General features: G+C 59.8%; 190 protein-coding genes, 3 tRNA genes, 2 pseudogenes and 2 riboswitches. Of the genes and pseudogenes, 131 read left to right on the top strand and 64 right to left on the bottom strand.

Going from position 1 to position 230,686, the window contains the following annotated elements; translation table 11 throughout:
* Positions 1 to 117: 117 nt before the first annotated feature.
* Entirely contained in the window at positions 118 to 2,022 is a 1,905-nt protein-coding gene (locus DKK75_RS05725) for an InlB B-repeat-containing protein (RefSeq protein WP_110452481.1), read from the top strand.
* Between the two features lie 1,206 nt (positions 2,023 to 3,228).
* On the opposite strand, the gene DKK75_RS05720 is transcribed toward DKK75_RS05725, so the two are convergent.
* Both DKK75_RS05720 and DKK75_RS08400 read right to left on the bottom strand, forming a co-directional pair.
* Positions 3,229 to 3,639 (bottom strand): hypothetical protein, encoded by a 411-nt coding sequence (locus tag DKK75_RS05720; protein WP_110452480.1) that lies wholly within the window; start codon positions 3,637 to 3,639, stop codon positions 3,229 to 3,231.
* Between the two features lie 99 nt (positions 3,640 to 3,738).
* Positions 3,739 to 3,954, bottom strand: a complete 216-nt coding sequence (locus DKK75_RS08400; RefSeq protein WP_375315006.1) for a PAS domain-containing protein — start codon at positions 3,952 to 3,954, stop codon at positions 3,739 to 3,741.
* Positions 3,955 to 4,099: 145 nt separating this feature from the next.
* Between DKK75_RS08400 and DKK75_RS05710 the strand changes: the two genes are divergently transcribed.
* Positions 4,100 to 5,311, top strand: coding sequence for a MalY/PatB family protein (locus DKK75_RS05710; protein WP_110452478.1), 1,212 nt, complete (start codon positions 4,100 to 4,102; stop codon positions 5,309 to 5,311).
* A gap of 77 nt (positions 5,312 to 5,388) precedes the next feature.
* Here the strand turns inward: DKK75_RS05710 and DKK75_RS05705 are convergent, their stop codons facing one another.
* Positions 5,389 to 6,162: a (S)-acetoin forming diacetyl reductase gene (locus DKK75_RS05705; RefSeq protein ID WP_110452477.1), complete on the bottom strand. Its 774-nt coding sequence runs from the start codon at positions 6,160 to 6,162 to the stop codon at positions 5,389 to 5,391.
* A 207-nt stretch (positions 6,163 to 6,369) separates the two neighbouring features.
* Here DKK75_RS05705 and rpmE point away from each other — a divergent pair, with 207 nt between their 5' ends.
* From rpmE to DKK75_RS05665, 8 genes are all read left to right on the top strand, one after another.
* Positions 6,370 to 6,582: a 50S ribosomal protein L31 gene (gene rpmE, locus DKK75_RS05700; protein WP_015022244.1), complete on the top strand. Its 213-nt coding sequence runs from the start codon at positions 6,370 to 6,372 to the stop codon at positions 6,580 to 6,582.
* 103 nt (positions 6,583 to 6,685) lie between these two features.
* Entirely contained in the window at positions 6,686 to 7,774 is a 1,089-nt protein-coding gene (gene prfA, locus DKK75_RS05695; RefSeq protein WP_110452476.1) for a peptide chain release factor 1, read from the top strand.
* A complete protein-coding gene (gene prmC, locus DKK75_RS05690; RefSeq protein ID WP_110452475.1) occupies positions 7,771 to 8,721 on the top strand; it encodes a peptide chain release factor N(5)-glutamine methyltransferase in 951 nt (316 codons plus the stop codon). The genes prfA and prmC overlap by 4 nt, the downstream gene beginning before the upstream one ends.
* 109 nt (positions 8,722 to 8,830) lie before the next feature.
* The gene (locus DKK75_RS05685) at positions 8,831 to 9,490 is read left to right on the top strand and encodes an L-threonylcarbamoyladenylate synthase (RefSeq protein ID WP_181414489.1); all 660 of its coding nucleotides are present in this window, start codon (positions 8,831 to 8,833) and stop codon (positions 9,488 to 9,490) included.
* Positions 9,487 to 10,680 carry an MraY family glycosyltransferase gene (locus DKK75_RS05680; protein WP_110452473.1) on the top strand — a complete coding sequence of 398 codons (1,194 nt, stop codon included), beginning with the start codon at positions 9,487 to 9,489 and terminating at the stop codon, positions 10,678 to 10,680. Before DKK75_RS05685 ends, DKK75_RS05680 begins: the two co-directional genes overlap by 4 nt.
* A gap of 66 nt (positions 10,681 to 10,746) precedes the next feature.
* Positions 10,747 to 12,294 (top strand): IMP dehydrogenase, encoded by a 1,548-nt coding sequence (gene guaB, locus DKK75_RS05675; protein WP_110452472.1) that lies wholly within the window; start codon positions 10,747 to 10,749, stop codon positions 12,292 to 12,294.
* 193 nt (positions 12,295 to 12,487) lie between these two features.
* On the top strand, positions 12,488 to 13,189 hold the full coding sequence (gene orn / locus DKK75_RS05670) for an oligoribonuclease (protein ID WP_110452563.1): 702 nt from the start codon (positions 12,488 to 12,490) through the stop codon (positions 13,187 to 13,189).
* Between the two features lie 40 nt (positions 13,190 to 13,229).
* Positions 13,230 to 14,636, top strand: coding sequence for a PIF1 family DEAD/DEAH box helicase (locus DKK75_RS05665; protein WP_110452471.1), 1,407 nt, complete (start codon positions 13,230 to 13,232; stop codon positions 14,634 to 14,636).
* Positions 14,637 to 14,688: 52 nt separating this feature from the next.
* Here DKK75_RS05665 and DKK75_RS05660 read toward each other — a convergent pair whose 3' ends face one another.
* Positions 14,689 to 15,171: a GNAT family N-acetyltransferase gene (locus DKK75_RS05660; protein WP_110452470.1), complete on the bottom strand. Its 483-nt coding sequence runs from the start codon at positions 15,169 to 15,171 to the stop codon at positions 14,689 to 14,691.
* 221 nt (positions 15,172 to 15,392) lie between these two features.
* Here DKK75_RS05660 and DKK75_RS05655 point away from each other — a divergent pair, with 221 nt between their 5' ends.
* Entirely contained in the window at positions 15,393 to 17,207 is a 1,815-nt protein-coding gene (locus DKK75_RS05655; protein WP_110452469.1) for a proline--tRNA ligase, read from the top strand.
* 129 nt (positions 17,208 to 17,336) lie between these two features.
* On the opposite strand, the gene DKK75_RS05650 is transcribed toward DKK75_RS05655, so the two are convergent.
* Entirely contained in the window at positions 17,337 to 18,191 is an 855-nt protein-coding gene (locus DKK75_RS05650) for an exodeoxyribonuclease III (protein ID WP_110452468.1), read from the bottom strand.
* A 1,463-nt stretch (positions 18,192 to 19,654) separates the two neighbouring features.
* Here DKK75_RS05650 and DKK75_RS05640 point away from each other — a divergent pair.
* On the top strand, positions 19,655 to 20,161 hold the full coding sequence (locus DKK75_RS05640) for a single-stranded DNA-binding protein (RefSeq protein ID WP_181414481.1): 507 nt from the start codon (positions 19,655 to 19,657) through the stop codon (positions 20,159 to 20,161).
* A gap of 125 nt (positions 20,162 to 20,286) precedes the next feature.
* Here DKK75_RS05640 and DKK75_RS05635 read toward each other — a convergent pair whose 3' ends face one another.
* On the bottom strand, positions 20,287 to 22,380 hold the full coding sequence (locus tag DKK75_RS05635) for a M13 family metallopeptidase (RefSeq protein ID WP_110452465.1): 2,094 nt from the start codon (positions 22,378 to 22,380) through the stop codon (positions 20,287 to 20,289).
* 175 nt (positions 22,381 to 22,555) lie between these two features.
* Here DKK75_RS05635 and DKK75_RS05630 point away from each other — a divergent pair, with 175 nt between their 5' ends.
* The 3 genes from DKK75_RS05630 to DKK75_RS05620 all read left to right on the top strand — a co-directional run bounded on the left by DKK75_RS05630 (position 22,556) and on the right by DKK75_RS05620 (position 25,769).
* The gene (locus DKK75_RS05630) at positions 22,556 to 23,254 is read left to right on the top strand and encodes an HdeD family acid-resistance protein (RefSeq protein WP_110452464.1); all 699 of its coding nucleotides are present in this window, start codon (positions 22,556 to 22,558) and stop codon (positions 23,252 to 23,254) included.
* 103 nt (positions 23,255 to 23,357) lie between these two features.
* On the top strand, positions 23,358 to 24,134 hold the full coding sequence (gene map / locus DKK75_RS05625; protein WP_110452463.1) for a type I methionyl aminopeptidase: 777 nt from the start codon (positions 23,358 to 23,360) through the stop codon (positions 24,132 to 24,134).
* 345 nt (positions 24,135 to 24,479) lie between these two features.
* On the top strand, positions 24,480 to 25,769 hold the full coding sequence (locus DKK75_RS05620) for a citrate synthase (protein WP_110452462.1): 1,290 nt from the start codon (positions 24,480 to 24,482) through the stop codon (positions 25,767 to 25,769).
* A 35-nt stretch (positions 25,770 to 25,804) separates the two neighbouring features.
* On the opposite strand, the gene dapD is transcribed toward DKK75_RS05620, so the two are convergent.
* Positions 25,805 to 26,764 (bottom strand): 2,3,4,5-tetrahydropyridine-2,6-dicarboxylate N-succinyltransferase, encoded by a 960-nt coding sequence (gene dapD / locus DKK75_RS05615; protein WP_110452461.1) that lies wholly within the window; start codon positions 26,762 to 26,764, stop codon positions 25,805 to 25,807.
* A 144-nt stretch (positions 26,765 to 26,908) separates the two neighbouring features.
* On the opposite strand from dapD, the gene DKK75_RS08290 reads away from it, so the two are divergent.
* From DKK75_RS08290 to DKK75_RS05560, 12 genes and pseudogenes are all read left to right on the top strand, one after another.
* Positions 26,909 to 27,040, top strand: coding sequence for a hypothetical protein (locus DKK75_RS08290; RefSeq protein ID WP_258333171.1), 132 nt, complete (start codon positions 26,909 to 26,911; stop codon positions 27,038 to 27,040).
* Between the two features lie 106 nt (positions 27,041 to 27,146).
* The gene (prfB, locus tag DKK75_RS05610; RefSeq protein ID WP_110452460.1) at positions 27,147 to 28,280 is read left to right on the top strand and encodes a peptide chain release factor 2; all 1,134 of its coding nucleotides are present in this window, start codon (positions 27,147 to 27,149) and stop codon (positions 28,278 to 28,280) included.
* Between the two features lie 97 nt (positions 28,281 to 28,377).
* A pseudogene (ftsE, locus tag DKK75_RS08285) lies at positions 28,378 to 29,416 on the top strand (cell division ATP-binding protein FtsE); the annotation flags it as partial.
* A gap of 733 nt (positions 29,417 to 30,149) precedes the next feature.
* Positions 30,150 to 31,073, top strand: a complete 924-nt coding sequence (gene ftsX, locus DKK75_RS05600; protein WP_110452458.1) for a permease-like cell division protein FtsX — start codon at positions 30,150 to 30,152, stop codon at positions 31,071 to 31,073.
* Between the two features lie 87 nt (positions 31,074 to 31,160).
* The gene (locus DKK75_RS05595; protein ID WP_110452562.1) at positions 31,161 to 32,570 is read left to right on the top strand and encodes a CHAP domain-containing protein; all 1,410 of its coding nucleotides are present in this window, start codon (positions 31,161 to 31,163) and stop codon (positions 32,568 to 32,570) included.
* Between the two features lie 92 nt (positions 32,571 to 32,662).
* Positions 32,663 to 33,139 carry an SsrA-binding protein SmpB gene (gene smpB, locus DKK75_RS05590; protein ID WP_110452457.1) on the top strand — a complete coding sequence of 159 codons (477 nt, stop codon included), beginning with the start codon at positions 32,663 to 32,665 and terminating at the stop codon, positions 33,137 to 33,139.
* Between the two features lie 300 nt (positions 33,140 to 33,439).
* Positions 33,440 to 34,378, top strand: a complete 939-nt coding sequence (locus DKK75_RS05585) for an ABC transporter substrate-binding protein (protein ID WP_110452456.1) — start codon at positions 33,440 to 33,442, stop codon at positions 34,376 to 34,378.
* Positions 34,379 to 34,488: 110 nt separating this feature from the next.
* Positions 34,489 to 35,463, top strand: a complete 975-nt coding sequence (locus DKK75_RS05580; RefSeq protein ID WP_110452455.1) for an amino acid ABC transporter permease — start codon at positions 34,489 to 34,491, stop codon at positions 35,461 to 35,463.
* 16 nt (positions 35,464 to 35,479) lie between these two features.
* Positions 35,480 to 36,292 carry an amino acid ABC transporter ATP-binding protein gene (locus DKK75_RS05575; protein ID WP_110452454.1) on the top strand — a complete coding sequence of 271 codons (813 nt, stop codon included), beginning with the start codon at positions 35,480 to 35,482 and terminating at the stop codon, positions 36,290 to 36,292.
* Between the two features lie 87 nt (positions 36,293 to 36,379).
* A complete protein-coding gene (glmS, locus tag DKK75_RS05570) occupies positions 36,380 to 38,272 on the top strand; it encodes a glutamine--fructose-6-phosphate transaminase (isomerizing) (RefSeq protein WP_110452453.1) in 1,893 nt (630 codons plus the stop codon).
* Positions 38,273 to 38,281: 9 nt separating this feature from the next.
* Positions 38,282 to 39,058 (top strand): pseudouridine synthase, encoded by a 777-nt coding sequence (locus tag DKK75_RS05565; protein WP_110452452.1) that lies wholly within the window; start codon positions 38,282 to 38,284, stop codon positions 39,056 to 39,058.
* 112 nt (positions 39,059 to 39,170) lie between these two features.
* On the top strand, positions 39,171 to 41,273 hold the full coding sequence (locus tag DKK75_RS05560) for a beta-galactosidase (RefSeq protein ID WP_110452561.1): 2,103 nt from the start codon (positions 39,171 to 39,173) through the stop codon (positions 41,271 to 41,273).
* Here the strand turns inward: DKK75_RS05560 and DKK75_RS05555 are convergent.
* Positions 41,230 to 42,027, bottom strand: a complete 798-nt coding sequence (locus DKK75_RS05555; protein ID WP_110452451.1) for a type III pantothenate kinase — start codon at positions 42,025 to 42,027, stop codon at positions 41,230 to 41,232. The genes DKK75_RS05560 and DKK75_RS05555 overlap by 44 nt on opposite strands.
* 146 nt (positions 42,028 to 42,173) lie before the next feature.
* Here DKK75_RS05555 and DKK75_RS05550 point away from each other — a divergent pair, with 146 nt between their 5' ends.
* The 10 genes from DKK75_RS05550 to DKK75_RS05505 all read left to right on the top strand — a co-directional run bounded on the left by DKK75_RS05550 (position 42,174) and on the right by DKK75_RS05505 (position 52,542).
* Positions 42,174 to 43,820 (top strand): ABC transporter substrate-binding protein, encoded by a 1,647-nt coding sequence (locus tag DKK75_RS05550; RefSeq protein WP_110452450.1) that lies wholly within the window; start codon positions 42,174 to 42,176, stop codon positions 43,818 to 43,820.
* 2 nt (positions 43,821 to 43,822) lie between these two features.
* The gene (locus tag DKK75_RS05545) at positions 43,823 to 44,803 is read left to right on the top strand and encodes an ABC transporter permease (RefSeq protein WP_110452560.1); all 981 of its coding nucleotides are present in this window, start codon (positions 43,823 to 43,825) and stop codon (positions 44,801 to 44,803) included.
* A gap of 74 nt (positions 44,804 to 44,877) precedes the next feature.
* Positions 44,878 to 45,852: an ABC transporter permease gene (locus tag DKK75_RS05540; protein WP_258333181.1), complete on the top strand. Its 975-nt coding sequence runs from the start codon at positions 44,878 to 44,880 to the stop codon at positions 45,850 to 45,852.
* Positions 45,836 to 46,630, top strand: coding sequence for an ABC transporter ATP-binding protein (locus tag DKK75_RS05535; RefSeq protein WP_110452448.1), 795 nt, complete (start codon positions 45,836 to 45,838; stop codon positions 46,628 to 46,630). The genes DKK75_RS05540 and DKK75_RS05535 overlap by 17 nt, the downstream gene beginning before the upstream one ends.
* Complete coding sequence (locus DKK75_RS05530; protein ID WP_110452447.1) at positions 46,617 to 47,465, top strand: ABC transporter ATP-binding protein; 849 nt, start codon at positions 46,617 to 46,619, stop codon at positions 47,463 to 47,465. Before DKK75_RS05535 ends, DKK75_RS05530 begins: the two co-directional genes overlap by 14 nt.
* A 246-nt stretch (positions 47,466 to 47,711) precedes the next feature.
* Positions 47,712 to 48,077, top strand: coding sequence for a GntR family transcriptional regulator (locus DKK75_RS05525; protein ID WP_110452446.1), 366 nt, complete (start codon positions 47,712 to 47,714; stop codon positions 48,075 to 48,077).
* Positions 48,074 to 48,934, top strand: a complete 861-nt coding sequence (locus DKK75_RS05520; RefSeq protein ID WP_110452445.1) for an ATP-binding cassette domain-containing protein — start codon at positions 48,074 to 48,076, stop codon at positions 48,932 to 48,934. The genes DKK75_RS05525 and DKK75_RS05520 overlap by 4 nt, the downstream gene beginning before the upstream one ends.
* Positions 48,931 to 49,893 (top strand): hypothetical protein, encoded by a 963-nt coding sequence (locus DKK75_RS05515; protein ID WP_110452444.1) that lies wholly within the window; start codon positions 48,931 to 48,933, stop codon positions 49,891 to 49,893. Before DKK75_RS05520 ends, DKK75_RS05515 begins: the two co-directional genes overlap by 4 nt.
* An 88-nt stretch (positions 49,894 to 49,981) precedes the next feature.
* Positions 49,982 to 51,997, top strand: a complete 2,016-nt coding sequence (locus DKK75_RS05510) for a RecQ family ATP-dependent DNA helicase (RefSeq protein WP_110452443.1) — start codon at positions 49,982 to 49,984, stop codon at positions 51,995 to 51,997.
* 62 nt (positions 51,998 to 52,059) lie between these two features.
* Positions 52,060 to 52,542, top strand: a complete 483-nt coding sequence (locus DKK75_RS05505) for an S-ribosylhomocysteine lyase (protein WP_029678668.1) — start codon at positions 52,060 to 52,062, stop codon at positions 52,540 to 52,542.
* A gap of 87 nt (positions 52,543 to 52,629) precedes the next feature.
* Here the strand turns inward: DKK75_RS05505 and DKK75_RS05500 are convergent, their stop codons facing one another.
* Complete coding sequence (locus tag DKK75_RS05500; protein WP_110452442.1) at positions 52,630 to 53,640, bottom strand: LacI family DNA-binding transcriptional regulator; 1,011 nt, start codon at positions 53,638 to 53,640, stop codon at positions 52,630 to 52,632.
* Between the two features lie 339 nt (positions 53,641 to 53,979).
* On the opposite strand from DKK75_RS05500, the gene DKK75_RS05495 reads away from it, so the two are divergent.
* The 10 genes from DKK75_RS05495 to DKK75_RS05450 all read left to right on the top strand — a co-directional run bounded on the left by DKK75_RS05495 (position 53,980) and on the right by DKK75_RS05450 (position 66,225).
* Complete coding sequence (locus DKK75_RS05495) at positions 53,980 to 55,302, top strand: ABC transporter substrate-binding protein (RefSeq protein ID WP_110452441.1); 1,323 nt, start codon at positions 53,980 to 53,982, stop codon at positions 55,300 to 55,302.
* A gap of 100 nt (positions 55,303 to 55,402) precedes the next feature.
* On the top strand, positions 55,403 to 56,323 hold the full coding sequence (locus DKK75_RS05490; protein ID WP_110452440.1) for a carbohydrate ABC transporter permease: 921 nt from the start codon (positions 55,403 to 55,405) through the stop codon (positions 56,321 to 56,323).
* 8 nt (positions 56,324 to 56,331) lie between these two features.
* Positions 56,332 to 57,150: a carbohydrate ABC transporter permease gene (locus tag DKK75_RS05485; RefSeq protein ID WP_110452439.1), complete on the top strand. Its 819-nt coding sequence runs from the start codon at positions 56,332 to 56,334 to the stop codon at positions 57,148 to 57,150.
* A 37-nt stretch (positions 57,151 to 57,187) separates the two neighbouring features.
* Positions 57,188 to 59,191 carry a glycoside hydrolase family 127 protein gene (locus tag DKK75_RS05480; protein WP_110452438.1) on the top strand — a complete coding sequence of 668 codons (2,004 nt, stop codon included), beginning with the start codon at positions 57,188 to 57,190 and terminating at the stop codon, positions 59,189 to 59,191.
* Positions 59,192 to 59,377: 186 nt separating this feature from the next.
* On the top strand, positions 59,378 to 60,013 hold the full coding sequence (locus DKK75_RS05475) for an N-acetyltransferase (protein WP_110452437.1): 636 nt from the start codon (positions 59,378 to 59,380) through the stop codon (positions 60,011 to 60,013).
* 42 nt (positions 60,014 to 60,055) lie between these two features.
* The gene (gene alr / locus DKK75_RS05470) at positions 60,056 to 61,414 is read left to right on the top strand and encodes an alanine racemase (protein WP_110452436.1); all 1,359 of its coding nucleotides are present in this window, start codon (positions 60,056 to 60,058) and stop codon (positions 61,412 to 61,414) included.
* A gap of 70 nt (positions 61,415 to 61,484) precedes the next feature.
* Positions 61,485 to 61,943, top strand: coding sequence for an Ohr family peroxiredoxin (locus tag DKK75_RS05465; protein WP_110452435.1), 459 nt, complete (start codon positions 61,485 to 61,487; stop codon positions 61,941 to 61,943).
* A gap of 18 nt (positions 61,944 to 61,961) precedes the next feature.
* Positions 61,962 to 63,245, top strand: coding sequence for a deoxyguanosinetriphosphate triphosphohydrolase (locus DKK75_RS05460; RefSeq protein WP_181414480.1), 1,284 nt, complete (start codon positions 61,962 to 61,964; stop codon positions 63,243 to 63,245).
* 57 nt (positions 63,246 to 63,302) lie between these two features.
* Positions 63,303 to 65,393, top strand: coding sequence for a DNA primase (gene dnaG / locus DKK75_RS05455; RefSeq protein ID WP_110452434.1), 2,091 nt, complete (start codon positions 63,303 to 63,305; stop codon positions 65,391 to 65,393).
* Between the two features lie 85 nt (positions 65,394 to 65,478).
* Positions 65,479 to 66,225 carry an HAD family hydrolase gene (locus DKK75_RS05450; RefSeq protein WP_258333170.1) on the top strand — a complete coding sequence of 249 codons (747 nt, stop codon included), beginning with the start codon at positions 65,479 to 65,481 and terminating at the stop codon, positions 66,223 to 66,225.
* A 19-nt stretch (positions 66,226 to 66,244) separates the two neighbouring features.
* Here the strand turns inward: DKK75_RS05450 and DKK75_RS05445 are convergent, their stop codons facing one another.
* Positions 66,245 to 66,577, bottom strand: coding sequence for a nucleotide pyrophosphohydrolase (locus DKK75_RS05445; protein ID WP_110452558.1), 333 nt, complete (start codon positions 66,575 to 66,577; stop codon positions 66,245 to 66,247).
* Positions 66,578 to 66,635: 58 nt separating this feature from the next.
* Between DKK75_RS05445 and DKK75_RS05440 the strand changes: the two genes are divergently transcribed.
* From DKK75_RS05440 to DKK75_RS05415, 6 genes are all read left to right on the top strand, one after another.
* The gene (locus DKK75_RS05440; protein WP_181414479.1) at positions 66,636 to 67,334 is read left to right on the top strand and encodes a GIY-YIG nuclease family protein; all 699 of its coding nucleotides are present in this window, start codon (positions 66,636 to 66,638) and stop codon (positions 67,332 to 67,334) included.
* Positions 67,335 to 67,366: 32 nt separating this feature from the next.
* Positions 67,367 to 68,794: a DUF2075 domain-containing protein gene (locus DKK75_RS05435; protein WP_110452431.1), complete on the top strand. Its 1,428-nt coding sequence runs from the start codon at positions 67,367 to 67,369 to the stop codon at positions 68,792 to 68,794.
* A gap of 105 nt (positions 68,795 to 68,899) precedes the next feature.
* The gene (gene uriH, locus DKK75_RS05430; RefSeq protein ID WP_110452557.1) at positions 68,900 to 69,844 is read left to right on the top strand and encodes a uridine-preferring nucleoside hydrolase UriH; all 945 of its coding nucleotides are present in this window, start codon (positions 68,900 to 68,902) and stop codon (positions 69,842 to 69,844) included.
* A 5-nt stretch (positions 69,845 to 69,849) separates the two neighbouring features.
* The gene (gene uriT, locus DKK75_RS05425; RefSeq protein WP_110452430.1) at positions 69,850 to 71,298 is read left to right on the top strand and encodes a uridine transporter UriT; all 1,449 of its coding nucleotides are present in this window, start codon (positions 69,850 to 69,852) and stop codon (positions 71,296 to 71,298) included.
* A 244-nt stretch (positions 71,299 to 71,542) separates the two neighbouring features.
* Entirely contained in the window at positions 71,543 to 72,724 is a 1,182-nt protein-coding gene (locus DKK75_RS05420; protein WP_110452429.1) for an SLC13 family permease, read from the top strand.
* A gap of 74 nt (positions 72,725 to 72,798) precedes the next feature.
* Positions 72,799 to 74,028: an MFS transporter gene (locus tag DKK75_RS05415; RefSeq protein ID WP_110452428.1), complete on the top strand. Its 1,230-nt coding sequence runs from the start codon at positions 72,799 to 72,801 to the stop codon at positions 74,026 to 74,028.
* Positions 74,029 to 74,078: 50 nt separating this feature from the next.
* On the opposite strand, the gene DKK75_RS05410 is transcribed toward DKK75_RS05415, so the two are convergent.
* From DKK75_RS05410 to DKK75_RS08045, 3 genes are read right to left on the bottom strand one after another with little or no spacing between them, the layout of a single operon-like run.
* The gene (locus DKK75_RS05410; protein WP_181414478.1) at positions 74,079 to 74,684 is read right to left on the bottom strand and encodes a DNA-3-methyladenine glycosylase; all 606 of its coding nucleotides are present in this window, start codon (positions 74,682 to 74,684) and stop codon (positions 74,079 to 74,081) included.
* Complete coding sequence (gene fdxA, locus DKK75_RS05405) at positions 74,681 to 75,067, bottom strand: ferredoxin (protein ID WP_110452427.1); 387 nt, start codon at positions 75,065 to 75,067, stop codon at positions 74,681 to 74,683. Before fdxA ends, DKK75_RS05410 begins: the two co-directional genes overlap by 4 nt.
* A complete protein-coding gene (locus tag DKK75_RS08045; protein ID WP_146208617.1) occupies positions 75,064 to 75,816 on the bottom strand; it encodes a helix-turn-helix transcriptional regulator in 753 nt (250 codons plus the stop codon). Before DKK75_RS08045 ends, fdxA begins: the two co-directional genes overlap by 4 nt.
* Positions 75,817 to 75,874: 58 nt before the next feature.
* Here DKK75_RS08045 and DKK75_RS05395 point away from each other — a divergent pair, with 58 nt between their 5' ends.
* Positions 75,875 to 78,532 (top strand): multicopper oxidase domain-containing protein, encoded by a 2,658-nt coding sequence (locus DKK75_RS05395; RefSeq protein ID WP_258333169.1) that lies wholly within the window; start codon positions 75,875 to 75,877, stop codon positions 78,530 to 78,532.
* A gap of 231 nt (positions 78,533 to 78,763) precedes the next feature.
* Here DKK75_RS05395 and DKK75_RS05390 read toward each other — a convergent pair whose 3' ends face one another.
* Positions 78,764 to 79,333, bottom strand: coding sequence for a TM2 domain-containing protein (locus DKK75_RS05390; protein WP_110452425.1), 570 nt, complete (start codon positions 79,331 to 79,333; stop codon positions 78,764 to 78,766).
* 1,018 nt (positions 79,334 to 80,351) lie between these two features.
* On the opposite strand from DKK75_RS05390, the gene DKK75_RS05385 reads away from it, so the two are divergent.
* Together DKK75_RS05385 and DKK75_RS05380 are read left to right on the top strand one after the other, a co-directional pair.
* Complete coding sequence (locus DKK75_RS05385; protein ID WP_146208616.1) at positions 80,352 to 80,768, top strand: hypothetical protein; 417 nt, start codon at positions 80,352 to 80,354, stop codon at positions 80,766 to 80,768.
* 234 nt (positions 80,769 to 81,002) lie between these two features.
* Positions 81,003 to 81,470: an NUDIX hydrolase gene (locus tag DKK75_RS05380; protein WP_110452423.1), complete on the top strand. Its 468-nt coding sequence runs from the start codon at positions 81,003 to 81,005 to the stop codon at positions 81,468 to 81,470.
* Between the two features lie 216 nt (positions 81,471 to 81,686).
* Here the strand turns inward: DKK75_RS05380 and DKK75_RS05375 are convergent.
* Both DKK75_RS05375 and DKK75_RS05370 read right to left on the bottom strand, forming a co-directional pair.
* A tRNA-Arg gene (locus DKK75_RS05375) sits at positions 81,687 to 81,763 on the bottom strand.
* A gap of 44 nt (positions 81,764 to 81,807) precedes the next feature.
* On the bottom strand, positions 81,808 to 83,703 hold the full coding sequence (locus tag DKK75_RS05370) for a 1-deoxy-D-xylulose-5-phosphate synthase (RefSeq protein WP_110452422.1): 1,896 nt from the start codon (positions 83,701 to 83,703) through the stop codon (positions 81,808 to 81,810).
* A gap of 178 nt (positions 83,704 to 83,881) precedes the next feature.
* Between DKK75_RS05370 and purE the strand changes: the two genes are divergently transcribed.
* The 3 genes from purE (at position 83,882) to DKK75_RS05355 (ending at position 86,045) form a co-directional block, all read left to right on the top strand.
* Positions 83,882 to 84,388, top strand: a complete 507-nt coding sequence (gene purE / locus DKK75_RS05365; RefSeq protein WP_110452421.1) for a 5-(carboxyamino)imidazole ribonucleotide mutase — start codon at positions 83,882 to 83,884, stop codon at positions 84,386 to 84,388.
* Positions 84,372 to 85,538: a 5-(carboxyamino)imidazole ribonucleotide synthase gene (gene purK, locus DKK75_RS05360; RefSeq protein WP_110452420.1), complete on the top strand. Its 1,167-nt coding sequence runs from the start codon at positions 84,372 to 84,374 to the stop codon at positions 85,536 to 85,538. The genes purE and purK overlap by 17 nt, the downstream gene beginning before the upstream one ends.
* Before the next feature lie 69 nt (positions 85,539 to 85,607).
* Positions 85,608 to 86,045 carry a Fur family transcriptional regulator gene (locus DKK75_RS05355; protein WP_110452419.1) on the top strand — a complete coding sequence of 146 codons (438 nt, stop codon included), beginning with the start codon at positions 85,608 to 85,610 and terminating at the stop codon, positions 86,043 to 86,045.
* Here the strand turns inward: DKK75_RS05355 and DKK75_RS05350 are convergent.
* Complete coding sequence (locus tag DKK75_RS05350; RefSeq protein WP_110452418.1) at positions 86,023 to 88,632, bottom strand: bifunctional lysylphosphatidylglycerol flippase/synthetase MprF; 2,610 nt, start codon at positions 88,630 to 88,632, stop codon at positions 86,023 to 86,025. The two genes, DKK75_RS05355 and DKK75_RS05350, sit on opposite strands and share 23 nt — an antisense overlap.
* 33 nt (positions 88,633 to 88,665) lie before the next feature.
* Positions 88,666 to 90,051 (bottom strand): alpha/beta hydrolase, encoded by a 1,386-nt coding sequence (locus tag DKK75_RS05345; RefSeq protein ID WP_110452417.1) that lies wholly within the window; start codon positions 90,049 to 90,051, stop codon positions 88,666 to 88,668.
* A gap of 204 nt (positions 90,052 to 90,255) precedes the next feature.
* Here DKK75_RS05345 and DKK75_RS05340 point away from each other — a divergent pair, with 204 nt between their 5' ends.
* Both DKK75_RS05340 and DKK75_RS05335 read left to right on the top strand, forming a co-directional pair.
* The gene (locus DKK75_RS05340; protein WP_181414477.1) at positions 90,256 to 91,176 is read left to right on the top strand and encodes a metal ABC transporter solute-binding protein, Zn/Mn family; all 921 of its coding nucleotides are present in this window, start codon (positions 90,256 to 90,258) and stop codon (positions 91,174 to 91,176) included.
* A gap of 168 nt (positions 91,177 to 91,344) precedes the next feature.
* A complete protein-coding gene (locus DKK75_RS05335) occupies positions 91,345 to 93,480 on the top strand; it encodes a sulfatase-like hydrolase/transferase (protein WP_309146228.1) in 2,136 nt (711 codons plus the stop codon).
* Here the strand turns inward: DKK75_RS05335 and purD are convergent.
* The 6 genes from purD to purT form a co-directional block, all read right to left on the bottom strand.
* A complete protein-coding gene (gene purD, locus DKK75_RS05330) occupies positions 93,477 to 94,748 on the bottom strand; it encodes a phosphoribosylamine--glycine ligase (RefSeq protein WP_110452414.1) in 1,272 nt (423 codons plus the stop codon). The genes DKK75_RS05335 and purD overlap by 4 nt on opposite strands.
* A 20-nt stretch (positions 94,749 to 94,768) precedes the next feature.
* Positions 94,769 to 95,818 carry a phosphoribosylformylglycinamidine cyclo-ligase gene (purM, locus tag DKK75_RS05325; RefSeq protein ID WP_110452413.1) on the bottom strand — a complete coding sequence of 350 codons (1,050 nt, stop codon included), beginning with the start codon at positions 95,816 to 95,818 and terminating at the stop codon, positions 94,769 to 94,771.
* Entirely contained in the window at positions 95,802 to 97,370 is a 1,569-nt protein-coding gene (purF, locus tag DKK75_RS05320) for an amidophosphoribosyltransferase (protein WP_258333168.1), read from the bottom strand. Before purF ends, purM begins: the two co-directional genes overlap by 17 nt.
* A 17-nt stretch (positions 97,371 to 97,387) precedes the next feature.
* Positions 97,388 to 101,167 (bottom strand): phosphoribosylformylglycinamidine synthase, encoded by a 3,780-nt coding sequence (locus DKK75_RS05315; protein ID WP_110452412.1) that lies wholly within the window; start codon positions 101,165 to 101,167, stop codon positions 97,388 to 97,390.
* Between the two features lie 78 nt (positions 101,168 to 101,245).
* Complete coding sequence (purC, locus tag DKK75_RS05310) at positions 101,246 to 101,998, bottom strand: phosphoribosylaminoimidazolesuccinocarboxamide synthase (protein ID WP_110452411.1); 753 nt, start codon at positions 101,996 to 101,998, stop codon at positions 101,246 to 101,248.
* A gap of 77 nt (positions 101,999 to 102,075) precedes the next feature.
* Positions 102,076 to 103,383 carry a formate-dependent phosphoribosylglycinamide formyltransferase gene (gene purT, locus DKK75_RS05305; protein WP_110452410.1) on the bottom strand — a complete coding sequence of 436 codons (1,308 nt, stop codon included), beginning with the start codon at positions 103,381 to 103,383 and terminating at the stop codon, positions 102,076 to 102,078.
* Positions 103,384 to 103,518: 135 nt separating this feature from the next.
* Here purT and DKK75_RS05300 point away from each other — a divergent pair, with 135 nt between their 5' ends.
* The 5 genes from DKK75_RS05300 (at position 103,519) to DKK75_RS05280 (ending at position 108,301) form a co-directional block, all read left to right on the top strand.
* A complete protein-coding gene (locus DKK75_RS05300; protein WP_219997318.1) occupies positions 103,519 to 104,571 on the top strand; it encodes a methionine ABC transporter ATP-binding protein in 1,053 nt (350 codons plus the stop codon).
* The gene (locus tag DKK75_RS05295) at positions 104,568 to 105,248 is read left to right on the top strand and encodes a methionine ABC transporter permease (protein ID WP_024626621.1); all 681 of its coding nucleotides are present in this window, start codon (positions 104,568 to 104,570) and stop codon (positions 105,246 to 105,248) included. Before DKK75_RS05300 ends, DKK75_RS05295 begins: the two co-directional genes overlap by 4 nt.
* A gap of 25 nt (positions 105,249 to 105,273) precedes the next feature.
* On the top strand, positions 105,274 to 106,155 hold the full coding sequence (locus DKK75_RS05290; RefSeq protein WP_110452408.1) for a MetQ/NlpA family ABC transporter substrate-binding protein: 882 nt from the start codon (positions 105,274 to 105,276) through the stop codon (positions 106,153 to 106,155).
* A 33-nt stretch (positions 106,156 to 106,188) separates the two neighbouring features.
* Positions 106,189 to 107,052, top strand: a complete 864-nt coding sequence (locus DKK75_RS05285) for a MetQ/NlpA family ABC transporter substrate-binding protein (RefSeq protein ID WP_024626619.1) — start codon at positions 106,189 to 106,191, stop codon at positions 107,050 to 107,052.
* A 76-nt stretch (positions 107,053 to 107,128) separates the two neighbouring features.
* Entirely contained in the window at positions 107,129 to 108,301 is a 1,173-nt protein-coding gene (locus DKK75_RS05280; RefSeq protein WP_110452407.1) for a glycosyltransferase, read from the top strand.
* Here the strand turns inward: DKK75_RS05280 and DKK75_RS05275 are convergent.
* A complete protein-coding gene (locus DKK75_RS05275; protein WP_110452406.1) occupies positions 108,298 to 109,074 on the bottom strand; it encodes an ABC transporter permease in 777 nt (258 codons plus the stop codon). The two genes, DKK75_RS05280 and DKK75_RS05275, sit on opposite strands and share 4 nt — an antisense overlap.
* A complete protein-coding gene (locus tag DKK75_RS05270; RefSeq protein ID WP_110452405.1) occupies positions 109,071 to 110,003 on the bottom strand; it encodes an ABC transporter ATP-binding protein in 933 nt (310 codons plus the stop codon). Before DKK75_RS05270 ends, DKK75_RS05275 begins: the two co-directional genes overlap by 4 nt.
* 157 nt (positions 110,004 to 110,160) lie before the next feature.
* Between DKK75_RS05270 and DKK75_RS05265 the strand changes: the two genes are divergently transcribed.
* Both DKK75_RS05265 and DKK75_RS05260 read left to right on the top strand, forming a co-directional pair.
* Entirely contained in the window at positions 110,161 to 110,853 is a 693-nt protein-coding gene (locus DKK75_RS05265; protein ID WP_110452404.1) for a response regulator transcription factor, read from the top strand.
* Positions 110,854 to 110,903: 50 nt separating this feature from the next.
* Positions 110,904 to 111,809 carry a sensor histidine kinase gene (locus tag DKK75_RS05260; protein ID WP_219997317.1) on the top strand — a complete coding sequence of 302 codons (906 nt, stop codon included), beginning with the start codon at positions 110,904 to 110,906 and terminating at the stop codon, positions 111,807 to 111,809.
* A 175-nt stretch (positions 111,810 to 111,984) separates the two neighbouring features.
* Here DKK75_RS05260 and DKK75_RS05255 read toward each other — a convergent pair whose 3' ends face one another.
* The 5 genes and pseudogenes from DKK75_RS05255 to DKK75_RS08215 form a co-directional block, all read right to left on the bottom strand.
* Entirely contained in the window at positions 111,985 to 113,034 is a 1,050-nt protein-coding gene (locus DKK75_RS05255) for an NAD(P)-dependent alcohol dehydrogenase (protein WP_110452403.1), read from the bottom strand.
* A 263-nt stretch (positions 113,035 to 113,297) separates the two neighbouring features.
* A complete protein-coding gene (locus DKK75_RS05250) occupies positions 113,298 to 114,323 on the bottom strand; it encodes a threonine aldolase family protein (protein ID WP_110452402.1) in 1,026 nt (341 codons plus the stop codon).
* Between the two features lie 87 nt (positions 114,324 to 114,410).
* Positions 114,411 to 114,681: pseudogene (locus tag DKK75_RS05245) on the bottom strand (NAD(P)(+) transhydrogenase (Re/Si-specific) subunit beta); the annotation flags it as partial.
* Between the two features lie 209 nt (positions 114,682 to 114,890).
* Entirely contained in the window at positions 114,891 to 115,802 is a 912-nt protein-coding gene (locus DKK75_RS05240; protein ID WP_110452401.1) for a hypothetical protein, read from the bottom strand.
* 383 nt (positions 115,803 to 116,185) lie between these two features.
* A complete protein-coding gene (locus DKK75_RS08215) occupies positions 116,186 to 116,827 on the bottom strand; it encodes an ACT domain-containing protein (RefSeq protein WP_258333167.1) in 642 nt (213 codons plus the stop codon).
* A 31-nt stretch (positions 116,828 to 116,858) separates the two neighbouring features.
* A riboswitch (guanidine-III (ykkC-III) riboswitch) is annotated at positions 116,859 to 116,919 on the bottom strand.
* Positions 116,920 to 117,065: 146 nt separating this feature from the next.
* Between DKK75_RS08215 and DKK75_RS05225 the strand changes: the two genes are divergently transcribed.
* Positions 117,066 to 117,917 carry an aldo/keto reductase gene (locus DKK75_RS05225; protein ID WP_110452399.1) on the top strand — a complete coding sequence of 284 codons (852 nt, stop codon included), beginning with the start codon at positions 117,066 to 117,068 and terminating at the stop codon, positions 117,915 to 117,917.
* Between the two features lie 94 nt (positions 117,918 to 118,011).
* On the opposite strand, the gene DKK75_RS05220 is transcribed toward DKK75_RS05225, so the two are convergent.
* Both DKK75_RS05220 and DKK75_RS05215 read right to left on the bottom strand, forming a co-directional pair.
* The gene (locus DKK75_RS05220; RefSeq protein WP_110452398.1) at positions 118,012 to 118,566 is read right to left on the bottom strand and encodes an NAD(P)H-dependent oxidoreductase; all 555 of its coding nucleotides are present in this window, start codon (positions 118,564 to 118,566) and stop codon (positions 118,012 to 118,014) included.
* 13 nt (positions 118,567 to 118,579) lie between these two features.
* On the bottom strand, positions 118,580 to 118,906 hold the full coding sequence (locus tag DKK75_RS05215) for a carboxymuconolactone decarboxylase family protein (RefSeq protein ID WP_110452397.1): 327 nt from the start codon (positions 118,904 to 118,906) through the stop codon (positions 118,580 to 118,582).
* A gap of 118 nt (positions 118,907 to 119,024) precedes the next feature.
* Here DKK75_RS05215 and DKK75_RS08040 point away from each other — a divergent pair, with 118 nt between their 5' ends.
* The gene (locus tag DKK75_RS08040; RefSeq protein ID WP_181414474.1) at positions 119,025 to 119,600 is read left to right on the top strand and encodes a hypothetical protein; all 576 of its coding nucleotides are present in this window, start codon (positions 119,025 to 119,027) and stop codon (positions 119,598 to 119,600) included.
* Here the strand turns inward: DKK75_RS08040 and DKK75_RS05205 are convergent.
* Entirely contained in the window at positions 119,562 to 120,458 is an 897-nt protein-coding gene (locus DKK75_RS05205) for a LysR family transcriptional regulator (protein WP_110452395.1), read from the bottom strand. The two genes, DKK75_RS08040 and DKK75_RS05205, sit on opposite strands and share 39 nt — an antisense overlap.
* Before the next feature lie 275 nt (positions 120,459 to 120,733).
* On the opposite strand from DKK75_RS05205, the gene DKK75_RS05200 reads away from it, so the two are divergent.
* Entirely contained in the window at positions 120,734 to 121,711 is a 978-nt protein-coding gene (locus tag DKK75_RS05200) for a DUF3737 family protein (protein WP_110452394.1), read from the top strand.
* A 178-nt stretch (positions 121,712 to 121,889) separates the two neighbouring features.
* On the opposite strand, the gene DKK75_RS05195 is transcribed toward DKK75_RS05200, so the two are convergent.
* Positions 121,890 to 122,318 carry a hypothetical protein gene (locus DKK75_RS05195; protein WP_110452393.1) on the bottom strand — a complete coding sequence of 143 codons (429 nt, stop codon included), beginning with the start codon at positions 122,316 to 122,318 and terminating at the stop codon, positions 121,890 to 121,892.
* A gap of 208 nt (positions 122,319 to 122,526) precedes the next feature.
* On the opposite strand from DKK75_RS05195, the gene DKK75_RS05190 reads away from it, so the two are divergent.
* Complete coding sequence (locus DKK75_RS05190) at positions 122,527 to 122,748, top strand: hypothetical protein (protein WP_110452392.1); 222 nt, start codon at positions 122,527 to 122,529, stop codon at positions 122,746 to 122,748.
* Between the two features lie 106 nt (positions 122,749 to 122,854).
* Here the strand turns inward: DKK75_RS05190 and DKK75_RS05185 are convergent.
* From DKK75_RS05185 to DKK75_RS05170, 4 genes are all read right to left on the bottom strand, one after another.
* Positions 122,855 to 122,930, bottom strand: a tRNA-His gene (locus DKK75_RS05185).
* 120 nt (positions 122,931 to 123,050) lie between these two features.
* Positions 123,051 to 123,509, bottom strand: a complete 459-nt coding sequence (locus DKK75_RS05180; protein ID WP_110452391.1) for an ASCH domain-containing protein — start codon at positions 123,507 to 123,509, stop codon at positions 123,051 to 123,053.
* Positions 123,510 to 123,524: 15 nt separating this feature from the next.
* Positions 123,525 to 124,067, bottom strand: coding sequence for a DNA-deoxyinosine glycosylase (locus tag DKK75_RS05175; protein ID WP_110452390.1), 543 nt, complete (start codon positions 124,065 to 124,067; stop codon positions 123,525 to 123,527).
* A complete protein-coding gene (locus DKK75_RS05170) occupies positions 124,064 to 125,053 on the bottom strand; it encodes a YwiC-like family protein (RefSeq protein ID WP_181414473.1) in 990 nt (329 codons plus the stop codon). The genes DKK75_RS05175 and DKK75_RS05170 overlap by 4 nt, the downstream gene beginning before the upstream one ends.
* Positions 125,054 to 125,171: 118 nt before the next feature.
* Here DKK75_RS05170 and DKK75_RS05165 point away from each other — a divergent pair, with 118 nt between their 5' ends.
* From DKK75_RS05165 to gmk, 10 genes are all read left to right on the top strand, one after another.
* Positions 125,172 to 125,540, top strand: a complete 369-nt coding sequence (locus tag DKK75_RS05165) for a DUF488 domain-containing protein (protein ID WP_110452552.1) — start codon at positions 125,172 to 125,174, stop codon at positions 125,538 to 125,540.
* A gap of 557 nt (positions 125,541 to 126,097) precedes the next feature.
* Positions 126,098 to 126,469 (top strand): 30S ribosomal protein S12, encoded by a 372-nt coding sequence (gene rpsL / locus DKK75_RS05160; protein WP_015022141.1) that lies wholly within the window; start codon positions 126,098 to 126,100, stop codon positions 126,467 to 126,469.
* A gap of 3 nt (positions 126,470 to 126,472) precedes the next feature.
* Positions 126,473 to 126,943 (top strand): 30S ribosomal protein S7, encoded by a 471-nt coding sequence (gene rpsG / locus DKK75_RS05155; protein WP_015022140.1) that lies wholly within the window; start codon positions 126,473 to 126,475, stop codon positions 126,941 to 126,943.
* 26 nt (positions 126,944 to 126,969) lie between these two features.
* The gene (gene fusA / locus DKK75_RS05150) at positions 126,970 to 129,096 is read left to right on the top strand and encodes an elongation factor G (RefSeq protein ID WP_110452388.1); all 2,127 of its coding nucleotides are present in this window, start codon (positions 126,970 to 126,972) and stop codon (positions 129,094 to 129,096) included.
* Positions 129,097 to 129,291: 195 nt separating this feature from the next.
* Positions 129,292 to 130,491, top strand: coding sequence for an elongation factor Tu (gene tuf, locus DKK75_RS05140; protein ID WP_101432623.1), 1,200 nt, complete (start codon positions 129,292 to 129,294; stop codon positions 130,489 to 130,491).
* 236 nt (positions 130,492 to 130,727) lie between these two features.
* Positions 130,728 to 131,291 carry an elongation factor P gene (gene efp / locus DKK75_RS05135; protein WP_045924655.1) on the top strand — a complete coding sequence of 188 codons (564 nt, stop codon included), beginning with the start codon at positions 130,728 to 130,730 and terminating at the stop codon, positions 131,289 to 131,291.
* A 22-nt stretch (positions 131,292 to 131,313) separates the two neighbouring features.
* The gene (nusB, locus tag DKK75_RS05130; RefSeq protein WP_110452387.1) at positions 131,314 to 132,018 is read left to right on the top strand and encodes a transcription antitermination factor NusB; all 705 of its coding nucleotides are present in this window, start codon (positions 131,314 to 131,316) and stop codon (positions 132,016 to 132,018) included.
* Positions 132,019 to 132,214: 196 nt separating this feature from the next.
* Entirely contained in the window at positions 132,215 to 133,444 is a 1,230-nt protein-coding gene (gene carA / locus DKK75_RS05125; protein WP_110452386.1) for a glutamine-hydrolyzing carbamoyl-phosphate synthase small subunit, read from the top strand.
* Complete coding sequence (gene carB / locus DKK75_RS05120; protein ID WP_110452385.1) at positions 133,437 to 136,811, top strand: carbamoyl-phosphate synthase large subunit; 3,375 nt, start codon at positions 133,437 to 133,439, stop codon at positions 136,809 to 136,811. Before carA ends, carB begins: the two co-directional genes overlap by 8 nt.
* 100 nt (positions 136,812 to 136,911) lie before the next feature.
* A complete protein-coding gene (gene gmk, locus DKK75_RS05115) occupies positions 136,912 to 137,535 on the top strand; it encodes a guanylate kinase (RefSeq protein ID WP_110452551.1) in 624 nt (207 codons plus the stop codon).
* A gap of 80 nt (positions 137,536 to 137,615) precedes the next feature.
* Here gmk and ilvD read toward each other — a convergent pair whose 3' ends face one another.
* Positions 137,616 to 139,475: a dihydroxy-acid dehydratase gene (ilvD, locus tag DKK75_RS05110; RefSeq protein ID WP_110452384.1), complete on the bottom strand. Its 1,860-nt coding sequence runs from the start codon at positions 139,473 to 139,475 to the stop codon at positions 137,616 to 137,618.
* Positions 139,476 to 139,653: 178 nt separating this feature from the next.
* Here ilvD and rpoZ point away from each other — a divergent pair, with 178 nt between their 5' ends.
* The 10 genes from rpoZ to DKK75_RS05060 all read left to right on the top strand — a co-directional run bounded on the left by rpoZ (position 139,654) and on the right by DKK75_RS05060 (position 151,237).
* Entirely contained in the window at positions 139,654 to 139,938 is a 285-nt protein-coding gene (rpoZ, locus tag DKK75_RS05105) for a DNA-directed RNA polymerase subunit omega (protein WP_015022131.1), read from the top strand.
* Positions 139,939 to 140,021: 83 nt separating this feature from the next.
* Complete coding sequence (gene metK, locus DKK75_RS05100; RefSeq protein WP_110452550.1) at positions 140,022 to 141,242, top strand: methionine adenosyltransferase; 1,221 nt, start codon at positions 140,022 to 140,024, stop codon at positions 141,240 to 141,242.
* Between the two features lie 121 nt (positions 141,243 to 141,363).
* A complete protein-coding gene (locus DKK75_RS05095; protein WP_110452383.1) occupies positions 141,364 to 143,667 on the top strand; it encodes a primosomal protein N' family DNA-binding protein in 2,304 nt (767 codons plus the stop codon).
* A 101-nt stretch (positions 143,668 to 143,768) separates the two neighbouring features.
* Positions 143,769 to 144,473: an HAD family hydrolase gene (locus DKK75_RS05090; protein ID WP_110452382.1), complete on the top strand. Its 705-nt coding sequence runs from the start codon at positions 143,769 to 143,771 to the stop codon at positions 144,471 to 144,473.
* A gap of 45 nt (positions 144,474 to 144,518) precedes the next feature.
* Complete coding sequence (fmt, locus tag DKK75_RS05085; RefSeq protein WP_110452381.1) at positions 144,519 to 145,493, top strand: methionyl-tRNA formyltransferase; 975 nt, start codon at positions 144,519 to 144,521, stop codon at positions 145,491 to 145,493.
* 67 nt (positions 145,494 to 145,560) lie between these two features.
* Positions 145,561 to 147,147: a proteasome ATPase gene (gene arc / locus DKK75_RS05080; RefSeq protein ID WP_110452380.1), complete on the top strand. Its 1,587-nt coding sequence runs from the start codon at positions 145,561 to 145,563 to the stop codon at positions 147,145 to 147,147.
* Positions 147,144 to 148,649, top strand: a complete 1,506-nt coding sequence (dop, locus tag DKK75_RS05075; protein WP_110452379.1) for a depupylase/deamidase Dop — start codon at positions 147,144 to 147,146, stop codon at positions 148,647 to 148,649. Before arc ends, dop begins: the two co-directional genes overlap by 4 nt.
* A 93-nt stretch (positions 148,650 to 148,742) precedes the next feature.
* A complete protein-coding gene (locus DKK75_RS05070) occupies positions 148,743 to 149,579 on the top strand; it encodes an inositol monophosphatase family protein (protein ID WP_110452378.1) in 837 nt (278 codons plus the stop codon).
* 54 nt (positions 149,580 to 149,633) lie between these two features.
* Positions 149,634 to 149,807 (top strand): ubiquitin-like protein Pup, encoded by a 174-nt coding sequence (locus DKK75_RS05065; protein WP_258333177.1) that lies wholly within the window; start codon positions 149,634 to 149,636, stop codon positions 149,805 to 149,807.
* A complete protein-coding gene (locus DKK75_RS05060) occupies positions 149,804 to 151,237 on the top strand; it encodes a proteasome accessory factor PafA2 family protein (RefSeq protein WP_110452376.1) in 1,434 nt (477 codons plus the stop codon). The genes DKK75_RS05065 and DKK75_RS05060 overlap by 4 nt, the downstream gene beginning before the upstream one ends.
* A gap of 99 nt (positions 151,238 to 151,336) precedes the next feature.
* On the opposite strand, the gene DKK75_RS05055 is transcribed toward DKK75_RS05060, so the two are convergent.
* The 12 genes from DKK75_RS05055 to DKK75_RS05000 form a co-directional block, all read right to left on the bottom strand.
* Positions 151,337 to 151,624 (bottom strand): HU family DNA-binding protein, encoded by a 288-nt coding sequence (locus DKK75_RS05055; protein WP_110452375.1) that lies wholly within the window; start codon positions 151,622 to 151,624, stop codon positions 151,337 to 151,339.
* Between the two features lie 168 nt (positions 151,625 to 151,792).
* A complete protein-coding gene (locus DKK75_RS05050) occupies positions 151,793 to 154,264 on the bottom strand; it encodes a lysylphosphatidylglycerol synthase transmembrane domain-containing protein (RefSeq protein ID WP_110452374.1) in 2,472 nt (823 codons plus the stop codon).
* A gap of 2 nt (positions 154,265 to 154,266) precedes the next feature.
* The gene (gene purB, locus DKK75_RS05045; RefSeq protein WP_110452373.1) at positions 154,267 to 155,712 is read right to left on the bottom strand and encodes an adenylosuccinate lyase; all 1,446 of its coding nucleotides are present in this window, start codon (positions 155,710 to 155,712) and stop codon (positions 154,267 to 154,269) included.
* Positions 155,713 to 155,784: 72 nt separating this feature from the next.
* Positions 155,785 to 157,212, bottom strand: coding sequence for a PGAP1-like alpha/beta domain-containing protein (locus DKK75_RS05040; RefSeq protein ID WP_146208614.1), 1,428 nt, complete (start codon positions 157,210 to 157,212; stop codon positions 155,785 to 155,787).
* A complete protein-coding gene (locus DKK75_RS05035) occupies positions 157,209 to 157,400 on the bottom strand; it encodes a hypothetical protein (RefSeq protein WP_146208613.1) in 192 nt (63 codons plus the stop codon). The genes DKK75_RS05040 and DKK75_RS05035 overlap by 4 nt, the downstream gene beginning before the upstream one ends.
* Before the next feature lie 335 nt (positions 157,401 to 157,735).
* Entirely contained in the window at positions 157,736 to 158,287 is a 552-nt protein-coding gene (locus DKK75_RS05030) for a DUF6466 family protein (RefSeq protein WP_110452370.1), read from the bottom strand.
* Positions 158,284 to 159,312: a vWA domain-containing protein gene (locus tag DKK75_RS05025; protein WP_110452369.1), complete on the bottom strand. Its 1,029-nt coding sequence runs from the start codon at positions 159,310 to 159,312 to the stop codon at positions 158,284 to 158,286. The genes DKK75_RS05030 and DKK75_RS05025 overlap by 4 nt, the downstream gene beginning before the upstream one ends.
* Positions 159,309 to 160,385 (bottom strand): vWA domain-containing protein, encoded by a 1,077-nt coding sequence (locus DKK75_RS05020; RefSeq protein WP_110452368.1) that lies wholly within the window; start codon positions 160,383 to 160,385, stop codon positions 159,309 to 159,311. The genes DKK75_RS05025 and DKK75_RS05020 overlap by 4 nt, the downstream gene beginning before the upstream one ends.
* Complete coding sequence (locus tag DKK75_RS05015; RefSeq protein ID WP_110452367.1) at positions 160,382 to 160,915, bottom strand: hypothetical protein; 534 nt, start codon at positions 160,913 to 160,915, stop codon at positions 160,382 to 160,384. Before DKK75_RS05015 ends, DKK75_RS05020 begins: the two co-directional genes overlap by 4 nt.
* Complete coding sequence (locus tag DKK75_RS05010; RefSeq protein WP_110452366.1) at positions 160,912 to 161,844, bottom strand: DUF58 domain-containing protein; 933 nt, start codon at positions 161,842 to 161,844, stop codon at positions 160,912 to 160,914. The genes DKK75_RS05015 and DKK75_RS05010 overlap by 4 nt, the downstream gene beginning before the upstream one ends.
* Positions 161,841 to 162,896 carry an AAA family ATPase gene (locus DKK75_RS05005; RefSeq protein ID WP_110452549.1) on the bottom strand — a complete coding sequence of 352 codons (1,056 nt, stop codon included), beginning with the start codon at positions 162,894 to 162,896 and terminating at the stop codon, positions 161,841 to 161,843. The genes DKK75_RS05010 and DKK75_RS05005 overlap by 4 nt, the downstream gene beginning before the upstream one ends.
* Positions 162,897 to 162,941: 45 nt before the next feature.
* Complete coding sequence (locus tag DKK75_RS05000; RefSeq protein ID WP_258333165.1) at positions 162,942 to 163,730, bottom strand: uracil-DNA glycosylase; 789 nt, start codon at positions 163,728 to 163,730, stop codon at positions 162,942 to 162,944.
* A gap of 150 nt (positions 163,731 to 163,880) precedes the next feature.
* On the opposite strand from DKK75_RS05000, the gene DKK75_RS04995 reads away from it, so the two are divergent.
* The 3 genes from DKK75_RS04995 (at position 163,881) to groL (ending at position 166,819) form a co-directional block, all read left to right on the top strand.
* Positions 163,881 to 164,525 carry a LytR C-terminal domain-containing protein gene (locus tag DKK75_RS04995; protein ID WP_110452365.1) on the top strand — a complete coding sequence of 215 codons (645 nt, stop codon included), beginning with the start codon at positions 163,881 to 163,883 and terminating at the stop codon, positions 164,523 to 164,525.
* A gap of 168 nt (positions 164,526 to 164,693) precedes the next feature.
* Positions 164,694 to 164,897 (top strand): cold-shock protein, encoded by a 204-nt coding sequence (locus tag DKK75_RS04990; RefSeq protein WP_015022108.1) that lies wholly within the window; start codon positions 164,694 to 164,696, stop codon positions 164,895 to 164,897.
* A 302-nt stretch (positions 164,898 to 165,199) separates the two neighbouring features.
* Positions 165,200 to 166,819, top strand: a complete 1,620-nt coding sequence (groL, locus tag DKK75_RS04985; protein ID WP_110452364.1) for a chaperonin GroEL — start codon at positions 165,200 to 165,202, stop codon at positions 166,817 to 166,819.
* Positions 166,820 to 167,007: 188 nt separating this feature from the next.
* Here groL and DKK75_RS04980 read toward each other — a convergent pair whose 3' ends face one another.
* Positions 167,008 to 167,301, bottom strand: a complete 294-nt coding sequence (locus tag DKK75_RS04980) for a WXG100 family type VII secretion target (protein ID WP_110452363.1) — start codon at positions 167,299 to 167,301, stop codon at positions 167,008 to 167,010.
* Between the two features lie 261 nt (positions 167,302 to 167,562).
* Between DKK75_RS04980 and DKK75_RS04975 the strand changes: the two genes are divergently transcribed.
* The 6 genes from DKK75_RS04975 to DKK75_RS04950 all read left to right on the top strand — a co-directional run bounded on the left by DKK75_RS04975 (position 167,563) and on the right by DKK75_RS04950 (position 175,151).
* Positions 167,563 to 168,162: a TPM domain-containing protein gene (locus DKK75_RS04975; protein WP_219997316.1), complete on the top strand. Its 600-nt coding sequence runs from the start codon at positions 167,563 to 167,565 to the stop codon at positions 168,160 to 168,162.
* 4 nt (positions 168,163 to 168,166) lie between these two features.
* A complete protein-coding gene (locus DKK75_RS04970; RefSeq protein ID WP_110452361.1) occupies positions 168,167 to 168,925 on the top strand; it encodes a response regulator transcription factor in 759 nt (252 codons plus the stop codon).
* Between the two features lie 19 nt (positions 168,926 to 168,944).
* Positions 168,945 to 170,834, top strand: coding sequence for a sensor histidine kinase (locus DKK75_RS08340; protein WP_309146221.1), 1,890 nt, complete (start codon positions 168,945 to 168,947; stop codon positions 170,832 to 170,834).
* A 122-nt stretch (positions 170,835 to 170,956) separates the two neighbouring features.
* On the top strand, positions 170,957 to 171,346 hold the full coding sequence (locus DKK75_RS04960) for a cold-shock protein (protein WP_110452359.1): 390 nt from the start codon (positions 170,957 to 170,959) through the stop codon (positions 171,344 to 171,346).
* A gap of 67 nt (positions 171,347 to 171,413) precedes the next feature.
* Positions 171,414 to 172,400 carry a DUF3027 domain-containing protein gene (locus tag DKK75_RS04955; protein WP_110452358.1) on the top strand — a complete coding sequence of 329 codons (987 nt, stop codon included), beginning with the start codon at positions 171,414 to 171,416 and terminating at the stop codon, positions 172,398 to 172,400.
* 102 nt (positions 172,401 to 172,502) lie between these two features.
* On the top strand, positions 172,503 to 175,151 hold the full coding sequence (locus DKK75_RS04950; RefSeq protein ID WP_110452357.1) for an ATP-dependent Clp protease ATP-binding subunit: 2,649 nt from the start codon (positions 172,503 to 172,505) through the stop codon (positions 175,149 to 175,151).
* Between the two features lie 420 nt (positions 175,152 to 175,571).
* Here the strand turns inward: DKK75_RS04950 and DKK75_RS04945 are convergent, their stop codons facing one another.
* From DKK75_RS04945 to DKK75_RS04930, 4 genes are all read right to left on the bottom strand, one after another.
* Positions 175,572 to 178,040, bottom strand: coding sequence for an energy-coupling factor transporter ATPase (locus tag DKK75_RS04945; protein ID WP_258333164.1), 2,469 nt, complete (start codon positions 178,038 to 178,040; stop codon positions 175,572 to 175,574).
* Between the two features lie 21 nt (positions 178,041 to 178,061).
* Positions 178,062 to 178,688, bottom strand: a complete 627-nt coding sequence (locus tag DKK75_RS04940) for an ECF transporter S component (RefSeq protein WP_375315003.1) — start codon at positions 178,686 to 178,688, stop codon at positions 178,062 to 178,064.
* Positions 178,673 to 178,807, bottom strand: a riboswitch (FMN riboswitch). It overlaps the preceding gene by 16 nt.
* 519 nt (positions 178,808 to 179,326) lie before the next feature.
* On the bottom strand, positions 179,327 to 180,100 hold the full coding sequence (locus DKK75_RS04935; protein ID WP_110452355.1) for a histidine phosphatase family protein: 774 nt from the start codon (positions 180,098 to 180,100) through the stop codon (positions 179,327 to 179,329).
* A 52-nt stretch (positions 180,101 to 180,152) separates the two neighbouring features.
* The gene (locus tag DKK75_RS04930) at positions 180,153 to 180,932 is read right to left on the bottom strand and encodes a nitroreductase family protein (protein ID WP_110452354.1); all 780 of its coding nucleotides are present in this window, start codon (positions 180,930 to 180,932) and stop codon (positions 180,153 to 180,155) included.
* Between the two features lie 193 nt (positions 180,933 to 181,125).
* Here DKK75_RS04930 and ppgK point away from each other — a divergent pair, with 193 nt between their 5' ends.
* The 4 genes from ppgK (at position 181,126) to DKK75_RS04910 (ending at position 186,969) form a co-directional block, all read left to right on the top strand.
* A complete protein-coding gene (ppgK, locus tag DKK75_RS04925) occupies positions 181,126 to 181,896 on the top strand; it encodes a polyphosphate--glucose phosphotransferase (protein WP_110452353.1) in 771 nt (256 codons plus the stop codon).
* Positions 181,897 to 181,971: 75 nt separating this feature from the next.
* Positions 181,972 to 183,153 carry a pyridoxal phosphate-dependent aminotransferase gene (locus tag DKK75_RS04920; RefSeq protein WP_110452352.1) on the top strand — a complete coding sequence of 394 codons (1,182 nt, stop codon included), beginning with the start codon at positions 181,972 to 181,974 and terminating at the stop codon, positions 183,151 to 183,153.
* A 132-nt stretch (positions 183,154 to 183,285) separates the two neighbouring features.
* Positions 183,286 to 184,662, top strand: coding sequence for an MFS transporter (locus tag DKK75_RS04915; RefSeq protein WP_110452351.1), 1,377 nt, complete (start codon positions 183,286 to 183,288; stop codon positions 184,660 to 184,662).
* 69 nt (positions 184,663 to 184,731) lie between these two features.
* Positions 184,732 to 186,969, top strand: a complete 2,238-nt coding sequence (locus DKK75_RS04910) for a glycoside hydrolase family 3 C-terminal domain-containing protein (RefSeq protein WP_110452350.1) — start codon at positions 184,732 to 184,734, stop codon at positions 186,967 to 186,969.
* A gap of 18 nt (positions 186,970 to 186,987) precedes the next feature.
* Here the strand turns inward: DKK75_RS04910 and DKK75_RS04905 are convergent, their stop codons facing one another.
* Entirely contained in the window at positions 186,988 to 189,246 is a 2,259-nt protein-coding gene (locus DKK75_RS04905) for a hypothetical protein (RefSeq protein WP_146208612.1), read from the bottom strand.
* 200 nt (positions 189,247 to 189,446) lie between these two features.
* Here DKK75_RS04905 and DKK75_RS04900 point away from each other — a divergent pair, with 200 nt between their 5' ends.
* The 3 genes from DKK75_RS04900 (at position 189,447) to DKK75_RS04890 (ending at position 196,608) form a co-directional block, all read left to right on the top strand.
* Positions 189,447 to 192,728 (top strand): tetratricopeptide repeat protein, encoded by a 3,282-nt coding sequence (locus DKK75_RS04900; RefSeq protein WP_375315005.1) that lies wholly within the window; start codon positions 189,447 to 189,449, stop codon positions 192,726 to 192,728.
* A complete protein-coding gene (gene ligA, locus DKK75_RS04895) occupies positions 192,721 to 195,309 on the top strand; it encodes an NAD-dependent DNA ligase LigA (protein ID WP_110452348.1) in 2,589 nt (862 codons plus the stop codon). Before DKK75_RS04900 ends, ligA begins: the two co-directional genes overlap by 8 nt.
* 69 nt (positions 195,310 to 195,378) lie before the next feature.
* Complete coding sequence (locus DKK75_RS04890; protein ID WP_110452347.1) at positions 195,379 to 196,608, top strand: Mrp/NBP35 family ATP-binding protein; 1,230 nt, start codon at positions 195,379 to 195,381, stop codon at positions 196,606 to 196,608.
* An 85-nt stretch (positions 196,609 to 196,693) separates the two neighbouring features.
* Here the strand turns inward: DKK75_RS04890 and DKK75_RS04885 are convergent, their stop codons facing one another.
* From DKK75_RS04885 to DKK75_RS04865, 5 genes are all read right to left on the bottom strand, one after another.
* The gene (locus tag DKK75_RS04885) at positions 196,694 to 198,019 is read right to left on the bottom strand and encodes an MFS transporter (RefSeq protein WP_181414471.1); all 1,326 of its coding nucleotides are present in this window, start codon (positions 198,017 to 198,019) and stop codon (positions 196,694 to 196,696) included.
* A gap of 221 nt (positions 198,020 to 198,240) precedes the next feature.
* Positions 198,241 to 199,677, bottom strand: a complete 1,437-nt coding sequence (glnA, locus tag DKK75_RS04880) for a type I glutamate--ammonia ligase (protein WP_045924619.1) — start codon at positions 199,675 to 199,677, stop codon at positions 198,241 to 198,243.
* 143 nt (positions 199,678 to 199,820) lie between these two features.
* On the bottom strand, positions 199,821 to 200,555 hold the full coding sequence (locus tag DKK75_RS04875; protein WP_110452345.1) for a DUF4191 domain-containing protein: 735 nt from the start codon (positions 200,553 to 200,555) through the stop codon (positions 199,821 to 199,823).
* A 48-nt stretch (positions 200,556 to 200,603) separates the two neighbouring features.
* Positions 200,604 to 202,091 (bottom strand): dihydrolipoyl dehydrogenase family protein, encoded by a 1,488-nt coding sequence (locus DKK75_RS04870; RefSeq protein ID WP_110452344.1) that lies wholly within the window; start codon positions 202,089 to 202,091, stop codon positions 200,604 to 200,606.
* Between the two features lie 138 nt (positions 202,092 to 202,229).
* A complete protein-coding gene (locus tag DKK75_RS04865) occupies positions 202,230 to 202,856 on the bottom strand; it encodes a DUF3043 domain-containing protein (protein ID WP_110452343.1) in 627 nt (208 codons plus the stop codon).
* A gap of 66 nt (positions 202,857 to 202,922) precedes the next feature.
* On the opposite strand from DKK75_RS04865, the gene DKK75_RS04860 reads away from it, so the two are divergent.
* The 3 genes from DKK75_RS04860 (at position 202,923) to DKK75_RS08425 (ending at position 207,671) form a co-directional block, all read left to right on the top strand.
* A complete protein-coding gene (locus DKK75_RS04860; protein WP_110452342.1) occupies positions 202,923 to 204,299 on the top strand; it encodes a dipeptidase in 1,377 nt (458 codons plus the stop codon).
* A 137-nt stretch (positions 204,300 to 204,436) separates the two neighbouring features.
* Positions 204,437 to 205,165 (top strand): ECF transporter S component, encoded by a 729-nt coding sequence (locus DKK75_RS04855; RefSeq protein WP_375315002.1) that lies wholly within the window; start codon positions 204,437 to 204,439, stop codon positions 205,163 to 205,165.
* A 10-nt stretch (positions 205,166 to 205,175) separates the two neighbouring features.
* On the top strand, positions 205,176 to 207,671 hold the full coding sequence (locus DKK75_RS08425; RefSeq protein ID WP_110452341.1) for an ATP-binding cassette domain-containing protein: 2,496 nt from the start codon (positions 205,176 to 205,178) through the stop codon (positions 207,669 to 207,671).
* 106 nt (positions 207,672 to 207,777) lie between these two features.
* Here the strand turns inward: DKK75_RS08425 and DKK75_RS04845 are convergent, their stop codons facing one another.
* Positions 207,778 to 208,398 carry a superoxide dismutase gene (locus DKK75_RS04845; RefSeq protein WP_110452340.1) on the bottom strand — a complete coding sequence of 207 codons (621 nt, stop codon included), beginning with the start codon at positions 208,396 to 208,398 and terminating at the stop codon, positions 207,778 to 207,780.
* A gap of 220 nt (positions 208,399 to 208,618) precedes the next feature.
* Here DKK75_RS04845 and DKK75_RS04840 point away from each other — a divergent pair, with 220 nt between their 5' ends.
* The 20 genes from DKK75_RS04840 (at position 208,619) to DKK75_RS04745 (ending at position 230,465) form a co-directional block, all read left to right on the top strand.
* On the top strand, positions 208,619 to 209,539 hold the full coding sequence (locus DKK75_RS04840) for a TrmH family RNA methyltransferase (protein WP_181414470.1): 921 nt from the start codon (positions 208,619 to 208,621) through the stop codon (positions 209,537 to 209,539).
* A gap of 69 nt (positions 209,540 to 209,608) precedes the next feature.
* Positions 209,609 to 210,676 (top strand): phenylalanine--tRNA ligase subunit alpha, encoded by a 1,068-nt coding sequence (gene pheS / locus DKK75_RS04835; RefSeq protein ID WP_110452338.1) that lies wholly within the window; start codon positions 209,609 to 209,611, stop codon positions 210,674 to 210,676.
* A 7-nt stretch (positions 210,677 to 210,683) separates the two neighbouring features.
* Entirely contained in the window at positions 210,684 to 213,290 is a 2,607-nt protein-coding gene (pheT, locus tag DKK75_RS04830; RefSeq protein ID WP_110452337.1) for a phenylalanine--tRNA ligase subunit beta, read from the top strand.
* Positions 213,291 to 213,315: 25 nt separating this feature from the next.
* Positions 213,316 to 213,924, top strand: coding sequence for a DUF4190 domain-containing protein (locus DKK75_RS04825; protein WP_258333162.1), 609 nt, complete (start codon positions 213,316 to 213,318; stop codon positions 213,922 to 213,924).
* Positions 213,925 to 213,950: 26 nt separating this feature from the next.
* Positions 213,951 to 214,535 carry a DJ-1/PfpI family protein gene (locus DKK75_RS04820; protein ID WP_110452543.1) on the top strand — a complete coding sequence of 195 codons (585 nt, stop codon included), beginning with the start codon at positions 213,951 to 213,953 and terminating at the stop codon, positions 214,533 to 214,535.
* A gap of 108 nt (positions 214,536 to 214,643) precedes the next feature.
* Complete coding sequence (argC, locus tag DKK75_RS04815) at positions 214,644 to 215,738, top strand: N-acetyl-gamma-glutamyl-phosphate reductase (RefSeq protein WP_110452336.1); 1,095 nt, start codon at positions 214,644 to 214,646, stop codon at positions 215,736 to 215,738.
* On the top strand, positions 215,735 to 216,904 hold the full coding sequence (argJ, locus tag DKK75_RS04810) for a bifunctional glutamate N-acetyltransferase/amino-acid acetyltransferase ArgJ (RefSeq protein WP_110452335.1): 1,170 nt from the start codon (positions 215,735 to 215,737) through the stop codon (positions 216,902 to 216,904). The genes argC and argJ overlap by 4 nt, the downstream gene beginning before the upstream one ends.
* 71 nt (positions 216,905 to 216,975) lie before the next feature.
* Entirely contained in the window at positions 216,976 to 217,923 is a 948-nt protein-coding gene (gene argB / locus DKK75_RS04805; RefSeq protein WP_110452334.1) for an acetylglutamate kinase, read from the top strand.
* Entirely contained in the window at positions 217,910 to 219,226 is a 1,317-nt protein-coding gene (locus tag DKK75_RS04800; protein WP_110452333.1) for an acetylornithine transaminase, read from the top strand. The genes argB and DKK75_RS04800 overlap by 14 nt, the downstream gene beginning before the upstream one ends.
* A gap of 47 nt (positions 219,227 to 219,273) precedes the next feature.
* Positions 219,274 to 220,248 carry an ornithine carbamoyltransferase gene (argF, locus tag DKK75_RS04795; RefSeq protein ID WP_110452542.1) on the top strand — a complete coding sequence of 325 codons (975 nt, stop codon included), beginning with the start codon at positions 219,274 to 219,276 and terminating at the stop codon, positions 220,246 to 220,248.
* Entirely contained in the window at positions 220,248 to 220,784 is a 537-nt protein-coding gene (locus DKK75_RS04790) for an arginine repressor (RefSeq protein ID WP_110452332.1), read from the top strand. The genes argF and DKK75_RS04790 overlap by 1 nt, the downstream gene beginning before the upstream one ends.
* 59 nt (positions 220,785 to 220,843) lie before the next feature.
* On the top strand, positions 220,844 to 222,079 hold the full coding sequence (locus DKK75_RS04785) for an argininosuccinate synthase (RefSeq protein ID WP_024626517.1): 1,236 nt from the start codon (positions 220,844 to 220,846) through the stop codon (positions 222,077 to 222,079).
* 17 nt (positions 222,080 to 222,096) lie between these two features.
* Positions 222,097 to 223,542: an argininosuccinate lyase gene (argH, locus tag DKK75_RS04780; protein WP_110452541.1), complete on the top strand. Its 1,446-nt coding sequence runs from the start codon at positions 222,097 to 222,099 to the stop codon at positions 223,540 to 223,542.
* Positions 223,543 to 223,635: 93 nt separating this feature from the next.
* Positions 223,636 to 224,367 (top strand): SGNH/GDSL hydrolase family protein, encoded by a 732-nt coding sequence (locus DKK75_RS04775; RefSeq protein WP_110452331.1) that lies wholly within the window; start codon positions 223,636 to 223,638, stop codon positions 224,365 to 224,367.
* A gap of 248 nt (positions 224,368 to 224,615) precedes the next feature.
* Positions 224,616 to 225,947, top strand: a complete 1,332-nt coding sequence (gene tyrS / locus DKK75_RS04770; protein ID WP_110452330.1) for a tyrosine--tRNA ligase — start codon at positions 224,616 to 224,618, stop codon at positions 225,945 to 225,947.
* A gap of 23 nt (positions 225,948 to 225,970) precedes the next feature.
* Positions 225,971 to 228,091, top strand: coding sequence for a helicase (locus DKK75_RS04765; RefSeq protein WP_110452329.1), 2,121 nt, complete (start codon positions 225,971 to 225,973; stop codon positions 228,089 to 228,091).
* Positions 228,088 to 229,152: an HAD-IIA family hydrolase gene (locus tag DKK75_RS04760; RefSeq protein ID WP_110452328.1), complete on the top strand. Its 1,065-nt coding sequence runs from the start codon at positions 228,088 to 228,090 to the stop codon at positions 229,150 to 229,152. Before DKK75_RS04765 ends, DKK75_RS04760 begins: the two co-directional genes overlap by 4 nt.
* A gap of 5 nt (positions 229,153 to 229,157) precedes the next feature.
* Positions 229,158 to 229,478: a hypothetical protein gene (locus DKK75_RS04755; RefSeq protein ID WP_110452327.1), complete on the top strand. Its 321-nt coding sequence runs from the start codon at positions 229,158 to 229,160 to the stop codon at positions 229,476 to 229,478.
* 47 nt (positions 229,479 to 229,525) lie between these two features.
* Positions 229,526 to 230,284 (top strand): TlyA family RNA methyltransferase, encoded by a 759-nt coding sequence (locus DKK75_RS04750; RefSeq protein ID WP_181414486.1) that lies wholly within the window; start codon positions 229,526 to 229,528, stop codon positions 230,282 to 230,284.
* A 107-nt stretch (positions 230,285 to 230,391) separates the two neighbouring features.
* Positions 230,392 to 230,465: transfer RNA gene (locus DKK75_RS04745), tRNA-Arg, on the top strand.
* Positions 230,466 to 230,686: the final 221 nt, after the last annotated feature.

Raw genomic sequence — 230,686 nt, 5'->3', positions numbered from 1 at the left:
TTCATGCCCGGAATGGCCCTTTTTTCATTGCGCTCTTGATGCATTCAGATAGAGTTGACTATTGAGCTTTGCAAAGCAGCAGAGCCCCTCCCATCCTAATAAAGGAGTTTTCTCGACATGAAGAGTGCGTATAAATACACCCGGCTAATACTTGCGCCCATATTGGCATTATCTTTATTGGCGATACCGTTTGCATCCTCTGCGTATCCTGCTCGCGCTGATGAAATCAGTCAACAAGATAACGCTGCGGAGGCAGACACGTTAGATACATTGTTTAGCAATAGCTATCAGGTGTTTAAGGACTTGCGAAATGAGAAAGGCATATACAGGGACAGCATATTACTTACTGATAGTCCGCCATATCATCCATCCTCCATCGCAGCCTCCGGCATCGGGCTCATGTCGGAAGCTATTGCTCACAAAAAAGGCTGGGAGCCTCAAGCTCTTTCCAATGTGAAAACGACGATCCGAACGATGACCGGGCTCACACCAGGATTCCACGCCGAGCGGACCACCAACGGGTATTTCCGTCATTTTATCAATTTGGAAGATGGCCATCGAGAATGGAATTCAGAGTTCAGCACCATTGACACAGCAATTTTTGTGACAGGGGCTCTATTCGCCGCCAACTACTTTAATGATCCAGAACTCAACACGATGGTCGCCAAACTGTATCATTCCATCGATTTCGGCGCAGCCATAGCAGACCCGAATACCGGCGGAATCTACATGATCATGAATGCGGACGGAACGGGGGACAGCAAAGCTGTAACGCTTCCTTACAATGAGTATATTATCGTGGCTTGGCTTGCCTATAACCAGAACATCGACAAGCCAGAAGGCAAAGCTGCTCAATTGTGGAAGAATAAATACGCCACTCCAGCCAACCTCCTCACCAAGGATTATCAGGGTCTCAAGCTTCTCACAGATGGCACCGATCACTACATGTCGTCATTCACGCTTCTGTTCCCGTACTACATGGTCAACATGTTCTCGAAGTCTGACGAATATAAGTCATATATGATCAATGCATGCAAAGCCGACAAGCTTTGGGCGGCAGATGAAGGCCTCGCTCCTTACGAGTGGGGCAATGGGGCCGGAACAGCACCAGCACCCGTGGGATACCATGCGGACTCGATTAACAACAATGAATTCAAGATTGTATCTCCTCAGATCATTTCAGGATTCCTTCCAATAAATCCGAGCGGCACTGAAGATCTTCTGAATTTATACAGACAGAACAAGGGCGTGTACAGCCTACAGTCGGATACGTCGAAAAAGATCCTTTGGCGGTATAGCTTAACGCAGCCTGACTGGCAGGCTGATTCGGTACAAGGCATCGATTACTCGACATTCCTGTTTGGACTTGCCAGTAGAGATACAGCACTCGGCACCGCATTCTTCCAAAAGAACAATGATTTCTATTCAACCGTGAATTTCAACCTCAACGGAGGCATAGGTAAAACACCGGTCGCGCAGAATCTCGTATCGGTAGATCTGGTGCGAGCACCAACAAACCCGACAAGACTTGGATATACCTTTGTCGGCTGGAACACCAAGGCAGACGCCAGCGGAGTATGGTGGGACTTCTCCAAAGACGCTCCAGGCGGCGAAGATATCACCTTGTTCGCGCAATGGCAGTCAGTCGGCACCCATACTGTCACATTCGATGTGAATGGGGGAAACAGTGCTGCCCCAGGCATGCAAAATGTTGCCCTAGGAAGCACCATACCGGAACCGAAAGAGCAACCCACGCGTCCTGGCTATACGTTTGCAGGTTGGAGCATCGAAAAGGATCCTCCACAGAAAGCATGGGATTTTACTACCGATACCATGCCGGACAACGATATCGTCCTGTACGCCATGTGGAAACCGGGAACCCTGCATAGCTCCGGTGCAAACTCGGGAGGTCTGCCTAACACCGGGCAAGACAGCGGCACGCTTGTTGTCACCGCTATTGGGCTCATGCTTGCTGGTGCCTCGCTTTTATCAATAAGACGAGCAATACTCAAGAATAGATAATAGCGACGATCCTCCATTCCCCGTTCTTACGGGGAATGGATTGCACGGCATCAGCCTAATCGGAGCATCGTCACACTGAGACTGACAGTCTTTAAGCGGTTGGTTTATTGAGCCTGTTGAGGATTTTTGACTTGTCTGTCCAGACCGACGGCGTGTTGGAGATGGCGAGTACCCAGTCGAAGGACCATGGTGTTGACGGCCTTTCGAGCCGGGCGGTCCTGTTGTCGATGTCGACCGCCGCATTGCGGGCGAATTCCTGATTTTATAGGGACACTTCCATGAGAAAATCATCATTCTGTGAGTCCGGTGTGCTCGGCGTTGCCGAGGATGGCCTTGGTATGGCTGAGAATCTCCTGCCAGCCCCAAAGGCAGAGGCACAGGGACAGTCGGGGTGCGTGTGCGACAGGATATCCCGGTGCGGGAACACGTTCGCCCCATAAACCATAAGACTCATAATGTTCGGTCCCGAATTCAAGTCCTTGAAAGTTCCGCAGAGCAAGCATTGGGAAGCTTCGACAAGTTTTCAGTGACTTTAGTGGGACGAATTGGAGGATCATTATCTATTGATCTTGCAGTCAATGGGGTAGCATATCCCAACACTGGTTTTCGTCTCCAATGACTGCCAACGGAATGAATAAGGTTTTATACTCAGAATTTTCTTGATAAGCTCAATAGAAGGACCAGCCCCGGCTATTGCCGGGGCCGTCCTTTCGCCGCCTAGCTCTAGCATCCACGATCCGCCGATGCAAATATGTATGGCTTCACATGCAAGCCGGGGGAAAAGAGCTAGGCGCGTTTTTTATGTCGGATCATAGAGCATTTGCGGGCGTGCACCTAGGCTTGAATGCCAGCAGACGTACATACTGGCAGCCATAAGATCTACGCACAGTACAATGATCCGGAAGCGATTCCGTAGAACCGCTAAGTATGCGAATTTATCGGTGAAGAGAATACGAAACATGCTCGAAAAAGAGTCGTAGATATATATCGGGAAACTATACGCATGTACATCTCCTCTGGAACTGAAAACAGCTTAGCTCCTGTAGGTCCTTCATGTATACGTCCCCCGTATATCTACTATTAATCATACACCCTAGAGGGGGTGTGTCAACGCTGAATAGGACGAGCCGAAGTGCTCTGATCGAGGGCCCGAAGCAGCATTGCGGGTCGTGTGCAAATAGCGGCAGGTGCTGGGGGAGGAGACCCCTAGAGCCCTGGCAGCCGTGTCCACTGCGCCCTTAATGAGAGAGACTCCGAGCCCTCCAGGCGAGTGATCAGCTGCAGCCGCTCCTGTCGACTCATTCTTGTCGGAGGAACACCCAGCTCAGCGGTGAAGTCAGCGATGGTATGTGTAACCAGTTCGTCTGTGTTCACTGAGAGCGCCTCATGAGTCGATTGGTCGGCCCCGATCCCGGCATTTGGATGGACGGCACTGGAATTCCGTTTGGCCTGGACGCGTTGGGTGTCCGATTCCTCTGGCGGGGTCTCCATGTCCATAAGATTCACGGCTGATCCGGTCAGTCCTAGTGCATCCAGATAGGCGCCTGCCCGCCTTGGCTGCTGGCTGGCCCGCTGGAAGGTGGAGTTATCGGTGTTGATGCAGAGAAAGCAGATCACCCGTCCTTTTGCATTCCGCAGGAAAAGGTAGAGGAGACCATGGGGCATCCTTGGATGGCGTAGCCAGTGTAATGGGTCAGATAGTCACGCTGGTCGTCTTCATGGTTCCGTCAGATGCGCAGGAACAGGTCGGTGGCGGGACTGCCTTATGGTGCGTCCGCTCAAGTGGCCGCTGGCGATGGCGACCATCGGATGCGAGACATCCTTGGCATTCTGAAGAACCATTTTCGTGTCAGGCCCAAGGATTTCGCATAGGAAGTCCGCCAGTTGGGCGAAAGGCCGTAGAGAAGATGAAACCGGCTTCGACTCTTTCATCATGCTGAGCACCCTCATAAGCTGGCTCAAGGCAGATAGCGCCATCGTCGTTTTGCCGTTGGAACCGAACACTCAGAACCAGACCACAGCTGTAAACTGGCGGAAGGTCGCTGTGAGCGGATCAGCACGGGATGAGAGGTTGACTATGACTTACGATTTCACCAGCATCATGGATAGGCACGGCAAGGACGCCATTGCTGTTGACGGCCTGGGCGCCGAGCCTGGATTCGCCCCCGACCCTCCCAAGGAAGGCTACGACGTCATCCCCATGTGGGTGGCCGATATGAATTTCCCTACGGTGCCGACCATACCCGAGGCCATCATCGAACGAGCCAAGCATCCGGCTTTCGGCTATTTCGATCCCTCTGATGAATACTACGATGCAATTATTGACTGGCAGCGCATCCGCAATGGTGTGGAGGGTCTGACGGCAGAGGACATCGGCTATGAGAATGGGGTTCTGGGCGGGGTGGTCTCCACCCTGACTGCCTTTGCGGCTCCCGGTGATGCGGTTTTGCTTCACAGCCCGACCTATGTCGGCTTTACGTCCTGCATCGAGAACAATGGCTACCACATTGTGCACAGCCCGTTGAAAAGGGATCAGCAGGGTATTTGGCGCATGGATTTTGAGGACATGGACCGCAAGCTCAAGGAGAACAGCATCCATGTCGCTGTCTTCTGCAGCCCGCACAACCCCTGCGGCCGCGTCTGGGAGAGGTGGGAGATCGAGAAGGCCATGGAGGTCTACAAGGAGAACGACTGCGTAGTCATCTCCGACGAGATATGGTCAGACCTGATCCTGGCAGGCAACAAGCACATTCCCACCCAGTCGGTCAGCGAGGATGCACGGAACAGAACGGCTGCCTTCTATGCGCCCAGCAAGACCTTCAACCTGGCCGGGCTGGTCGGCTCCTACCACATCATCTATAACAAGTACCTGCGCGACAGGATCGTGGCTAAGGGGTCAAAGGCCCACTACAACGACATGAACGTGCTGTCCATGCATGCGCTGATCGGAGCCTACAAGCCACAGGGCCAGGAATGGGTGGATGAACTCCGGCAGGTCCTGACCGGAAATGTGGACTATGCCTTCGACTACATCCGGCAGCATTTCAGGGGAGTCGAGCTCTCCAAGCCGCAGGGCACCTACATGCTCTTCCTTGATTGCACGCAATGGTGCAAGGACCACGATCTGGGCCTGGACCAGCTGCTCAAGCGTGCCTGGGATGTGGGCGTGGCCGTTCAGGATGGGCGGCAGTTCAAGGCTCCCTGTGCCATCCGAATGAATCTGGCGCTGCCTTTGAGCCGGGTCCAGGAAGCGATGGGCCGTTTGGACAGGTACGTCTTCAACGCCTGAATGATCATGGGCCCTCGCCGTCGGGCGGAACCTATAGGCGGGGGTCCATCATATGCGGCCGAATTTCTATCAGAGGCTCACTGGAACTGCATGCCGCCGTCCACGATCAGGGTCTGGCCGGTTACGTAGTCAGAGTCGTGTCCAGCTAGAAAGGCTACGGCATTGGCCACGTCTTCCGGCTCGGAAAGCCGTCCTAAGGCGATGCCGTTAGAGAAGGTGGACATGCCCCACTCGTCGTCCTTTCCGGCGTTGACCCCCACCTGATGAGCGATGTCCATCATCATGGGCGTCTTGACGATGCCGGGCGCGTAGGCGTTGGCGGTGATGCCCTCCTTGGCCAGATCGCGTGCAGCCACCTGAGTCAGGCCTCGGATGGCGAACTTAGTGGAGGAATAGAGCATCAAACTGGGGTTGCCCACCACCCCTGCCTGGCTGGTGGCGTTGATGATCTTGCCCCCGTGGCCTCGATCACGGAAGGCCTGAATGGCGGCCTGCATCCCCCAGATGGTTCCTGCCACGTTGACGTGGTAGACCTTGTCGAACAATTCCGGAGTGATGGACTCGATAGGGGTGGTCGGCCCCAAGCCAGCGTTGTTCACGATCACATTGAAGTCGCCCAGCTTTGTGACCGTCTTCTCGACGGCGGAGCGCACCTGGACGCGATTGGTCACGTCCAGGGTGACTGCCATGGCCCGTCCGTCTGATTGATTGATGGAGTCGGCCACCGCCTGGGCCTTGTCTGTATTCATGTCCGCCACGGCCACGGCGAACCCGTCCTTGGCCAGCCGGCGGGCAATAGCCTCGCCGATCCCTTGAGCCGCACCCGTAACGAACGCCACTTCCTGCCGCATTGCTGCCCTCCTTTGTTGCCTTGCCGGGCCGATCAGTCCGACTGTTCGATTCTAAAGGAAGCCCGACCAGCCACCCCGGTTGAAGGATTCGGCGTGTGGCGCAAGGATGCGGTAATCTCCCCGGGTTGCGCTAGACTATTACGCGGTTGCCGGTTCACGTCCGCCATAGGGGCGGTCGACCCGGGGCCCTTGACTCTAGGAGTAACCATGAAGCAGGGAATTCATCCCGATTATCATCCCGTTGAGGTCACGTGCTCGTGCGGCAATACCTTCATCACCCGTTCGACCGCTCCCGGCGATCATATGACGGTTGATGTCTGCTCGCACTGCCACCCCTTCTACACCGGCAAGCAGAAGATTCTGGACACCGGTGGTCGCGTGGCTCGGTTCGAAGCCCGTTACGGCAAGAGGACCAAGTAGCACTTTCAACGCCAGTCCCTTCCGGGTCGCTCTGCTATGCCCGGCGGGGACTGGCGTTTTTTATGACTTGAACCATGTGGATGAGCGGACGGGAAGGGTGTCGATGAGCGAGGAGCAGTTTCCGGCGGCGGTGGCTGCCGTCGAGGAGTACGATCGCTTGGAAAAGCAGATGAGTCAGCCCGAAACGGCTTCAGATCCGGCGCAGATCCGCAAATTGGGCCGAAGACATGCTGAGCTCGCTCCCATCGTTGAAGCCTACCGGGCCTATCAAAGCGCCTTGGAGGACAGCCAGGCGGCAGAACAGATGGCAGGTGAGGATCCCGACTTCGCAGAAGAGGCCAAGGCCATGGCTGATCGCATACCGGATCTGGAACAGACCCTGCGCACCGCTCTTATTCCGCGTGACCCCGATGATGGCCGCGATACGATCATGGAGATCAAGGCTGGCAGCGGCGGCGAGGAGGCGGCCCTCTTCGCTGGCGATCTGATGCGTATGTATGTGCGTTATGCCGAAAAACGCGGTTGGACCACCGAGATCATGAGTGAGAACCGCACTCAGCTGGGCGGAGTCAAGGATGCTCAGCTGGCCATTCGCGCTCGCGGACAGGTGGCTCCGGCCGATGGCGTCTGGGCCTCGCTCAAGTACGAGGGCGGCGTGCATCGGGTTCAGCGCATTCCCGTCACCGAGTCCCAGGGCCGCATTCAGACTTCAGCCGCTGGGGTCATTGTCTTTCCAGAGGCCGACGAGGACGACGACGAGATCGAGATTGACCCCAAGGACCTCAAGGTTGACATCTTTATGAGCTCCGGCCCTGGAGGACAGTCCGTCAACACTACTTACTCGGCTGTGCGCATGACCCATATTCCCACCGGCATCGTGGTCTCCATGCAGGATGAGAAATCCCAGATACAGAATCGTCAGGCCGCCCTGAGGGTGCTCAAGTCCCGTCTGCTGGCCATGAAGCACGAAGAGGAGGCCGCCCAGGCCGCAGACATGCGCCATTCCCAGGTTCGCTCTCTGGATCGGTCCGAGCGTATCAGGACCTACAACTTCCCCGAGAGCCGGATTGTGGATCACCGTACCGGCTACAAGGCCTACAACCTGGAACAGGTGCTGGACGGCGATCTGCAGGCCGTCATCGACTCTGACATTCAAGCGGATGAGGCCCGCAGGATGGCTTCGCAGGAGTGAATCGACAGGGGCGTGAGACCAGTCTGGCCGAGCTGGTTGATAGGGGCCATCGCCTGCTGACCCAGGCAGGTGTGTCTACTCCGCTCAATGACGCAAGGCTGATCCTGGCCGAAGCCCTTGGGTGCGATCTTCACCAGCTGGATCAGTGTCTGCTTTTGAACCGTACGGTAGAGGAATTGCTGACAAAAGGTGCTGGTCGCATATGCGCTGATGGTTCCCGGTCGGTGGCCCTGGATCGTTATTGGTCCTATCTGCAACGGCGTGCCGGACGCGAACCCCTGCAATATATTCTTGGTCATGCCTACTTCCGTTATTTGGATCTTCGTTTGGGGCCGGGTGTCTTTATTCCACGTCCTGAGACCGAAACGGTAGTCCAGGCGGGAGTGGATGCCTTGACTGGAGTGGATCATCCACTGGCAGTGGACCTGTGCTCTGGCAGCGGGGCCATCGGCCTGTCCCTGGCCACAGAGATTCCGGGGGTGCGGGTTCGGGCCGTGGAGATTGACAAGGAGGCATATCAGTGGGGAGTGTTAAACGCCACCGCTCAGGAGGCTGCTATCCGGGATGCTGGCTCCGACTATCATCTGCTGCTGGCTGATGCCACGGATTCTGCCACCCTGTCTGATTTGGATTCCCAAGTCGATCTAGTCATTAGCAACCCTCCCTACGTTCCCATGGATGCGACTCCCAGCCAGACCGAAGTGCGTGACTGGGATCCGGACCTGGCCCTCTATGGCGGTTCGCCTGACGGATGCCTCCTACCCTGCCGCATTCTGGACAGGGCCATGATTTTGCTGGCCCCCGGTGGTCTGCTGGTTATGGAACATGATGCCTCCCAGGGACCGGCCATGATCGCTGCCGCATTGGAGCGGGGGTACCTTGAGGCACGCACCCATCAGGATCTGGCTGGTCGAGACCGCTACCTGACAGCCCGGCGGCCAGCCTGAGTGGTCGTTGGTCTGCGGTTCCTTGCATCCTGGCGGCCTGCCGTGGTCCTGGGATAGATTAGTAGCTGGTCACATGAACATGTCCAACCGAGAGGTCGTGATGCAGGATATGAGCCGGGTGATGACCTATGACAGTCGGTCGCCGCAGTTGCTGGCCCAGGTAGTGGACGCCGGTGGACTCGCGGTCATTCCTACCGACACGGTTTATGGCATCGTCTGTGATCCATGCAACGACAAGGCCATCGATCGGCTCTTCCGGGCCAAGCATCGTCCCAGGACCAAGTCCATTCAGGTGCTTCTGAATGGGGTGAAGGCCATTGACCGGCTGGATCTTCGCCTGCCTGCACCTCTGGATCGCCTGGCCGATGCGCTGCTGCCGGGTCCTTTTTCGCCCATTGCCCTCGTAGGGAGGTCCTGTCCTCTGCGCACCCCTCGGATGGAGCCCAATGGCCCCACACAGGCCGTCAGAGTGCCTGACTCGTCTATCTGTCGGGCACTCCTGCAGGTGACTGGAGCCTTGGCCGCTTCCAGCGCCAATCGATCAGGCAATCCCAGCGTTGAGACTGTTCAACAGGCCAGAGCTGAACTGGGCGACAGCGTCGATCTCTACTTGGATGGGGGGCCGACTCCCGGCTCAGTGGCTAGCACGGTCGTGGCCGCCGACAAGGCTGATCCTGACGGAATACATGTGCTGCGGCAGGGCGTCATAGGCGAGGCGCGGGTCCGTGCTCTTCTGTCAGGCCGGTCAGGCGGAGGGGAGGGCCAGTGAGGGTTTATCTGTTCATTGCTGCCATCGCTGGTGGGGCCACCTGGCTGGTTATGCCCATGGTTCGTCATCTCGCTATCCGGGTCGGTGCCGTAGGTGCGGTCCGCCCTCGCGACGTTCATAAGGTGCCCACTGCCCGTATGGGCGGCTTGGGCATGCTGATCGGTTTTGCTGTGGCCATGTGTTTCGCTTCCCGCATTCCCTTCATCACCGGCCTCTTTCAGTCCGGCCATCAGGCCTGGGTCATTCTGGCCGGTGCCGTGGGTATCTGCCTGCTAGGCATGGCCGACGATCTCTGGGACTTGGACTGGATGCTCAAACTGGCTGGACAGCTGTTGATCTCGGTCTTCGTCTCCTGGGGCGGGATTCAGATCATCTCCCTGCCTCTGGGCTCCCTGGTGGCGGCCTCGCCCAGCCTGTCCATGGCCATCACAGCCTTCCTGATCGTGGCCTCAATCAATGCGGTCAACTTTGTTGATGGACTGGATGGTCTGGCGGCAGGCATCGTGGCCATCGGGGGCATCGCCTTCGCTATTTACTCCTATATCATCGCCCGCATATCGCCCGACTATGCATCCCTGGCCACGCTGATCGATGTGGCTATGGTGGGCATTTGCGTGGGATTTCTTCTTCACAACTGGCATCCGGCCAAGCTCTTCATGGGTGACTCCGGATCCATGCTGCTGGGATACCTGATTACCTGTGCCTCCATTGTGGTCACTGGCAGGCTGGATCCTGCAACCATTCACGCCAGCATCTATCTGCCGGCCTTCATGCCCATTCTTCTGCCTATTTTGGTGCTTTTCCTGCCTGTTCTGGACATGTGCCTGGCTATTGTCCGACGGCTCAGCCACGGGCAATCGCCTATGCACCCCGACCGTATGCATCTGCACCACCGCATGCTGCGCATTGGTCACACGGTTCGGTCCGCGGTCCTTATTCTTTGGGGCTGGGCGGCGCTGATAGCCTTTGGCTCGCTCTTCATTCTCTTCTTCCCTCTGAGATATGTCCTGATCGGCCTGACCCTGGCCGCCATATTGCTGACTTTCGCCACCCTTTACCCTTACTACCGTCGCCGTCTTCCCGAAATCAGACGCGAGAACGCTATTCTGGCAGCCCAGGGATCACAGCATGCGGCCAGACCTCTCCGACATCGCAAGAGCCGCCGGGACGATAAGGACAAGGATGACTGATTCATCGATTCACAGCTCATGGACACGGTGCTTGGAACAGTCAAGAAGCACTTGTAACATGGTTCTATGGCTAAGGAAAACCCACAAAGCGAATCTTCCTCCTACACTCAACTCCCTGACGCCTTCCAGAAAATAGGTCTGGCTTATGACGACGTCCTGCTGCTGCCCAACGAATCCGATGTCATCCCCTCCGAAGTAGATACCACCACTCGGCTGACTCGGAACATTACGATGAAGTCCCCGGTGCTTTCGGCTGCCATGGACACCGTCACCGAGGCTACTATGGCCGTCGCTATGGCCCGCAACGGCGGCATTGGCGTCCTTCACCGCAATCTCAGCATCGAGGATCAGGCCAACCAGGTCGACATCGTCAAGCGGTCCGAGTCCGGCATGATCTCCGACCCTCTGACCGTCACCCCAGATGCCACTCTGACCGACCTGGACAAGCTCTGCTCCACCTACAGGGTCTCCGGCCTGCCTGTAGTGGATCGTCGGCAGCAGCTGGTAGGCATCATCACCAACCGAGACATGCGTTTTGTCAATCCGGCTGACTTCGACCGGCTCAAGGTCAGCGACATCATGACCAAGGATCACCTGATCACCGGCCCGTCCGACATTACCAAGGAGGACGCCCACGAACTTCTGGCCAAGTACAAGGTGGAGAAGCTTCCCCTGGTCGATGACGAGGGCAAGCTGACCGGGCTGATCACCGTCAAGGACTTCGTCAAGACCGAGCAGTACCCCGAGGCCACCAAGGACGAGCGAGGTCGTCTTCGTGTGGCTGCAGCCGTGGGCTTCTTTGGTGACGCCTGGCAGCGCATCACTGCCCTGGCGGATGCCGGAGTCGACATTCTGGTCGTGGACACCGCGCATGGCCACGCCAAGCTCATGCTGGACATGATCCGTCGGATCAAGGCTGACCACGCCTTCGACCATGTGGATGTGATCGGCGGCAACGTGGCCACCCGCGAGGGCGCCCAGGCTCTGATCGATGCTGGCGTTGACGCGGTCAAGGTCGGTGTGGGCCCCGGTTCCATATGCACCACCCGTGTTGTTGCCGGTGTGGGCGTGCCCCAGCTGACTGCCGTCTACGATGCTGCGCTGGCCTGCCGACCTGCCGGGATCCCGCTGGTCGCCGATGGCGGAATCCATTACTCGGGAGACATCGCCAAGGCCATCGTGGCGGGCGCGGATTCGGTCATGCTGGGCGGTCTGCTGGCAGGCACTCAGGAGGCCCCTGGGGAGAAGGTGCTTCTGCACGGCAAGCAGTATAAGGTCTATCGGGGTATGGGATCGCTTGGCGCCATGGCCCCGCGTGGCAAGAAGAGCTACTCCAAGGACCGCTATTTCCAGGCCGATGTGACCAGCTCCGACAAGGTGGTGCCAGAGGGCGTCGAGGGCGAGGTGCCCTACCGCGGCCCGCTCAACTATGTGCTCTACGAGCTGGTCGGCGGCCTGCATCAGACCATGTTCTACACCGGTGCCCGCACCATCCCCGAGCTGCAGCGCAAGGGCAGGTTCATTCGGATCACCGATGCCGGTCTGCGCGAATCGCATCCCCATGACATCGTCATGACCAAGGAGGCACCCAACTACTCAGGCTTCCATAACTAAGCCTGTTTAGGCAGGCGATCGGCGCAGGAACTCATCAGGACCTGCGCCGATCGCATATCTCATATCAGTCATGGACGGTCGGCTGTGCAGGCAAATTCTTCGCCCGTCATGTGCTGGCGGTATCTTGTAATGTTCCGTCCAAGGCGGCGGAAGGAGTGATCCGGTGAGCGACCCGGATCTGAAAGGCGTACAGATGAGCGATAAGAATGATCTGACCTTCACTGCGGAGGAATCCCGCATGATCTGGATAGACTGCGAGATGACCGGTCTGGATATCTTCCATGACGAATTGTGCGAGGTCTCCGTGGTGCCTACCGACTTCAACATGAAGGTCCTGGACAAGGGCATCGATCTGGTCATCAAGCCCTCCCAGGCGGCCCTGGATCATATGGGGGACTTCGTCAGGAAGATGCACACGTCCTCCGGCCTGATCGAGGAGATGAAGACTGGTCTGGACCTGGAAGAGGCCCAGCGTCAGGTGATCGAGTACGTCAAGCCCTTCCTGCCCAAGAGCGGCAAGGCCCATCTGGCTGGCAACTCCGTGGGTTCCGACAAGAAGTTCCTGGATAAGTACATGCCTGATCTGATGGCTCTGCTGCATTACCGGGTCATCGATGTGAGCACCCTCAAGGAGCTGTCCCGCCGCTGGTACCCGGACGTCTACAAGAACAAGCCGGCCAAGCATGGCGGCCACAGGGCTCTGGCCGACATCATCGAGTCCATGGACGAGCTGCGCTACTACCGCTCCATGTTCTTCGTTCCGGCTCCCGGACCCGACCGAGCCCAGTCCCGGGCCGGGGCGGAACGGATTGAGCAAAGCAGCCTTCTGCGTAACTACGAAGAGTCCGGCAATCCGGTAGAGGATGCCAACAAGCCGGAGAAGACCGACTACTGACAGTCGTGGCCATGTACCTCTGACGTGGCACCATGGAGGCATGCAGCAATCCGAAGCCTTGACCATATTAAGTGCGGGGGCCAATGCCTTCATCACAGGTGCTCCCGGGTCAGGCAAGACCTTTGTGCTCAACGAGTTCGTCCATCAGGCCCGGCAGGCCGGAGCGGTTGTGGCTGTGACCGCTTCGACTGGCATCGCCGCCACGCACATCAACGGTCAGACCATCCACTCATGGAGCGGCGTGGGAATCGCCACCTGTATGACCGAATCGCTCGTGAAGCGGATCAAGACCCGTCGTCGCAGGCAGATTGAGGGCACTGACATCCTGGTCATCGACGAAGTCTCTATGCTGCACGCCTGGCTCTTCGATATGGTGGACCAGGCCTGCCGAGCTGTTCGTCACAGTCCCGAACCTTTCGGAGGGATCCAGGTGGTCCTTTCCGGGGACTTCTTCCAGCTGCCGCCGGTGACTCGGTCCAACCGAGCTGCAGGGATACTGCCCAGCCCCGAATACCAAGCAGCCCGTGAACGCTACGCTCAGGCCGGCAAGAATCCGGACGGGTTCGTCACCGAATCACTGGTTTGGCAGGAGCTGGACCCGATCATCTGTTATCTGACCGAGCAGCACCGCCAGGATGACGGCCAGCTTTTAACCGTCCTGACCGATATCAGAGAGGGCGGCGTAACCCAGGAGGACCATGAGGTTCTGGCAGCCCGAGTCGGCGCAGTCCCCGCTCCCGGCCAGGTGGCAGTTCACCTCTTTCCGGTCAACAAACAGGCCGACACTCTCAACGACCAGCGCCTGGCATCCATCGACGAGAAGGCCCATCATTATCAGGCCACATCCCGAGGGGAGGCCAGACTGGTGGAGCGGCTGAAGAAGAACATGCTGGCCCCCGAGGATTTGGCTCTCAAGACCGGAGCGGCGGTTATGGCCCTGCGCAACGACCAGGATCATCAGTATGTCAACGGTTCCATCGGCACTGTCAGTGGATTCACCAGCTCAGCCAAGGGAGGGTGGCCGATCGTCGCCTTCCAGAACGGCAATGTGGTCACCATGAAGCCTGCCGCCTGGGAGACCATGGATGGAGACACGGTTCTGGCTGCCGTCAACCAGGTACCGTTGCGCTGCGCCTGGGGGATCACTATTCACAAGTCTCAGGGGATGACCCTGGATAGGGCAGTCATGGACCTGAGACGGACCTTCGCGCCAGGGATGGGCTACGTGGCCCTCTCCCGTGTGGAAAGTCTGGATGGGCTCTACCTGACCGGCATCAATGAGCATGCCTTCCTGGTCTCTCCCGATGCCGTCGTTCTGGATGCAGGCCTGAGGGCCGAGTCCAAGGCGGCCTGCGCCCGTCTGAAGGATGAAGGTCCTGAGTCCTTCACCAAGCGCGCCGTCGGTCAGGAACCAGAAGACGAATTCAGCCAGGATCAGCTTTTCTGAAGGGTCGCCTTTGCTGGTTTTGGCCCGGCAGTGAGCTCGAACAAGTGCTTGGTCATTCGGGTCGCTCAGGAAACCACGACAGGCGGACCATGTCTTTAAGAGTGATACCGTTCTCGACAATGGCCTGCTCGTAACGGTCTACAAAATAATCCCGCTCAATGCGGTCCATGCGCAATCCGCATGTCTGGTAAAAGCAAAGGGCTCCAAAACTGGTGGATCCGGTGCCGACTTCCAGTCTTCTCAGACCCAGCCTGACGGTCTCCATTTTGGCTCGGTCTATTAATCTGCTTCCGAGTCCTTGTCTGCGGTAAGCGCGGTCCACGCTGATATTGGCGATTTCCAAGGCGTCCGTATTCGCTCTGATAAGCAGCATGACACCGGCCAGAGCTTGTCCCACTCGAATTTCGTAGGCGCAGGAATGGGTGAAAACGTCATGGATCATCTCTGCTGAAGGGTCTGCCTCCAGGAGGAGTCCCATGTGCTCCGCGTCGAGGTTGGCAAAGGTCTGGATGGTTATATTCGGTTCTGATGACATAGGTGCCCGCCTTGTCGCTGTGAATCAGAAAGCCTGTGCAATATACAGCCACTATAACTTGGCTCTCGTTACGGTGAGGCGTTGGGATGGATAGATGCCAGGTTGCGGACTTGCCCACCTTCGCCGATATGCGACGCCTGGCTTCCGGCTCGGTTTTTGCAAATTGTCATGTGGCATCTTCAGCGGCTGCTTGTCCCTTTGCGCGCATATCTTTGGGAGGTATGAGAACCAAAGCCATGCGCATGTCAACCCTCTTTCTGCGGACCCTCAGGGAGGATCCGGCCGACGCCGATGTGGACTCGGCCAAACTTCTGCAGCGGGCCGGATACGTCCGTAAGGTGGCCCCTGGCATTTTCACATGGCTGCCGCTGGGTCTGAAGGTTCTCGACAAGGTCGAGAGCGTAGTCCGAGAGGAGATTGACGGCATTGGCGCCCAAGAGGTTCACTTCCCGGCTCTGCTGCCTCGTGAGCCCTACGAAGCCACCCATCGCTGGGAGGAGTATGGTGAGAACCTCTTCCGCCTCCAGGATCGGCATGGTGCTGATTACCTGCTGGCTCCCACCCATGAGGAGATGTTCACCCTTCTGGTCAAGGACATGTACTCCTCATACAAGGACCTGCCGGTTGTTCTCTACCAGATCCAGACCAAGTACCGCGACGAGTTCCGTCCCCGCGCCGGGCTGATCAGGGGTCGCGAGTTCATTATGAAAGACGCTTATTCCTTTACTGTGGATGAGGAGGGGTTGAAGAAGGCCTACCAGGATGAGCGCGGCGCCTATGAACGAATCTTCAAGCGTCTGGGGGTCAATTACGTAATCGTCCATGCGGTCTCCGGGCCCATGGGAGGATCCGAATCCGAGGAGTTCCTGGCTCCGCTGCCCATAGGCGAAGACACCTTTGCCTTGGCGCCCTCGGGGAAGGCATGGAACGTAGAGGCGTTGACCACCCCGCGTCCCGACCCGGTCGACTATGCCAGGATTCCCGCCATGCAGGAGCTGGACATCCCCGACTCGACCACCATCGACACTCTGGTGGAGCGGTTCAACCGGCTGCATCCTCGTGAGGACGGCCGTGACTGGACCGCTGCTGATACTCTGAAGAACTTGATTGTGGCCGTCAAGCACCCTGCGGACGATGACCATCCCGAGGGCTGGCGGGAACTGGTGGCAGTCGGCCTGCCGGGTGACCGTCAGGTGGATATGAAACGGCTGGAGGCCCAGTTCGCCCCGGCCGAGGTCGAAGAAGCCAATGAGGCTGACCTGGCTTCCCACCCAGAATTGGTCAAAGGATACATTGGTCCCCGAGTGCTGGGGCCGCAGCGTTCGGACATCGAGTCCGCCGCCCATATCCGTTACTTCCTTGACGCCCATGTGGCCCCTGGTTCAGCTTGGGTGACCGGGGCTGATGCTCAAGGCGTGCACCTGGCCAATGCGGTCTATGGGCGTGACTTCCAAGCCGATGGAGTGGTGGAGGCCGCCGAGGTCCGTCACGGAGATATGAGTCCCGATGGTTCCGGGCCGCTCAGTTTTGAGCGTGGCGTGGAAATTGGACAGGTCTTCCAGCTAGGGCTGAAATACTCTGACGCACTGGGGCTGAAGGTCCTGGACAGCAACGGCAAGGCGGTTCCAGTCTGGATGGGCTGCTACGGCATCGGCATCTCTCGCGTGCTGGCCTGCATCGCTGAGATGCATCACGATGACAAGGGTCTGGCATGGCCCAAGGCTGTCGCTCCTGCTGTGGTCCATGTGGTGGCCACCGGCAAGAAGCAGGAGGCCTTCGATGCCGCCGAGAAGCTGGTCGCCGACTTGGAGGGCCGTGGCGTGGAGGTCATCTACGACGACCGTCCCAAGGTATCTCCCGGGGTCAAGTTCAAGGATGCCGAGCTGATCGGAGTGCCCCTGGTCGCCATCGCAGGTCGCGACACCATCGCCAATGGCACCATTGAGATCCGCAATCGCGACGGTTCGGGTGTGCAAGCAGTTCCGGCTGATCTGGCCGCTCAGGCGATCGTAGATCGAGCTGCAGCCCTGCAGTAAGTTAATGCCGCACTCATAGTTGCTTACCGCAACAAATATAGAAAGGTGAGACCTTGGTTACGTCATGATGCACGCGACCAAGGCCCCACCCTTTTGGTTGTATTGGGTTGGACTCAGGAATCTATCCGGTCAGATGCGCAGCAGAATGGGCAGGTGGTCCTGGCGTTCGCCGGTGTCCACGGGTTCGCTGGTGCTGACCTGGTCAGCGATCCGGTTGGATGTCAGCCAGTAGTCGATGCGCCAGCCGGAGTTGTTGATCTTGCTCTTTGGGGCCCGCTGGGCGAACCAGGTGTAGACGCTGCGATGGTCATCATAGAAGCCGGCGGCATCGCCATGGATCTTTCGGAAGGTGTCGGTGAAGCCTGCGTCCAGCAGAAGGCCGAACTTCTCACGCTCCTGATCGGTGAAACCGGCGGAATGGTGGTTGGAGGCCGGGTTGGCGATGTCAATCTCCTCGTGGGCCACGTTGAAGTCGCCACATGCCAGGACCGGCTTGCGGGCATCCAGTTCCTGCAGGTAGCGGCGGTAGCAATCGTCCCAGACGCCGCGCGGCTTAAGCCTAACCAGTCCCGATCCTGAATTGGGGGTGTAGACCGTAGTCACGAAGCAGTCCGGGAACTCCAGTGTGAGCATGCGGCCCTCGTCGTCCATGGTGTCTGGAGCGCCGATGCGGGGTCGGGTCACGGTAGGCTCCGGCAGGCTCTTGCGGTAGAGCATGAGCGTGCCTGCATAGCCTGTGCGGGCCGGGGCCTCGGAGCGGCGGTCCACCTCCTGGTAATCGGGGAAATAGCGCATGAGCGCATTAAGGATGCCTGCGGATTTCTTCTGATCACCGTTGAGTTTGGTCTCCTGGATGGCTACGACATCAGGATCCAGATCTCGAATGGTCTCCACCACCTTCAGGGAGAGGACGCTGCGGCTGCTCTTGCCCAGCAGAGCGGCGTTGAGCGAATCGATATTCCAACTGACCAGCGTGTGAACCATGACTGCGGGTCCTTCCAAACCGTACCGATGTATCTGCTCTCACAGTTTAGCCCAGGACCAATGCTCGATGGCCCTGGGCAGTGAAAGGGGCATTTCGAATCCGGCTTTGGATTCCGTTGACGTACTCTTCGTCGGCATGGCAAGCATCGATGATCATGCCTTCATCGAGATACGCCGAGTGAATGGCATCCTCGGACACTGCTCGCCCTGGAGTCTTCCTCCTCTCGCCGATCATTCGCCCAGCCTTTACATCTGCGCATGAGCCTCGACAAGAACATTCGCGCCTGGGCGACTGTTCGAGGAGAGCTGCGACTTCTCCTGTTAGGAAAGGAATTGCCTGAGTCCCTCGTTCTCTTTGCATGCGCCTTCGTTATTGATGTGCAGCAGCGTGTTTTTCCTGACAGATAGTGACCAGTTACGACTCTTCACATGGAGTGTTCATGAGGGAGCATGACAACATCACGAAAAGCGGCCGGGGAAAAGATAATGGGTGGCTGCTTATTATATATAAGACAAGCCGCCACCCATTACCGGTGATGAAATCATAGGAATCAAAAGCACGAGCTGCCCATAAGCTATTGTCAGGATTTATTTGTGCTGTGTTCTGTTCTTCCTGAAGCATCGGACCAACAAGGTGACAAGTAGGGCGACTACCGCTATCTTTATTACGCTCGCATTTGCTCCTGCAATTATGTTGTGCGATTTCTTTCCTTGAATAATCACTGATTATGAGTCGTTCAGGTATTATCGCCACTGACGTTTACCTGCATCCAAGCCGTCCGTTCAACAGGGAAACCTGTAAATGCGACAGAGAAATCGGCACTTAGTCGCGCTCACGATGCGGATATTCCATCGGATTTACAGTTTCCTGGCGCACCACAAATCAGATGGTAATCATAAGTGCAATACTGAATAAGATGTTTCCGCCATTTTAGCTTTTTACCAGTGGAGAGAGTGTCAGCTAATAATGATGTGGCAGCATCCGTCTTTGGAATGACGGTGCTTGCATGGGCGGTCATTGGAGACAATGTTGCCAACATGGCAAGTACTGTCACAACACAGATAATACAGCGTTTTTCGATATCATCCTTTCCCTCTGTTCTCGACTTTTCATCATGAATGGGTAAATCCGCTTTGCTGTACCTAATGAAAATAGGTCTACCCAGCAATAGGCCTATTGCATGTTTCTTATGGAAGAAGGGTTGGTTTGTCCACTATGCGAATCAGGCTGAGCCTGTTCGACCACAATGGCCTGAAGGTCAGGTGCAGAGACTTGGGGAGGAGGCAGGATGGATTCACCGTTCGACGGAGGGTTCCTGGTCGGGGCTGGTTCCTTCCCCCGCTCCGATTATCCCCGCCCTGGTCGGCGACCCTCCTCGAATGGCTTCAACGCTGCAAGACCAGGAATCGACAGGCAAATTTACAGCGTTGAATTCATAACTTCGACAGAGAGGTGTACCGGTATGTCCATCAACGAAATAAAAACGACCGTCTTTGGTTTTATGGGGACCCAGCCGTCGCGTCTGGGGCAGCCGGGGGCCACACCGGTCTGCTCATTCAGACTGGGGTCTACGCCAGCCTATTACGACGCTGCGGCTGGGGCATGGAAACGAAAGCCGACCACCTGGCTGACGGTCAAGGCCTTCAGGACTCTGGCGGTCAATGCTCTAGCCTGTCTGCACAAGGGCGATCCGGTCATGGTTTCCGGTTCCTTGGTGACGGAGGAGTGGACCAGTGATGGTCAGCCGCATAGCAGTTTGGTCTTGGTGGCGGATGGCATCGGTCACGACCTGGCCCGGGGACAGGACGCCTTCACCAGGATTCAATCGGGTGCAGCATCTATTGATGAGGGGGCCGACGGTTCGGATCCTTGGACAACGCCGCTGGCATCCTCGTCGCCCGAAACTGCAGCTGCCTCTGGATCATCTGCCGCAGAGAAGACATCAGCGGAGGCTCCCATTGCCGGATAAGCGAAGGCTGTTGTTTGTCGAGCAAGATGAAAAGTGGAAGGCCGATTGATGCCCCTCGACCTTCCGCCTTGAACAGCTGGTTGAATTCAAGCCGTCAACCAACCAATGATCTTAAGTGAGCGGGTTCACCAGATCTTGACCCGTGCAGTGGGTTCCAGCCACATGCCGTCGTCGGCTGTGACCCCGAAGGCCTGATAGAAGCGATCCACGTTCCTGACGATGCCGTTGGTGCGGAATTCAGCTGGGGAGTGGGGGTCGATCTGCAGATACTGTTCGGCCAGCTGATCCCTGTTCTTGGTCCTCCAGATGGAAGCATAGGACAGGAAGAACCGCTGTAGACCAGTGTAGCCGTCCATAACCGGAGCCGAGGCCAGTGCCTGGTCCATAGCCGCATCGTCTGTCCCTGCTGTGACGCCCTCCTTCTTCTGCAAGGAGAGGGCGTAGGCCTTGATGGCGATGCTGACGCCTCCCAGGTCCCCGATGTTCTCGCCGATGGTCAGTGCTCCATTGACATGAGGCGCCTGCTCGGGCTTGTCGGCGTACTTCTCGGCCAGCTGTTGGGGGACAAACCCGTTGTACTGCTCAATGAGTGCCTTGGTCCGCTGTTCGAAGTTCTCACGATCCTGGGGCGTCCACCAGTCCTGCAGACGTCCATCGCCGTTGTATTTGGAGCCCTGGTCGTCGAATCCGTGGCCGATCTCGTGGCCGATGACCGATCCGATGCCTCCGTAGTTGACGGCATCGTCGGCTTCGGGATCAAAGAATGGCGGTTGCAGGATGGCTGCCGGGAAGACGATGACATTCAAGGTGGGCTCGTAGTAGGCATTGACTGTCTGAGGGTTCATCAGCCACTCATCCTTGTCCACAGGCTGACCGGCCTTGCCGAACTGGTAGCCGGACTCGTAGAGGTTGGCTCGCCGCACGTTGTCGACCAGACCCAGCTTTTCGTCCACGGCTAGAGCCGTATAGTCGCGCCAATGCTCGGTGTAGCCGATTTTGGGCGAGAATTTGTCCAGCTTGGCCAGTGCTTTGACCTTGGTCTGTTCGCCCAGCCAGTCGCTGGAGTCGATGGAGACCCGGTAGGCGTCGATCAGGTCTCCGACCAGGGCCTCCATGCGGGCCTTGCTGGAGGCCGGGAAATGCCGACGCACGTATTCGCGTCCTACCTCCTCGCCGCAAATGCCGTTGACCAGGGAGACGGCTCGCTTCCAGCGGTCCCGCATCTTGGTCGTGCCTGAAAGGACCTTGCCATAGAAGTCGAATCTGGCCTGATCGAAGTCGCTGCTGAGCAGGCCTGCCCACTCGATCAGGGTGTGCACGCGGGTCCAGAGTTTGAGATCCTCCAGGTCGCTGATCTTCCAGAGCTCGTTCAAACCCTCCAGGAAAGAGGGTTCGTGCACAATAGTCCTGGATAGGGCTGAGCTCAGGTCGATCGGTTGCAGATTGGCGACAGGGCTGGCTGCATATGCATCCTGCCAGGACTCGATCCAGGTGTGCAGATCGAAATCGGCGAGCGTTGACTCCAGGTCAGCCAGGGTAGTGGGATTGTAGGTACGATCCTCATCTCGGGTGGATACGTTGTCCCAGTGGCGTGCCGCTATACGAGTCTCGACCCCAAGGAAGGACTCCGCCTGCCTATGTGCATCCTCCTGGTCGCCGGCATAGCCGGAGAGCCTGAGCAGGGAGGCAACCATGTCGGTGTAGGCCTGACGGACTGGGGCGTAGCTCTTCTCCCGGTAGTATGCCTCGTCGGGAAGTCCCAGCCCGGCCTGCTCCATATGAGCCACATTAACGCCGGCGTTGCCTGGATCGCCATAGATGGCGATGCCAAACAGATCGGGTCCGCCAGTAGGGTTGAGCCGACCGAGCAGGCTGGTCAGCGCCTGCTTGCTGGACACAGCATCAATGGCCTGCAGGTCGGTGCGGATGGGTTCCATTCCCGCAGTTTCGATGGCATCAGTGTCCAGGAAGCTGCGATAGAGCAGGGCTGACTTGACAGCCGGAGATTCCGGGTCTTCCAGAATTTCATGGATCTGTGCTTCGGCATCCTCGGCAAGCTTGTCGAAGGAGCCGAACCGGGAGCGGTCCTCGGGCAGACTGTAGGTATCGATCCAAGGGCCGTTGACAAAACGAAAGAGGTCGTCCTGGGGTCGAATGACTGAAGAGAATGAGGCCGGATCAAGTCCGGAGGAGGTCTTGGATTCAGTAGATTGTGCCATGCCACAAGCCTAGCCATCTTCGGTGACATGCCATGGCCCGGGGTCGCCGGGAATCAGCGGACCGGCGAATCATCCGCCTAGGGGAAAAGCTGTGTTTGCCTCATTGGTGATTTAAACTTGTAAGACGGTAACAGGACGGCCGTTCGGCCGTCCTGAGCGAGGGAAAGAGGACGGTATGACAGATCCCATGCAGGGCGGTCAGCCCAGCCAGTACAGTGATCAGGATTCTGCGCAGAATAGCGGCCAATATCAGAATAATTATGGCCAGTACGGGCAATACCTCGGCTATCAAGGGCGCCCGCCACGGATGGATCCATTCTCTATGATTGCTGAGGACCTGGGATTCAGGACCCTACGGGCCATCCGCGTCATTATGGGTGTCATGGGCGTGATTGGAGTCATCCTGGGTCTGGCGCTTCTTCTCAGGCCGGACAAGACCCTGATCGCCGTGACCGTGGTGCTGGGCATCTACTTCATCATCTCCGGCGTGGTCCGTCTGGCCACGTCCATCGTGACCAAGGGACTTCCAGGCGGTTGGCGTGTGCTAGGTGTTCTCTTTGGCGCTCTGATCGCCGTCGGCGGCATTGTCATCGTCAAGAACACGGCCTTGTCCGCTTCAGCGCTTACTCTGCTGGTCACCATCATTGTGGGCATCAGCTGGATCATGGAGGGTGTGATGAGTCTTGCCGCCTCCTGGGGGCTCCCGCATTCAGGCTGGGCCATCTTCTCAGGCATCGTCTCCATCATCGCCGGGATCATCGTCATGATCTACCCGCTGAGCTCCGTCATCTTCCTGGTCATCTTCAGCGGGTGCGCTCTCCTGGTGCTGGGAGTCGTATCCATCATCAGGGCATTCACCTTCGGCCGGAACTGAGAGCCGGACTCGTCCGACTGACCCGATAATACTGAGAGGTAGCACTTGGGCAGGATCCTGAGGGGCGGCACCCGCGGGCATCAATCATGAAAGGACGCAGAGGATGATCGAGCTCAAAACCAAGCAGGAGATCGAACAGATGAAGCCGGCGGGCAGGTTCGTCGGCAGCATCCTCAAGGAGCTCAAGGCCATGAGCAAACCCGGGGTCAACCTGCTGGAGCTGGACGAGTACGTCAAAGACAGGATCAGCTCCCGCAAGGGAGCCACCTCCTGCTACGTGGACTATGCGCCTGATTTCGGCACCGGCCCCTTCGCCCACTACATTTGCCTATCCGTCAATGATGCCGTTCTGCATGGGGTGCCGTATGACTACAACCTCAAGGACGGCGATCTGCTCTCCCTGGATCTGGCCATCAACGTGGACGGTTGGGTGGGCGACTCGGCTATCAGCTTCGTGGTGGGCGAGCATGCCGATCCAGAGGATCTGCGACTAATCCGGACCACCGAAGAGGCCCTGAAGGCGGGCATCGCCCAGGCTCAGCCCGGCAACCGCCTGGGCGACATATCCGCTGCGGTCGGTCAGGTTGCTCACGAAAACGGATACAGCGTCAACCTGGAGTTCGGCGGCCACGGGGTAGGGCGAATCATGCATGGCGATCCCCACGTGCCCAACGATGGCACTCCTCATCATGGCTACAAGCTGCGCCCGGGTCTGGTCATCGCCATTGAGCCCTGGTTCCTGGCGACCACCGATGAGATTTACCAGGATCCCAAGGATGGGTGGACTCTGCGTTCTGCCGACGGCTCGCGCGGCGCCCACAGCGAGCACACCATCGCCATCACCGAGCAGGGACCTGTCATCCTGACGGCCAGGGACTGAGTCGAAGGCTGTCCGAGCCGAATTGGGGCCATAAAGGACTCGGGAATGCCCACAATGTGGATGCTCCCGGGTCCCTCTTTGATGTCGGTCCTGTTTGATGTGCCCTTTCGCCCTTGACCTTGTGTCTGCAGGCTGATGCAGGAAGGAAGACGGCACCTGCTTGGATCTGCGCGTTGTGGCTGGGGCGACGGATTCCTGCTGGCGGTTACAAGACGGTAATCGAAATCGTGGTTGTTTCTGCTAGCATGTCGGCAATTCCACGCCGGTACAGGTGCCGGTAGCCTGATCTGGCATGGCCGTCGACTCTCACTGGCACCTCACTGGCTGATTAGCAGGAGGTGCGTGGTGTCTACAGCACGGTTGTCCATCGATTCCGAACAGGTTGATCTTCCCCTGGTTCGCGCCACCGAAGGGCCCGATGGCATTCTGGTCTCCTCCTTGCGCAGCGACGGCTTGGTCACGCTTGATCCCGGTTTCCAGACCACAGCTCAGTGCGTTTCGAGAATCACGTTCATTGACGGCAAGCGGTCCATCCTGCGCTACAGAGGCTATGCCATTGAGGACCTGTGCGCCCAGTCCAATTTTCTTGAAGTGGCCTGGCTGCTGTCCCACGGCGAGCTGCCTGATGCCCATCAATACCAGGGGTTCCGCAGTCATGTCCTGGGTTACACGGTCGTAGGGGAGGACTTCCGCCATCTGCTCTCGTCCTTCCCCCGCCAGGCTCATCCCATGAGCGTGCTGGCCGCAGCGGTCAACGCTCTTGCTGGCTTTCACCCGGATACCTGTGATGTCGACGATCCCGACCAACTGAATGAGGCCAGCGCCATTATCATGGCCAAGGTGCGCACCATCGTCTCCCTGATTCACCGTCGTCGCCGCGACCAGCCTCTGCTCTACCCGGACAGGACCTGGGGCTATGTGGAGGACTTCCTGCGGATGAGCTTCGCCATGCCCTACCAGCCCTATCAGGCGGATCCTCTCAAGGTTCAGGCCTTGGACAAGCTCCTCATCATCCATGCCGACCATGAGCAGAACTGCTCCACCTCAGTGGTCCGGATTGCCGGGTCAGCCCGGGCCAACCTGTATTCGGCGGTGGCTGCTGGCATCAATACCCTGTCAGGTCCATTGCACGGAGGCGCCAATGAGGCTGTGCTGCGCCAGTTGAGGAGCATACGGGATTCCGGTCTGGGCGTACGCGGCTATGTGGACCAGGCCAAGAGCGAAGGGAGGAAAATCGCAGGCCTGGGTCACCGCGTCTATAAATCCTATGACCCACGCGCGGCCATAGCCAAGCAGTGGCTCTACACGCTTATGGACGAACCCGATCAGAACAGGAATGCCGAGGATGCAGAGCTCTTCGACGTAGCCTTGGAACTTGAGGATCTGGCCATGCATGACGATTACTTCGTCGAGCGCCATCTCTATCCCAACGTGGACTTCTACACCGGGCTCATCTACCGTGCCATCGGCTTCGACCCGGAAATGTTCACCACGCTCTTCGCATTGGGTCGCATCCCCGGATGGATCGCCCAGTACCGGGAGATGCTGGACGATCCTGATACGAAGATCGGTCGGCCCAGGCAGGTCTATACCGGCCAGGGTCCACGCGCGTATCTGCCCATGGAACAGCGCTGACCTTGATTATTCCTAAGCCCGACAGCTGGCTGGGCTCAGTTGGCATGCAGCCGCTCGTTCAGCTCGATCCCCTTCTTGCGGGGCAGGGCTCTGACCTGTCCGGTGCGGGAGTCCCGGATGAAGAGCAGATGATCCCGCCCGCTGAGCTCCGCTCCTTTGACCACCTGGTCGCCCAGACCGATCTTGGTGCCGGCGGTGACATAGAGACCGGCCTCAACCACGCAGTCATCGCCCAGGGAGATGCCGATGCCAGCGTTGGCTCCCAGCAACGAGTGCTGACCGATGGAGACCCGATGGCGGCCTCCGCCGGACAGGGTGCCCATGATGGAGGCCCCGCCGCCGATGTCCGAACCGTCTCCGACCACGACCCCTTGGGAGATCCGGCCTTCTACCATGGAGTGCCCTAGGGTTCCGGCGTTGAAATTAACGAACCCCTCATGCATGACTGTCGTTCCCGGTGCCAGATGGGCACCAAGTCGAATCCGATCAGCGTTGCCGATGCGTACACCCTCGGGAACCACGTAATCCACCATACGGGGGAACTTGTCCACGCTCAGCACTGTTACCTGCGTCAATGGGATGCCTGGCACGGAGCGTCTGGCTGCAGCCATGACCTCTGACCTGCGCAAGGCGAAGCCCTCCACGGCGAAGGGTCCGTAGTTGGTCCAGACCACCGTAGCCAGTTGTTCGAAGATTCCGTCCAGGTTCATGCTGTTGGGCGGAGTCAGGCGCATGCTGAGCAGATGAAGCCGCAGATAAGCGTCGGCTGCATCGGCTATCGGGCCATCCAGATCGGCCACGGTGAAGACCGGAACCCGGCGGATGCCGCGTGCATCGGGCTGGGTGTGGACCTGATCGCCGAAGTCGTGGTTGGGACGGTTCGCCGGGGTCGGTGGCGTGGAGATCTCGGCCTTCGGGTACCAGACATCCAGGGTCCGGCCCTGCTCGTCCTGGCTGGCCAGGCCCCAACCCCATGCGGTGCGTGCTGTGCTCATCGTTCCTCCTTCAGGCGGTGCAGTCATTTGATACAAGTTGCCTTACAGGATAGACCGGTCAGCGCGCAAGCAGGGCAAGGCTGTCCGACAGTTGGGTCGGGATCGTCGCCGTACAGGTCTTAGCCGATGAGTAAATTATCAATTATGAGTGCCTACAGTCATGAGCGGGAGCGCCGGGAGCGTCGGCGACGCAATACGGCCAGGGTCGTCTGCCTGGTCATCGCTGTGGCTTTGCTGGCTAGTCTTGTCATCCCCGTCATCTTCAGCGGCCTTTGACCCGGTTCGTCCGGTCGGCGGGAATCCGGCCGTCACAGGCAGGGCAAATGGGGCTGAAGACAGTGGCCGACTCGTGCGGAGCCGGTCCGGAAAGCGGTGAAACGGTATGGCAGAGATGGATTTTGCTCAGGCATTGGAGCAGGCCAGAGCCAAGTACGAGACGATTTCCAAGGCGCTGGATCCGGAGGGTCTGCGCTCGCGGATTGCTGATCTGGAGCGTCAGGCCAGCGCTCCCGGACTTTGGGACGACCAGGAGAATGCTCAGAAGGTGACCAGCAGGCTCTCGGCCCTGCAATCCCAGCTCAAGCACCTGGAGTCCGCGTCCTCCCGGCTGGGCGATGTACAGGCTCTGGAGGAGTTGGGCCAGGAGGAGCACGATCAGGACACCCTGGTGGAAGCCCGCAAGGAGATCGACTCCTTGAGGTCCGATCTGGCCGATATGGAGATTCAGACCCTGCTGGATGGGGAGTACGACGAGCGCGCCGCTGTGGTCACCATCCGCTCGGGAGCAGGCGGGGTGGATGCGGCCGATTGGGCCCAGATGCTCCTGCGCATGTACATGAGGTGGGCTGAGCGGCATGGCTTCTCCACCAAGGTCATGGACACCTCATACGCGGAGGAGGCCGGGATCAAGTCGGCCACTTTCCAGGTGGATGCCCCCTATGCCTACGGTCGGCTGTCGGTGGAGGGCGGCACCCATCGTCTGGTGCGGATCTCGCCCTTCGACAACCAAGGCCGAAGGCAGACTTCTTTCGCTGCTGTCGAGGTCATTCCTCTGGTGGAACCCACCGACCACATCGACATCCCCGACTCGGACATCCGAGTGGACACCTACTGCTCCTCCGGTCCCGGCGGCCAGGGAGTCAACACCACTTACTCGGCCGTGCGCATCACCCACCTGCCGACCAACATTGTGGTCACCATGCAGGATGAGCGCAGCCAGATTCAGAACCGTGCGGCTGCCATGGCTGTTCTGCAGTCCCGGCTGCTGGTTCTGCGGCACGAAGAGGAGGCCAAGAAGAAGAAGGAGCTGGCCGGCGACATCAAGGCCAGCTGGGGGGACCAGATGCGCTCATATGTGCTGCACCCCTACCAGATGGTCAAGGATTTGCGCACCGGATACGAGACCTCTGATACTCAAGGGGTGTTCGACGGCAACATTGATGCCTTTATCGAGGCCGGCATCCGTTGGCGGCATCAGCAGCGAGTTCAAGCCCGGGAAGAGGAATCCAGCAAGTAGAACTTCGTCCGGCTCAGACTTGGTCGGTGTTTCATGAGTGAATAGTGCAGGTCTTCTTGATAGCCTCTGTAGGGGAGTACCGAGGAACGGAGTGTCAATGGCGTTGATTTCGCTCAAGGACGTGACCAAGATCTACCCCAAGGGGTCCCGTCCAGCCTTGGATGACGTCAGCCTGGATGTCAATCGTGGGGATTTCGTCTTTCTAGTGGGCGCCAGCGGATCAGGCAAGACTACCCTGCTGCGACTGCTCCTGCGCGAGGAGGAGGCCACCGAGGGGGAGATCCGCGTGGCTGGCAACGACCTGCGACGTCTGCGCAACCGCGATGTCCCTGGGTATCGGCGTTCCATCGGTTTCGTCTTTCAGGATTACAAACTGCTCAATAATAAGACCGTATGGCAGAATGTGGCCTTCACCTTGGAGGTCATCGGCGCTCGGCGTACCACCATCAAGACCCTGGTACCCCAGGTGCTCAAGACTGTGGGGCTGACGGGCAAGGAACATAACTATCCTCACGAGCTCTCCGGCGGCGAGGCCCAGCGGGTGGCTCTGGCCCGGGCCTATGTCAACAATCCGGAAATTCTGCTTGCCGATGAGCCTACCGGCAATCTTGACCCAACCACCTCTCTGGGCATCATGGAGGTCTTGGATGCCATCAACAGGACTGGCACGACCGTGGTCATGGCCACCCATAATGAGGAAATCGTCAACTCCATGCGCAAGCGGGTGGTGGAGCTGCATACGGGTCGGATCATGCGTGACGAGGCACATGGCTCCTACGATTCTTCACGCTTCTTCCCGGATGCCGAAGTGGCGGCGCGCTCTCATCACGCTATCGGAGATCCCGCCGACGGTGATGCTCTGGACCGCGCCCGTGAGGCTGGAGTTGCAGGGCGCCGTCCAGTGCAGGTCGTCGTGCAGGATGGCAACAGCTCGGCCGCCAAGCCCATCGAGGATGGAACCAAGGGGGCTAAACAGGTGGTCCAGGCTGTTGCGCAGGCCATCAATAAGGGTCAGTACGGCGACGAGGGGATCGCACGGCTGGCCAAGTCCATGCATTCGGGGAGAACCGGACGTTATGGGCAGGTCTTCACTTCGGTGGAGGACACTCTGACCTGGGGCAAGGGGCTGAGCAGTCTTGAGTCGGCGCAGGAAGATTCCAGTCAGCACGAAGATTCGGCTGCAGGGCAGTCCGATCCTAGGACGGACCCTGACTCGGATCAGCGATTCCGCAGGCCTGATGCCCAGGGTAGCCAGGATCGGCCTGCTCGGTCGGGTGACGGTTCCACTGACAGAGGTCGTGACAAGGCAGAAACTGATCGCAACGAGTCAGCGAATCACGCTCGGACAGAGCGTTCGGCTTCCCGGGAATCCCGGGAGTCCGCCCCTGGCTCGGATGCTGCCGAGCCTGGATTGACCTCTGGAGGCGTGCCCCAGAATCAGCGGGCAGACGATTTGAGCAGCCAGCAGCACGACAGGAAACAAGTCAGCGGTCGCAAGGGACTTGCGCATGATGATCGCAATCGTGACCCTGGCCAAGGAGGTAGACAAAACGGCCATGGCAAACCCAGGAAGGACAGCAAGGCCAAGGACCGCCAATCGTTGAAGAACTCCTCCGCTGAGACTGGTGGACGTGAACAATGGTTCAAGGGGCCCGATCAGCCTTCGCGGTCTGATGATTCCAGTCCAGCCGAGCGAGCCGGAAAATCAAGCAAGGCTGCTGGCCAGCTAAAGCATGACGGCGCCGGGTCCGCAGGTGTGCCGCCGAAGCCTCCCGCTCCGCCCGAAGCGTCCAAGACATCCCAGAAGCGCCAAGGGAAGAATGACGCGCAAACTCAGGATGAGCATCACGACATGAAGAGGGCGGCACAATGAGACTGCGGTTCATTCTTTCCAGCACCTGGGACAACCTACGCCGCAACGGATCCATGATCCTTTCGGTCATGCTGGTCACCTTCATATCCTTTCTCTTCATTGGCGCATCGGGGCTTATGCAGGCTCAAATCAGCAAGGCCAAGGGGGACTGGTACGACCAGGTGGAAGTGGTGGTCTGGCTTTGCCCGGACGGGACCAGCCAGGCGGTTTCATGCGCTACCGGCAAGGCGCCTACCAATGACGAGATCGTCAAACTGGAAAACACCATAAACAACGAGCTGAGCGACTCTGTGGCCAAGATCACCTACCAAAGCCGGGAGGACTTCTTCAAGAACACCTTCCTCAAGCAGTACCCGGATGGCACATACGAGGGAAGAACCATGACCGCGGCGGACATGCAGGGCTCTCTGCGGCTCAAACTCAAGGATCCGACCAAATACCAGGTGGTATCCGAGGTGCTGTCCGGCCGTGATGGGGTAGAGGAGGTCTCCGATCAGCGTCAGATATTCGACCCGGTGTTCAAAATCCTCAACAGAGCCACAGCGGTTACACTGGTCCTGGCTGTGGTCATGGTAGTCGTGGCGATTCTCCTGACCGGCACCACCATCAGAATGAGTGCTGCCTCCCGTAGAAACGAGACCGAGATCATGAGACTGGTGGGGGCCTCTAACTGGACCATCCGGCTGCCCTTCATCCTTGAGGGCGTGGTGGCATCCCTGCTGGGTTCGCTCCTGGCTGTAGGAGCCCTGAGCGCCATCGTCAAGCTCTTCATCACGGACTGGCTGGCCCGCACGGTCCAATGGATGCCCTACGTGGACCAGTCAACAGTGCTGTTCATGGCTCCAGCGCTGATTCTGGGGGCCATGCTCTTGTCCGCGCTGGCCTCCTCCATCTCCCTGCGGCGTTACCTGCGAGCCTGATCCCTGGCGACGTGCCAATCGAGCTTAGGGCACAATCTCTGTCATAATGGTGACTAGCATGGATAAGTGATTGTGAGGGACTTGACCATGAATCGTACCACACGGTGGGATGCCATTTTCGGCATTATGGGATCATTGGCCATGATGCTCGGCGGTGGGATCCTAGGACTGACCGCAGCGCCCGAACCAGCCCGAGCCGACTGGAGCAGCTACCAGCAGAAGGTTCAGAGCCACGCGGCTCTGAAGAGCAAGCTGGCCGGTGTCAGCGCTCAGCTAGCCAACCAGATACTCAGTCTTGATGATCTGACTTCCAACCAGATTCCGGCTGCACAGCAGAGCGCCATTGAAGCCCAGCAGCAGGCGCAGCAGGCCGACAGCTTGGTTCAGGCCACCAATGACCGACTGCAGGCTGCCCGCAAGGATCGTGCAGATCTGGAAGCCAAGATACGTCAGACCGGCATTGACTATGACGATGCCAAGGCTGGCGTGGCGCAGATGGCCAGAAAGAGCTTTCACGGGTCTGAGACTTCTCAGATCATGGACGTGGTAACCAAGTCTTCGAGCACCCAGGATTTCGTGGACAAGATGCAGTCCGATGCGGCTGTGACCAGGTCCGAAGCCAATACGGCCAACGATGCAGCCGGCACCCTCAACTCCTCTATGAACCGCAAGCAGCGCCTGGAGGCTATCGAGGAGCAGATCAGTTCCCTGAAGGCCAAGGCTGATCAGCAGCAGGCGGTAGCCCAGCAGGCGGTAGCGGCGGCGCAGGCCAAGCAGGACCATCTGCAGGCCTTGCGTGACCAGGGCACCGCGGCCCGCAAACAGCTGGAGAGTCAAAAGGCCGCCCTGACCACGCAGTCGGCCCGTGAGGCTGCAGAAATCGTGGCTACTGAATCCATGATCGACTCTCTGAACACCGGCAATCCAGGCGGCGGCGCCGACCCACATGCCGCCGGAGCCCAGCAGATCAGCAGCGGTGGCGGCGGCTCCCGTCCATCACAGGCTTCACGGCCTACACCACCTAGCAACAATGGTGGTAGAGGCAACGGTGGTGGCGGTGCCTCCGGCATGAATTATGCAGTGCCTGGCAGTTGTCCTTCAGGTTCTGGATTCTGTTATGGCCATAACACCGGCAATTCAGTGGGTGGCAGTGCCTACCCTGCCCGACAATGCACCTTATGGGCCTATATACGCCGTTCGCAGCTGGCTCTGCCTGTGGGATCCTATATGGGCAACGGGGCTGATTGGGCCAGCACGGCACGTAGCTTGGGCTATTTGGTCAACAACACTCCGCATGTGGGCGCCGCCATGGTCTTCGCCCGTGGCCAGCGGGTTACGAATTGGAATGCTGACTGGAGCTATGGCCATGTGGCTGTGGTCGAACGGGTTAATGCAGATGGATCGGTGCTCATCTCCGAAGGAGGCACCGGCTTCGCTTCCTTCCCGACTTATGAGACGGTCTATGGGGCCCGCAACTACCAATACATTCATTACTGACTCAGCTGCGGGCCAGGTCCGCCACCAGGTGCGCCACTGTCGCTGTCCGGAGTGCCAGGTAGCCTCCTTGGCGCAATCCAGAGGAGAATAGTATGGCTAAGGAGACTGGCACATCCATGATCGCCCAGAACCGCCGGGCCCGTCATGACTACCAGATCGAGGACCGCTACGAGGCCGGCATCGCCCTGACCGGGACTGAAGTCAAGTCCCTGCGCGAGGGACGTGCCTCCCTGGCCGAGTCGTTTGTCAGTATCGACCGGCGGCACGAAGTCTGGTTGGAGAATGCCAATATCCCTGAATATCTCAACGGCACCTGGAACAACCACGCCCCCAAGCGCAAGCGCAAGCTGCTTCTCCACGCCAAGCAGATCGTTCGTTTGGAAAGGCAGATTCAGGCCAAGGGCTACACGATCGTTCCACTGAGCCTGTACTTCAAGGACGGCAGAGTCAAGGTCGAGATTGCCGTGGCACGAGGCAAGCGCGAGTACGACAAGCGTCAGGCCCTGCGGGAGGAGCAGGATCGACGTGATGCCCAGAGGGCTATGCGCTACCGGAACAGGCGGGGCTGAGCTTGACCCAAGCGCTTCCGGACTTTCGTATAAGCCTCTTAAAAACTGATAATCGCCTGCTGCTGCCTTCCGGCTCTATGCAGATTCGACACGCCGGGAGTCGATGGCAGTAAACGGCCTCGGATGGTGCCTTTAGCCTGCAATTGAGCCAAAAACCACCAGGATCAGCAGTCTGCAATTCTTATCAACCCTCATACATGTGCATAAAAATACAAATGTGTGCATAATAGTGCATGTCAACCAAGAGACAACCAAGAGCAATGAGGGGTCGCTTCGGAGCGGTCCGGAAGAGGAGAAGAGATGGGCAAGATCAAGGCGGTGCTGGCGGCGGCTCTGAGTGTCACCCTGCTGGCATCCATCGGGGCCTGCGGAACCACCGACGAGTCGGACAGCAACAGTGCGTCGGGCAAGGCGACCACCAGCTCCCATCCAGCAGCTTTTGACGTCAGCGGCATCAAGAAGGATCCGGCCATCGCAGCCAAGGTGCCCGAGTCTGTTTCCAAGGACGGGAAGCTGACTGTAGGCATGGAGACCTCATATGCGCCTGGCGAGTTCATGAATGAGGATGGGAAGACTCCCATTGGCTACGATGTGGATCTGTCGAATGCCATTGCCAAGGTGATGGGGCTCAAGGGAGAGATGGTCAGCGCCTCCTTCGATACCATCATTCCAGCCATAGGCAGCAAGTACGACGCGGGCATCTCCAGCTTCACCATCACCAAGGAGCGAATGCAGTCTGTCGACTTCGTAACCACTTTCAAGGCGGGCACGGCCTTTGCTGTCAAGAAGGGCAATCCCTCCAAGATCAATCCTGACGACATTTGCGGCGTCAAGGTCGGTGTGCAGACGGGCACCATCGAAGAGCAGCAGGCGACCGATAAGATCTCGGCCGAGTGCAAGGCCAAGGGCAAGAAGCCGGTGGATGTCCAGTCCTACAAGCAGCAGACCGATGCCGCCACAGCGGTGGTCAACGGCAAAATCGATGTCTTCTACGCCGATTCCCAGGTGACCGGGTACGCCATCAAGCAGACTGATGGCCAGCTGGAGAAGCTGGGCAAGGATACTGACATCGTCCTCCAGGGCGCCGCTCTGAAGAAGGGCAGCGGCATGGCCGAGGCCACACAGGCGGCTCTTCAGAAGCTGATCGACGACGGCACCTACGCCAGGATTCTCAAGAATTGGGGTGTTCAGAGCGGGGCAGTCGAAAAGGCCGAGATCAACCCTGCAGTCTCTGACTGAGACAGGTCCAGGCGCGGATCGGAGCAACAGCCGGTCCGCGTTTTCAGAGGTTGGTCCGATTCGATAGGCTGGGCCCTGAATAGGTTCAGCGGTATGGAAGGAAGCAGGAGATGCGTACCAAGAAGGGGACGGACCCGGTTCAGATCCCCGGCAGAATACAGGCCAGGCCGGTGCGTAAGCCGGGGCCGATCGTGGCTGCCGTCATCGTGGCCATCTTCGTAGCCATGCTGATCCACGGCATGATGACCAATCCTAATTTTGATTGGCCCACAGTCTGGAAGTACCTCTTCAATGAGCATGTCCTGGACGGCATCAAGTGGACTCTTCTTCTTACCGTCTACGCCATGGTCCTGGCTACGATCCTGGCCATCATCCTGGCGGTCATGCGCAAGTCATCCAATCCGGTTCTGCGCTGGGTCAGCTGGTTCTTCATCTGGTTCTTCCGTGGCACTCCCGTATACACCCAGCTGGTCTTCTGGGGCCTTCTGTCCGTGCTGATTCCCAAGCTGGCCATCGGCATCCCCTTTGGTCCCGAATTCTGGAGCATCGACACCAAGACCGTGCTGAACGCCACCGTGGCCACGGTTCTGGGTCTGGGACTCAACGAGGCCGCCTACCTTTCCGAAATCGTCCGTGCCGGTATCGAAGCCGTGGACCCCGGCCAGGAGGAGGCCGCCAAGGCTCTGGGAATGCCGCCATCCATGATCATGCGGCGGATCGTCCTGCCTCAAGCCATGCGCATCATCGTGCCGCCCACCGGCAACGAGACCATCGGCATGCTCAAGACCACATCCCTGGCCCTTGCCGTGCCCTTCACCCTGGAGCTCCAGTTCGCCACCAACGCCATCGCCAACCGCATCTACAAAACCATCCCGCTGTTGATTGTGGCCTGCATATGGTATCTGGTCATCACCTCCGTTCTGATGGTCATCCAGGCCCAGCTGGAGAAGCACTACGGCAAGGGCTTCGACTCGCGGCCCCTGGCCGGGTCGGGGACCAAGAACGGCAAGGATGGCGAGGATCCGCAGACCCGTCAGGAGGCTGATAAGGTCAACAAGGTCATGATGGCCGGGCTGAACGCCTGAGCGCAGGAGGAGAATCATGGACGAGGACAGGAAGATCAAGAAAGACGGTCAAGGCGGCAAGGATCCGGCTATCGTCATCAGGAATGTCCACAAGGTGTTCGGTGATCAGCATGTGCTGCGGGGGATCAGCCTGGAGGTCATGCCCGGCACGGTAACAGCCGTCCTAGGGCCTTCCGGTTCAGGCAAGTCAACGCTGCTGCGGCTGATCAACCAGCTGGAGACCCGTACAGCCGGCGAAATCTATGTCGACGGCGAGCTGACCGGATACCGGAAGATCGATACCGGCAAGGGCCCTGTGCTGCAGACCCTGGACGACAAGGCCATTGCCAGGCAGCGGTCCAAAATAGGCATGGTCTTTCAGCGCTTCAACCTCTTTCCCCATATGACCGCTCTGGAGAATGTCATGGAGGCGCCGGTCCATGTGGGCCGGGTTTCCAAGACCAATGCCCGCCAGGAGGCTCAGGCCCAGCTGGAACGCGTAGGTCTGGAGGACAGGATGGACTACTATCCCGCCCAGCTCTCCGGCGGTCAGCAACAGCGTGTGGCCATCGCGCGAGCCCTGGCCATGCACCCCGACATCATGCTCTTCGACGAGCCCACCTCAGCTCTGGATCCAGAGCTGGTGGGGGAGGTCTTAGGGGTCATGCGGCAGGTTGCTCAACAGGGCATGACCATGGTGGTGGTCACCCATGAGATGGGCTTCGCGCGCGAGGTCGCCGAGCAGATCGTCTTCATGGATCAGGGCGTCGTGGTGGAGCAGGGAGGCCCTGATATTATCGACCATCCTCGCACCGAGAGGTTTGCCGAATTCCTGCATACCGTGCTCTAGGCTCAGGCTCGGTTCAGGTTGTAGAAATTCCGGCAAGAAGCCTTCCGGACGGGCGACGCGGGAACTCCCGTGGCTAGACTGGGGCCCATGTGCGGAATCGTGGGTTATGCAGGATCAGTACGGACGGCCTGCGGCAGGCCCCTGGAGGTCTGCCTCAAGGGTCTGGAACGCTTGGAGTACCGGGGGTATGACTCGGCCGGAGTAGCCTTGGCCGCCCCGGGTATGACGCAGGTGGCCGTGCGCAAGAAGGCGGGGCGCCTGGACAATCTGGCTGCTGATCTGAAGGCCAAGCCCATGCCTGAGGCCACTGTGGGCATCGGGCACACCCGCTGGGCCACCAATGGCGAGCCCACCGATGTTAATGCTCATCCCCACATCAGCCGTGATGGCAAGGTCGCGCTGATTCACAACGGGATTATCGAGAACGCCTCCAGACTGCGGCTGGATCTGGAGACCGAGGGTTATGCTTTCGTCTCCTCCACGGACACTGAAGTGGCGGCCAAGCTTCTTGGCAAGATCACCCAGGAGATCATTGATGCCACTGGCCAGCCCGACGTCTTCGAGGCCATCAGGCGGTTGGCGCGCATGCTCAAAGGAGCTTTCACCATCCTGGCGGTGGACTCGCGGCAGCCCGATCTGGTGGTTGGCGTCCGACATGATTCGCCGCTGGTGGTCGGCCTGGGAGATGGCGAGAACTACCTGGGCTCCGATGTAGCGGCCTTCGTGGCATATACCCGTCAGGCCATGGAGCTGGGGCAGGATCAGGCTGTCTGCATCAGCGCGGACCAGGTCATGGTCACCGACTTTCAGGGGCATCCGGTGGAGCATCCGCGCCGCTATACCGTCGACTGGGATGCCTCAGCCGCCGAAAAGGGCGGATGGGATTCCTTCATGGACAAGGAGATCCATGAGGACCCTGCGGCGGTTTCCAACACGTTGCTGGGCCGGTACGACGAGTCGGGCGACCTGGATCTGGACGAGGTCCACATCGATGAGGAGATATTCCGCCAGATCGACAAGATCATCGTCGTGGCCTGTGGGACGGCCTCCTACGCGGGGCTGGTGGCCAAGTACGCCATTGAGCACTGGGTCCGCATCCCCGTGGAGGTCGAGCTGGCCCATGAATTCCGCTACCGTGATCCCATCCTGACCCCGCGCACGCTGATCGTGGCCATTTCCCAGTCCGGGGAGACCATGGACACGCTGATGGCGCTTCGGCATGCACGCGAGCAGGGTTCACGGGTTCTGGCCATCTGCAACACCCAGGGATCCACCATCCCTAGGGAGTCCGACGCTGTACTCTACACCCACGCCGGTCCCGAAGTGGCTGTGGCTTCCACCAAGGCTTTCCTGGCGCAGATCGTGGCAGCCTACTTGCTGGGCCTCTACCTGGCTCAGGTCAAGGGGACCATGTACCGGGACGAGATTCATCAGACCATCGACAACCTCAAGGCTATGCCTGCCAAGATTCAGACAGTGCTGGACGGGCAGGCCGAGGTCATCAAACAGACGGCTCAGCGCCTGTCCAATGCCCGCTCCTTCCTCTTTCTGGGGCGGCATGTTGGCTATCCGGTAGCCCTGGAGGGGGCGCTCAAGCTCAAGGAGATCGCCTACATCTTCACCGAGGGATTTGCTGCCGGGGAGCTCAAGCACGGCCCTATCGCTCTGGTGGAGCCGGGAGAGCCCGTGGTGGTCATCGTCCCCAGTGCCCGGGGCCGCAATGTGCTGCATGACAAGGTCATCTCCGCCATCGAGGAAGTCAAGGCTCGCGGCGCCTTCACCATCGTGGTGGCTGAGGAGGGCGACCCTGATGCCGACCGTTATGCCGATGTGGTCTTTTGGAGGCAGCCCTGCCCGACCTTGCTCAGCCCCCTGGTTGATGTAGTGCCCTTGCAGCTGTTCGCCTTGGACATGGCCCAGCTCAAGGGCCTGGACGTGGACAAGCCCCGTAACCTGGCCAAGTCGGTCACTGTGGAATAGAGGCTGTCAGTGGTCGTCGGGTCCGGGCAGCGGGGGCATCGGATCGTCCTGGAGGAGCCGCAGATTCCTTTCGATCCCAAAGTCATTTACGAGGATCGGCGCATCATTGTGGTCGACAAGCCTCACTTCCTGGCCACCACGCCTAGAGGGATGTGGTACGCAGACACCGTGCTGATCCGTATGCGCCAGCTGTACGGGGAGCTTGACATCACACCAGCCCACAGGCTTGACAGAGCCACCGCAGGCGTGCTGGTCCTGGTGCGAGATCCGGCTGCCAGGCGGGCCTACCAGATGCTTTTTCAGGAGCATCGCGTGCGCAAGGTTTACCAGTGTCTGGCGCCAGTGCGACCCATAGTTCGTCCTCGCACTGGCACTGTGCGACATATGAACCCGCCACGGATCTTCCCGCTGGAGCGCCGCTCCAGAGTGATCAAACGCCGAGGGGTTCTCCAAGCCTGGGAGGAGCGTGGGCCGGTCAATGCCGTTACCCGAATCGAGCTGACGGTGGGCCAAGGTCCTGCGGCTGCGGATTCCCGAGGATGTCTGGCCACATATACGCTCTATCCGCAGACGGGCAAGACCCATCAGCTTCGGGTGCATATGAACGCCCTTGGTCTGCCCATAGCGGGTGACGATCTCTATCCCAGGATTCAGACCCGTGCCTACGACGACTACTCCAGGCCGCTGCAATTGGTGGCTCGATGCCTGGAATTCACGGACCCCTTCACAGGGGTTAAGCGTTCCTTCGTTTCCTCTGTACCTTTGAATCCTCAAGGAGAAGTCTGAACAGTCACCCTGGTGGGACATAATGGTCCAGGGGATCCCGGAGCTGCGGGACGACGTGGACGCGGCAGGCATCCCCGTCCGAGGATCAAGACGGACCAGGAGGTTCTATCCCATGAGTAAACCGACAAGGCGGCCCTATCGATGGCCCAAGCATCTCAAGGGTCAGCAGTCACTCTGGTACGGATGCGACTACAACCCCGATCAGTGGCCCGAGGATACCTGGGATGAGGACATCAGGCTCATGACCAAGGCCGGGGTCAATGTGGTGGCCCTGGCGGTCTTCTCCTGGTCACGCATAGAGCCCAGCCAGGGGGTTTTCGATTTTGATTGGCTGGACCGGATCATCGACAAGCTTGGTCGGGCGGGCATCGGAGTCAACTTAGCCTCGGCTACGGCCTCGCCTCCCTTGTGGCTGACCCAGGCCCATCCCGAAGTCCTGCTCAGGGACGAGCGCGGCGATACGGTCTGGCCCGGGGCCCGGCAGCACTGGCGGCCAACCTCGCCGATCTTCCGCTCCTACGCCTTGAAGCTTTGCCGTGCTATGGCCGAGCACTATCGGGACAACCCTTATTTGGTGGCATGGCATGTGGGCAATGAGTATGGTTGCCACAATCGCTTCGACTATTCCGACGACGCCATGAGGGCTTTTCAGCGCTGGTGCCGCCGCCGCTACAAGGACATCGAGGCCGTAAACCGCGCCTGGGGCACGGATTTCTGGTCACAGAGGCTGAGCGACTTCTCGCAGATCCTGCCTCCGCGTTTCATCGGCCAGGGGAATTTTCAGAATCCGGGCCGCATGCTGGATTTTGAGCGGTTCAGCTCCGATGCTCTCAAGGATTTCTATATGGCCGAGCGTGACGCCTTGGCTGAGATCACCCCGGATATTCCCCTGACCACTAATTTCATGGTCAGCGCTGAGGGGTTCGCTCTGGACTACGACGACTGGGGCGGCCAGGTGGACTTTGTATCCAACGACCACTATGCGACGCCGGGCAGGGATCATCTGGAGGAGCTGGCCTATTCCTCCAGCCTGGTGGATGCCATCGCCCGTCGGCGTCCCTGGTGGCTTATGGAACAGGCCACATCGGCGGTCAACTGGCGGCCGATCAACCCTCGCAAGGAGCCCGGACAGCTGGAGCGAGATTCTCTGGCCCACCTGGCACTGGGAGCTGATGCCATCTGCTACTTCCAGTGGAGGCAGTCACGGGCTGGCGCGGAAAAGTTCCATTCGGCCATGCTGCCTCATGCTGGCGAAGACACGGCCGTCTTCCGTGACGTCTGCCAGCTGGGAGAGGATCTGCAGGGACTCTCGCAGGCCGGTCTGGCCGGCAGCACGCTGGCCAGGGCTCCGCTGGCCTTGGTCTTCGACTACGAAAGCCAGTGGGCCAGCTCCCATACAGCCTCGCCCAGCGATCGGGTCGAGCATGGGCAGGAGCCGCCGGTCTGGTACCGAGCCTTCCTGGACAACGCCATACGACCTGATGTCCTGCCGGTCAGGGCCGCTTGGGAGGAGTATCCGCTAGTGGTCCTGCCTGCTCTCTACCTGATCGACGCCGATCTCTCCAAGCGACTGCATAAGTACGTAGATGGGGGAGGGCGGCTGATCGTCACATGGGGAAGCGGGATCGCCGACGAGCAGGACCGCGTCTGGACAGGAGGATATCCGGGGCCGCTTCGGGACCTGCTGGGCCTGTCGGTCGAGGAATTCGCACCCATGGCTTCCGGAATGCCTGGTCTGCTGAACCATCTGAATCTGACCAACGGGGTCACGGCGCGCGATTGGGCCGATGTCATTGGCAGCTTGGATAAGAGCACCAAAGTCCTGGCAAGTTACCAGGCGGATCCTTGGACAGGCATGGATGGCATGCCAGCCATGACCGTACATGCCTGGGGTCATGGCAAGGCCGTCTACCTAGGTTGCCGTCTGGATGCCCAGGATCTGGCCAAGGTCATTCCTTCCCTGCTGGAGGCACTGGATGTGGCCGATATGAGGTCTGCCCAAGCTGATCCCGGGCTGCTGAGAATCGAGAGGGTCAGCGGGGATGGCCGGACGCGCTTCGCTTTTCTATTCAACCGTACCAAGCATCCGGTGCAGGTTCAGCTGGAGGGCCAGGTTCTAGTGGGCTCCTTGGCTGGCGTCGACGTGGATGGAAAGCAGGCCAGTCTGCAGGTCAATGGCGCGCTGGTGCAGCGTGTGGTCGCCCATCGGCATTGAGCTGGTGAATCCTGTACATGCCGGCGAAGATCAGCTCGGGGTCGTAGACCTCGATCAGGTCGGTGTCCTGTGAAAAAGCGCGACCCATGCCGCCTGTGGCCACCACGTGGAAGTCTTGGCCGATCTCGCTGCGGAACTGGCGGATGATCCTTTCCAAGCCGCCAAGGAAGTTGTAGTAAAGTCCGGCCTGCATGGCTGTCCTGGTGCCCGTGGCCATGATGGTCTCTGGGCGGGTGATCTCAACCTGGGGCAGTTGGGCGGTCTGTCCGGCAAGGGCCTGGGCCCCCGAGCGGATGCCCGGCACGATCAGACCGGAGCGGATGGCGCCCTTGGCATCCACATAGTTAAAAGTGGTGGCCGTGCCGAAGTCGATGACCAAGGCCGGCCCTCCGTAGCAGTGGAAGGCGCCCACGCAGTCGGCCAGACAGTCGGCACCTAGGGAACGCGGGTCATCCAGACGGATGTTCATGCCTGTCTTCACGCCTGGACCCACCACCATTGGGTCGATGGAAAAGAAGCGAATCAGGCAGGACCTCAAGGCGTGCATGACCGCAGGAGCCACTGAAGAGATGATGGCATCCTCCACATCCGAAGTCCTGTAGCCGGACAGAGCCATGAGCTGTCCCAGCAGAAGCCCGAACTCATCGGCCGTGTGGTCGATTCTTGTCGTCAGGCGGTAGGATGCGGCGACCTGGCCGTCCTCCATGAATCCGACCTCGATGTTGGTGTTTCCTATGTCGATGGCCAGCAGCATCTCTGTTCCTCCCTGCCGTCGTTCGGGCACTTAGCGCTTTTTCGAATCCATCCTAAGCGCAGAAGCCTCGGTGATGGCTTTGGGGAGTATGCTGGTGGGCGGTGATCGACCATAATGGCGGTCAACCGCAGCATAAGGATTCGTCAATGAATGCAGATCGACACGGCACGCATGCCCATGACAGCGTGACCGCAGCAGATACAGACGTGGCCCAGGAGCCAGGCCCCAGCACTGACCCCGAACTCAACGCCAGGATCAGACCCATGAAGTCGGGCGGCAACACCCTGCCCTGGAAGCTGCTCAGTCTGCTGCTGGCACTGGCCTTGGCCCTCTCCCTGTGGACAGGGCATCGTGGAGTCGCTGGTCAGGCCGAGGGCGGGAGCGTGGCGGATACGGTCAAGGTGGGGCTCAAGCTGGCTCCCACCAATCTGGATATCCGCAACCAGTCGGGTACGGCGCTGGATCAGCTCCTGATCGGCAATGTCTATCAGGGTCTGGTGTCACGAGATTCTAGGAATAAGGTGCACCCAGGGCTGGCAAAAACTTGGAATGTTTCCGAGGACGGCCTGGTCTACACCTTCCGCCTGCATGAGGGCATCCGCTTCTCCAACGGCCATGCTCTTAGAGCCCAGGACGTGGTCGACTCCATTCGCGAGCTCATGGCAGGCCACTATCAGGGCAGCGAGATGCTGGAGGGCTTCCAGGGCGTTCAGGCTACGGATCCGCTGACGGTGCGCCTGACGTTGTCCAGACCCTACCAGGATCTGCTCTGGCAGCTGAGCGGCCGGGCTGGCCTGGTCTTTGACCGACGGGCCCAATACGACATGAAGACCCAGGCCGTGGGATCCGGCCCATATCTGCTGGAAAGCTTCCGTCCAAACGACTCGGTCACCCTCAAGGCCGATCCGCACTACTGGGGCAGCGATAAGCCTAAGACACAAACCATCATCATCCGTTACCTCAATGACGATAACGCTGCCGTCAATGCCTTGCGCAGTGGGGATGTGCAGGTGCTGGCTCCGGTCACTGAGAACCTGGCCAGTCCCTTCCGCAACAACCCCGATTTCCAGGTCAAGGCGGGCGACGACACCGACAAGTACGTCCTGGCCATGAACGGCAAGGGTGTTGCTACATCCGACCTGCGGGTGCGGCAGGCCATCCGCTATGCCATCGACCATCGGCAGCTGATTGCCTCCCGGGGCGGATCGGACAGCGCTTTGGGTGGCCCCATACCCTCGTTGGATCCCGGCTATCAGGATTTGACCGGACTCTACCCCCATGATCCGGAGCAGGCACGGCGGCTTCTGGCCCAGGCCGGATATGGTCCCGACCACCGGCTGAAGCTGCGGCTGACCTACGCCAACACCTACGGTAGCGAGTTGGGCGATCAGCTGCGCTCGCAGCTGCGCCAGGTGGGCATCGACCTGGACGTGCGGGTGGTGGAATTCTCGGTCTGGCTGCAGGACGTGCATGCCAACAAGGATTACGACCTATCTCTGGTGGATCATGGCGAGAGCCACGACTTCCATCAGTGGGCCAACCCTGGCTACTACTACAACTATGACAATCATCAGGTCCAGGAGCTCTACCAGAAGGCCATGGCCACGACTTCCGCCGATGACTCCGACAGGCTCCTGGCCCAGGCCGCCCGGATCGTCAGCAACGACGCGGCGGCGGACTGGCTCTTCAATTACCGGGTGACCGCGGCCTGGCGGACGGGGTTGGAGGGCTTCCCAGTCGATTTGAACCAGTCTCTCATGCCCTTGTCCGACGTGATTTATAGGCGGGCATGACCATGGCCAGATTCCTGATGCGGCGCCTGGTGCTGTTCCTCTTAGCACTGATGGGCATCTCCCTGCTGATCTTCCTGGCACTGCGCATCCTGCCCGGGGATATGGCGGCTGTCATGGCCGGGCTGGATGCCCCACCCGAACGTGTCGACCGGCTGCGTCGGCAGATGGGCCTGGGCCGCTCCTATCCTCGGCAGTATCTGGATTGGATTAGCGACTTTCTGAAAGGGGACCTGGGCAGGTCCATTCTGACCAACCGTTCCATCGCCTCCCAGGTGGGCATACGGGCCCAGATTACTTTTCCGCTGATTCTTTTGGGACTGGGCGTGGCCCTGCTGCTGGGCATCCCCCTAGGCTGCGCCGCCGCTCTGGCGCGCTCGCCGCGAATGCAGTCCTTCAGCCACATGGCCGCCATCGTGGGTGGATCCGTACCGGCCCTCTGGTCAGGACTGCTTCTGATTATGCTCTTCGCCAAGGGGAGCGGTCTGATCGGCCTGTTGCCCTCCCAGGGCTTTCCTGCTCTCGGCTGGGCTCAGCCGGGGCAGGCCCTGTCGTCCTTGACCCTGCCTGCTCTGTCCACCGGCATCATCGTGGGCGCCGGCATCATGCGGTACACCCGCTCCCTCCTGACCGATATGCTCTCTTCGGGGTATGTGGACATGGGCATGGCCTGCGGGATGACCCGAACCCAGGCCGCCCTACGCATCGGCCTGCGGCTGGCCTCCCCCCAGCTGGTCTCGGTGGTCGGGCTGACCATGGCCGAGATGATTACGGGCGTCATGGTCAGCGAGAACCTGTTCGCCCTACCGGGCCTGGGCTCCATGCTGATCACCGATGTGGGCAACCGGGATCTTCCGGCTGTTCAGTCCGAGTTGCTTCTTCTGGCGGCCTTCTTTCTCTTTCTGGGACTCCTGGTGGACGTTACTCATAGGCTGATCGATCCGCGTTTTCGAGGTGCGGCCAGGCAGGAGGTGGCTGACCGATGAGTTGGAAACATGCAGAAAAGCCCCGCTCGGTATTGAGGGCCGCATTCCCCGGGCAACTAGGATTCTTCGGGCGGATGCGGGTGGTGCTGGCCAGCATGTGGCGCAAGGCCTCGGGGCGGTATTCGCTGATTGTTCTGGCCATATGGATCCTGATCTCCCTGATTTCCAGATTCTGGACCCCGGTTCCTATTTGGGCCACTGACGGGTACCGAATCTGGCAGGCTCCCAGCCATGCCCACTTTCTGGGAACGGACGGTACCGGTGCAGACATTCTCTCCTGGCTGATGGCGGGTTCGGCCACCAACCTGGCTATCAGCCTTCTGGCGGTCATCCTGTCGGGCATATTGGGTCTCCTTCTGGTCATGGCCATGGTCTCGCGCCGTTCAGGAGTATCGCAGACGGTCGTAGTCCTGGTCGATGCTCTGATCTCCCTGCCTACAGTGTTGTTGGCTCTGATCCTGGCCGTTCCCCTGGGGCCCAGCATCGCCGTGGTTGTCGTGGCCTGCGGATTCGGCTACGGACTCAACCTGGCCCGAATTGTAAGGCCCCAGGCGCTCCTGGCGGCAGAGTCGGACTATGTGCAATCCGCCCGGCACAGCGGAGTCGGGTCCTTCAGAATCTTCTGCACCCATCTGGTGCCCAATGTCATTCCGGTCCTGTGCGTGCAGCTTTCCATGTCGGCGGGGACCTCCGTTCTGGCTGAAGCAGGGTTGACCTACCTGGGGGTGGGCGTTCCCTCCGGTCTGCCCTCCTGGGGGCACTCGCTGACCGCCTCGGTCAAGTTCATCAACGTTTTTCCGCTGACCGTGCTCTGGCCTGGCCTGGTAGTCACCATGGTGGTGGTGGCACTGAACCTGTTCGGTGATGCGCTGCGTGATGCCATCGATCCGGTCACCAACTCCAGGCTCAGGGCCGCCGTGGCTGCCGCCGGACGGTCTGCTCTTCAACCTGCGCCTCAGGCGGTTTCTGCGCAATTAGATGATTCCGATCATCTTGTCGAGAATGCGATTTACGCAGGCGAGGGAGGCAATGATGTCGCTGAATATTGACGGCCTGAGCCTATCCATCAATGGACGCACCATTCTTGACAGGGTGAACCTCAGGGTGGCGGATGGACAACGGGTCGGCCTGATCGGCTCCTCAGGCTCCGGAAAGTCGATGATTGCCCGCAGCGTTCTTGGCACCGCACCACTGACGGCCTCCTTGTCGGGATCCATTCTGGTGGACGGGCTCCAGATTCTCGGTTCCGATGATCGGTCCCTGGCGGACCTGCGCGGTGCCCGGATGGGCATGGTCTTTCAGAATCCTTCTACAGCACTGAACCCGGTAAAGAAGATTTACGATCAGGTGGAGCTTCCTCTTCGCCGCCACTATCGCCTGAGCGCCCAGGAAAGGCGCAGGCGGGTCATGGAGATATTGCAACAGGTGGGGTTGGATGCGGATCTGGCTGGCTCCTATCCGCATGAGCTGTCAGGGGGTCAGCAGCAGCGGGCGGCTATAGCCACGGCCCTCGTCACCAAGCCCAGACTGATACTGGCAGACGAGCCCACCACAGCCCTGGATGCCATCACCCAGCGGCAGATTGTTGACTTGCTGGTCTCCTTGGTCGACCAGAGCGGGGCCTCCCTCCTGTTCATCACACATGACTTCTCCGTCCTGGCCCGGGTTGCTGATTACTGCTACATCCTTGACGCGGGCCGATTGGTGGAAAGCGGGCAGACGCAGGGCATTCTGCGCGACCCATCCAGTCCACAGGGCAGGACTCTGGTGAGAGCTGCCAGAGAGTTGACGCTGAGCGCAGATGGAGGCAAGCATGAGGCTGACTGACGATGCACCTGCCGATCCGATCCTGACCGGAAAGGGCCTGACCAAGGTCTATGCCTCCACGGGCAGCGGCATGGCTCGAAAGGCCGCAGTTGACGGAATCGATGTCTCACTCCTGCCGGGGGAGTGCCTGGCAATCATAGGGGAGTCTGGTTCAGGGAAGACCACGCTTTCCCGTCTGCTCCTTGGCCAGTTGAGGCCTGATGCCGGACAGGTGGCATACGAGGGCAGACCAGTTCTGCATGGTTCCCCGGCCGCCAAGGCGCTTGCCCGGGACTCTGCTCTGGTCTTTCAGAATCCCTTTGCCTCCCTGGATCCCCGGTGGACCATTGGCCGGTCAGTCGCTGAGCCTCTTCTGGCTGCCAGACGCAGGGGGAGCGGGCACCTATGGCATCGTCGTCAGGACGGGACGGGTCTTGCCGATCAGGTGGCCAAAGTCTTGTCAGCGGTTCAGCTTGACCCCGACAGGCTCATGACGGCCTATCCCTCGGATCTGTCCGGAGGCCAGGCCCAGCGGGCGGCCATAGCCCGGGCTTTGATTGTCAAGCCCCGGATACTCTTGGCTGATGAGCCTATGAGCGCCATCGACGTCTCGGCGCGCGTAGGGATTCTCCATACCCTTCAATCCATCATGGCACAGTCCAGGCAGCAGGCCGATCCGTCGAATGGGATGTCCATGATCATCATCTCCCATGATCTGGGCGTTGTCCAGCACATCGCAGACAGGGTCATGGTGCTCGTCCGGGGCAAGGTGGTGGAGGAGGGGCCGGTGAACGCCATTCTCAATCATCCCAAGCAGTCCTATACCCGGCAGTTACTTGCAGCTGCGACCCTGTAGGTACCGGATTCATCCGGCATTCCGGCAAGCGGAATTACATGAGGACATGCCCATCCTAGCCGGGATGAAAGTGGGCGGCAGGAGCATATGCGCAGAGCAATCGGGCGGATGAGGACTGCATGTGATTTGACGGTTGTGAGAGGGAGTCGTAGACTGTTGGTTAGTTACTCAAGTAACTAAGTAATAAACAGTTGTAAAAGGTCCTAATTCGACGCTCCGAATCAAGGCAGACAAGGCGGTCAAACGATGGCGATCGAAATACCGGATGGTCGGCCCGTTTTCGTGAAGGTGGCAGACCGGTTGGCCGAAGCCATAGCCGAGGGTCTGGTCGCCGACGGTGAAAGGATTCCCAGCACCACGGAAATCTCCACCGCCTACCAGATCAACCCGGCCACCGTTCTCAAGGGGATGAACCTACTTGTCGACCGGGGCCTTCTGGAGAAACGGCGGGGACTGGGCATGTTTGTCACTGCCGGTGCGGGCCGGAGTGTTCGTGAGCGTCGCAGGAGGGAACTCCTGAACGGAAGGTTCCAGGATCTGGTCGAAGAAGCCAAGGCTCTGGACGTATCCCGTGAGGACCTGGACGCCATCATAGAAAGGGTCTACCAATGAGTCTGACAGTTTCCAAGGTGGACAAATCGTACGGAAAGCTGAAGGCCCTGGATGAGATTTCACTCTGCTTTGAGCCCGGCAATATATATGGACTCTTCGGGCGGAACGGGGCCGGCAAGTCCACCCTGTGCAATCTGATGACGGGCAGAGCACTTCCTGACCAGGGGCTGATCCACCTGGATGGAAGCGATCTGGTCAACGACTCAAGAATCGCTCGCCGCGTGGCCCTGGTCAACGAAACCTGGCCCTATCCATCCCGACGGCACATTAGACAAGCATTTGCCATGGCCGAGGGGTTTTACGGCGGTTTCGACTGGCACTTGGCTGAGGGTATTCTTAAGAGCTTCGCGTTGAGGCCCACTGACACCTTTGCCTCCCTTTCCATGGGGCAGCGTCAGGTGGTCAAGGACGTCATCGGACTCTGCCTGCCTGTGGATTATCTCATTCTGGATGAACCGACGACAGGAATGGACGCGGCGGCCAGGGAGAGGATCTACTCCTTCGTTCTGGAGGCCTATCAGCGTCGCGGGCCGACCATGATCATCGCCACCCATATCCTCAACGAGGTCTGCCAGCTCATCTCCCGCGCCAAGATCATCGACCAGGGGCGGGTCCTGCGATCTTTCAGCATGGATGATCTGTCAGCCCTGGGCACCACTGTCACCGGCCGTCCGCGTGATGTGGAGGGCTACCTTGCCCAGGGCGATCCGAAGCTGCTGGGCAGGCAGAGCATCGGCAACCTGCTGCGCGTCGGCTTCGAGGGTCCGGTGCCCGACGAGCAGCCCAAGGGGCTTATTGTCGCCCCCATGGATTTGCAGACCTACTTCGTCCAGATTACGGAAGGTGCGGCACAATGAGTAACACGCAAGTTGCAGAGTCGGTAGGGACGAAGACCAAGCCGGGGTCAGACAGCCCCGACCTAGGTGCTGGACCTGCTGAAGGCTGGGCTCGAATCAAGCGCTTCCTGTCGCCTGCTGTGCAGACCCTGATGGCCCTGCGCGTACAGGTGATGCCGAGGCTGATCGTCTTTTTGATTTGGGCTCTCGTCCTCGCTCTGGGAGTTATGGGGTTTATCCCCTTGAGTTCTGGATTCACCGGTCTGTTCACCGAGATGGTACTCATGGCCACCGCCTTTGTCTGCTCACTGACGACTTTCCGGCCCCTAATCTCCAACGCTGTGACCCGTTCTACAATCGCATGGACCCAGACCATCTCCAATGTGGTCATGGCCCTGGCGACAACCACTTTCATGATCGTGATCGCGATTATCAGCAGCCTAGGCCAAATCGGATGGATGCCTTTTACGGAAAGTTACCAAAGATTTCTCGTACAGGGCTGTTCGCCTTGGAGGCTGACTTTTGATCCCTGGAGCGTGTCATGCTTTAACCGGTCGTATGTCCAGCAGCCGTCCCGTTGGCTGGCTCTGGCGCTGCATATCTTTATGGTGCAGGTGGTCTTCGTTCTGCTGGGCCAGGTGCTGGGTGACCTCGCTGCCTGTCTTGATTTAAAAGGCGGATGCCTGCTGCTGGTAGGGCTGTTGATCTGTGTTGGTTTCTGGCATTCGATTTCCGGCTGGAATTTCTGGGGATGGCCGCAGACGGCGGTTCAGATGATCAACCTGGCGCGCGGCCATTGGATGTACAAGACCTTGAGTCCCTTCATGAATACTGACCTATGGGGATACTTCACCGTGTATGTGCTCTGGCCCCAGGTGGTTTTCACCCTGGTCTTCTCCGCCATGTGCATTCTGTTCAGCTACTGGCTTACCAGTCGTCGGCAGCTCCCGGCCATCCAAGGGTTCAGCATTCTGAATTAGTGGCAGGATAGCTGCATCCCGGCGACGATTGACCACATGGTCGTTCACCCACTGCTTGACTCCTGCCGGGGCAATAGACTGGGGAATCATGGTGGACATCCAGAATGCAGGGCAGGCGCTGAAGCGGTATTTCGGATATGAGTCCTTCCGCCCGGGTCAGGAGGATCTGGTCAAGGCCATTCTGGATGGGCGGGACTGCCTGGGTGTCATGCCGACCGGGGCTGGCAAGTCCATCTGCTATCAGATTCCTGCCACCCTTCTGGACGGTCTGACCATCGTCATCTCTCCCTTGGTTTCCCTGATGAAGGACCAGGTGGATGGGCTGGAGGATGCTGGCATCCAGGCCTCATTCGTCAATTCCACTCAGAGCATGGACGAGCAGTCCCTAGCCATGGCACAGGCCTCCCAGGGGCACAGCAAGATTCTTTACGTGGCGCCGGAGCGGCTGGACGCCCCTCGATTCAGGGAATTCGCTCAGCGTACAAGGATCTCCCTGCTGGCTGTGGACGAAGCTCACTGCGTATCCCAGTGGGGTCAGGATTTCCGACCTGCGTATCTGGGCATTGGGGATTTCATCAGGTCTCTGCCGTATCGTCCTACTGTTGCGGCCTTCACCGCCACGGCGACCGAGAAGGTTCGGCGTGACATCGTATACATGCTGGGTCTTAACGACCCGTATGTGGCTGTGACGGGGTTCGACAGGCCCAACCTCTTCTTCGACGTGATCAAGCTGGAGAGCAAATATAAGAATCGCTGGGTGGTCCGATACGCCCTGAAGCATGGCGATGACTCAGGCATCGTCTACTGCGCCACCCGTAAGGAGACCGAAGCCCTGGCGGACGATCTGAGCAAGGCCGGTGTCAGCGCTGTCAGCTACCACGCGGGCATGGATGCCCAGGACAGGGAACAGGCCCAACGGGACTTCGTCAACGACAAGGTGCAGGTGGTCGTGGCCACCAACGCCTTCGGCATGGGCATCGACAAGTCCAACGTGCGCTATGTTATCCATCACAACATGCCTGAGAGCATCGAGGCCTACTACCAGGAGGCCGGCAGGGCGGGACGCGACGGCGAGCCGGCTCGTTGCTCCCTGTTGTGGAACGAGAGCGATATCGTCACCCGCAGACGTCTGCTGGACATGGACAACGGCAACGACAGGCTCACCGGGGACCAGACTGAAGCGGTCAGAGCCGAGCACCGGCGTCTGCTCAACGTCATGATCGGCTACTGTCGGACTACTGGCTGTCTTCACCAGTACATGCTGCGGTACTTCGGCGAAGAGGTGGACCAGGCTGCCGCAGGTCTTTCGCCTGCCGAGGCCGGCAAGGGGGAGGCCACCCTTTCCGGACATTCCGACATGGTAAGCGGCGGCTGTCAGAACTGCTCCAACTGTCTGAGCACCTTCAAGACCATCGACGTGAGCGATGTGGCCCGTGCCGTCAGCAGGTGCGTTCATGATGTGAACCAGGGGTTCGGCTCCGGGAAGATTGCGCAGATACTACGGGGCTCGCGCTCGCAGGATCTGCTTCGGCGCGGGCTGGATCGGTGCCCCAGCTATGGCGCTCTGGCCCAGGTTCCGGAGGCGCGAATCCGTGATGTGCTCAATCAGATGGCCTCGGACGGATATCTGTACATCACCGAGGGACGACTGCCCATGGTCCATTTCGGACCCAAGGCCGCACAAACGGTCAGCCCGGACTTCCACTACGAGATCAAGCAGACGGAACGCCCGCATGCCTCAGGCAAGGTCTACGGCGGCGGGTCCTGTTCGACGCTCGACGACGGTCTCGACCAGGCCGGAGCAAGCGATGCCAGCCCAGAGGATGAGGAACTTTTCCAGGAGCTGCGCGATCTGCGGGCCAGCATAGCCCGCGAGATCGGCAAGCCTCCCTACATTGTCTTTTCCGACAGGACCCTGCGCGACATGTGTCGTCTTCGGCCAGTCGATGATGCGACCTTCCTGGCTGTCAACGGGGTGGGACAGCACAAGCTGGAGCAGTATGGACCCCAGTTCATGGGGGTCATTTCCGATTTCTCAGCTGGAAGAGGAGTGAATGTGGTCAGCGGCAGGGCAGAATCTGATAGGCGGGTCGGCCTACCATGAGATGTGCATGACTTTATCGCGGCTGCCTTTTACGCTGGGCGCCCGACAGGAAAGGAATAACAATGGCTGACAAACCTATCGTAGAGAGCTTCCAACTGGACCACACCAAGGTCAAGGCACCCTACGTTCGTCTGATCGACGAGGAGAAGGGCCCTCAGGGAGACATCATCTCCAACTATGATCTGCGTTTGGTCCAGCCCAATCAGAACGCCATTCCAACTGCCGGGCTGCACACCATCGAGCACACCATCGCTGTGCTCCTGCGCGAGCGCATCCCCGGCTATATCGACTGCTCCCCCTTCGGCTGCCGGACTGGCTTCCACCTGCTTGCCTGGGGCCGCCATTCGACCGAAGATGTGGCCAAGGCCTTGAAGGAGTCGCTGGAGTTTATCGCCGAAAAGGCCACCTGGGACGACGTGCCGGGCACCGAGATCACCTCCTGCGGCAACTACCGCGACCATTCGCTCTTCTCAGCCAAGCAGTGGAGCCGCGACATCGTGGCTGCCGGCATCAGCTCCGATCCTTACGAGCGCAAGCTGGTCTGAGCGCTGACAGACATTGGCTGGTATGGCCCAGGCGAAAATGAAAATTTTGCCTGGGCCCCTGTTTTGTCTGGGTGCTACAGGAAACGTTTAATCCATGGGGACTGTGGACTCGCGCTGAATCAGCCGACAGGGTACGTAATCAATCCCATGGTGCGGCTGGCCTTTGATGGCATCCATGAGCTGCCGAGCGGCAATGCGGCCAATAAGCTCAGTGTTGTTGTCGATGCTGGTCAATGAAGGCCTGGAGGCGTTGACCAGCACATCCCAGTTGTCGTGGCCTACTACCGCTACATCATCGGGAATCGACAGTCCTTGCTGTTTCAGTGCATCGATGCAGCCCCTTGCCAGTTGGTCGCTTTGACAGACGACTGCATCAAAATCGACACCTTGGTCAAGCAATAGTCTTGTAGCTGCGCGTCCCCAATTCTCATTCCAGCGGCCATATCGGATTGGCCCAGCGGGGTCAAGGCCGAATTCTGCCAGGGCTTCAAGAGATCCTTTTGTCCGATCTGTGGCTGCCGTAAAAGTTTCGTCGCCTCCAATGATGGCTATCTTGTTGCGCCCGCAGGAGATGAGCGAATTGACTGCGATTCGTCCGGCATCGACATTGTCGCAGGTCACCGAAGCATCATGGGGATTGGTCGAAGGTCCATATGCATAGACCAAAGGAACACCCACGTTTCCCAGACTGGAACGGGGATTGGTCTCTCTTTGCACGATGAGCAGGCCATCCACGTTCAACGAGAGGAGTTTTTCAACATGGCTACGTTCCAGGGCTTCGTCGCCTCGTGCGTTGGCCAGCAAAACAGATACGGAGCCGGCGCGCAACTCGTTTTCGGCCCCAATCAGAATGGGGGTCGAAAAACGGCCGGTCAGATCAGAGGTGACCAAGCCGATGATGCCGCTCTTGCCGCTGGCCAGGGACTGCGCCATCTTGTTTGGACTGTAGTGCAGACGTTCTGCGGCTGCACGAACCTTTTTTCTGGTCGCTGGACTTACTCTGGGCTGGTCATGAAGCGCTTTAGAGGCCGTCGACAGTGACACCTGGGCCATTTGCGCCACATCCGACAGCCTGACAGTCCGTGTTGTCTTCTCCATGTCCAACTCCAGTTCGCGAGTTTTCCGAGCAGTTGATTGCACCTTGCGTTAATCCCTATGCTAGTGCGGCCTTGCGAGGATTTCGGCAGTTGCGAAACCTCAGACCGCTATTTTCGCACTCGTAACTATGGTGCAGAAGAAAATACTATGTATGGGCAGAATAAATAGGTTTGTAACACTATGAGAAAGCGATTTTGCATTTTCGCTCATCTTGCATATGATGAAAGAGCTTTCGACCTGGACCATTCGGTTGGATTCAAGTGACACTCGTCGAATGCTAAGCGGAGTTTCCGCTGCCAGCTCTCAATGATGAGCGGGAACGTAGAGAAAGAAGCAGATATGATCTCGATGAAGAGCATCGTACGTACGACGACGGCCATAGCCGCTGCCGCCATGCTCCTGCCATTGGCAGCATGTGGAGGAGGATCGCAGTCCGGCGCAGTTTCCGACAACATACCGGCCAAGGGGACGGACGACGGGGCTCAAATCACCCTGTGGACCAGATCCCCGTTGGAGCGGCAGGCAAAAAATGTGGTCGGGGTTTACAACAAGTCCCATAAGAACAAGGTCAAGTTGGAGATCATTCCCAACGACGATATGGAAGGCAAGGTCGGCGGAGCATCCCAGACCGGGTCGCTGCCGGATATCCTGGCTGGTGACGTGGTCCGTATTCCATATTGGGCTTCTGAGGGCATCTTCAAGGACATCACCAAGCAAATCGATGCCCTGTCGAATAAAGCCGATCTCCAACAGGGCCACATCAAGGCGGGAACCGTGGATGGCAAGAAATACACGCTGCCCTTCATCACCGATGTATCGATCATGGTCTGGAACAAGGATCTGTATCAGCAAGCCGGTCTGGATCCGGAGAAAGGCCCGGACAGCATAGAGGAATTCACAAGCCAGGCCAAGAAGATCGCCGGTTTGAACAAGGATGGGGTCTCAGGATCATATCTGGCTGGTCAATCCGGCGGGGCGCTGGCATTTGATCTGTTCCCGTCCTCATGGGCTGATGGTCATGAAGTGATGAATGACGACGGTAGCAAGGCCTCTCTGGACAATCCTTCTATGAAGGCCACTCTGGACGCCTACCATCAGCTTGCTGAGACGACCAATGGCTTGGGAGCAGGCTCCAAGGAAGAGACAGGCGCCACCTGGACAGCCCCATTCGCCAACGGCAAGGTCGGTGTGATGCCTTACCCCAACACTTCGGTGACCGCAGTCATCGAGGCCGAGAAGAAGGGCGGCTTCAAGGTCGGTGTAGCTCCTATACCCGGCACTGAAAAGGGCAAGACCGCTACTTTCCTCGGCGGGGATGCCATGGGAATCTCCAAGGACAGCAAGCATGTCGCTCAGGCTTGGAACTTCCTTTCTTGGCTGATGCAAGCGGATAGCCAGAAGCAGGTATTCGCCGACAAGGGTGACACCGCCTCGAACATCCGTACCCTGAAGACCGCTTATACCGATGCTGATCCGAGGGTGCAGACCATCAATTCCGTCATTATCGATGGTCATGGCCAGACCCCCAAGTCCCCGGCCTTCAATGAGGCGTTCAATGCCGCCGGGTCGCCTTGGCAGCTGCTGATTCAAAATGCCGTCTGGGGCAAGGGCGATTTACAAGCCGACAATCAGGCGGTCAGCAAGGTCCTGTCCAAGGAGTGAATGGTCGTAGATAAGCGTCCATCGGTTTTGCCGGAGGGGTTTCGCAGGAACCTCCCTGACGATAACCAGCGATGGGCATGACCAAGCAAAGGGGTGCAATATGTCAGGCAGCAGTGAGCAAGCAGTGACACGAAGACGAAGCAAGGCGCGCGGAAGAAGAATGCGCCGAGGGATGATTTATGCTCTTCCCGATTGGCTGTTCATCATCGTCCTCTTCGTCGTTCCCATTGTCCTGCTGATCGTCATGGCGGGTTCTCGCTGGACCTTGATGGGCGGCAATCGGGGTTGGAATTTTCCCACCAATTTCATTAAGGTCCTGCACAATGAACTGCTTGCCCACGCCATCGGGTTCACTTTGGAGTACACGGTCATAGTGACCGTTATTCTCCTGGTCCTCGGACTGGGACTGGCCTTGCTGGTGCAGGAGTCCAGTGCATGGAACAACGTGCTTAGAACTTGCTTCCTGCTGCCTAGCGCCACCGGATTGGCTTCAGCATCGTTGCTTTTCTACGCTCTGTATTCACCTCAGGTGGGCCCAGTCACGAAAATCCTCGCTCATCTTGGTCTTATGGATGCCAATGGTTCTGTGCTGGCCACCGGGCAGAGTGCCCTTTGGGCCACCATTATTGTCATTGTCTGGCGGTTCTCGGGGTACTACATGCTGCTCATGATGATAGGTCTGCAATCCATTCCGGGTGATCTTTACGAAGCCGCACGCATGGATGGGGCGGGTACTTGGCGGATTTTCAGGTCAATCACCCTTCCTCTGATGCGGCCGACCATCGTCATGTGCTTGGTCTACTGCGTGACCGGGTCCATTCTTGCTTTCGATCAGTTCTTCATTCTGACCAAGGGTGGGCCCAACAACGCGACCATGACTGTAGTAGAGCTCATTTACAACTTCGCCTTCGACTCCAAGAAAGACCTGGGCATGGCTGCGGCGCTTTCCTTGATCGTGTTGCTGGCCCTGGTCGTCATTAACTCCATTCAAATGCGCGGTCTGCGCGACAATACCAAGTAAGGGGAATCATGACTACGCCCTTGTGGAAACGTTGCATAAGCAGGATTCTTCAGGCACTGCTGGCCTTGGTCTTCGTAGCTCCCCTGATATGGGTAGTCGTCTGTTCCTTCAGTCCGCAGACGGGATCTGCTCAGACGGATGGATGGGGGCCGGGCAATTATCTGACCTTGCTGCATTACCAGGACGGGTTGCCTACCTATCTGGCCAATTCGGTGGTCATCACCCTGGTTACGGTGGTGCTTTCCGTAATCGTATGCACTATGGCCGGATACTCCTTCTCCAGATTTGAATATCCAGGCCATGATCTGGGATTTATGGTGACGCTGTCCATTCTCATGGTGCCGTATGCGTCCCTGCTGATACCGCTCATGGTCTGGTACAAGGACATCGGTCTGAACGATTCGCTGGTCGGTGTCGGCCTTGTACTGACCCTTTTCCAGCTCCCCATGAGCACCTTCATCATGCGCATAGCCTTTGATGCCATTCCCAAGGACATGGAAGAGGCCGCCATGGTGGACGGATGCAACAGCCTGCAGGCGCTGGTCAAGATCCTGATGCCTGTAGTCAAACCCTCTATGGTGACCGTGGGGCTGCTGGCCTTCCTGGAAGCATGGAATAACTTCATGATTCCCCTCTACCTGGTCGGATCTTCGCATGCCCCTCTGCCGTTGGCCTTGGTCAACATGCGTCAGCAGACCATGGGCGTCATTGATTATGGAGCTACAGAGGCAGGCGTGGTTGTGTTGCTCTTGCCCGCAGCAATCCTCTTCCTGGCGCTTCAGAAGTATTACGTCAAGGGATTCATGGCAGGGGCGGTCAAGGGCTGACGGTCCGCGTTGGCGATCAGGGACAGAAGGAGAACGAATGAGAAAATCACAGTTGCGCGGGAAGCCACTGCCTAGTGAACCCCGGGTTCGGATTACATCAGCTTTTTGGAAACAACGGCGGGAGCAGATCGCACGTGTGGTTTTGCCCTATCAGTGGCAGGTCCTCAATGATCAAGTCGATGTGAATGTGCCCGATGATCCAGCAGGAAACCAGGGTTCCGACCCGCTCAGTCATGCTGTCAGCAATCTGCGCATCGCCGCAGGTGAGCGGGCCGGAGAATTCAAAGGGATGGTCTTCCAGGATTCGGATGTCTACAAGTGGCTGGAGGAGGCTGCTTATGTGCTGAAGTACCATCCGGATCCTCATCTGCAGGAGGTCTGTGACAGAACTGTGGATCTTATTTCCCGGGCCCAGGCTCCAGACGGGTACCTGGTCACCGCTTTTCAGATTGGGACGGGGCCTTGGGCGAATCGCAGGCCTTTCACGCAGCTGCAGCAATCCCATGAAACCTACAGCATGGGTCATTATATAGAAGCGGGACTGGCCTATTACCAAGCCACCGGCAATGGGCAGGCACTGGATATAGCTCGTCGGATGGCTGACTGCATTGATGCGCATATTGGACCCGAAGAAGGGAAAATCCACGGGGCCGACGGCCATCCGGAAATTGAGCTTGCCCTTTGCAAGCTTTTTGAGGCCACTGGTGAAGAGCGGTATAAGCAATTGGCCGCCTACCTCATCGATATTCGCGGGCAGGATCCACGTTTCTACGAAAAGCAGCAAAAGAGCGCGCCGGGTGAGCAGATTGCGCCGGATATGGCTGATTATCCTCTGGAGTACTTTCAGGCTGAGCGGCCGGTTCGCCAACAACAAACAGCTCACGGACATGCGGTGAGGTTGATTTATCTGTGCACGGGCATGGCTCATCTGGCCGCCATTACCCAGGATGCAGACTTGGAACGCACGGTACGCCGACTATGCCACAACCTGGTCGACAAACGCATGTACATCACGGGGAATATCGGGTCCACTCACGTCGGTGAGTCTCTTACCTATGATTACGACCTCCCCAATGACACCATGTACGGGGAAACCTGTGCGTCGGTCGGAGCTGCGATGCTGACCGAGAGAATGCTCGCGCTGGATGCAGATGGCGAATATGGCGACGTCCTGGAGCGTGAGCTTTTCAACGGTGCCTTGGCGGGCATCAGTTTGGATGGGCGTCAGTACTTCTATGTCAATCCTCTCCAGGTTGATCCCGAGGGAGTGGACAATCCAGATCGCCATCACGTTCTGGCGCATAGAGTGGACTGGTTTGGTTGTGCATGCTGTCCCGCCAACATTGCCCGGCTGATCGCTTCCGTGGATAGATATATTTATGCAAGGCCTGATGGCAGCACGGTGCTCAGCCATCAGTTCATCGCCAATCAGGCCAGCTTCGACAATGGTCTTGAAGTTGTACAGTCTACGAATTTTCCATGGAGCGGTCTTGTCGATTACGACTTGAAGATGGACGCGGATGCACTCGGACCGGTTCGTTTTGGCATCAGAGTGCCTGGTTGGACGGCGAATTCATACAAGTTGACCCTTGACGGATCTGAAGAATCGACGGAACCTGACCGCGGATTCTTCTATGTGGATCTGGCTCCGGGCCAAAGGTGCCATGTTCACCTGGAAATGAATATGGACGTTAAGTTCATGAGAGCCAACTCGCGGGTTTCGTTGGATGCCGGATCCGTGGCCCTTATGCGAGGTCCTCTGGTGTATTGCGCCGAGTCGACCGATAACCCGGGAAAGCTGTGGCAGTACCGAGTTCTTATGGATCCTGGGAAAGTGTCATCTGAATTCCACCAGGATCTGCTGGGCGGCGTCGACGTGCTGACCGTACCAGCCATGCTTGCTTCCGAGGACAACCCTGATGATCCGCTCTACATGCCCCTGTCGGATAGGCATGAGCGATCTGCAAGCATGAAGCTGGTCCCTTACTATGCTTGGGCCAATCGGGAGAGGGGAAGCATGAGAGTCTGGCTACGTAGCTGATGGAGATAGGCTCTGAATTCTTATGAGGGTCGCAGAATAGCCCAAACTATTCCCTGATTCGCTCAATGCGTACTCACTTCGTGCCAGCTTTCTGTTGGATACACTCGTACTTCGGCAATCGCAGGGGCGGGTCTCGTCCCTGCCGCACCGGTCGAGAAAGAGGTAGCCACAGTGAGCAGGTACGCGATGGAAACTGCACGTTGGATCCGTCATGCCACCATGGACGACTTTGAGGCGATCATGCCTGTCTACGCCTACGCCAGAAAGCGGATGGCCGAGACCGGCAACCCCCATCAGTGGGGGGACAAGTACCCCCTGCCCGAACGCATCCGCGAGGACATCGCCGGGGGCCACACCATGCTGTTGATAGATGATGCGGCTGGCATGGACCACATTCCTGAGGATCCCGTCTACCCTGAACCCGAGCTTGACGAGCACAAGGGCAGCCATGAGCGCATCATCGGCGTCTTCGCCCTCTTCCATGACCCGGAGCCGGATTATCGAGTCATCGATGGCAGCTGGCTGGATGATCGGCCCTATACCACCATCCATCGGGTGGCCGCCTCGGGACTGGGTCGTCACGCGGCCGGGGACCTGCTTGACTGGAGCATGCGCCGATACGAGAATATCCGCGCTGATACGGGACTGAAGAACTACGCCATGCAGCACATCCTGGAGACTCATGGCTTCACCCGCTGCGGCAACATCATCATGCCTGAGAACAAGGAGATTGAGAACGTGCGGGTGGCCTACCAGCGGCACGACCGTCCGCTCGACCTGGCGGAGCGCGAAAAGGCGGCCAAGCACTTGGTCGCTGTCTGATGGCGGGTGCCGACCGTCGCAGCGCCGTCGCACAATGGAGCCATGACATTGAGTGCAGCACCGGCATGGCGATTCTCCGGGCCCGAGGGCAAAAAGCACTACGAGCAAGCCCTTCAGGCTTATCCCGGGCAGATCATCGTGGACTTGCGGACCTTGAAGGCCAATATGGCCACCCTGGTGAATCTGGTTCATTCCACGAACCCTGGTGCTGCAGTCATGGGCGTAGTCAAGGCCGATGCCTACGGCCATGGGCTTATCCCAGCCGCTCTGGCGGCATTGGCCGGCGGGGCAACCTGGCTGGGCACGGCCCAGTCCAGCGAGGCCCTCTGCCTGCGTCGGGCGGGCATCGGCCCAGACCGTTGCAGGATTCTGTCATGGATGTTCAACGGGGACCGCGCTCCCTTTGACAGGCTGATCCAAGCTGACATAGATCTGGGCGTCGGTTCATTGAAGACCATGGACATGGCGGCCCAGGCGGCGGATCGGGTTGGCAGACCTGCTCGCGTCCACGTCAAGGTGGACACCGGCTTCGGACGCAACGGCTTCACTCCTGAAACCTTCGGGGACGCTCTGCGCGAGCTCTCTCGCCTGGCCGCCGAGGGCCTGTTGGAGCCTGTTGGGCTTTTCAGTCATCTGGCAGTGGCCGACATGCCTGGCGTGGACGAGTTCGTGTCGTCCACTGACGAGCAAATCGCCCTCTTTGAGGAGTTCTCTGACAGGATGACGGCCGCAGGCATGAAGCCCGAAGTACGGCACCTGGCCAACACTGCTGCCACGCTCAGCCGTCCTGGGATACGCTATGACCTGACCCGTCCGGGCATTGGCCTGTACGGATACGAGCCTGATCCCTCCATGGGGGTTTCGGCTGACTATGGATTGCGTCCGGCTATGACCCTTCAGGCTCAGCTGGGCACTGTCAAGGATATGCCGGCTGGTCACGGCATCTCCTATGGACGCACCTATCTGACGGAGAAGCCCACCAGCACGGCCATCATGCCCTTGGGCTACGCCGATGGGATACACAGGTCAGCCTCGGGCTTCGACTGCGAGGGCGCTATGGGTCGAGAGCACCTGGGCGGGCCCGTCCGACTGATGACTAGTCAAGGGCCTAGGTTGGTTCGCGTTGCTGGAAGGGTCTGCATGGACCAGTGCGTGCTTGATCTCAAAGGCATGGCCTCCGACTTTGGCGTGAGCGAGGGCGATACCGTTGTGCTCTTCGGGCCAGGCAGAGGGGAGGATCAGGCGGAGCCAACCGCCGATGACTGGGCCCGGGCCGCCGACACCATCAGCTATGAGATCTTCACCTGCCTGCGTAGTCGGATTCCACGGCTCTATCTTGGTGTGCATGAGGTGATCGACCCCTCCGACCTGCACCTGTTCGCCCCTGACTCAATTCTTTGAGACCACTATCACAGGCAGAACCTGGTCCGAAGGTCTTGTCAAGGGGCAATATAAGTGGTGAGATGAGGTTATGACTACATATACAGGAAATGAACCCAGCAATATCTCATACACAGCTGTAGCTGACATCACTGGAGGCCGCGAGGGCCATGCGGTCAGCCACGAGCCCGATCTCTCCTTAGACCTGGACACGCCCAAGGCCATGGGGGGCAAGGGCCAGGGCACCAATCCCGAGCAGCTCTTCGCCATTGGGTGGGGCGCCTGCTTCCAGGGAGCCATGGGCCTGGCAGGCAAAGAACTGCGCGTACCGGCCACCAAGCTGGCCCAGAGCAGAGTGCGCACTCATATCTCCCTCGGCGACCAGGGCGAGTCCTTCGGCATCAAAGCGTTGATCGAGGTCAGCCTGCCCGGCGTCGAACGCGATCTGGCCACCCGACTGGTGGAACGCACCCAGGAGCTCTGCCCCTATTCCAAGGCCACGGCGGGCAATGTGCCTACTGAAGTGGTGGTCGTGGACGATCTGGACTGAACGGAGCGGGCGCGCCTGATGGGCAGTGACGAAGGGGGTGGATCCCGCCTGCTGGCCGAGGGTTACTCTGCCCGGGACCAGGAACGGTGGGCCCAAGAGCCGCCGAAGACCAGCGGCAGGACCGCCTTTGAAAGAGATAGGGCGCGCCTGGTTCATTCTTCGGCGCTGCGTCGGTTGGGGGCCAAGACGCAAATTCTGGTCGCCGGTACTGACGACTTTGCCCGTACACGGTTGACCCACACCCTTGAGGTGGCCCAGATCGGACGGCAGATCGGGACCATGCTGGGCTGCGATCCCGACGTGGTGGATTGTGCCTGCTTGGCTCATGACCTGGGTCATCCGCCTTTCGGCCACAACGGCGAACGCGCCCTGTCCTCACTGGCCTCCGGTATAGGGGGATTCGAGGGCAATGCGCAGACCCTTCGCCTGCTGACCAGGCTGGAGCCCAAGGTCTTCCATCCGGACGGACGTTCAGCAGGAGTCAATCTGACCCGAGCCGCCCTGGACGCTGCGGTCAAATATCCTTGGACTCTGGCCCAGGCCTCGGCTCATCCAAAGGGGGAGAGGACCGCCAAGTTCTGCGTCTACCCTGACGATCAGGAGGTCTTTCATTGGCTTAAGCAGGGGGCGCCGCCGGCCAGCACGCCTATGGAGTGCCAGGTCATGGACCTGGCTGACGACATCGCCTACAGCGTCCACGACGTGGAGGATGCTATCGTGGTCGGTTCTTTCGCGCCTGAACGGCTGGCCGAGCCCCGGATCATCGATGGCGTGGTCCGGGCTGCCCGATCCTGGTATGGCGACCGCTGGGATGCTGACCAGCTGGTCCGAGCCCTGGAGACCGTCCGTGGCCTGTTGCCGCTGGGCTTCGATGGTTCACGCCGCGCTCTGGCTACTTTGAAGAACACCACCAGCTATTTGATCGGCCGTTTCGCCGATTCAGTGGAGGCGGCTACACGAGGTCGCCACGGCCAAGGCCCGCTGGCCAGATATTCGGCTGGGCTGGTCATTCCTCCTCGGACCTCCTATGAGATTGTGGCTTTGAAGGGGATCGCTGTCTATTTCGTCATGGCTCCCCGCGAGAAGGAGCCCTTCCACGAAGAGCAGCTGAAAATCGTGACCGACCTGGTTGAGGTGATGATGGCCGACTCGCCAGCGCCCTCTGATGCCTTGGAGGACGTCTTCATGGAGGATTGGCGTAATGCCGGTTCGGATGGGGAGCGCCTGCGGGTGGCCATCGACCAGGTGGCCTCCTTGACCGACGGCTCGGCGCTGGCCCTGCATTCCCTGGTCTGTTCCTAGGCCTGCGGCGTTTATGCCGGACGCAACACATCGCCCTGGACCGGTAGGCTGGGTGTCATGTCCGGAATGATCAAGAAGGAAGACATCGAGAAGGTCAGAGCCAAGGCCGATCTGTATGAGATCGTATCTGAAAGCGTGACCCTGAAGCCTTCCGGTTCCGGCACCTACATGGGTCTGTGCCCCTTTCACGACGAGAAGACCCCTTCCTTTTCAGTGCGTCCCTCCTTGGGTGTCTGGCACTGCTTCGGCTGCGGTCTGGGCGGCGATGTCTTCACTTATGTGGAGCGGGAGGAGAATGTCGAATTCGGCGATGCCGTCGAGATCCTGGCAGACAAGTACCAGATCGAGCTGCATTACGAAAATTCCCGTCAGGACCAGCGCCATGGGTCCAAACGTTCCCGGCTGCTGGAGGCCAATGAGGAGGCCCAGCGCTTCTTCGTTTCGCAGATTATGAGCAAGGAGGCGCTGGCTGCGCGCAAATTGTTGGCCGGCAGGACCTTCTCGCAGGCTGACAGCGCCCATTTTGGCTGCGGATACGCCCCTCGCGGATGGGATAACCTGGTCCGCCACCTGTCCGACAAGGGCTTCACCCAGCAGGAGATGCTGGATGCCGGACTGGCCAGGCAGGGGCAACGGGGAGTCTACGACTACTTCCGGGGCAGGGTCACTTGGCCTATCAGGGATTCCACAGGCCGCACCCTGGGTTTCGGCGCTCGCAAGCTCTACGAGGACGACGGCATCAATGCCAAGTACATCAACACGCCGGACACTCAGCTTTACCGCAAGAATCAGGTGCTCTACGGCATCGACCTGGCCAAGGAGGCCATCGTCAAAAAGCGGCAGGTGGTTATTGTGGAGGGCTATACCGACGTCATGGCATGTCACCTTGCCGGCGTCGACACGGCAGTAGCCACTTGCGGCACTGCATTTGGCGAGGACCATGCCAAGATCGTCCGCCGTCTCATCTCTGACGACGCCCTGGGGGCTATCCAACTGGTAGGGCCGGTCCAGGGTTCCAGGGTGGTCTTCACCTTCGACGGTGATGCCGCCGGGCAGAAGGCCGCCCTGCATGCCTTCGGCCTTGACGGGAGCTTTCTGACGCAGACTTTCGTGGCGGTGGCTCGGGAGAATCTGGATCCCTGCGATCTGCGAATCCGCTACGGCGATGAGGCGGTGCGATCCCTGGTCGAGCATGCCCGACCGCTGTATGACTTCGTCATCGACACCGCCGTGGCCATGTTTGACACTCAGTACACCACCGGGCAGATGGGGGCGGTCAAAGCTGTGGCGCCCATTTTGGCCCAGATTAGGGACCGCTCCCTGGTGGGGGCCTACACCCGCAAGACTGCCAGGCAAATCGGCGTGGATCTGGATCTTCTGCGCCAGGAGGTTAACAAGGCCCGCCACAAGCTGCATGTGAAGGACCGGGATGCCTATGCGATCCGTACTCCTCGCCGCGGTTCGAGCGAATCGGAGGGGCGCGCAGGCTACGGCAGTGACGATGCTATGCGACGCCGCAGGATACAGCGTGAGGATGCTCTCCGACAGGGATACCATCGCATCGATGATGCCGTATTTATCTGCGAGCAGCAGTTCATGGGTGTACTCATCCAGATTCCCGGTGCGGTCGGATCGAATGCTTTTGCCCAGCTCAGTCCGGATAGTTTTGAGGTCCCGATTTTCCGTTCCCTCTATCGGGCTGTGCAGGCGACCGGAGGTCTTCCCGACAGCAAGACGCCCCAGGGACTGTGGATGCATAATCTGACCAAGGCAGCCGGGCCCATGTTGGAGTCGGCCATCAACGAGCTGGCCGTCATGCCCCTGCCCTTGAACTCGGATACACAGGAGTATGGGCAGAAGGGGGCAGGCTCGGGCTCCATGGTCGTCAACAGGGGAGACGATCAGGTGTCGGGCTCCCAGGAAGCGGACGCTCAGCTGAGACAGCCCAGCCCGGAGGAGCGTCAGTATGCTTCAGAGCTGCTGGCAAGACTGCTGGATGCCACTTACATGCGGCTGATTGCTTCTGCTCGGCACCGGATGAATCAGTTGCCAGATGGGCAGGAGAAGTTCGATCTTCTCGGTCAGCTCACCCAATACGAGACCCAGCGCAATGAGCTGCGCAACCAGGTCTTCGGTAACGCCGAATGAACTGGTGCCTGGATAGGTCTCTTGTTGGCATGCAACTTTCGACAGGCCCTACCGATAGGGTAGATACATGAACATGGAGTATCAGATGCAAGAAAGCCATGCCGGATCGACTGATGAGGCTCGGTCTGAAGGGGGCTGTCGGCCACTGGCCGTCTTCTGGGACATGGACGGGACCTTGATCGACTCAGAGCCCTACTGGCATCAGGCGGAGATGGATCTGGCACGCGAACATGGCGGAGACTGGAATGCCGACATGGGTTGGCAGGTCTCTGGCAGACCTCTGCCTAAGGTGGCAAAGCTGATGCGCGATCGGGGTCTTGGCGTTCCTGAGGACCAGATCCCCGATCTGTTGATCGATGGGGTGATCGCCTTGGAGGCGCATCACATGCCATGGATTGACGGGGTGCGTGACATCTTGGCAGGCCTTGTTGCGGCCGGGATCCCTTCGATTCTGGTCACCACGTCGCCACGCCGCATGGCTCAGGCTGTGGTCGCCAAGGCGCCCGAAGGAGCTTTCGCTGATTATGTTTGCGGGGATGACGGACTGGCACAGAAGCCTGATCCCGCGCCCTATCTTCATGCAGCTAGTTTGCTAGACATCAATAGCCCTGCTCAGATGGCCTCCTGTTTGGCTTTTGAGGATACCTTGACGGGAATCACCTCTGCTGTGGCATCGGGCGCCACCACAGTGGCCTATACCGGCGCCAACCCGGTGGACACTTCATCAGGCCCTCAGTTCGCTTCCATAAATAGCTATGTCGGAGTTACCTTGGATGACTTGTCAGCACTGATCGCCAGGCGGCTCGGACGATCGGAGTCATCCGCAGCATAGACTTGCTGAATTCATCCGTCTACTGCAGGGGCCGATATTTTCGGCTGGAACCGCGCGAAGCAGCCACTGGATACCTGTGGGCCGTCCTTTGCAGTTTGTCCATGACAATGCTGTCCATGTCCAGATCCAGCCGATCCGCTAGCTGGATGCAATAGGTAAGCACGTCCGCCAGCTCGTCAGTCACGTGGTCCTCATCACCGTCCCTAGGATCATCTCCCCACTGATAGCATTCCAAGAGTTCTGCAGCTTCGATGCAGATGGATTTGGCCAGGTTGGCGGGCGTGTGGAATTGATCCCAGTCGCGCTCATGCACAAAATCCATCACCGCTGCTTCTGTTTCCTCGCTGATCATGGTTTCGAGCCTACCAGTCGGCCCGCCTGCCATGAGATTGGTGTGGGTTCGTGGCATAGTGAAAACCATGGATTCATCAAGCGCGCCGCAGCCTGTGGTGATGACTTTGCCCTATGGCGACTCCAGGGATGAAGATTTTTCCAAAGCCATTGCAGAGTACAAGCAGAGAGAAGCTGTTGGCAGTCAGGGCAGCAATTTGGAGGAGAGGCTGCTTGAGGAGCTGTTCCTGCGCTATCCCACTGTATACATTGTCTCTGCTGATATAAGGGACAGCGGCAAAAAGCATGGCGGTGGGTCTCCTTATGTGGTTTACGTCGGGGAAACTAACGACATTCGTTCTCGAACCAGGCAGCATATTGAGTTGGATCCACGGACCCGGACGGATTGGGAACGCCTGGTGCGGTTCATGCGCAATAATCATGACAGGGTCTGCCAGTACATCATCGGTGATCGTCACTTCAATAAATCTCTGACACTGGATATGGAAAATCGGTTGATGGGGTATATGCAGAGCGTCGACTCGGTCAAGCTGGTTATGAACCGTAGAACCAACGCTCAGGACATGTACTACACTAGCGATGAATTCGACAGCATCTTTTCCAAGGCCTGGCAGACTCTGCACCAGATGGAGCCCGATCTGTTTCCGGAAGAGAAGGCGATCCTGGACTCTGCCCTGTTCAAAGCCTCGCCTTCCGCAAGCTCACTGACGAACAGCGGCGGGCTGAAGAGGCTGTTCTGCATGTGCTGGAGTCGGTGATAGTTCAAAACCCTAGCGAGGGTTTCCACTCGATGACGGAGTCGACGGGGCCGGTGCAGATTGAAGATGCCCTTACGCAGGTCATTGTCGTTCAGGGCATATCAGGGACTGGCAAGACCGTTTTGCTCAGCCATCTCTTCTATCAAATATGTGCCAGATACGGCATCTACGGAAATTTGAACGGCAAGGATGATAACCGTTCGTCAAAGGCCAGGCAGCGTTCCTACATCATTGTCAACCAGGCCGAGCAGGCTAATGTCTACAACCAGATGGCTCTGAAGCTGGGATTGCAAAAGAAACGCGGTCAGTGCGTGGTGGGGGCTGTCCAGTTCATCAACCGTTTCAGCAAGCACACCAATCAAAATGGTCGGTCCACAGGCAGAGCAGCGGACCCCATGAATAGCGTCGACGCTCAGGCGGATGTGGTGCTGATTGACGAGGCGCATCTGCTGCTGACACAAGGGTCACAGAGCTACTCAGGGAGCAACCAGCTCTACGACATTTTGCGGCGGGCAAAAGTAGCCATTGTAGTCTTCGACCCAGAACAGATCTTGCGAGGATCCCAGTTCGTGGATGCCCAGGAAAGTCGGTTTCTGGGGTTGACGGGTTCTGAACATGACCAGACCTTCTCGCAACCCATGCTCATCCGCGAAAAGTCACGGGACGGTCAGCATGTACGTGAGGATACTTTCCAGGTTAGTCATATTCGTTTGGATCAACAGATGCGCATTCAGGCTGATCCTGCAACATGCGCCTGGCTGGATCGGGTGACGGCCAAGGATGGCGTCATTGGTCCACTGCATCCGGATCCCTGGGAGCATCCTTACGAGATCAAGGTTTTTGATTCGCCAAAGGATTTGAGAAAGTTCATTCGTCGAAAGGACCAAGAGCAAAGGAGCGAGGGCTCCTTGGGCCTCTGCCGACTTCTAGCCACCTATGACTGGCCTTACAGCAGCAGGAATCACCCGGACCCACGGGATCCTTCCCGTCACTGGCAGGTTGTACTGCGCCAAGAGGATTCAGGCCGGTGGGTATGGGTCGAAGAGGGTCAGGAAGGGGATGGTGAATTCGCCATGCCCTGGAATTACGAACTCTATGAGGCGCAGGGAAACTCCGCTGCAAATCACCGGATCGCTTGGGCCGAGTTGCCCTTCACCATTGATGAGGTGGGCTCTATCTTTACCATCCAAGGTTTTGACCTCAACTACGCAGGGGTCATTATCGGGCCCTCAGTCACTTATAGGAATGGAAAGATCGAATTCGACCCGAAGCTCAGTTGCAACACATTGGCGACTAATCAACGGCCGGAGCTGGAGATGAATCCTGTGGATAATCTTCGGCACGAGTTCAATGTGCTGCTTAAACGAGGGGTGCACGGATTGGGGCTATTCGCAGTGGACCCCGATCTTCGGGATCGACTAGCCTGGGCAGTGGGTGGATTCGCCCGCGTCCAGGACTGACCAGTCGAACGCGCCTACAAGGATTGAATGCCAATCAGGGTTATCATGTCCTGGGCCATGGTCAATGGCCCAGGACATATTCATGAGAAAGGCGTAGGCGAGTACATGACGACGCGCAAGATCATCCTGGACTGCGATCCAGGGCATGACGATGCGGTGGCTATCCTTCTGGCAGTAGGCGATCCGCGGATCGACCTGATCGGAGTGACTACGGTTGGCGGCAACCAGAGTCTGGACAAGGTTACCTACAATGCGAGGGCTGTGCTGGAAAAGGCCCATGCGCGCCAGGTGCCGGTGCACGCCGGATGTGATAGGCCGCTGGTGCGTCCTCAGGAGGTGGCCGCCTCCATCCATGGCCAGACCGGTCTGGACGGGGTCGAGCTGCCTGAGCCTACCCGGCCGCTGGATCCTGGCCACGCCGTCGATTGGATCATCGAGACCATCATGCGCGAGGAGCCGGGCACAGTGACTCTGGTTCCCACAGGGCCCCTGACCAACATCGCCATGGCTGTCCGCAAGGAACCTCGCATCGTCGATCGCGTCCGCGAGGTCGTGCTCATGGGCGGCGGCTACCACGTGGGCAACTGGAGCGCTGTCGCTGAATTCAACATCAAGGTGGATCCTGAGGCCGCACATATCGTCTTCAACGAGCCTTGGCCGGTCACCATGGTGGGGCTGGATCTGACTCATCAGGCCCTGTGCACCCCGGAGGTTCAGCAGCGCATTGAGGGCATCGGCACTGATCTGGCCCATTTCGTCAGCGGGCTGATGGACTTCTTCCGCAAGTCCTACCAGGACAACCAGGACTTCGTGGATCCGCCCGTGCACGATCCCTGCACTGTGGCCTATCTGATTGACCCGTCCATTGTGAGTACCCGTCGTTGTCCGGTCGATGTGGAGCTGCGCGGGGACCTGACCTGCGGGATGACCGTGGCCGATCTGCGCGGTCCGGAGCCATCTGCCGAGGACTGCCACACCCAGGTGGCCGTCAAGCTCGACTTCCGAGGATTCTGGGACCTGGTGGTCAAGGCCATTACCACGATTGGATGAGATACATGAATACTTCGAATACCCCATCATCCGAAGCCGACAAGACCGCTGCCACGAGCGATGGCGGCTCCGGCCCCTCCATAGTCGCCTTGATGACGGCCCTCATGGCCGCTGTCTTCGCCTTCCAGCTCAACGCATCCATGCTTTCCCCGGCCCTGACGACCATGGGGGTCGAACTCAATGCAAGCAGCTCCAGCATCGGCCTGACCCAGACGGTGTTCTTCACCTCCTGTGCCGTCTTCTCCCTCTTCCTGCCTCGGCTGGGCGATCTGGCCGGTCGCAAGAAGGTGCTGCTGGGCATGCTGAGCCTTACAGCGCTGGGATGCGTGGTTTCCGCTCTGGCTCCCAATGTGACGGTGCTGATGATTGGGCGCGTCATTCAGGGGGTGGCTGGTCCGGTCGTGCCCATGACCCTGATCATGCTGCACGCCGAGGTGCCCGATGAGGCCCGCTACGCCAAACTCATGGCCATTCTGACAGCGGTCAACGGTGGCATCGGCGGCGTGGATGCCATACTGGGCGGATGGTTGGCCGGCACGTTCGGCTTTAGGTCGGTCTTCTGGTTCATGGTGGCCATCGCCGTGGTAGCCGTACTCCTGGTGGCAGTCTTCGCCCGCGAAAGCTCTGCAGACGATCGCCCCCGTATGGACTGGGCGGGTGTGGTATTCCTGTGCATCGCCTTCCTGGCGGCCTACCTGGCTATCAACGAGGTCGAGAAGCTGGCTCAGGCACGTTGGATCCTGGTGGTCGTTGAGATCCTGGCGGCTGCGGTCTTCTTCATGATCTTCTGGAAGGTCGAAAGCACCTCGTCAGCACCCATGGTCACCACAATCTATCTGAGGCAGCGGCGCACCTGGGGCCTTCTGCTGACGACTCTTACCACCATGGTCGGCGTCTTCGCCATCATGAATGGGATCGTTCCGGCTCTGGCCCAGGATGGCGAGGTCGGCGTCGGCTTGAAGGCCAGCATCGTCTCCTTTGTCACATTGACCCCATATGCCCTGGTCGGTCTGGTCTTTGGCCCGGTGGCCGGGATGCTGGCTTCACGTTTCGGCTACCTCAAGGTGCTGAAGGTCGGTCAGCTATTCAGTGTGCTCGGACTGGCCTTTGGCATCTACGTCTGCCTGGTTCCCAGCATCTGGAGTCTGGTGGCTCTTTCTCTGATCCTAGGCGTCTCCTATGCAGGGACGGCCAATATCATGCTTAACGGACTAGGTGTCGTCCTGTCTCCTGCGGACAACACAGGTTATCTGCCCGGTCTCAATGCCGGAGCCTTCAACCTGGGCTCGGGGCTGAGTTATGCGGTCCTCTATGCATTCATGAGTGGTCTGGCGGCATCCGGGGGCGCCCGTACAGGATATGTCGCGGCAATGATCGGCGGCGGTGTGCTGGTGCTGGTTGCCCTGGCCTTGTCCTATCTGATTCCGGATCCGGAACGAATGAGCGACAAGTAATATTGCAGTTCGATATGGGTCCTGTGGATGTGCTGATTTGCAGGACCCTTTTCCATGCCTTATGCGCATTTGATTTTATGCGCATCCGAGGGGAGTCAAAAGTCGGGGCCGGACAGGCTAGCAGTCAGTAGCTCTCAAGCGTTCCGACCTGAGGCTTTGGAGCGGAAAATAGCGTCTGGCAAGGCCCTGTAAGCTGCAGGCGGGCGCGTAAACTAAGTGAGGAATTCGTTCGCCGGAGGTGACTATGCAACATCGGGTGATCGGACTGTTGAAAAACGAGACCGTCCTGGTCGTCGCGACAGTCGTTGCTCTCGTGTCCTGCATCCTCATTCCTCCGGACCGGCAGTACCTGGGCTACATCCACGTCAATACCCTCACTCAGCTGGGTTCCCTCATGATGGTGGTCAGCGGATTTCAGCGCATCGGGGTCTTCCACGCCATTGGGGCCAGCCTTCTGAGCCATGTCCGCTCGGTGCGTGGCCTGGCCTTGGTTTTGGTTTCGCTGCCTTTCTTTTCGAGCATGTTCATTACCAATGATGTCGCCCTGGTTACCTTCGTGCCTTTTGCCATTGCCGTTCTCATCATGGCTGAGCTGGAAAGCCATGCCCTGCTGGTCGTCACCCTAATGACTCTGGGTGCCAATGTGGGCAGCATGCTGACCCCTATTGGCAATGCCCACAACTTATATCTCAAGGCCCGTTCCGAGATGCCTGCCGGTGAGTTCCTTCTCCTTATGGCGCCATACGCCCTGGTCGCGGCCCTGATGCTCTTCCTGTGCTGCTGGGTCGCCTTCAGGAATCAGCATCTGAACAAGTTCGAGGGTATGGATGCACAGGAGATTCGCCGCAGCATACTAGCGCCCAGAGAGGAGGGGGTACAACCTCAGGTGAAAGAGATGCAGCGGTCCAGCGGATGGCGTATCACCCTCTATTTCCTTCTTTTTCTTGTCTGCCTGCTCGGTGTGGCCAAGCTGATTCCCCAATGGGCCATGGTCCTGGTGGTGGCTGTGACCTTCCTGATCTGCGACAGGCGGGTCTTTCTGCATGTGGACTGGGGACTGCTTCTGACTTTCGTGGCTTTCTTCGTTTTTATAGGCAATGCCAGGCGGATTCCCCAGTTCTACAACCTTGTCAGCAGCCTGGTCAATATCCATCCTCTGATCACCTCGGTTTTGTGCAGCCAGGTCATCAGCAACGTGCCCACTGCCCTTCTGGTCTCAGGTTTTTCGACAGCCTGGCGTCCTATCATTCTTGGCACCAACCTAGGTGGGCTAGGCACTCTGGTGGCTTCAATGGCCTCGTTGATTTCCTACAAGGCTGTGATCAAGCAGTACCCTGACAGAAAAGGCAATTACCTGAAGATCTATACATCACTTAATCTGCTTTTTCTGGTTGTTTTGGTTGGCATGGCCCTGCTGCTGGAGTAGACTGCCCTCCATCAACCAGATATGGTGCCGCTGGCATTGAGAGGGAGGCAGCAACGGTGGAACCGGACCAAGACGTGTCTGAGCACAGGGACACAGGGATATTGGCCAGACGGAATCTTGGAGTTCTGGTCGGAATCATGGCCTTGGCCGTCATGTCGCGGTTTGACTCCATCATCTCCCCTTCCGTAGCAGCCATCCAGGCATCCTTTCCCCATGCCGATCCCTCCACCGTTGAATCTGTAGTCTCCATAGGCTCTTCGGCGGCTATAGTTTCCGCTCTTCTATTTGGCCAGCTCATGACCAGAATGAGTTTCAGAACCGCTGCCTGCATCAGCTGTCTGTGTGTGGCCCTGGGCGGCCTGATGCCCTTGGTCTTGCACGGAAGCGTAAGCCAGCTTCTCCTGTTTGCCTTGGTTGTCGGGTTCGGCGTGGGCATCGCCACTACTGTTCTCCCCAGCCTGTCGGCCAGGTTCTTCCGCGGGAAGCGGCTGGCGGCGCTGATGGGGCTGGTATTGGCTGTTCAGGATGGCTCTTCCATGCTGGTTCTTGCTCTTGGCGGTGTCCTAGCCAAGGGAGGTTGGCTGCACAACTATTGGCTCTATTTCCTGGCCTTGCCCGCCTTGGCGCTAGTCATTTTCATGGTCCCACGGGTTGGTGCCGTCGAGGATGAGCCTGACAAGGCCACAGGGTCTGAAGCATCGTCCTCCTGGAAAGGCCGACAATGCTGGTGGGGCATCATATCCTGCATTGTCATCGGGTTTTTGAGCATTTTCCTGGTCGCGGTCCTGTACAACAAGCTCTCGGTCTACATTGCCAAGTACGGTCTGGGCGGCACCAGTGCAGCCGGGGTGGCCTTGATGTTCAACACGGGTTCGTCGGTCGTTATTGGACTCGGCATCAACGGCATCAAGCGGATTTGCCGGCAATGGACCATTCCTGTCGCCTTTGCTCTCATGGCTCTGGGCGCCTTGCTCTTCCTGACCACCCGCTCCTTCCCATTGGTCTGTCTGTCGGCGTTCTTGATAGGGTCGGGCAGTGCAATCAATATGGCCACCTGCCCATTCCTCCTGTCCAATCTGACCGAGCACCGGCGCTATCCACTGGTCATGGGGATCTTTTCGGCCACTACCAGCCTTGGTTTTACGGCATCCACCTGGGTTTTCAAGGCTTTCTCAACAGCGTTTGGCTTGGATCCGGTAACCGGCAGTTTCATGGGCATGCTGATCATCGCTCTGCTTGCTGCCGTCATTCTTTCGCTTGTCCGTTTCCAGAGCTGTGTCGAATCCCGCTTCATCGAGCAATAAGTCGTCACCCTTTAGGGCGTACAAGCCCTAGGTGAAGGATTCTTTGCCCCCTATCGTGACAGGTAGGGGTTTCCGGCGATGACGAATCTCCGTAGGGTTTCCTTGGCGTGGGATATGCCGATTCGGGGAGTTGCCGTGATGGCCTCGTCCTGAGCCAGTTCCGCGGCTGCCAGACGGATGGGCGGTTTTCTCAGGTCATGGCCGTAGTTGCGCTTGTCGATGTCCAATGCCTGGCAGAGCTTGGCGGGACCATTGGTTAGATCCCGGTCAGGGTGACGGCCATGCCGGTGACTGCGCAGAAGGCCCAGACCCTGCATTGGCTGACAGGCCCGAATCAACACACCGGCGCCGAATCCGTCCTCCTGGCAGGAGATGTTCAAGCAGTAGTGCATTCCATAGGTGAAGTAGACATACATATGTCCGCTGGGGCCGAAAAGGGCATCGTTGCGAGCTGACCGTCCATGGTAGGCATGGCTGGCCGGATCATTCTGATCATAGGCTTCGGTTTCCACGATCCGAACCCTGGCCTGTTTCCCATCCGACTCGTAGTCTCGGATTATCAGGCAGCCCAGAAGCATCCGGGCAGCCTGATCCACAGGGCGGTCCAGAAAGTCAGGGAAGGCCAGGTGATCGTCCTGACTTGAGTCAGTCTTCATTTGGTCTGGTCCTTACGGACCCAGACTGCGCGCTGGCCTCGTGATTCCGGCTGAATGCAGACGAAATTATCCTGGTGGAGCAGGGCGGCAACCTGTGGATGGTCGTGATCGTAGGGTCCCTGGGCCTGGGCGCCGCCGGCATCGCCGACCTGGGCAAAGAAGTCTTCGGAGGCATCCTTGAACCAGGTCCATTCCTCTGGCAGATCCTCCTCGTAGAAGATTGCCTCCACGGGGCAGACAGGCTCGCAGGCGCCGCAGTCGATGCATTCGTTGGGGTTGATGTAGAGGTTCCTGGGGCCCTCGTAGATGCAATCCACCGGGCATTCGTCCACGCAGGCCTTGTCTTTGACATCCACGCAGGGCTGGGCAATCACGTAGGTCATTGCTTTACTCTCCTTTTTGATCGACTATCTGTTTTTATTACTTCCAGAAAGCATCCTTTTTGCGAGGACAAGGGTTTCAAGGATACGCTGGCCTTTTTGCCGCTGGTCTTCTTGCTTCTGCCGTCCACGAGCCCTTGGATCATCCCCAGATGGATTGTGCAGATAATGGGATGGCTGCCGACGCTGTCCAAAAAAGGGCATGAGGTCAGGTGCAGGCTTGCCGCATTCGGTCCTGCCGTAACCGGAGCAAACCCTAGGGTTGTCAGCGTATCCAATAGTGTCTGAGCCATGCTCGATGGCATCTCCCTTTTCGCGTTTTCCCTGTTCTGTCCGGCCAGGGTGCGGCCCCAGGCCACACCTGCTTTCAGCGCGGCCCTATTCCTGCTTCGGGTATCCGGGCAGGCAGCCTCCAAAGCCATGCAGAGCGAGGAGATCATATCCTCCCTGGCTCGGTTCACGGATGTGGGGGAGTAGATGACAGCCGGCCTGCCTCGACCGGCTGATTGGGCATTACTGTCTTTTTTCTGGCGGACTGCCTCACCTCGTTCGACCAGACGTTCAAGATGGAAACGAGCGGTGGTCGAATGGATGTCGAAGGCTGCCCCGATTTGCTGTGCGGTAAGACCTGCGCCGGTCCGTTCGGCTGCCGTATGCAGATCATTCAAGATTGCGGAGCGAATCTCTTCCCCGCTTCTGCGTCTGGATGGGGATTGGACCCATCGCTTGCGGGCTTGAATTTCCTGACTCATCGATTAAATTGTATAACCATCAAATCAATTATCAACCCAGGACAAGGCGGACAGACCTATGCAGAACGACCAGAAAATGCGCAAGTCCGGCGGTAAAACGGCCTTGCCCAGGTCCAGGATGGCCCTTCTCATAGGCGCAGGTCTTGCTGCATTGCTTGGCCTTATAGCGGCGCTGATTCGTGCGGATCTGATCCATCCTTCAGACAGGGTGCCCCTGGCCGATCTGCACGGCGGACTCATGGTCTATGGGTTTTTGGGCGCTGCCATTGGTCTTGAGAGGGCAGTGGCTTATCGCAGCGGCGGTTCCAGCAAGCCCTCCTGGGGATTTTTCGCCCCTGCCTTGGGCTTGCTGGGGTCTCTGCTCTGCCTGCTGTCGCTGATGGTCTCGGGCCGCGCTGCTGCCCCATCATGGGTCAGGGTGGAGCTTTTTGGCGGCATTCCGTGGACTTTGTCCATGTTGGTCCTGACAGCCATGTATCTGGCTATCTGGCGTCGGCAGCCTTCTGCAGAGGTGCTCATACAGGTCCTCGGATCCCTGGTGGGTCTGGTCGGGGCCGCTGGCTGGGTTGCGAGATTGGATGCCTCGGTTCTAGCTCCAACCTGGCTTCTCTTTCTGATTCTGACCATCGTCGGGGAGCGGGTGGAACTGGCCAGGGCAGTCTTTTCGGATGCCCGTCTTGAATCGGGGATTCTGGGTCTGAGTCTTCTGACCGTCCTGATGCTGCCTGTTCAAGCCATGGCGCCTTCGGTCGGCTATCCGCTTCTGGGGCTGGCTTTGGGCCTGCTCCTCCTGGTCATGGCTAGTCACGACGTGGCCAAGGGTACCTTCCGACATGGTGGCCTGCCAGGATTCATGGGCACCTGCATGCTGTCGGCCTACGCCTGGGGGCTTCTGGCTGCTCTCATATGGATGGCGGCACCTTTGGATTCCAGCACCTACTGGGGCGATATGGCGCTGCATGCCTTGGCTGTGGGATTCATTATGACCATGGTCATCGCCCATGTCTGCATGATCGTCCCCTCCGTCATTCGCAGGCCACTGCCTTTTCATCCACTCCTCTGGGGTGCCTGGGCGCTTATGCAGGTCGGCTTGCTGATCAGGCTTCTTGGAGCTATCCGGCTCTACACGCCTTTATGGAAGGCGGGGAACCTGCTGAATGTTCTGGGAATCCTCTCCATGATGCTGACCGTGGTTTACCTGGCTGCTCGTGGCAAGCAGGTCCTGGCATCCAAACGCTACCGTCGTCGCCAGCCAGAGGGCTCTCCGGAAACCGAACGGCTAGGAACACTTGCCCTGAGGACGGATCTGGTTGCCACTTCAGCTACTGTGCTGGTCCTGGTGGCCGCCGTGGTCTTGATGGCTATACGGCCAACGCTGGCTGTCTCGGTCGGGGCATCGCCCAGTGCTGGGAGCGTTCGGGACGCATCGTCGAAGAGCGTTCAGCCGACCGGACACACCAGCAGAGCTTCAATCAAGGTGAAGGGGATGGCCTTTGTGCCGGATACCATCACCATCGATGCAGGCGACCGGTTGGTTGTAGATTTTCAGAATACCGGGGATCAGCGGCATGACTTGGTGTTTGCCAATGGCAAGAGCACAGGATCCGTGCCTGCAGGCCAGAGCGTCTCGGTCGACGTAGGCGTCCTGGGCGGCGACACATTAGGATGGTGCTCGCTGGCAGGACACCGTCAGATGGGCATGGAGCTCAAGGTCAAAACCAGGGGTGGAACAACTACCGAGCAAGCGCAGTCCTCCGCTCCGAAGATGACTATGAACCAGGCCCCTTCGGCAGCCAAGCTCAAGTTGCAGGCTGAGAAAAGCGACCCCGCCAAGGCCGCTCTTCCACCCCTGGATGACCAGGGGAGGGCTGGTACTAGAAAGTACACTCTGGACGTCAAAGAACGCAAGGAGCAGGTGGCAGCAGGGCTTGAGCGCACGGTCTGGAGCTTCGATGATGCGAGCGATCCGCGGGATAGGGGATCGCGTCCCTTAGCTCAGGGTCCGGTGCTCAGAGGTCGGGTGGGAGACACCTTTGAAGTGACCATCAGAAACAAGGGAAGCATGAGCCATTCCATTGACTTTCATGCTGGCCCGGCAGTTCCGCAGACCATGATGCGCAACATAGACCCTGGCAAGGAGCTCATATATACCTTCACCGCTGATCGGGCCGGCATCTGGATGTACCACTGCAGCAGCGACCCCATGTCAAACCATATAGCCAACGGCATGTACGGGGCTGTGGTCGTGGATGACGGCACCCTGCCGCCAGTAGCTGCTGAATATGTTCTGGTCCAGTCCGAGATCTATCTAGGTTCCAATGGAGGTGCTGCCGATGCTGAAAAGGTAGCGGCCATGAGCCCGGATATCATGACCTTCAACGGGCGTGCCTTTCAATATGACGCCCACCCCCTCACGCTGGAGAAGGGGCAAAGAGTTCGCATCTGGGTTCTGGACGCCGGGCCTAACCAACCGCTGTCCTTCCATATCGTCGGAACCCAGTTCGATACTGTCTGGACCGAGGGCCGTTATCTGATAGGCGGAGATTCGAGAGCGGATTCCGCTGCCTCATCAGCCGGAGCTCAGGTCCTGCCCCTGCTGCCGGCCCAAGGCGGCTTTGTAGAGCTCAAGGTCGACCAGCCTGGTGACTATTCCATAGTCAACCACATCATGAGTCTGGCCGAAAAAGGCGCACATGGCATCCTACGGGTGTCGTGACGAGGCAAGTGGCTTTTGTTTTTTAGCCAGACGTCTCTGCCAAGTTTGCGGACGGAGCTGATCCTTGATTTCGCGCCGATCTTCGACCTTACGGAAGGTGGTGTCTGAGCGGGCGCCTGTGCCATGCCCTTCTGATTGTCTCTGGTTTTCAGTCGAAAGGATGTTGGAATCCAAAAGCATCCAAGGCAGTTGCAAGCAGCCAGGACCGGTGTAGGCCGGGTCCGTGCGCTTTCAATCCTGCAGCTGCAGCCCCTTGCCGTCCATATGGTAAGGCGAGCCTGGATGCGAGCCAAGAATCTGCGCGCCTTCTACGATGGCCCAGATCGAAGAGATGAGAGGGCCGATAAAGAGGACGAAAATCGTGATCAGCAGCTGGGCGACCCCTCGCCCGGTCTTGCCTAGATAAAAGTTGTGTACGCCGAAGCTGCCCAGGAAGAAAGCCAGGATGGCTGCCGTGACTTTTGACTTGTTTGACATGCCCGGTCCGTTGACATACTGGGTCTGGAGCTGCCAAGGTTGAGCCTGGGACGGTTCGCTGCTGCCGTTGGATTGTGGCATATATGCGGTTTGGTCATAGGGATTCTGAGGTCCTCCTGGGATGTTCGAAGTCCGCCAAGGCTGATCCGCGTTAGGGTACTGATTGGCTGCTTCCGAGGGATTTCCCTGCTGCGGAGCAGACCCGTAGCCGTAGCTTGACGATTGTTGGTCGTATCCGTTGTAGCCGGAGTAATTCCCGCCTGCCTGAGCCGGGTCTTGGTTGTCCCCTGTTTGATGGTCTATTGGCTGATTCCAATCGTTCATGGCTGCCTTTCCTGTGGACGTCGTTGCCGGAATACACCATTATAACGCTAGGAGGACTTGGTTTCCGAGAATGCCCGGCATTGAAACCAGATCAGATAAGTCGTGCCGGAAGCAGAGCGGGAGAATTCGTCATCCATCGATCCTTGCCTGGCATAAGTGACGTCATATAATTCTGAGCTGCGCGTAAACAGACAACGACAGGTTTGGACAACCAAATGTAGAGGCCGGAATTCATTCAACCCCGACTTTGCTGGGTGCATCGAGACACAGCTTGTGCCAGATGAGGTCTTCCTCGAAGAGAACGGAAGCATTAGAAATATTGCCAGATCAGATGCAGGCCGATCCCCTTGAAATGTGCGATTGGATGATCCATCTGCTTGGCAGCGGCTATCGGTTGAGAACGAGATCATGCTGAATGAACCGGTAAGAAGGAGGTCTAGCATATGGACATGAGTCGGTTCGTACGCTCGGATGCTATTATGTCAACCGATTTTGATTCAGAGGACGGCTGAACGATTTGCTGACATTCTCAGAACCGCATTTCTGTATAGTACTCATGTACTTGTGGCCGTATCTATTTTTTGGCATTCGGCCCTGAAGCCGTTCTTGGTCTTCTGGGGCAGAGCGGTTATGAGAAGCCCTTCCTCACCATATCCGGCAGACAGCCGACCTTGGAGCCAATGCCTGCGGGGATTCACTATAGAGTCCCGGGATAAGCAGCATCAGCTTTTATCAGGAGAAGAGGCGGTCAGTCTGCCGGATATAGGTACGCTGCGTCCTTTGGAATATCAGGTTTTACAGAAGACAATCACTTCTGAAAAAGTCGACGATTCGCTCCACAAGCCAGGGCTGTCTTGAACAAGCATGCAGGGGAGCACTGGTCGATAGCTCAGAATACCGCTTGCTTGTACTATGCGTACTGTCATCGTGATCAGTCTGGAGGCTCCTGTCGATTGCCTGCGTACCTGGTGATCGACAGCTCGGCGAACGAGACAGGAAAAACTGTCTTTAGGATGTTTTGAGCAAAATCAGCCACGAACCGAGAAGGCAGGCGTGCACTGATACTGTCGGGCCAAGTCATAGAAGTATCGGGGCAGATGTCTTACGCCTGCTTTGTGCAGTTCTGCTATCAGTCAAGAAGCGCGATACAGCAGTGACCTGGTTGCAGGCCGGATGCTTCTGCCTCTGTGCAGCATCGGTATATTCGCAACATTGCTTATTGTGTGCAAAAGTCAGCATCGCAGTTGACCCGGGGCAAGACAACCCAAAAATTATCAAGCAGTTTGTTGCAACTCTGATCATCGCCGCTATATCCGTCATCTGTGACACGATCATTTTTTCAGGCTCTGTGTCTATTATCCTGATATTGATAGCGGCCTGGTTTATTGAAGTTTTTCCTGAGTTGCCGACGATGGCGGAGTGGATGTATGACTAGCATTCGGCGGCACAAATCATGGTATTCGCTCAACAGTGAAGCCCGTTTGAGTATGCCGAAATCATCAACCAAGACGGTGGATGCGAAAAATGTAGATCCGCCAGGGCGCGTAGGCCCTTTACAGAAAATAAGGCATCGGGAGGTCTTCACGGAAACCGGGGGCGCTGACTTCACTGTGTCTGCTGTGGATGTCAAGGCAAGAAAGACAGGCGCTGACATGACTTTGCACGTGGCATCTGTCAAACAGGGTCGACCAGGCGTCATCTGAGTGACAGTCATTCAACGGGGGAAGGGGACTTTTATCTGATTGCTCGCCATCGGCGGGTTGCCGTTGGAGATTGGTCGTCGGAATTTCCGCGAGGCATGGGGGAGCAAGGTGAAGATCCCCTGACCACAGCCATTGACGAATTGCATGAAGAGACTGGATTGTGGGCGCAGCCTGATGCCATCCGTCAATTGCATAGGCTTCATGCCGATGCCGGAATGGTCCAAGACGACGTGCGGGTGATGGAGATGCTGCTTGATAGCGCTTCGTCCATTCCTGCAGTCGATAGTGGCCATCACGGCAGCGATTGGGAACTGGAGGATCTGCAATTGCTGCGGTCAGCTGACATAACCAATATGATTCGTGATGGGCTGCACATTGACGGGCCTACCATCGCTGCATGTTCAATACGGGAAATTGATAAGCTTAGCCGGTGATCTTGTCTACGATCCATGAATTTTCATTCCGTTGTGCAAAGCCCGGACTGCTTGCGCACTTGAGATAGCAAACCGCCGATCATGAACAAACCGGTGTCGGTAGTTGTCAGCTACCGGAAATCGTCATACTCGTTAGTATTTCGTCTTACACATTATTTTATGAGATATGAGCTCAAGTTGACTCCCCGCTTCCAGTAAAGGAGCGGGGAACCCGACTGGTGACCCCGGAGAGATTCGAACTCTCGACCTACAGATTAGAAGTCAGTTGCTCTATCCAGCTGAGCTACGGGGCCAAACCATTTCATTGTACCCGCCCGGGTCCACCGGCGGGTCAGATCTATGAAGCCTGGTCGACTAGGGCTTCCGATATCGCTCGAGTCATTGCAGGAACGGTCATGCCATATCCTTCCAGCAGGGTGGCTTGGGGAACTCGATCGTTGAACTCCTTGGCTGCTCCGAAGGCCAACGTGTGAACCTCAGCAGGTCCGTAGTAGGCTGCCACGGCCTGTCCCCAGCCGCCGTCCAGTTGGCCGTCCTCGATGGTGACCACCAGAGAGTGGGTGCTGGCCAGGGCATCCAGGGTCTGCTCATCCAAACAGTCATAGCGATGAGGATCTACCAGTGTGGGCTTCAGCCCCATGGACCTCTCCAAGGAATCAGCAAGGCCGCAGCCCAGTGGCAGGGCATCGCCCAGGGCCAGCAGGGCCACTGTTCTGCCTTTTTGCAGGATGCGATAGCGATCCCAGGGGGCAGCGTCCGATCTGCATGCAGCATCGGTCTTCAAGGGTTCTGGAGCCGTCGCTACTGGCTTGCCTGCCCGTTCTGTCGCCAGCGTGCGCTCGCCGGGCACCCTGATGACCACAGGCCGCCGAGCCGGACCGGTGGCCCATGCCAGCATGTCCAGAAACTGGTCCCCGCTGGTCGGAGCCAGACAGGTCAGTCCAGGGATTCCTCGCATCATGACCATGTCGGCCGTGCCTGAATGCGTGGCATCGGTTTTGGCGATGCCGGTGGAGAAAACCAGCAGAGTCACTGCGCTGCCGTTCAAGGCCATCTCCTGCTCGATCTGGTCGTAGGCCCTCTGAAAGAAAGTAGCCGAGGTAGCGACCACGGGAGTGCCTCCGGCCTTGGCGATGCCAGCGGCATAGGCTATCGCGTGGGATTCGGCGATGCCCACGTCGCGGTAGTGGTTTCCGGCCCGCTGTCGGAAATCGGGATCGATGCCGTTTGAAAGCGGCGTGGCGGGGGAGATGACCATCAGGCCCGGCTCTTGCGGGAACCTGGCCTCCAAGGCCTGCATGGCCATTCTTCCGTAGGTCTTTCGTGAATTGGGCAGGCGATTCAGAGAGTCCAGCCCGTCCTGCCAGTGGTTGGCCTCCACCGGACCTTCGGCGGGCAAATCAGGCAGGGAAGTCATATGGGCTGTCTGCCCATCGCCCTGGGCTATGGAAGACGGGCCGGCCTGCCCCTGACTGCCCTGTCCCAGCCCCAGGCCCTTGCGGGTGTGAATATGGACCACCACCGGATGGTCGGTGTCTTTGACCAGACGGAAGGCCTCGATCAGGTCCTCGATCCGGTTGCCCTCCTCCACGTAGTGGTAGTCCAGTCCAAGCGCCCGGAAGGGATTGTCTGAGCTGCGTCCCCCGCTGGCACGCAGGGCCGCCAGACTTTTGTACAGCCCCCCGTGGTTTTCAGCGATGGACATCTCGTTGTCGTTGACCACGATGATCAGGTTGCCTCCCTGTTCGGCAGCCCAGTCCAGCCCCTCGAAGGCTGGTCCGCTGCTCAGGGAGCCGTCGCCGATGAAAGCGATGATGTTGGCCTTGCCGCCGGTAGCATCCCGCTGTGCGGCCATCCCGCAGGCCAGGCCGATGGAGGTGCCGGTGTGCCCCAGCATGAAGTCGTCGTAAGGGCTCTCCTTGGGCGAGGTGAAACCTGACAGGTCCTCCTGAGACTCAGGGTCCGTGTAGGCCCGGCGCCGACCGGTCAGGATCTTGTGGGTATAGGCCTGATGGGAGACGTCGAAGATCAGATGATCATGAGGCATATTGAAGACGCGGTGCAGGGCAATAATGGGTTCGATGGTGGCCAGGTTGGAGCCCAAGTGGCCGCCGTGACGTCGACAGAAGCGGATCAGGAGCTGACGGATCTCGTCGGCCAGACGGTTCAGCTCTTCTAAGGAGAGAACATTCAGATCCTGCGGGGAGTCGATGCTGTCCAGAAGCTTGCCCATAGCCCTCCTGTCTGTTTCCTTGATGCAATCCAATGATTCTAGGTCCGGAGCAGCGGTTTGGAGCCGTGAGAGCCCGATGTTCACCAGGTCTGGCCCTTACATCCATAGGACCGTCACGATTGGGCGGCTTCTCCCCGGTCTTGCGTAGTATCGAATGTGCATGAACATTGGAGGGCCGATGGCTGACAATACACATGAAGGGGCACGCGTCGCAGTGATCATGGGATCATCGAGCGACTGGGAGACGATGAAGGGAGCCTGTCGGATGCTGGACCGGTTCGCTATTGTCTACACCAAGGAGGTCATCTCCGCCCATCGCACGCCTGGGCGCATGGCCGAGTTCGCGCATCAGGCACGGAGCCAGGGCATCGAGGTCATTATCGCCGGGGCTGGCGGAGCAGCCCATCTGCCTGGTATGGTGGCGGCCCAGACCACCCTGCCGGTCATCGGGGTGCCGGTGCAATCACATGCCTTGAGTGGAGTTGATTCACTTCTGTCCATCGTCCAGATGCCTGCCGGCATACCTGTGGCGACCACGGCCATAGGAGCATCAGGAGCCGCCAACGCCGGTCTCTTGGCGGTTTCGATCCTATCAATCAACAATTCCGAACTTGCTCAGGCCCTGGATGACTACCGTACCGAGCTCGCTCAATCTGTGGAGGCATCCAATGCCCAGCTTGTCTGAGGAGACCAAGGGGAGCATTGATCACCTGGAGCCGGGGGCCGTCATTGGGATCGTGGGCGGCGGTCAGCTGGGACGGATGATGGCCCTGAGCGCCCGATACCATGGATTTCGCATCGGTGTGCTGGATCCTACGCCCGATGCTCCCGCAGCCCAGGTGGCTGATTTTCAGGAGACAGCCGACTACGACGACCTTAACGCCCTCACGCGGCTTGCTGAACGCAGCGATGTGCTCACCTACGAATTCGAGAATGTGGATGCCGACGCACTGGACCAGGTGAGGGATCGTGTGGCCGTCCCCCAAGGGACCGACCTGCTCAGGGTCACCCAGGATCGGGTTCACGAGAAAACATTCATCAACCGTCATGGCATTGATACGGCTCCTTGGAGGCAGGTCGACAGTCTTGATCAGTTGGATGCAGCCCTGCAGGAGCTGGGCATGCCTGCTGTGCTCAAGACGCGAACCGGCGGCTATGACGGCCATGGCCAAGCAGTGCTGCGCACGAATGAGGATTTTCAGGCGCTGATGGCGCGAATGAAAGGCCGGGACTTTCCGCCCTCCGTACTGGAGGGGTTCGTGGACTTCGCCTTCGAGGCCTCGATACTGGTCTCAGGCAACGGGAAGGATTATGTCACCTTCCCCATGGTGCGCAACGAGCACCGTCGCAACATCCTCCATATGACTCTGGCACCAGCCAAGGTCGAGCCTGCGATGGCTGACCGTGCGCGTGACATGGCTCTGACGCTCGCGGACGGCTTCAAGCTGGCCGGGACCTTGGCTCTTGAGCTTTTTGTCATGCCCGATGGCGGTCTGGTGGTCAACGAATTGGCTCCGCGGCCCCATAACTCAGGTCACTACACCATCGAGGCCTGCTCCATGGACCAGTTCGATGCCCATGTTCGGGGCATCGCCGGGTGGCCCCTGCCTAGTCCTCGCCTGCTCAGCCCCGCGGTCATGGTCAACGTTCTGGGCCAGCATGTGGCACCGGTCAGGAGGCTGTTGAGTAAGCACCCCGAATGGTCCCTGCATGATTACGGCAAGGCTGAGGTACGCACCGACCGCAAGATGGGGCATCTGACGGTGCTGACCGACAATCCTGAAAGGACCGCCCGGGAACTGGAGGCCACAGGTTGCTGGTCCGACCTGGACTGAACCGAATCCTCACATCTTTATCGGCAAGCCGGATGTAGGCTTGGGGGAGCCCAAGGAGTGTGTCTAATCATGAACGCTGACTCATCCGTCGGTCGCCGGACGTGGCAGAAAAACGCCGTTTGGAGAGTTCTCCAGGCCCAGAACGACTTCGTCTCAGCCAAGGAGCTGCACAGGCTTCTTCGCGATGATGGCCAGCGAATCGGCTTGGCGACGGTCTACCGTCAGCTGAGCACCCTGCATATGTCCGGCAATCTGGATTGCATTGAGCATGGAGGCATCCGGCTTTACCGGGTCTGCCTTGCTCAGCGAAAACACCATCACCATCTGGTCTGTGAACGCTGCGGCAGAACCGTGGAGATCAGCCCTCCGGATGAGGACTGGCTGAAGGCGGTGGCAGCTGAACATGGCTTTACTGTCTCCTCGCATACCTTGGAGGTCTACGGCCTGTGCAACAGCTGTCGGGACCGCTCTGATCAGATGCGCGTCAGTGATCCTCCCTGCCCTTAGGCATGATGGTCTTGATGGCATCCCAGGCCTGCGAAGCCTTGAGATTGGGCAGGTAGGCCTGGACTACGGCCAGTCCGATCTGCGCTAGCTGAGCCGGGTCGGGGTAGCAGATATAGACCGGGTGCTCGCTGGGCTGGAACTTCTTCTTGAAGAAGAAGAGCGAGCTGAAGCCATAGGCTGGTTCCATCAGGTCGGCCACCAGACGCAGGGCATGTTGCAGGAAGGCGGTCCGATCCTCGCTCTGTTCATCGGTGTTATCCTCGCTGCTGTCCATGCCGGCCAGCGGGGCGGCCGAAAGGCTCATGAATTCGGCTGTGCCTTGGTCGCGCAGCCGTTCGGCCATGCGCGCTATCAGAAACTCCATGATGCCATTAGGGCTGTCGGTCCTGTGCCGCATGAAGTCGAGAGTCCAGCCGATCACCTGGCCCTGACGGTAGGTGGGCATCCAGCTGGTCACGGCCAGCACTTTGCCCTGGCCATCTACGGCATAGAGGATGGCCATGCGCGGGTCTCTCAGCTCATCCAGGCCCCCTAGGGTGAACTTCATCTCAGGCAGCGCCTTGAGCTCAGCCCACTGCTCGGAGATGTCCACGATCTGCGACTGGACGTCCCAGGAGGCGTCGTTGAATGTGGTCAGCACGTCGGTGATGCTGTCGCGCTTGGCCTTGTTGATGGCTGTGCGAATGTCCTGCCACTTCTTGCCCTTGGTCTGCCAGAGGCTGGGGGTGATCACCATCTCTGTGCCGACTGTCAGGGTGGACCAGCCGCGGGCGGCCAGCAGATCGCGCTGGGGCTTGTGGATGCTATAGAAGACCGGTGACCAGGAGTGGGCGTTGCAGAAGCGCGTGAATTCGTCCAGATCGTCCGCATACTCGTCAGGGTCGCCGAATGGACCAGTGGTGGTCAGGGCTATGCTGTGCAAAAGCCTGTAGGCGATGGCCGATCGGCCGCTGTGAGAGAACCAGTAGCTGTTGCCCTCCCATGTGGTCATGAAGGACATGCTCTCACCTCCATGCTCCACCAGCTGATCGGCCTCCTGACGCTCGCTGCCGTTCTGGATGACCGAGCTGCGCATCCAGGAGAGCAGAACCACCAGGACCACTAGCCAGAAAATCAGCCCTATTCCGTGGCTGACTATTCTCCCCGTGGGGGTGCGTGGAACCAGGGCTGGAAGGAAGCGTGAAGCTACTCCATTGGGCAGGTAGAGCGCAGGCAGCTGGGAGAGTGCCCTGCCGGTAGTGGGCCGTGGATTGAAGGAGCCGGGACTGACGGCCGTGAATGCCATATAGCCCATGGCGGTGGTCAGGAAGGCCAGAACGATGGCCGCCCAGCCCAGTTGCAGACGTGAGGTCTTGGTCCGCACCAGGAAGATGCGCAGATTGCGCGCCAGGAACCAGCTGAGAATCAATGGCGGCAGGGTGATGACCAACAGCGAGGGCAAAGCGCCATGTCGAATGGCCTGGGCCAGGCCTTCTCCGATGGTCAGGGGGAAGACCAGGAAATAGAGCAGGGCCAGGACGATGTTCAGAGTGTTGAGAACCAGACCGGTGACGGCAGCGACTCGACGGCCGTGGTAGATGCCCCAGGCCACCACCAGCAGAACCAAGGTGGGCATGATCAAGGACGAGACGCCTGTGGGGCCATGGCCGTTCACCAGACCGTACTGGGCATAGCAGCTGGCCTGGTTGTTTTCGGCAAGGCAGTGGGATAGTGCAGCGTTGCCAACTCTAGTCGGGCTGAGGAATGTGCCCAAGGGGGTTAAGAATCCGGCGCGGATTCGCGAGGAGATGGTAACCACGGGGCCAAGAGCCAGCACCGTGGAGACGGCGCCCAGCAGATGACGGGTCTCGTAGGAGCCACTATGCCCGTGCGGATTGGCATCCTGGACTGGTCCATGCCAGAGGTGTCCGGTCAGGTGGCCGATCAAGGCTGCCGCAAGGGCGCAATAATAACCAGGATTGCCGGTATACAGCACTATAAGGATCAAAGCTGTGTAACCTATGGTGGCGATCCTGCGTCGCCAGAGAAAGTCGCTGAAAGGGATGGAGGCCATCAGGGAGCCGACCACCAGGATGATGGGGCTGAGCGACATGGGCACTCGTATGAACCAGGACCAATGGCTTTGGAGGGCATTGATCAGCGAGCAGATGATCAGACCGACTGCTGTGCCGCCTATGGCGCTGATGACTGCGGCCAGCACAGTGCGCCTGCGCCCTAAACGGGTTTCGGCGATGCACAGCATGACGAGGACCAAGGCTACGTCTATAGCAAGTTGCAGGGGGCCGGGAGTGATGACCAGGGATACCAGCAGTCGTGCGAACTGGAGCAGGAGCGAGTGCTGACCCTGTCCATGGAAGGGTCTGGACGCCTGAAGAAAGATCAGATCGGACAGAGGCATACCTAGCCGGGCTCTGCCGGGGATGCGCAGCAGCCAGATGAGCAGCCAGCTAATCAGATTGAGCAGGATCAGTCCGAGGCTGAAGGCCAGTGCTAAGGCGTGGCGTTTGGCCCAATGGGCCAAGTCTGTCAGAAGGACGGTCTTTGCTGAAGGCTCCATCAGTCCGTATCTCTTATTCGTTGTCTGCATGATCGATGCGGCTCTCTCTGCTTATGGATTCGGCTAGTCTGTCCTGTCGGCAGTTGAACCGATGTCTGCTACAACAATATCCGGAAAATCCTGGACCGGCTGGGACATTTTTCCCAAACCCATGGCCTCGCCCAGCCATTCCAGCCCGGGTTTCCAGGCGGCCTTGACCGTGTGCCAGTCATGGCCCGATCCCTGGGTGACGACGGCCTCCACGCTCATGCCTGCCTGGTCGGCGGCCTTGGCAATGATCATCATATTGTGTTGTGACTCTTTGTCGTTGGATCCAGCAGCAGTGAATAGACGCTGACTTGATGGAGCCCGCTCCAGGATGGCTCTGGCCGGGACCTGGGCCAGGAAGCGTTTTCGGTCGCCGCCGAAGTAGTCGTGGATCATCTGGTCCTTTCGACCCTGGGTCGGCTCCAGCTCCCCGTCGGCTGGAAGCATGTTCCCGTAGACGTCGGGATGCCGTGCTCCCAGCTGAGTGGAGCAGGTTCCACCTTGGGAGAATCCGCCGATGGCCCAGAGCTGCGGCTGACTGGCGACTGGCAGGTTGGCGCGGATCCAGGCAGGCACGTCATGACTCAAATAGGTCTCGGCTTTTCCGTAGACGGGGGAGTCCACGCACAGGCTGTTGTGGAACGAAGACCCGTTCTGGTCAGGGGAGACCACCACTGGAGCCAAGCCATGGTGTTGCGCGGCGTAGGCATCCATCATGGCCTGGATGGATCCGGCAGTGAAAAGCCGATCGGGGCTGCCGGGCTGGCCAGCCAGGAGGACGAAGACTGGCAGGGCTGGCGGTTTTTCGCTCAGCGCGGCGGGCGGCAGGTAGATATCGGCCGGACGGGCCAGAAATTGTGAGCTGTCATTGGAGATGCGCACGCTGTAGGAGCGGCCGCTGCGCGGATAGGACGGCAGATCGCCTCGGGAGGCCCGGGACCGCCATTGGGCCACGCTCATGGCCGGTCTGGCCGCTGGATGACTTCCGTAGTCCGGGTAAAGGGTGACGTCGAACAGGGATCCCAGGGTGGTGAACTCCCCGTAGATGATATCGACGCGAAGTCCGGTGGACAGCAGGCAGAGCAGGACGCTCAGGGCTGCAAGGAACCGACGCCATCCACGTGCAGTGAACAGGATGCAGATTGCAAACCCGGCAGCCAGGAAGCACAGGGCCACAGTGATGATGACCATCCAACCCAAAGATACCCCAAAGAGCATGAAGACGTCGGAGACCAGCCAAGTAGCCAGCAGTCCCAAGGCCCCAATGCCCACGGCAATGGCGAACTGTCTCAATAGGGTCCGCCAGCGTCCATGAGTCAGTCCGGTCAACACCAGCAGGACTAGGACCAGGGCCGTCAGGGTGAACATCGTCGCGGGCAGCCATCCCTGGGTCAGATGGACCTTTGCCAGCCATGTACCCATGCAATTCCTCCCAACCAAAATGTACCCGCAGCTCAGTATAGAGAATGTACGCGGACGAGGGCCATTTTTGCAGGTATCTGTTCGGACGCTTTCATGAATTCTGGTCAAAGGTAATCTATGGTACATTTATTGATAATCAATCTCAGTAACGCTCGTGAGGCCGTCAACTGGCCTCTTGCAGTCGCTAGGAAGGAATCCCCATCCATGCATGCCAGCAGCTCACGCCACCGCCGGATCCGCACCATGGCCACCGCTCTCATGGCCGGACTGACCCTGCTGACCTGTCTGACAGGCTGCGGAACGAGCACTGCGTCCCCGTCCGCTGCCGGATCCGGTCCCCTGCAGGTGGTGACCAGCATCAATCAGTGGCAGTCCCTGGCTGTGGATCTGGGCGGCGACCAGGCTCGGGTGGATACCATTCTGAGCAACATATCAACTGACGCCCATGACTATGAGCCGACAACGGCAGATATCGCCCGGATCAGCCGTGCTGATCTGGTCATAGTCAACGGTGCAGGCATTGACGACTGGGCGGCCAAGGCTGCTGAAACCGGGCAGGCCCGTATGGTGGACATATCCAAGGCCTCGGGACGCAAGGCTGGCGATAACCCCCATCTCTGGTTCTCCTCGCAGGGCAGGAGAGCAGCTGCCAAGGCCGTGCATGAGGCTTATGGGCAGTTGCGTCCCGACCGAACAGCCGACTTCGACAGGGCTTACCAGGACTGGCAAGGTCGACAGGCCCGTCTGGACGATCTGATTGCCAAAGCGCGCAAGCAGACCCAGGGATGGCACTACGCGGCCACGGAATCGGCTGCCTACTATCTTTGCCATGATCTGGGCATGGAGGATCTGACCCCCGAGGGGTACCTGCGGGCGGCCGCCAATGAAAGCGAGCCCTCGCCCGAGGACCTGGTGGCCTTCCGGCATCTGCTGTCCTCCAGACGGTTGGACATGCTGGTGCTCAACGTTCAGGAAGTCAATCGAACCTCCAAGGAGCTGGCCATTCAGGCCCGCAAGGCTCATGTCCCGGTGTTCGAAGTCAGCGAGCAGCGCCCTGAGAAGTACCGGAACCTAGAGGACTGGATCAGCGCCTTGATCCATCAGGTGCCGGGCGCCAAGGCCTGATGGACCAGCTCGCGCTTCATGTTCGCTAAGAGGTGTTTTCATGGAGCTTGTCGTCCTTAATGGGAACAATGGCACAGGTATCGGTAAAGGCCCGTGGGGCTCAGTCGCCAAAGTCAGGAGTAAGCGGTGAAGGATCGTAAGCGTCAGCCCGGCCGGTGGACATCCTGGATGCAGAACATGACCGGACGTCTTCGGGTGCGTGGATGGGTCTATCTGCTCGCCTTCATCCTGATTGACTTCCTGTCAGTGGGCATCCTGCAGTGGGGAGTCTCCCTGAACAGCTCCCGTGTAGAACTGTCCAACCCGCTAATCGGCTTCTGGGGCTTCATCTCGGCCATGTGGACCCAGCGTCGGTTCGTTCTGGTGCTCAATATGCTGGCTGTGGGCCTGGTCTACCTGGCTCTGGCCTGCTTGACCAATCGCTTCTGGGCGGCATCGGGCCTGATCCTGGCCATCTGTGCGGTCATTGCGGTCATCGAACGTTTCAAGGTACGTGCCCGCTACGAGGCCATCCTGCCCTCCGATCTGGATTTCCTCCATGCCGATGCGGCCAACCTGGTCTCCTTCCTGCCGGCCAGGTCTCTGCTCATGATCGGGCTAGGAGTCGTGGCTCTGATCGTTCTCGGAGTGCTCTGCTGGGTGGTGACACGGATGGATGCCCGTCGCGGCCGCCCGGTGGCCACTGGCAACAAGCCGCTGGGCGCCGGGCTGCGTACGGTGGGGGTCCTGGTCCCGGTTCTGGTGGTGGCGCTGTTCATGTCCACCGTGGGCACCTACGGCAGTCCCGCCTACCGCTTCTCACAGTTCATGGGGGACAAGCCCTCCATGTGGGACTCGGTTTATGATGCCCAGCGCAACGGGGTCTTCGTGTCCTTCTCCCGGCAGCTGCGGCCCAAGGTCATGGACCAGCCCGCAGGCTACAGCCGTGCCACTATGCAGTCTCTGGCCCATCGCTACCAGCTATCGGCGGACAGCATCAACCGTGACCGCAAGTCCTATATGAACGAGTCGACCCTGGTCTACGTTCTCTCCGAGTCATTCTCGGATCCCACACGCGTGCCGGGCGTTGCGCTCAACCAGGACCCCATGCCTCATATCAGATCCATCAAGCAGGGCACCACCAGCGGACTCATGCTCTCCTCCGGCTATGGCGGGGGCACGGCCAACCTGGAGTTCCAGGCCATGACCGGCCTGTCCATGGCCAACTTCGACCCTTCGCTGACCTCTCCGTATCAGCAGGTCATTCCTCACTTGAGCTGGATACCCACGGTCAATCAGGCCTGGGGAGCGCCATCCAGATCACTGGCCTTTCACCCCTACGAGTCCTCCATGTATTCCAGGGCTGAGAACTATAAGAAGTTCGGCTTCTCGCACTTCTATTCACTTACAGGCCCTGACCAGATAGCCCACCAGGACCGCATCGATCGCAGCCAGTATGTGGGTGATCGCTCCGCCTACGACTCCGCCCTGGAGCAGATGGGCGACGACAAGGGCAACCAGTTCGTCGAAGTCATCACCATGCAGAACCACATGCCCTACAACGACTGGTATGACGATAACAACTTCTCGGTCAACTCCTCCGATCCCAACATGCCCTTGGGCGATGATGAGGTGCAATCCATCCGCACCTATGCCAAGGGTGTCAGTCTGACCGATCAGGCCACTGCAGACTTTGTGAAGAGCCTGGATGCGCAGAGCAAGCCGGTCACCGTGGTCTTCTACGGTGATCACCTGCCTGGCATCTATGGAACGGCAAGCTGGGATGAGCGCAACTCCCTGGCCCTGCATCTGACCGATTACTTCATCTGGTCCAACAAAGCCTCGGATGCCTCGGGAGCACAGGTAAGCAACAGTGCCTATTCCTCGCCCAACTTCTTCCAGGCCCAGGCGGCCGAGCACATGGATGCCAAGGTCTCGCCTTTCACGGCCTTCCTGACCCAGCTGCACGATAAGATCAGCGCTATCGAGCCCCCGGTTGCCAACCAGATCCAGGACTGGAACAGGATCCCGGCAGGGCAGACCAACTATCTGGATGCCCAGGGCCGGCCCATGGATGCCCGTGACTTCGACCGAGCCACCCGTCAGCTTCTGAACGATTACAAGCTGATTCAGTACGACATCATGGCCGGCAAGCACTACCTGCAGGGGACCGGCTTCACTGCCACTCCCACCCGCCGCTCGGATGCCGCCCGTCAGAAGGCTGAGATGGAGCGCCAGGCCAAGGAGCAGGCTAAGGAGCAGGCCCGTCAGGAAGAGCAGAACCAGGACAAGGACAGGGAGAGCTCGGCCAACTCGGCCAACTAGGCTTCCAGGCCGCGGTGGCCGATGTCGTGCCGATAGAAGAGGCCTGGCATCGACAATCCGTTCAGCCGGTCATAGACTCGACGGGCTGCCTGGGCCAGGTTGTCACCTTGGGCAACCACCAGGGCGGTCCTTCCTGAGGAGGATGTCAGACCAGTTGATGCCGAGCCTGACACTCCGGCGTAGTAGGCTCTGAGGTCCGGCTCCGGGGCGATCAGCGGTACGGGTACACCGGTCTTGGGATTGCCGGGATAGCCCTGGGCTGCAAGGACCACACCCAGACGGCTATGGGAGTCGTCCCAGGTGAATTGCGGATCTCCGCCCTCCATCAGCGTGCGGATGGCTGTGCCCAAGTCGCTGGTCAGTGCAGGCAGCACCACTTCGGTCTCCGGGTCCCCCAGTCGCGCATTGAACTCGATGACCTGAGGGCCTTGGTCAGTGACCATCAGCCCCGTGTACAGGACCCCGGTGAAGGGGCAGCCTTCCTGGGCCAAGGCACGGACGATGGGTGCAACGATGGTATCCAGAGCCTTTTTGGTCAGTTCCGGTCCGAACTGAGGCAGAGGGCAGTAGGCACCCATGCCGCCGGTGTTTGGACCCCGATCCCCGTCATAGGCGGGCTTGTGGTCCTGCGAAAGGGGCATGGGCCAGAACTGCTCGCCTCGAACAAAGCACATGAGCGAGCACTCCTGGCCCATCAGCCGATCCTCGATGACAACCTGGGCGCCGGCCTGTCCGAACTTATGACCAATGAAGATGGCATCCAAAGCCTGCATGGCCTGGTCAAGGTCGTCGGCCACGGTCACTCCCTTGCCTGCAGCCAGTCCGTCAGCCTTGATGACCAAGGGTGCGCCGTGCGAACGCACATAGGCCTTGGCTGTTTCCAGGTCATGGAAGACCGCATAGTCGGCGGTAGGAATACCATGCCTGCGCATAAGGTCCTTGGCAAAGCCCTTGGATCCCTCAATGCGGGCCGCGGCCTTAGTGGGTCCAAAGGCGAGGATGCCGGCCGCCTGCAGGTCGTCGATCAATCCTGCCGTCAAAGGAGCCTCTGGTCCGACGAAGACCCAGTCGATCCTCAGCTCGCGTATTGCAGCGATCAGTTTTTCAGGCTGCGAGGAATCCAATTGCAGCAGGCTGATGCCGTCCGGTTCCATGCCGGGGTTGCCCGGGGCGCACCAGACCCGATCTACTCCTGGACCGGACAGCAGAGTGGTGGCGATAACATGCTCCCTGGCTCCCGACCCGATGACCAGTACCTTGTCTGCCATGATGGGCTCCTCTCGCTATATTATTGACGGCCATTTTCATTAAGGATGACCTGCTGGCCGTTTTGAGCACGTATTACCCGCCCGATCAGGGCGTAGGGCTCCTGCTCCTCATCAAGGACTGCGCGAGCCTGGTCCAGCTGGTCAGAGGAAACCACCAGAACCATCCCAATGCCCATGTTGAAGATGTTGTACATCTCCAGATGGTTGACTGCGCCCATTTCTTCGATCATGGCGAAGATGGGCGGCACCTTCCAGGCATCGAGGTCGAAGCTGGCGGCCAGTCCCTCTGGAAGGATCCGGGGCACTTTCTCCACGAAGCCGCCGCCAGTGATGTGTGCCGCGCCCCTGAGCAGGCCAGAGGCAAAGAGCGGGCGCAGGGCCTTGACGTAGATTCGGGTGGGGGTCAGCAGCTCCTCTCCCAGGGTTCGCCCCCCAAGCTGGTAGGGCCTATCCTCCAGCTTCATGCCTCCCTGATCCAGCAGGACCTGGCGAATCAGGGAGAAGCCGTTGGAGTGGACGCCCGAGGAAGGCAGGCCGATCAGCTGGTCGCCCTCGCTGATTGCAGATCCGTCCACCAGGGACTTACGTTCGACCACACCCACGGTGAATCCAGCCAGATCGTATTCGTCGGGCTGGTACATGTCGGGCATCTCGGCGGTCTCCCCGCCTACCAGGGCAGCCCCGGCCAGGACGCAGCCGTCGGCCACGCCCTTGACCACCTGCTCCAGCAGAGCCGGATCGTTGTGTCCGCAGGCAATGTAGTCCAGAAAGATCAGCGGCTCGGCCCCCTGGGCGATGATGTCATTGACGCACATGGCCACGCAGTCCTGGCCTATGGTGTCATGGCGACCAGCTTCCTGTGCCACCATCAGCTTGGTGCCCACGCCATCGGTGCCTGAGACCAGGACCGGTTGTCGGTAATTGAGCTCAGACAGATCAAAGTCGCCGCCGAAGCCGCCGATGTCACCGGCGCCCGGCCTTCGGGTTCTGGCCGTGTGGGAGCGGATCCTGTCGATCAGTTCGTATCCGGCCTCCACCGATACTCCAGCCTGTTCATATGCCTTCGGCATGGATGCCCCTTTCTCTGCTCTGTCTGTCCAGCTCTTCGCTAGTCCTCATAGGTCTGTTCTTCTGCCCCGCCCCTGCAGGCATGTCAAGCCCATAGGATCCCTTGGAGGCTTCCAGCCGGGCCCGGTCCTCTTGGGTCAGCGAGGCCAGGAAGCCCTGCTCGTAGTCGTCAAGCCGCGTGGGGTAGTCTCCGTTGAAGTAGGCCACGCAAAGTCCCTGGTATGGCGCTTCCCGGCCTAGGCCGATAGAATCCACCAGACCGTCCAGACTCAGGTAGGCCAGGGTATCGGCCTCAATGGTTTCTCTGATCTGCTCTACAGACTTTTTGGCAGCGATCAGTTCAGAGGTCCGTTGAATGTCGATGCCGTAATAGCAGGGATAACGCAGGGGCGGGGACGCGATTCGCATGTGCACCTCGCTCGCCCCGGCTTCACGAAGCAGATGGACGATTCTGCGCGAGGTAGTGCCTCGGACGATGGAGTCGTCGATCACCACAACCCGTTTGCCCGCCACGACTCCGCGCACAGCAGCCAGTTTCATTCTGACACCCTGTTCGCGCATGGCCTGGCTTGGCTGGATGAAGGTGCGTGCCACGTATTGGTTCTTGATCAGCCCCATCTCGTTGGGCAGCCCTGCCGCTTCGGCATAGCCTGAGGCTGCGGACAAGGAGGAGTTGGGTACGCCGATGACCATGTCTGCGTCCACCGGGGCCTCATGGGCCAGCCTGGCCCCCATCCGTTTGCGGGCCGAGTGGACATTGATCCCATAAATATTCGAGTCGGGTCTGGCGAAGTAGATGAACTCCATGGAGCAGATGGATAGGCAGGTGTGATCGGTATAGCGCTCGATGCTGTAGCCCGAGTCGTCCACGCGGACGATTTCGCCAGGGCCGATATCCCTTACCAACGTTGCGCCGACCAGGTCCAGTGCGCAGGTTTCGGAGGCCAGGACGTAGGCCCCTCCGGGCAGCTGACCCAGGGAGAGGGGACGGAAACCATTGGGATCCAGGGCTCCGATCATAGCGTTCTCGGTCATGAGCAGGTATGCGAAGCCGCCATGGACCTGGCGCAAGGCCTGCTTGAGCGCCGCCATGAAGTCCCGTTCAGGACTGCGGCGGATCAGGTGCATGAGCACCTCGGTGTCGGAGTTGGAGTGGAAGATGGCTCCCTGATCCTCCAGCTGCGCCTTGAGACTGTTGCAGTTGGTCAGATTGCCGTTGTGCGCCAAGGCTATGTCTCCGTCATGGAAGCGAAAGACGAAGGGCTGAATGTTTTCGATGGATCCTGAACCGGTGGTGGCATAGCGTACATGGCCAATGGCTCGGTCGCCGGTCAGCGGCGCCAGGCTGGACTCGTCCGGGAAGACCTGAGTCAGAAGGCCCAGGCCCCGCCTTCCGATCAGGTGCCCCTGGTCGTTGGAAACGATGCCGGCGCCCTCCTGGCCGCGGTGCTGCAAGGCGTGCAGACCGAAGTAGGTCAGCCGGGCGGCGTCGGGGTGGCCCCAGACCCCGAAGATCCCGCACTCCTCGTGGATGCCCTCAAGCTCCAACGACATGGTCGATGTCCTTTCCTCTAGGCGGCAAAGTAGTCCACTCCCGACTGGAAGAGCGGCTGCAGGGGGCCTGTCGGCACATTCAGATACAGGTCGGGACCGCTGCGTTCCGTGTGCCCCATCTTGCCCAGCACTCGGCCGTCCGGGCTGGTGATGGCTTCGACAGCCATGGCTGATCCATTGGGGTTGACCAACGGATCCATGGAGGGGCGGCCCTGTTCGTCTACATACTGGGCTGCCACCTGCCCTCGCTCGATCAGGGTGCGCAGGAGGCTGGGCTTGGCCACGAACCGTCCTTCGCCGTGGCTGATGGGCATGGTATGGATATCACCCACCCGGCAGGTACTCAGCCAGGGTGAGCGAGTAGAGCTGATCCGCGTGTGGACCAGACGGCTCTGATGACGGCCGATGGCGTTGACGGCCAGAGTGGGGTCCTCGGACGAGCCCGTGACGATTTTGCCGTAGGGAACCAGGCCCAGTTTGATCAGAGCCTGGAAGCCGTTGCAGACGCCCAGAATCAGCCCGTCCCGGTCCTGCAAAAGCTCCTGGAGGGCATCCGCGACCTGGTTCGAGCGCAGGAAGGATGCCACTAGTTTGGCCGAACCGTCGGGCTCATCGCCGCCGGAGAAGCCGCCGGGCAGCATGAGTATTTGGCTGTTGCGGATGGCCTGGGCCAGGCGGCGGGAGCTCTCGGTCACGTCGTCGGCATTCAAGTTGCGGATGACCACGGTATCCACCTGAGCTCCAGCGTCATGGAAGGCTCGTGTGGAGTCGAACTCGCAGTTGGTGCCGGGGAAGACGGGCATGACCACCTTCGGTCGGGCGGTATGGAAAGCCCCCTTGGTTCTGTGCGCTGCAGGCCTGCCGGACTCACGGTCGGTGCGACCGATAGTCGGCACCGGGTCGCCTTGGCCTCGGTATGGGAAGATGCCTTCCAGACCCTTGGCACGGATTTCCTCAAGCTCTGCCAGGTCCAGATCCTCGCCGCCGCAGCGCAGACGGTAATTCTGGCTGGTGTGTCCCAGGAGACGCAAATGCAGGCTGGAATCCTGAATGAATAGGGGCTCTGGACCTGAGGTCTCCAGAATGAAGCTTCCATAGGCTGGGCGGAAGAGCGCCGATATAACGGTGTCTGACGCCAGATCCAGTCCGATCCTGTTGCCCAGGCACATCTCCATCAGGGACTGGGCGATGCATCCGTAGCCCGGAGTGGCTACAGCATCCACCAGGCCCTGGCTGATCAGCGTCTCCGCCTGGTCCATGACTGTTCGCAGACTCTGCGGATCGGGCAGCAATCCTTCCTTCTGGTATTCAGGTGCCAAGAGATAGATCCGACGGCCCGCGGCCTTGAACTCAGGGGAGACCGCATCCTTGACTTGTCCCAGGGACACGGCGAAGCTGATCAGGGTGGGCGGCACGTCCAGGTCCTCGAAACTGCCGGACATGGAGTCCTTGCCGCCTATGGCGCCCACTGCCAGGTCCAGTTGAGCCTGGAGGGCGCCCAGGACGCCGGCCACAGGCAGACCCCAGCGCCTGGGGTCGTCGCCGGGCTTTGGATAGTACTCCTGCAGACTCAGATGGGCCCGGGAACGGCTGAAACCAGAGGCGACCAGCTTGGCCAAACTTTCGACCACGGCTAGGTAGGCGCCGGCGTATGGATCCCGACTGCTTATCCAAGGGTTGAATCCCCAAGTCATGGCCGAGGCGGTGGTGGTGTGTCCGTCCACCGGCAGCTTGGCGACCATGGCCTGGGCCGGAGTCAGCTGTCGGGCTCCGCCGAAAGGCATGAGGACGGTGCCTGCGCCGATAGTGGAGTCGAACTGCTCGGCCAGACCCTGCTGGGAGCAGACGTTGATGTCTGTAAGCAGGGCCCTCATGCGTGCGTCCAAGCTGCCTTGGACCTCGAAGGGAGCATGGTAGGGAGCAGGAACCGCTACATGGGCATCGGCCTTATGAGGGGCGCCATTAGAGCCTAGGAAGGATCGGGGGATATCTACGATGGTTTCTGATCGCCAGATCATCCGCAGTCGGGGTTCTTCGGTGACCTTGGCGATGACAGTGGCCTCAAGGTCCTCCTGACGGGCATATTCGATGAAGGCGGGTGCGTCTTTGGCCGCCAGGGCCACAGCCATGCGTTCCTGGCTCTCGGAAATGGCGATTTCGGTCCCGTCCAGCCCCTGGTACTTGAGTGGCACCCGGTCCAGGTCCACCTTCAGGCCGTCCGCCAACTCGCCCACGGCCACGGCCACACCGCCGGCTCCGAAATCGTTGCAACGCTCAATCAGCCTGGCTGCCTCTGGTCGGCGGAAGAGGCGCTGGAGCTTGCGCTCCTCAGGGGCATCGCCCTTCTGCACCTCGGCCCCGCAGCGTTCCAGACTCTGTTCGTCCTGGGACTTGGAAGCTCCTGTGGCGCCGCCGATTCCATCGCGGCCGGTCCTCCCGCCCACCAGGATGATCAGATCGCCGGGTGCAGGCCGATGGCGGATCACATGGTCGGCCGGGGTGGCGGCCACCACAGCACCCACCTCCATCCGCTTGGCCGCATAGCCGGGGTGGTAGATCTCACGAACCTGCCCGGTGGCCAGCCCTATCTGGTTGCCATAGGAGGAGTAGCCATCGGCTGCCTGACGGATGATCCGGCTCTGGGGCAGCTTGCCCGGCAGAGTCTGATCCAGTGGCTGACGGGGATCTGCCGCACCGCTGACCCTCATGGCCTGGTAGACGTAGCCCCTTCCGGACAAGGGATCGCGGATGGCTCCGCCGATGCAGGTGGCTGCGCCTCCGAAGGGCTCGATCTCTGTCGGATGGTTATGGGTTTCATTTTTGAAGAGGAAGAGCCAGTCGCGGTCCTGGCCGTCCACGTCGACCTTGGTCCGGATAGTGCAGGCATTGACCTCTTCGGACTGGTCCAGGTCGTTCAAAATGCCACGCTTCTGCAGATACTTGGCTCCAATGGTGGCCATGTCCATCAGGCATTCCGGGCGGTCCTGGCGTTCCAGTTCAGCGCGGATTGCCCGGTAACGCTCCAGCGTGGCGCGAGCTCGGGGGTTGTCCGCCTCGATTCTCTCCAGCCTGGTGTTGAAGGTGGTGTGCCGACAGTGGTCGGACCAGTAGGTGTCGATCACCTTGAGCTCAGTCAGGGTGGGATCACGCTTTTCCTGGCGGTAGTGGTCTCGGCAGAAGCGGACGTCAGGCAGATCCATGGCCAGGTCCAGCTTGCCGATCAGCGCTTCCAGTTCAGGATCGTCCAGATTGCGGAAACCGTTTAATACAGGCACTGGATCCGGATCCTCGTCAGGCATGGCCAGGGTCTTAGGCTGTTCCAGCCCCACTATCCGTGAATCGACCGGATTGACCAGGTAATTGCGGATGGTTTCGATTTGCTGGACATCCAAGTCACCATGGAGCAGATAGACGGTTGCCGTGGCCACCAAGGGGCGGGCGCCTTGGCCGACCAGCTGGACGCACTGGGCTGCGGAGTCGGCTCGCTGATCAAACTGACCGGGCAGAGGAGCCACGGCGAAGAGCCTGGGGGAGTCCAGCGACGGCAGGTCTTCGTCGCTTTTCATGCGCAGGGCCTGCTCCAGTTGGGTGGACACCAGATCAGTCTGGGGCTGAGCGAAGACCGTGGGCAGGCAGCGTTTGAAGAGGTCTTCGTCGATTCCTTCCAGATCGTAGCGGTTGATCATGCGCAGGCCGGTGAGCCCTTGTACTCCCGGCAGGGTGCGCAGCTGTTCGGCAAGCCTGTCGGCGGCCTGGTCAAAGCCCCGCTTTTTCTCGGTATAGACACGGAAGAGCACAGTGGATCCTTTCGCGATGGACTGGTTGGGGACCAATGAAAAACCCGGAGGCGATATGCTCGCTTCCGGGTCGACCGATCAGCTGTTCGGTTGGCTTTCGCGCTCCTCCAATTCGGTCAGTCCGTCCAGAATGGTCTGATAGGCCGGAATGATGCTGCCGAGGTCCCTGCGGAAGATGTCCTTGTCCAGGTGGGTAACCTGGCCGTCATGATTATTGCCGATCGCCCAGAGCCGGCAGGTGTCGGGGGTGATTTCGTCGCCGAGAAGGATGATGCCCGATCCAGTTTTGCCCATTTCGATCTTGAAGTCCACCAGCTCCACGTTGATGGCGCGGAAGATGCCGGTCAGCGCCCCGTTGATCTCCCGGGTCTTTGCGGCGATGATGTCCAGATCCTGCTCAGTGGCCAGTCCCAGGGCCAGAATGTCGTCCCGGTTGATAAATGGATCTTCCAGGGGATCTGATTTGTAGAAGAACTCCAGCACCGGCTGTTTCAAGGCAGTGCCTTCCTTCACCCCGTACCGTTGGGCAAAGGAGCCTGCAGCCCGGTTGCGCATGACGATCTCCAGGGGGAACATGTCCAGCCGGCGGTTGAGCTGCTCGGTGTCGGAGATGCTGCGGACGAAGTGGCTGGGGATGCCCCGACGGGCCAGCAAGGAGAATATCACCGTGGTGATCCTGTTGTTCAGTCTGGCCTTGCCTTCGATATTGGCCTTCTTGGCCCCGTTCCCCGCGGTGGCCTGGTCAGTGTACTCAACCCAGAGTATGTCCGGATCATCCGTCTCGTACAGTTTCTTGGCCTTGCCTTGATAGCGCATTCCCAACTTTTCCACGGTTCGCCTTCCTCGAGTTTGTTGCGAATTGGAAACTTCTGCACTGCTTGGGACACGACCACCATAGCAAGCGCAGGTTACATCCCCGCGCCTACTCGGGGTTTCAAATCGCTGGCCACGGCATCAGCGCGCTCGGTGGCAGTCTGCAGGTCCGGCCCCAAGGCCAGCGCCACGCCCATGCGTCGTAGACCATGTGCTTCGGGCTTGGAGAAGATGCGCAAATCAGTGCCAGGGTGGTCCAGGGCCTGCGGCAAGCCTTCGAAACTGACCGGCCCCTGCCCCTTGACCAGGATGGGTCGGCTGACGGCACATGTGCCTTCCGGCAGATTCAGAGCCAGATCCTCCTGATGAACGGGAATGCCCAGGATGGCTCTGGCGTGAAGATCAAACTCGCTGAGCCGCTGGGAGATCATAGTCACCATGCCAGTGTCATGCGGGCGCGGAGCCACCTCGTTGAAGAGCAGCGAGCCGTCGCGCAGGACGAAGATCTCGACTCCGTAGATTCCCCAACCCGTTTCGGCGCTCTGGCGGGCCAGGGATGTCATGGCCTGAACCAGCCGGGTTGCCATGTTCCGGGCCTGCTGCAGGATGTCGGGATTCAGATCCGCCGGTTGCCAGGAGAGCCTGTAGTCCCCGTCCTCCTGACGCTGTCCGATAGGCATGCAAGTGGCCACTCCGGCAGAGGAGGCCACAGTCAGAACGGTCAGCTCATGGGCCAGGGGGGCCAGGGCCTCCACGATGACCTCGGCCTTGCCTTGGTGCTTGGTAGCTGCCCGGCCCTGGGTCAGTGCCGAATTCCAGGCTTGGGACAATCCTCGGCTGCTTCTTACCAGGGTCTGCCCGTGGCCGGAGGAGCTCATCAGGGGTTTGACCATGCAGGGGTAACCCACCTGGTCCGCCGCACTGGCCAGCTCTTCGGGGGAGTCGGCGAAACGGTAGGGAGTGGTAGGCAGGCCCACCTGCTCGTGGGCGAAGACGCGCAGGGCTCTGCGGTCCATGCACATGGCCGCAAGAGGGGCTGCAGGCACTACCTGAATGCCTCGGTCCGCGGCGCTGGCCAGGCGATCGGTGGCGATGGCCTCCACTTCGGGCACGATCAGATCAGGCTGGACCTGTTCGATCAGGTCCTCCAGAGCCTTCGGATCGCTCATCTTCACCTGGTAGCCGGCATGGGCCACCTGTGTGGCGGGTGCGCCAGGGTAGGAGTCTGCTGCACCTACCCAAGCCCCCAGTCGCATCAGGCTGATGGCGATCTCGCGGCCGAGTTCGCCAGCTCCCAGGAGAAGGACTCGTGTGGGTCTTGGCCCTAGAGGGGAGCCGAACGGCCGCTCCTCTGGATTGATGGTGTTGATAATCCGCTGCTGACCGGATGCGCTCATGGCCATATTCTGCCACTCACCCGTAGACCAATGATGCGGTTTATGGATACATGCCTATAAACGACATCTATAGAGGCCTTCTTGTCCGCTGGCCGTCGGGACGATTACCATGTCAGGCAGTCGACCAGGGAAGGCGGGAACGTGAGCGAGCGGACACCGGCGGTGCGGATGGAGCACCTGACCAAGACCTATCACAGCGACGACGACGAAGACAAGACGGCACTGGCCGACATCGATCTGACCGTCGAGACTGGGGATATTTTTGGCATCATTGGACTGAGCGGGGCGGGCAAGTCCACACTGGTCCGCTGCATTAACGGGCTGGAGGATTATGATTCGGGCAGTGTCAAGGTCCGTGGCCGCGAGGTCAAGGATCTGGCTCCGGCCGAGCTGAGGGACTTGAGACGTCGCACCGGCATGATCTTCCAGCACTTCAACCTGATGCCCTCCAGGACGGTGGCCGACAATGTTGGCCTCCCTCTGCGTGGGAGCGGCCGTGACCGCGCATCTCGAGGGGCCCGGGTTTCCGAGCTTCTGAAACTGGTAGGACTGACTGAGCTGGCCGACCACTATCCCGCCGAGCTCTCCGGCGGACAGCAGCAGCGCGTGGCCATCGCCCGAGCTTTGGCCAACGAGCCGGATATCCTGCTCAGCGACGAGGCCACCAGCGCACTGGATCCGACCACCACGCGCTCCATTCTTCAGCTGCTCCGTGATCTGCACGACCAGCTGGACATCACGGTGGTCATGATCACCCACGAGATGTCGGTCATCCGCCAGATCTGCAACCGGGTGGCAGTCATCGACCAGGGTGTCATCGTGGAGCAGGGCCGGGTCTTTGATGTCTTTGCAGACCCCAAGGCCCAGCTGACCAAATCCTTCGTGGCCACCACCTCCAACTTGGACAAGGTCAAGGATCTGATGGCCGCCGATTCGCCCCTGGTGGCCCTGGAGCCCGGACAGATCCTCATGCGCATGTCTTATGTTTCCAAGGAGGTATCCGAGGCTCTGGTCTCCACCATCAGCCGTCGCTACAACCTGGATGTCAACATCATTTTTGGCGACATCGATGTGGTGGAGGGGGCGCCCCTGGGCGGTCTGGTGGTCAGAGTGGGCGGCGACGCTGAAAATATCCGCCAGGCCATGGAATACCTGCGCTCGCGCAGCATCGGAATCGAGGTTCTCAAGTCATGACGTCCCTGCTTACCACCTGGTTCCCCAACGTTATGAGCCGGTTGCCGGAGTTCTTCAGCAGCATGGTTCAGACCCTGGTCATGGTCGGCGTCTCCGGGGTGATCTCCTTCCTGCTGGCTCTGGTCATCGGGGTGGGACTGATCATCAGCCGACGTGACGGCATCCGTCGCAACGGCCTGGTCTTCACCATTCTGGACAAGCTGATCGACCTCTTTCGCTCCATCCCCTTCATCATCCTGGCAGCAGCCCTGGTGCCGGTGACCAGGATGCTCATGGGCACAGCCATCGGGCCCAAGGGGGCGATCTTCCCGCTGGTCGTGGGCATTACCCCCTTCTTCTCCCGGCAGATCGAGTCGGCTCTTGCCGGTCTGGATCCTGGGTACGTCGAGGCGGCGGAGTCCATGGGCATGACCACCTGGCAGATCATCTGGCATGTCTACCTGCGTGAGGGCATCCCCTCCATCATCCGGGTGACTACCATCACCATCGTCAGCCTGGTGGGCGAGACCGCCACCGTGGGCATCGTGGGCGGCGGCGGGCTGGGTGACTTCGCCATCCGTCTGGGCTACCAGCGGTCCATGAACGACGTGACCATTGCCACCATCATTGTGCTGGTCATCTTCATCGCCCTGATCGAACTGTTCGGCCGGCTTCTGGCCGAGGTCGTCGAACACTGAGCAACCCGGGAAAGGTCAGATTATCGTGGTCGGTCGTAGTCGCGTCGGCAAAAAGAACAAAGCCAAGGTCCAGCTGGCGGCGCTCAGCTTGGTCATCGTCCTCCTGCTGGCGTTGGTGGTCGGTACCGATGTCCGCCTGAACCAGGTGGGTGCCGATGTCAAGGTGGTCAAGGTCGGCGTCATCGGCAGTTCGGACGATCAGATCTGGAAGGCCGTCCAGGCAGAGCTGGATCGGCGGGGTGAGCACATCAGGATCGAGCTCAAGCCTTTCCAGGATGCCATCTACGTCAACCAGGCCACGTCCAACCGCGAGGTGGATTTCAACGCAGCCCAGCACTATGCCTACCTGGAGGACGATGTAAGGACCAACCACTACCAGCTGGCCGTGCTTGGCAATACCTACATCTCGCCCATGAACCTCTACTCGCAGCGCTATGCCAAGCCCTCGCAGTTCCAGGACGGCGACCGGGTGGCCATCCCCAACAACGCCACCAACATGGGCCGTGCCCTGAAGGTCCTGGCCGATGCCAAACTCATCGGTCTACGCGACCCCAAGGCCACCAACCCGCTGCCCGAGGATGTGGTGGACAATCCCAAGCATCTGAGTATCGAGCAGGTGGATCCGGCCGGCATCCTCAATCTGCTGCCCGACTATGCGGGCGGGGTCACCAATGCCAACTTCGTGGTCGATGCAGGTCGCAGCGTGCATGATGCCATCCACGAGGTTCCCTACGATCTGCAAAACCCGGCAAATAAGCCTTACATCAACATCATCGTCACCACCAAGGATCAGCGGGACAACCCCACCTACGCCGCAGTGGTACGCGCCTATCATTCCAAGCCCGTGGCCGACACCATCGTTCGGGTCTACAAGGGCGCCTGCCTGCCGGCCTTCAAGGTTTCCTGATGCGGTAGGTTCTATCAATGAAGGAGGACGGATATGAGCACCAGAAGAACCAGGGCCAAGCGAGAGCTGGCGGCTGTTTCGGTCGTCATCCTGGTGGTCGCCGTCCTGATGGGCGTGGCCTATGTCAAGGTCAACCAGCCCGAACGCGGCCAGCGGGAGATCAGCATCGGCCTGGTGGGCGATGCCGATGAAGAGATTTGGAAGGCCGTTCAGCACGAGTTGGACCAGCGCCGGGCCGGCATAAAAATCAAGCTCCGCTCCTTCCAATATGGGCGCTACGCCAATCAGGCGCTGTCCAACGGGGAGATCGACCTGAATGCCTTCCAGCACTACGCCTTTCTGGAGCAGGAGTCCAAGCAGCACGGGTACCGGTTCGCAGCCATCGGCGACACCTACATCTCACCCCTCAACCTCTACTCAAAGAAGTACAGGAGCGTTGACCAGATTGGCTATGGCGAGCGTCTGGCCATACCCAGTGATCCCATCGATCTGGGTCGATCCCTAAAGGTGCTTGCCAGCGCCGGGCTGATCGGTCTGCGGGACCCCAAGGCCACCACGCCGGTTCCAGAGGACATCGTCGACAATCCGCGTGGGCTGGTCCTGGACCAGGTCGATCCACCGGGAATCGTCAAGGTCCTGCCCGACTATGCGGCCGGCATCACCAACACCAATTTCATCCTTGATGCCGGCATGAAAATCCAGGATGCCATCTACCAGGTGCCCGGTGATCTGAAATCGCCAGCTAATCACCCCTATGTCAACATCATCGTGGCCAGGCAGGCCGACAGAAACGACTCCGCATACAAGGCCCTGGTCTCCGCCTATCACAGCCGATATGTGGCTGATGCCATCAACCGCTACTACCGTGGGGCGGCCGTCCCGGCCTTCTCCTACTAATAGTGGGTGCAATCGGGTCGTCGCCCTTTTTGGTCCGGCCCAAAGCTGCTAATGATGAACAGCAGGGGGAAGGCTGATGAGGGACCGTGGTCGCCTGACGCTGGCCCTTGTTCTGGACTCCTTTGGCAACAGGGGCAACGGGACTTCCAACTCCGCCATCCAATACGCCCAGGGTCTGGAAGCGCTGGGGCACCGGGTCCGCCTGGTGGGGGTGGGCTCGACCGAGTATCCGGCGCGAGTGCATCGAATTCCTCTGGTTTCTCGTGTGGCGGCCAGACAGCAGATGAGCTTCGCTCGTGCCGATCCGGAACTTTTCCGAAGGGCTTTTACCGGTGTTGACCTGGTCCATATTTATGAGCCCTTCGCCTTCGGCCGGGCCGCCCTGTCACAGGCCAGGTCGATGGGCATACCGGTGACCGCCGGGTTTCATATTCAGCCTGAGAACATCACTTATTCCGCAGGCCCATTGCGCCGGCTGCCCGGGGTGGATGCGGCCATCTACCGGCTCTTTCGGTTCTGGCTCTACGACCATGTCGGGCACATCCACGTTCCCACTCAGCTGACGGCCGACCTGCTGCGTTCGCATGGGTACAAGGCCCATCTGCACGTCATATCCAACGGATACCAGCCCAGGTTCAACCCTGGTGACCGATACGAGCGGCAGCGATCCGGTCGGTTGATCCAGGTCGTGGCCTCTGGCAGGCTGGCTCGGGAAAAGGATCATCTGACCCTGATCCGTGCCTTGGCCTTGTGCAGGAACAAATACAGGATTCGCTTGACCATAGCAGGTACAGGTCCTATGGAGCGCCGGCTGAGAACGGAAGCCGCCCGGCAGCTGGCCGGCATGCAGGTTTCGATTGGATTCCATCAGAACGCGACCATGCCTGATCTGCTCAGGCAGACCGACCTGCTGGTTCACCCGTCTATCGCGGATCTGGAATCCGTCAGCGTCCTGGAGGGGATGGCCTGCGGCGCAGTCCCGATCATCGCCCAGTCTGATCTGAGCGCCGCAGGACACTTCGCCCTGACGCAGCACTCGCTCTTCCCGGTCGGCAGGGCCCGATCCCTGGCTGAGCAAATCGATTGGTGGATAGACCATCCTGATGTCCTAGCAGTCTGGTCTAGACGCTATGCCGAACATGCCAAGGAACACTACTCTCTGGATACCTCCGTCAGGGCCTTTGCCCATATGGCTGTGCAGGCCGTCAGCGATCAAGAGCCGGACCAGGTGCAGTCTAACCTGGCTTAGATTTCCTGCTTGGATATGATCAGAGCCGACCCGAAGATAGCCACCAGGACCACGCCCACGGATACTCCGGCATAGATCCAGACCTGATCGGCCGTCAGAGTGTTCAAGACAATCTGTTCGCCGAACCCGACGAAGTCGAAGTATTTCAGCCATTTCCATTTCGCAGTGAACTCCACGATGCCGATCAGAATGGGCCATATCACAATCACCACCGCTGGAATGACCAGGGATTTGGTAATGATCAACAGGACGATGCCCAGGCTGATGATGACGGAAATGCAGAAGCTGACTGATAGGGTCATGACAGCGACATCCTTGCACAAAATGCCCCAGCCGGCCCCAGTCTTCCTTCCCAGGGCTAGTCCGGTCAGCAGAATAGTGATGAAGTAGCACAGGGTCAGAAGGATGATGTCAGTCAGGATGGTCACGTACTTGCCCAGGATGAACTGTATCCGCGAGATTCCCGATGTCAGCGTGTTCTTCAAGGTGTGCTGGCTGTATTCCGCACCAATGACGATAACAAAGACCGCGATGTAAAAGTAAATTAGAGACGAGGCGGAGGCGACACCCACTTGCAGGCCAGTCCTGATGGTCCAGCTTTGGCCTTCGATTTCCATCAGTTTATGATCGTATTCTTCACCCCCAGTGCTAATTCCTATGGTCGTCTTGCACCATGTGGCCACTATGCCGAGGGCCACAGTGGCAATCAGCAGAATCAACATGCCGATGGAGCGTCGCTGCCTGTAAAAGTCGGCCCTGATCTGGTTAATCATTGTTGTCTCCTCGACTCTTGAGAGTCCTTGTTCAGCAGATCTGCGAAATATTCCTCCAGCGATCCCTTCTGCTGGTTGATTTGATTGACCAGGATGCCTTCCTGAACCAGAAGTCTGTTGATGGGGCCCGGTTCCAGATTCCCCTGCTTGATCAGAATCTGATGGTCGTCAAGGACTTGGAAGGGGCCGATTCCCTCGCGATCCAGGATCATGGCGGCCCTGGAGCTCTGGTCCACGTCGATCAACAGTCCATTTTGATTGATCCGATCCAGTTCATCCTTGTCTACCTCCTTGATCAGGCGGCCGTGGCTGATGAATCCGAACCGGGAGGAGACCAGGTAAAGTTCGCTCAGAATGTGACTGGAGATGAGAATGGTCGTCTGGCGCTCCTTGTTGAGCTTGTCCAGGAGTGTTCTGAATTCCATGATTCCTGCCGGGTCCAGGCCGTTGATGGGCTCGTCCAGAATCAGGAAATCGGGTCGGGTGAGGATGGCCATGGCCAGACCCAAGCGTTGACGCTGGCCCAGAGAGAGGTGACCGGCCCGAGTCTTGGCCTTTTCGCTCAGGCCGACGAAGTCGATGGTCTGATCGATGGCCTTGCCGTCGGCCAGCCCGTGCTGGATGGCTGTCAGTTTCATGTTCTGGCTGACGGTGAGTTTTTTGAAGGCAGCCGGGGCCTCAATGATTGAGCCTATCCTGCTTAGTATCCGGCTGTTCTTGCCAATCGTGTGCCCCATCAGCCTTATGCTCCCCTTCTGCATGGGGGAGAGCCCTGTGATCAGACGCATCAGGGTGGTTTTGCCAGCGCCGTTCTCGCCGATCAGCCCATAGATCTGGCCCTTGTTTATGGAGAGGCTGAGATCGTCCAGTGCTTGGAAGCGGCCGAACCGTTTGCTGACATGGCTAATATCCAGAATGGCATCGTCCATGGAGTTCCTTTCTCTGTGTCGCTATCAGAGAATCTAAAATGCCTTTCTTAAGTGCTTGGCCAAGAAATCATTAAGAATTGCATAAATTCGCTTGGGCGATACTGGCCTCGTTAGGCGACTTCAGTAACATGAGATTGACCTGCGAAAGGAAGAAAGTATGCCGACGATTCTGGTCGTGGAGGCTCAGGAGGACATTCAGTCCTTGCTCAAGGATGTGTTGGGAGGAACCTACCGAATCATCCAGGCGACTACGGGCGCCCAGGCCTTGGCCCGCTTCCAGCAGGAGGAACCCGACCTGATTCTTCTGGATCTGATGCTCCCCGTAGTCACCGGGGATAGCGTCCTCAAGGCCATTCGGCGTATGTCATCGGTGCCGGTCATCATCCTCACGGCCATTCAGGACAAGACCAGGACTGTCAGCCTCTTGGAGCAGGGCGCCAATGATTATGTGACCAAGCCATTTGACATCGACGAGCTCCGCGCTCGCGTCCAGGTACAGCTGCGTCAATCCCGGGCACTGAAAGCGGATGCGAATGCAGCAGGTGAATCCGCCGCTAAGATTTGTTTCGAGGGGATCGAGCTGGACCGGATGGAGCACACAGTAAGCGTTGATGGGCACCGGGTCGATCTGGCCCGCAAGGAATTCGCCATTCTTGGGCTTCTGATGGACCATCCACATCGGGTTTTCGAGAAGGAAGACCTCTATCGGCAGGTTTGGAACCAGCCATACATCAATGCCGAGAACACTCTCAATGTGCATCTGAGCACCTTGCGGACCAGTCTGAACAGATACGCCGGCAGTCAGCGCTACATCGTGTCGGTCTGGGGTATTGGGGTTCGCCTGGTTTAAATTCGCTCGGAAGGAAGAACGATGAATAAGGGGTCGTCAGAGGTGAATCCGTGAAGGTGGTTGCACTTGTTCTGGGTCTTGTCGCCCTCGCCTTAGCGATTGGCCTGATGATGCTGACTACCGACCTCAAACGGATCAGTGATGATCTGGATTTTATCAACCATGCCGACACCAATGCCTTGGTAACCACAGGGTCCAATATCGGGCTCATCCGCACTCTGGGAGATAGGATCAACGCCGTTCTGAACAAGACCAGACGACTGCAGATCACCCAGGCTGAGCAGAACAAGCAAGTCCGGCAGATGCTGACCAACCTAACCCATGACATCAAGACCCCCTTGACCGTGGCCAGGGGATACGCCCAGCTGCTCAAGGAGGGATCGGCTGATCAGAAGCAATTGGGCAAGATCCTCAACAACCTGCAGTCGGTGGATCATTATCTTCATTACCTGATGGATTTCAATCTGATACAGGAGAAGAGCGTGAGCCTGGATCTGACCAGGGTGAACCTATCGGAACTGGTTCAGCAGGAGCTCTTCAACGCTTTCGATTCTTTGACTGCGCGGTCAGTCACGGTGGAGCCCAGAATCCAAACTGGTGTGGAAATTACGACGGACCAGACCATGATGAGTCGAATAATTCAGAACCTGATCGGCAACTGGCTCAAGTATGCGGAGGAATCAGCCTGGGTGGACCTGCACAAGGGTGAAGACGGGCGGATTCATCTGGACTTCGGCAACAAAACCAAGGGCGGAGCCGTCGATGTGGACAGGCTCATGGAACGGTTCCAGACCGATGATCAATCACGGACCAAGATCAGAAGCACAGGTCTGGGTCTCAGTATTGTCGACTCCCTGGTGGATTCGCTGGGCGGTTCCATGAGCTTGGAATCCAGCAGGGGTATTTTCTTGGTCCACTTACTACTGAGCAATGCTCCACAATTGAACGTACTGTAAATAACGCAGGCTTGGGGGAACTTGGTGAGATGCTGTGGCCGGTCACGGTCTTCATGACGAGACCATGACCGGCCATCAGCGCGTGTAGGCGAAGAACGGTGTCAGTACATGAATCTGATTGTGCTTAAATCCGGTCAACGGATAAGCCGCTTCTCCGTCTACGTTCAAGGGAAAATCAAGCCTTGGTGTGGGGAACTACAACAGCCCTGGCCGAGAGCTTGTTGTCGACCAGCTTGTGGTAGGCATCGAGGGCATTGTCCAGCGAGTAGGTTTCGATCTCGGTCTCGATCTGGCCGTTGCGATACATGTTGGCCACATCGTAGAGCTCAGGGATGGAGCCCCAGTAAACGCCAAGCAGCTCCTGCTCCCAGGGCTTGGAATACCAGTCGTATTCCGCCTTGCCGCCGGCGATGCCGACCACGGTCACCCGGGATCCCGGGCCACCTGAAGCCTGTGCGGCAGCAATGGTCGGGGCCACACCCACGAAATCGAAGGCGGCATCCACGCCCTCGCCATGGGTGATCTTCCTGATGTTCTCCACCTGGTGCTCGTCGCTCATAACGGGAATGGCGCCCTTGGCCTCAGCCTTGGCCAGAGCTTCTGGCTTGGTGTCGGTGGCGATCACGGTAGCGCCGGTCAGGGCGTGCAGAATCTGAATGGCGATCTGGCCCAGGCCACCCAGGCCAATGACCAGAGCGTACTTCCCGCCGCCGTTCAGGTGGGGCATGGCAGCCCTGATGGCATGGTAGGGTGTCAGAGCTGCATCAGCCAGGGGTGCGGCGCCAATTGGATCTGCATCCCCCAGAGGAACCAGGTTGCGGGCCGGAACGGTCATGTATTCGGCCATGCCACCATTGCGGCCCAGTCCCAGGGCCAGAGATTTATTGGTTGCGGCGCTGGAGCAGTAGTTCTCCTGGCCAGCTACGCAGTGGGGGCAGTGGCCGCATCCGGTGGGCCCATAGACGATGTAGGCATCGCCCTTCTTGAATCCCGTGACATCGGGTCCTACCTCTTCGACCCAGCCGGTGGTCTCGTGTCCCAGAATGAACGGCGGCTTGGTGTGGCTGCCGGTTTCAGGGGTGTAGTCCTGGAAGACGGAGACGTCGGAATGGCAGCAACCTGCCCCAGCCACCTTGAGCAGGACCTCGCCGCTCCCGGGTGTCGGCTCCGGCACTTCCTTAAGGGTGGGGAAGGTGTTGAACTGTTCGAAAACAACGGCTTTCATGGGTTTCCTTTCATCATCGAAGCTTATCCGCCCCTGTATGCGGGGTGGGAATGTCTGCATCAGCATCGGTGCAATAAAAATATTAACGAATGATAACTATGTACTCACCTTGAAAGGGTGTGATATGTCCGACAGTATGGGACCGCCAGGCCTGCACGCCGGATACGAAGACATATACACGTAAATACCCCTCCCCTAAGGTGAATTGGCAGGGGAGGGGTGTCAGAATGATCAGGGACTTGCCTGGATTAGCGTGGGCGGCCTTAAAGCAGATTGATCAGAGCCTGGGTGTCCTCGGCTGCTGTCGCCCAGGAGGTCGCTAGTCGAATTACTGTGTGAGCGGCATCGCTGCGTTCCCAGAAGTCGAAAGCGACCTGCTTGGACAGCTCCTCCATGCGCTCATTGTCCAGGCGGACGAAGGTCTGGTTGGTGGGGGCGTCCATGACAATCTGGTACCCCTTCTCACGCAAAGCCTTTTTGATCATCGCTGCCTTCTGGATGGCGTTGCGGCTGATGCGCAGGTAGAGGTCATCGGTAAAGAGAGCGTCGAACTGCACTCCCAGGAGTCTTCCTTTGGCCAGGAGTGCACCTCTTCTTTTGATCATGGTGCTGAAATGCTCGGGAGCGTTCCCTCTGGGGAAGACGACCGCTTCGCCGCAGAGTGCGCCCACCTTGGTACCACCGATGTAGAAGACATCGCAGAGACGGGCTATATCCGTCAGGTCGATGTCGGTTCCGGGGGCTACCAACCCGTATCCCAGCCTGGCCCCGTCCAGGTAGAGCGGAATCTTGTATTCCCGACAGGTCTGCGAGAGATCCTCCAGCTCCTGGAGGGTGTAGAGAGTTCCATACTCTGTGGGATGGGAGATGTAGACCATGCCTGGGAAGACCATCTGCTCATGGTTTTCGTCGGCGTAGAAGCCTTCCAGGAAGGCGTTGAGATCCTCTGCGCGGATCTTGCCCTGCTCGCCGGGGATGGTCAGGACCTTGTGACCAATGGCCTCAATGGCGCCGGCCTCATGAACGTTGACATGTCCCGAATCCGCGGCGACCACTCCCTGGTAGGACTTCAGCAGGCAGGAGGTGACGACCTGGTTGGTCTGGGTTCCTCCGGCCATGAAATAGACCTGGGCCTGGGGGCAGCCGCAGGCCTGGGCGATCTTCTGAGCTGCGGAGGAACAGTACCGATCCTTGCCATAGCCGGGAAGGCGCTCCATGTTGGTGTCGATCAGCCGTTGCAGGACTTCGGGGTGGGCGCCCTCGGAATAGTCGTTGACAAATGACAGCATATAAGTCCTTCCGGTTCGACGATAATTGGCTCGGGGCCAGCCAAGCGGTTTCTGAGCCATGGCTCTTACAACAGCATATGCGACGAGTCATCCAGCTGATGCTCTGTCGATGAGATCCTTGGCGGATGCGATGATCACCTGAATGCTGACCTTGGCAGCGTTGAAGATCTTCTGGGTGTTTGGGTTGAGGTAGAGCCCGTTCTCGCGATGCCTGCGTATCCCTTCTCTTGCCTCGCTTAAGGATGACAACATGCTGTGACTTGTCAACGTCCAGGATGGGCATGCCAGATACTGTGGTCCCTGATCGGCGGGCTGCCGCGTTGGTCGCGTCATTGACGCCGACCACCAAGGCGATGTTCTTGATGGCCAGCTGCTGTGGGGGTTGACCATGCAAAGGGCGCCACGCATCCATAAGAATGATGAGCGGCGCCCTGAGGCGCAAGACCTTAGCGAATAGAACGCTTTGGCTGATCAATTCATTGATCTGCAGCGGCAATTCTCACATCCGTGGCCAGTCAGCCTTTCTAGCCTTGTGCACCGTTTCAGATCCAGGCTCACTGCAGTGTCTTATTCCTTCCCCTCGCGCTTATCATTCGCCACAGGATTCTGTGGCTTGGACTGCACCGGATTGTGATGGTAGATAAGGGCGAAGGCAGCCAGGGTCTCGATCATGCTGGCGATGATCCAGGCTATGACGATGGCGTTCTGATGTTTGCTGACTGTTCCCATTCGGGTGAAGATGAAGACATCCATGATGAAGGTTTGAAGGACCAGAAGGACCGTAGCCACAACCACCGTCCTGGTGTGCCTGTCCGCCTCCGTTCCTTCTCCCTCCGGTTTGCCGGGAGACTTGAAGCTGGCGTAAGAGAGGAGCCAGATGCCGATTCCGAAGAGGACAGCGGCAAGAGGCAGGGAGAAGAAGATCGGCATGGTGCTCAGGCTGAGGCCCAGAGCTGCGACCAGGACTGCCGAGGCCAAGCCCAGATAGAAGGAATCATGGTTTTTGGCCTGGTGCGGTTTGGCAGGTCTACTTTCGTTGGTCGGCTGAGATGGTTTGTTTGCAGTAAATTTGCTCGGTTCGCTCGGCTTGTGGTCATGGGAGGGGCCATGCTCTTTGTCTGCGTGGCTAGCCTGCGCGTGGTCAGCAGCTACGGCCTGTTCCTGTCTATTGTGTATTTCAGGTTTGCCATGATCAGCATTCTTGCCGGGTGAGTCCTTGCCCTCCCTCTCGCCTATGTGTTCTGGTGCAGGCTTTTGCTTGGGGGCATCTTCGGCTTGGTGTTCTTGTCTGACGTTCGCATTGCTCCCAGGTTTTGGTATGCGGTTCTTGTCGTTCATTGGTGTTTGCTCAGAGCTCTCCCGGGTGTCGTTGCCCAGTGAGGAGTCGCCCTCGTGCCTTTTCTGCTGGTTGCCCGGTATTCGTGATTCCTCATTCCTGTCTTGGTTCTTATTCGCACGTTCGTTTCGATTGTTGCTCATCTGACCCTCCAGGCTCGTTCTTCCCCGATACTTGTGGCAGGTCTGCCGGCGACCTGCTTACTTTCAGGAAGCAACCTCCGTTGAGGCCAGTTTATGTGTCCTTTTCTCATAAAAGCGGCATTGACCGGCACCAGGTCGACATCATGGCGTTTTTGACCTTTTATGGGTGGAGCATTGATGGCTGGACTAAAGGAATGGGCTGCGAAAGCGCTGGATTCCTTGCAATATATCCAGAAAGGTATTGTGCGTGGGTGGTATCCGCGCTCATCATCTGGATTTTCGAGTGTTGGCCCATGATGCTTTTTGCGCTCTCACGTCTTTTCTTCTTCTGCCCATTCTTAAGGCAGAAGACGTAACCTGTGCCGCTATCTTGCTGTTGTCGGTCAGCTGATGGCATATCCAGAATTGCTGAGGGCGTCCAGGGCAGCAGGGAAGTCCTCAGCCTTGGTCAGAACATAGTCTGTGTTGTAGGTCGAGACAGCGAAAATGCCTATGCCCTTGTCTGCAAGAATGGTGGCAATCGGCGCCAGAATGCCGATGAGCGAAAAATCGAGAATGCCTTGGATGCGGAAGGCCCGCCAGCCGTCGCTGCGTTCCAGGGTCTGGCTCGGAACCATGTCGGCTGGACAGACCAATGAAGCTTCTTGGTCGGTTCGACCCGTAAAAACATAAGGTGAGTTCAGGTCAATCTCTGTGTAATCAGCAACTTTGCAGACAGTCAGGTCTGCCTTTATGGGCTGGATGCGGATGTCTTGCACTTGGCTTGTCGCTGAGTTGCAATTCTTGGGGGTAAGTGACTTGTTTTTTGAGCGGAAGCGGATGATGGCATATAGCGCAACAAGGACCCATCCGCATTCGAGGGCGAAAAAGGCCCACTGCCGGCTAGCCAAGGCATCGACGGTCAGTAAGCTTGCGCCGACAAGGTTTAGAACAAGATTGACCCAGCTGCCCCTGGGCAGGCCCACCAGCTGCATGGAAACAAAGGCCATGAGCAGTAGCAGAAATCCAATAAGTTGAACTAGCATGAGCAAACGCATCCTTCCACGAGTGATTTGCTGAGCGTCGTCGTCAATCCGGGTACGGCGCCTCTCGTCCGGGGAAGGGATGCTTCCGAAAGACACTGTAGCACCACTGGCAGGGGTCGAAGACATGTTGCCTCCGTATATGCAAAAGATGAATGGGCAGCCATATGCGGCAGGCATTGTACTGCTTTGCTGCCCTTTGTTAGATTGCAGGAGGACATCACCGAGGAGATGATAGAGCATGGAAGAACTGCAGCTGAGCAATGGCGCCGAGCTCCCGATATTGGGATATGGAGTCTACCAGATAGATGATCTGGATGAATGCAAACGTGGGGTGGCGTCGGCCCTCGATGACGGCTATCGCCTTATCGATACGGCCGCCTGTTACGGCAATGAAAGAGCAGTGGGGGATGCTCTGAGTGAAGCCGCCATTCCTCGAGAGGAGGTGAGCATCTCTTCAAAGGTCTGGATTCAGCATAATGGTTACGAGGGGACGATACAGTCCTTTGAAAAAACATTGATGAACCTGCAGACGGACTACCTGGATCTGTACCTCATCCATATGCCTTATGGCGATTATCAGGGGTCGTGGAGAGCTATGGAAGACCTGTACGAGCAAGGTCGAGTTCGTGCCATCGGCGTCTGCAATTTTCTACCTGACCGGCTGATCGATTTGATTCTTTCCAGCCGAATTGCGCCCATGGTCAATCAGATTGAGCTACATCCCTTCACCCAGCAGATCGCGCTTCGAAAGGTCATGGCCGAGCAGGGTGTTGCACCCATGGCCTGGGCGCCTCTGGCTGAAGGTCGTCGAGGCATTTTCGACAATCCTGTCCTCAGACGCATTGGCCGACGTTATGGCAAGACACCGGCCCAGGTGGTATTGCGCTGGCTGACCCAACAGGGGATATGCGCCATCCCGAAATCCGTGCACGAGGAACGGATTCGCGAGAACCACAATATTACAGATTTCAGTCTTGATGATGACGATATGCATGACATTAGGGCTATGGATACGGGAGGGCCGCTCATTCTTGATGTGGATACGCCCGAGGAGGCTACACGTCTGCATGGGATATCCTATACACAGTGACTGAGGTCCACTGAATCGATAAGACGAGGGCGCCCGCACTTGAAGATTCCAGTGCGGGAGCCCTCGTCTTGATGTCAGGGATCGTCGCTGAGGTCTATTGTGCTGGCCAGTCGTCTTGCAGACGGCTCAAATAATCCTTGGCTGCCTTTTCCAGGTTCTGATCGCTCATGCCTGAGCTGACTCCTGTGAGAATAAAGGGCTTCCGATAAACGGTTCCGATGAGATTGCTAGTAGCTTTGAACGGAGCCAGGAGCTCGTCCACCGTATAGCCGAATTCACCCTCATGGTGATAGTTCTCTCCAGCAGAGCCGACCGAGACAGCGAGCATGAGTTCTTTGCCTTTCAGGGCATCGCCGTGGGTACCGTAGGCCCATCCGTAGGTAAGCACCAGGTCTTCCCACTCTTTGAGCAGGGGAGGGCAGCTGTACCAATACATGGGAAACTGCCATACCAGACGGTCACAGCCTTTGACGAATGCTTGCTCGCCGGGAATGTCGATTTGGCCTGAGCGCAAGGCAGCGTATTCGTCCCGGACCAGGATGCCCTCATCATCATGCCCCGTGGCTTCCCGCATGAGGCGGGCGTTGGTCCGTGAGGCTTCCATATGGGGGTGGAAGACCAGGACCGCCGTCTTGGTGTTTTGTTCCATGCCTTACTCTCCTTCAGTCATCATTTTGCCAGATTTGCTTGGCACGGTTGAAGGCCGACCAGGCCTTCGGCCAGCCTGCGTAGAAGGCCAGATGGGTGATTTCCGCTACTATCTCGTCCTTGGTGATGCCGTTCTTTTTCCCGATGTTCAGATGAGCGTCGAGCTGTTCTGTGCTGCCCATGGCAATCAATGCAGCTATGGTGATCATGCTTCTGTCGTGTGCGGACAGTGCTTGTTCATCAGCCCAGACTTCGCCGAATAGAACATCGTCATTCAGAGCTGCGAACTGAGGTGCGAATTCGCCCAACTGTTCTCTTCCTGCTGTTTGTTTTGTGACCATGATCTTCCCTTCCTTGCTGACTGTATGATGGTCCAAGACGCAGGTTCACTGTTGTCTTGGATGTGAACGGCAACAGTTTAGGGCTCTCGAAACGGTATGTATAATGCCGATTGCTTATATGTTGGTATTCGTTTTTTGCATGGGTTTAGCAGCGTCTCTGCCCGGTCGGTTTCTTCTTTGCTGGCCGCAATACCGCTTTTTGCTCGCGAGAGTCAGGCCGTCTTTTGGGTTGTTCGGCAATGGGCGGTTAGCGTTGAAATTCGGCCGGCAGAAGATCAACATTCATGAGGCTGGTCACGAGATTGATCCCAAGTCTGACAAGTCTGCGCCCGGCTCTGCTGATTTGTGTCTGCTGGTGGAGGATTCGCTGGATGATGTGGTTGCCGCGCTTCATGAGCATCATGTCGAATATCTGGGTCCGGTCAACCGGACTGGCGCCCATGGGGCCATCACCTCGGTGTGTGTCAGGAACCCCGATAGGAACCTGATCGAGCTTTCCAGTACGACCAGGACTGATACCAGGCAGGAGCCGGATACGTCAGCACGTGCATCCTTGCGGCTAGATTCTTTGAGCCGATGGTTCGATAAGTGCAGCTTGGATTTCGTGTTCCTGTTTATATTTCGAGTCGCATCGCAGCGTTTTCCTGGTTTATGCCTATTTGCAGGCGTTTTCTATTCCAATCTGCCTTCGTAATATTTCCAGGTACTGACTCGCCGCCGATGAAAAATGTCTATTGCTCTTCCAAACCAGGTTCACTCTCGTTCTAAGTTCAGGTACCAGAGGTTTGAAGACCAGATTCGAGTCCTCGGTCAGATTGATGATGTGGTCCAGACAGAGCGCGTAACCACATCCTTCGCTGACGAATAGTGATGCGTTGAAGAGCAGATTGTAGGTTCCTACAACATGCAGTTCATGCTCCGAGAAGGAACTCCACCCGCTGAATTCTCTGTCGAACCTGACTTGCCGTGAGAGCAGGAGGGGTATCTGCTCAAGATCTTCCTGGTGGATGCCATCATGGCTGGACAACGTGGAGTCCTTGCGCATGAGTAATCCCCATCTGTCGGCTGTAGGCAAGCTGATATAGGAGTATTTGGTGTTGTCCGAGGGCTCAAATAGCAGGCCAAAATCGAGAAGCCCTGATTCTAATTGATCTGTTACGGCCTGACCATTGCCGCTGAAAATGTGGAACTTTACCTGAGGATATTGCTGCAGCATACACTCTGCGGCCCTGGCCAGGAAGCGCACGGCTTCTGTTTCTCCTGCGCCGATGTAGACATTGCCGTTGATTGGCTTGTCCATGCTTGTGAGCTCGGCTTCGGCACGGTCAGCCATGAGCACGATCTCGCGTGCCCGGTCACGCAACAGTTCCCCGGCCGGAGTCAGCGAGATTGTGCGGCTTCCGCGGTCAAAGAGTTTGTGCCCTAGATGCTCTTCCAGATCTTTTATCTGCCTGGACAGAGATGGCTGGGATATGCTCAGGTACTCAGCTGCACCAGTGATGCTTCCCTCTTCAACGATGGCCAGGAAATACCTCAGCACCCGTAAATTCAATCTAAGCCTCCAAGCGGTTCACTTTTGACGAGACCATGATCAATGGCCTTGATTCTTTGCATGATGATTCTGCCTATGTCAATCTGACATCCATGGGCATATTAAATGTCAGATCTCTTATTTCGTCATATCTATTAAGCATGATTATACATTAAATATAGGTATTTGATATGAATCAACCATTGGTATTTACTGTTTTTAGTTTCAGCACATGGGCGTCATCGCTCTAGTGAATTCTATCTAATTGCTTGCTGCTTTGACGAAAGGAACAGTTAATGACTTCCAGTTCATTTCAAATCAATACAAATAAATCTGAATCTGTGGTTCAAATTAAGGGGAAGTCGCAGGTCTCTGGGGTGGAAGAGTCAAATGAAGTGGAAGCAGAACCCGGACCGCGTCCTAAAACCGTGCAAAGGCGATTGACGGGTGAACGCGCGGCTTTCTTCTGCAAACATCATGATTTTGACTCGGTCACCTTTGCGAATGGGGAATCCCCACTCAAGCATGCCAGTGATATACGTCTTAACCAAAGCGGTTTTCAGTGGAAGTATCCACTATGGTATTGCAAAGATATTTCCTTGAAGGATTGCACGCTGTTCACCATGGCCAGAGCTGGAATCTGGTATACACAAAACATAAGCCTTGAGGACACAACTATCCAGGCCCCCAAAACTTTCAGGCGCTCCAGCGGCATAGTAATGAGGGATGTAACCATGCCTAATGCGGATGAGACCCTATGGAATTGTAGCGACATCGATATGGAGCATGTCAGCGCGCAAGGCGATTATTTTGCCATGAACAGCCACCGCATCAGAGCACGCGATTTCAGCTTGGATGGCAATTATTCCTTTGATAGTGCCAGTGACATAAATATTGACCATGCCCGAATACTGTCCAAGGACGCATTCTGGAATTCGGAGAATGTAACAGTGCGGAACTCAACCATCTCAGGGGAATACCTAGGTTGGAACTCTAAAAACCTGACTTTTGAGAATTGCCAGATCGAAAGCCTGCAGGGCATGTGCTACATAGATAACCTTGTTCTGCGCAATTGCCGTCTGATCAACACAACTTTGGCTTTCGAGTATTCAAATGTGGATGTGGAAGCCAAGGGTTATGTAGACAGCATACTCAATCCACAGTCTGGAACCATTCGGGCGGATGGATTCGGCAAGATTGCTTTAGAGCCTGAGCGAGTCGATCCTGAGAAAACCATCATTGAAGAAAATTCTCCGACTTCGCGTACGCGGTAATTGCGTCGGAAGCCGCTGTCCTATCAGGAGTAATAATGATCAGCTTGCTGACAGGTCTCGCGATCGGACTGGTTTTTGGAGTGCCTGAAGCGCCCGTCGGGGCCGGGCCTGCTACCGACGATGATTCAGTGCACGGCGGCGATGGGCGGCATCCTGTGTGATGGGGATCATGGCCATGTCAGTCCCCCTGCCCGGGCAGCGCATCCGAAGCGGCTATGATGGCACGGAGGGGCTCCTGGTGGTCGATCCACCATGATGCGGATGTCTGGGCCTTGAGCCAGGCGATGGCGCTGGCCACTGCTTTCTGATTTTTAGCGGTCCCGTGCTCGTCCCGGGCGTCGTGGTCCTTCTGCGCCTCGTCCTCCATCCTCATCAGCATCTCCACGATCTTCTCGCGTATGTCGGCGGCGCGAAACACCTGCTCGTCGCTGCCTTCAAGCGCGGGCAGGCCATCAAGCTCCCAGCGGACCTTCGCCGCCCAGCAGGATGGGCAGTCGATGGTCCTGTACCGGGCGATCTTCTTCTTGCGCCTCCCGAACAAGTTGATGCCCTTGATCTCCACCGTGTCCGTATGCCCGCACCTGTAGGTGATGCGGCAAAGTGCCATCTTGTCCTCCTCGATTGTGTGTACCCCTGCTGATGTCTATATTGCATCGCTAACGATGTGATACAAGGTGGGGATATTCGGACGCGTCACACTAGGGCGGCGACCTCCCGGCCCTACTCATATCATCATATAGGTCCGGCCTATCATCCAGATATAGTCTATAATCTCCGATGACATCTCCCAGATACCTCAAAACAACCCCGGCTATGTGTCCGCCTCCGACGACGAACGGGAGCGGCTGACCATCCTCCTGCACAAGCGCCTCGACCAGCTCATCGACCAGGAGCAGCAGGCCGGACTCAGCGAACAAGATCGCGAGCGCCTGGCAGCCATCCACCAGCAGATCAGAACAGACCTGGCCACTATCCGGTACGGGGCCACGGAGCGGACCGTGAGAGAGATCGAGCGCCGGTATCGACCTGGTCGCTAGATTTTTGCCGACTTTGGCACACAAATGACGCACAAAGTTTAGCGATAAGCAGTTTTCACAAATATGATAAAACCTCTGTTTCCCAGTCGGGAGTAGGGATTTGAGGTGGGGTGGCTAACGCGGCTCGAACGCGCGACCTCCTGAACCACAATCAGGTGCTCTACCGACTGAGCTATAGCCACCATAATGAATTGACCCGCATCGCAGATCAATGCAACAGATGAAACTATACACGATGGTATGACGTGGCACGCCGGTGAGGTTCGACCCATGCCTAAAGATCGTGCTTTGTCTTTGAACCTTCAGTTCACGACCATGGCTTCTACATAAAAAGTCTCCAGCACCACCAGGGTCTGATCATCGACGGTGAAGTCGGGATCATCCAGTGCCTGCAGCATGTTTTCTGAGGTCCAGAAGGACTCATGAATCTTGCGCCACTCAGTAAGGGTTTTATAGCCTTCTCCTTCATTCAGAACATGCTGCAGCGTGACCAGGCCGAGTCGGGTCACGCTCACCGAGACATATCTAAGGAGGGCAACCGGCTGGTCATCTGAGTTCAGCAAAACTGTTCGTCGGCCGGAGGAGGGGGGTGGCTCATGATCATGGATGAACTCTGCCATCAGGCTGGTCGTAGCAGTTTTACGCCCATCAAGGATTGCTTCCACTAGACGATCACGTTCTGGACCGGGGAAGGCGAATTCATCCTTGGAAAGATTCCTGACATCTCGGACTTTGACTGTCGGTATTTGTCTATTGGTCATAGTCGATGCGACTGCCTAGCTTTCTGGTTCTCTTTCATCGATTGCTTTTCTTATGGGCTGGTAGGCCTTGATCAGATCGACCAGGCTCATAGCGGCATTGGCAGGACTGGTCGACGGCAGATTGATCACCGTCGGCCGATACCCCTTCTCCTCCAGTTTCGGCAGACAGTAGCGACGGTAAAGCTGGCCGGCCTTGCGACCAGTAGTGAATATGGTGCCTATAGGTGCGCGGTCCAGCAGGCTGGCAATGTTGTTAGGCACCACCCCGGTGATTGAAGCGTCGGAGGCGCCGTGGATGTCGCATTCTTGGATGACATCCCAGAGTGCTATGCCGTGATTGAGAGCAAATCGAGCGCGGACAGCCGGATCCGGCTCTGGAACAGGCTGGTCGAAAAGTGCGGCCAGTACAGGCCAGAAACGGTTGCGCGCAAACATGTAGTAGAAGCCAGCCTCGCGCGAACTCGGGCTAGGAATGGATCCCAGGATCAGCACACGGGACTGACTATCCCAAAGAGGTCCGAACTCGTGCTTGACATGCGTGGCTGCGGTTGCAGTCATGCGTTGAGTAGGTTTGTCAGAGCCGCAGTCATCACGTCAGCCTGTGCAATCACCAGAATGAAGACCAGCAGGCTGGTCGCACATTCGACCAGGCCCACATACTTGATGGGAATGCGCCGCCGACGGGAGATTGCGGGCAACAGGGCCGCACGAATCAGCAGAAGCAGGGCTGTTAACAGAGGCCACCATCCCGCAGTGCGCACCATGGCGACTCCGATCAGGCAGAGGGCCAGGTTCCAAGCCAGAGAAAGCAGGTAGCACCAGGTCTTGCCGCGCTCGCGGATCATGGTCTTGACGAAGATGACCGAACCGAACTGGGTCACAGCGAAGACAGCCGCACTGACTACGCCGATTGAAGGCAGGGCAGCGCTTGGGAAGAATCCGCTGCCGAAGCAGTCCACAGCAGGATTCGGCTGGCATCCGAAGTATCCGGTGTTGACGCTTCCCTGACCTGGTTCCGGCTTCTGGAATCGTGATCCTAGCGAGATGGCGATCAGACAGAGGGTGCAGGCCGCTATCACGGCAATTATATCGTTCCACCAGGAGCGTTCCGTACGCATCCAGGCGGCGGCAAAATTCAGCACGCCTAGGACCAGGTAGAGCGGGGCCCATCGCAGGAGCCCAGGAGTGCCGATCAGCAGGATCAGCCCGGTAGCGGCCGTGAGCAGGGCGTATCCCAGAGCTGGTGGTGCGAATCTGGCAGCTCGGTGCGAAACCATCCATCTTGAGCCAGTGAATTCGAAGCAGTAGCAGAAAGCCCAGGCGACCATGAGCAGCAGGCTCCTCCAGGTCGGGCCTCCGACCAGCAGACCGGCCAGTCCCGGCATCAAGGCCATGGCCCATCCGCCTATCTGGTCGGGTATCCATAGCCGCCGCTGTCGTGCTTTGGGTCCTGATCCATTCATGTCTGTCGATTTGCGGGCTTGAGGGTTTGGTCTGCTGCCGTTTGACCCGGCGGCCTTGCCCCTGTCTGCGTCTGTAAGCATAATCATCAGCCTACGCCCTGGTATGGCTGTCGCAGCTTCTTCCTTAATGCGGATTCGGACAATATCATGGTCCAAGGAGACATGAATCACACAAGTCCCTGGGTTCAGGAGGCAGATGATGGGTCAGGTGGATATCAAACGCGTATACGAGCAGGCGGCTGACGAGGATGGGGTCCGCATCCTGGTCGACAGGCTCTGGCCGCGCGGCGTCAGCAAGGAGCGGGCAGCCCTGTCCGGCTGGCTTAAAGACATCGCTCCCAGTCCGGACCTGCGGCGCTGGTGGCATCATGATCCGGACCGCTTCGAGGACTTCGCCCGCCGCTACCGTACTGAGCTGGATGAGAATCCTGCCTTGGAGGATCTGCTGAGCATTGTGCGTGAACATGATCGGACGACGCTGGTCTATGCGGCCAAGGATCCAGCCGTCAACCATGCTCTGATTCTGCGCGACTATATCCGGCAGGCTCTTGAGAAGGAAGACAGGTAGACGGCTGACCGTCCACGAATTCCAGAGCATTTCGGGACGCTGGCGCTTATATGCCAGGACGCTGACATTTATGTTTCTGGCATTTATCTGTGCTGATTTAGTTAGATATGCATTCCTTTATATTCCGACACTTGTAACGCTTATGTAGCAGGAATCTGAATCTGTTACAGGCAGGCACCCGATTACCGGGATTTATAAAAGTATGGTATGCAAAAAGCCTGTTGGAGGTCTGCTGCAGGGGCCTTCCCAATGACGGTTCCCGGCATCACAGTGAACAAAGCCTAGAGCATACAGACACGTGCGCTGTGAAACGATGTCTGGCACGGTGATATACTTTTCATCGTGTGTGCCGACAGCACACCTTATGTCACAGGTGAGTTTGTCGGGATATCCCCGAATCCGAAGATTGCAGGCAGCAATGTGCGGCAGGAGGATCAGGGGCCATCGGGCCGGTGGACAGTGGCTGATCTCTCCTTTTGGGAGCGACTGCGGCTGCGGTGCAGCGGTCTCGCAGTGCAAACGAAGACAAATTCATCGAAGGAATCGGAGAGAGTCAGTTGCCAACAATTGAACAGCTCGTCCGCAAAGGGCGCAAGGCCAAGCCTCGCAAGTCGAAGACTTTGGCACTCAAGGGCAGCCCGCTGCGTCGCGGCGTGTGCACCCGTGTCTACACCACCACCCCCAAGAAGCCGAATTCGGCTCTGCGGAAGGTTGCCCGTGTCCGTCTGAGCTCCGGCATTGAGGTTTCCGCCTACATCCCCGGCGAGGGCCATAACCTGCAGGAGCACTCCATCGTGCTGGTGCGCGGCGGACGTGTCAAGGATCTGCCCGGCGTGCGCTACCACATCGTGCGCGGTGCGCTGGATACCCAGGGAGTCAAGGATCGCAAGCAGGGCCGTTCCCTGTACGGAGCAAAGAAGGCCAAGTAACACATGTCACGCAAAGGACCAGCTAAAAAGCATCAGCTCCTGCCCGATCCCATCTACGGTTCCACCGTGGTGGCCCAGCTGATCAACAAGATCCTGCTGGACGGCAAGAAGTCCATCGCCGAGAACATCGTCTACACCGCTCTGGAGCAGGTCAAGGAGAAGACCGACCAGGAGCCTGTGGCCGTGCTCAAGCGCGCCCTGGACAATATTCGTCCCAGCCTGGAGGTCCGCAGCCGTCGTGTCGGCGGCGCCACCTACCAGGTCCCCGTCGAGGTCAAGCCGAACCGCGCCAATACGCTCTCGTTGCGGTGGCTGACCGATTACAGCCGTGCCCGTCGCGAGAAGACCATGTCGGAGCGGCTGGCCAACGAGATCCTTGATGCCTCCAACGGCCTGGGTGCTGCGGTCAAGCGCCGCGAGGACACCCACAAGATGGCCGAGGCCAACAAGGCGTTCGCCCACTATCGCTGGTAATCCCAAGAGAGCGAGAACAAGGAATTATGGCACAAGACGTGCTCACGGACCTGACCAAGGTCCGCAACATCGGCATCATGGCCCACATCGATGCCGGCAAGACAACGACGACCGAGCGTATTCTCTACTACACCGGCGTCAACTACAAGATCGGCGAGACCCACGATGGCGCCTCCACCATGGACTGGATGGATCAGGAGAAGGAACGTGGCATCACGATCACCTCCGCCGCCATCACAGCCTTCTGGAACCGCCAGTCCCACGATCCTGAGGACCGCTATCAGATCAACATCATCGACACCCCAGGCCACGTGGACTTCACCGCCGAGGTGGAGCGCTCCCTGCGCGTGCTCGATGGCGCTGTAGCGGTGTTCGACGGCAAGGAGGGCGTGGAGCCCCAGTCCGAGACCGTCTGGCGTCAGGCCGACAAGTACGGCGTGCCCCGCATCTGCTTCATCAACAAGATGGACAAGCTGGGGGCCGACTTCTACTACTCGGTGGACACCATCAAGGACAAGCTGGGCGTCAAGCCGCTGGTCATGCAGCTGCCTATCGGCGCTGAGAGCGACTTCCACGGCGTGGTCGACCTGGTGCGCATGGTGGCCTACTACTGGAAGGACGAGGCCGACCTAGGCGCCAAGTACGAGACCATCGACATCCCCGACGATCTCAAGGACAAGGCCGAGCAGTACCACACCGAGCTGCTTGAGGCTGTGGCCGAGTCGGACGAGGATCTGCTGGAGAAGTACCTGGGTGGCGAGGAGATCTCCCAGCAGGAGATCCGCACCGCTGTGCGCAAGATGACCATCGAGCAGTCGGCCTTCCCGGTCTTCTGCGGATCCGCCTTCAAGGACAAGGGCGTGCAGCCCATGCTGGACGCGGTCGTGGACTACCTGCCCAGCCCCGAGGATGTGCCGGCCATCAAGGGCTACAAGATCGGCGATGAGTCTGTCGAGATCGACCGCAAGCCCACTGTGGACGAGCCCTTCTCGGCCTTGGCTTTCAAGGTGGCCACCCATCCCTTCTACGGCAAGCTGATCTACGTGCGCGTCTACTCCGGCAAGGTGGCTCAGGGCGATACCGTCCTGGACTCCACCAAGGGCAAGAAGGAGCGCGTCGGCAAGCTCTTCCAGATGCACTCCAACAAGGAGAATCCGGTCGACGAGGCTATCGCTGGCAACATCTATGCCTTTGTCGGTCTCAAGAGCGTCACCACCGGTGATACCCTGTGCGACGAAAAGGAACCGTTGGTGCTGGAATCCATGACCTTCCCCGATCCTGTGATCGAGGTGGCCGTGGAGCCCAAGACCAAGGCCGACCAGGAGAAGATGGGCATCGCTCTGCAGAAGCTCTCCGAGGAGGATCCCACCTTCCAGGTCAAGACGGACGAGGAGTCCGGCCAGACCCTGATCTCCGGCATGGGCGAGCTCCAGCTGGACATCCTGGTGGACCGCATGCGCCGCGAATTCCATGTGGAGTGCAACGTGGGCAAGCCTCAGGTGGCATACCGCGAGACCATCCGCAAGACCGTCATGAACCAGGAGTACACCCACAAGAAGCAGACCGGCGGCTCCGGCCAGTTCGCCAAGGTGCTCATGAACTTCGAGCCCCTGGATACCGCCGAGGGCGAGACCTACGTCTTCGAGAACAAGGTCACCGGCGGCCACATCACCAAGGAGTTCATCCCCTCGGTCGATGCGGGCGTTCAGGAGGCCATGGAGTCCGGCGTGCTGGCAGGCTTCCCGGTCGTAGGCGTCAAGGCGACCCTGACCGATGGCCAGATCCACGAGGTCGACTCTTCGGAGATGGCCTTCAAGATCGCTGGCTCCATGTGCTTCAAGGAGGCCGCTCCCAAGGCCAAGCCCGTCATCCTCGAGCCCATCATGGCTGTCGAGGTTCGTACTCCCGAGGAGTACATGGGCGACGTCATGGGCGACATCAACTCCCGTCGTGGCTCCATCCAGTCCATGACCGACGCCACCGGCGTCAAGGTCATCGACGCCAAGGTGCCCCTGTCGGAGATGTTCGGCTACATCGGCGACCTCAGGTCCAAGACCCAGGGGCGCGCCATGTTCACCATGCAGATGGACTCCTATGCTGAGGTCCCCAAGGCCGTCAGCGACGAGATCATCAAGGCCCAGCGGGGCGAGTAATGCCGGTCTGGTCCGCCGTCATGGCGGACCGCCGCCAACAGGCTCTTCTGTCACAAGTCGGCGTTACACTCTTGTAGCGCTGACTGGGCGGAGGGCAAAAGTGGCAAAGAACCCGATAACCCAGTAATATGTAGCGAGTGCTCTGTGCGTGGTTCGTGCAGGCAACCTACGAGACGTCCAGGAGGACAAAACACAATGGCAAAGGAAAAGTACGAGCGGAACAAGCCGCACGTTAACATTGGCACCATCGGCCACGTCGATCACGGCAAGACCACCCTGACCGCGGCCATCTCAAAGGTGCTGCATGAGGAGTACCCGGACGTCAACCCCGAGTACGATTTCGCTCAGATCGATGCTGCTCCTGAGGAGAAGGAGCGCGGCATCACCATCAACATCGCGCACATCGAGTATCAGACTGCCAAGCGCCATTACGCCCACGTGGACTGCCCTGGACACGCCGACTTCGTCAAGAACATGATCACCGGCGCTGCTCAGATGGATGGCGCCATCCTGGTGGTCGCCGCCACTGACGGCCCCATGGCCCAGACTCGCGAGCACGTGCTGCTGGCCCGCCAGGTCGGCGTGCCGAAGATCCTGGTCGCCCTGAACAAGTGCGACATGGTCGACGACGAAGAGCTGATCGAGCTGGTCGAGGAGGAAGTTCGCGATCTGCTGGACGAGAACGGCTTCGACCGCGATTGCCCCGTCATCCGCACCTCCGCCTATGGCGCTCTGCATGACGATGCCCCCGACCACGACAAGTGGGTCCAGACCATCAAGGACCTCATGGATGCCGTCGACGACTACATCCCCACTCCGGTTCATGACCTGGACAAGCCCTTCCTGATGCCCATTGAGGATGTCTTCACCATCTCCGGCCGCGGCACCGTGGTGACCGGCCGTGTCGAGCGCGGCAAGCTGCCCGTGAACACCAACGTGGAGATCGTCGGCCTGCGGGACACCCAGTCCACCACCGTCACCTCCATCGAGACCTTCCACAAGCAGATGGACGAAGCCGAGGCTGGAGACAACACCGGTCTGCTGCTGCGCGGCATCGGCCGTGAGGATGTTGAGCGCGGCCAGGTCGTGGCTGCTCCCGGCACCGTTACTCCTCACCACAAGTTCGAGGGCGAGGTCTACGTGCTGACCAAGGACGAGGGTGGACGCCACTCGCCGTTCTTCTCCAACTACCGTCCGCAGTTCTACTTCCGGACCACCGACGTCACCGGCGTCATCACCCTGCCCGAGGGCGTGGAGATGGTTCAGCCCGGCGATCACGCCACCTTCTCCGTCGAGCTGATCCAGCCCGTCGCCATGGAGGAGGGCCTGACCTTCGCTGTTCGTGAAGGCGGCCACACGGTTGGCTCAGGCCGAGTCACCAAGGTCATCGAGTAGGATTGCCTGTCGCTTACCGACACAATCCAATGACGGGGCCCGGAATCCTTCCTGTGATTCCGGGCCCCGCCCATATCCGGCCGGCCTCGCCGCTGGGCCAGCCGCGGTGTTCATGCGCCGTGGCATAATAGGCGAGGATTTATCGCGAGCGGGCCGGATCCTGTGTGGCCCGGTGCTTTCGGCAGATGGCCAGGAGCCCTCCGAAGGAACGTTCATCAGAATGAGGTGGTATCAAGGTGGCACAGACTTCCAACGACATCAAGAACGGATCGGTCATCAACCTGGACGGCAAGCTTTGGACCGTCATCAAGTTCCAGCACGTCAAGCCGGGCAAGGGGCCGGCCTTCGTGCGCACGACCATCAAGGACGTCCTCTCAGGCAAGATCGTGGACCGCACCTTCAACGCCGGCATGAAGATGGACTTCGAGACCGTCGACAACCGGACCATGCAGTACTCCTATCGGGACGGCGACTCCTTCGTCTTCATGGACATGAACACCTATGAACAGGTCAACATTCCCGAGACCCTGGTTGGCGATCAGGAACGCTTCCTGCTTGAGGGCACCGACTGCATCATCAGCTTCCATGATGGCAACCCCCTATCAGTGGAGCTGCCTGCATCCGTGGTGCTGACCGTAACTGCAACCGAACCGGGCGTCCAGGGCAACCGCTCCAACGCTGGCACGAAGCCTGCCACTGTGGAGACCGGGGCGGAGATCCAGGTGCCCCTCTTCGTGGGCGAGGGCGAGAAGGTCAAGGTGGACACCCGCGACGGCTCCTACCTGGGCCGCGAGAACTGAGCAAGGCGGAAACCACACATCCATGGCACGTTCCACAGCCCGCAAGCGGGCCTTGAACACCCTGTATGAGGCCGATGAGAAGAGCCAGGATTTTCTCTCCCTGCTGGAGGAGCGCAAGGCTCGGCCGGGGGCGCAGACACCTCTGCCTGCTTATGCGGTGACCATCGTTGAGGGTGTGGCAGAGCACCGTCGAGATATCGATGAGGCTCTGCAGGCCCATTCCACCCGATGGCCGTTGAGCCGCATGCATGCCATTGACCGCAATATTCTGCGTATTGCCGCCTGGGAGATGCTCTACAACTCCGAGGTTCCAGACAAGGTGGCCATTGATGAAGCCCTGTCCCTGGCCAAGACCCTGTCGGATGCTGATGCCCCCGCCTTCATTCACGGCGTTCTGAGTGCTCTAGACCAGGAGAAGGATGACCATCAAGCTCGTCGTGAGCAAGCCGGTAGGATTGCTGCCCTGGCTGATGCAGAAGCCGATGTGGTCGTTTCGGATGATGAATCCGATAAGGCAAAAGCAAGGGTCGCAGCCTCCGAGCATGTCTGCTCTGAAGATGCTCATGCTGACAGCGATTCGGAATCGGCAGCGATTGGACCCGAAGGGGGAGATTCCGATCAGGTCCCTGACCATACGCTCGACCAGTCCGCCCCCAGTCTGGACCAGCTGAAACTGACCTTGCCCGAGGAACTGACCTCCGATGCGGATCGTCCTTCGAGCAACTGAACGATGATCCCAATAAAGGCCGACCGATGCCCGCTAGCTGTTATGGCATCAGGTCGGCCTTTTGCCATATTCAGACTGGTTGACCAGCAGTCCAACCTGCAGGATTTACCCAGCCATCTTTTGAACGATTCGATCGACATGATCCATAGGAGTCATTAATATGGGTGCGAATATCCGCGGTAATCAAGGGGGTTCGGTGAACCTGAAAGACACCAACACCATCACCTCCGATAGCCGTTTCTCCAATAGGGCCTTGCTCATCCTTGAGGATGGGGAAGTGTATCTGGGGAGAGCCTTCGGAGCGGTGGGCACTACCATAGGTGAAATTGTTTTCTCGACCGGGATGACGGGGTATCAGGAAACCCTGACGGATCCCAGCTATGCTCGGCAGATCGTTGTGCAGACCTTCCCCCACATAGGTAATACCGGTGTCAATGACCAGGATGGGGAGTCGGACAGGATCTGGGTGGCAGGGTATGTAGTCCGGGAACCCAGCCCCGACTTCAGCAACTGGCGGGCCCGAGGCAGTCTCCATGACCAGCTGGTCGGTCAGGGCATCGTCGGTATCAGTCACATAGACACTCGCCGGCTCGTGCGACACTTGCGTTCTGCAGGTGTCATGCGGGCCGGTATTTTTTCAGGCCCGGACCCAATGCTCAACGGCGGCGGCAGGCCCAGAACCATGCAGGAACTCCTTGATCAGGTCCGTTCGGCTCCCCAGATGAGTGGATCCCACCTGACCGGCGAGGTCAGCACGGACAGGTCCTATATCGTCGAACCAGCCGGAGACCATGAGGGGAAAGAGCCTGTTTGTACAGTGGCAGCAGTGGATCTGGGGATCAAGTCCATGGCCCCTCACAGATTGGCTGAGCGCGGCTGTAGGGTCCACGTACTTCCCGTGGATACCACTATTGAGCAGATACAGGCCCTGGGACCTGATGGAGTTTTCTTTTCTAACGGTCCAGGCGATCCATCGACCGCAGACGAGGAGGTGTCGCTCCTCAGACAGGTCCTGGATGCCGGACTGCCATTCTTCGGCATTTGCCTGGGCAACCAGCTTCTGGGCCGTGCCTTGGGCTTCGAGACCTATAAGCTAAAATTTGGCCATCGCGGCATCAATCAGCCTGTCAAGGATCTCAGCACCGGCAAGGTTGAGATTACTGCCCATAATCACGGATTCGCAGTCAAGGCGCCCAAGGGAGACCCGGTGCCCTCGCCCTATGGCGAAGGCCGGTATGGTCGTGTCCGGGTCTCTCATGTCGATCTGAACGACGGAGTGGTCGAGGGTCTGGAGTGCCTGGATATTCCAGCATTCTCCGTTCAATATCATCCGGAGGCGGCGGCTGGTCCGCACGATGCTTCCTATCTGTTCGACAGGTTCGTCACGTTGATGCAGGACGCCAAGGGAGGGAAGGCACATGCCTAAGCGGCAGGACATCCATTCGGTCATGGTCATCGGCTCGGGGCCCATCGTCATTGGGCAAGCGGCCGAGTTTGACTATTCGGGGACCCAGGCCTGCCGGGTGCTGCGCGAAGAGGGGATTCGCGTCATCCTGGTCAATTCCAATCCCGCCACCATTATGACGGACCCTGAGATGGCCGATGCTACCTACATTGAGCCTATCGCCCTGCCCTTCCTGGAACGGATCATTGCCAAGGAGCGGCCGGATGCGCTGCTGCCCACCCTGGGCGGTCAGACTGCTCTGAACGCTGCCGTGGAGCTGGGCAAGGCTGGCGTGCTGGAACGCTACGGGGTTGAGCTGATCGGCGCTTCCCTGGAGGCCATCGACAGGGGAGAGGACCGCGAGCTCTTCAAGCAGGTGGTGGACCAGGCCGGTGCCGAGTCGGCCAAGTCCCGCATCGCCCACAACCTGGATGAGGCCGAAGCAGTAGCCGCCGAACTCGGCTACCCCCTGGTCGTTCGTCCTTCCTTCACCATGGGCGGCCTGGGCTCTGGAATCGCCCATGATCGCGAGGAGCTGAGGCGGATCGCCGGTGCAGGCATCCACTATTCGCCCACTGATGAGATCCTTCTGGAGGAAGGCATTGAGGGGTGGAAGGAATATGAGCTGGAGCTTATGCGCGATCGCCTGGACAATGTGGTCGTGGTCTGCCCCATTGAGAATGTGGATCCGGTAGGCGTGCACACCGGGGACTCCATCACTGTGGCTCCGGTCTTCACTTTGACCGACCGGGAGTATCAGCGGATGCGTGACATCGGCATCGCCATCATTCGCGGCGTGGGGGTGGACACGGGCGGCTGCAATATCCAGTTCGCCGTCAACCCGGAGAACGGCCGGATCATCGTCATCGAAATGAATCCGCGTGTTTCACGCTCCTCGGCTCTGGCTTCCAAGGCCACCGGCTTTCCCATCGCCAAGATCGCAGTCAAGTTGGCCCTGGGATACACCCTGGATGAGATCGAGAACGACATCACCCGCTCAACGCCTGCCTCCTTCGAACCGACCATCGACTATGTGGTCACCAAAATTCCACGTTTCACCTTCGAGAAATTCCCCGGGGCGGATACGACCCTGACCACCTCGATGAAGTCCGTGGGCGAGGCCATGGCCCTGGCTGGCAATTTCCGCGAGTCCCTGGGCAAGGCCATGCGCTCCATCGACAAGCGGCACATGACCTTCTCCTGGGATGGCCCCCGGCCCGACCAGGCCGAGACCGACCAGCTGCTGGAGGCCATGCACACTCCCACCGAGCACCGCTACCTGCAGATTCAGCGGGCCTTCTGGGGCGGAGCTACCGTGGAGCAGGTTCACCAGGCCACCAGAATCGATCCCTGGTTCCTGGAGCAGATCAGCATGATCAACGAGCTGGCCCTTCAGGTGCGCCAGTCCGAAGTCCTGGATGAGGACCTGCTGCGCCGGGCCAAGCAATCGGGACTGAGCGACCTGCAGATCGCTCACCTGCGCGGTATGGGCGACCAAGGCGAGGCGGTCGTCAGGGAGCTTCGCTGGGCCTTCGGCCTTCATCCTGTCTACAAGACCGTGGACACCTGCGCAGCCGAGTTCGATGCGGTCACGCCCTACTACTACTCCTGCTACGCCGACGAGTCCGAGCTGCGACCCCGTCAGCGCGAAGCGGTCATTATCCTGGGTTCGGGACCCAACCGGATCGGCCAGGGAGTCGAGTTCGACTACACCTGCGTGCATGCCGTCCAGGAGCTGGGCAAGGACTATGACACCATCATGGTCAATTGCAATCCCGAGACGGTCTCAACCGACTATGACATGTCGGACAGGCTCTATTTCGAGCCGCTGACCTTCGAGGATGTTCTGGAGATCTACCGGGCTGAGAAGGCCATGGGACCTGTCAAAGGGGTCATCGTCCAGCTGGGCGGTCAGACGCCCCTGTCCCTGGCGGCAAGGCTCAAGGCAGCCGGGGTGCCCATTCTGGGGACCAGTCCCGAATCCATTGACCTTGCCGAGAACCGTGAGCTCTTCGGTCAGGTGCTCAGCAAGGAACATCTGAACGCCCCCCGTTACGGCACCGCCCTTTCCCTGGATGAGGCCAGAGATGCAGCACATGCCATCGGCTACCCGGTTCTGGTCAGGCCCTCCTACGTGCTGGGCGGGCGAGGCATGGAGATCGTCTATGATGACCAACAGCTGAACACTTACGTGGATCGCGCCCTGGAGGAGGCCAAGGCCGATACGGTGGTCTCCGGCCGTCTGCCCTCGCCCCTGTTGATTGACAAGTTCCTTCAGGACGCCATTGAGATCGATGTGGACGCCCTCTATGACGGGCAGGAGCTCTATATCGGCGGAATCATGGAGCATGTTGAAGAGGCCGGAGTCCACTCCGGCGATGCCGCCTGCACCCTGCCGCCCTCCACGCTCTCCGACGACCAGATCAACCGGTTGCGGCAGGCTACCCTGGCAATAGCCCAAGGTTGTGGGGTCCAGGGGCTGATCAATGTTCAGTATGCCTTTATGGCCAACACTCTCTATGTGATCGAGGCCAATCCCCGCGCATCCCGGACCGTCCCATTTGCCTCCAAAGCCACGGGTGCGGCGCTGGCCAAGGCTGCGGCCCGTATCATGGTGGGGGAGTCCATCGCCCAGCAACGAGTCAACGGGCTGCTCTTGCCTGTCGGCGACGGCGGCATGGTCCGTGTCGGCCAGCCTGTGGCGGTCAAGGAGTCCGTCCTGCCATTCAAGCGCTTCCGAACTCCGGTGGGTCGGACTGTGGATATTTTGCTGGGTCCGGAGATGCGTTCCACTGGAGAGGTCATGGGCTTCGATCGGGACTTTCCCCATGCATTCGCCAAGAGCCAGCTGGCCGCCTATCAAGGAGGTCTGCCCACCAGCGGGGTCGTCTTCCTATCGGTCAATGACACAGACAAGCGCCAGCTGCCCATGCTGGCAGCCCGTCTGCTGGAGCAGGGCTTCAGCGTTTGCGCCACCCGTGGTACTGCCTCCGTCCTGCGTCGGTACGGCTTCGACGTGTCCGTTGTCGATAAGATCAGCGGTGGCGAGGATCAGGGGCAGGCTTTCACTGATGCTGAAGGAGTTAGGCACATGGGTCGCAATCCGGTCCAGCTTATCGAGGATGGAGCTATCGACATGATCCTCAATACTCCGAGTTCCAGAGGTTCGCGCTCCGATGGCTATCTTATCCGGGTGGCCGCCATTGCCGCCGATCTGCCGCAATTCACCACGGTCACCGAATTCTCAGCCGCCCTGATGGCCATTGATGTGGCCAAGAAGGACGATTATCAGGTCATGAGCATCCAGGAGCACGCGGCCCGGCTGTTGGAGCTGGAGAAGGCCAGGTAGGTGCTGTAGCTATATGATTGACCCATGCTCCGGTCTACATAAGCCGGAGGGATGACCTTCAGGAAAGGAAGTGGCCGTGTCAGCGATCAACGGTGCCGATATGTCGAATCAGGATTCTTCGGAAGAACAAACTGGGGGACCAGGGAAGACGGGCGGCCGGCTGATCGTGTTGACAGGGCCTACGGCTGTTGGCAAGGGCACTGTGGAGGCAGCCCTGCGTCATGCCCACCCGGAGGTCTGGGTCTCTGTTTCTGCCACCACCCGCGCGCCACGTCCAGGCGAAAGGGACGGCATCACCTACTGGTTCATGGATGAGCGGGAGTTCGCCCGCAGGGAGGCTGCCGGCGACTTCCTGGAGACTGCCCTGGTGCATGGTATGTCCCACTATGGCACTCCGCTGCAGCCGGTCCTGGACCATATGGCGGCAGGGGTGCCCACAATTCTGGAGATCGATCTGCAAGGGGCCCATCGCGTTCGCCAGAGGGCGAAGGAACTGGGTCTGGAAGTGTTCTATGTCTTCCTGGCGCCGCCGTCATTCCAGGATCTGGTTACTCGGTTGAACATGCGGGGAACCGAAAATGAGCAGCAGCGGGCACGAAGGCTGGAGACCGCCAAGGTGGAGCTGGCCTCCGAGGGTCAGTTCGACCAGGTAATAGTCAACGACAACGTGGATAAGGCTGCGCAGGCTCTCTGGGAGGTAATTGCCAAGGAGTACGGTCTCTGACCCCCCTTCTTCAGTTCTGTTTCGGAAGAGTCAAAAAATCCTCCAGTCGGGTTCAAGCCTGATTGGAGGATTTTGGTCTATCAGTCCAGACCTGACAGCCTATTGATCAGGTCGGGGTCGCGGGTGGCGCCCTTGTCTGCCGAGCGAGCGAAAGCAGCATAGGCCTTCAGGGCCAGGGAGACCTTACGGTCCCTGTGGGCTACATAGCCTTCGCCAGCTTCAAGCTCTGCGCGGCGCTGGGCGAGTTCTTCATCGCTCAGCTCAACATCCACCCGCCGGTTGGGGATGTCGATGCGGATCATGTCGCCGTTGCGGATCAGGGCGATCGGGCCCTTGTTTGCTGCCTCAGGAGCGATATGGCCGATTGCCAGGCCTGATGAGCCGCCGGAGTAGCGGCCGTCGGTCAGCAGGGCCACATCCTTGCCGATCCCCTTGCCCTTGACGAATGAGGTGGGGTAGAGCATCTCCTGCATGCCTGGACCGCCCTTGGGTCCCTCGTAGCGGATGACCAGGGCCTGGCCCTTGTGCAGGGTTCCGTTGAGTATGACCTCCACGGCCTGCTCCTGTGATTCGACCACCAGGGCCGGTCCGCGGAAATTCCAGATCTCCTTGGGCACGCCTGCGGTCTTGACCACGCAGCCATCAGGGGCCAGATTGCCGCGCAATATGGCCAGACCGCCTTCGGAGACTGCTGGATGATCCAGGTCGTGAATGGCGCCGTTTACACGGTCGGTGTCAAGGTCCTTCCATTCCTTGGACTGGTTGAAGGGCTCAGGGGAGGTGATGTGCCCGGGCGCTGCATGGTAGAGCTCCTTGGCCTGATCCAGGCAGGTGGGGCGCATGATGTCCCAGTCATTCAGCTTGGACTCCAGGTCGGGGTAGTCGATGGAATGCGTATCCTTGTGCAGTACTCCGCCACGGTCAAGCTCGCCTAGGATGCCGCAGATGCCGCCAGCCCGGTGAACGTCGGATATCTCCCAGTCCCCCGAAGGAGAGGCCTTGCAAATACAGGGAACCGTATGGGAGATGCGCTCGATGTCATCCAGGGTGAAGTCCACATCCGCCGACTGTGCGGCGGCCAGGATGTGCAGGACGGTATTGGTCGACCCGCCCATGGCCACATCCATGGTCATGGCGTTTTCGAAGGCTTTCTTGGTGGCGATGGAACGCGGCAGGACCGAGTCGTCGTCGTCCTGATAGTACCGGTTGGCGATCTCGACGACCAGCTTGCCAGCCCGCTCGAAGAGCATCTTTCGGGCCGTGTGCGAGGCCAGGGTGGTGCCGTTGCCAGGCAGGGCCAGACCCATGGCCTCAGTCAGGCAGTTCATGGAGTTGGCAGTGAACATGCCGGCGCAGGAGCCGCAAGTTGGGCAGACCGTTTTCTCCAAGGCCAACAGCCCAGCATCATCGATGCTGTCGTCGGCCGAGGCGTACATGACGTCGATCAGGTCCGTGCTCTCTTTGACTGTCCCGTCAGGCATGACCGTGCGGCCTGCCTCCATGGGGCCTCCGGAAACGAAGACCGTGGGAATGTTCAGACGCAGAGCGGCCATGAGCATGCCTGGGGTGATCTTGTCGCAGTTGGAAATGCAGATCAGGGCATCGGCGCAGTGGGCGTTGACCGAATATTCCACGGCGTCAGCAATCAGGTCACGGCTGGGCAGGGAGTAGAGCATGCCCGTATGGCCCATGGCGATCCCGTCGTCCACAGCGATGGTGTTGAATTCACGGGGGATGCCGCCTGCCTCCTTGACGGCCTTGGAGACCATGCGCCCGACCTTGTTCAGGTGGACGTGACCAGGCACGAACTCGGAGAAGGAGTTGGCGATGGCCACGATGGGCTTGCCGAAGTCCTCGCCCTTGACGCCAGCGGCACGGTAGAGAGCACGGGCGCCCGCGAACTCTCGTTCCTTCATCAATTTGGCTGATCGCATCTGCATAGTTTTATTCAAGTTAACGGGGACAGCGATGGCCCGAACATGACCACATGTTGGAATTTTCGTCGTTTCTGCATTGCTTTTCCCGGCAGAGAAGCAGCTGAAGCTAAAATCGAGCCCGGGCGGTAAAATCATACAGATTGAATGAATGGTTCATCCAGTTGAATTGGAGAAACATCTTATGGCATTCGGTACCGAGCCCCATCCGCAGGGATTTGCGAATCCTCCCATCGACGATCTCATGAAGCACGCCGATTCAAAGTATGCGCTGTCCATCTTTGCGGCCAAGCGGGCCCGTCAGATCAATTCCTATTTCACTCAGCTCAATGAAGGCCTGCTGCAGAACGTGGGCCCCCTGGTCGAGTACCAGAATCAGGAGAAGCCCCTGTCCATCGCCTTCCGTGAAATTAATGAGGGACTGCTGGAGGAGACCTTGGGCGAGGATGATCTGAGCGAAGGCAACTGAGTCTTTGATTCCCGATGCCGGCTCTGTTTGTGGCCGGTGCAGGATCCTCGGACAGTGACGGCTTCAAGACAAAGGTGAATGAAATGACAGAGCGACGGCTGATTTCGGCTGAATCAGTGACCGAGGGCCATCCAGACAAGGTCTGCGACCAGATTTCCGATGCCATTTTGGACGATCTGATCGCCCAGGATCCGCACTCGCATGTGGCTGTAGAGACGTCAGCGGCGACTGGCCTCTTCTTCGTCTTCGGGGAGGTTTCATCCCAGGGCTACACGGACATTCAGTCCCAGGTCCGGTCGGTGCTGCGCAGGATCGGCTACACCTCATCTGATATCGGTCTTGACGCGGATTCCTGCGGCGTCACTGTGGCTCTGAGCGAGCAAAGCAAGGAAATCAATCAGGGCGTGGAACGGCTGTCGGCCAGCCAGGAGAGCGCGGCCACCCGTGAGGAGCGTTACCAGTCCCAGGGGGCCGGCGACCAGGGGGTCATGTTCGGGTACGCCTGCGATGAGACCGACGCGCTCATGCCTCTTCCCATCTATTTGGCCCATCAGCTGGCCTTCCGGCTTGCCCAGGTACGCAAGGAGGGGATCATTCCCCACCTGAGGCCTGATGGCAAGACCCAGGTGACGATCGAATACGATCAGGAAGACAGGCCGCGTCGTGTGGATACGGTCCTTATTTCCACGCAGCATGATCCTGAGGTCGGGCATGACTGGCTGGAGGAGCAGTTGACGGAGCATGTCATCACGCCCGTGCTGGATCGCATCTGCGGCCAGGCCGTCGAGCATCAGGGCTATCGGGTGCTGGTCAATCCGACTGGTTCCTTTGTCCTGGGCGGTCCTGCAGCTGATGCAGGACTGACCGGACGCAAGATCATCGTGGACACCTATGGCGGTGCAGCCCATCATGGAGGCGGTGCTTTCTCAGGCAAGGATCCCAGCAAGGTCGACCGGTCCGCTGCTTATGCTGCACGTTGGGTGGCCAAGAACATCGTGGCCGCTGGACTGGCGCACAAGGTCGAGGTCCAGGTGGCCTATGCCATTGGCGTGGCCGATCCGGTCAGCGTCAACGTGGAAACATACGGCACTGAGCAGGGAGTCACACGGGAGCAGATCCAGGAAGCCGTGCGCGAGGTCTTCGACCTGCGGCCTGCAGCCATCATCGATGAGCTGGATCTGTTGAGGCCCATTTACGCCAAGACTGCGGCATACGGGCACTTTGGCCGGGAGGACCCCGACTTCACCTGGGAGCAGGTGGACAAGGTGGGTGAGCTCAAGGCCGCCATTGGCGTGAACAGGTAATAGCTGATCGTCAAGGACCACGGCGGATTTCCAGGTCATCGACCGGGGGAAGTCGTCGTGGTTCTCTCATAGGGCCAGCTGCAGCTGGCAAGCCAGACGATTGAAAGCGAGGGGAGGATCCATGGATTCGCAGGCCGTCAGTCAGCCTGCCCTGGACGGTCTTGCCCCACGCCGTCGTTCGAACAGCAGTCGAAAGAAAGCTCAGCGCCGACCGGCTGAAGAATTTCCTGTGGCACGGGTGGTGCTGGATGTGCAGGCCACTCATTTGGGCGGGACCTTCGATTATTTGGTGGACGGCGACCAGGATGACCATGCTCAGCCGGGATGCCTGGTTCGCGTTCGATTCGGGGCGCGCAGGGTCAACGGCATCATCTGGGAGCGCGTCGCAGACAGCCAGGTTCCGCACGCCTCCCTGCGCTACCTGGAGCGAGTGGTGCTGGATCGCAGCCTGATATCGCCTTCCCTGCGCGCGGATATTACCGCCATAGCCAGGGCCTACGGTGGTACTGAGGCCAACATACTGCGGCTGGCCCTGCCTCCTCGTGTAGCCCGCATCGACAAGGAGCAGCAGCTGGTTCCCGGTCAGCCCCGATCGGCATCCGATCCTGCCTGGGTGGCCGTACTGGCCCATCGACACAGGAATCTGAAACAGAGGCTTGATCAGGGCTATCTGGGGCTGGAGAAGCTTGACCAGTCGCTGGAGGATGATACTTTCACCGCCTTTATGGCAGACATTCTGCCCGGTGTGGACCAGGCCGCCCTACTGGCTGCCAGGGTTCTGACAAGCGCTCTGCTGGCCGGACGATCGGCGATTATGGTGCTGCCAGGCACTCGTCAGGTGGCCCACCTGTCCGCAGTGCTCCAGCAGCTGGGCCTGCGCCCCTTTGGCCCTACGATCGCTGCTGGTCCAGGCCAGCAGGAGGCGCGCGGCTGGTCCGGTGATTTCGCCATTCTGGACAGCAGCATGGCCCCCGCCGAGCGCTATAGGGCCTACCTTGCGCTGGCCTCCGGTCAGGTCCGCTGCGCCATTGGGCTGCGGGCCGCCATGTACGCTCCGGTGGAAGGTCCTGCTCTCTTCGCACTGATGGACGATGCCAGCTACCAGTATGCCGATGGGATGATGCCCTATGCCAATGCCCGCGGAGTGCTGAGGCTGCGGGCGCGTGCCCATGGCGGCGTCTTTCTTGCCATGGCCCGTGCCAGAAGCATACGTTCCCACTGGGAGAGTCTGCCCGAGGCCACCGAGGCGGACTCAGGGGTGACCGGACCAGGCAAAGCCTTGACGCTTGATCGGTCTGCAGTGACGACCCTGATCCCCTGGATCCGCTGGCTGAACCGGGAGGAACTGAGCCGTCTGGCCGACCCGACCATGGGCGCCCGGGTGCCTCATACCGCCGTCGCCGTCATCAACCAGGCCCTGGAGCGCGGCCCGGTTCTGCTGTCCATACCGCAGGACGGCATCTTCGAAAGTCTGAGTTGCGCTCGTTGTCATCATCAGGCTCGTTGCCCGCGCTGCACCGGGCCCCTGCGTGCCCGGCGGCCTGGCGCGCCTCGATGCGCCTGGTGCGGGGCTGCGGCGACGGACTGGTCCTGCCCGGATTGCGGAGGCTCACGGCTCCGGGTGATCAGGGTGGGTGCCGCTGGAACGGCTCAAGAGCTGCGCATGCTCTTCAGGAATGTACCCATCGTTATCTCCTCGCCAAACCAGCCCCGCGGGGTGGTGGAGCGTGTACAGGATCGTCCCAGTCTGGTCATCGCCACCCCAGGGGCCGAGCCTAGGGTGGTCAGTTCCAGCATCAATGACGGAAATGATGACACTGGCGATCTGGATCTGCCCAGGCTGTCGCAAGGATACCGGGCCGTGGCCATTCTGGATGCCTGGACCAGCCTGTATGCCCAAGGCGTTGATGCGCGTATGGACACCCTGGGAGCCTGGATGCACGTGGCCTCCTTCTGTCGCTCCCGGGCTCAAGGGGGGCAGGTGCTCCTGCTGGGGGAGAGTGATCCGCAGCTGGCCCAGGCGCTGATGACCTGGAAGGGACCGGTGCTGGCCGCCGCCGATCTGGAGGACCGTCGTCTGACTGCCTTGCCACCTGCGGTCGGCATGGCTGCGATCTGGGGTGAAAGAGAGGCTGTTGCCTGGATGCTGGATACCGTCGGGATTGCTCCGGGGCAGGAAGCGATGACAGATACAGGTCCAGAGCCGGTCCCAGCCCTGCTAGGTCCCGTATCCATGCCCCAGCCCTCCACGCTGAAGACTGGCTATCTGGAGGGAACTCAGGATAGGGTCCGGGCCCTGGTTCGAGTTCCCGTTAGCCGTCGGGACAAGCTAGCGGATGAGCTCAAGCAGGCTCAGGCCAGGTACATGGCCGGCCGCGGGCGCGGAGAGCTGCACTTCCGAATGGACCCCAAGGATTTGACCTGACTGCTGCTCCAGTGGCTTATGCACTGGGTCTATGCGACGTGATTTCATGAGGGGGCGCAGGCAGAGGCGTTTATGAACGGATTCAAGAAAGGCGGAGAGGCATGAAGGGATGGCCTGGCGAGATCCGGATTGAGGCAGATGTGATCCAGGCTGAGCAGGAAGCGACTCAGGCTCAGGGTCAGCCCATTGAACAGGTTATCTTCGACTTCGGCAACGTCCTGATCGGCTGGAGGCCCGAGATGGCCATGGTGGCCCGATACGGGCGCAGGAGCATCGAGGCCATGCTGGATGACAGCCGGTCCGGCTTCTACCGGGCCAACAACATGATGGACGGCGGAGCCACCTGCGCCCAGGCTCGTGACTGGGTAGCCGACAACTGCGGATCCCCATGGGATGACATGTTCGCCTATTATTGCGACCACTTTGTCGATTCGCTGACCGGCCCTGTTCCCGGTGCCCGCATGCTGGTGGAGGATCTCAAAGCGGCTGGCCTGGGCGTCTGGGGATTAACCAACTGGGGATCCGAACTCTTCCATTACGCTTGGGATGGCGACTCTTTTTTGCATAGGCTGGATGGAGTGGTGGTCTCAGGCCCTATCCATATGCGTAAGCCCGACCCGGCCATCTACCGGTACGCCTTGGATCGGTTCGGAATCCAGGCTGACAGGACCCTCTTCGTGGATGACAAGGGTATGAATGTAGTCGGTGCGAACAAGGCAGGCATCCGCAGTCTGCGATTCAGCGATCCCTACGGGCTGCGCACTGCTCTGATTGAAGCAGAGGTGAATATTCCTCAGGTGCAGTGAAAGTGCAGCGGCCCAAAGCCGTCAGATGAAAAGGAGATTGCCGATATGGTCATGACATTGCTGTTTGCGGGCACACCCCAGGTTGCCTTGCCATCTCTGAGATTGCTGGCGGCCGATCACGAGCATTTCCGGGTTGCTGCCGTGCTCACCAGACCCGACGCGCCTCAGGGGCGTGGAAGGCATCTGCAGCCCAGCCCAGTCAAGACTGAGGCCCTGAAGCTGGGGATCCCCGTTCTTGAGGACAACCCCTCCGACCCGGATTTTCTGGCGCGGCTGCAGGATACTGGTGCCCGCTGTGCTGCCGTGGTGGCTTACGGGCGGATCCTGCGCCAGTCGGTCCTGGATGCCTTGGAAGGCGGATGGTACAACTTGCACTTCTCTTTACTGCCGCAGTGGCGGGGGGCAGCTCCGGTCCAGCGGGCCATATGGGCTGGGGATACCATCACTGGTGCCACGGTTTTCCGCCTGACGGCTGGGATGGATGAAGGCCCCATCCTGGCTCAGTCCACAGTGGAAATCGGTCCGCACGAGACCGCGGGCGAGCTGCTGGATCGGTTGGCCGAGGATGGATCCCACCTGCTGGCTGCCAGCCTGGAGGCCCTTTCGGAAGGCCGGATTCAACCCAAGGAGCAGACGCATGGCGCCTACCAGGTAGCCGCTAAAATCACCCATGAGGATGCTCGCATGCGTTTCGATGTACCCGTCTTCGCCTTGGATCGGCAGGTCCGGGCCTGCAGCCCGGAACCGGGAGCCTGGTGCCTGTTCCAGCGGGGCGATGATCTTCAGGACAGACAGACAGGACTGAGCGTGCTCATGGCGGCACCCGCTCGAGGGGACGAATCCGATCTTCCGGAGCATCTTGAGCCAGGCCGGTTGGCTATGGGTCGTCGTCACCTCTGGGTTGGCACCAAGACCCTGCCTTTGGAGCTTCAGATGGTCAAGGCTGCCGGCAAGCGCGCCATGAAGGCCACGGACTGGGCTCGTGGAGCTCGTTTGGAGGATGGGGCCCGCTGCAGTTGAGCCCCTTCGCCCGGCAAACCGCTCTGTCCGGGCTGTGATTCCAGGGGATGGACAAAGGAGGGAAGCCATGCAGTCCGATGATGCCGATTATGCTGACGATGAGCAAGCCAGCGGCACTGAACCAGCTAATGACCTAGGTCAGGCCGAGGACCGGCGCAGCCGTGCTTTGGCTGCGGCGCTGACCAGAGCTGCTAAAGAGCTGTCCAAGGCCAAGAGTCAGTTGGCCCAGTTGGCTCAACCGCCCTTGACGCTCGCTCTCGCTCTGGGCGTGGATTCTGTCGCCTATGACAGTCAGGGTGTGCAGCAGGCCCGCCTGCTGATTCTGAACGGCTCCAGGCGGATGGTGGTGCCCTTGGCGCCCGATATCCAAGCTGAACGGATCAGGGCTGGACAGGAGGTTCTGCTCAACGCCGATATGGTAGTGGTGCGCGTAGGCGATCAGCCGGTGACCGGGCAGGTCCGCATGCTTCGGCAGACCTTGGAATCCGGTGCTCTGCTGGTGGAGGATCCTTCCGGGCAGACCCGCGTCGCTGCACGAGCAGGATCTCTGCAGAACCAGCCGATCGAAGCGGGCAGCGCCTTGCTTATGGACGAAAGCTGCTCTTTGGCCCTCGCCGTTCTGTCTGAGTCTGATCAGGCCGACATGTTGCTGGAGGAGACTCCTGACGTGGATTTCTCGAATATTGGCGGCTTGGACAGGCAGATCGAGCGTATCCGCGATGCAGTCCAGCTGCCCTTCCAGCATGCCGGTCTGATGCGTCGTTATGGGCTCCAGGCCCCCAAGGGTGTTCTGCTCTATGGGCCGCCTGGCAATGGCAAGACCATGATCGCCAAGGCCCTGGCCCGCGCCCTGGCTCAGGAGAGCGACGGTCACGGGGTCTTCCTGTCGGTCAAGGGCCCAGAAGTGCTCAACAAGTTCGTGGGCGAGTCAGAACGTCTGATCCGCCGTCTGTTCGCACGCGCCCGCGGTCTGGCAGGCCAGGGTGGACCGGTGGTGGTTTTCATCGACGAGATGGATGCCTTGCTCCGCACTCGCGGATCGGGCATCTCGTCGGATGTGGAGACGACAATCGTCCCCCAGTTTCTGACAGAGCTGGACGGTGTTGAGTCCCTGGATCAGGTCATGGTCATCGGCGCTTCCAACCGCATTGACATGATCGACCCGGCGGTTCTGCGCCCAGGGAGGCTGGATGTCAAGATCCGCATCGACCGGCCCGACAGGACCAGGTCGGCAGCCATCCTGGGCAAATATTTGGGCTCAGATATGCCCATGGAGGATGGTGCCGGGCCGGAGGATCTGATCCAGGTGCTGGTCGACGGGCTTTTCACCCGGGATAATGACCACCTGCTGGGCAGGATCATGGATGCCTCAGGCCGCTGGCAGCCTCTCTACCTGGAGTCTGTGGTCTCGGGTGCTATGCTGCATAACCTCGTTGATCGGGTCAAGACCATGGCGGTCAAGGCCTCAATCGAACAGGGTCGACAGGTGGGGCTTGACCGTGAGCTCTGCATGAGAGCGGTCAGTGGGCAATATCAGGACACTCTGGAGGAGCTTTGCGGCCAGGACCCGGATCGTTGGGCCGATCTGGCTGGACTACGCCCGGGGCAGGTTCAGGAGGTTCGCCCAGTCGACGGGTCCGAGGGCCAGTCATGAGTACAGGGCGGGTCATGGGCACCGAGACGGAGTATGCCATTGACGACCCCAAGGATCCAGGCGCTGATCCACGTACGCTGGCTCTGCGTCTGGTGAGGGCTGCCGCTGAGCCGGACTTGGCTCACATCCGTTGGGACTATGGGAGTGAGGATCCGGTCAATGACGCCAGGGGAGGTCGGCTGCCACGTTCCGCTGCCGCTCCGAGCATGCTCACTGATGCGCCCGAGGCCCGGCTGATCGATGTGGCAGCTCCCAATGGCGCGCGGATTTATGTGGATCATGCCCATCCTGAGTATGCCTCGGCGGAAACGGTGAATGCCTTCGATGCGCTGGTCCAGGACCGCGCGGGCGATCGGATGATGGCTGAGGCCGCTGGCAGGGCCGGAGGCCTGGCCCTCTACAAGAACAATGTAGACGGCAAGGGTGCGGCCTGGGGATCCCATGAGAACTATCTTATGGACAGGGCCGTGCCCTTCGCCAGGGTAGCGGCCCTGATGACCATTCACTTCGTCACCCGGCAGATCTACACCGGCTCGGGAAGAGTGGGTCTAGGACCCAGGAGCGAAGAGGCCGGCTTTCAGCTTAGCCAGCGCGCCGACTATCTGACCAGCCGCATTGGACTGCAAACCACCTTCGGGCGGCCGATCATCAATACCAGGGATGAGTCACATGCAGGTCCGGGCAGCCGCCGTCTTCATGTGATTGTGGGCGATGCCAATCGGCTGGACGCGCCCTTGGTCCTCAAGTTGGGGACCACTGATCTGCTGCTGGGGCTCCTGGAGTCCGAGGGCGATTCGACCGGTCAGGTCGATGAACTGCTGGATCGCTGGACGCTGGATGATCCGGTATCGGCCCTGCACACGGTTTCGCGAGATGCCACCCTGACAAAGCCGCTGGCCTTGGCAAACGGAGGATGTGCCGATGCGCTGACCATCCAGAAGGCATTGCTGGATGCGGTCCGCCAGGCCAGACGGGATATCAACCGGTCCGAACTTACTGACAACCGGGTTCTGAACCTCTGGAAGCAGGTGCTCGAGGATCTGGCTGCAGTGCGTTCGGGCGACGATGATGCCCGTCTGGCCATGCAGGATCAGGCAGGCAGATTGGAATGGCTGCTCAAATGGCAGCTCTTGGAGCGACTGCGTCGTCGCCGAGTCATACCGGATTGGTCGGATCCTCGGCTGGCGGCCCTGGATCTGGCTTGGGCGCGGGTGGTTCCCGGCCGTGATTTGCCTTGGCGACTCAGAGGATCCGTTTTGCGGCTGGCCAATCCCGACCAGGTCGTCAGGGCCATGGACCGAGGGCCGGAGCAGACCCGAGCCTGGTGCCGTTCCCTGCTGCTCCACCGTTGCCCTACTGAGGTCAGAGCCGTCTCCTGGAGTAGGGTCATTCTTGAGGAGCAGGGGCCGGATGAGGAGCGTAGGACCAGGATTGTGGATCTGTCTGATCCGCTGGGGCACACACGGGCCTCCATCCGGGACGACTGCGACATATACTGCTGATAGCGCATGGAATAGTTCGATACTCGACCTGACGACCACCGGTGGGCCACGGTCGATAATGCCTAGACCGCCCGTTTGAAAGAGAAGAGAAGTATGGAATTGCGCGAGTTGGCCATGCAGGCCGCCACCATCGCTGTGGAGGCCGGCCGTCATGCCCTCCAGGACCAGATCAACCCTCACGATCCACGCTCCACCTTGGCCATCGGCCAGGGCACTCAGTTCACGCCGGATATCGATACACGTCTGATCCGTTACTGCCGGACCAAGATCGCTGCCCTGGACCCTATGGATGGCTTCTGGGAGGAAGAGGCCGGCAACCGCTGTCCAGGCGGCCGCTATTGGTGCCTGGGCCATATCGACGGCCCGGTCAACTATGTGCGCAACATGGCCGAATGGACGCTGACGATCTCCCTGTTCGCCGTGGATGAGAAGGATCACGCTTCACCGGTCCTGGGCATCGTCCATGCGCCGGTGCTGGGCCTGACCTATCTGGCCGCCAAGGGGGAGGGCGCCATCAGAATCCGACGTACCATCGTGGGCGACAAACGTGAGAAGATCATTCCCTCCACTATGACCTCCCTGAATGGATCAGTAGTCAGCTTCGGCATGTCCTACTTCCCCAACGAGTCCGAAAAGGTTCTGCAGATCGTTTCGCGCATGGCCGGCAAGCCTGCCGACATCAAGCGCGTCGGCCCGGTTTCGCTGGATTTGTGCCGGGTGGCGGACGGCAGTTATGATGCCTACTTCGAACCGGCTCTGCATTCCTGGGACATCCCTGCAGTCTCTGCGGCGGCTGTCGTGGTCCGTGAGGCCAAGGGCACCCTCTGGCGCTGGGACGGCGGGCATGTGCGCTGGGAGGGCAGGAACGACGTGGTGGCCACCAACGGGCTCATTGCGGAGGATCTGAACGCTTATCTCATCGGGCGCTGATCCGCGCCGGGAAGGAGAACGACCATGGCTGAGGCATCTCAGCAAGGACGGCGCATGACCGTCGGGCAGCAACAGGAGCAGGAAGAGGATCTGCCACAGACCGGTGCACGTGAACAGGACCAGGCAGCTGAGTCTGATCTCGATGCTGTCCTGGATGACATCGAGACCACTCTTGAGACCAACGCCAAGGAGTATGTGCAGGGCTTCGTTCAGAAGGGCGGCCAGTGATTCATGGGGGCGGGCAGGGGACAGGCTCAGACTTTCACAGGATATTCGGCATCGAGACCGAGTATGGGCTGAGCCTGACCGGTGTCAGCGGCCCTTATGCTGCCGGCAGGGTGGCCATGGCCATGTTTCGTCCGCTGATTGATAGGCGCGGGTCCACCAATGTCTATCTGTCCAACGGCGCCCGACTCTACTTGGACGTGGGCTCTCACCCGGAGTATGCCACTGCAGAGGCCCGTGATCCGCTGACGGCGCTGACGCAGGTGCTGGCCGGTGAGCGGATGATGACCGGCCTTGCAAGGCGCGCTCAGATGCGCCTTGCGGAGGATCTGGGCAGGCCTGTGAGGGTTCATGTCTTTGCCAACAACGTGGATGCCCAAGGTCATGCCTTCGGCTGCCATGAGAACTACCTGCTGGACCGTCGAGTCCCCTTGGACATGATTAAAGCCTGTCTGGTCCCTTTTCTCGTCACCCGACAGCTGATCACCGGAGCGGGTCGCCTGAGCCCCGATGGGTTCCAGCTCAGCCAGCGGGCCGACTTCCTGGATGAGGCGGTCTCCTCGGCCACCACCCGTGCCCGTCCCATGGTCAACACCCGTGACGAGCCTCTGGCTGATCCCGAACGATGGCGGCGTCTGCATGTGATCGTAGGGGATACCAACCGGTCGCCGCTGGCCACTTGGTTCAAGATGGCTAGCACCCACTTGGTTTTGAACCTGATCGAGCAAGCCTGTCGCCAAGGCCGACAGCCTGACCTGGCCGACTGGGCCCTAGCTGATCCACGTGCGGCTGTACGAGCCGTCAGCCGTGACCGGACCGGGCGCGTCACTTTGGAGCTGCAGGCTTCCACGAAGACCGGCGGCATCAGCGCTCTGAGTCTGCAAGAGGCCTATTGGTCGGCCTGCAAGACCTTGTTGGATCAGCAGGAGGATACGGGAATCGGTCGGCCCCAGGCCCTGCGTGTTCTTCAACTTTGGAGGACTGCCTTGGATGCGTTGGACGCAGGGCGTTGGCAGGATTTGGCTGACTGGGTGGACTGGGCAGCCAAGCTGCGGCTGCTCCAGGGCTTGAGTCGACGAGGCGCCGGACGGGCTCTGGCCGATGCCCTGGACCTGGACTATCACGATCTCAGCGCGGGACGAGCCTACCCCGGTCTGGTCAGGCATGGGCTCATGCAATCGCCGGTCAACGACTCCGAGGTGAGGCGCGCCATGGACCGACCTCCAGAGGATACCCGGGCCCGTCTGCGTGGCGACTTCGTCCGTGCCGCAGATCAGGGAACACGCTCATGGTCATGCGACTGGAGCCACTTGGTCCTGGGCGGTTCACGTCGAGTTGAGGTGAACCTGCCTGATCCCCTCGACTATCTGGGCCCACCCCGTTACCGCTCACTGATGGATTTCCTGAAAGATGGCACAGAGCCGCGTAAATAGGGTCCGGTCTGCAGCGGCGGCCAATCGTCGGATCTACTGGAAAAGGAAGGGCCTCGGCATCCGTGAATGGATGCCGAGGCCCTTGCGAAGAGGCTTGCTTCACTTCTTGTTGGCAACGGCCTTCTTCAGGAGCGAACCTGCAGAGATGCGCACGCCATAGCTGGCCGGAATCTTGATGGTCTCACCGGTGCGAGGGTTGCGGCCTGTGCGGGCGGCACGCTTAACGCGCTCGGCCGAGAACAGACCGGTCAGCTTCAGACCCTCGCCGGACTTCATGGCCTCGACGAAGACGTCCTGAAAGGCGTTGACGGCAGCCTCCGCCTGAGCCTTGGTCAGGTTGGACTTCTGCGCGATCTTCGACACGAGATCAGACTTGTTGTATGCCATAGAATATCCTTCTTTCGGGGGCCTCCCACTGCTTGATTGGGGAAAGCCCAACGGTCAATGACCGATATTAGCGCAGGTTAGGCCCAAATACCGCATTTTCCGGGGGTTTCCGACATTTCGTCATGTGATTTTTGAGCTCCTTGGGATAGAGACTGCCCGAGGGGCCCTTCAAATGCGATTGTGGCTGCTCAGCCAGCGCATGGCCAAGGCTCCCAGAGGGATGCGCAGCCAGTAGGTGGCTACTCGGAAGACCAGAGTGGCCGAGATGGCCACGCCCGATGGAACGCCAGCCAGGCGGAAGGCAGAGAAGAGCACCGCTTCTATGGCACCCAGGCCGCCTGGTGTGGGGACAGCTGAGCCTAGCGTGTTGGCCAGGAGGAAGACGAAGGTGGTCTCGAAAACGTTGGTCCGGCAGCCGAAGGCCATCAGGGCGGCCCAGAAACTCATGCCTAGGGCGGCTGACTGCAGCACGGCTCCAAGGACGGCCACCACTAGCTGCCTGGGCTGAGTCAGAATCTCCACAAGGTGGCGGGCGTAGGAGGTTACGATAGGCATCAGCCGCTCCATGACCAACCGTCTCGTGTAAGGCACGGCCATGATCAGGGCTGCGATGATGGCCACCGTCCCGATGACGATGACCAGGGTGTTGGTGGGGATCATCCCGGAAAGGGTGTTGCGCCCGGTAAACAGCCCGATGACGATCAGCAGGCAGAAGGTGGTCGCAAACTGCACGGCCACCACTGCGCTCATGATGGCCGTGGCCATGGTGTTGTCATAACCGTCCCGTCGCAGGAACTGCAGATTGACGAATGCTGGCCCCACGCCGGCGGGCATGGAGACCGAGGTGAACGAGGAGGCGACCTGGGACAGGAAGATGCCCTTGAAGTCGCGCCTGGCCGGGTTGATGAAGACTCCTAGGGTGATGGCGCAGCCCACCCAGGACAGTGACCCCAGCAGGAAAGAGAGTCCAGCCATCCAAGGGTTGGCATTGCGGACTGCACTGATGACCTGCGGCAGGTTGAACTGGGTGATGATGACGGCAACAGCAACTACCAACAGGGCCAGGGCTACGAAGCTGCGCAGACTGAAGCGCGAGAGGGTTACCTGGCCGGTCTCAGCCACCGACTCAGGTGGAGCCAAGGTCTGCAGATGTTTGCGCAGGTCAGTCAGAAGCTGTCGATCCCAGCCGGGCAGGGCCTGAGTCTGCGCAGGAATGGCCACCAGCTGGCAGAATGGCGACAGTCCCGCCAGTGTCTTGCCCCCCCAGGAGGCACGGGCGGCTGTGATGGCTTGATCCACGCCGATCATCGTGGCTATCAGGGCGAGAAGCTGGATCCGGTCCAGGGCGATGTTGGCCTGGGAGCTGGCGCTGTCGCCATTCTCCCAGCCGGCGATGACCACGGAGCCTGACTGGTCCATGGCTAGGGTTTCTGGTCGGATGCGGCGGTGGGTAAAGCCGCGCTCGTTGGCCCGGCGAAGGTAATCCATCAGCTGCTTGGCTCTGTCCGTGTCCAGGCTTCCGGGTTCCAGGGGCCTAAGATGGACGTCATCCTCCAAAACCAGAATTGAGGATTCGGCACTCTCTGCCAGGCCATAGGGGTGAAGGGCAGTCAGTCCCAGATCCCGTAACTCAGTGAGCATGGCCATGTGGTGTTGCATAGAGTTTCTGACCGACCGGTCCCGGCGCATGGAGACTCCGGACAGCTTGATCCACTGCCAGAGCTGCATCAGATAGCCTATGGTGTGCAGCTGGCCGTCCATGACCGACACCGTGTAAGTTCGGCCGTTTCTGTCATGAGCCTTGTAGATGCGGGAGGCCTCGATAAGGTCGTCGTCAAGGGCTGGCAGAGGCTGTCCATCAGCGTCCAGATTGAGATCCTGACGTTCCAGGCTCGCGGCGTGGATGCCGATTGAGGCTATGGCTTGCACCACTGCCTGCCCCCAGGCGCCCTGGTTCTGTGTGCCAGCCACGTATCGAACCACCATGCCCATGATCCGTCCCAGGATCAGCGAGACTAGGACTCCGCTGGCCGAATTGGAGGATATGGCTACCATGATGACGGCCACTATGTATAGAGCGTTCCATCCCCATTTGACCGAGCTACGCAGACGACGGGGTCCTGCAGCGCTTAGGAAGGCTGCCAGTCCAGCATAGAAGTCAGGCAGCAGGACGGGCGAACCTATGGCGTTCTGAGAACTGAATGCGGCGATCAGGGTCGGGTTGCCCGCCTTCAGAATCAGGTTCGAGGTCAGCAGGACCAGCCCAAACCCTAGGAACATGGCCAGGGGCGCAGTGATGGCCTGGATCCACTCCCTATTGATCAGCAGGTGGACAAGCACGGCCAGAACCACGGTCACGGTCACTGCCTGTTGAAGGAAGGCGGTGGGTACGTCCATGAGCCAATCCATGGCATTGCCGGCCTGGCGCATGTCCGATTCGACCCCTGCGGCTATGCCTTTCAGATAGACCGCCGCCAGGGTGACTAGAATTCCCAGGATCAGAGCTGCCAAGGCTCGGAGCAGATCCTCGGCATCATGGACCCGCCGGGGCGGGGTATCACGGATGACGACCTGGTCTGCCTGCACAGAGTCGGCGGGATCGGTGTCCTCGGAGGTGATGGTCGACTGGGACGGGGTCATGGTCAGTCGCGATCGAAGTCCACCAGGGTTCCGGCTGTGCCGGTATAGGTTGCCGGCGTCAGGGCCTTGAGCCGACTGGTCGTGTCCTGGTCCAGATCCAGGCCATCGATGAAGTGCTCGACATCCTCCCGACCGATCCTCTTGCCCCGCATCAGCTCCTTGACCTGCTCATATGGGTGATCCATGCCTGAGCGTCCGGCCAGTCCAGCGGCCCTCATGGCCGTCTGTATGGGCTCGCCCAGGACCTCCCAGTTGCCATCCAGCTCGTGGGCCATCAGTGCCTTGTCCGGGTGGATGGTCTGCAGGCCACCGTCCAGGTTGTCAAGAGCCAGCAGACTATAGCCCAGGGCCGAACCGATATTGCGTTGAGTGGTGGAATCGGTCAAGTCCCGCTGCCAGCGGGTTTCGGTCAGAGTGGTGGCCAGGGTGTCCAGCAGAGCTCCTGAGATTTCCAGATTGGCTTCGGCGTTCTCGAAGCGTATGGGGTTGACCTTGTGGGGCATGGTGCTGGATCCTGTTGCGCCTTTGACAGGTTCCTGGGCGAAGACGCCACGGGAGATGTACATCCAGACATCCACGGCCAGGTTGTGCAGGATTCGGCCCAGGTGGGCGATGCTGCCGAAGAGCTCGGCCTGCCAGTCGTGGGACTCGATCTGGGTGGTCAGCGGGTTCCAGACCAGGCCCATCCGCTCCACGATGAAGGTCCGTGTCAGATCGATCCAATCCACTTGCGGCAGGGCGGCCATATGGGCGCCAAGCGTTCCAGTGGCACCATTCATCTTGCCCATGTAGTCCTGACTGCGGATTCTGTTCAGCTGCCGATGCAGCCGGCGGACATAGACCGCCATCTCCTTGCCCAGGGTGGTGGGCGTGGCCGGCTGGCCGTGGGTCAGGGCGAGCATGGGCAAATCCCGGTATTGTTCCGCCATAGCCGCCAGATGATCCTCAATCCGATCGGCCTTGGGGAGCCAGACCTGTTCGACCCCGCCTCGGATGCAGCGGGCATAGGCCAGGTTGTTGATATCCTCGCTGGTGCAGGCGAAGTGGACCAGGGGCGCCAGCCTAGGGAGTTGGGCCTTGGGGCCAAGAGCTGTGGCCGCAGCCTTAAGACGGCGGTCGATGTAGTATTCCACAGCTTTGACGTCGTGGTGGGTCTGGGCTTCGATACCCGCCAGTTCGTCGATGCCATCGGCATCGAAATCCTCAGGGATGGCTCGCAGGTAGGCCTGTTCCGTCTCAGTCAGAGGATCTACGCCCGGCAGAACCGGGTGCTGGCCATTTCCCTGGTAGCCATTGGCCAGCATGATCATCCATTCGACCTCGACCCGCATGCGCTCGCGGTTCAAGGCGGCTTCGCTCAGATAGTCCACCAGTCCTGCGGTCTGTTTGCGATAACGTCCGTCTAGGGGATTGAGGGGGATGACTGGGATAATTCGGCTCAGGTTCATGCCTCCAGCCTAGACGACCGGGCCAACCACCAGGAACCGGCATGGGCGCTTCCGGCGGAGCGCGTGTCCAGCTCATCGTCGCAGCCTGCCGCGGTAGTAGCGGGTCTCTTGCAGATTGCCCCGGATGGCATGGGCGAAATGGTCGTCCTGACGACGTACTGCTGGTGAGTTCTGGTCTCGGGCATCGTTCCAGGCTGCATGCTGGTAGGCCATGCCATGGGTCGATTCCTTGCCGGGGCCGGTAGTGGTCACTGTCCGGCCAGTCTGACTGCCTCCTGGAGGGGGAGGGCCGCCTGCTCTTCCTCTGATGGTCAGTTGATTGGGTCGGGAGGGGTTGTCGGCTCCATCAAGGCTGGAGACCAGCTCCTCACGCATCTCAACGCTGGTGACCCAGGTGTCTGAACCTATCTGGCGGTGGGCGATGGGCGATCCGACAGTCACGATGTGATCGAAGCGGTAGCGGTCCGAAAGATCCGTGGCCATGGTGGCGGCCACGATGCCGCCCTGGGAATGGCCCACCAGGCTGACCGGGTCGTCTGGCCGCACCCCTGCATCCCTCATGGCCTGGTCCACTAGACGCAGAGAGGCCGCCCTGTCGCGCACTGAAGCCCTGTCGCTCATGAGCTGGATGTTCTGGGCCCAGCCGATAGGGGAGTCCAGATGGGAGCTGGTGCCTGGTATGTATACCAGCCAGCGATCCTTGCCGTCGGCTTCCTGATAGCGTTGTACGGCGACGGTTGCATAGGGAATGCCATCACGACAGGAACCTAAGGTCTCCAGATTGCTCAGAGCGCTGGAAATGTCATGAGCCTCGCCCAAGCCCTTGCCCTGTGGCTGAACAGGATCCATTGCTATTTGGTCACCCTGAAAATGATCAAGTATCAAGGGCACCAGCAGGCCCGGGCCTGTGACCAATCCTCCTATGGGATCATGGTGGTCCGAGGACAGGCCGGAAGCCACGGCTGTCAGCAGGGGTTGATGGATGCCAGCTGTAGTCTCCAGAAATTCCTGGAATTGCGAGGCATCCAAGTGGCCGGTCAGTTTGGCTGCTCCCAGTCCTATTCCAGCGGTTCCCAGCATGAGCGGGGCAATAGGCTGACAGACCGTAAAGGCCTTGGACATCAGGGAGCCGATCAGCCTTTCCATGAATGATTCAGCCTGTGAATACAGCCCGTAGGCCTTGGTCAACCGGTCGGCCACAGACTGAAGCCGGGTGCGCAGGTCTTCGCAGGCCTGTGCCTGGTCGTTGCAGAAGGTCGCCATCAGAACCAGAGGCAGATGGGCGTGACCCGGCTGCGGCGTGGCAGCCTGGGTGCAGGGGAGGGCCGGTAGTCCTGGCATGGTTCTGCGAATGGCCTGATTAGTAAGAATCCATTGGGACTGCATGGTGGCCAGGGCACTCCCTGCCTGGTTGAGCCGGTCCGCCATACCGGTCAGGTGCTCCAGCTCGGTGCGTGTATAGCCGTTGGCATCGGGGGCGGCGGTGATCGTCCGCCTCAAGGCCGACACTCTTGATCGATCAGGTTCAGTGTGCGTCCTGCCTGGATACGCTGATCCTGACAGAAGGCATCCATGGCCCGTATCTGGGTTCTATAGGTCTCAGAGGCCCGCCCTTGCCAGTCGACCCTCAAAGCCTGATCGGCTAATTCGCTCAGGTGGACCAGAGTTGTTCGTGACTGTTGCGCCATGTCGGACAGCATGGCTCGGCATCGGGCTGCTCGCGCATGGCAGGGGCAGGCTTGGGCCGTGTCTGGATCGGCAAGGTAGGACGGCTGAGCAAGGAAGGGACCCAGGGTGGGTGGTGACGAGGATGACCTATACATGTGTCAACTTCATCATGGCAGCCATCTTGCAACGATTCCCATGGAACTATGTGGTCGAATGATGTCCGCTCCAACTGGATGGGGATAAATTCACCATTAAGCCCGTAAGCGTGATAGCCGGGAGTCTTCGTCTGCCTAGGACGAATCCATGGGAAAAAGACACGGTGAAAAACTCATGCGAAAGGCTAATGCGCGGCCGGTCACCAGGGTTTGACGTTCTTCTTCTGCCCTATGTTGTCGTTCCCCGTTTCTGTCGGCGTGGGAGAGGCGGATGGTTCACTCTGTTGCTGGTTGCGCCTAAGCAAATCCTCCACCTCGGCCTCCTGCTGCTTGGTCAGCCCTGAGGAGGAACCCTTGCCGGACCCGTTCTGTCCATTCTGGCCCTGTTTGGCCTTCTGCTTCTTGAGCAGGCGCTCTGTGCGGCTGGTCAGTGCAGCATTGGCAGCGCGGTTGGCCTGGGCAGCTTGCCTGGTCTGTGGCAGAATCAGGGGTCCTGGTCGTTCGACCTGGGCGAAAAGCCGTTCGGCCTGCTCCTGCAGGGCTTTGATGGATGCCGGATCGGCCTGTGGGTTTTGAGCCTGCCGGACGTTGGTGCTCAGCATGCGCGTAGCCTCGTTATAGGTGGCGATGGCTTTGACGTTGATCAGGCCCCAGGTTCCGACCAGGGCTGCGATCAAAGCCAAGCCAGCCAGAATCAGGCGCGTCCGCAGGCCGTGTCCGCTTCTTGCGCCTTGCCTGGGCTTTCTACTCATAGCAGTCTCCTCGAAGTGCGAATCCAGAGCCCTGCCTCGGTCAGGATCAGGAGCAGCTCTACCAGTGCCAGCGGCCAGACCAGCGGGGTGACATGTAGGCGGACCTGGTCGACCGTGGTCATCCGGTAGCGTTTGGAGGCCGCAGCCGTAGCGCCCTCGCGCACGGTGGCCCCCTTGGCCAGGGCCTGGTAGTGGCCGCTCATCTCGTCGGCCATGGCCTTGAGGGTTTTCGCATCCATGGCAGAGATGCCCGGCTGGCCGGTCCTGGGGTCCGTCACCCAACCGTTAGCGTCACTGCCGCCGACATCGGAGCTCAGGGGCACCATGCCGCCTTTGGCTGAGCCGGTTCCCAGTATGAAGGCTTCGTCCAGCCCTTCCCTGAGGACGCTGAAGGATCGCCGCTCATCAGGCCCGGTTTGTTCGCCATCGCTGATCAGGTAGAGCAGGATTCGATCGTCAGGATGCCGGTCCTTGGTCTGTTTCAAGATCAGGCTCAGACGATTCAGCGGAGCATCTAGACTGGAGCCGGAAGATCGGGATGTGGGTTCTGTGGTCAGCCCCCTGGCCCAATTGTCCACAGCCCGCACATCGGGGGTCAGGGGCAGATCGACGCTGGCCGATGCGCCGAAGCTAATGGCGGAGAAGGAGGCATCCGGGTAGATGCTTGTCAGATCGTGGACGGCTGCCCGGGCTGCCTCCAGCCGGCTCATCCCTTCGTGATCGCCATATCCAGCATCCTTGACTGCCATGGATCCGGTCACGTCGACCGCAATGAAAACATCAGTGGCGTTTACTGCTTTATTGGTGGTTTTGCTGATCGTGCTGGGGGTCAGGACCATGAGGGCCAGGATCAGGACCATGGCGGTGCGCCGAGCCAAGGCCCAGCGATCAGCGTCCGTATCCTCGCGCTTGCGCAGTCCATGGATGACCAGCGCAGTGGCCAGGAGCAGCAGCAGGCCTGCCAGGAGGCCGCCGGCCATCCATCCCAAGGCAGGCTCGAAGGTCAGGGACTTGAGTATGTTCATCGCTTCAGCCTCCAGGCCAGGAGCAGATAACCCGACAGCGCCAGGGCCAGGGCCAGGGTCCACCAGCCGGGTGCATCCACCAGGCTGGACTGCTCCTGCTGGCGGGGTTCGGCTCCGTGTCGATACTCAATTTGGCGGACAAGCGCGTTGATGGAGTTCCCGTCTTGCCGTCGCAGGAAGACGCCGCCATGGGCCTCGATCAGCTGCTGCATCTGCTTAGTGCTCTCATCCTCGGTGCCCTGCTCAGGACCCGAATAAAGCCCATCCACCGCAATTCCGGCAGCAGCGGCAAGTTTGAGCGCTTCACCCAAGGTATATGTGGGTTTGCCGGAGACCACGTTATCGGTGGCCAGGACCAGCGAGCTCGATCGTTGGTTGATCCTTGTCGATCCGCTCTGGTCCTTGGGAGCGAATTGCGGCAAGAGCGCAGCGCAGCCCACCAGCCCGTCGCCGATCAAGGAAGTGGTGTCCCGGCGATTCTGCGTGCCTTCCAGCCAATCGCTGATGTCCTGATACTGCCGTCCGCTCATGGCGTCGATGCGGTCCTGAGACTGAACTCCGTCCAGGATCCGCCGCGCCTTGCTCAATTCGGCGGTGATCATGTCATAGTCGTCGGTTAGAGGGAAGACGGTGCGCGAGGTGGAGTTGAAGATGCTGAGAGCCATTCGTTCGCCCCGGAAGTTGCGGACCAGATCAAGGTAGGAGGCGATCACCTGCCGGTCGTAGGGCAGGGTGGAGCCGGACACATCCAGGCATAGGACGATATCGCGGTTATGACCTCGCTCCAATGTCCGATCTACCCGGGCCGGCCTTGCAGCAAGGCTCAGAGCCATCAGCAGGGCTAGACAGAGGAGGATTGCTGCGATGCGGTTCAACCCTCGCCAGCGTCGCAGGGCTTCGTGGCCATCCTCGGTATCCAAGTCGCTTTTCAAGGTCCAGACGCGGGCTCCCGTTTCCTGATTCGGCTTACGCCGATGCGCCATATGGCAAACCAGTAGGCCGAATACCAGGGACAGGACCAAAGCCAGAACCGGAAGCCAAGGCCACCTCCAGAACAGATTGCCTATGCTCATCGCGGCCACCGTTCAATGAGATCCCGTACCCAGTCGGCTGCCTGATTCACCGTGGCGTCGGTTCCTGCGCTGTCACGGGGAAGAGCGAATTCAGGGGGATAAAGGGCATCTATGGTCTGCCGAAGCAGGTCAAGGCCCTGACGGGTGCCCGGCGTGCGGGGCTGGGCCTTGATTTCAGCCAGAGTCTTGGCCTTCATGTCGCTGTTCCAGGAACGGGAGGCGAATCCACGAGCTATAGCGGCCAGCGCCGTCATGGCCTGGTCGCGGTTCATGCGGCCGTTGTCATACTGGTCCATCACTTGATCGATCCGCTGACGCCATGCATTGCGGGAGTCGAAGTTCGCCTGGACCGTATGCTCCCTCTGCTGATGACGGAACTTAGGCAGGACAAGGGCAGCCGTAGCCAGAGACAAGGTCGCTATGATGGCGATCGCCGTCAGTGTCAGCAGCCAGGCGGGCTGGGTCATAGCGGGCATGACCTTGGGTCGGCCATGATCAGACGCAAGATGAATCAGGACGACATCGCTCATGCCGCCATCACCGTCCGTTGTTCGGGGATGCCCGGTCGACCGGCTGAAAGCAGGCGGATGAACCTGTTGAACATGGCTGTGCTGGAGTCGGCCCGGATCAGTGAGGCCCCGATCCGGGATAGTTCCCTCTCAAATGCCTCGATCTGATAGCGCCTGTGCAGGTCCACGGCCTGCGTCCCATTCGCAGTGCGTAGGAAGGCCGGGATTTTCCGTGCGGTTGGGGCATCAGTTACTGAGCCCGTTGCGGGCTGCTGGCGCAGGGGATTCATGGTCTCCACTCCGATGAGATTCAAGGGGTGGGTGGTGGCCAACCGGCGGATGGTCGGCATCAGGTCAACGTTCAATGCTGACTGGTCAGTGGCGATGACCAGCATGGCTTGACGGTCCTGGATGCCGGCGGCATAGCCCAATAGGGCTTCAAGGTTGCGTGGCTGATCCAGCGGCGATTCCAGAGCTCGGTCCAGGGTCTGTTCGAATCGGGCAAAGCCGCCTTGGCAGGGTATGCGGCGAATAGCGGATGAATCGACCAGGACCAGGTCGACCTCATCGCTGCGGCGCAGGCAGAGGGATGCGAACATGCACAGGGCATTGGCGGCTACCTGAATGGCCTGTTCCCCATCCGGGCATGTTCCCGACATTTCGCGGCCGACATCCAGCAGCAGCCAGACCTTGCTGGTGACCAGGCGTTCGCGCTCCACCACCATGGGCCGACCCACCCGTGCGCTGGCATGCCAGTCGATCATGCGGGTTTCGTCTCCGAACTCATAGGCGCGTATGTCGGCACGCTCATCTCCGCCGCCGCGACGGCCAGAGGAGTGCTCGCCCTCCAACAGGCCCAAGGCCCTGCGTACCGTGGGAAGCCGGAGGCTGGTGTCCAAGGACTCGATCCGTCTGCGGACCGGGTCGCGATACGGGCGTCGACGGATCATGGAACTGGCACCATGTCGACGATCTGGTCGATGATATCGTCGCTGCTGATGCCGTCGGCCTGAGCCTCGAAGGTCATGAGGATCCGGTGGCGAAGCACCGAATGGGCCCAGTCTTTCAGGTCCTCGGGAATGACGTAATCCCTGCCTGTCAGCAGGGCTCTGGCCTGGCCGATGCGCACTAGGGCGATGGAGGCGCGCGGACTGGCTCCCAGCCTCACCTGCTCGGCTAGCCCTTGGATGGGCCGTGATCCTGCCCCCCGGCTGGTGGCTGCCAGATCGACTGCATATCGCATGATTGGCTGTGCTACGTGGACCTGCCGGGCCTTCTGCCTTAGAAAGTCCGCATCAGCGATGGTCAGGGCATCCCCATCGTCCTTTTCGGGCATGTCGGTGCCGCGGATGGTAAGCATCTGTAGCATTCGGGTCTCTTGGTCGGCATCAGGATAAGTCATGACTGCCTTGAGCATGAATCGGTCCATCTGGGCCTCAGGCAGATTGTAGGTGCCCTCCTCTTCGATGGGGTTCTGTGTGGCGATCACCATGAAAGGCCTAGGCAGGGCTATGCGCTCGCCGCCGATGGTGGTTGCGCCTTCGGCCATGGCCTCCAGCATGGCCGACTGGGTCTTGGCGTTGGAGCGGTTGATCTCGTCCAGCAGAACGAAGTTGGCGTGAATAGGGCCCAGCTGCGTGGAGAAGCGCTGTGTGGAGAAGTCGTATATTTGGGTGCCCACCAGATCCGAGGGCATCAGGTCGGGTGTGCACTGGATCCGCTTGAAGCTGCCGGATACCGAGGTGGCCAGGGTCTGGGCGGCAGTGGTCTTGGCCAGGCCGGGTACGGATTCGATCAGGATGTGTCCGGAGGCCACCAACGTCAGTATCAGGGCTTCGCGCAGGTTCTCCTGACCTACCAGAGTTCTTGAAAAGCGGGTCCGGATCCGGTCGGCCAACTGACGGCAACGTTGCAGGTCATCCTGATTGATTGGCGGAACCTGCCGGTCCCTGCCGAGCTGAACAGATGGAGGCTGACTGGGTTGAGGTGGGAATAATGCCATAGCAGACATGGTAACGGCATTTCCTGACGACTCAGCTGGCAGGACTCAGGTCAGGGACCAGTCCACCGGTTGGGCGCCCATGGCCTCCAGCGCTTGGTTGGCCTTAGAGAATGGGCGGGATCCGAAGAAGCCATACCGGGCCGATAGGGGACTGGGGTGCGGGGATTTGATGATGGCTGCGTTGGTCAGCAGAGGCTCTAGGCTCTGGGCTTGCCGTCCCCAAAGAATGGCCACCAAGGGCCGGATTCTGCCCTCCTGGTCACGTCTGTCGTTCAGAGCTCGGATGGCAGCGTCGGTGATCTCCTCCCAGCCTTTGTTCCGATGGCTGGCCGGCTTGCCCACTCGCACAGTCAGGCAGCGGTTGAGCAGCATGACCCCTCGCCTGGTCCAAGGCGTCAGATCGCCGTTGGAAGGCGTGGGCAGGCCCAAATCGGCGCTCAGCTCGGTGTAGATATTGCGCAGGGAACCGGGAATGGGGCTGACCGCAGGGTCCACGCAGAAGCTCAGGCCTACCGGATGGCCGGGCGTCGGATAGGGATCCTGGCCTACGATCAGGACCTTGATGGAGTCGAAGGGGATGGTAAAGGCGCGAAGAATGTTCTTGCTGGCCGGCAGATAGCGGTGACCCTGGGCCAACTCGGTTCTGAGGAAATCGCCCATCCGGTGAATGTTGGGTTCGACGGGCGCCAGAGCATGGGCCCAGCCCGGGTCCACCAGGGCGCTTAGGGGTTTGCGGCGGGTTCGGCCCTGGCCTCCTGCTATGGTCTGAGAGTTGGTAACCGTTTCGTTCGTCGGCGCGGGGGAGGTTGCGGCAATAGGCTGGCTGCTGTTCATAAGGTCACTATATCGCTTGGTGATATGGGCCGGTCAGGGCCGCCTCGGCCATTCCAGGGTTGGCGGAGGGCGTCGAACGGTCAGTTGAATGTTGACCCGGCGACCCATTACTTATAATGGTTCAGGATCCGGTGGAGCGGAGGAGAGTTCATGGCTAGCACGCACGACAATGAAACGCAGGCGCGCCCCCAGGTTCATGATGTGTTCGACAACCCTCCCAATGGGCCGGTCGGTGTGCATCGCGGGCCTCGTTCCCTGTCGGTCAGGGTTCTGCCCTACCTGCTGGTGGTTGTCTTGGCCGTGCTGTGCGGTCTGGGCGTATGGGCTGCGGTCAGCGGCTCCCTGCCTTGGCAGCAGACGCACACTGAGGCCTCCCGAGTTATCAGCAGCCATCTGCCAAAGAGGTCGACGTCCTCCTCTGCATCAAGCAGCGTGGCCCCTACTGACCAAGCCTCCCAAGAGCAGACGGATCAACCGTCCTCCCAGCCGCCTTCAGCAAGCGCTTCCAGCAGCAGTCCGGCTCCTGTGGTCAACCATGGCACGCAGGTCTCAATCATCAATGGAACGAGAATCACCGGGTATGCCGGCAAGAAGCGCCAGATTCTATCCAGTGCCGGTTACACTGCGGTCACAGCATCCAACCCGCAGGGTGCCCTGCCTGGCGTAAGCACAGTGCGCTACCGTGACGAGGCCGATAAGGCCACCGCACAAGAGGTGGCCAGCTTGTTGGGCATCGCCCAGGTGGAGCAGTCCTCAGTGGCCGCCACTCCGGTGGAAGCCATCCTCATGCGGTGAGGTTCGACGACCGGACGAGGAAGAAAATATGGCAGTGCAACATTCCGCATCTTGGCTCGACGTTTTGCAATTGCCCTCACGATGGGCCTAAACTGACCTTGCCGACCAGGCAGATGCGGTCAGTCTCGTATCTGTTGTGACGCGGCACCTATGTTAAGGAAGTTAGTTATGGCACAAGGCACTGTGAAATTCTTCAGCGCTGGCAAGGGTTACGGATTCATCAATCCCGACGATGGAGGCGAGGACGTGTTCGTGCACTACTCGGCTATTCAGTCCGATGGATTCAAGACCCTTGATGAGGGAGATAAGGTCGAATATCAGGTGGAGCAGGGCCCCAAGGGTCTGCAGGCAACCAAGGTCACCAAGCTCTGATTGTCGTCTTCTGTATTCGTCATGGGGACCCCGGGAATTCCGGGGTCCTTTTTTATGGCACTTTGCCCATATCCTGGTGCTTATCCAGGAATTTTAGGGCGTGAATCGTCTGCCGTCGCGGCTGATATGGCATGCAGCCTGCAGCGAATTTTTTCCTCAGGTTGGCACTCGGCTTCAGCGAGTGCTAATCTGCTGAATTAGCACTCGAGGTGCGGGAGTGATAACGCGACAGCTGACGGTCGAGTTCCGCTCCACGCCGACGGTGGGTCATGAAACCTCAAGCCATGACGGAGGAAGCAACAATGGCAAAAATTATCGAGTACGACGAGGAAGCTCGTCAGGGCATGCTTGCCGGCCTGGACAAGCTGGCCGACACGGTCAAGGTCACTCTGGGCCCCAAGGGTCGCAATGTGGTGCTGGACAAGTCCTATGGCGCACCGACCATCACCAACGACGGCGTCTCCATCGCCAAGGAGATCGACCTGGAGGATCCTTACGAGCGCATCGGCGCCGAGCTGGTCAAGGAAGTCGCCAAGAAGACTGACGACGTCGCGGGAGACGGCACCACCACTGCTACTGTGCTTGCCCAGGCCCTGGTGCATGAGGGTCTGAAGAACGTGGCCGCCGGGTCCAACCCCATCGCCCTGCGCCGTGGCATCGAGAAGGCCGCTGACGCCATCGTCAAGGAGCTCGTGGCCCAGTCCAAGGAAGTCGAGACCAAGGACCAGATTGCCGCCACCGCCACCATTTCTGCAGGCGACCCCGAGATCGGCAATGAGATCGCCGAGGCTCTGGACAAGGTCGGCCAGGATGGTGTGGTCACCGTTGAGGACAACAACCGCTTCGGACTTGACCTTGAGTTCACCGAGGGCATGCGCTTCGACAAGGGCTACATCGCTCCCTACTTCGTCACCAACAACGACGATCAGACTGCTGTTCTGGATGATCCTTACATTCTGCTGACCTCGGGCAAGGTTTCCAGCCAGCAGGACGTGGTCCACATTGCCGAGCTGGTCATGAAGACCGGCAAGCCGTTGCTGATCGTGGCTGAGGATGTGGACGGCGAGGCGCTGCCCACCCTGATCCTCAACAAGATTCGCGGCACCTTCAACTCCTGCGCCGTCAAGGCTCCTGGCTTCGGCGACCGCCGCAAGGCCATGCTGCAGGATATGGCCATCCTGACCGGCGCACAGGTGGTCTCTGATGAGCTCGGTCTCAAGCTGGACTCCATTGACATGAGCGTGCTGGGCACCGCCAAGAAAGTCATCGTCTCCAAGGACGAGACCACTATCGTCTCCGGTGGCGGTTCCAAGGACGAGGTCTCCGCCCGCGTGGGCCAGATCCGCACCGAGATCGAGAACACCGACTCCGACTACGACCGCGAGAAGCTGCAGGAGCGGCTGGCCAAGCTGGCCGGCGGTGTGGCCGTCATCAAGGTCGGCGCAGCCACCGAGGTCGAGGCCAAGGAGCGCAAGCATCGCATCGAGGACGCTGTTCGTAACGCCAAGGCCGCCATCGAAGAGGGGCTGCTGCCAGGAGGCGGCGTGGCTCTGGTTCAGGCCGCAGCCAAGGCTGAGAAGGATGTCAAGCTGGATGGCGACGAGTCCACTGGTGCATCCATCGTCTTCCGCGCCATCGAGGCCCCCATCAAGCAGATTGCCGAGAACAGCGGCGTCTCTGGTGACGTGGTCATCAACAAGGTCCGTTCGCTGCCTGCTGGCCAGGGATTCAACGCCGCCAACAACGAGTACCAGGACCTGCTGGAGGCCGGTGTGGCCGACCCCGTCAAGGTGACCCGTTCCGCGCTGCAGAACGCTGCCTCCATCGCCGGGCTCTTCCTGACCACCGAGGCTGTCGTGGCCAACAAGCCTGAGCCTCCGGCACCAGCTGCTGGCCAGCCTCAGGGCGATATGGGCTACTGATCCCTGATCCGGTCGGGTTTTCCGGCTGATTTGGTGGATCGCCAAGGACAGGGGCCTGCGCGCCGGACAATGGTGCGCAGGCCCCTGTTGGTGTTCTTCTGCTAGTGCGTCATTGGTTTTTCCGGATCTGGCATCCGTCCGACAATGGCGAACAGGCTGGAAGGTGAGTGCATTCATTGACCGGATGCTCAAGCTCCGGCGAAGAGGCGGGTAGCCTGGGCTTCCGTGTCCGCATAGAGAGCCGAAGCTTGGGTCAGGGCTGCCTGGATGCCCTCAAGCGCTTGTTCCATCTGGGCCTGAGACGTGCGCCACTGCTGGGCCACCGTAGCGAATTGGCTGGCCGCCGAACCCTGCCAGACGCTTTGGAGATTGTCCAGATTGGTGTACATTCCCGCCACGGCATCTCTGATGGCCCCTATCGAGCCGCTGACCGCGCCGGAGGCCGTCTGTATCTGATCCGAATCAACTTGGAACCGTGTCATGGTTTTCCTTTCCGTGAATGGCGGTGATGGTGGGGGAGTCCAATGCCGTCAACCGCTACTGTGGACACTATGACAGTGTTCACGCAGTTGCCCCGTCCGTGCGTCCATGTGGTCGAACCAGTTGCCCTCCACAAGACGAGCCCGGGCTGTCTTTTGGCCATGAGGCGGGTTCTGGCTGTCCTGCTCTCGATGGTTTTGATGGTCTGCGTTTTTGGACCGACCAAGGCTTTTGCCGATGAGCCTGAAACCGGGTCCGGAACCATGACTGACACAATCACCGATCCGCAGAATCTGCTGGGTTCGGACGTGGGATCCGTCAAGGATGCGATCAAGGAGACCGCAGAACAAACAGGAGTATCGGTCCGACTGCTCTACCTGCCGCATTTCTATCAGGGCGTCAAGCCGGAGACCTGGGCTTCCCGGGTGCTTGAGTCGACGAAGCCCGCAAATGACACGGTTATGCTGGCCGTGGCCTCTCAGGACGGTAAATTGGTGGTGGCGGTCTCCAGCAACTCTCAGGATTGGCTCAAGGACCAATCCAGTGTGGATCAGCTCTCGCAGTCTGCTCTGGAGCCGGTCACCAAGGGACGCAATCCCGACTGGGTGGGCTCAGCCAAGGCCATGATGACCCAGGTGGAGACCTTGGATCAAAACCACCGGCATCACCGTGTCATGATCATCGCCCTTTCAGTAACGGTTGTGGTCCTGGTCATTCTGGGCATAGCTGTGGCGATCTGGTGGCGTCGCAGCAGCCGAAGCGGGGCTCACCATCGCAAGTCTGGCTCTGTTAAGAGGACCTCTCGTCCAACAGAGGCGGTCAGCAAACTATCAGACAATACTCAGAAAGACACGGCAAGCTGAACACATGAGCAAACCGACGCAAGCACAACTGGTCGTGGTCGACGATGAACCGTCCATCAGGGATCTTCTGGTGGCTTCCCTGCACTTCGCAGGCTTTGCAGTCGAGACGGCGGCATCCGGCTCCGAGGCCATTCAGGTCATAGAACGCATCCAGCCGGACCTGATCGTCCTGGATGTCATGCTGCCTGACATCGATGGATTTACGGTCACTTCCCGTATCCGTCAGGAGGGAATCGATGCGCCGGTGCTCTTCCTGACCGCCAGGGACGACACCCAGGACAAGGTCATGGGGCTCACTGTGGGCGGTGACGATTACGTGACCAAACCCTTCAGTCTTGAGGAGGTTGTGGCAAGGATCAAGGCCATACTGCGCAGGACCCGCGAGCACCAGGAGGACGACCCGATCATCCGCGTGGGTGATTTGGAGATCAACGAGGATTCGCACGATGTCACCAGGGCCGGTCGACCCATCGACCTGAGCCCGACCGAATACAAGCTGTTGCGCTATCTGATGGACAATGAGGGTCGCGTGCTCAGCAAGGCCCAGATTCTGGACCATGTCTGGCAGTATGACTGGGGCGGCGATGCGGCCATCGTGGAATCCTACATCTCCTACCTGCGAAAGAAGGTCGATGGCATCACCGTCAGCGACGGCCATGGCGGGGAGCGCAAGGTTACTCCGCTGATCGAGACCAAACGGGGCATCGGCTACATGGTTCGGGCGCCAAGGCAGAACGCATCGGACGGCGGCGATGGCGACTAGCCCCAAGGAACCGACTCCCATGGCAGAACCTTCTGCGGCTCCTGACCCGAGGTCGGCTGACAGGTCCACGTCCTTCATGGGTTCGGACTCCGGCAAAGCAACAGGCTCCAGTAAGCCGAGTGGTCGGTCCATGCCTAGGTCGCCGCTGGCTGCCATTCCCCTGAGCACTAAACTTGTGGCCAGCATGCTCATCCTGCTCATCGTGGGCACGGTGGGCGTTTCCGTAGCCATCTGCCAGATGGCCGACGACTACCTGATGAAGCGCACGGACTCTCAGCTGATCCGCCAGGCCAACCTGGGCATCCGCAACGCCACCCTCCTGCGCCAGGAGGATCTGAGCAAGAACGGTCTGGGTCCTACCGACTACTTCCTGCAGATCCGTGACGACGACCTGCACATCATTTCGGACGATCTGAATCCCATGCAGGTCAACGGGGTCGTCTCCCGCCCTCGCCTGCCAGCCGACGGCAGCATGGGTTCGATACCCTTGGGACAGCCGACCACGGTACCGGCCTACGTGCGCGTCTCCCAACAGGCTTCGCCCGATCGCGACGCCATGAAGCGAGCCCGGGCCTCCTGGCGGGTGGTCGCCATGCAGTGGAAGATGCGCAATGAACTGGATGGTTCCGAAATCAGCGGCGTGCTTTTCATTGGCCTGTCCATGAGCGACCAGGATGAGGCCGTGCACGATCTGACGGCTTTCTGCATGGTCATCTCTGCCGTGGTGGTTCTTCTGGGCGGAATCATTTCGGTTCTGCTGATCCAGTCCACCCTTGTTCCGCTCAAACGCATCGAGAAGACGGCTGCAAAGATAGCTGCCGGTGACCTTTCCCAACGCATTCCCAACTTTCCAGAGAATACTGAGGTGGGTTCCCTTGCAGCATCCCTGAATGCCATGCTGGCGCGAATCGAGCATTCCTTCGATGAGCAGCGTCAGACCACCGAGAAGATGAAGCAGTTCGTTTCGGATGCCAGCCACGAGCTGCGCACCCCTCTGGCCGCCATCCACGGCTATGCAGAGCTCTACAGGATGCAGCGCGACTATCCAGGGGCTTTGGAGCGGGCCGACAGGTCCATTCAGCACATCGAGGACTCTTCCACCAGGATGACGGTCCTGGTTACGGATCTGCTTTCGCTTGCGCGCTTGGATGAGGGCAGGGGGATCGACCCGACCCTGCCGGTCGATCTGACTGGACTGGTGCGAGACGGGGTGGACGACTTGCATGCGCTTGACCTGGGCAGGCAGGTGGCTACAGGAAAAGTTTGCCTGCATACCGAGGATCAGCCTGTCTCCCAGGTGATGCAAGTCACGGCCAGCAAGGGACTGTCTGGTCGCAAGGGACGCAGCAAGGAGAAAATTACGGTAGGCGAGCACCTGGGTCCAGCGGTCAGCCTGGATATTCAGGAGGGTCCACTGCCCTCGGTGCAGGTGACTGGCGATCCCAACCGCCTGCGTCAGGTGATTACCAACATCGTGGGCAATATCCACCGCTACACTCCGTCTGATTCGCCGGTCCAAGTGGGATTGGGCCTTGTCAAGGCAACCATCGCTCCAGCGGACCTGACTGGGCTGGATGCCACTGGGTCCTCTCTGGCACGCCTGACCGAGGCGATTCAGGTGGCACAGAACAGCCATGTGGGCACCGACTATGCCATCATCCGTGTGGTCGACCACGGGCCCGGCGTCCCGGAGGAATCCAGGACCAGGCTCTTCGAGCGCTTCTACACCGCCGACCCGTCCAGGGCTCGGGAGAAGGGTGGCACTGGGCTAGGTCTGGCCATTGTCCAGTCCATTGTCAAGGCCCATCAGGGATTCATCTGTGCCTCGCAGACCCCGGGGGGCGGCTTGACCTTTACTATCGTCATACCCCAAGGCGTCAGCCATGATCAGGGGCGCGTTGAGGAATAGGCCAATATTGTCGCCAACCGTCCCGTACGCCTATGACAAGATGAGTCGTCCTGCCCGTCCCGGTCAGGTAAACTGTTCTCGGATATACCTGTTCAAGAAGCAACGTAAGGAAGTGGCAGAACATGCCCAGCGGGAGAGTACGGTGGTACGACGCCAAGCGCGGGTTCGGGTTCATCACAGATGAACAAGGTGGGGATGTCTTTATGCCCTCATCAGCCCTACCTGCCGGTGTATCCACCATACGCAAGGGATCCCGAGTTGAATTTTCGGTGGCCGAGGGTCGAAAGGGCCCGCAGGCCCTGGATCTGAAACTGGTGGGACCGACCCCCTCCATTCTGCGTGCCAAGCGACCTGATCCGGATGATATGGCCGCCATTGTGGAGGATCTGATCAAGCTGCTGGATTCGGCGGGCAATGGCCTGCGTCGGCACCACTATCCGGGTCGGGCTGAATCTGCCAAGCTGGCTACCCTGCTGAGGGCTGTGGCTGATGACTTTGACGTGCCGGACTGAGTGACAGCGAGAAGAATCCGACGTGGATCGGCCTGATCCGGTCCCACTGATGATGAAGGTGTGATAGATGGTTCAAGAGGACCTGGATCCTGAGGAACTGGCCAGACAAGTGGCTCTGAGCGTGGCTGCCGACAGTGATGAGGTCGGACAACTGGTCGGCCGCACCCTGATCGAGGATGGAGTCTGGGACTACCGGTTCGCCTCAGCCATCAAGGGCTACGAGGGCTGGCAGTGGTCGGTTACCCTCTACCATGACCAGGATGCCGATACCTGGACTGTGGATGAATCCTCGCTGGTCCCCACCGATGCGGCCCTGCAGCCACCGGCATGGGTTCCCTGGAAGGATCGTCTGCTGCCCTCGGACCTGAGCGTGACCGATGCCATGGGAACGAATCCTGACGACCCCAGACTGACAGCGGGATGCAAGCCTGTGCAGGCTAGGCCTCAGACTCCTGAAGATAATGAGGAAGGCCTGAACGAATCAGATTCGGTCCTTGGTGACGGGACTGAGCAGGAGACCGATGGCGCGGTCTTCCACCTGGTCAAACCTTCAGGTCAGGAGGAAGAATTGCATGAGCAGGATTCGAAGGATCAGGCTTCTGCAGATATGAAGACCTCTTCCGTCGACCTGGATGAGGCTGTTGACCGTTTCGCCCTGAGTCGTCGGCATCTGATGACCGTCGAGGCCAGGACCGCCACCGCCAAGCGCTGGTACGAGGGTCAGCACGGTCCCAAGTCCCTGTCGACCAGGACAGCCAAGGGCAAGGCCTGCGAGACCTGCGGCTTCATGATCCCCCTGGCAGGCGATCTGGGGACCATGTTCGGCGTGTGCGCCAATCGTTGGAGCCCGGATGACGGGCGCGTGGTTTCCCTGGATCACGGCTGCGGCGAGCATTCCGAGATCGAGCCCCAGGAGGAAACCCATCTCTGGGTCCAGTCGCAGCCGGCTTATGACGATCTTCATATTGATGTGGTCAGACAGCAGCCTCGCGATGAGCGTCCTGAGGTGGAACTCATGGAGCGGATCCAGTCAGAAGACGGCTCAGAGGAATGATTCCAAGGCCTTGTTGCGTTCAGAGCGCAATCACCGGCGGGCCGAGAATAAACGTCACCGTAAATCTGTAGAGTGAATTACGGATCAAAGGGAAGGACAAGTATGTTCGAACGGTTTACCGACCGTGCGCGGCGGGTGATTGTGCTGGCGCAGGAAGAGGCCCGCACCCTGCAGCACAATTACATCGGCACCGAGCACCTCCTCCTGGGCCTGATCAGGGAGGGTGACGGTGTTGCCGCCAAGGCCCTGGCCTCCAAGGGCGTAGAGCTGGATGCCACTCGTAAACAGGTTGAGGAGATGATCGGTAAGGGCAACGCGGTTCCCAATGGGCATATCCCATTTACGCCGCATGCTCGTCAGGTCCTGGAGCTGTCGCTGCGCGAGGCTCTTCAATTGGGCCACTCATATATTGGCACCGAGCACATCCTCCTCGGCCTCATCCGCGAGGGTGAGGGTGTCGGAACCCAGGTGCTGATCAAGATGGGCGTGGATCTCAGCGATCTGCGGACCGCCACGATTGATATGATTCGCGGCAACCATGAAGGCGGCGATGCCGGCAAGGGCGATCTGGCCAATGCAGGCAGCGTTTCCAACAAGAGCGGACAGACTGGTTCGGCCATCCTGGACCAGTTCGGCAGGAATCTGACTCAGGAAGCCGCTGAAGGCAAGCTGGACCCGGTCATCGGCCGCGCTAACGAGATTGAGCGGGTCATGGTCGTCCTGTCCAGGAGGACTAAGAATAACCCAGTGCTGATCGGCGAGCCTGGCGTAGGCAAGACCGCCGTGGTGGAGGGTCTGGCGCAGAAGATCCATGAAGGCGATGTGCCTGAGACGCTCAAAGGCAAGCAGGTCTACTCGCTGGATCTGGGCTCCATGGTGGCTGGTTCCCGCTACCGGGGCGACTTCGAGGAGCGTCTGAAAAAGGTCCTCAAGGAGATCAAGACCCGGGGCGACATCATTCTCTTCATCGATGAGATTCACACCATTGTCGGGGCTGGGTCAGCCGACGGTGCCTTGGGCGCCTCTGACATGCTCAAGCCGTTGCTGGCCCGTGGCGAGCTGCAGACCATCGGAGCGACCACTACCGACGAGTACCGCAAGTACATTGAGAAGGATGCGGCTCTGGAGCGGCGCTTCCAGCCCATTCAGGTCTCCGAGCCCACCATTGCCCAGACTATCGAGATTCTTAAGGGTCTGCGCGGACGCTATGAGCATCATCACCATGTGACTATCACCGACAAGGCCTTGCAGTCGGCCGCTGAGCTCTCTGCCCGCTACATTCAGGACAGAAACCTGCCTGACAAGGCCATCGACCTGATCGATGAGGCCGGTGCGCGCCTGCGCATCAAGCGTCTGACCGCGCCGCCGGAGCTCAAGGAGCTGGATGCCAAGGTGGATCGCATCTCCGCCCAGAAGGACCAGGCCATCAAGGACCAGGACTTCGAGAAGGCCGCTCAGCTGCGTGACAGCCAGGAGAAGCTGGAAGCCGAGCGCAAGGAGAAGGAGAAGGCCTGGCACGAGGGCGAGTCCGACGTCAAGATGGTTGTCGACGAGGACGTGATCGCTGAAGTGGTTTCCTCGACCACAGGCATTCCGGTCTTCAAGCTGACTCAGGCCGAGTCCAAGAAGCTCCTGGGCATGGAGAAGGAGCTGCACAAGCGGATCATCGGCCAGGATGAGGCTGTTTCCGCCCTGTCTCGTTCCATCCGCCGTACCCGTGTGGGCCTCAAGGATCCCAAGCGTCCCGCAGGTTCCTTCATCTTCGCTGGCCCCACTGGCGTTGGCAAGACAGAGCTGGCCAAGGCTCTGGCTCAGTTCCTCTTTGACGACGAGGATGCCCTGATCCGGGTGGATATGTCCGAGTTTTCGGAGAAGTACTCCACCTCTCGTCTCTTCGGCGCCCCTCCAGGGTACGTAGGATACGAAGAGGGTGGCGAGCTGACGGAGAAGGTCAGACGCAAGCCATTCTCCGTGGTGCTCTTCGATGAGATCGAGAAGGCTCACCCGGACATCTTCAACACCCTTCTGCAGGTGCTGGACGACGGTCATCTGACCGATGGGCAGGGTCGTACGGTGGACTTCAAAAACACCATCATCATCCTGACCACGAATCTGGGAACCCGCGACATCGCCAAGGCGGCCAATACCGGCTTCAATGTGAGCGGCAACACCGAGACCTCCTACCAGCGGATGAAGGACCAGGTGACCAGCGAGCTCAAGCAGCAGTTCAGGCCTGAGTTCCTGAACCGTTTGGATGACATCATCGTTTTCCAGCAGCTGACTGAGCCGCAGGTTCGTCAGATCGTCGACTTGGACATCGCTCAGCTTAACGATCGTCTCTTCGAGCGCCATATGTCCTTGGATCTGACCGACAAGGCCAAGGATCTGCTGGCTGAGAAGGGCTTCGATCCGCTCCTGGGCGCTCGGCCTTTGCGCCGCGTCATTCAGCGGGACATCGAGGATGCCGTCTCCGAGAAGATCCTCATGGGCGACCTCACGGATAACGAATCGATCCAGGTCGACGCCGAAGGCGAGGGCATCCTAGGCGAGTTTACTTTCACGGGCAAGCCCTTTGAGGGACCTAGGCATGCGGCCAGCTCTGCCGATGAACAGGAGCAGAAGCCTGAACTGGTCGGTGTCACAGTGGATTCTTCCGAAGCTGACCTTCCATCAGTAGGCGAGGTCGACAGCCAGAGCCAGGATGGCCAAGGGTCTGAGCAGCCCGGTCAGAGTCCGGCCGACAGCGACTGAGATACGGTAGGTGCCCTGTCGGTAATGCCTGACATGGTTGGCTGATGAGGGGCTGGAGCACATGAGCTGTGTTCCAGCCCCTCGTACTTTGTGCTGCCGAGAATTTGTGTTGATCTCTGCAGTGTCGTCCCTGAGAGATCGCCAGGAATTAGTGGTGTCCATTGACATCGTGATCTTGATATTTGTTTTTGCCCCACGAGTCCGCCGAGAGACTCGGCCATTTTCCTATGCCAGACATATGGCAGTGATGACACTGACAGCGACTGAACCTGGCGTTCCCAACTCAGCATTCATTGCACTTGTTCAGTCAAGTAGTCGATGATTCAGGCATTTGCGTAGCGCAGTACTTGGAATCGGCGTGGAAGAGTCTTGGATGATATTGATGATAACTGGTCTCAGTGCTTGACCCAACCGGACCTCTCAGAACAGGGGATGCAGCAGCAGGGCCAGCAGATAGAGGGACATGAGAGCGATGAACAGGATGTCCATCCTGCCCAATTGCAGCAGGCGGTAGTGGGTTCGTTGTTGACGGCTGCCCTCATAGCATCGGGCATCCAAGGCTCGGCTCAGGTTATCAGCGTGGCGCAAAGCTCCAGCAAAGACAGGGACCGTAATGGCTGTGGCCGCATGCAGGCGTTGCGAGAGTGATCCAGACTCGATGGATCCGCCACGGGCGGCCTGTGCTTCCGCAATGGCCTGAATCTCACGCCTCAGGGTCGGGATGAAGCGCAGAGCCAGTGAGAGCACCAGTGCAATCTCATTAGTGTGTATGCCCAGCCTGGACAGTGGGCTCAGCAGGGATTCACAGGCATCAGCCATCTGAGTCGGAGTGGTGGTCTCAACCAGGAGCGCCCCCAGAAAGATGATCAGCATGAAGCGGCAGGCATAGAGTACAGCTACCCAGATGCCGCCGGTGGTCAGCACGAATGGCCCCCAGACAGCTAGTCTGCGGCCGGTCTGAGTGACTAAAAGATTGAACAGGGCCAGCAGAAGCATGAGGACTAGAAAGCCCTTGACCGAGTTCATCATGGAACGCAGGGGGGCCCGAGCGGCGGCGAAGAGGCCCACCGTGACTACCAGCGCCAGAACAAGTTGTGTCGGCGTGGAGATGGCGAAGGCGGTGAACATCGCCAGAAGGAAGGTTACCAGTTTGGCTCGCGGGTCCAGTCTTGCCAGCAGGGAGACAGGTTTGTTGTCGGTCTGAGTGCGACCTGCTTCTTTCCTGGGCGTCTCCTTCCCTGTCGCTTCCTTCACTGTTCCGTCTGTTGCCAGCAGTTGGTGGTAGCGCTCCACTACATCAGCAGTAGACCCATAGGCCAGCGTTTCTCCATGCTCCAGGAGCAGGGTCTGGTCGGCTAGGTTCAAGGCTTCGCGATCGGCGTGGGTGCTCATGACGATAGTGACTCCGCGCTGATGGAGCACTCGAAGCAGTGTCATGATGCGCGCGCGGGCCTGGGGGTCGAGACTTGCAGTGACCTCGTCCAAAACCAGCAGTTGCGGGCTGCAGGCCACGACTCCGGCGATGGCCACTAGACGCCGCTGGCCTCCTGAGAGATCGAAGGGGGAGCGGTCGGCTAGATCAGCGATGCCCAGAAGTTTCATGGTTTCATCCACCCGCTGTTGCACCTGTTGGGGCTCGTAGCCTAGGTTGCGCGGACCATAGGCAATGTCTTGGGCAACAGTATCCGCAAAAAGCTGATGCTCGGGATATTGCATGACATAGCCGACCCTTTGACGAAGAAGCCTCAGATTCTGACGCCGCTGATGCTTGGCCTTGGGTCGGTCGGGTCCTGCCAGAGGCAGGCCGGCCACCTGGATGGAACCGCTGTCAGGAACAGCCAGGGCGCAGATGAGCCTGGCCAGGGTGGACTTGCCGGATCCATTGCGCCCGATGATGGCCAGAGTCTGTCCTGACGCCAGCTCCAGATTCACTTGGTTGAGAGTTTTTCTGCCAGCATCAGGAAAGCGGTAAGAGACATCCGAGAATTTGACCATGGAAATGGTGTGGTTGTCGACCGTGGTCTTTGCATCCGTTTTTGAAGCTCTGCTTTGGGTTAACGAATTTCGGTCCGGTTGACTGCGTCTTGCCAATGAGATGTCGTCAACAAGGGCGGGCAGGTCCTGTCTGTTCAGGATTTCATCTGGTCTTCCGAAGGCCAGGATGTGCCCATGGTCAAGCACCAGAACCCGATCGGCCTGCCTGGCCTGCTCAAGCAGATGGGTGATGTGGACGACGGCTGTCCCTTGGGCCGTAAGCCGGCAGAGGATTGATTGGATCTCTTGTCGGCCAGCTGCATCAAGCATGGCGCCAGGTTCGTCCAGCACCATCATGCTCGGATTCATGGCCAGGCTGCCGGCCAGGGCCAGGCGTTGCTGCTGTCCGCCTGACATGCGGGTGGGATCATCATTCATCCGCGTCTGCAGATCCACCTGCTTCAGGGCTGCTGGCACGCAGGAGAGCATCCTCTGGCGGGGCAGGCCCAGATTTTCGGGTCCAAAAGCCACGTCGTCCTGGACAACCGTGGTCACGATCTGGTCTTCGGGATTCTGAAAGACCATGCCGATGCTTCGCCGCACTTGCCGATAAGCCTCAGCATCGACCTGTCGGCCCTGATCCGGGGTGTCGGAGCAGACTGCCCGGCCCATAAGCTCAACCTGGCCGCGGTCGGGTGCCGTCGCACCCGAGAGGATGCTTCCCAGCGTGGATTTGCCGGAACCATTCGCTCCCAATATGCACAGATGCTCGCCAGCATGCACCTCCATGGACAGATTGTCCAAGGCCCAGGTCCGTCCTCCGTCATAAGAGAAGGAGACATGGCTGAGACGGGCGACCATTGCCGTCGAATCCGCCGAATCCGGGACTGCGGATTGGGTCATGGATGCTGCCATGACGTTCCGAACCTCCGTAGCCTACTTGTTGATCAGCCTGGAGATGGGCTTGTAGATCAGGAAGGTGACCACGCCGTGGATGGCGAACTTCATCAGGTTGAAGGGGAGCAGGGTCGGCACGATCATGGCGACCACTTTTGCCATTGACATGTGCGCGTAGAAGGGGGTGATCACCACGTTGCACAGGATGGCTGCGATCACGCCCAGAATGGCGCCGGAGACGATTCCGATGACTGCTCCCTTACGGCTATGTATCCTGCGGTAGACCAATGCTGCCGGCACGCTCAGGGCCAGGGCTACGATCATCGAGATCAGAGCGCCGAAGGGGTTGGTGAACAGGTGAGGGACGAACCCCAGTACGGAGATGATGGCGGCTGCCGCTGGACCGAAGGCGAAGCCGCATACCAGGACGACGATGCCTGAGGGGTCGTATTTGAGCCAAGGGGCGGCAGGAAAGATCGGGAAGGAAAAGAAGCTCAGAACCATGGCCAGGGCTACGAAGAGCGCGTAGACCGCAATCCGCTTGGTCGACCAGCGTCCTGAACCGCCTGCCCCTGTGGAGTGGACATCGTTGAAGCGCGTGTCCTTGTTTGCAGTGGTGTGCGAATGAGAATTGGGCATGCTCATAGAGGGCCTCGTTTCTTCCATCCGGACTGTAACCGTTGGCTTCGGACTTTGACCGATATCCACCGCTTGCGCGGGTCGCGGGCTCCCGGCATTCAGCCGGATACCGCCAGTAAGGACTTTCACCTTCCCTGAAACTGACGATTTCAATATAGCTGCGGTCCTTGGAATGGTCAATTCCCTCTCGCCGCCGGAGCATTTCCACGACATCCAGGAAGGAAATAAAACCGCCTTCCATGCAACTGCTGCAGCCTGTACAAATATTATGGTTGTCGAAGGTTCACAATGCTGCAAATGAGGCTGGAGCGCGGCAAGGATGCAAAACCATCTGCTGCCTGCAAATGAAGCTGCGCATCCGGCCTTGGCCAGGCAAACCAGCGATGAGGACGCTGTGACGGTGACGGATCCCAAGCGGAGGACTTGGAATGGATCGGAAGCATACTGTCCACCAGCTCTTTGCATGCAGCCGATGACCTGGTTCGCAAGTATTACGACGATCTCATGGTTTCCAGATACGCTCGCTCGCCGACGGGGAGAAGACGCTCAACCTTGAAATGAGGGATGGATTGGCGCCGGATAATGCACGTTCCCGACTGGAAGCCCGCAGAGCCCCTCAAGGGCTGGCCAGCCGGAGCAGTGCAGCGCGGCTGAAATGTCTTCTGCTACTTTTTCTGACTCCCTGTCCGGAAGTACTCCATGGAGCTTACCGGTCCCGCCAGGCGAAAGCCGTCATTCCCATAAACGACCTTGGTTACGGCGGTGTTGTCCATGTCAGGAATGGGGCAGTGGTCGTCGATGGCCACCAGGAACTGTTGCAGGCACATGCCAGAGGAGACTACCAGGACAGGCCCGCCGCCCTCTTCGATGGCAGACTGGGCGATGCGTGTCAGTGCGCTGATCATTCTGCTGCGGACCTGGGCCGTGGTCTCGGCCCGATCCTGTTCTTCCAGTCCTGCAGACAGGACGTCCTGGGCATCCAGCCGATGGAAGGCGTCCTGCATATGGATAGGGATATTCCTGCCGTAGGTTGCCTTGGCTGCAGCAAAGTCCTTGAATCCCATGGCGGCGCAGACTTGGTCCAGGGTGGTGCGTTCGTCCCGGCCCTCAAAACTGCCGAAATTGTCCTCGCGCAGATCCGGGTCCACGCCTACGCGCAGGTCCCCATTGCCGGATATGTCAAGGGCCAGGCGCGCTGTTTCATATTGGCGGTTCAGATTGCCGCTCCAGGCCGCACGGAAACGAATGGACCGCAGGCCCCGGCCGAACTGGCGCACATCCTCACGGCCCTGCCTGGTCAGAGGGAAATCGGACCAGCCCTGCATGAGATGCATGACATTGGCCGTAGTTCTGCCATGCCGGGTCAGATAAAGGGTTGTCGAACCTGCTTCGGTGCTGGGTTCGCAGGCAGATTGCGTTGATGATGCTCCATTGTTCATAGTTCATCACCCTACACGGCCCTCTTGCCGGGTCACCATGGTGCAACCATGGTTAGGACCTGATGAAGCGGCCTCCATCGCCCCAGGTCCAAGCGCCGCCTCCGGCCCCGATCTGGAAGTTCATTTTGGCTATGCCCAGATCGACTGCGGAGCCATAGACGATCGAGGGATCCAGAGTGGCGATCGCATCACCTGAGTCCTTGTCATAGGCGAAAAGGATTGGTTGTCCATTCATGGCCGAGGGTGCCTTGGCGGCGGCTGCAACGCCGGCTTTGAACCATTCCGGTGCATCCTGACGGTCTTGTGCGTTCATGGCTGAGGTCAGTTCCTCGTAGCTCTTGGATGTTCGATGCTCGCACTGACGTTGGCAAAGTGTGGCGAAGTCCTGGTTGCCGTAGCCGACCTGGTCGGCTGGATAGCCGATGGTAACTACCAGATAGAGCGACTGGCTGGGCGTAATCCGGCAGTGGCGCTCAGCTGCCTGACGATCCCAGCTGCCCGATACCCATCCTGTCCCCAACCCGTAGAGGGTGCCGGCGAGAACCATGCGTTCTCCGTAAAAGCCGGCTTTTTCCAGACTCTCCTTGCTGTCCTTGGGGCCGACCAGAGCCAAGTAATTTGCCGCATTGGCCAGATGCCCTGAGGCGTTGTCAGCTGCGAAGGCGTCAGGTTTGCCCCGGATCAGCTGTATGTCCAGACCGCTCAGCGTATTCAGCGCATTCAAGGTGCTGTCCAGCTGCCTGGCCAGGTCCGGATCGATGGGCTTGGGGTCGTACTCTCTGGTGGTGATGCGTACGTTGACTGCATCAATAAGCTGTGTATGTTCAGGCATAACTTCATTATCCCACTCAATTCTTCTTCCTGCAGTTTGCGTAGGGAGGCGATAGCGCGTATCGCAAGGCTGAGGAACGGCCCACCCTCGGGCCTGACTTATGCCGCTCCTAAGGGTTGCAGAGGCATGCCTTGGGGTACAATCGCTACCGTGCCGGTTCGGACCCTCATCTTTGATCAGCTAAGGAGCAGTAATGATTGAAACAGCGCAGGCTTTCGGAGTGGATATTGGCGGATCCGGCATTAAGGCTGCCCCTGTTGACCTGACGATCGGAGATTTTGCAGAGCCTCGCAAGAAGATTCTGACTCCGGAGCACTCCACGCCAGAGGCTGTGGGGGTTGTCGTCAAGGAGCTATTGGACCGTTTCGAAGTTGCTTCAGATGTGCCCGTGGGCATCGCCTTTCCGGCTCCTGTCAAGCCTGACAAGCCGCTCGATTTCATGGCCAACCTGGATCAGGCCTGGGTCGGCACCAATGTTCAGGAGGTCCTTTCCAAGGCCTGTGGCAGGCCTGTCAGCGTAGTCAACGACGCGGATGCAGCTGGTCTTGCCGAGGTGCAGTATGGAGCGGCCAAGGGGCAGAAGGGCCTGGTCATCGCCACTACGCTGGGCACCGGCATCGGCTCGGCTCTGATCTACAATGGCGTTCTGATTCCCAACAGCGAGCTGGGCCACTTGATGCTGGACGGCAAGGAGGCCGAGAAATACGCAGCCTCTTCGGTGCGTGACCGCAAGAAGCTGAGCTACAAGAAGTGGGCCAATCGCCTGACCAAGTACTACCGCCTGCTTGAGCACTACTTCAATCCTGATTTCTTCGTCGTTGGCGGCGGGGTCAGCCGGATGAGCGAGAAGTTCCTGCCTCATGTCGACATCAAGACTCCTATTGTGGCTGCCAAGCTGCGCAACCAGGCTGGCATCGTCGGCGCCGCCTATCTGGCCGACCTTCGGCAAAAGCATCTGGGGTGAAGCGCGGCTTTTTCTGCGACCATCCCGCATGTGGCGTTCGGGCGGCTGGTGAATCGGATGAGGAGCTGGAGAATCATGCATTTTTCTCACCGAACCGGGTCTGACCGCCCTAATCGTATTGCCTTGGCCGAGTCAGAGGCGCGAGCCTGTGGTCTCAGGCTGGACAAGCTGAACGACTCGAATCCCACTCGCTTCGGACTGGCTCCGTCATTCCTGCCCCAAGTCTATGAGGCTGAACCGAGAGGACCTCTTGCGGCCCGCCAGGCTCTGGCTGAGTTTCTGACCAGGCATCGGGGCTTGAACGAAAACAATCATGATGCAGCGGTTAATCCTGATGACCTCTACCTGCTCTCTTCCACATCCCAGGCGTATTCCTGGCTGATGAAGCTTCTCTGCGACCCAGGTGATGCCATTCTGGAGCCCAGGCCTGGTTACCCTTTGATTGAATCCATCGCCGGTCTGGAATGCGTTCGGACAATTCCGTACCGCCTGTCCTACGACGGGTCCTGGGTGCTTGACCTGGCCGCGGTCAGACAGGCCTTGGAAGGACCTGAAGGTGACCGTATCCGCGCTCTGGTCCTTATCAATCCCAACAACCCCACTGGCTCCTACGTTCATCCGGAAGAACGCCGGTCGCTGATGGAGCTCTGCCAGCGGCAGGGGGTGGCCATCATAGCGGACGAGGTCTTCTTCGACTATCCTCTGGACCCTCTGCCGGGCCGTGCGCGGCTGGCAGGAGAGGATCGGGTGCTGACCTTCGCTCTGGATGGGTTCTCGAAGAACCTGGCAGCTCCCCATGCCAAAGTGGGCTGGATCCAGGTTTCCGGGCCGTCGGACCAGGTTGCTGCTGCCAAGCGCCATCTTGATCTGATAGCCGATGATTACCTGCCCATGAGCCTTCTGATTACCAGAGATATGAAGGCCATGCTGTCTGATATTCCCGCTCAGACCAGTCGAGTAGGGGAGCGTGTCAGAGGCAACCTTGACATCCTTAGACAGGCATTGGGCCACAAGGATTCCTGCGTATCTCTACTCAGGCCTGAGGGCGGCTGGAATGTTCTGCTGCGCTTTCCCCAGGTCATTGACGAAGAGGAACTGATTCTTCGCCTGATTAGGTCCTATGGGTTGACTGGACAGCCAGGATACTTCTTCGACATGCCAGGCAACGGATACTTAGCCCTGTCTCTTCTGCCGGAATCCTTGGAATTCCGCCGAAATGTGGACTCGGTTGTCTCAGCAATTGAAAAAATTCTGTGATTGTAGCCCACATGTCGACTTGTTTGCTCCGATAATAAGTTCTAAATGATCACCCGTCATGGAAGGGGGGAGATTGGTGGGGCTCAATGATGAGCCACTGACTGCAGGGTTGCACACGAAGGAGCGGTAACGATGGTGAACGAAAATAATGATCGAAGGGGAGACTCAGCTGAGGGGGTCACTGCTCGCGTCAGGGAAGACATCAAAGCCATGGCCTCTGCAGATGAGCAGCAAGGCGCTGTGGTGGGCCAGAGCGTGGATGCGAGCTTTGCCCCGGATACGGGCAGGAGGCTTACGACCACGGAGAAGCTCCGCTTTGCCATTGGGTTCGTTCTGGTTTCCTTGCTCTGGGCTGCGCCCTTTACCATGGGGTCCGGGGTTCTCCTGCCTCAGATTTTCAATTCCCTGCATGGCGTCAGCGCTGAAGCGGCTCTGGGGACAATGAATTCGATCGGCTGTGTGTTCGCCCTCGTGGCCAACGTTGTTTTTGGTGCTCTCTCAGACATGTCCAGGTTCCGAGTCGGCAAACGTACTCCTTGGATCGTGTTGGGCGGCATCATTGGCGCCCTTGGCTTCCTGCTGGTTATCCAGTCCCATACACTCGTCATGATCATCTTCGGCTGGTGCATTGTCCAGATGGGCATCAACTGCCTGATAGCCCCGGCTGTGGCGGTCCTTTCCGACAGGATTCCCGAGTCGACCAGGGGGACCTATTCGGCGCTGTATGGAGCCAGCCAGGTCATCGGCCAGCAGTTGGGAACCATCATCGGCAGCTCGTTCATAGCCAACATCCATACCGGCCTGGTAGTGGCCATGATCATCTTCCTCTTCTCTGGTATTCTCACCGTGCTGATCTGGCCCCGGGAGAAGTCGGCTGCCAACACGGTCGTGGAACGAACCTGGGCAGATGTCGGCCGATCCTTCATACCGCCCACTAAGAATTGTCGCGACTTCTACCTGGCGCTTCTGGGCAGGTTCACTTTCGTCGTCGGCTGCTTCATGATTCAGGGCTACCAGCTTTACATACTGCAGAAGTACTGCAATCTGAGCGATGCCCAGGCCGCATCCGCACTCAAGATCATGGCCTTGATCTCGGTGGTGACCACGATCCTGGCCTCCGTGGTCTCGGGCCCGCTCTCGGACTTCCTGCACAGGAGGAAGATGATGGTGGCCATCAGCTGCCTGATTCTCGCCGTCGGCATGCTCTTCCCCTTCTTGATGCCAACCGCCACGGGCATGTATTTCTATGCCGCTCTGGCTGGAATCGGCAACGGCTGCTATATGTCGGTCGACCAGGCGCTGAACGTCGATGTGCTGCCGAACGCCAAGGAGGCCGGCAAGGACCTGGGAATTCTCAACCTGGCCAACACAATCGGCCAAGTGATCGCCCCCGGTTGCACTACTTTGGTCATTGGCCTCTTCGGCGGCTACAGGATGATTTTCCCTGTCGCCATCGCCTGCCTGCTGGTGGGAACCGTCTTCATCATGATGATTCGCAAGGTCAAGTGAATCTGAAAACCTGTAATCCGGACCTGTGCTGAGCAGCTGCCCGGCTAATTGAACCCGAAAGGAAAAGACATGCCAGAAGACACACGTACCAAAGCCAAGGATTTGGATCTGCAAGAGGAGGCCTCGCTCACTTCGGGATCTGACTCCTGGCACCTGCAGGGGCTGCCCGGCAGGGGCTATGAAGGGTACATGATCACCGACGGCCCTTACGGCTTGCGCAAGGCCACCGGTTCCGACGTCTACGGCTCGGTTCCGGCCACCTGCTTCCCTCCAACAGCCGGACTGGCCTCCTCATGGAATCCTGATCTGACCTATCAGGTGGGCCAGGCCATGGGCGAGGAGTGTATCCAGGAGAAGGTGGCTGTGATCCTGGGACCCGGCATCAACATCAAGCGCAGCCCGCTGGGCGGCCGCAACTTCGAGTTCTACTCGGAGGATCCTGTCCTGGCCGGGCATGAAGCCGCAGGCCTGGTTGAAGGCGTCCAGTCCAAGGGGGTGGGAACCTCGCTGAAACACTTTGCAGCCAACAACCAAGAGACCGATCGGCTCAGAGTCAGTTCGGACGTGGACATGCGCACCCTGCGCGAGATCTATCTGCCGGCCTTTGAATATGTGGTCCGGAATGCCAAGCCCTGGACCATCATGTGCGCCTATAACAAGGTCAACGGGGTCTTCAGCTCGGAGAACCATTGGCTGCTGACGGATGTTCTGCGTGGTGAGTGGGGCTACCAGGGTATGGTCATGTCGGACTGGGGGGCCGTCCACAACAGGGTCAATGCCCTGCAGGCCGGGCTCAATCTGGAGATGCCGCCCTCTCGCACCGATGATCAGGTGGTTCAGGCAGTGAAGGCTGGCCAGTTGGATAAGGAGCAGCTGGACCGGATGGCCCAGGGGATTCTGGATCTGATCGACAAGGCCCGTCCGGCCATGTCCCAGCAAGGGTATCGCTATGACATTGAGGAGCACAACAGGATCGCCCGTCAAGCGGCCCAGGAGTCTATAGTCCTCTTGCGCAACGAGGACCGGATCCTGCCGCTTGACCCGCAAGGGAAGGTTGCCGTCATCGGTGAATTCGCAAGAACTCCACGCTACCAGGGCGGAGGTTCCTCGCACATTACCCCTACCGAGGTCTCTTCAGCGCTGGATGGCTTCAAGGAGGCTGGCATGAACGTGGACTTTGCGCCTGGGTTCACATTTGACGACAAGGAGCAGGATCCTGCCCTGACCCAGCAGGCGCTTGAGGCTGCGCGCGGAGCCGAGACTGTGGTGCTCTTCCTGGGGCTGCCGGAAGATGCCGAGTCCGAGGGCTTTGACCGCACCAGCATGGATCTTCCCGACAAGCAGGTGGCGCTGCTCAAGGCGGTGTCCGAGGTCAACGATCGGGTGGTCGTCGTCCTCTCCAATGGGGCTGTGGTGACTGTTGCCGACTGGATGGACAGGACCAAGGGCCTGCTGGAAACCTGGCTGCTGGGCCAGGAGGGTGGACGCGCTGTGGTGGATGTGCTGACCGGTGCCGCCAATCCCTCGGGCCATCTGCCTGAAACCATCCCGGTCCGGCTTGAGGACAATCCCACTATCACCTCCTTCCCCGGCGAGGAGGGACACTCCCGTTACGGCGAGGGCATCTATGTGGGCTACCGCTACTATGACACCTTCCGGCGTCCGGTGGCCTTCCCCTTCGGCTTCGGGTTGTCTTATGCCGACTTTGCGCTGGATCAGGCTACGGTGACGAAGACAGGAGCCAACTCGGCTCGTGTGGAGGTGAACGTGACCAACACCTCGCAGGTGGATGGCGCTCAGACCGTGCAGGTCTATGTGGTCCCCTGCGCCAGCCGGGTGAATCGGCCTAGCCACGAGCTCAAGGCCTTTGCCAAGGTCTTCCTGAAGGCCGGGCAGTCCCGCAGGGTGAGCCTGGACCTGACAGAGCGCGATTTCGCTTACTGGTCAACGGCCATGGATGCCTGGCATGTGGAGTCTGGCACCTATCGCATCCAGGTGGGCACCTCCAGCCGCGATCTGGTTGCTGAGCAGGACCTGCAGGTGGATGGTGACGGCCGGTTCATTCCGCTGAATGCCGAATCGACCATGGCCGAGTGGCGCGAGAATTCGATCGGCGGGCCCATCATGCGTGATCGCATTGAACAGGATGGTATACCTCTGCCCGATGATCCCAATACGGCTCAGCTCTTTGACACCATGCCCCTGGCCTCGGTCATCACCTTGTCAGGTGGCGATGGCAATGACATCGTGGCTGACATGGTCGATCGGTATCACCAGGCCCTTAAGCAGCAGGGCTTGGACTTCTGATACCGCGGTCGGCTGGACTCAGGGTCCTAGGAACCAGACGGCTACGTTCATGGCCTGACTGGAGTCGAAGTGCTCCAGCAGGACCATGGCGTTGATAAGCGTCAGGACCAGGCCAGCCAGACAGGCCAGTGACAGCAGGCTCATGACGGCCGTTCCTGCCCTGGAGCGGCCGTTTTCATATGCTGAGGATGCGGCGGCCATGACCACCACGGCGGACAGGCAGATCATCCAAGCGAAATCAATGGCGTAGCGTACCGAAAATCCGCCCAAATAGGAGTCTGCAGCCATGACCAGAGCTGCTAGGGCCAGGGCCAGGATCAAGGCGGGCATCCATCCCCGGCGCTGCAGATTCCTTCGTACCTGGGGCAGGGCAACAAGGGCCAGGGCCAGCAGCAGTGCCGGGGTGGTGATTAGCAGCCCGCCCAGGCCAGGCTCGGTGAAGTGCCAGACCCGCATGGGAGCGGGGGAGAACTGCAGGTAAGGGAAAATCGGCATGGTAGTCAACGGCTGCAGAAGGTAGTAGCCAAAGATCTGAAACAGGCCTTGGGTCCCGGGATGATAGTTGGTCAGGTCCAGGACGGTCATCTGATAGCGGTTGCCGAAGTCCAGCAAGGATCCAAAGCGCCAGCGGTTGTACCAGAGCAGAGGAGCGGTCACCAGAAGGACCGGCAGCAGGCCGCAGACCAGGAGGGACAGCGCACTCCTTCGTGACAGAGAACCGGGATGGATCCCGCTCGTGAACAGAGCGCTGAATACTGCCTTTATTTCCTTGGCGAACAGGGGTAGCGCCAGTAGACCGGCGGCCAGGAAGGTGGGTCTGCAGCCCAGAGTAGCTGCTACTGACAGCGATCCCCAAAAGAGTCGGGGTCTGGACAGATGCCAGGGCTTGTCCTCATCTTCTATAATCCACATGCGTGTTGATTGACGATTCTGATGTACATCGGCATCAGCAGTCTGTCGATGGACCCGTCTGGCTCCCATCCAGAGCCAGAGTCCGGTCATGACTGCCAGCAAAGAGGCATCGAAGGGGATTGTATAGAAGTTGCGGCGGCACCAGAGGTAGACCATGCCGGATCCTCCCAGCATGATCATCAGTGCCATGCCGACAAAGGCCAGGCTGACTCGGGGGAACCAGCGGGCCAGCAGGCGTATGGTGGCCAGGGCAGTCATGATGGTGGCCGCCGCCACCAGCAGGGCCGCAGCCGAACTGGTGGGCAGGGCATACCCACCAGGATGCACCAGGCTGGTCGCTGCCCTGTAAGGCAGGAAGAGCAGCAGCACCGGCAGCACACCGAAGTAGGAATACCAGTGGCCGTCTCTATAGACGTAGTCCCAATATATGGGTTGCTGGTCCTGGGCCAGCAGCGCGTTGCGCGTGGCTATGTCAAATGGGTTGGCCGCCTTGGCCAGACCCGGCGCCTGGCCAAGATCCAGCCAAGGGCGTCCATGCAGCAGGGCCTGGGCCACGTGATCGTACTGGTTGAAGTCGTAGACGTAGGCCTGCGGCTGATGGTATGCCATGGGGGTGAAGACGGACAGATCGTGCTGGATGTTCCAGCAGGACCAGGTTACCAGCGGAGCCAGAATCAAAACCAGAGCCAGGCGCTGGCTTGCTGAGCCCGTATCCAGCCGGGTCCGCCAAAGGACCGAGCCTGGCAGGTAGCTCAGGATCAGCGCCGCCAGACAGACCAGCGTCAGTATACGGGCAGGGTTGAGGTCCAGGGGGACTACCTCGGCTGGAGTCATCCCGGTCAGCTCCAGCTGAGATCCGATAGGCTCCTGTATCCATAGCCGCATGGCCTGGATCCGGTCGCCTTTGGAATTTCCTCGGATGCGCAGGTAATGGCTGCGGGTCTGGCCGGGGCAGATCACCCCTCGGGTGCCCTGGGTCCAACCCTTGTCGCCGGCCAGGCGCAGGTCAAGACGTACATGAATCTGAGACAGGGATGAACCTTCGATGCCTTCTGCCAGATGTGCCTGAACGAAGGATGCTGATCCATCTGCGGCAGGGACATCCATCCAGGCGCCAGCCGGATCGGTAATCTTCAGCCTTCCACTTGCAATCGTGGAGAGTCCAGGGCCCAATAGGTCCGGACGTGTCGTGGCACCATGAGTGGCGTTTGTCGCAGAGGGGGTGGCGGAAGCCGCCAGTGACTGCCAATGGGCCAGGTTGAATACTCCCAGTTCGAGGACAAGCGCAACAAAAAGCGCCAGCAGCAGCCGGATGGTCGTGCCCCTGGCCAAGGTGGGGCGTCGCAGGGCTGGCAGAGTCATCACGGTTTTATTCTAACGGCGACATGTCGCGTTGGATTGGGACAATCGAAAGTATGTCCAAGAACGCGAAGAAGTCCCGGGGGTTCGGGGACCTGTCAGGTCTGGGCCGTTCCATTCTTTCCGCACTGGAGGGACTAGCGGGCTCCTCTCGGCCGACCATAGAGGGTCGGGGGGATCGTCCCCTGGATTCTTCGGTGGCCGACATGGTCGACCTGATTAACCGGACAGGGCATCATCCTGACGATCAACAGATGCGCAAATTTCTGGCCTCCCACAGCCGTATTCTGGGCGTCGCCGTCAAACGTCGGCTTTTTCCCCGCTTGCAGGGCGTGCCCGAGGGGCTGACTCTGGGTTGGGTCCAATGGCCTGATGCGCCAGGCCGCGGCTTCGCGCTGGGCATCTTCACCGATCGACGTCACTTTGCCCAGATTGCTCTGGCTGACGATCATGGCCGGGTCTTCATCGGTGAGCAGAGCCGGATGGACCTGCAGAACATGGAGCCTGCCTTCTTGCTGGGCCGGGAGGATGAGGTGACCCTTGCCGACGGCCGTCGGCTGGGTCGTGATCCGGGTCAGGATTCTGGGCCGGTCCATGCCCTCCAGGGTGCCGTAGCAGGCCGTGACGATGCCGGCCACCTGCGCTGGCTGGCCTCCTGGCTGCGATCCGATGGTCGCTATTCCCTGGAGCAAATGCGTCCCCTCCTGCCTGCGGAGATGCGTCTTGACCTGGAGTACCGGGATGCCGTGGCCATCGCCTTCTTCGCCGCCTACCTTCTGCCGCGCATCCAGGGAACCTTCACAGGGTTCGGCTCGGGCAACATCTTCTACCGGCTCAACCGGGAGGCGCCCATGGGAGCCATCCGACGCAGCGTGGGCGATATGATCCAGGCCCGCTCCCACGGACAGCGGGTCTCCGGTCTGGAGGATCTGTTCGCCGACCTGATGCGTGAGGCCGGGGCTCTCTCGCCCGTCTCGGGCCTTGAAGCCATTCATGGGGCGGAACCCCTGCATCTGTATGCTTCCTCTTACTCTGGTGCCTACTTTCTGAGCTGGGACAACGGACTGGAGTTCACCGCCGCCCTTGCGGCCCTGCGCATCGAAGGCAATCTCAACAGGTTCGCCGCTGTCAGCGCCTGGCTGGAGCGCAATGCCCGTCTGGGAACACTGCCCACCGAGGACTCGATCAACCGCGTCCAGGCGACCCGGCTGGACCAGGCCCTTTTGGATGATCCTGCCATCGTCGCCCTGCTGCGTCCTGGAGACTATTCGACTCGCTTCGACCCTTTGGAGGACGACGGACGGACCGCTATCAACGCCATGGTCGACAAGGCTGCGGCTACTGCTGCCATGGTGCGTCAACAGGCTCCCCAGGCTCTGCCGGTGCGAGCTGACGGTCAGGGCCAGGAGCCCGTCCGATCCGAATGGGTCTACCGGCAGACGCTGGCCATGCTGGTGCGTTCCCTTCGGTTGCCTTTCCGCTTCGATGCGGAGTTCAGATCCAACCTTGCCCAGGGGCAGGTGGCCCTGGCCTTCACCGCAGCGGGACGTACCATGATGCCCTCCAGTCGCTATGAGGATCAGTCACGGGCCTGGCGTGACCTGGACGAGGGCGAGCGGTCCGCAATGAGCGCTGACTACAACCTGCGCGTCGGGCTGATGATGGCCGCTCTGGCCTTCGGGGTGGATCCGGCCGTGCGCGAGGTCAGCCTGCAGATCGACTCCATCGGTCTGGAAGAGGCTGTCGACCAGCAGAACTCGGCCATCAGGACCATGATGGGACAAGCCCTGGAGGCCTTTGAGCGTATGCGCTCCGGCGAGGTGGCCTCTACAGGGTCCAAGGCCGATCCCAAGGATGGCGACGTGCATGGGGATCCTGCCAAGCCCATTGCCTCCCGGATGGCTCCTGATCAGCAAGAGGGGAATGAGGAGGACAAGGCCGAGGACCAGGACGAAACGGGATCTGTGGACCGTGAGTTCAAGGATCTTATGCAGGGAGTGGATCTTGACACCGCTGCCTTTGCACCGCCGTCGTCAGCCAATGGGTCCGATGAGGAAGAACCGACCGCAGACGGCACCTCGAACGAGAAGGTATCGAGCGATGATCCCTCCGCGGATCATACCGACGGCGGCGGATCCCAGAATCCACTGAGCGCCCTGCAGAGCAATCCGACCATTCGCACCCTGGTCTCGGTGGTCTTCAGCAGGGAGCTCTTCCTCTCCCGCATCCGTTCACAAGGTCTGAAGGATCCACGTGCCGTCTACCGTTTCTTTGACGCGGCCATGCAGGTGGATCCGCAGGGCGGACTCAAGCCCACCGAGGCCGGCTTCGACATGCGCGATGACCGCTTCAGCCCCCAAGGCAGCCAGGAGGAGCCTGAGTTCTCCGAGATGACCTTTGCTGACAAGTCGGCCAAGGCTCTGGGAGCGCATAAGGCTGTGGATCTGTCCATTCAACGAGCCGACCTGCTGCAGAGAGCTGTAGGTGGTTTCCACAGGCTAGCCGCGGACCGGACTATGACTTCAGCAGCCAAGGCCCAGCAAGCCACTGGCATCATCCAGGGCATCGGCGATCCGGAGCTGGATCAGCTGGCTCCCCAGGTTGCCAGCGCTATGATCGACGGCACTCCTGTTCCGGACTTTGACTTTTCTCTGTCCTCCCAGCTGGACAAGGAGCGCGTTCGTGCCCGTGATCTGCTCTTCTCCGGCGGCGCGGCCCAGGGCATACAAGTGGAGCAGGATGCCATTGCCCATCTGGATGCCGCTTTCGCTGCCGAGGGACAGGTGCCCAGGTACTTCAACTCATACGCTGAGCGGGTGGTTTACAACCGGCTCTTTGCCACTCCGGGGGAGCGGACCCTGCTTATTCCGGACAATCTCTTTTACGCCCACCTGGAGATAGCTGATCTGTTGGCCCAGATTAAGGAGGACCAGGCGGCCCTCAAGCATCTGAACGCAATGGTGGCCTACGCGCCCGCCTACCCGCTCTCCCACCTGAAGCTGGCGGTCATGCTGGCCAACCGGGAGGACTGGGATTCGGCCCGGGCTGCCACCCTGAACGCCCTGCGGGTGGCTCTAGACAGGGACGACGCCTCTTTCGCTTACTACCGTCTGGCCTATGCCTCATGGATGCGCGACGAGTTCGACGTGGCTGCGGCGGCTTATTTGATGAGCGAACACATCAGCCCTGACCGGATACCAGCCCTCAAGAGTGAGCTGGCCGAGCTGCAGGCCAGGGCCCGCTCCCAATGCGTGGTCCTGCCCGAAAACCACAGACAGGCCCGCCAGGTGCTGGCTGAACATGGCCTGCCGGTCTGGCCTCACACCGAGGTGGCTTCGATAGTGCGCCAGGCCGCGCGCATCTGTGTGGACGGCGGGCTTTTTGTTCCGGCCCGAACATTGTCAATGGCGGCAGCTCGGATGAACGACGACGATAATGAAGGTGTTGATGTGGTACAGGCACAGTTCATGAGGTCGCTCAATGCATGACAAAACAGCTCAGCAAGATATTCGGAAAACCGATGATGATGGCGGGGATGCCGAGTCCAGACCCAGGCCCGGCACTGACCGATGGATAGCCTCCCTTCAGCCCGACGATGCTGATGCCATGCGACTGGGGGAGCTGGACCTTGACTCCTTGGGGGCCCAGCAGGCCCAGCGTCTCTGGTCCAGGCTGGCTGCCTGGGTGGAGTCCGACCAGGTCGCCTACTACATAGACGATGCTCCTGTCTCTTCCGATGCAGCCTATGATGCCCGGATGCGCTGCCTGCAGGAGCTGGAGTCCCGCTTTCCTGGCCTGGACACCCCCCAGTCGCCGACGCACCGGGTGGGTGGAACCTTCTCCAACGACTTCGCCTCCGTCCGTCACCCTTCCCGGATGCTCAGCCTGGATGACGTCTTCAGCATTTCGGAGCTTCGTCAGTGGTACGACGGGCTTCGCAGCGAGCTCGACTGGCCGCAGGACAAGACCCTGCCTATGACCAGCGAGGTCAAGATCGACGGCCTGGCCCTCAACCTGCTTTATCGTAACGGGGTCCTGGAACAGGGCCTGACCAGGGGGGACGGGGTGACGGGGGAAGACATCACCCTGAACGTCAGAACCATTCCAAGCATTCCGCAGAACCTGGCGGGTCCTGTCCGCGACATCCCAGAATTCGTGGAGGTCCGTGGCGAGGTCTTCATGCGGTTCGATGACTTCAATGCCTTGAACGAGGAGCAGGAGCGGGAGGGCAGGGCGCCCTTCGCCAACCCCCGTAACGCTGCCGCCGGGTCTCTTCGACAGAAGGATCCACGCATCACCGCCAGTCGCCGTCTGAGTTTTTACGCCCATGGCTTGGGCTCCCTGAGATGGGGGCCGGCCCATCCCAAGGGGACCCACGACGAGGTCATCGACCAGTCCCAGGCCTACGACCTCTACAAGCAGTGGGGGATTCCGGTCTCGCCCCACAACAGGGTCGTCACTTCATTCGACCAGATCCTGGACATGATCGATTACTACGGCCAGCACCGCAATGACATCGAGCACGCCTTGGATGGCATCGTCGTCAAGCTTCAGGACCGGGATCTCCAGCGCAGGCTGGGCGCCACCTCCCGAGCCCCCCGCTGGGCTGTGGCATACAAGTACCCGCCGGAGGAGGTCAATACCAGACTCCTGGACATCACCGTCCAGGTGGGTCGGACCGGAAGGATCACCCCGGTGGCTGTTCTCACTCCGGTCACCGTTGCCGGGTCCACGGTCTCCAGGACCACTCTCCACAACGCTTCCGAGGTCAAGCGCAAGGGCATTCTGATCGGGGACACGGTCGTGGTCCGCAAGGCTGGCGATGTGATCCCTGAGCTGGTCGGACCGGTTATCGAGGCCAGGAAGGGGCGCGAGAAGGAGCTGAGACCCTTCGTCATGCCTGAGACCTGCCCCAGCTGCGGCGCCCGTCTGGCTCCGGCCAAGGAGGGCGATGTGGACATCCGCTGTCCCAACGTGGAGTCCTGCCCGGCCCAGTTGACCGAGCGGATCATCCATATGGCCTCGCGAAAGGCCCTGGATATCGAACATCTGGGGGAACAGAGCGCCATAGCCCTGACCAACCCCGATGAGAATCGGCCTGATTCCGTACAGGTCTACGCCCCTGGACTGCGTGAGGTTTTGATTGACCAAGGCGGCCAGGCGGCCCTCTACCAGCCGGACCCGGATCTGAAGCTTCCGCCCCGGCAGGATCCGGTTCTGACCAGCGAGGCAGGCCTCTTCGACCTGAAAGCGGAGGATCTGCGCCAGGTCTATGTATGGCGTGAGGTTCCCCTGATGGAGCAGGCGGCGGTGGAAGGCCGACAGGGCCACGCTACAACAAAGCGCCGGACTGGCGGCAGCGGCCTCTGGTACCGGGTGCCGGCATTCTATAACCTGCCCAAGAGCGTACAGACCGGCCAGGGCGAGCGAGCTATGAACAGTCATGAGACCCAGGTCCAGGAAGCCGCCTTAGGCAGTACTGATGCGCAGCCCTCCAGGAATACCCTGCAGATGCTTGACGAGATCGACAAGGCCAGACATGCCGACCTGTGGAGGGTTCTAGTGGCCCTGTCCATCCGGCATCTGGGACCGACTTCAGCTCGGGCTATTGCCACCCGCTTCCCCTCTCTCAAGGCCGTAGAGGAGGCCAGCGTGGAGGACCTGTCCGAGTTGGATGGTGTGGGTCCCGAGATCGCACGCTCCATCCACGACTGGTTCCAGGGCGCCCGACAGCCAGGCGACTGGCGTGGACGCATCCTTGAAGCCTGGCAGTCCGCCGGAGTCGGCGCTCACGTCGAGCGCAGCACCAAGCCACAGACCTTGAAAGGCATGACCGTGGTGGTCACTGGCAGTCTGGAGGGTTTCTCCAGGGATTCCGCCAAGGAGGCCATTGTGGAGCGGGGCGGCAGAGCCTCTGGATCCGTCAGCAAGAAGACCACCTATGTGGTGGTGGGTGCCAATCCGGGCTCCAAGGCCGACAAAGCTGAGAGCCTGGGCCTGACTATTCTTGACGAGGCGGCTTTCCGCCGCCTGCTTGACACCGGCGACCCCAGCCCAGCCCAAGGCTGATTGCGACATTCGCAATATCCGACCAGCCGCGCCCTAGCAGCAGGTGGCTGAGCGCGATATGGTGACGGCATGGAACAAGTAGAGCATCGCAAGGAAAGGACCCGGGATCTGGAGGAGCTGCCTCGAAGAATCAAGGGGGAGGTCTATGAGCGGCTCAGCCGGGTCATTGATCCAGAGCTGGGACGGTCCGTCACCGATCTAGGCATGATCACCGACATCATTGTCGAGCCAGCCAGGGACGCCCAGGCCGACTATGAGGTGACCGTCCGGGTGGAGCTGACCATCAAGGGATGCCCGCTGTCGACCACTATCACCAACCAGATAAACGGCACCGTGACCTCCTACCCCCGAGCTCGGCTACGCCCGCATATCGATGTCTCCTCCATGAGCAGGGAGAAGCTGAACAACCTGGTGGCCGACCTCAAGGCCGCCCGGCGCAGCAATCCCTTCTCCAAGCCGGGCGTCGGAACACGCATCTTCGCCATCGCCTCGGGCAAGGGCGGCGTGGGCAAGTCTTCGGTGACCGTCAATCTGGCTGCTACCTTGGCGGCCCTGGGTTATGACACTGCTGCCATTGATGCGGACATCTACGGATTCTCCCTGCCTGGGCTCTTCGGCGTGCACAGCCAGCCCACCAATTTAAACGGCATGCTGATGCCGGTCACCGCCTGGGGGGTCAAGCTGATCTCCATCGGCATGTTTGCCGGGTCGGACCGGGCCATCCTCTGGCGGGGTCCGCGCCTGCAGCGCTCGCTGGAGCAGTTCCTTTCCGATGTCTGGTGGGGGGATCCCGATGTGCTCCTGCTGGATCTGGCCCCAGGCACCGGGGATATGGCCCTGTCCGTGGCCCAGGCCCTGCCCAACAGTCGGCTGATCGTGGTCACCACCCCTCAGCCATCGGCCTCGCAGGTGGCAGTTCGGTCAGGGCTTGTCGCCCTCCAGCTGCCCACCAAGGTTCAGGGTGTGATTGAGAACATGTCCTGGTATGAGCACCATGGGGAGCGGCTGCGCATCTTCGGCCAGGGAGGGGGTCAGCGTGTGGCTGACCAACTGACCCGCGACCTGGGGTATCAGGTGCCCCTGCTGGAGCAGCTGCCCTTGCAGACCGACCTGCGCGAGTCAGGGGAGTCCGGTCGGCCGGCTGTGCTTAGGTCAGATGGCTCTCTGGATGATTCGTCGCTGACCAGACGGTTCGTGGACCTGGCCAAAACGCTGATGGCGGGTTCTGAACCCGGCGATGCCCGTCGGGCCGCCGGTGAGGACCGACTCTCGCAACGAGGACTGACTCTAAAAAGATAGCTCAGTCTGCTGGACGGGCCACGGCGGGTATGTCTTCGAATTAGCTGCCTTCGAGGTTTTAGTCCGGTGCTGTATCTTGTCGAGATTAAGCCGAGGCCGTGCTCTTCTGGCTGGTGATCTGTTGCGAGGGGATAGCCAGGAACCAGGGGACCGCCAGTACCACCAGTCCGATGGCGCACATGGCCAGGAAGGGAATGACCTCGTGTCCCGCTAGGACATAAGAGGCGAACATGGGCCCCACGATGTAGCCCAGGGAGGCGGCCGTGTTGAGCAGGCCGAACATGCGTCCGCTAAACGACGGTCCGGCCAGCTCGGCGGCCACTACTGGCTGGGAGATGCCCATCATGACTTCACCCAGCCCGAAGATGGTGATGCCCAGGGAAGCTACGCTCAGGGCACCGGGAGTGGAATCCAGCCGCAGGCCCAGGACGATGATCACCCAGGCCGCAGCCCAGAAGACCGGCACGGTTCGCAGCAGACGGACATGGTTGGCGTCCTTGAGTCGAGGCAGCAGCACGATGTTCATGATGACCACCGAGAAGGTGTTGACCACGTCCACCACCGACAGGGACCAGCGGGGGATATGCGGATCGGAGATCAGGGTGGTGACCAGGCCGGCGTCGAACTGGGAGTAGCCGAAAAGATCCATGAAGAAAGTTCCCATGGTCAAAAGCGCCATGGAGGCCAGTACTCTTGTTAGAGAACTGGTCCGTCCGCCGAAGGTGCCGTCGACGGTCGCTCTTTCATTGCTGTCTGACGGATTGGCCCTTTGAGCTTGGGTGGTCTTTGTAGATTCCTGGATGACCTCCCGCTCCGCCTGAGCCTTGAGTTCAGCCGTCAACCGGCGCAGCTGCCAGTGTCGTTCGATCACCAGCAGGGACATGCTGAGCAGAGCGAATCCCAGGGCCCTGCCTCCGAAGCCGATGCGATAGAGGAAGTCCTGGCCACCGGCGGCCAGCAGTCCGCCCACCGCCGCTCCAAGACCGATGCCCAGGTTGAGCTCGGCTTGGTTGATGCCGTAGACGATTCGGTGTTGCTCCCTGGTGGAGATCTGCGTCAGAATGCTGGCCCAGGAGGTCTGCATGCCCATTCCCAGGCCCGATACGAAGGCTCCTGCAACTGCTGCCCGGTAGTCGTGGGCCACGGTGAAGATCAGGGGGCCGATGACCGAGAAGATCATGGCCGTGTGCATGGCCAGCCAGGAGGAACGACGGTCCGAGACCCAGCCGATGATGGGGTTGGAGATCAGGGACCCCACCGAGCTGATGGTTACCAGAAGGGCGGCCTCGCTCATGGTGGCGCCCAGGGAATGGGTGGCAAAGAGCAGTTCGATGGGCATGACCAGGCCGATGCCGAAGTTGCACATGAGGTCCACAATGAGCATGGCTCGTAGATATACGGGCAACTCCATGAATTCACGCAGCCAGCGCATCGGTTTCCACCTCCATCGGATCTGTTTTCCTGCCTCTTCTCATTCTGGCCTGACCGCCCGCCGGGATGCCGGGGCTGGCGTGTTGTCGCCAATGGACGGATACCGATGGTCGTGACGATACAAAAAGGCTCGACCCCCCAGTAGAAGGGTCGAGCCCCATGTGGCCTGGCCGGTCAGCCGGCGTCAGTCGTCAGATGGACTCAGATGTGGAAGTAGAGCTCATATTCCAAGGGAGTGGGTGCCAGACGGGTCTGATCCAGCTCGCCGCGCTTCAAGTCCAGCCAGGTCTGGATCAGGTCGTCGGTGAAGACATCGCCCTCGCTTAGGAAGTCGTGATCCTCCTCCAGGGCGTTCAGAGCCTCCTCCAGGGAGCCCGGCACCTGCTTGATCTGGGCATGCTCCTCCGGAGGCAGCTCATAGAGGTCCTTGTCGATGGGGGCCGGCGGCTCAGTGTGGTTGAGGATGCCGTCCAGTCCTGCCATCAGTTGGGCCGAGAAGGCCAGGAAGGGGTTGCAGGAGGGATCGGGGGCGCGGAACTCGATCCGCTTGGCGGCAGGAGAAGTGCCTGCCAGGGGGATGCGGATGGCTGCCGAACGGTTCCGGGCCGAGTAGACCAGGTTGACCGGGGCCTCATAGCCCGGCACCAGCCGCTTGTAGGAGTTGGTGGAGGGGTTGGTAAAGGCCAGAACCGATGAGGCATGTTCAATCAGACCGCCCACATACCAGCGGGCGATGTCGGAAAGTCCGCCGTAGCCATTCTCGTCATAGAAGAGGGGCTTGCCATCTTTCCAAAGGGACTGGTGGCAGTGCATGCCGGTCCCGTTGTCCCCGGCGATGGGCTTGGGCATGAAGGTAGCAGCCTTGCCGGCCAGAGCTGCGGTCTCGTGGACCACGTACTTGTACTTCATCAGGTCGTCGCCTGCATGCAGCAGGGTATTGAAGCGATAATTGATTTCCTGCTGGCCGGCGCCGCCGACTTCATGGTGGGATCGCTCCAGAATCAGTCCAACCTTCTGCAGGTTTGCCACCATGTCGTCGCGAAGGTCCTGATAGTGGTCAATGGGGGGCACAGGGAAATAGCCCTTCTTGACCCGGTTCTTGAAACCGATGTTGTCGGACCCGTCCTCCTCGACGTCCACGCCTGAGTTCCAAGGAGCCTCGATGGAGTCGACCTCGTAGAAGGAGCGCTGCATGCTGTTCTCGAAGCGGACCTTGTCGAAGATGAAGAATTCGGCCTCGGGGGCGAAGGAAGCTGTGTCGGCGATGCCGGTGGACCGCAGGTAGGCCTCGGCCTTGGCGGCGATCTGCCTTGGATCGCGGGAGTAGGGCTCGTCGGTCACCGGGTCCACGATGGAGAAGGCCACATTCAAGGTGCGGTGGCGGCGGAAGGGATCCAGATAGGCTGTTTCAGGATCAGGAATCAGCTTCATATCGGATTCATTGATGGCTTGGAAGCCTTGGACGGAGGAGCCGTCGAAGGCCATGCCGTCTGTGAAGGCGTCCTTGAGGAATTCACTGGCTGGCACGGTGAAGTGCTGCTGGACCCCGATCAGGTCGGTAAACCTGACTGAGACGTATTCCACGCCTTCCTGGTTGATCAGAGCTTCGCAATCGGCCTTTGATTTCAGTTCGCTCACTGAACTGCTCCTTTCGTGGAAACCGTAACGGTCACCCAGTCTAGAGGACCGGTTTTTTCGGCAATGAGCCGCTGAGGTTACGGGGGTGTTTCATGCGAAGGTCCCGGCGCCTCCTTGGGGGAGAAGCCGGGACCTTCAAAACATCAACGTCCGCGCATGGCCTTGCGGCTGACGTGTACCTTGGTCGGATCGATGCCCTTGGGCATTCCCAGAGCGTTTTGCCGCTTTTGCAGGGTGACCAGCCGGTCGTTCAGGGTCTCCAGCTCGGTGGCGGTCAGCTTGGCCTTCTTCTTGAGCACAGTGCGTTGAAGCTTGTTCAACGGAACCTGATCAGGTCCATGCCCCACACTGATCCGGTAAATGGGGATAGCCGATCCGCGGGTGATGCGGCGTATCTTCTCCTCCTCGCGGTTCATGGCCTTATTGACGCGGTTGTAGTCGCCTTCGGCTATCAGATAGACGCCGGTGCGGCCAGTGCCCCTCCAGACCGCATCCTTGGTCTTGGCATCGATCCAGACAGGTTCCTGTGGGAAGGAGAAGCCCGCCTTGGAGATGCTGCTCAGCACGGCGGCTGCAGCGCCCGGGCGGCCGTCCATCCTGGCATAGCCAACCCTGTCTGAGCGTCTGGTCAGGGTCATGGTGGCCAGGAGCAGGCCGACCATTATTCCTAGAAGCACGGTCAGAATCCAGGACAGCCAGCCGAAGTGGGCCAGCAGGCAGATCGCCACAGCTATCAGCGTCGGCACCAGGATGGCCGCGGCCAGCAGCCAGGGAAGGGCCTTGTCCTCCTCGTAAGTGAATCGGAAGATCTTGACGATCTGGCTGATCGTGCTGGTCTTCTTTTTTGCCTTTTTGCCCTTAGCGTCCTCTGTAGCCATGCCATCCTCACTTGGAAACGTTCACTGGTTGACCAGTCTACCGCATGCCTAGCGCATGTTCAGAGGTCTGCCGTCAGCCTTAAGCAGGGCCTCTCCAATGGCTTCGGAGAAGGTGGGATGGGGGTGGATGAGCCCGGCCGCCCGGTGCAGGGGGATCTGGTTGCCTACCAGCTGCTGGGCCTCGGCGATGTTCTCGGATGCTTGAGGCGAGACCATCTCCAGGCCGACGACCATCTGCTGTTCCATATCTGTGGCTGGGCAGGCGGTGACCAGGCTGAGGGTGCCTTGCAGACCGCTCATGCGCATGCGCGAGTTGGCCATCATGGGGTAGACGGTCTCTCTTACCTGGTTCAAAGATGGATCGTCCTCGGCCTCCTGGCGGCTGAAGCCCACGGCTGCGGCTTGGGGGGAGGAGAAGACCACGCGCGGGATGGTGGCTTCGTTGACCGGCTCTGGATCCAGCCCGGAGGCGGCCTCGGCCAGGGTGATGCCCTGTTGGAAGGCCCTATGGGCCAGATGGTGCCCCGGAGTGATGTCGCCCAGGGCCCAGACCCTGTCGCGGCTGGTGCGTCCCTGGGAGTCGGTCAGAACCTGGCCTTGCTCGTCCAAGTCGATGCCCAGCTCCTTCATCTGCTTGGCATCGGTGTTGGGATCTCTGCCGATGGCTACCAGGACCAGATCGGTTTTGATTCGTCCCTCCTGGCCTTTGTCGTCGGATGGCTGGTAGTCGACCTGAATGCCCTCGTCTGAAGGCAGACGATGACCTCCTGAACAACGGGCATGGGTAATGATCCGGATTCCCTGGCGCGCCAGCTCCCGTGTCAAGATCTGGCCGATCCGCCGACCCCAGTGGGAGAGCACCCGGTCCCGTCTGACCATCAGGGTCACCTGGCTGCCGGCTTGATTCCAAATAGTGGCGAATTCAAGGGCCACCGCGCCTGAACCGATAATCAGTGCTCGGCGGGGGAAGGGTTTGAGGGTCAGAGCCCGGTCGGTGTCGATGACCAGATCATCGAAGGGGAGCTCTTCCAGAGCCCTGGCATGAGATCCAGTAGCCAGAATGGTGTCGCAGGTGGTCAGACGGGTTCGCTGGCCGTCAGAAGAGGCCACCTCCACCAGACCATCGCCTACGATGCTGCCGCGACCGTGCATGACTGTGATGCCACGCTGCTTTAGCAGGCTCGCCAAGCCGCCGGTCATGGCATCCACCATCTGATCCTGGTAATCCTGGAGCTTCTGGTAGTCGATGTTAGCCGACTCAATATTGATGCCCATGGTGGTTCCGAGATTCGCCTGTTCGAGAACCTGGGTGGCGGTCAGCAGTGCCTTGGTAGGGATGCATCCCCGGTTCAGGCAGACGCCGCCTACCACAGGGTCCTGCTCGACAAGGGCCACACGCCCGCCCAGCTCTGCTGTGCGAAGGGCCGTGGAATATCCGCCGGGTCCGGATCCGATGATGATCGTGTCGTATTGGCGCTCGTTGGGATCCCAAGGGTCCAGTGACCCTTTGCCGGGTTGATTGTTCTCTTGCTGCATAGCATTCATGCTAGCCGTGCCGGCTGGGAGAATGAAGATCATCCGCAGAATGCGGAGTGAATACGAATACCGCCCGGAGCCCAAGGGCGCCGAGCGGTATGACCGACCCTCAGGCCGGAATGCAAGGACGATTGACTGTCAGTCGGGCCAGTGCCCGCGCTTGCTCTGCTTGGGCTTAGGAACCCGCCAGCGCCGGACCATCATGGCCCGCTGCCAGGCGTAGGAGGCTGAGCGTGAACCCTTGGCCACCGAGCGCTCGCCGAACTTGTCGATCAGCAGGCGCTTGAGTTTGCGCCACATCAGCCAGGTGTCGACCAGGGCTACGATCAGATAGCCGTATAGAAGGATGGTCACCACCATGGTGAAAGTGGCATAATGCTGCGGGCCTACGAACATGCCCAGCAGTGTAGCCACGAACATGAGAATGATGGCTGGGAAGATCCATTCCAGCAAATTGAATCGGGCATCCACATAGTCGCGAATGTAGATCCTCCAAGGCAGGCGCTCCGACCTGGGCATGTGGTCGATGTCGCCGGTCCTCATGGCCTCGTACTGGGCATCCTCGCGGGCTCGAATCCGCGCTTTGGCAGCCTTGCGAGAGGCCTTGCGGTCCTTGGGTACCAGAGGGCGCAGGTTCCGGGCCTCAGCCTGTTTGCGCTTTGGTGTGGGGCGTCCCTTGCCTCGTACATCCTCCGCAGAGGACGTCTGGTCCGCCTCAGCCTCTTTATCCCGACGATCCTTGCGTGAGAAGGGGTTCCATGTCATGCGAACAGGTTACGGTGACGCCTAGACTCGCAAGCATTGATTTGCAAGCAATCACAGGAGGTAGCGATGGCAAAACTGGGCCTGGAGACGATTCGCACCCGCGTTCAAGATGATAGAAGCCGGGTAGTCGATCTGCTTAAGGACAAGATTGCTCTGGCCTCGGTCTCTGCCAAGGGAATCACCGGGGACCACATGCGGCGCTCGGCCGAATATGTGGCCGGACAGCTCCGCAAGGTGGGCGTGGACACCCGGGTGGTCCAGGCCACCAACCCTGACGGGACTCCGGGCGCCTTCGAGGTCATCGGATCCCGGCAAGTGGATGCCAATGCTCCGACCGTCCTGCTCTATGCCCACCACGATGTGCAGCCGGTGCCCGACCCCTCCCAGTGGTCCACTGACCCCTTTACCGGCGTGGAGAAGGAGGGACGGCTTTACGGACGTGGATCCGCTGACGACGGCGGCGGTATTGCCATCCACTCGGGTGCCCTGCATGCCTTGGATAAGGACCTGCGCGTCAATGTCAAGGTCTTCATCGAAGGGGAGGAGGAGATGGGCTCACGCAGCTTCATCCCCTTCCTCCAGGCTCATCGGGATGACTTCGCCTCGGATCTGATCATCGTGGCCGACTCGGGCAACTGGTCGGCGGATACCCCAAGCTTGACCACTTCCCTGCGAGGGAATGCGGACCTGGATGTCACGGTCACCGTCCTGGAGCACCCGGTCCATTCCGGGCAGTTCGGCGGGCCCATTCTGGATGCCAACACTCTGGCCGCCATGCTGATTGCCTCCATGTATGACGACCAGGGCCAACTGGCGGTGCCTGGCCTGGAGGGCGGCCAGCCCATCGGCGGCCTGCAGCGTGACCTGGACCAGGCCCAGCTGCGTGCTGATGCAGGCGTGGTGGACTCCTACCGACTGGCTGGAACCGACTCCCTGGCCTCCCGGCTCTGGACCAAGCCAGCCGCGGCGGTGATAGGCTTCGATGCGCACCCTGTGGAGGGTTCCTTCAACGTGCTGACCGACAAAACCCGCTTCCGCATTTCCCTGCGCACTGCGCCCACCCAGCGGCCCGAGCAGGCCGTGCAGGCCTTGGCTGATTTTTTGATCGCCCATGCCCCTCATGGGGCCAGAGTGGAGGTCACCCCTAGCGACTTGGGCATGGGATGGGCCATGGATGCCGACAGCCCGGTGGTCAAGCAGGCCGAGGAGGCCATGCGACAGGCCTTTGGACACGACCCGGTCAACAAGGGCGAGGGCGGATCCATCCCCTTCATCCCCGAGCTCAAGCGGCTCTTCCCTGAGGCCCAGGTCCTGGTGACCGGCCCCGAGGATCCCCAGTCCAACGCCCACAGCCCGAACGAGTCCATCTCTCTGCAGGGGCTGGTCGACAACATCATCACCGAGGCCCTCCTGTTGGATTCCCTGGGCGAACTTCAGAACTGACTTTTGGCCATCGCATGTTCTAGGATGGCAGGTGACACGGGGGCCGTATGCCTAAGGGCGTGCGGCTGAGAGGAGGCTTAGCCTCAACCGGACGAACGTTTACCGGGCAATGCCGGCGCACGGATGTCACTGGACCCGTGCCTGAACGGGATGGCGCTCATAGGGAGCGCTCCGAGGAAAGGCACAAGATCATGACCGATGGTCATTTCATGAACAATACTGTTTCCGGATCAGAACCGGAGTCTGCGCGGACTCCCGTCGAAGTCAGAGGCCCATCCAGACGGTGGAGGGTGGTGGATATTGCCGTCGCCTCGGTCATCGGGGTCGCTTCCGCCGTCATCTACTGGGTGGTCGCCATGGTGACTACTATTCCCTGGTCCTTCCTGGACGGGGTTGTGCCCGGTCTGGGCGGCATTCTTAACGGTCTCTATCTGTTTGCCGGCCCCTTGGCCTCGGTCATCGTGCGTAAGCCGGGTGCAGCCGTCTATGCTGAACTGGTCGCCGCCATCCTGGAGTCATTGCTGGGCAGTCTTTGGGTTCCTGTGGAGACCATGCTGATCGGTCTGCTTCAAGGCTTCATGGCTGAGCTGGTCTTCATGCTGCTGCGCTACCGCCGCTGGAGCATGAAGACGGCGGCGCTCTCTGGTGCCGCCGCTGGTTTCGGCTGCTGGCTGTACTCCTTCTGCACACACCTGCAGGCCATCAGTCTGACCGGTCCCTATGGACTGATTTATTTGATTGCCACTTTGATTTCTGGCGCATTGATCGCAGGAGTGCTGGTCTGGTACCTCTACAAGTCCATCGCCGCCACCGGGGCCTTGGACCGTTTCGCATCCGGCCGCGATGTTCGCACGGCCGGGAAGTAGAGGTCCGGGCGTGGATCAGTGCATCCAGGACAATCCCTACCGGCCCGCGTCCTTGGAATTGCGCGGCTGGGGTTATCGGCATGCCTATCGCAACCACTTTGCTGTCAGGGATCTTTCCTTGAGCGTTCCTGCAGGTCAGCGGGTTCTGCTGCTGGGAGCCTCTGGAATCGGCAAGTCGACCATTCTCGAGGGTGTGGCCGGACTGCTGGGCGATCATGCCCCGCAAGCCGGTCAGAACCAGGTTGAGGACGATGAGGGCGGAGTGACCCGAGGCCAGGTCCTGATTGACGGCAATCCTGCCGCATCCAGCCGGGGACGTGTGGGCCTGGTCCTGCAGGATCCGGATGCGCAGGCCATCTTTCAGCGGCTGGGCGACAACGTGGCCTTCGGGCCCGAGAACATGGGGCTGCCCCGGGAGGAGATCTGGCCACGGGTGCGGCAGGCTATGGCTGAGGTGGGTCTGGCCGATCTGCAGCTGACCCGATCCACCTTGCATCTGAGCGGAGGGCAGATGCAACGTCTGGCTCTGGCTGGCGCCCTGGCCATGCAGCCTGGACTGCTCTTGCTGGATGAGCCCACGGCCAATTTGGATCCGGTCGGTGTCGAGCAGATTGTCGGCGCTGTCAGGAAGGTCCTGGAACGGCAAGGCTCCACTATGATTCTGGTCGAGCACCGGGCAGGGCCTTGGATGGACATGATCGACCGGGTCATCGTGCTTGGGCTGGGAGAGGTTGAAGGCGGCACAGGAGGATCGGGTGCCTCGGCCTATCGCAGGACTGTGATCATGGCCGACGGCAGCCCTGAGGAGGTCTTCACTGATCCTGGGCTGGACCTGGCCTCCCTGGGTATCTGGGTCCCTGAGGCCTTTAGGAGCGCCGGGGATTCAATCCCTGAGCTTGGATATGACCGGGTCCGGTCCGGGCAATCCGGTTCCGGTCAGGATGATCATCCCGTCCTGCTGGCTGCACGGGATCTGGCGGTGGGCCGTCAGGGCCGGGCGGTTGCCGAGCACATCGATCTGGAATTCAGAGCTGGGCAGGTCACTGCCCTGGTAGGAGCCAACGGGGCGGGCAAATCCACGCTGGCTATGACCCTGGCTGGTCTGCTGGAGCCCGTGGCTGGTTCGGTTCTTGCCCAGGATCGCCTGCTTCGGGGGTCCCAGGGAGGAACGCCTACGGAGCCCGATCCCATTCGATGGACGTCATCTCAGCTGGCGGCGCGCATCGCCTATGTCTTTCAGAATCCTGAGCATCAATTCGCCCGGGGCACGGTCATTGATGAGGTCAAGCTGGCTCCCATCCGTACCGGCATGACCGAGGACCAGGCCCAGGATCGCGCCTTGGAGCTGCTGAGCCGCTTCAGCCTGAGGCAGTATGCACGTGCTAACCCTTACACGCTCTCCGGCGGCGAGAAGCGGCGGCTGACCGTGGCTTCGGCTCTGGCTGCTGCGCCGCAGGTGCTGATTCTTGACGAGCCCACTTTCGGGCAGGACAGGAACACCTGGGTCAGCATGGCCCAGCTGATTGCGGACCTGCGCGACCAAGGAGCATGCATCGTTCTGGTCACCCATGACCGGGAGCTGGTCCAGGCCTTGGACGCCCGCCTAGTGGAGATGACGCCCCTAGGAGACCAGAAGACCGTCTGGCCTGCAGCTGGGTCAAATCCGCAGACTCGCCACCAGGCTGTTGCCGCCAGACTGACCGTCACGCCCATGGATCAGCGGGACGAGCCGGTCAAGCCGGCCAGCAGATCGCCCTATATAGCCTCCATCAATCCGGCCTTCCGTCTGATTGGGGCTTTTCTGGCAGCTTTGCCCCTGCTGATCAGCCTGGACCCGGTCTCGGCCACGACGGCCCTGATCCTGGAGTTCCTGCTGCTGGGCGCGGCAGGCTTTACGCCTCTGCGTGTGGTCAGATCCACCTGGCCCATCTTCCTGGGGGCGCCCGGCTCGGCCCTGGCGATCATCCTCTATGGCAAGAGCGGCGGCGCCACCTTCTGGCAATGGGGAATGATCCACATCACCCAGCGGTCCCTGGACCTGGCCTTGGCTACGGCGCTGCGGATTTTGGCCATCGGAATCCCCGCCATCATCACGGTTCTTGGAATAGACGCCACCGACCTGGCTGATGCCTTCAGCCAGGTGCTCCATCTGCCTGATCGCTTCGTCTACGGGGGGCTGGCGGGTATGCGGCTCTTCACTGTTCTCAAGGACGACTGGTCGGCCCTGACCGCCTCGCGCCGCAGCCGTGGACTGGGTGACGAAAATCATTTCAAGGCTTTCATGCCCCAGGCTTTCGCTCTGCTGGTTCTGTCCATCAGGCGTTCGACGACCTTGGCCACGGCCATGGAGGCTCGCGGATTCGGCGGCAGCACGCCGCGCACCCATGCCAGGGTCTCCCAGGTCAGACCACGTGATGCGGGCTTCCTGCTCATCTGCCTGGCTGTGCCCGCGATCTCCCTGACCATGGCTGCCATGACAGGCTCCATCGCCTTCTTCGGCAACTGACTGCCAGGAGTTCCGACAGACTCCAGACATGGACAGACCCCGGTCTTTCCTCTCCCGCAGAGGTGGGGAAGGCCGGGGTCTGCCAGTGGTTGGAAGCGCTGGTCTTTTACCTAGCCAGAGTGGTGTTGATGTTGCGCACCTCGTCGAAGCGCTTGGAGGCATCCTCCCAGTTGACGATGTGCCACCAGGCCTTGACGTAGCTGGCCCGGTCGTTCTGGTACTCCAGGTAGTAGGCATGCTCCCAGAGGTCCAGCAGAACCAGTGGGAAGATGGTGACGGGCAGGTTGCCCTGGTGGTCGTACATCTGCAGGGTGACCAGGCGCTCGCCCAGGGTATCCCAGGCCAGGACGGCCCAGCCGGAGCCCTGGATGCCGGCGCACATGGACTCGAAGTAGGTCTGGAAGCCCTGGAAGGACCCGAACTGGTCCTCGATGGCGGCCTTGAGCTCGCCAGTGGGCTCCTGGCCATCGGCCGGGGCCATGTTCTTCCAGAAGATGGAGTGGTTCTTGTGCCCGGCCAGGTTGAATGCCAGGTTCTTCTCCAGCAGGTTGGACTGAGCCACGTTGCCGGACTCGGCCGCGTCGTGGATCTGTTCAAGGGCTTTGTTGGCCCCGTTTACATAAGCCTGATGGTGCTTGTCATGATGCAGCTCCATGATCTTGCCGGACACGTACGGCTCCAGTGCCGAGTAGTCGTAGGGCAGATCGGGAAGTGTGTATACGGGCATATCGTCTCCTCACAATGATTCTGGACAATCCAGATGTGCGATGGTCGGTCTGCGCCATACCAGCGACGGATGTGGTCGACCCGACCAGTCCTTTAACCCTAGCCTTTTGTCCGGTGAGCACAAGGGGTGCAGACCTTCCTTTCAGTGAACTTTCCCACAGATGCTGGCTCATTGAGGTCCGATCGCAGGGCTCTCGGCTGCCGGGGCTAGAGTTATGCCCATGCCCTTTGATGATTCCCTTCTTGACAATCCCCGTGCCCAACGAATTCGTCGTTTGGCTGAACTACAGGATCGGCGGGCCCGGCAGCGTCATGGCCGCTTCCTGATAGAGGGACCGCAGAGCGTGCGCGAGGCGGTCCGCTGGCGTCCTGATCTACTGACTGACCTTTATGTTCAAGCGGATGAATCCTCTTCTGCATCCCAGAGCGGTCATCCTCGTCCACTCAACGAGACCGTGGGTGCCATCATGCAACAGGCCCGGGATCTGCCTGACTGCTATGGGCACTTCGTCTCCTCCCGAGTCATGCATGCCGTCAGTGGCAACGCCCAGGGAATCCTGGCCCAGGCGCGTACTGACGGATTTCTGGCTCAGCCGAAGGACCTTGATGATTCCCGGCGTCTGACAGGGGAGAGCTTCGACCTGGTGGCGGCCTTCTGGCAGATCCGTGATCCAGGCAATGCGGGAACTGTCATTCGCGCCGCTGATGCTGCCGGCTGCCGGGCGGTCATTCTGGTGGACCAGTGCGTGGAACCCGCCAATCCCAAGGTCATTCGCTCCACAGCAGGTTCGGCCTTTCACATACCTCTGATGACCATGGGCACAGAGGACTTCCTGACCCTGTGCAGACGGCAGGGCCGGACCATGGTGGCGGCCGATGTCTATGGCACGCCGGACAAACCCGTCAGCTCCCTAACTGATTTGATGGCGAGCGATACCCTAGCCAAGCCAGACTCGACACGTCAGCCCACGGTCTTGCTCTTCGGCAATGAGGCACGCGGACTGCCCAATGAGCTGCTGCAATCCATGGATCAGATTGTCCGCATCCCTATTTATGGGCGGGCTGAATCCCTCAACCTGGCTACCTCGGCGGCAGTGCTGCTCTACGCCATGGCCATGTCGAGTCGTATTGAAAGAATGTGAAGGCGTCAACGACCGGGATTTCCGCTGATTTGCGGCCCGGACACGGCAATGGCAACAGTGGAAAGGTCCATGGTGGCACAGGTAGAATTCGACCCCGCGGCGATGACCGACGAGGTCCACGAGGGCATCGAAAGGATTCTCGAGGCCTCCGATCTGGAGGAGCTGAAAGCAGTCAAAGCCAGATATGCGGGAACAGGTTCAGCCCTGGCCGGATCCGGCCGGATCATTGGAACGCTTCCAGCGGATCAGAAGAAGACCGCCGGGCGTCTGGCAGGCAAGCTCAAGGCTGATTTCGGCCGTGCCTATGGGCTCAAGGAGCGGCAGTTGCGCCAGGAGGAGGAGTCCCGTCGCCTGGCTGCCGAGCAGGTGGATATGACCCTGCCGGTCAACCGCCGTCCCCAGGGAGCCCGTCACCCTCTGTCCAAGCTCATGGAGGACGTGGAGGACTTCTTCGTCTCCATGGGTTGGAGCATCGCCCAGGGCCCCGAGCTTGAGGCCGAGTGGTACAACTTCGATGCCCTCAACTTCGGCCCTGATCACCCTGCCCGCCAAATGCAGGACACCTTCTACGTCAAGGGCAGCCAGGCCAGGGATGCCGCCGGTTTCGTCGGATCCAACATGGTCATGCGCACCCATACCTCGCCCGACCAGGCCCGTTCCCTGATAACCCGCGGCGTGCCGCTCTACGTGGCCTGCACGGGCAGGGTCTTCCGCACTGACGAACTGGATGCCACCCATACCCCGGTCTTCCACCAGTGCGAGGCCATCGCCGTCGATGAACACCTGACCATGGCCGATCTCAAGGGCACCTTGGATAAGCTCGCCGTAGCCATGTTCGGTCCCGAGGCCCGGACCAGACTGCGTCCCTCATACTTCCCGTTCACCGAACCCAGCGCCGAGATGGATCTCTGGTTCCCCGACAAGAAGGGTGGGCCCGGATGGATCGAATGGGGAGGCTGCGGCATGGTCAACCCCAACGTTCTGAGGTCGGCCGGCGTGGACCCGCAGCGCTACTCGGGCTTCGCCTTCGGCGTGGGCATGGAGCGCACCCTGCTTCTGCGCCACGACATCAACGATATGCACGACCTGGTCGAAGGCGACGTGCGGTTCAGCCAGCAGTTCGAGATGGGGGAGTGACCGTCAGATGCCAATGGTAGATATCGACTGGCTCAAGGAGCATGTGCAGGTCCCTGAGGATCTGACCTATGAACAACTGGCCAAGGATCTGGTCCGGGTTGGTCTGGAGGAAGAGGACATTCATCAGTCCACGGTGACCGGCCCCATCGTGGTCGGCTATGTGGTGGATGCCAAGCCTGAACCTCAGAAGAACGGCAAGACCATCAACTGGTGCCATGTGGATGTGGGCGAGCAGTACAACGCCGTGGACGACCAGGGCCGAAAGGTGCCTCGGGGCATCGTCTGCGGGGCTCCCAACATGGCTCCTGGCGAAAAGGTGGTGGTGACCCTGCCGGGGGCCGTCCTGCCTGGGGACTTCCGCATCGAACCCCGCAAGACCTACGGTCATATTTCGGACGGCATGTGCGCCTCCGAGCGTGAGCTGGGGCTGGGCTCAGATCATCGGGGCATCATCCTGCTGCGCAATTACGGGTTCACCCCCGAGCAGTATGAGCAGCTCAAACCAGGGGACGATGCCATGGCCCTGCTGCATATGAACAAGCCTGTCCTTGAGATCAACATCACCCCTGACCGTGGCTACGCCTTCTCCTACCGGGGGGTTGCTCGTGAATACCACCACTCCACAGGCGCTAAGTACACGGATCCGGTGATTGAGCTGAACAAGACGGTGCCTGCCTCTGCAGCTCAAGAGGATCAAGCTCCGCTGGCCGTGCATGTTGAGGACGATAACCCTATTCATGGTCAGCCCGGTTGCGACCGCTACTATCTGCGTGCTCTGACCGGGTGCGATCCTAAGACTGCCACTCCCAGCTGGATGCGTCGACGGCTGGTGCGGGCCGGCATGCGCTCCATCAGCCTGCCGGTGGACATCACCAACTACGTCATGCTGGATCTGGGCCAGCCCCTGCACGCCTACGATCTGGACAAGCTCAGCGGGCCCATCGTGGTCCGCAGGGCCAGGCAGGGCGAGCGCCTGACCACACTGGACGGCAAGGATCGCGAACTCAGCACCGAGGATCTGCTCATCACTGACTCGCCCGAGGGCCAAGAGGGTTCCCGCATTCTGGGGCTGGCCGGAGTCATGGGCGGTCTGTACGGAGAGGTGACCGATCAGACGCAGAACATTCTGATTGAGTCCGCTCACTTCGACCAGGTGACCATCGCCCGGACCGCCCGTCGTCACAAGCTGCCCTCGGAAGCCTCCAAGCGCTTTGAGCGTGGGGTCGACCCGCAGATGCAGCCGGCCGCCGCAGCTATGGCCGCTGACCTGCTGCATCGCCTTGCCGGTGGTCAGGATCTGGATGCTCCGCTGGATATGGATCAGACCAAGCCCATGCCAGTTATCGACTTTGCCGTCAGCGAGGTGGCCAGGCTAACTGGACTGGACGTGGAACCCCAGCGCATTGTGGCCATTTTGCGTGATATCGGCTGTACAGTCCAAGGTGATCCAGCCGATCGGCTTTCGGTGACCCCGCCAACCTGGAGGCCCGACCTGGGCGAGGGCTGCGACCTGGTCGAGGAGGTGGCCCGCCTGGTGGGCTATGACCGCATTCCCGTCACGGTGCCATCGCCCAAGGTGTCAGGTGCGGTTGGCCTGACTGATCGTCAGCAGCGCCGTCGCTGGGTGGCCGACACTCTGGCCGAGTACGGGCTGACCGAGGTCCTGGATTATCCATTCGTCGGCGACAATGATTTTAAGGCCTTCAGCATGGACGCTGATGAGGTTCATGTCAACAGCGTGGAGCTGGCCAACCCCATGGCCGCAGACAGGCCCTATCTGCGGCAGAGCCTGTTGCTGCCGCTGGCCAACACCGTGGAGCGCAACCTGAGACGTGGCAACACGGATGTGCGTCTTTTTGAGATCGGCTATGTCTTCCGTCGCGACCCCAAGGCTCCTGCCGTGCCCACCCTTCCGGGCGGCGTGCGGCCCAGCGACGAGGATCTGGCTCGTCTCGACCAGGGACTGCCAGGGCAGCGGCTGCATGTGGCGGCCCTGTTGACCGGCCACGCTCAGGAGGATGGCTGGCTCAAGGACAGCAGGGATGTGGACTGGACTGATGCGGTCGAATCAGCTCGTCGGGTCTTGAACAGGCTCGGATCTGCCTATCGGCTGGAGCAGCCGTCGGCCGAGCAGGTGCCCGACCAGTGGCATCCGGGCCGTACCGCTAGGCTGGTTCTCAATGACGGCACGCTTATCGGTATGGTGGGCGAGCTGCATCCCCGTGTTGATCAGGCTCTGGGCTTCCCTGCCCACTCAGCCGCCTTCGAGCTGAGTCTGGATTCGGTGCTTGACCATCTGGACTATAGCCCCCTGCAGGCCAAACCGGTATCGACCTTCCCGCCGGTTCATCAGGATCTGGCCTTTACTGTGCCTGACACGGTTTCTGCCGCCGACCTGACTTCCGCCATCAGAGAAGCGGCAGGGTCTAGTCTGGAATGCATCGAGCTGTTCGACGTCTTCACTGGCGATCAGATCGGTGAGCATGCAAAATCGCTGGCCTTCGCAGTCACCTTCCGCGCCCCGGACCGTACCTTAACGTCCGAGGACAGTGAGTCCCTGCGCAAAGCCATCGTTGACAAGACTGCGGGTCTGGGCGCCGTACTGCGCGCTTGACCGGTCATCAAAAGGACCGAGGAATATGACGGATTCTCAAGAACAGGGCACAGCCGGGGGACCCGACCGACAGGATCACGATGGCAGCGATCAGCCTCTGTACGGCGCCCGCGCTGATCGTTATCCAGGATGGAATCCCTATATCTACGGTCGCCCAGACCCCGAACCCAAGGCCAAGGAATCCGATTCGCATCAAGACAACCGCGCCAACTGGCCCATGCCTATGGCGGGTCAGCCGGGTCCCGGTCGCAGCGGAAATCCTGGCAATCCTCAGGCCCGTCCCGGTGTGCCCGGGTGGCCTCCCCAGGGCATGCCCGATTTGAACGACCCCTCCCAAAATCCGGCCTACGGCCACTGGGATCCCTGCGCTATCATTGCCTTCCTCATGGCCCTCTTCTTGCCCATGCCTGTGATTCCCGCTTTGCTGGGTGGCGTTTCCATGTATCGGACCCGCCGACTGCATATGAAGGGTTATGGGTTGGCCATGGCTGCCCTGATCATCAACCTGCTCTTCACGCTGGCTTGGATATGGCTGCTGATCAACGGCATCTCACTGAACGACTTTTACCAGCAGATGATCCCGTCGCCCTCGACGGGTGGCGGCGGCTCCGGCTCAGATGGAGTCAGCGCCTGAGATCCATGAAGGATACTCATATGGGCATGGATATCAATATTGCCGTATTCGACGGGTTTGAACCCTTGGATGTCTTTGGCCCTTTTGAGGTTTTCATCAATACTGATGGCGCCCGGGTGCGGCTTTTCTCCTTGGACGGCCCTGGAGTGAAAGTCGGGGAAGGCGGCGTCAGGGTCGAAGCTGTAGGACCCGAAGCGATTGATCCCAAGGGAGTTTTGCTGATACCCGGCGGTTCCGGCACGCGAACTCTGGTTGGAAATGACCAATGGATAGGGCAGCTGGCAGATCTGGCAGCCAGGTCGTCGCAGGTGATGACTGTCTGCACAGGCTCGGCTCTCTTGGCTGCCGCCGGTGTGCTCGATGGTCGGCGTGCGACCTCCAATGACTTGGCCTTTGACTGGGTCGTCAGCACAGGAGAGCGAGTGGACTGGACCAAGGATGCCCGCTGGGTGGTCGATGGAAAGTTTCGCACCTCTTCGGGTATCTCGGCCGGCATCGATATGGCCCTGGCCTTTGTGGAAGACATATGCGGGCCCGAGGCTGCGGACAAGGCCAGTACGCAGTTGGAATACATCCGCAACCGAGATTCCGGTTATGACCCCTTCGCGTAGATGAAAGTGATGCGCAGCTCGAGAATATACATAGCGACACGCCGAATTGTATAAATATGCGTTTTACTGCATGAGTATGTATGATGGTGCCCGATGAAGGGAGCACTCATGCGGCAATACACGGTGGCTGTAGCAGGAGCTTCGGGGTATGCCGGCTCAGAGATGATCCGTCTATTGGCGGCACATCCAGCCTTTCAGGTATGTACGGTCACCGGTCATGGCTCGGCTGGTCAGTTGCTGGGGGAGTTCTCACCCAACCTTCCGGAGTCGCTGGCCTCGTTGCAGATTCAGGATACCGATCCAGAGATCTTGGCTGGTCATGATCTAGTTGTTCTGGCCCTGCCTCACGGGGCTTCGGGCCCCCTGGCCGAGCAGCTGGATCCGCAATCGCTGATGGTCGACCTGGGGGCTGATCACCGGCTGGAGGATCCGGGCGACTGGCAGGACTACTACGGCGGGCCTTTTTCAAGTCCGTGGACCTACGGGATGCCTGAATTGCTCAACCCGGGTGGCGGCCGTCAGCGTCAGTTGCTTGGACAGACTCGGCGGATCGCTGGTCCCGGCTGCAATGTCACGGCAGTTACTCTGGCCTTCCAGCCTGCTCTGGCCGCCGGACTGGTGCAGACTGCTGATCTGGTGGCCGACCTTGCTGTCGGTTACTCGGGCGCCGGACGCTCAAGCGGCAGAATGGATCTGCTGGCAGCACAAGCCATCAATTCAGCCCATCCCTATTCGGTCGGCGGCACTCACCGGCATATCCCCGAGATTCTGCAGAACCTGCGTAAGGCCGCAGTTGCGGATCAGAACCACGGGGGTCTTGGGAAACAACCCATCCGCCTGGGGCTGACGCCCATACTCGTCCCCATGTCAAGGGGGATTCTGGCTGTGGTCTCAGCCAAGCTGAGCGCGCGTGGACGGAGCATGGGGATGGCTGATATTCGTGCCGTCTGGGAAGAGATCTATGCCGAGGAGCAGTTTGTCGATCTGCTCCCCGAGGGCAGGCTTCCTTCCACGGCCGATGTGTACGGTTCCAACCGGGCCCAGGTCCAGGTCGCTGTAGACCAGCGCGCTGACCGCCTCTATGCTTTTGCCGCCATCGACAACCTGACCCGGGGCACCGCAGGCCAGGCCCTTCAGGCCGTGAATCTGGCCCTGGGTCTGCCCGAGGAGACCGGACTGACAACCATAGGAGTGGCACCATGAGCATCACCTATCCTGCAGGCTTCCGGACCGGCACCGCCATTGCCCATCGACCGGGAGGTTCACAGCGCCGAAACCTGGCTTTGGTCGTCAACAGCGGATCCATGGACACAGCTGTTGGGGTATTTACGCCCAATCGTTTCCGGGCCGCTCCGGTCATCTGGACCAGCCGAATCCTTGAAGAAGGCCATGCTGGAGCCGTGGTCATCAACTCCGGCAATGCCAACGCCTGCACTGGTCCCGAGGGCCTGGACCAGGCCAGGGCCATGGCCGAACGGACAGGAGAGCAACTGGGCCTGCCGACCAAGCGGGTTGCTGTCTGCTCCACCGGGATCATCGGTCATCTGCTGCATCTGGACTCCATATTGACCGGCATCGACCAGGCTGCCCAGGAGATGTCGGCCAGTCAGGAGGCTGGTGAAGAGGCCGCAAAGGCCATATTGACCACCGACACCTGTACCAAGACCGTGGCTGTAGACGGATCCGGCTGGCGGCTGGGCGGCATGGTCAAGGGTTCCGGGATGATCGCCCCGCAGTTGGCCACCATGATCTGCGTAATCACTACTGACGCCATTCTGGAGCCGGAAGAGGCACGTCAAGCCCTGTTAAAGGCTTGCCAGCTCAGCTTCAACCGGATCGACGTGGACGGGTGCATGTCCACCAATGACACAGTCCTGCTGATGGCCTCCGGAGCCTCAGGAGTAAGGCCTGACCCCGATCAGTTCCAGGAGAAGCTCGGTCAGGCCTGCGCGGATCTGGCCCATCGGATTGTGGCCGACGGCGAGGGCAGCAGGCATCGGATCCGCATCCGTGTGGATGGTGCCGAGAACGAGGATGCAGCCCTTGCCTGCGCCCGGGCGGTCTCCGGCTCCACGCTGCTCAAGTGCGCGGTGGCCGGTGAGGATCCTAACTGGGGCCGAGTGGTGTCCTCCCTAGGCACTGTACCGATTTCGACGGCGGCCTATGACCCGGCCCATGTGGATGTCAGTTTCAACGGCATCAAGGTCTGCCAGGGAGGTCGTCCCGGTCAGGACCCGGAGCTGGTTGACCTGCATGCGCCCGAGGTCCATATCGACATTGACCTTGGCCAGGGCGATAGCCAGGCCACGGTATGGACCGATGATCTGACCCACGAGTACGTGACCATCAATGCCGACTACCACACCTGACAGGAAGCCGGATCGTACACAGCGCCACGAGCCGCAGTAATCGGAAGATGGTTACAAGGAAGGGGAAGAGGATGGCGGAAGACGAGCAGGATGCCGAAGATGAAAAGGCCTTGGACGATGCCCGCAAGGCCCAGGTGCTTATCGAGGCCCTGCCCTGGCTGGAGGAGTTCGCCGGCCAGCGAATCGTAGTCAAATACGGCGGCCATGCCATGGTGGACGACCATCTACGGCAGTGCTTCGCTCAGGACATGGTCTTCCTGAGGCAGGTGGGCATGCATCCGGTGGTGGTGCACGGGGGCGGTCCGCAGATATCCCGTATGCTTCAGGCCCTGGGCATTCCCTCGGTTTTCCGCGGCGGCCTACGGGTGACCACCCCCGAAACCATGAAGGTGGTTCGGATGGTGCTGACCGGACAGGTAGGCAGGGATCTGGTCGGTGCCATCAATGCACACGGTCCCATGGCTGTCGGCCTGTCAGGGGAGGATGCTGGCCTGTTCAGTGCAGCCCGCCGTACTGGCATGGCGGATGGCAAGCCGGTTGATCTGGGCCTGGTAGGCGAAGTCGTAGGCGTGGATGCCTCGGCCGTCGAGGACCTGATCGATGCCGGGCGAATTCCCGTAGTCTCCTCTGTGGCTCCTGACGAGCAGGATCCCACCCAGGTGCTCAACGTGAATGCCGATGCGGCCGCTTCGGCTCTGGCAGTAGCTCTGGGGGCACGGAAACTGGTCATTCTTACCGATGTGGAGGGACTGTACGCCAACTGGCCTCAAGTCGACTCCCTGGTCTCCAGCATCGGTGTGGACCGGCTGGAGGATATGTTGGAGGACATGCATGAGGGGATGCGTCCCAAGATGGAGGCCTGCCTGCAGGCCGTGCGCTCCGGGGTGGGCGAGGCCCACGTCATTGACGGACGGCGACCGCATTCCATGCTCAACGAGATATTCACCCGCAACGGCATCGGCACGGTGGTCGTGCCGGGCCAGGACATGATCATGAGGAGGAGCCATGACGAAGACTGATGTGCCGGCTGCCGAAACTTCTGAGCCTTTGAGGACTCCCGAGGGGCCGCAGAGCAGTCAATGGGCAGACCGCTATGACCGCGTCCACATGCAGGTCTTCGGTCGGCCGGGCAGGGTCATGGACCATGGCCGAGGTGCCTGGATTTGGGACCTGGACGGCAACCGCTATCTGGACATGATGGCCGGAATCGCGGTCAATGCCCTCGGTTACGCCCATCCTGCCTGGAACAAGGCGCTGGGTGAGCAGGCCGGAAAGATGGCCCACATCAGCAACTTCTTCGCTTCACAGCCGCAGATCGAGCTGGCCGAACGACTGCTGGACTTGGCTCAGGCTCCGGAGGGATCCCGCGTCTTCTTCGCCAACTCGGGAACCGAGGCCAATGAGGCGGCCATCAAGCTTGCCCGGCTGCATGGCGCTCGCATGGGCGGGCATCCAGGCCGGATCCTGGCTCTTACCCATAGTTTCCACGGCCGTAGCATGGGCTCCTTGAGCCTGACATGGAAGCCGGCCATCCGTGAGCCCTTCCAGCCCTTGGTCCCAGGTATGGGTTTTCTACCCGCAGAAGACGGCGAAGCTATGGAGGAGGCCTTCGCACAGGGGGAGACCTCAGGAGAGCCGGTGGCTGCCGTCATTCTGGAGCTCATCCAGGGAGAGGCCGGGGTGCTGCCGCTGAATCCTGACTACGTTCGGCAGGTGCGTGAGCTCTGTAGCCAGCATGGAGCCCTGATGATTCTGGACGAGGTGCAAACCGGCATGGGCAGGACCGGCCACTGGTTCGCCTTCCAAGACCAGAGCCTGTCCGGAGGAGCCTGCCCGGACGTGCTCACCTTCGCCAAAGGGGTGGCAGGCGGCTTTCCCATGGGCGGGATGATCACTTTCGGCTCTGGGCCATCAGGTCTGCTGACCCCTGGCATGCACGGGTCCACCTTCGGCGGCAATCCCCTGGGATCGGCCCTGGCGCTGACCACCCTGGAGACCATCCAGCGGGAGGGTCTGCTGGAACGGGCGCGGGAGATGGGAGAGAGGTTGCGTGCCGGCCTTACCGATTGCGGCAATCCCCTCTATACCCAGGTCAGAGGCAGGGGTCTGCTGGATGCGGTCCAGCTGAACGCTCCCTGTGCCGGAGATCTGGCCTCCTGGGCCCTGGATCATGGGCTGATTGTCAACGCGGTGGCCCCTGATGCCCTGCGTCTGGCCCCGCCCCTGATCATCCAGGCCGATCAGATCGACCTGGCCGTGGATATCCTTTCCAAGGCGCCGGCCAGTCTCGCGGACAAGGGCTTGCGGCAGGATGATCAGTGAGATCAGCCATCAATGACGTGCATAATCATAGCGATAGGGAGGCAGAGATGAACAACGGTTTGTGGCACATGCTGCGTGACGACGACCTCAACCACGAGGAGCAGTTGGAGGTTCTCCGACTGGGCATGGCTTTTAGGGCAAATCCCTATTTATCTCAGCCCTATCAGGGGCCTCAGGCCGTGGCCATCATCTTCGACAAGCCCAGCACGCGCACCAGAACCAGCTTCTGCGTGGGTGTGGCCCAGCTGGGCGGCTATCCCATGGTCATCGATAGCTCTGGCTCGCAGCTGGGCCGTGGCGAGCCCGTGGCGGACACCTCCAACGTGCTGACACGGATGACGTCCACCATAGTCTGGCGCACCTTTGGCCAGGATCGGGTGGAGACCATGGCTGCCCATTCCACTGTGCCCGTCATCAACGCGCTGACCGATTCCTTCCATCCCTGCCAGGTTCTGGCCGACTTCCTGACCCTGGCCCAGCACCGGGGCGGGGTCGATGCCTTGGCCGGCATGACCATCGCCTATCTGGGCGACGCAGCCAATAACATGGCCAACTCCTATCTGCTGGGCGGGGCAGTAGCCGGCATGAATGTGCGTATTGCAGGACCCAACGGCTTCCTGCCCGATCCAAACCTGGTGGAACAGGCACGGACCCTGGCCGCTGAAAACGGCGGATCCATTCTGGTCACCACGGATCCGGTCCAGGCCGTGGAGGACGCTGACTGCGTCTTCACTGACACCTGGGTCTCCATGGGCGAGGAGGATCAGTACGAAATCCGCTCCCATCCCTTCCTGCCCTATCAGGTCAACACTCAACTTATGGCCCATGCCCGCCCGGATGCCCTCTTCCAGCACTGCCTGCCCGCATACAGGGGCCGTGAGGTGACGGCCGAGGTCATCGACGGCCCACAGTCCGTGGTCTGGGACGAGGCGGAAAACCGGCTGCACGCCCAGAAGGCTCTGATGACCTGGCTGGTGGCCCGCTCCCGGGGTGACGAATCCCTCCTGCAGGGGGTGTGCTGATGCGTCCGACGACCAAGGTGGCCCGGCTGGATGCCATCCGCCAGGCCCTGAACCGACATCGGGTCAACTCCCAGCAGCAGCTGTCGGCCCTGCTGGCTGAACAAGGCATCGAGGTGACCCAGGCGACCCTGAGCCGGGACCTGGACGACCTGCATGCCACCAAGCTGCGGTATGCAGACGGCAGCATGGCCTACTGGATTCCCGCCACCACCGACCAGCAGGCCATGGAGGCGGCTGCCGCCGAAGGGCCTGAGGTCGAGGGGGAGAACAAGACCGATGCCTACCTGGCCAAGATTCTGACCGGACTGATCACTTCGGTGGCACGGGCCCGCAACCTGCTAGTGGTCAGAACCCCGGCCGGCGCCGCCCAGTATGCGGCTTCCGCCCTGGACCGCCAGCCCATCAAGGGGATTCTGGGCACAATAGCCGGGGACGACACGATTCTGATCATCGCTGCAGACGATGAAGCGGCTTCATCCCGGGCTGACTGGCTTCTGACCATCGTCTCCGGCCAGGAGGATGCCAGGACACGATGATCGTTGAAAGCACGAACTGAATATTTGCAAGTGTCAAATTACAAGGAAAGAGGATCGCCATGACCGAAAACAATCGCATCGTGCTGGCCTACTCGGGCGGCCTGGACACCTCGGTGTCCATTCCCTACCTCAAGGAGCGCACCGGCAAGGATGTGGTGGCCGTCTCCCTGGATGTGGGCCAGGGCGGCGAGCGCCTGCAGACCATCCGCCAGCGGGCCCTGGACTGCGGAGCCGTCGAGTCCGTCGTGGTGGATGCCCGGGACGAGTTTGCCAGGGATTATTGCATGCTGGCGCTCAAGGCCAATGCCATGTACGAGGGGGTCTATCCGCTGGTATCGGCCATCTCGAGGCCGCTGATCACCAAGCATCTGGTCCAGGCGGCCCACCAGTACGGCGCCGACACAATAGCCCACGGCTGCACCGGCAAGGGCAACGACCAGGTCCGTTTCGAGGTCTCCATCATGTCCATCGACCCCTCGCTGAAGGCCATCAGCCCCATCCGTGACCTGGGACTGATGCGGGATGTGGAGATCGCCTACGCCAAGGAGCACCACCTGCCCATCGAGCAGACCGAGGAGAGCCCCTACTCCATCGACCAGAATGTCTGGGGACGGGCCATCGAGACCGGCTACCTGGAGGATCCCTGGAACGGGCCCACCAAGGATGTCTACTCCTACACCGACGACCCGGCCTTCCCACCTGTTGAGGACGAGGTGACCATCGACTTCGAGCAGGGCATCCCCGTGCGCATCGACGGTAGGGCCGTCACACCTCTGGAAGCCATCGAAGAGATGAACCGCAGGGCCGGAGCCCAGGGCATCGGACGCGTGGATCTGATCGAGGACAGGCTGGTGGGTATCAAGTCCCGCGAGCTCTACGAGGCACCCGGGGCTATTGCCCTGATCACCGCCCACCAGGAGCTGGAGAACTGCTGCCTGGAGCGCGAACAGCACCGGATCAAGCGCGACATCGACAAGCGCTGGGGCGAGCTGGTCTACGACGCCCAGTGGTACTCGCCGGCCGTCCGCTCCCTGAACGCCTTCATCGAGGAGACCCAGCGCTATGTCTCCGGCCGCATCCGCATGGTCATGCATGGGGGACGGGCCGTGGTCACCGGTCGGCACTCCGACAGCTCCCTCTACGACTACAGCCTGGCCACCTACGAGTCCGGCGACAGCTTCGACCAGAACGCCTCCAACGGGTTCATCGCCATCTACGGCCTGGCCGACAAGGTGGCCGCTGCACGCGACATGCGCTTCGGCAACGGCATCGCACAGGACGGACAAGAGCAGTGAGCACCGGAGACAAGCCTATGGCCCTCTGGGGTGGGCGCTTCAGCGGTGGTCCCTCGCCGGCGCTGGTTGAGCTCAGCCGGTCCACCCAGTTCGACTGGCGACTGGCCGATGACGATCTGGCCGGTTCCCGGGCACACGCTCGGGCCCTCAACCGTGCTGGGTTGCTGGATGATGACGAACTGGCGCGTATGGAGCAGGCCCTGGATGAGCTTCAGGATCAGGTGGACTCCGGCGCCTTCGCCCCTGAACCCGGCGATGAGGATGAGGCCACGGCCCTGGAGCGCGGCCTGATCGACATTGCGGGGGACCAGCTGGGTGGCAAACTGCGGGCCGGGCGCTCGCGTAACGATCAGATCGCCACCTTGATTCGGATTTGGCTGCGTCGTCACGCCCGGGTGCTGGCCAAGGACCTGCTAAGCACGGCCCAGGCTCTGATGGATCAGGCCCGTGCGGCGGGGACCACGGTCATGCCTGGTCGTACCCACATGCAGCATGCCCAGCCTGTCCTCCTGGCCCACCAGCTCATGGCCCATGTCTGGCCCCTGATCCGTGACCTGGAACGCCTGAGGGACTGGGACCAACGTGCCGATGCCAGTCCATACGGGTCGGGCGCGCTCGCTGGCACCACCCTGGGACTGGACCCCCTGCCAGTGGCCCGGGATCTGGGCTTTAGTCGGGTCTGCGCCAACTCCATCGACGGGACAGCCGCCAGGGATGTGGTGGCCGAATTCGCCTTTGTCGCCGCTATGATCGGCGTGGATCTATCCAGGCTGGCCGAGGAGATCATCATCTGGAACACCCAGGAGTTCGCCTTCGTTCGACTGGACGACGGTTATTCGACCGGGTCCTCCATCATGCCTCAGAAGAAGAATCCGGACGTGGCCGAGCTGGCTCGCGGCAAGGCCGGTCGACTGGTCGGGGATCTCGCTGGCCTGCTGACCACTCTCAAGGGGCTGCCGACAGCCTATGCGCGCGACCTGCAGGAGGACAAGGAGGCGGTCTTCGACCAGGTGGACACCCTTGAGGTTCTGCTGCCCGCCTTTGCCGGCATGGTCGCTACTTTGACCTTCAACAAGGATCGGCTGGAGGAGCAGGCTCCCACAGGCTTCGCTCTGGCCACTGACCTGGCCGAATGGCTGGTCAGGCAAGGAGTGCCCTTCCGGCATGCCCACGAGCTTTCCGGGGCCTGCGTCAAGCTGGCCGAGGGGCGTGGATGCGAGCTGGCCGACCTGGACGATGATGATTTCGTCAGGGTCTTCGCTGACTGGGTGCCCGCCGATCGGGCTCCTGAGGTCCGCTCTGTGCTGACCGCCGGAGGAGCAGTACGCGCTCGCCGCGGCCAGGGGGGCACCGCACCGGAGAGGGTCAAGGAGCAGATGGACCAGGCTGCACATGTGCTGGAGGAGCTGAAGACTTTCGCCGACTCGCAGTCTGATGGGCCCGCCTACCGTCCGCCCAAGTGAGCTTTCTGGTTTCCGCCAGACCGGTGGCCGCGTTAGAATGCCCAACGGCAATTCCCCAAGAGGGAGGGTAAAGAGCGAAAGGCGGCGGCGAACATGAATCCGGTGGCACTGGTCCAGGCCTGGTGGGCCAAACAGCACATCACTCTGGCCAAGGAGCCGCCCGGCTCACGTCAGGGGTTGTGCTCGCCTCCGGACCGAGGCCACGACCTGGAGCCGCTGACCATGCTGGTGGTGGGCGACTCCATGGCGGTCGGCTGCGGGGTGAAGGACCAGAGCCAGGGCTTTGTCCCTGACATAGCCGCCTGCCTGGCCACCCGGTTGGGGCGTCCGGTATCCTGGTCGACCCAGGGTCGGCTGGGGGCCACCATCCGCAGGGTACGCTACCGATTTCTGCCCGCTTTGCAGGACCATCCTGATCTGCTGGTCCTGTGTGCAGGATCCAACGACATCATGGCCAATCGCACCGATGAGCAGTGGCGGGATGACCTGGCAGCCAGCATCGAGCTGGCTAAAGACAAGGGCCGCCAGGTGCTGGTCCTGAGCTCTGGGCAGCTCTATCGGGATCCTGCCCTGGGTCGGGCGCTCAGGGCCGAGGTGGAGCGTCGGATAGCCCGTCAGACGCAGACCAGCCGTCAGGTCTGCCAAGAGGCCTCGGTGCCTTTCGTGGATGCCACCCGCGACGACGTTGGCACTGACCGGCCCGACTTCTGGGGCATTGACCACTTCCATCCGGGGGTTGAAGGATATCGGCGCATGGCCGCCTGCGTGGTCGACCACATTCCCCAAGACTTGATCGATCAGTTGTCTGTGTCTGTGCATTCCTGACTTGAATGCAGCGATTACGCTGAAAGGTTCCTTCTGGTCGCTCTGTCTTAGCGAGACAGTTAGCGATCAATAGTCAATCGACAGCGGCTGATCCGCAATGAATAATCAACCCAGCTTCATTCCTCGGGAATTCCGGCTTGGTGCGGTCTTGTCCGCAGCGGCTCAGGGCCCTGCCGTGTCGGTATCTGTTGCAAGAATAGTAGAGTTTAGCATACATTCATCAAATTTTCGATAGGGAGTAGCCTCTCATGTCGCAGGTCACCGATTTCAGGCAGGCGGGTTTCGACTCGCTTTTCGACGAACTCAAGTGGCGCGGTCTCATTGCCCAGTGCACGGACGAGTCCGAGCTCAGGAAGGTGCTGGCCGACCCCTCGGTGACCTATTATTGCGGATTTGACCCCACAGCCCCCTCACTGCACGTAGGCAATCTGGTCCAGCTGCTCAACATGCGCCACCTGCAGGCGGCCGGTCTGCATCCCATCGCCGTTGTGGGCGGAGCCACCGGACTAATTGGCGACCCTCGGCAGTCGGGGGAACGCACCCTGAACCCCAAACAGACCGTGGCCGAGTGGACCGAGCGCCTGCGTGGACAGATCGGGCGCTTCCTGGACACCAAAGGGGACAACCCCGTCCGATTCGTCAATAATTATGAGTGGACCGGGTCCATGAGCACCATCGACTTCCTGCGCGATGTGGGCAAGAACTTCCGCATGGGCACCATGCTGGCCAAGGACACGGTTGCCCGCCGTCTGGACTCCGACGAGGGCATCTCCTTTACCGAGTTCAGCTACCAGGTGCTTCAGGGCAACGACTTCCTGGAGCTCTTCGACCGCTACGGATGCAGCCTGCAGCTGGGCGGCAGCGACCAGTGGGGGAACCTGACCAGCGGCCTGGACCTGATTCGCAAGGTTCGCAATGCCTCCGTCAACGTCATGACCAGCCCATTGATCACCGATTCCCAGGGCAAGAAGTTCGGCAAGTCCGAGGGCAACGCGGTCTGGCTGGATCCCACCATGTTCAGCCCCTATCGCTTCTACCAGTTCTGGTTCAACCAGCCTGATGACCAGGTGGTCAAGCTGCTGAAGACCTTCACCTTCCTGCCCAAGGCCGAGATCGAGCGTCTGGAGGAGAGGACCGCCCAGGATCCGGGTGCGCGCGAGGCCCAGAAGGTTCTGGCCTGGCAGGTGACCTCATATGTGCACGGCGAGCATGCCGCCCAAGGGGCCATTGATGCCTCGGGTGCCCTCTTCGGTCGCGGCAAGACCCTGGAGGAGCTGGACGAGGATGTGCTGGATTCTGCTCTGGACGGGCTCAAGGTCGATGATGGCCAAGGCGGGCGAGCTCTGCCCGCAGCCAGCGAGGGCCAGCGTCTGGTGGAAGCCGGGGTTGCGGCCGGACTCTTCCGTTCGGTCTCCGAGGCGCGCAAGACTGTGGCATCGGGCGGCTTCTACCTGAATAACCGGCGGGTCGAGGATCCGGATCAGGTTTTGGAGAACAAGGACTTTCTGCATGGGCGCTTCGCCCTGGTTCGCAGAGGAAAGAAGGCCCTGGGCGCACTTGAGCGTCGGGCCAGCAAGTAGGAACGTAGGAATTAAGGACACTGATGGCAGAAGAACACAATCATTCCCGGGGCGATCGCGGACGGGGCCGGGGCGGTTCGCGCCCAGGAGGCTTCCGGTCGGGCGGCCGTCGCTCTTCTGGCTTCCACAAGGGCGGTTCGCATTCGGGCGGATACCGCTCCGGAGGCTATCGTTCGGGAAGTCACCGTTCCGGCAACTTCCACAACCATGACGGCGAGAGCGGCGAAGAGCGTCGCTCCGAGGGCAGGAATGGACAGCGGCCCTTCCGCGGACGCGGGCACGAGCGGTTCGACCGCGACAATCGCGGATACAGGCATGATCGTCAGGATGGCCACGGCGGCTTCCGTAGGGATTCCGACCGGGATCGCCATTTCGACAGGCGTGACGACCGCCACGGCCGTCGGCAGGATGGCGACCGTCCACGTCGCGACTTCCATGCCAACGGTCATGGCGGATACGGGCATCGTGACCACGACAACGACCGCGGTCGGTCGGGATATGGTTACCAGCGGCATGACCGTGACCGTGATCGTGGTCAGGGCTTCCGTGGCAACCGTCGTCGGGATGACGACCGGAGGTTTGATCGTAGGCAGGGTGAGCGGTCTGGTGGGGATCGCCCATGGAACAACCGCTCCCGCGATGACCGTCCACGCCAGGAGCGTTCACATGGAGATCGTCACTATGGCAACCGTTCCTATGGTGACCGTTCCCGTGACGACCATCGTCAAGGCGGCTATCGGAGCGACCGTTCCCATGGCGACAGATTCCAGGGCCAGCATGGTCGCGATGACCGTCGCCGTGACGACCATCGCCGTGATGACCGCCGCGGAACTTATCAGCGTGACCGCCAGAATGGATATGACCGCGGTCGTCGTAACTCTGACGGAACCATCTCCTACCCCTCGCAGAACCCCTACACGGATCGTCGGCCTGGCGAGCCCAAGATGCCCAAGGGCCTGGAATGGTCCATGCTCTCCAAGGATGATCGCCTGCGCCTGCGCGGACTGAGCAAGGAACACGCGGAGAACATCGGCCTGCACATCCTGGCCGCCTACGCGCTGGAGGAGACCGATCCCCAGGGGGCCCTGGCTCATGCCAAGTGGGCTGCACGGCAGGCTTCGCGGATCGATCTTGCCCGTGAGACTCTGGCCCTGGTGGCCTATCGTCAGGGCGACTACAAGCTGGCCTTGAAGGAGTTCCGCACCGCACACCGTATGAACGGCTATTCCGATTACCTGCCCTTCATCGCCGACTGCGAGCGTGGTCTGGGCAATCCCCGCAAGGCCATTGAGGAGGCCACCTCCGAGGAAGGCAGCCAGCTGCAAGGCGAGTCCAAGGCGGAGATGTTCCTGGTTTATGCCGGAGCACTGGGCGATCTGGGCTTGTGGGACAAGGCCATCGAGACCGTTCAGGCCCTGGTCAAGGCCCGCGGGCTCAGCGGTGACTACCGGATGCGTGCCGTGCAGGCCGAGCAGAACTTCCTCGAACAGGCTGGTCGCAGCCAGGAGGCTCTGGAGTTGGAACCCCTGCTGGATCGGCTGGAAGCCGAGTATGCCGACGAGGATGAGGACGAGGATGGCCAGAAGGACGGACAGTCTGAGGAAATCCTGATCGACTACGACCTGGAGCACCTGGATCCGGCCATGATGGAGGATCTCTCCATCGACCCGGATGGCGGTGAGGAGGACTCGGATGAGGCTGAGACTGAAGATGCCGAGTCTGATGTCACTGACGCATCCGAACAGGGTGTCGATGACAGCAAGGTTGAGGAATCTCCTGAATCAGTAGCTTCGAACGATTCAGCGGACTCGACTGACACAGTTGATTCAGCTGATTCGACTGAGCCAGCTGATTCATCCTTAATGTCCGAATCCGGAATGCAGGAATCGTCTGATGCTCTGGAGCAATCCGGGGGAGAGCCTTCTCGCTTTGATGCAGAAGCTTCGGCGGATGGCTCTCAAAGCGACCAGGCTGGCGACGAAACCGACACGACCGCTGCCGATGAACCGGCTGCTGACGGTGGTGATCTGTCTGGCCAGGATGCAGAATCTGAAGCCGATACTGCCGATCATGAAAATGAAGAGTCCAAGGATGAGCAGGTCAAGGGGTCTGATACGTCTGATGAAGCCAAGGCCGAATCATGACTGTCTTCCTCAAAGGAACTGAAGACGCCCCGGCAAAGATCTACCGTCTGGCTCTGCTGGATCTGGACGGGGTCGTCTACCGGGGCGCTGACCCTGTCGAGCATGCGGCCGAGGGCATCGACCGCGCCCAGACGCTTGGCATGCGCATGGCCTATACCACCAACAATGCATCCCGGTTTCCCCATGTGGTGGCCGATCAGCTGCGCGGATTTGGGTTGGCCCTAGACGATGGACAGGTCATTACTTCCGCCGTCGTTGCAGCACGAATGTTGCGCCGATACCTGCAGGAGGGCGCCCGGGTGCTGGTCATCGGTTCAGACCATTTGCGCGAGCAGATCCGCATCAACGGGATGGTGCCCGTGGACAAGGCTGCAGATCAGCCAGAGGCCGTCATCCAAGCTTGGTATCCTGAACTGAGCTGGCAGGACCTGGCTCAGGCCGCATTTGCCATCGAAAACGGTGCACGTTACTTCACCACCAACAAGGATCAGACCCTTCCCCGAGAGGGCGGTATGGCACCCGGCAACGGAGCCATGCTCCAACCGGTGATTCTGGCTACTGGCAAGCAACCGGAAGACTCAGCCGGCAAGCCGGAATCGGCCATGTACGACGAGGCTCGGCAGCTCTTGGCCGGCGACCAGAAGAAGATCCTGGACATTGACCGATGCCTGCCTGTGGGGGATCGTCTGGACACCGACATCGAGGCAGCCAACCGGGGCGGATACGACTCTATGCTCGTCCTGACGGGTGTGGCTCGAACACCCGCTATTCTGACTGCGCCAGCCAAGTGGCGGCCGACCTATCTGGCTGAAGACCTGCGTGGCCTGGCCAAGTCGCAACCACAGCCCAGCAAGGAGGCAGACCAGATCTGGCACTGCGGCGACCAAACCGCAAGGGTGGATGATGACGGGCATATCACCCTCCGTGCTCTTGAAGGTGGTGGTGACCCCCTGCACGACTTGGATGCTGTGCGGGCATGCGCCTGTGCGCTCTGGGAGTACCAGGATCGTGGTGGCGATATGGATTCGCTGGATCTGCCTGCCTTCGTCGTCGGGGCGTAGCGCCCATGTCGGAAGAGGTCAAGTCAGGACAGCTTGGAGCGAGTGGATCTTCGCAAGGTTCCATTGACTACAGGCTGTCTGAGCAGTCCGGCCAGATCCGGCAGCCTGTTGAGTCTGAGGATTCTGCAGGGCCCTCACGGACAGAAGACGAGAATACAACTGCGTCTGCACCTGAAGAGCCCATGGATAAGCAAGCCATGGCCCCCCTTTTGGAGCGTTTCCCTGATTTGGCGAAATTGGACGATCTGGACGATGCCCAACAGGTTGAGTTGCTCGGCGAGGTGCTGGCCGGGCTTCAGCAGGACCTGAATCGGGAGGGCAAGTGAACGATGACGATACGGTCGTCAGCGCTTGGGCTGGTCGGAGAAGAACCGTGGCTCTTGCCCGCGACCGGCTTGACCGCATCCTGTCTGTGCAAGGGCTGACGGATTCGCGGGCCAGAGCCCAGGTACTGATTCGACAGGGCCGGGTTGCGGTCAACGATCATCCGGCTTCAAGGCCTGCTCAGAGCGTCCAGCCAGGCGATGTGATTCTTCTGGACCCGGGCGATGACTATGCCTCCCGGGGAGCACTGAAGCTGGAGGGTGCCCTGACGACTTTTGCGGCGCAGGGAATGCCCGGTCCGCAGGACAGGTTCTGCCTCGATATCGGGGCGTCTACGGGTGGTTTCACTGACGTTCTGCTCAGACATGGTGCAAGGCGAGTTATCGCCCTTGATGTGGGCCACGGACAGTTGCTGGAACGGATTGCCGCTGATCCTAGGGTGATTGACATGAGCGGTGTCAACATACGCGAAGTTCAGCCGGGCGACCTGCCGTATCGCCCGGAATACGTGGTCTCTGATGTGTCCTTCATCTCGCTGACCTATGTCATTCCCGTTCTCCCTGCCTTGCTGGCACCTACTGCTAACTGCTTGTTGCTGGTCAAGCCTCAGTTCGAGGTCGGACGTAGCCTGCTGGGCCATCATGGCATTGTGACGGACGAGGACCGCAGGCAAGAGGCTCTGGAGCGCGTCTTAGCCTGTGCACGTGAGCATGGATTCGCTGTACGAGCCACTATGCCATCGCCCATAACCGGAGCTCATGGCAACGTGGAATATCTGCTTTGGCTGTCTTGGCCACAGTCGGTCTGAAGCCCTGCGGTTCCCCGCTTTCCGCGCGACACACCAGACTGGACAGAATCCACAGTTGCGGTAATATAAATGAGTTGTCAAAAACGAGTTCCTCGTCAAGATGACATGCGCCAGTAGCCCAACGGATTAGAGCAGCTGACTACGGATCAGCAGGTTGCAGGTTCGAATCCTGTCTGGCGCACTAGAAACCCTTGGAAACATTAGCTTCCAAGGGTTATTTAATATCCGGGTCATTCCCTTTCAGACACGATTAGACACGATGGGCGAAAATGGGCCTATAGGAACTAAACGCGTTGTTTTAGGTTCTGTGTGTGGGTTTGGTTGTGTGTTGGTCAGAGTGTGGTGTTGGGGTATCTGACTGGTGTGTGGAACTCGTTCCAGTTGATGGCGGTGCCGTAGTGT

It is taken from the genome of Bifidobacterium asteroides (genome assembly GCF_003202695.1).
GTDB classification, from domain to species: Bacteria; Actinomycetota; Actinomycetes; order Actinomycetales; family Bifidobacteriaceae; genus Bombiscardovia; species Bombiscardovia asteroides_G.
The sequence above is the reverse complement of the archived record's forward strand: the minus strand, read 5'-3'. Positions and strand labels throughout refer to the sequence as shown.

What these genes read in the sequence shown, in the direction of transcription:
- DKK75_RS05725 (WP_110452481.1), top strand. Translation starts at nt 118, where the DNA reads ATGAAGAGTGCGTATAAATACACCCGGCTAATACTTGCGCCCATATTG.
- DKK75_RS08400 (WP_375315006.1), bottom strand. Translation starts at nt 3,954, where the DNA reads ATGAAAGAGTCGAAGCCGGTTTCATCTTCTCTACGGCCTTTCGCCCAA.
- DKK75_RS05710 (WP_110452478.1), top strand. Translation starts at nt 4,100, where the DNA reads ATGACTTACGATTTCACCAGCATCATGGATAGGCACGGCAAGGACGCC.
- DKK75_RS05705 (WP_110452477.1), bottom strand. Translation starts at nt 6,162, where the DNA reads ATGCGGCAGGAAGTGGCGTTCGTTACGGGTGCGGCTCAAGGGATCGGC.
- rpmE (WP_015022244.1), top strand. Translation starts at nt 6,370, where the DNA reads ATGAAGCAGGGAATTCATCCCGATTATCATCCCGTTGAGGTCACGTGC.
- prfA (WP_110452476.1), top strand. Translation starts at nt 6,686, where the DNA reads ATGAGCGAGGAGCAGTTTCCGGCGGCGGTGGCTGCCGTCGAGGAGTAC.
- DKK75_RS05685 (WP_181414489.1), top strand. Translation starts at nt 8,831, where the DNA reads ATGAGCCGGGTGATGACCTATGACAGTCGGTCGCCGCAGTTGCTGGCC.
- guaB (WP_110452472.1), top strand. Translation starts at nt 10,747, where the DNA reads ATGGCTAAGGAAAACCCACAAAGCGAATCTTCCTCCTACACTCAACTC.
- orn (WP_110452563.1), top strand. Translation starts at nt 12,488, where the DNA reads ATGAGCGATAAGAATGATCTGACCTTCACTGCGGAGGAATCCCGCATG.
- DKK75_RS05665 (WP_110452471.1), top strand. Translation starts at nt 13,230, where the DNA reads ATGCAGCAATCCGAAGCCTTGACCATATTAAGTGCGGGGGCCAATGCC.
- DKK75_RS05660 (WP_110452470.1), bottom strand. Translation starts at nt 15,171, where the DNA reads ATGTCATCAGAACCGAATATAACCATCCAGACCTTTGCCAACCTCGAC.
- DKK75_RS05655 (WP_110452469.1), top strand. Translation starts at nt 15,393, where the DNA reads ATGAGAACCAAAGCCATGCGCATGTCAACCCTCTTTCTGCGGACCCTC.
- DKK75_RS05650 (WP_110452468.1), bottom strand. Translation starts at nt 18,191, where the DNA reads ATGGTTCACACGCTGGTCAGTTGGAATATCGATTCGCTCAACGCCGCT.
- DKK75_RS05640 (WP_181414481.1), top strand. Translation starts at nt 19,655, where the DNA reads ATGTCCATCAACGAAATAAAAACGACCGTCTTTGGTTTTATGGGGACC.
- DKK75_RS05635 (WP_110452465.1), bottom strand. Translation starts at nt 22,380, where the DNA reads ATGGCACAATCTACTGAATCCAAGACCTCCTCCGGACTTGATCCGGCC.
- DKK75_RS05630 (WP_110452464.1), top strand. Translation starts at nt 22,556, where the DNA reads ATGACAGATCCCATGCAGGGCGGTCAGCCCAGCCAGTACAGTGATCAG.
- map (WP_110452463.1), top strand. Translation starts at nt 23,358, where the DNA reads ATGATCGAGCTCAAAACCAAGCAGGAGATCGAACAGATGAAGCCGGCG.
- dapD (WP_110452461.1), bottom strand. Translation starts at nt 26,764, where the DNA reads ATGAGCACAGCACGCACCGCATGGGGTTGGGGCCTGGCCAGCCAGGAC.
- DKK75_RS08290 (WP_258333171.1), top strand. Translation starts at nt 26,909, where the DNA reads ATGAGTGCCTACAGTCATGAGCGGGAGCGCCGGGAGCGTCGGCGACGC.
- prfB (WP_110452460.1), top strand. Translation starts at nt 27,147, where the DNA reads ATGGCAGAGATGGATTTTGCTCAGGCATTGGAGCAGGCCAGAGCCAAG.
- ftsX (WP_110452458.1), top strand. Translation starts at nt 30,150, where the DNA reads ATGAGACTGCGGTTCATTCTTTCCAGCACCTGGGACAACCTACGCCGC.
- DKK75_RS05595 (WP_110452562.1), top strand. Translation starts at nt 31,161, where the DNA reads ATGAATCGTACCACACGGTGGGATGCCATTTTCGGCATTATGGGATCA.
- smpB (WP_110452457.1), top strand. Translation starts at nt 32,663, where the DNA reads ATGGCTAAGGAGACTGGCACATCCATGATCGCCCAGAACCGCCGGGCC.
- DKK75_RS05585 (WP_110452456.1), top strand. Translation starts at nt 33,440, where the DNA reads ATGGGCAAGATCAAGGCGGTGCTGGCGGCGGCTCTGAGTGTCACCCTG.
- DKK75_RS05580 (WP_110452455.1), top strand. Translation starts at nt 34,489, where the DNA reads ATGCGTACCAAGAAGGGGACGGACCCGGTTCAGATCCCCGGCAGAATA.
- DKK75_RS05575 (WP_110452454.1), top strand. Translation starts at nt 35,480, where the DNA reads ATGGACGAGGACAGGAAGATCAAGAAAGACGGTCAAGGCGGCAAGGAT.
- glmS (WP_110452453.1), top strand. Translation starts at nt 36,380, where the DNA reads ATGTGCGGAATCGTGGGTTATGCAGGATCAGTACGGACGGCCTGCGGC.
- DKK75_RS05560 (WP_110452561.1), top strand. Translation starts at nt 39,171, where the DNA reads ATGAGTAAACCGACAAGGCGGCCCTATCGATGGCCCAAGCATCTCAAG.
- DKK75_RS05555 (WP_110452451.1), bottom strand. Translation starts at nt 42,027, where the DNA reads ATGCTGCTGGCCATCGACATAGGAAACACCAACATCGAGGTCGGATTC.
- DKK75_RS05550 (WP_110452450.1), top strand. Translation starts at nt 42,174, where the DNA reads ATGAATGCAGATCGACACGGCACGCATGCCCATGACAGCGTGACCGCA.
- DKK75_RS05545 (WP_110452560.1), top strand. Translation starts at nt 43,823, where the DNA reads ATGGCCAGATTCCTGATGCGGCGCCTGGTGCTGTTCCTCTTAGCACTG.
- DKK75_RS05540 (WP_258333181.1), top strand. Translation starts at nt 44,878, where the DNA reads ATGCGGGTGGTGCTGGCCAGCATGTGGCGCAAGGCCTCGGGGCGGTAT.
- DKK75_RS05535 (WP_110452448.1), top strand. Translation starts at nt 45,836, where the DNA reads ATGTCGCTGAATATTGACGGCCTGAGCCTATCCATCAATGGACGCACC.
- DKK75_RS05530 (WP_110452447.1), top strand. Translation starts at nt 46,617, where the DNA reads ATGAGGCTGACTGACGATGCACCTGCCGATCCGATCCTGACCGGAAAG.
- DKK75_RS05525 (WP_110452446.1), top strand. Translation starts at nt 47,712, where the DNA reads ATGGCGATCGAAATACCGGATGGTCGGCCCGTTTTCGTGAAGGTGGCA.
- DKK75_RS05520 (WP_110452445.1), top strand. Translation starts at nt 48,074, where the DNA reads ATGAGTCTGACAGTTTCCAAGGTGGACAAATCGTACGGAAAGCTGAAG.
- DKK75_RS05515 (WP_110452444.1), top strand. Translation starts at nt 48,931, where the DNA reads ATGAGTAACACGCAAGTTGCAGAGTCGGTAGGGACGAAGACCAAGCCG.
- DKK75_RS05510 (WP_110452443.1), top strand. Translation starts at nt 49,982, where the DNA reads ATGGTGGACATCCAGAATGCAGGGCAGGCGCTGAAGCGGTATTTCGGA.
- DKK75_RS05505 (WP_029678668.1), top strand. Translation starts at nt 52,060, where the DNA reads ATGGCTGACAAACCTATCGTAGAGAGCTTCCAACTGGACCACACCAAG.
- DKK75_RS05500 (WP_110452442.1), bottom strand. Translation starts at nt 53,640, where the DNA reads ATGGAGAAGACAACACGGACTGTCAGGCTGTCGGATGTGGCGCAAATG.
- DKK75_RS05495 (WP_110452441.1), top strand. Translation starts at nt 53,980, where the DNA reads ATGATCTCGATGAAGAGCATCGTACGTACGACGACGGCCATAGCCGCT.
- DKK75_RS05490 (WP_110452440.1), top strand. Translation starts at nt 55,403, where the DNA reads ATGTCAGGCAGCAGTGAGCAAGCAGTGACACGAAGACGAAGCAAGGCG.
- DKK75_RS05485 (WP_110452439.1), top strand. Translation starts at nt 56,332, where the DNA reads ATGACTACGCCCTTGTGGAAACGTTGCATAAGCAGGATTCTTCAGGCA.
- DKK75_RS05480 (WP_110452438.1), top strand. Translation starts at nt 57,188, where the DNA reads ATGAGAAAATCACAGTTGCGCGGGAAGCCACTGCCTAGTGAACCCCGG.
- DKK75_RS05475 (WP_110452437.1), top strand. Translation starts at nt 59,378, where the DNA reads ATGGAAACTGCACGTTGGATCCGTCATGCCACCATGGACGACTTTGAG.
- alr (WP_110452436.1), top strand. Translation starts at nt 60,056, where the DNA reads ATGACATTGAGTGCAGCACCGGCATGGCGATTCTCCGGGCCCGAGGGC.
- DKK75_RS05465 (WP_110452435.1), top strand. Translation starts at nt 61,485, where the DNA reads ATGACTACATATACAGGAAATGAACCCAGCAATATCTCATACACAGCT.
- DKK75_RS05460 (WP_181414480.1), top strand. Translation starts at nt 61,962, where the DNA reads ATGGGCAGTGACGAAGGGGGTGGATCCCGCCTGCTGGCCGAGGGTTAC.
- dnaG (WP_110452434.1), top strand. Translation starts at nt 63,303, where the DNA reads ATGTCCGGAATGATCAAGAAGGAAGACATCGAGAAGGTCAGAGCCAAG.
- DKK75_RS05450 (WP_258333170.1), top strand. Translation starts at nt 65,479, where the DNA reads ATGCAAGAAAGCCATGCCGGATCGACTGATGAGGCTCGGTCTGAAGGG.
- DKK75_RS05445 (WP_110452558.1), bottom strand. Translation starts at nt 66,577, where the DNA reads ATGATCAGCGAGGAAACAGAAGCAGCGGTGATGGATTTTGTGCATGAG.
- DKK75_RS05435 (WP_110452431.1), top strand. Translation starts at nt 67,367, where the DNA reads ATGACGGAGTCGACGGGGCCGGTGCAGATTGAAGATGCCCTTACGCAG.
- uriH (WP_110452557.1), top strand. Translation starts at nt 68,900, where the DNA reads ATGACGACGCGCAAGATCATCCTGGACTGCGATCCAGGGCATGACGAT.
- uriT (WP_110452430.1), top strand. Translation starts at nt 69,850, where the DNA reads ATGAATACTTCGAATACCCCATCATCCGAAGCCGACAAGACCGCTGCC.
- DKK75_RS05420 (WP_110452429.1), top strand. Translation starts at nt 71,543, where the DNA reads ATGCAACATCGGGTGATCGGACTGTTGAAAAACGAGACCGTCCTGGTC.
- DKK75_RS05410 (WP_181414478.1), bottom strand. Translation starts at nt 74,684, where the DNA reads ATGAAGACTGACTCAAGTCAGGACGATCACCTGGCCTTCCCTGACTTT.
- fdxA (WP_110452427.1), bottom strand. Translation starts at nt 75,067, where the DNA reads ATGACCTACGTGATTGCCCAGCCCTGCGTGGATGTCAAAGACAAGGCC.
- DKK75_RS08045 (WP_146208617.1), bottom strand. Translation starts at nt 75,816, where the DNA reads ATGAGTCAGGAAATTCAAGCCCGCAAGCGATGGGTCCAATCCCCATCC.
- DKK75_RS05395 (WP_258333169.1), top strand. Translation starts at nt 75,875, where the DNA reads ATGCAGAACGACCAGAAAATGCGCAAGTCCGGCGGTAAAACGGCCTTG.
- DKK75_RS05390 (WP_110452425.1), bottom strand. Translation starts at nt 79,333, where the DNA reads ATGAACGATTGGAATCAGCCAATAGACCATCAAACAGGGGACAACCAA.
- DKK75_RS05370 (WP_110452422.1), bottom strand. Translation starts at nt 83,703, where the DNA reads ATGGGCAAGCTTCTGGACAGCATCGACTCCCCGCAGGATCTGAATGTT.
- purE (WP_110452421.1), top strand. Translation starts at nt 83,882, where the DNA reads ATGGCTGACAATACACATGAAGGGGCACGCGTCGCAGTGATCATGGGA.
- purK (WP_110452420.1), top strand. Translation starts at nt 84,372, where the DNA reads ATGCCCAGCTTGTCTGAGGAGACCAAGGGGAGCATTGATCACCTGGAG.
- DKK75_RS05355 (WP_110452419.1), top strand. Translation starts at nt 85,608, where the DNA reads ATGAACGCTGACTCATCCGTCGGTCGCCGGACGTGGCAGAAAAACGCC.
- DKK75_RS05350 (WP_110452418.1), bottom strand. Translation starts at nt 88,632, where the DNA reads ATGCAGACAACGAATAAGAGATACGGACTGATGGAGCCTTCAGCAAAG.
- DKK75_RS05345 (WP_110452417.1), bottom strand. Translation starts at nt 90,051, where the DNA reads ATGGGTACATGGCTGGCAAAGGTCCATCTGACCCAGGGATGGCTGCCC.
- DKK75_RS05340 (WP_181414477.1), top strand. Translation starts at nt 90,256, where the DNA reads ATGCATGCCAGCAGCTCACGCCACCGCCGGATCCGCACCATGGCCACC.
- DKK75_RS05335 (WP_309146228.1), top strand. Translation starts at nt 91,345, where the DNA reads ATGCAGAACATGACCGGACGTCTTCGGGTGCGTGGATGGGTCTATCTG.
- purD (WP_110452414.1), bottom strand. Translation starts at nt 94,748, where the DNA reads ATGGCAGACAAGGTACTGGTCATCGGGTCGGGAGCCAGGGAGCATGTT.
- purM (WP_110452413.1), bottom strand. Translation starts at nt 95,818, where the DNA reads ATGCCGAAGGCATATGAACAGGCTGGAGTATCGGTGGAGGCCGGATAC.
- purF (WP_258333168.1), bottom strand. Translation starts at nt 97,370, where the DNA reads ATGTCGTTGGAGCTTGAGGGCATCCACGAGGAGTGCGGGATCTTCGGG.
- purT (WP_110452410.1), bottom strand. Translation starts at nt 103,383, where the DNA reads ATGGCCATGAGCGCATCCGGTCAGCAGCGGATTATCAACACCATCAAT.
- DKK75_RS05295 (WP_024626621.1), top strand. Translation starts at nt 104,568, where the DNA reads ATGACGTCCCTGCTTACCACCTGGTTCCCCAACGTTATGAGCCGGTTG.
- DKK75_RS05285 (WP_024626619.1), top strand. Translation starts at nt 106,189, where the DNA reads ATGAGCACCAGAAGAACCAGGGCCAAGCGAGAGCTGGCGGCTGTTTCG.
- DKK75_RS05280 (WP_110452407.1), top strand. Translation starts at nt 107,129, where the DNA reads ATGAGGGACCGTGGTCGCCTGACGCTGGCCCTTGTTCTGGACTCCTTT.
- DKK75_RS05275 (WP_110452406.1), bottom strand. Translation starts at nt 109,074, where the DNA reads ATGATTAACCAGATCAGGGCCGACTTTTACAGGCAGCGACGCTCCATC.
- DKK75_RS05270 (WP_110452405.1), bottom strand. Translation starts at nt 110,003, where the DNA reads ATGGACGATGCCATTCTGGATATTAGCCATGTCAGCAAACGGTTCGGC.
- DKK75_RS05265 (WP_110452404.1), top strand. Translation starts at nt 110,161, where the DNA reads ATGCCGACGATTCTGGTCGTGGAGGCTCAGGAGGACATTCAGTCCTTG.
- DKK75_RS05255 (WP_110452403.1), bottom strand. Translation starts at nt 113,034, where the DNA reads ATGAAAGCCGTTGTTTTCGAACAGTTCAACACCTTCCCCACCCTTAAG.
- DKK75_RS05250 (WP_110452402.1), bottom strand. Translation starts at nt 114,323, where the DNA reads ATGCTGTCATTTGTCAACGACTATTCCGAGGGCGCCCACCCCGAAGTC.
- DKK75_RS05240 (WP_110452401.1), bottom strand. Translation starts at nt 115,802, where the DNA reads ATGAGCAACAATCGAAACGAACGTGCGAATAAGAACCAAGACAGGAAT.
- DKK75_RS08215 (WP_258333167.1), bottom strand. Translation starts at nt 116,827, where the DNA reads ATGCTAGTTCAACTTATTGGATTTCTGCTACTGCTCATGGCCTTTGTT.
- DKK75_RS05225 (WP_110452399.1), top strand. Translation starts at nt 117,066, where the DNA reads ATGGAAGAACTGCAGCTGAGCAATGGCGCCGAGCTCCCGATATTGGGA.
- DKK75_RS05220 (WP_110452398.1), bottom strand. Translation starts at nt 118,566, where the DNA reads ATGGAACAAAACACCAAGACGGCGGTCCTGGTCTTCCACCCCCATATG.
- DKK75_RS05215 (WP_110452397.1), bottom strand. Translation starts at nt 118,906, where the DNA reads ATGGTCACAAAACAAACAGCAGGAAGAGAACAGTTGGGCGAATTCGCA.
- DKK75_RS08040 (WP_181414474.1), top strand. Translation starts at nt 119,025, where the DNA reads ATGTTGGTATTCGTTTTTTGCATGGGTTTAGCAGCGTCTCTGCCCGGT.
- DKK75_RS05200 (WP_110452394.1), top strand. Translation starts at nt 120,734, where the DNA reads ATGACTTCCAGTTCATTTCAAATCAATACAAATAAATCTGAATCTGTG.
- DKK75_RS05195 (WP_110452393.1), bottom strand. Translation starts at nt 122,318, where the DNA reads ATGGCACTTTGCCGCATCACCTACAGGTGCGGGCATACGGACACGGTG.
- DKK75_RS05180 (WP_110452391.1), bottom strand. Translation starts at nt 123,509, where the DNA reads ATGACCAATAGACAAATACCGACAGTCAAAGTCCGAGATGTCAGGAAT.
- DKK75_RS05175 (WP_110452390.1), bottom strand. Translation starts at nt 124,067, where the DNA reads ATGACTGCAACCGCAGCCACGCATGTCAAGCACGAGTTCGGACCTCTT.
- DKK75_RS05170 (WP_181414473.1), bottom strand. Translation starts at nt 125,053, where the DNA reads ATGCTTACAGACGCAGACAGGGGCAAGGCCGCCGGGTCAAACGGCAGC.
- DKK75_RS05165 (WP_110452552.1), top strand. Translation starts at nt 125,172, where the DNA reads ATGGGTCAGGTGGATATCAAACGCGTATACGAGCAGGCGGCTGACGAG.
- rpsG (WP_015022140.1), top strand. Translation starts at nt 126,473, where the DNA reads ATGTCACGCAAAGGACCAGCTAAAAAGCATCAGCTCCTGCCCGATCCC.
- fusA (WP_110452388.1), top strand. Translation starts at nt 126,970, where the DNA reads ATGGCACAAGACGTGCTCACGGACCTGACCAAGGTCCGCAACATCGGC.
- tuf (WP_101432623.1), top strand. Translation starts at nt 129,292, where the DNA reads ATGGCAAAGGAAAAGTACGAGCGGAACAAGCCGCACGTTAACATTGGC.
- nusB (WP_110452387.1), top strand. Translation starts at nt 131,314, where the DNA reads ATGGCACGTTCCACAGCCCGCAAGCGGGCCTTGAACACCCTGTATGAG.
- carB (WP_110452385.1), top strand. Translation starts at nt 133,437, where the DNA reads ATGCCTAAGCGGCAGGACATCCATTCGGTCATGGTCATCGGCTCGGGG.
- gmk (WP_110452551.1), top strand. Translation starts at nt 136,912, where the DNA reads ATGTCGAATCAGGATTCTTCGGAAGAACAAACTGGGGGACCAGGGAAG.
- ilvD (WP_110452384.1), bottom strand. Translation starts at nt 139,475, where the DNA reads ATGCAGATGCGATCAGCCAAATTGATGAAGGAACGAGAGTTCGCGGGC.
- rpoZ (WP_015022131.1), top strand. Translation starts at nt 139,654, where the DNA reads ATGGCATTCGGTACCGAGCCCCATCCGCAGGGATTTGCGAATCCTCCC.
- metK (WP_110452550.1), top strand. Translation starts at nt 140,022, where the DNA reads ATGACAGAGCGACGGCTGATTTCGGCTGAATCAGTGACCGAGGGCCAT.
- DKK75_RS05095 (WP_110452383.1), top strand. Translation starts at nt 141,364, where the DNA reads ATGGATTCGCAGGCCGTCAGTCAGCCTGCCCTGGACGGTCTTGCCCCA.
- DKK75_RS05090 (WP_110452382.1), top strand. Translation starts at nt 143,769, where the DNA reads ATGAAGGGATGGCCTGGCGAGATCCGGATTGAGGCAGATGTGATCCAG.
- fmt (WP_110452381.1), top strand. Translation starts at nt 144,519, where the DNA reads ATGGTCATGACATTGCTGTTTGCGGGCACACCCCAGGTTGCCTTGCCA.
- arc (WP_110452380.1), top strand. Translation starts at nt 145,561, where the DNA reads ATGCAGTCCGATGATGCCGATTATGCTGACGATGAGCAAGCCAGCGGC.
- dop (WP_110452379.1), top strand. Translation starts at nt 147,144, where the DNA reads ATGAGTACAGGGCGGGTCATGGGCACCGAGACGGAGTATGCCATTGAC.
- DKK75_RS05070 (WP_110452378.1), top strand. Translation starts at nt 148,743, where the DNA reads ATGGAATTGCGCGAGTTGGCCATGCAGGCCGCCACCATCGCTGTGGAG.
- DKK75_RS05065 (WP_258333177.1), top strand. Translation starts at nt 149,634, where the DNA reads ATGACCGTCGGGCAGCAACAGGAGCAGGAAGAGGATCTGCCACAGACC.
- DKK75_RS05055 (WP_110452375.1), bottom strand. Translation starts at nt 151,624, where the DNA reads ATGGCATACAACAAGTCTGATCTCGTGTCGAAGATCGCGCAGAAGTCC.
- DKK75_RS05050 (WP_110452374.1), bottom strand. Translation starts at nt 154,264, where the DNA reads ATGACCCCGTCCCAGTCGACCATCACCTCCGAGGACACCGATCCCGCC.
- purB (WP_110452373.1), bottom strand. Translation starts at nt 155,712, where the DNA reads ATGAACCTGAGCCGAATTATCCCAGTCATCCCCCTCAATCCCCTAGAC.
- DKK75_RS05035 (WP_146208613.1), bottom strand. Translation starts at nt 157,400, where the DNA reads ATGGCGCAACAGTCACGAACAACTCTGGTCCACCTGAGCGAATTAGCC.
- DKK75_RS05030 (WP_110452370.1), bottom strand. Translation starts at nt 158,287, where the DNA reads ATGAGTAGAAAGCCCAGGCAAGGCGCAAGAAGCGGACACGGCCTGCGG.
- DKK75_RS05025 (WP_110452369.1), bottom strand. Translation starts at nt 159,312, where the DNA reads ATGAACATACTCAAGTCCCTGACCTTCGAGCCTGCCTTGGGATGGATG.
- DKK75_RS05020 (WP_110452368.1), bottom strand. Translation starts at nt 160,385, where the DNA reads ATGAGCATAGGCAATCTGTTCTGGAGGTGGCCTTGGCTTCCGGTTCTG.
- DKK75_RS05015 (WP_110452367.1), bottom strand. Translation starts at nt 160,915, where the DNA reads ATGAGCGATGTCGTCCTGATTCATCTTGCGTCTGATCATGGCCGACCC.
- DKK75_RS05010 (WP_110452366.1), bottom strand. Translation starts at nt 161,844, where the DNA reads ATGATCCGTCGACGCCCGTATCGCGACCCGGTCCGCAGACGGATCGAG.
- DKK75_RS05005 (WP_110452549.1), bottom strand. Translation starts at nt 162,896, where the DNA reads ATGGCATTATTCCCACCTCAACCCAGTCAGCCTCCATCTGTTCAGCTC.
- DKK75_RS05000 (WP_258333165.1), bottom strand. Translation starts at nt 163,730, where the DNA reads ATGAACAGCAGCCAGCCTATTGCCGCAACCTCCCCCGCGCCGACGAAC.
- DKK75_RS04995 (WP_110452365.1), top strand. Translation starts at nt 163,881, where the DNA reads ATGGCTAGCACGCACGACAATGAAACGCAGGCGCGCCCCCAGGTTCAT.
- DKK75_RS04990 (WP_015022108.1), top strand. Translation starts at nt 164,694, where the DNA reads ATGGCACAAGGCACTGTGAAATTCTTCAGCGCTGGCAAGGGTTACGGA.
- groL (WP_110452364.1), top strand. Translation starts at nt 165,200, where the DNA reads ATGGCAAAAATTATCGAGTACGACGAGGAAGCTCGTCAGGGCATGCTT.
- DKK75_RS04980 (WP_110452363.1), bottom strand. Translation starts at nt 167,301, where the DNA reads ATGACACGGTTCCAAGTTGATTCGGATCAGATACAGACGGCCTCCGGC.
- DKK75_RS04975 (WP_219997316.1), top strand. Translation starts at nt 167,563, where the DNA reads ATGACTGACACAATCACCGATCCGCAGAATCTGCTGGGTTCGGACGTG.
- DKK75_RS04970 (WP_110452361.1), top strand. Translation starts at nt 168,167, where the DNA reads ATGAGCAAACCGACGCAAGCACAACTGGTCGTGGTCGACGATGAACCG.
- DKK75_RS08340 (WP_309146221.1), top strand. Translation starts at nt 168,945, where the DNA reads ATGGCAGAACCTTCTGCGGCTCCTGACCCGAGGTCGGCTGACAGGTCC.
- DKK75_RS04960 (WP_110452359.1), top strand. Translation starts at nt 170,957, where the DNA reads ATGCCCAGCGGGAGAGTACGGTGGTACGACGCCAAGCGCGGGTTCGGG.
- DKK75_RS04955 (WP_110452358.1), top strand. Translation starts at nt 171,414, where the DNA reads ATGGTTCAAGAGGACCTGGATCCTGAGGAACTGGCCAGACAAGTGGCT.
- DKK75_RS04950 (WP_110452357.1), top strand. Translation starts at nt 172,503, where the DNA reads ATGTTCGAACGGTTTACCGACCGTGCGCGGCGGGTGATTGTGCTGGCG.
- DKK75_RS04945 (WP_258333164.1), bottom strand. Translation starts at nt 178,040, where the DNA reads ATGGCAGCATCCATGACCCAATCCGCAGTCCCGGATTCGGCGGATTCG.
- DKK75_RS04940 (WP_375315003.1), bottom strand. Translation starts at nt 178,688, where the DNA reads ATGGAAGAAACGAGGCCCTCTATGAGCATGCCCAATTCTCATTCGCAC.
- DKK75_RS04935 (WP_110452355.1), bottom strand. Translation starts at nt 180,100, where the DNA reads ATGAACAATGGAGCATCATCAACGCAATCTGCCTGCGAACCCAGCACC.
- DKK75_RS04930 (WP_110452354.1), bottom strand. Translation starts at nt 180,932, where the DNA reads ATGCCTGAACATACACAGCTTATTGATGCAGTCAACGTACGCATCACC.
- ppgK (WP_110452353.1), top strand. Translation starts at nt 181,126, where the DNA reads ATGATTGAAACAGCGCAGGCTTTCGGAGTGGATATTGGCGGATCCGGC.
- DKK75_RS04920 (WP_110452352.1), top strand. Translation starts at nt 181,972, where the DNA reads ATGCATTTTTCTCACCGAACCGGGTCTGACCGCCCTAATCGTATTGCC.
- DKK75_RS04915 (WP_110452351.1), top strand. Translation starts at nt 183,286, where the DNA reads ATGGTGAACGAAAATAATGATCGAAGGGGAGACTCAGCTGAGGGGGTC.
- DKK75_RS04910 (WP_110452350.1), top strand. Translation starts at nt 184,732, where the DNA reads ATGCCAGAAGACACACGTACCAAAGCCAAGGATTTGGATCTGCAAGAG.
- DKK75_RS04900 (WP_375315005.1), top strand. Translation starts at nt 189,447, where the DNA reads ATGGTCGACCTGATTAACCGGACAGGGCATCATCCTGACGATCAACAG.
- ligA (WP_110452348.1), top strand. Translation starts at nt 192,721, where the DNA reads ATGCATGACAAAACAGCTCAGCAAGATATTCGGAAAACCGATGATGAT.
- DKK75_RS04890 (WP_110452347.1), top strand. Translation starts at nt 195,379, where the DNA reads ATGGAACAAGTAGAGCATCGCAAGGAAAGGACCCGGGATCTGGAGGAG.
- DKK75_RS04885 (WP_181414471.1), bottom strand. Translation starts at nt 198,019, where the DNA reads ATGGAGTTGCCCGTATATCTACGAGCCATGCTCATTGTGGACCTCATG.
- DKK75_RS04875 (WP_110452345.1), bottom strand. Translation starts at nt 200,555, where the DNA reads ATGGCTACAGAGGACGCTAAGGGCAAAAAGGCAAAAAAGAAGACCAGC.
- DKK75_RS04870 (WP_110452344.1), bottom strand. Translation starts at nt 202,091, where the DNA reads ATGCAGCAAGAGAACAATCAACCCGGCAAAGGGTCACTGGACCCTTGG.
- DKK75_RS04865 (WP_110452343.1), bottom strand. Translation starts at nt 202,856, where the DNA reads ATGACATGGAACCCCTTCTCACGCAAGGATCGTCGGGATAAAGAGGCT.
- DKK75_RS04860 (WP_110452342.1), top strand. Translation starts at nt 202,923, where the DNA reads ATGGCAAAACTGGGCCTGGAGACGATTCGCACCCGCGTTCAAGATGAT.
- DKK75_RS04845 (WP_110452340.1), bottom strand. Translation starts at nt 208,398, where the DNA reads ATGCCCGTATACACACTTCCCGATCTGCCCTACGACTACTCGGCACTG.
- DKK75_RS04840 (WP_181414470.1), top strand. Translation starts at nt 208,619, where the DNA reads ATGCCCTTTGATGATTCCCTTCTTGACAATCCCCGTGCCCAACGAATT.
- pheS (WP_110452338.1), top strand. Translation starts at nt 209,609, where the DNA reads ATGGTGGCACAGGTAGAATTCGACCCCGCGGCGATGACCGACGAGGTC.
- pheT (WP_110452337.1), top strand. Translation starts at nt 210,684, where the DNA reads ATGCCAATGGTAGATATCGACTGGCTCAAGGAGCATGTGCAGGTCCCT.
- DKK75_RS04825 (WP_258333162.1), top strand. Translation starts at nt 213,316, where the DNA reads ATGACGGATTCTCAAGAACAGGGCACAGCCGGGGGACCCGACCGACAG.
- DKK75_RS04820 (WP_110452543.1), top strand. Translation starts at nt 213,951, where the DNA reads ATGGATATCAATATTGCCGTATTCGACGGGTTTGAACCCTTGGATGTC.
- argC (WP_110452336.1), top strand. Translation starts at nt 214,644, where the DNA reads ATGCGGCAATACACGGTGGCTGTAGCAGGAGCTTCGGGGTATGCCGGC.
- argJ (WP_110452335.1), top strand. Translation starts at nt 215,735, where the DNA reads ATGAGCATCACCTATCCTGCAGGCTTCCGGACCGGCACCGCCATTGCC.
- argB (WP_110452334.1), top strand. Translation starts at nt 216,976, where the DNA reads ATGGCGGAAGACGAGCAGGATGCCGAAGATGAAAAGGCCTTGGACGAT.
- DKK75_RS04800 (WP_110452333.1), top strand. Translation starts at nt 217,910, where the DNA reads ATGACGAAGACTGATGTGCCGGCTGCCGAAACTTCTGAGCCTTTGAGG.
- argF (WP_110452542.1), top strand. Translation starts at nt 219,274, where the DNA reads ATGAACAACGGTTTGTGGCACATGCTGCGTGACGACGACCTCAACCAC.
- DKK75_RS04790 (WP_110452332.1), top strand. Translation starts at nt 220,248, where the DNA reads ATGCGTCCGACGACCAAGGTGGCCCGGCTGGATGCCATCCGCCAGGCC.
- DKK75_RS04785 (WP_024626517.1), top strand. Translation starts at nt 220,844, where the DNA reads ATGACCGAAAACAATCGCATCGTGCTGGCCTACTCGGGCGGCCTGGAC.
- argH (WP_110452541.1), top strand. Translation starts at nt 222,097, where the DNA reads ATGGCCCTCTGGGGTGGGCGCTTCAGCGGTGGTCCCTCGCCGGCGCTG.
- DKK75_RS04775 (WP_110452331.1), top strand. Translation starts at nt 223,636, where the DNA reads ATGAATCCGGTGGCACTGGTCCAGGCCTGGTGGGCCAAACAGCACATC.
- tyrS (WP_110452330.1), top strand. Translation starts at nt 224,616, where the DNA reads ATGTCGCAGGTCACCGATTTCAGGCAGGCGGGTTTCGACTCGCTTTTC.
- DKK75_RS04765 (WP_110452329.1), top strand. Translation starts at nt 225,971, where the DNA reads ATGGCAGAAGAACACAATCATTCCCGGGGCGATCGCGGACGGGGCCGG.
- DKK75_RS04760 (WP_110452328.1), top strand. Translation starts at nt 228,088, where the DNA reads ATGACTGTCTTCCTCAAAGGAACTGAAGACGCCCCGGCAAAGATCTAC.
- DKK75_RS04755 (WP_110452327.1), top strand. Translation starts at nt 229,158, where the DNA reads ATGTCGGAAGAGGTCAAGTCAGGACAGCTTGGAGCGAGTGGATCTTCG.